The following is a 230,686-nucleotide window of genomic DNA, read 5'->3' on the forward strand; positions in this document are numbered from 1 at the left end:
GTCGATTCTGAAATTCCTCGGCTTCGAGCAAACCTTTAAAAACGCCCTTACCACACTGCCAATGGGCGGCGGTAAAGGCGGGAGCGATTTTGACCCGAAAGGCAAAAGTGAAGGCGAAGTGATGCGTTTCTGCCAGGCGCTGATGACCGAACTGTATCGTCATTTGGGGCCGGATACGGATGTACCCGCCGGTGATATCGGCGTAGGCGGGCGTGAAGTGGGCTTTATGGCTGGCATGATGCGCAAACTCTCCAACAATAGCGCCTGTGTCTTTACGGGCAAAGGTCTCTCCTTCGGCGGAAGTTTGATCCGCCCGGAAGCGACCGGTTATGGTCTGGTCTACTTCACCGAAGCGATGCTCAAACGCCACGGTCTCGGGTTTGAAGGGATGCGCGTGGCGGTTTCCGGCTCTGGCAACGTGGCGCAATTTGCCATTGAAAAAGCGATGGAGTTTGGCGCGCGTGTGGTCACCGCCTCCGATTCCAGCGGTACCGTCGTTGACGAAAGCGGCTTTACCACAGAAAAACTGGCGCGCCTGTGCGCCATCAAAGACAGTCGCGATGGGCGCGTCGCCGACTACGCGCGTGAGTTTGGCCTGACCTATCTGGAAGGCAAACAGCCGTGGTCAGTTCCGGTCGATATCGCCCTGCCATGCGCTACGCAAAATGAGCTGGATGTCGATGCCGCTCGCCAGCTTATCGCCAATGGCGTGAAAGCCGTGGCGGAAGGCGCAAACATGCCGACCACCATCGAAGCCACCGATCTGTTCCTGGAAGCGGGCGTACTGTTCGCGCCGGGTAAAGCGGCTAACGCAGGTGGTGTGGCGACCTCCGGGCTGGAGATGGCGCAAAACGCCGCGCGTTTAAGCTGGAAGGCAGAAAAAGTGGATGCACGTTTGCACCACATTATGTTGGATATTCACCACGCGTGCGTGGAGTACGGCGGTGAAAATAAACATACCAACTATGTTCGTGGCGCAAACATTGCGGGCTTCGTCAAAGTGGCTGACGCGATGCTGGCGCAGGGCGTGATTTAACGTTCTGTCGGTCTGACCATCAGACAATGCCGGATGGCGGCATAACTGCCTTATCCGGCCTACGACGACTTATCAGGCCTACACATTACAGGCCCGCTTCTGCTGATGGCGGGCTTTTTTTCGCCGTACGTTTACGCGGCGCGGACTTTTTCTTCTCGCCGCCGCCGGGTGCAACGATTCCCCGAAAACGCCTTACCGGCGTACGCTTCGCCTGGTCAATCAGTTGGTAGAGCGTTCCGACCAACGGCTGCATAAAATCCTGATAACGACACTGTTTCTCACTGATTTGCGTCAGGATCGACTCCCAGTGCGCGGTCATATCGGGTCGGGTCGCCATTTCCGGCAGCGAGTGAAACAACGCTTTACCGGCATCAGTAGAGTGAATGTAGCGCCCTTTTTTGATCAAAAAACCGCGTTTAAACAGTAACTCAATGATACCGGCACGAGTCGCCTCGGTGCCCAGACCGTCGGTTGCACGCAGGATCTTTTTCAGATCTTTGTCCTGCACAAAGCGAGCGATACCGGTCATTGCCGAGAGCAAAGTCGCATCCGTAAAGTGGCGTGGCGGTTGCGTCTGACGCTCGACCACTTCACCTTTCTCGCATAAAAGCTCATCGTCTTTCGCGACCACCGGCAGCGGCGTGCCGTCGTTCTCTTCATCACGTTCTTTATTACCCAGCAGCGTGCGCCACCCCGCTTCCGCCAGGAACCGGGCTTTGGCAATAAATTTACCCTTCGCAATGTCCAGTTCAATCACGCACTTGCGGAACACCGCATCCGGGCAGAACTGCATCAGATACTGGCGCGCAATCAGGTTGTAGACCTTCGCTTCGTTGTCGTTTAGCGAGATCGATGAGCTACGCGCGGTCGGGATGATGGCGTGGTGCGCATCGACTTTTTTGTCATCCCAGCAGCGGTTACGGGTATCCGGATTGACCGCAGGCTGCGGCAGCAGATCCGACGCATGGACGCTGATGGCGTTCAGTACCGCATGACGTCCGGCAAAATGTTCTTCCGGCAGATAGCGACAGTCGGAACGTGGGTAGGTAATAAGCTTGTGGGTTTCATACAGCTTCTGGCAAATATCGAGCACATTCTGCGCGCTCAGGCCGAAGCGTTTGGCGGCTTCAATCTGCAAGGCGGAGAGTGAAAACGGTAGCGGCGCTGATTCTGATTCCCGTTTATCGTTATAACTGGTGACCACCGCGGGCTGCCCGTTGATACGGTTTACCACGTGTTCCGCCAGCGGGCGATGAAGTAAACGCCCTTCTTCGTCCTGATACGGTTCACAGGCTTCGCTGGGTTGCCAGAGGGCGGTGAACCGTTCATCGGCCGGCGTCACAATATGCGCCTTAACCTCAAAGAAATCTTTGGCGACGAAATTTTCGATCTCTTCATCGCGGCGCACCACCAGCCCAAGAACCGGCGTCTGTACGCGCCCCACCGAGAGAACGCCCTGATAACCGGCGTTGCGCCCCAGAATGGTATACGCGCGGGTCATGTTGATGCCGTACAGCCAGTCGGCCCGCGCACGCGCCAGCGCCGAGACGCACAGCGGCACAAATTCGCTATTGGAACGCAGACGTTCAATCGCCCGTTCGACCGCCTGCGGGTTGAGATCGTTGATCAAACAACGTTGCACCTGATGGCGCTTTTCCGGGGCCAGTTGCAGGTAATCCAGCACTTCATCCACCAGCAACTGCCCTTCGCGATCGGGGTCTCCCGCGTGAATCACTTCGCTGGCTTCATGCAAGAACCGTTTGATGACGTTGAGCTGCTTCGTCACGGAAGGACGCGGTTGCAACTGCCATTTTTCCGGCACTATCGGAAGATCGGCTAAGCTCCAGCGCGCATAACGACTGTCATACGCGTCGGGCTGCGCTTGTTCAAGCAGGTGACCGATACACCAGGTCACCACTTGCCCATTTCCGCATTCAATAAAACCATCGCCTTTGCGATGCGGCTTTGGCAGCACATCCGCAATGGCGCGGGCCAGACTCGGTTTTTCGGCAATATACAACCGCATCGACTTAACGGATCTCGACCATGGCGCGTCCGCCACGTGCTTCAACCAGCTCACCGATGGCGGTCAGATCGATACCAAACTCCGCCGCGGTCGCTTTCACTTCCGCTTCGGATTCCGGCGTCACCGCCAACAACAGTCCACCAGAGGTTTGCGGATCGCACAACAGAGAACGTACCGCGTGCGGCATCTCGCCCATCAAATGCCCGTAGCTGGCATAGTTGCGTTCCGTACCGCCTGGCACTGCGCCCAGTTGAATATACTCTTCAACCCCCGGCAGTTTTGGCACATCCTGATAATCAATTTGCGCCTGTACGCCTGCGCCCTGACACATCTCGCTTAAGTGCCCCAGCAAACCAAAACCGGTCACATCGGTCATCGCCTTCACGCCGTCGATATTGGCAAACGCTGCGCCTGCAATATTCATTCGGCACATCACTTCGGTCGCCAGTCCCTGATGTTCCGGCTTCAGCAGTGATTTTTTCTCTGCGGTGGTCAGTACGCCAATCCCCAGCGGTTTGGTGAGGAACAACTTGCACCCGGGCTGCGCGGTACTGTTCTTTTTCACGCGCTCAGTAGGCACAACGCCGGTGACGGCCAGGCCAAAAATCGGCTCCGGCGCATCAATGGAGTGACCGCCCGCCAGCGCGATACCGGCTTGTGTACAGGCAAAACGCCCGCCTTCAGTGACTTCCCGGGCGATCTCCGGAGACAGCGTATTGATCGGCCATCCCAAAATCGCGATCGCCATAATCGGTTTGCCGCCCATCGCAAAAATATCGCTAATGGCGTTGGTCGCCGCAATGCGACCAAAATCGAACGGGTTATCGACGATAGGCATAAAGAAGTCAGTGGTACTGATAATACTGGTGCCATTACCCAGATCGTATACCGCCGCATCATCGCGGGTTTCGTTACCCACAAGCAGGTTCGGGTCGACAAACTTCGCCTGCTCGCTGTGCAGGATGGTTTCCAACACTTTGGGGGAAATTTTACAACCGCAACCGGCTCCGTGGCTGTATTGCGTTAAACGAATGTTTTGCTCGCTCATGGACATCTCCTGTCATTGCAATCCGACTATGGTAACGCTCATTCTGTGATGTGATAAGAGTGACTGTCTGAATTCCGGCGTCTTTGCTCATAATCCAGACAGTTTCGTCGAATATCTCAAAAATAACGGACGAAGGGGGTCGGATCCGGCAGGTTAATGCTCGTCGAGGCTTTCAGTTGCGGCGTCCCCAGATAGAGAAATCCCACAATTTTATCCTGCGCCCGGCACTGAAAAGCATCGCGCACGACCGGGCTTTCCGTTAATGCGCCACTGCGCCAGATCCCATTGAAGCCTTGCGCGATCGCCGCCATCTGCATCGCCATCACCGCACAGCCCGCTGACATCTGTTGCTCCCAGACCGGCACTTTGTGGTTCTCTTCGCACTTCGCCACCACGGCGATGATCAGCGGCGCGCGAAACGGTGCGGAACGGGCTTTCTCAACGGCTTTTTCATCCCCTTCTTCCACCATGGCTGCTTTCTCCAGCGTGGCGCTAAAACGTTCGCGACCTTCGCCTTCAATCACAAAAAAACGCCAGGGTTGCAGAGATTTGTGGTCCGGCGCGCGCATGCCCGCCCGCAGAATGTTTTGCAGTTGTTCACCGGCGGGAGCGGGTTCGGCCAGGCGAGAGGCGCTACGGCGGTTAACAAGTAATTCGAGAGCATCCATTTAGTTAACTCCAACAATGATGTTAATTCACAAAATTAACACGTGAGCAGATTTTGTTACAGCACAGGCAGTGATTCCTGCTGACAAGAGCCGGTTGGGTCATTACGATAGCCTCATCTTAGCGCTTTCTTCAGGTACGGTGAGAATGGCGTTGTGTTTCTTTGGTTAGGGAGTATACATGCGAACCCTGTGGCGATTTATTGCCGGATTTTTTAAATGGACGTGGCGACTGCTGAATTTCGTTCGTGAACTGGTGCTTAACCTGTTCTTTATTCTGCTGGTGTTGGTGGGTGTGGGCATCTGGATGCAGGTCAGCAGCAGTCATACCAGCGAGCAAACGGCGCGTGGCGCGCTGCTGTTGGATATTTCCGGCGTGATCGTCGATAAACCCTCCAGTACCAACCGCCTGGGCATTCTGGGTCGTCAGTTTTTTGGCGCTAGTTCTGACCGACTGCAGGAAAATTCGCTGTTTGATATCGTAAATACGATTCGCCAGGCGAAAGACGACCGCAATATTACCGGCATCGTGATGGACCTGAAAAATTTCGCTGGGGCGGATCAACCTTCCATGCAGTATATCGGTAAGGCGCTGCGTGAGTTCCGCGACAGCGGTAAGCCCGTTTTTGCCGTGGGCGATAACTACACTCAGGGGCAGTATTACCTGGCGAGCTTCGCGAATAAGGTTTGGCTCTCACCGCAAGGCGCCGTCGATTTGCACGGATTTGCCACCAATGGCCTGTATTACAAATCACTGCTGGATAAGCTGAAAGTCTCCACCCATGTTTTCCGCGTCGGGACCTATAAATCCGCCGTGGAACCATTTATCCGTGACGATATGTCTCCGGCCGCGCGAGAAGCGGACAGTCGCTGGATTGGCGAACTGTGGCAAAACTACCTGAATACCGTTGCCGCAAACCGTCAGATCCCTGCCCAGCAGGTATTCCCAGGCGCACAGGCCATGCTCGACGGGTTGAGCAAAGTGGATGGCGATACGGCGAAATACGCACTGGATAGCAAACTGGTGGATGCGCTGGCCTCCAGCGCCGAAGTGGAAAAAGCGCTGACCAAACAGTTTGGCTGGAGCAAAAAGGAAAATAATTACCGCGCCATCAGCTATTACGATTACTCGCTGAATCCCCCTGCAGAGACCGGCGACAGCATTGGCGTGGTCTTCGCGAATGGCGCCATCATGGATGGCGAAGAGACTCCGGGGAATGTCGGTGGCGACACCACTGCCTCGCAGATCCGCGATGCGCGTCTGGATCCTAAAGTGAAAGCGATCGTCTTGCGCGTCAACAGTCCTGGCGGTAGCGTCAGCGCCTCCGAAGTGATCCGTGCAGAACTGGCGGCAGCGAAAGCGGCAGGTAAGCCTGTGGTAGTTTCAATGGGGGGTATGGCCGCTTCCGGCGGTTATTGGATCTCAACGCCTGCCAGCTATATTGTGGCCAACCCCAGCACCCTGACCGGTTCTATCGGTATCTTCGGGGTGATCAACACCGTTGAAAACAGTCTGGATTCCATTGGCATCCATACTGACGGCGTCGCCACCTCTCCGCTGGCGGATCTGTCGATGACCAAAGCCCTGCCGCCGGAAGTGCAGCAGATGATACAACTGAGTATTGAGAACGGCTACAAACGCTTTATCACCCTGGTGGCAGATGCGCGTAAGAGCACGCCGGAGCAAATTGATAAGATTGCGCAGGGCCATGTCTGGACCGGACAGGATGCGAAAGCCAACGGTCTGGTCGACAGTCTGGGCGACTTTGACGATGCGATTGCCAAAGCCGCTGAACTGGCCAAACTCAAGCAATGGCATATTGATTACTATCAGGATGAGCCAACCGTCTTTGATATGGTCATGGACAGCATGTCAGGCTCGGTTCGCGCAATGTTGCCAGAAGCGATTCAGGCGATGCTGCCAGCCCCGCTGGTCTCTGCGGCAAACGTAGTAAAAGCAGAGAGCGACAAACTGGCGGCGTTTAATGATCCACAAAACCGTTATGCGTTCTGTTTAACCTGCGCGAACGTTCGCTAATCATCAACCCCTCTTCACATGAAGAGGGGTTTTTATGATCCAGAAGAAAATATCATGCAGAAGAAATCGATTTACGTTGCTTATACTGGCGGTACCATTGGTATGCAGCGTTCAGAACAAGGCTACATTCCTGTTTCCGGTCATCTTCAACGTCAACTGGCGCTGATGCCCGAGTTCCATCGGCCTGAAATGCCAGACTTCACCATCCATGAATATGCACCACTGATGGATTCATCCGACATGACGCCGGAAGACTGGCAGCACATTGCCGAAGACATCAAAGCGCATTACGACGAATACGATGGTTTTGTCATTTTGCACGGCACTGACACCATGGCGTTTACCGCCTCGGCGCTCTCCTTCATGCTGGAGAATCTGGGCAAACCGGTCATAGTGACAGGGTCACAAATCCCGCTGGCGGAGTTGCGTTCAGACGGTCAAATCAATCTGCTGAATGCGCTGTATATCGCGGCGAATTACCCGATCAACGAAGTGACGCTCTTTTTCAATAATCGCCTGTTTCGCGGTAATCGCACCACCAAGGCGCACGCAGACGGTTTTGATGCCTTTGCTTCCCCGAATCTACAGCCATTGCTGGAAGCCGGGATCCATATTCGTCGGCTGGGCACGCCGCCCGCACCGCACGGCGAAGGTGCATTGCTGGTTCATCCGATCACGCCGCAGCCGATTGGCGTGGTGACCATTTATCCGGGAATTTCCGCCGATGTGGTGCGTAACTTCCTGCGCCAGCCGGTAAAAGCGCTGATTCTGCGTTCTTACGGCGTGGGAAATGCACCGCAAAACAAAGAGTTCCTAAAAGAGCTGGAAGACGCCAGCTCGCGGGGTATTGTCGTAATCAATCTTACGCAATGTATGTCCGGCAAAGTGAACATGGGCGGTTACGCCACGGGTAACGCGCTGGCGCACGCCGGGGTGATTGGCGGTGCCGACATGACCGTTGAGGCGACGCTGACCAAACTGCATTACTTACTGAGCCAGGGATTAGACACACAAACCATTCGCACCGCGATGACACAAAACCTTCGCGGTGAACTGACGCCGAACGACTGAGTCGCCCTCAGGAGGACGAAATGACGAACCGGGCTTTGTTACTGGTCGATTTGCAGAATGATTTTTGTGCCGGTGGCGCACTGGCGGTTCCTGAAGGGGACAGCACGGTAGAGGTTGCTAACCAACTTATTGCCTGGTGTACATCCCGGGGAGATGCCGTGATCGCCAGTCAGGACTGGCACCCGGCCGATCACGGGAGTTTTGCCAGCCAGCATCAGGCACAGGCGTACAGTCAGGGGCAACTTGACGGGCTGGCGCAAACCTTCTGGCCCGATCACTGTGTGCAAAACAGCGACGGTGCGGCGTTACACCCCCTGCTCAATCAACGCGCCATTACGGCTATTTTCCATAAGGGTGAAAACCCGTTGGTCGACAGCTACAGTGCCTTTTACGATAACGGGCGCCGCCAGAAAACGACGTTAGATGCCTGGCTTCGTGACAATGGCGTAGACGAGCTGGTTATCATGGGGCTGGCAACCGACTACTGCGTGAAGTTTAGCGTGCTGGATGCGTTACAGTTGGGCTATACGGTGAGCGTCATCACCGACGGCTGCCGGGGGGTGAATATTCAGCCGCAGGACAGCGCACAGGCGTTTATGGAGATGTCTAGCGCAGGCGCAACGCTGTATACCCTGGCTGACTGGGAAGAGACGCAGGCGTAAATACCCTGTTTTGCTGACCACTCGGGATGACTTTACCCGAGTGGCCATTTCCCCATAAGAAAATTGAAATAAATCTCACCACCCTTCGCAAAGAGTAGAAATGCGAAAAAGCGCCATAAATGAAACTTACGATATTGAATCGCCGTATTAGCAATAACGACCAGGCTGACAGGGATATAAAGTAAAAATAATAATTCTATAATTCTCAAGAGTAGATTTGCTGTATGAGGAACAATCTGTTTTTCACTATAAAAATCATAAATTAGCAGATGCGCCTGGAGCAATGTCATATAAGGCGCGACACCGGTCACCCAGCATACGAACCACAGAGGACTGCGACCCGTTACCCATATAAAAAATGGATTGCAATTTCTTTTTTTCATACAGCAACGAATGCCTTAATAATCTCTGCACAGAATGAAAAGTAATTAAAAACACCGCTAATGACTGCCAGTATGGCCAGGACACGCCACACCCAAAACCCCTCATAGTTACCAATACTCATAGATATCGCCCATAAAGTTAGTGGGACTAAAACGACCTTCAGGAATATAATAATAAAAAAAATTACCTCTCCTGTATTTAGTTCTATTGTCCCATGACCGATTTGATAATTAATAGCATAAAGGCACAGTGAAATCATTCCGTTGAGAATGACGCCGGTTATCCAGTAAGTAAAACAAAGAGGATACCCCCCAGCCAACCAATTCACAAAATTATTATAAAATTGTTTTATGGTATTCATTTCATTGATTTAACCGTCACTATTATCTAATGTAAGAGCCATCATGATAAAATGAGGCGAATCGATTTCAACTTCTGATTTCGGACTTGCATATTGAAAATATGCATTTTTGATATAAGACGTTATTAGATTTTCAGCCCAAAAAGAATGCCCTTTTTCACTCTCAGTTCCTGTGATATGCCAAACGCTATATTTACCGGTTTGGCGTGTCAGCATCCATTGTCATATGCTGCACGTCAGCTGCAGAGATGGCAACGCTGTATACCCTGGCTGACTGGGAAGAGACGCAGGCTTAAGTTTTATTCGGGCATCGGCGTTGGCTGATGCCTTTTTCCCCTCATATTGCCTCCATGACAGCAAAAACCGCTTTTTATGTTCATAAAGCCAATGAACCCCTGCGATTTCAGTCACAAAAAACCGCCATCTTATCCCCTTACAATTTACGCCACGCTCTGGGAGCAGTATCGCGAGTCATTTAAGGAGTTAGCCGTGGCTTATTTATTACTGACATGGGCTGCCATTTTCTGGGGCGGAAATTATGTCGTCGGGCATATTCTGGTGCAATATGTCGATCCCTACGGATTGAGTCTTATACGCTGGGGGGGCACGACGCTGCTGATGTTTGCTCTTTACTGGAAGACATTTGTTCAGGACTATCCGGCACTGCGCCGTCATCTCAGGATGAATACCCTCTTCTCTTTGCTTGGTCAGGTTAGTTTTCCTCTCAGTTTGTATATTGGGCTGCAATACACCACCTCGCTAAACGCGTCCATCTATATTTCCAGCACACCTTGCCTGGTGTTGCTAATCAATTATTTTATTTTCCGGGAGCGTATTTCCGGAAGAAATATCCTCGGCGTTATTGCCAGTACTGCCGGAGTTATCTTTCTTGCGTTCTCCAACGCTAAAGGCGCCAGCAGTCTGCAGGCCTTCGGCTGGGGAGATGTGCTGACGATTGTGTCTGCATTGAGCTGGGCATTTTACTGCGCGTTGTTGCGGCTCAAAAATAAAGAGGTGAAAAATACCTCATTTGTTGCCTTCAGCTCCCTGATTGGCACGATCATTCTTGTGCCAATGTACTGGCTGCATGCCACATTTTCGCAAGACTTCCACGGTATGATTTACACGGTTTCACCTCCGGTTATAGCCGGGATCCTCTATTTAATTATCTTTCCATCATGGCTTTCTTATGTGTTCTGGAACAAAGGTGTTTCGCTGATAGGAACGACACGTAGCGAAATTTATACGCATCTCATCCCCATTTCTGGCGGGATAATGGGAATCGCTTTCCTCGGCAATACGCTGGAGACTTATCATCTCATTACCCTGCTTTTGATTGTTTTTGGCATCGTCTGCTGCTCAGCAAAAAACTTAGCAACTGAGAAAATCTAAACCGTGACGGAGATTTTTGGCAAGTCGTCACGAAAAACAGCGAACCGTTTCCCGAATGGACGGAAATAAACCGGTGAACGGCGCATGGGATCTGCTGGATAAGCAACCTGCCGAGAGAGAACCCCCCCCTGTTAAAAGAACTTCACGAAACGTTGCCAAAGAGCCAACGCGTGACCATTGCCGTGGGGGCGAATGTCGAAAGCCCGAAAAGCTGAGTGGATGTGAAAGCCTTTGCGCTTTTTCGGGCGTGGCTGGCCCGTACACAGGCCCAGCAAGCGTCGACGCCGCTGGGCAAAACCAACGTTACTGCACTTTCAGTGTCGCGATCGGCGGCGGTACAATGCCGAAATCGGCTTTCAACTGCTGCTTACTTTTCATCACCATCTGACCATTAGTGTCAATCGTCATATGTTGCGCGTCGGTATTGTGGCGCGCCTGCCATAACATCACCAGTTGCAGACTGTTCTCTTTTTGTTCCGGCGTCAGCGCGACGCCATCAGGCCATTTCCCCAGTTCAACCGCGGTGGATAACCGCTGATAAACTTCCGGTGTCATGCTGTCGATCATCTCATCAAGGTTCATGATAAGTCCGCTCCTCTGGAATAATTTGCTGAATCGTTTTTTCAACCTTTAATTTGTTCGCCATTTTCATCATCGGTAAAGCTTAATGAGGCTGAATTGACGCAATAACGCTCGCCAGTTGGCTGCGGGCCGTCCGGGAAGACGTGTCCCAGGTGCGCATCACAGTTTCCGCAACGGATTTCAATACGCTGCATCCCATGGGAATTATCTTTAATGTAACGAATAGACTCTTCGCTGACCGGCTCATAAAAACTGGGCCAACCACAGCCCGAATCAAACTTCGTCTGGGAGTGAAATAGCGCGGCATCGCAGACCAGGCAATGGTAGGTCCCACCCCGCTTGTTATGCAGCAAACGCCCGGTAAACGGCGGTTCTGTGCCGTGATTTTGCGTCACGTAAAATTGCATTTCCGACAAATTTTTTTTCAGTTCTTCCGGAGAGAGTTGCTTAGCCATTTACTCGTGTCTCGCTGTAGATATACTCACATCACGAAACCGATTCTAACAAAACATTAACACCCCAGTGCGAACTTTTGTTCTAAACTTGATCCTGGCGAAATGGCAGCTCGTGATTCGTGATCGCAATCACATTTTTATCTGAGTTGCCCTTTAAAATTCGGGGCGCCGCCCCCACGTGGTTTCAAGCCCAAAGGAAGAGTGAGGTGAATCAGTCGTGCAAAGCTTGTTCAGAGGATTGATTTGTCGCAATGATTGACACGATTCCGCTTGACGCTGCGTAAGGTTTTTGTAATTTTACAGGCAACCTTTTATTCACTAACAAATAGCTGGTGGAATATATGACTATCAAAGTAGGTATCAACGGTTTTGGCCGTATCGGTCGCATTGTTTTCCGTGCTGCTCAAGAACGTTCTGACATCGAGATCGTTGCAATCAACGATCTGTTAGACGCTGAATACATGGCTTACATGCTGAAATATGACTCCACTCACGGCCGTTTCAACGGTACCGTTGAAGTGAAAGACGGTCATCTGATCGTTAACGGTAAAAAAATCCGTGTTACCGCTGAACGTGATCCGGCTAACCTGAAATGGGACGAAGTTGGTGTTGACGTAGTTGCTGAAGCTACTGGTCTGTTCCTGACTGACGAAACCGCTCGTAAGCACATCACTGCTGGCGCGAAAAAAGTGGTTCTGACTGGTCCGTCCAAAGACAAAACTCCAATGTTTGTTAAAGGCGCTAACTTTGACAAATATGCTGGCCAGGACATCGTTTCCAACGCATCCTGCACCACCAACTGCCTGGCTCCGCTGGCTAAAGTTATCAACGACAACTTCGGTATCGTTGAAGGCCTGATGACCACCGTTCACGCAACCACCGCTACTCAGAAAACTGTTGACGGCCCGTCTCACAAAGACTGGCGCGGCGGCCGTGGCGCGGCTCAGAACATCATCCCTTCTTCTACCGGTGCTGCTAAAGCTGTAGGCGTTGTACTGCCAGAGCTGAACGGTAAAATTACGGGTATGGCGTTCCGTGTTCCGACTCCGAACGTATCCGTTGTTGACCTGACCGTTCGTCTGGAAAAAGCAGCTTCTTACGAAGACATTAAGAAAGCAATCAAAGCGGCTTCTGAAGGCCCGATGAAAGGCGTTCTGGGTTACACCGAAGACGACGTTGTATCTACCGATTTCAACGGTGAAGTTTGCACTTCCGTGTTCGATGCTAAAGCAGGTATCGCACTGAACGACAACTTCGTGAAACTGGTATCCTGGTACGACAACGAAACCGGCTACTCCAACAAAGTTCTGGATCTGATTGCTCACATCTCCAAATAAGTTGAGATGAAACAGTAATCTGTAAGAGAGCGACTTCGGTCGCTCTTTTTTTTGCCTGAAGAGAAAGGATTACGTGATGATCAATAAAATTTTTGCACTGCCAATAATCGAACATATTACCCCTGTCCTCTCCCGCCGCCAGCTTGATGAGCTGGAGGTGATCGTTGTCGACCACCCGCAGGTAAAAGCGTCTTTCGCATTACAGGGCGCGCACCTGCTCTCCTGGAAACCGGCAGGGGAAGACGAAGTTCTGTGGTTAAGCAACACGACGCCGTTCAAAACAGGCACCGCGTTGCGCGGCGGCGTACCGATTTGCTGGCCGTGGTTTGGACCGTCAGCACAGCAAGGGCTGCCTGCTCACGGTTTTGCCCGTAACCTGCCGTGGACGCTGAAAGCGCACAACGAAGACGATAACGGCGTGGTCCTGACCTTTGAACTGCAAAGCAGCGACGCCACCCGCAAGTATTGGTCGCATGACTTTACGCTGTTAGCCCGTTTTAAACTGGGGAAAACCTGCGAGATTGAGCTGGAAGCCCACGGTGAGTTTGAAACGACGTCCGCGCTGCACACCTATTTTAACGTCGGTGATATCGCGGCAGTGAAAGTGAGTGGCCTTGGCGATCGCTTTATCGATAAAGTGAACGATGCCAAAGAAGATGTGCTGGCTGACGGCGTGCAAACGTTCCCGGACAGGACTGACCGTGTGTACCTGAATCCACAACCCTGCAGCGTCATTCACGATGACGCACTCAATCGCACTATTGACGTCGTACACCATCACCACCTCAACGTTGTAGGCTGGAACCCGGGCCCGGCGCTGTCCGTGAGCATGGGTGATATGCCGGATGATGGTTACAAGACGTTTGTTTGCGTCGAAACGGTGTACGCTACCGCGCAGCAAAAGACCACCGAAGAGAAACCTTCTCGTCTGGCGCAAACGATCCGCGTCGCCAAACGTTAAGGGATAAGTGATGCCGGTGTTTCTGTCGTTTTCACAGGTCTGATAAGACATTAACCGCCATCAGGCATAGTTTGCCGGATGGCGATGCTTTCGCATCTTATCCGGCCTACAGAAATTCCGGCATCATCACACCATATCCAGCGCAGTTTTCCCCTTCGGGGCCGGATACGCGTTATCCAGTGCAGCCAGATCACTGGCTGAAAGGGTAATATTCAGCGCCGCCGCGTTCTGCTGCACATGCTCAACGCTTGCCGCTTTTGGAATCGCCATCACGCCCTGATGACTAATGACCCACGCCAGCAGGATTTGCGCCGCGCTCGCACTGTGAGCATGGGCAATCTCATTAATGACGGGATTGTTCAATAAGCCGCTACGTAGACGTCCAGCTTGCGCCAGCGGGCTGTAAGCCATCACCGGTATCTGATGCTGCTGACACCAGGGCAGCAGGTCATACTCAATCCCACGAGAAGCCAGATGATAAATCACCTGATTGGTGGCGCACTGCTTCCCGCCAGCAACCTGCCATAACGCATGCATAGCGTCATTATCGAGATTAGAAACGCCCCAGCGACGGATTTTTCCCTGCGCGATCAGTTTTTCCATCGCCGTGACCGTCTCTGCAAATGAGTAGCTGCCCGACCAGTGTAATAAATAGAGATCCAGGTAATCGGTATTCAGGCGACGCAGACTGCCTTCACATGCGGTAATGGCTTTCTGCCCTCCTGCATTCCACGGATACACTTTCGAGACCAGGAAGACCTTATCACGCCCGCCTGCCAGCGCTTCGCCGACCACCTCCTCTGCCGCACCTTCAGCGTACATCTCTGCGGTGTCGATAAGCGTTAAGCCCAAATCAATGCCCGCACGCAGTGCATTCACCTCGGCCCGTCGATGATGGGGTTTTTCACCCATATACCAGGTCCCCTGTCCCACCGCAGGGAGTGTGAGCTGGCCACTAAAAACAACCTGTTTTTCTGTCATCGTATCCTCCAGTGTTATGCACTACCGTAATGCAAAACAGGGCGCGAGCGCCCTGTTTTGATGCACAAAATGCACTGTAATGATGCACAATCAGAACTTGTAGGTAACCCCGGTGGAGATCAGACCACTCCAGGATTTGTCCACCATCGGGCTGTCGCTAATTTCATCCGACAAATGGGTATAGCGCGCAGTACCGTACACGCTCCAGTTACCGAGGAAATTGTAGTTGGCGCTAATTTCCAGGTACGGGTTCCAGCTGTCGTTCGGGTCGTAGCTACGCAGACCGCTATGCGAAGACTCTTTGCCCGAGACGCCATAGTAGTACTCGTTCTGGTTTTCGCTGTTCCATTCCACACCGATTCCCGGCGTTAATGTCAAACCGCCATTGGTGTAGCGGTACAGCCAGGCCAGATCCCACACGATGCCGTTGCTGTTATCCAGCGTGTCGCCCGCAAGCGTGGTGCGCAGGAAGCCATACTGCGTGTTATGAACGTAAGACAGCCCTGCCATCATGGTGCTTTTACGTTTGTCGAGCTGGCGAAGTTGGTGGTTGTCGCTGTCTTCCGGTTTGAAATACATCGGAGACCAGTACGCGGTAATCGATAACTTATCGGTATTGTCATTCCACAGGTAGTATCCACCACCCAGACCACGGAACCAGAAATTTTCACTTTCATAGGTAATGACTGGAACGGGATATACGTCGGTATCGTAATCTTTATAGGGGTGCTCAACCACACCAACACCTGCGCCCAACGTCAGGTTGCTTTCAGCTTGTGCGACATTCGTCGTCGTTGCGATAAGCACGCCAAGTGCCAGAAGTTTGAGTTTGGTCACAATCCATAATTCCTTATTCAAATGTTTAGCAGCAAAAGTGTAACCGCCAATACGTTTCAACCCAACTATTTTACTTATTACTCATAAAATGTAACCGTCTAATTTTTCAGCAGCAGATGACATTTCGTTTTCAGCCAGATGAACTCTGCGTGATTTTCGTTCTTTATCTTTACATTAAATATGCATTTTTTGTGGATGAGTTATTGATATGCCATTGAAATTCATTTACGCGCACAGGCAAGTTTTGCAAATGCCATCTACGCTTAATTTTAAGAAGGTGTATCACCGGGCACGTTGATCTCTTGGTCGCCAATTTGGCATGAGAGTTGCTGTTTTTTACCACACGAGACAGCAGAGGCGTCGTTCAGTTTACCTCTTCCGGGAGCCTCTACTATTCATATGAACGGCTCTTAACATGTGCTAAAAAACGAAAGGACGGCATACCATGAATATATTCGATCACTATCGCCAGCGCTATGAAGCTGCCAAGGACGAAGAGTTCACACTGCAGGAGTTTCTTACCACTTGTCGGCAAGATCGCAGTGCTTATGCCAACGCGGCAGAGCGGCTATTGATGGCCATTGGTGAGCCCATTATGGTCGATACTGCCCAGGAACCCCGACTTTCTCGACTCTTTTCAAACCGGGTGGTTGCTCGTTATCCCGCCTTTGAAGAGTTTTATGGCATGGAAGACGCGATTGAACAGATTGTCTCATATCTGAAACACGCGGCGCAGGGGCTGGAAGAGAAGAAGCAGATCCTGTATCTGCTGGGGCCTGTAGGGGGCGGTAAATCATCACTCGCTGAAAGACTGAAGTCTTTAATGCAGCTTGTACCGATTTATATCCTGAGCGCAAACGGTGAACGCAGCCCGGTAAACGATCACCCTTTATGCCTGTTTAATCCGCAGGAAGACGCGCAAATTCTCGAAAAAGAGTACGGCATTCCTCGTCGTTATCTCGGCACCATCATGTCACCGTGGGCAGCGAAACGCCTGCACGATTTCGGTGGCGATATCACTAAATTCCGCGTGGTGAAAGTGTGGCCGTCGATTCTTGAACAAATCGCCATCGCCAAAACGGAACCGGGTGATGAAAACAACCAGGACATCTCCGCGCTGGTCGGTAAGGTGGACATTCGTAAACTCGAACACCATGCGCAAAACGATCCTGATGCTTACGGTTACTCCGGCGCACTGTGCCGCGCCAACCAGGGGATTATGGAATTCGTCGAGATGTTCAAAGCGCCGATTAAAGTGCTGCATCCTCTGCTGACGGCAACACAGGAAGGAAACTACAACGGGACAGAAGGCATTTCTGCCCTGCCCTTTAACGGTATTATCCTTGCCCACTCGAACGAATCCGAATGGGTGACGTTTCGCAACAATAAAAATAACGAAGCCTTCCTCGACCGTGTGTATATCGTGAAGGTGCCGTATTGCCTGCGCATTTCTGAAGAGATCAAAATCTACGAGAAGTTGCTTAATCACAGTGAGTTAACGCATGCGCCTTGCGCTCCGGGAACCCTCGAAACACTGTCGCGCTTCTCGATCCTTTCCCGACTGAAAGAGCCAGAGAACTCAAGCATCTACTCGAAAATGCGCGTCTACGACGGTGAAAGCCTGAAAGATACCGACCCGAAAGCGAAATCTTACCAGGAATATCGTGATTACGCAGGCGTCGATGAAGGGATGAACGGTCTGTCAACGCGTTTCGCGTTTAAGATCCTCTCCCGCGTCTTTAACTTTGATCACGTTGAAGTGGCCGCCAACCCGGTGCATCTGTTCTACGTCCTCGAGCAGCAGATCGAGCGTGAACAGTTCCCACAGGAGCAGGCAGAGCGCTACCTTGAGTTCCTGAAAGGATATCTGATCCCGAAATATGCTGAATTTATCGGCAAAGAGATCCAGACCGCCTATCTCGAATCCTACTCCGAATACGGACAGAACATTTTTGACCGTTACGTCACTTATGCGGATTTCTGGATTCAGGATCAGGAGTATCGCGACCCGGATACCGGTCAGTTGTTCGATCGCGAGTCGTTGAACTCCGAGCTGGAAAAAATCGAAAAACCGGCGGGCATCAGCAACCCGAAAGATTTCCGTAACGAGATCGTCAACTTTGTTCTGCGTGCCCGCGCGCATAACAGCGGTCGCAACCCGAACTGGACCAGTTACGAAAAACTGCGCACCGTGATTGAGAAGAAAATGTTCTCGAACACCGAAGAGCTGTTGCCGGTGATTTCATTCAACGCCAAAACCTCAACAGATGAGCAGAAGAAACACGACGATTTTGTCGACCGTATGATGGAAAAAGGCTATACCCGCAAACAGGTGCGTCTGTTGTGCGAATGGTATCTGCGCGTACGTAAATCGTCATAAAACCAGCCCGGTGGCGTTGCGCTTACCGGGTCTGGAACGACAGCGAACCGTAGGCCGGGTAAGCGCCGCTTATCCGGCGCTACAGGCGTAGCATGAAGTTGGCAAATGCAGTACGGGGGGCATATGACCTGGTTTATAGACCGGCGCCTGAATGGGAAGAATAAAAGCACTGTGAATCGCCAGCGCTTCTTACGCCGTTACAAAGGGCAAATTAAACAGTCGATCTCCGAGGCCATTAACAAGCGTTCGGTCACCGACGTGGAGAGCGGTGAGTCCGTCTCCATTCCCACAGAAGATATCAGCGAACCGATTTTTCATCAGGGGCGTGGCGGTCTGCGCCATCGCGTACACCCGGGTAACGATCATTTTGTGCAAAATGACCGCATTGAACGTCCTCAGGGCGGTGGCGGCGGCTCAGGAAGCGGACAAGGCCAGGCCAGTCAGGATGGTGAAGGCCAGGATGAATTCGTCTTTCAGATTTCAAAAGACGAGTATCTGGATCTGCTCTTTGAAGATTTAGCCCTGCCTAACCTGAAGAAAAACCAACAACGACAGCTGACCGAGTATAAAACGCACCGGGCGGGTTTTACCTCTAACGGTGTTCCGGCCAACATTAGCGTGGTACGTTCTTTGCAAAACTCTCTGGCGCGCCGCACGGCAATGACGGCCGGTAAACGCAGAGAATTGCGAGAACTGGAAGCCGCGCTGGAAACTACCAGCAAAAGCGAACCGGTACAGTTACTTGAAGAAGAGCGGCTACGCAAAGAAATTGCCGAGTTGCGGGAAAAAATTGAGCGCGTACCGTTTATCGACACCTTTGATCTCCGCTACAAGAACTACGAAAAACGCCCTGACCCTTCCAGCCAGGCCGTCATGTTCTGTCTGATGGACGTCTCCGGTTCCATGGATCAAGCCACCAAAGACATGGCCAAGCGTTTTTATATTCTTCTGTATCTGTTTTTGAGCCGGACATATAAGAACGTTGAGGTGGTGTATATCCGCCACCATACCCAGGCCAAAGAAGTTGATGAGCATGAGTTTTTCTATTCTCAGGAAACCGGCGGAACCATTGTCTCCAGCGCCCTGAAATTAATGGATGACGTCGTGAAGGATCGTTACGATCCCGCGCAATGGAATATTTATGCAGCACAAGCGTCCGATGGCGACAACTGGGCGGATGATTCGCCTTTGTGTCACGAAATTCTGGCGAAAAAACTGCTGCCGGTCGTACGCTATTACAGCTATATCGAGATCACCCGTCGTGCTCATCAGACCCTGTGGCGTGAATATGAGCATCTGCAAACCACTTTCGAAAACTTTGCGATGCAACATATTCGCGATCAGGATGATATTTATCCGGTATTCCGCGAACTTTTTCATAAGCAGGGTGCCACTAGCAGAGATTAATCATCCACTATCAGCCAGCGGTTAACGCCACTGGCTGATTTCTGATAGCGACTATTTTACTTGCTGGTTTAATAAACACCCGGTTGATAATCAAGTCCGTTAATTCCCAAAGCCTCTCCATAATTTATTTCTCACGTTATCATTCGGAAAAACTCACATCAGACATTTATCTTTTCCGTTTTATCAGAGAATAGTCTCTGCCCTGGGCGAAAATAGTTGATCGCAATCAACACTGAACATTTTTATCATCAATAGAATCCCACCCACATCACAATCGATTGCCATCAAGAGTTTTTATGGAAAAGCATAAAATAAATGCACGGAGCATTCTTTTATTCACCCTGCTACTTTTCGTTATCTTATTTTGTATGACCATGCTATATCAGGAAAATTCCAGCGTAAAATCGATACCGCAATTAAATTATCTTATTGTTGTCGTAGCGCTATTTTTCTTGAACGCGATAATTTTCATTTTTATGATTTTAAAGTATTTTGCCAATAATCGTCATTTTTCAACTCTCATTATGAGCTTAGCATTCCTGAGCAGCCTGGTTTACTTTGTAGAAACGATTTTTATCATCAAAGAACCGATTATCGAGAGCGCATTAATTCAGATAAAATCAAATGACATCTCAATTTTTTATCTCTTTCGACAATTAAGTTTTATCTTCTTACTTTCTCTGGCGCTGTTCTGTTCAGACATCAATAACATAGACCAAACCGATAACAAGAAAAAAACCGCCGTTCTGTTAATGTCACTGGTCCCGTTCTTCTTCTTTCCTGCGCTTGCCCATAATCTGAGCAGTTATAATCCAGATTATTGCTGGTTTATTGTCGATTACTCCAGAAAAAATGAAGCCGTCACATGGGGTGCTAACTACCTTAAAATAATTATATGTCTCTGGTCATTCTTACTTTTCTTTATCATCACCCAAACCCGACTGGCATCTGACCTCTGGCCCTACATTGCCCTGCTTTGCCTTTCAGCAATATGTTGTAATTTATTACTGTTGGCTCTGGATGATTATAACTACACTGTCTGGTATATCAGTCGGGGGATCGAAGTCGCCAGTAAGCTTTTCATCATTTCAATTCTCATTCATAACATATTTAAGGAGTTATACTTAGCAAACAAACTGGCCATTCATGATGTACTGACCAATATCTATAATCGCCGCTACTTCTTTAATGAACTCGAGTTACGATTAAACACCAGGAACAAAACATGCTTTTGTCTTTTGTTTCTTGATATTGACCATTTTAAAAGGATCAATGATCGATGGGGACATGTGGTGGGAGATAGAGTGATCATCTCAATTGTTAATATTATACAACAAAGCCTTCGTTCCGAAGACCTACTGGCCCGCCTGGGCGGAGAGGAATTTGGCGTTATGCTTTATAATACTAATATAACCCAGGCCAGATTTATTGCTGAAAAAATTCGTAAAAATGTTGAAATGCTCACCGGAGAAAATAACATTTATAATGTCCCTGAACCGATGACAATAAGTATAGGTGCTTTTTTTGCGACCACGCCAGATTACAGCGCTTCAGATATCATGGTTCAGGCAGACAATGCACTCTATGAAGCTAAAAACAATGGCCGTAATCAAGTGGTGCTCAATCACACCTGAGTGAACTGTTTTAATTATGGTCATACACAATGTGTGTGACCATTGCCTTCCTACTTTTTCGCCTATCTCTTCATTATCGCTGTCCCACATCCTGTTCATGAGTATAATTAGCACCTTCTGCATTATGAGTACAAACGGGCATTGTGCGATAATCTGCAGTTCCCGATCGGTAAGGAGTGTCATTCACCATGAAATTGCATCATAAAGCGCTCAGGCACTTTATCTACGCAAGCGTCATCGTCCTGACCTCTTCTTTCCTGGTTTACGAGCTTATTGCCAGTAACAAGGCGATGAACGCCTATATGCGTTACATTATCGAGAAAGCGGATTCCTCTTTTCTGTACGATAAATATAAAAATCAGAGTATTGCCGCGCATTTAATGCGTACGTTCGACTCACCGAAAACGCCTGTGACGACAGCGGAGAAAAACGCATTATGCGCTGCCTTTGAGACCCTCAACGATACGCACGGACTCAACCTCACCGCGCATAATTACCCTGCGCTACACGGCACGTTGCAGACGTCTGCCGAACGCTGCACGGAACAACTTGATGACGTGTTCTTGCTCCCTGCCTTCGACCAGGCAGTGAACGTCAATCGCGAACAAGTGGATTTCAACCAGGGGCTGGGAACGCTGGAATATAAATTCCGTTATTATTTCGACCTGAAAAATCACTACATCTATTTCTATGATCTGGTCAATTCACGTCAATTTTCGATGCACCACTGGTCTTTCCTGCAAAATGCAACCTTAGGCATTGACCGGGAGGATATCGATGATTTATTTACCGGTCGCACGGTTATTTCCAGCATCTATCACGACGATCTCACACAAAAGAAAGTGATGAGTTTTTTAACGCCGGTCTATTTATCCGGAAAGTTGAAAGGCATGGTGATGGTAGACATTAACCAAGAGAACCTGAAGAATATTTTTTATACCCAGGACCGCCCTCTGGTCTGGCGTTATCTGAATGTGACGTTGGCAGATATCGAATCAGGAAACACGATCGTTATTCACCAAAGTGAAAGCGATCTCTTCCCGTATGTTCACCATGTTCATAACATTCCTGGTGGAATGCGTGTCACGCTATCCCTCGATTTAATGTACTTTGTCGTCTCTTCCTGGAAGCTTTTTGCCTTCTACCTGTTGGCCACTGCGCTGCTACTGAATATGGTCAGAATGCATTTTCGTCTGTATCACAACGTCACGCGTGAAAATATCAGCGATGCCATGACCGGGCTCTATAATCGAAAAATATTAACGCCCACCCTTGAGCTACGTTTACAACGCCTGGTGAAATCAGGAACGCCAGTGACGTTCATCGCCATTGATTGCGACAAATTGAAAATGATCAACGATACGCAAGGGCATCAGGAAGGTGACCGGACGATTACGATCCTCGCCAAGTCCATTGAGGCATCAATTCGTAAAAGCGATTACGCCATTCGTCTTGGCGGTGATGAATTCTGCATTATTCTTATCGATTATGCGGCGCACGCCGCTAACACACTCCCGATGCGGATCGCTCAAAACCTGCAAATCATCGCCCACGAAAGAACGATCAGCTTTTCCTGGGGGATCTATACCATGCAGACGAATGACACCATTGATGATGCATATCAGGCTTCCGATGCGCAACTGTACCTCAACAAGCAGCAAAAGCGGGATCGTTCGTGATAGTCTTTTCGCGTTGATTTTTCTCTGCAAAGTCAGGAGTAAACATGACCGAAGTTGTTAAAGGCACGGCGACGCATCAGCGGTTGATTGCCTTATTATCACAGGAAGGGGCAACCTGGCGCGAGGTCAGCCATGCGCCCGTGGGCAAATGTGAAGCCGTTTCTGAAATCCGCGGTACGGCGTTGGGCCAGGGTGCAAAAGCGTTGGTCTGCAAAGTGAAAGGCAATGGCGTAAACCAGCACGTACTGGCCATTCTTGCCGCCGATCAGCAGGCCGATCTCGCGCAACTGGCAACCCATCTGGGCGGTTTGCGCGCCTCCCTTGCTAGCCCGGTGGAAGTTGATGAACTGACAGGCTGCGTTTTTGGCGCGATTCCCCCCTTCAGCTTCCATCCCAATCTGAAGCTGGTGGCCGACCCGCTGCTGTTCGAACGTTATAGCGAGGTCGCGTTTAACGCAGGCTTACTGGAAAAATCCGTCATCCTGAAGACCGAGGATTACCTTCGCATCGCCCAGCCAGAGCTGGTCACATTCCGTCGCATGTCATCATGAGTTAATAGCTCCTTTCGAGGAGCAGCACTGAAATCACAATAACGACGGCAATGGCAAAAAAGGAAGAGGTAATCAGCAGCGTCTCAATAAACATGTGATCGTTCATGGTTTCACCCCGTGGTGACAGAAATGACAGCTCACTTGTTATTGATAGAGCAAATAGATGACACTGTAATGACAGCTTCTTCTGTTCAAAAATCGGCCTCTGGCATTCGCCTAAAAATAAAACCACCCCATAAAAAAGCCTGTTCAGCTACGCATTTACGCGTACAGTAAGCAGGCTTATCTTTTTTTGGCAAGGAAACCCCGATGTTTGATGTCACTCTGCTGATCCTACTCGGACTGGCGGCTCTCGGCTTTGTTAGCCATAACACCACTGTCGCCGTTTCAATTCTGGTGCTGATTATCGTCCGCGTTACCCCGCTGAATACCTTTTTCCCGTGGATTGAGAAACAGGGTCTCACGGTGGGGATTATTATTCTGACGATTGGCGTTATGGCTCCCATCGCCAGCGGAACACTTCCCCCCTCCACGCTGATTCACTCCTTTGTGAACTGGAAATCACTGGTCGCCATCGCGGTAGGCGTAGTTGTCTCCTGGTTAGGGGGACGCGGCGTAACGCTGATGGGCAGTCAGCCACAACTTGTCGCCGGCTTGCTGGTGGGAACCGTACTTGGCGTCGCCCTGTTTCGCGGCGTGCCAGTGGGTCCGCTTATTGCGGCGGGACTGGTTTCGCTGATCGTTGGGAAGCAGTAGTCAATCCCGTCAGATAACGGCCTGGTGTTTGTCCCAGGCCTTTTTTAAACATGGTGATAAACGCCGTTGTGGAGTCATAACCCAGCGTTTGCGCCACCTGTTGAACGCTCTGCCCGTCAATCAGCGCCTGTAACGCCAGGATCAGCTGCAACTGATGACGCCAGCGACGAAAACTGAGTCCTGTCTCCTTCACCACCAGTCGAGCCAGATTACGTTCGCTCATGGCAAACTCACTGGCCCACTGCCCCAGCGTTTGCCATTGGGCGGGCTCACGCGCCATCGTCGCCACCATTCGGCGAATTTTCGGATGTCCGGAGACCGGCAGTTGCATCTGCTCCTGGGGCTGCTGTGGAAGCTCATCAAACAGCACCTGCGTCAGTCGCTGTGTGGTCGGTTCTGTACGCTGAAGATCCGATCTGTCGGCCAACGCTAAGATAAGCTCCCGACACAGCGGGGCAATTTTCAACGTACAACAGCGTTCCGGCATTTTTACCGCCTCTGGCTCTATAAACAAAAAGCACAGTTCGGCCCCGGCGGTAACATGGTTGCTGTGCGCAATTCCACCGGGGATCCAGACGGCATACTGCGGCGGCACCATCCACATCGCATTTTCAACTTCGCAGGTGATCGCGCCATGCTGGGCGAGGATCAGTTGTCCCTTACGGTGCTGATGCAACGGGCTGAAAAGTTCGTCTTCTCTGGCGCGGATACAAAACGCGACGGCGACATCGTGGTGAAGATCGGGCTCATAGCCATCCAGTCTCAAACCAATCATCAACTTGTCCGATTTTAGCGATAATCTGTCATTTTAGCTTGATTCATCCAGTCTGTAAAAACGGTAAGGTAGCGCCTCGCCTGACACAATGAGAAGACAATGACCCTTTCACCTGCATTACGCGGCAAAAATACCGCCTTACTGATTGCCGGTATCCTGATGATTGCCACCACGCTGCGCGTTACCTTCACCGGTACGGCGCCGCTGCTGGAGGCTATCCGTACTGATTACGGACTGACGACGGCCCAAACCGGTCTCCTGACCACCTTACCCTTACTGGCCTTTGCGCTGGTTTCGCCTTTGGCGGCGCTGATTGCTCGTCGATATGGGATGGAGCGCAGCTTGTTTGCCGCCATGTTACTGATATGCCTCGGAATCGCCGTACGCTCGCTCCCCTCAACCTGTTTTTTATATAGCGGAACTGCCATCATCGGTTGCGGTATTGCCCTTGGTAATGTGCTGTTGCCAGGGCTTATCAAGCGAGATTTCTCGCAGCATGTGGCAAAACTCACCGGCGCGTATTCACTCACGATGGGTGCTGCTGCCGCACTCGGATCCGCACTGGTTGTGCCGTTGGCGCTACACGGCTTTGGCTGGCGCGGCGCGCTATTCATGCTGATGGCCTTCCCGTTGCTGGCCTTTCTCCTCTGGCTGCCCCAGTGGCGCAATACCGCCCTGGCCAGTCTGAGTACTTCCCGGGCTTTGCACACCCGCGGAATCTGGCGTTCTGCCCTTGCCTGGCAGGTCACGCTGTTTCTGGGAATTAACTCGCTGATTTATTATGTGATTATCGGCTGGCTGCCCGCAATTTTGATAAGCCAGGGCTACAGCGAATCGCAGGCTGGCTCCGTTCACGGTCTGTTGCAACTGGCAACCGCCGCACCTGGACTCCTGATCCCCCTGGTCCTGCATCGATTTAACGATCAACGCGGTATTGCCGCCGGGGTGTCGTTAATGTGCGCGATGGGTACCGCCGGAATCTGGCTGATGCCGGGGCAGGCAGTGCTGTGGACGTTGCTGTTCGGATTTGGCTCTGGGGCGACGATGATCCTCGGGCTGACCTTTATCGGCCTGCGTGCCAGCTCTGCGCACCAGGCGGCTGCGCTTTCGGGCATGGCGCAATCAGTCGGTTACTTGCTCGCGGCGTGCGGCCCGCCGTTGATGGGAAAAATTCACGACGCCCGCGGAGACTGGCACATTCCGCTGATGGTGGTGGCGGTGTTATCTCTGGTGATGGCTGTGTTCGGACTCTGCGCCGGGCGAGACCGGGCGATCGCCACACAATAACGTTGCGGGCAGGCGTCATAACCTGCCCTTTTGTTTAACCTCTTGCGACCCGCAGCATCGCCTGCACCAGCGGCACCGGTTTGCCAGTCAGCGCACCGCGTTCATGTTGAAACAGCGTGCCGACAAAAAACGGATGCGTCACCAGTTCAATAGCGCGAACCTCGCCGGCGTCATCCCAGCCGGTCACCCGCAGATCGCCACGTTCAAGTTCAGCGGTAAATTCCTCAGACACACCGTAGTTGCAGTGATAGCCCTCAGAGATCACCGTCTGCCCATACGCTTTGGCGATCAGCGTATTCGCCCGCAGTTCGATAGACTCGGTTTTTTCCACCAGGGAGCAGGCCAATGGCGCAATCACCGCCCGGCCTGAAGTATCCGTCTCAGCGTGTGCGGCATCGCGCCAGCCCACGACATTACGCGCATACTCCAGAATGGCATGCTGAAAGCCGCCACAGGTTCCGAGAAAAGGAATGCTATTTTCCCGCGCATAGCGAATGGCTATCAGCGCGCCTTCCGTATTCTGATACGGACTGCCAGGCACCACCCAAATCGCATCGTAACCCACCAGATCTTCAGCGCTACCGATATCAGACGTCGTCAGCCAGTCGTAGTCGGCCATGAGCTCCAGCACAGCAGCGGCGTCATCAATCGCCAGGGGAATAGCCTGATGCGCCACGATCTCTGGGTTGTAATCACCCACCAGCGCGATGCGTAGCGTATCTTTAACAGGGGAGAATTCCATGAGGAGTTCCTTATGCCAGTACAATGAGGGACAACATAAGGAATCTCAAACTACCGATCTTTTGCGGTTATCACAATCCCTTAATTTAGGGGGCATCATCGTCAGGTGCTATAGTGTTCGCGATGGCGTCAGTCTGGCATACCCTGTTTTATGGCAATCATAGGGATCGGTTAACCCGCCGAATGGATGAGAGGGAAACATGAAAATTCAGTGCAAACGCGTTTATGACCCGGCAGATCAAAGCGACGGATATCGCATCCTTGTCGACAGATTATGGCCTCGCGGGATCAAAAAAACGGATCTTGCATGCGATGAGTGGGATAAAGCCCTTACGCCGTCGACCGAATTGCGTAAAGCCTTTCACTCTGACGCGATAGATTTCACACACTTTTCAGAACAGTACCGCGCAGAACTGGCGCAACATACGCAGGAAGGCCAACGGCTGGCGGACATTGCCCGCCAGCAAACGCTAACGCTGCTGTATTCAGCGAAAAACACCGGGCAAAACCATGCTCTCGTGTTGGCCGAGTGGTTACGCGGTTTTTAATGCACTCACTTGGTAGCGGGATGATCTCTGCGCCAGAGCGCCCACTCATCAATGACTTCCCCACCGGGCAGTTTGCAGTCCGCACGCGCGCCTTGCGGGGTCTGTACCGGCACGAGCGTCCCCCCTTTTTGTTCACAATAGACCGCCGCAGGATTCGCCATACCGACCTGAGGGGGTTTAGGGGCATCAGGCAGTGTTGACGATGAGCATGCAGCCAGTCCCAGAACACAAGGCAGCACGGCAAGAATGAATTTCATAGAATCTCCCATTAACGCAATATCCGGACAGGGTAACCCGTCTGATAAGGCATCTCCATGTTTTATTAGCGCCTTTTCCCTGTGACTCACTTTCTGATGGAACAGATACATTTCATTTGTCAAAGTGATACTCTACTGCCCAGCAAAGCAGAAATTTTCAGCACACTGTGCTACCAATCAGGGAGAACCTTCGCGTCATGTCAGATCTGATCCTCGCCCGCGTCTCGCAATCACTCGCCACCGAACAGTCTCTGGAAAGCCTGGTTCGGCAACTTCTGGAGATGCTGGAGATGGTGACCGAGATGGAATCGACCTATCTGACGAAAGTCGATGTTGACACCCGTTTGCAACACATCCTGTATGCCCGCAACAGCAAGCAGATGCACATTCCTGAAGGATTATCCGTGCCCTGGGATGAAACGTTATGTAAACGCGCAATCGACGATAACTGTTTTTACAGTGATAACGTCCCGGAACGCTGGCCGGATTGCACCGCCGCCCAGGCGCTGGAAATCACCACATTTTTAAGCACGCCGGTTCATCTTCCGGACGGCACGTTTTACGGTACGCTGTGCGCCACCAGTAAGCAGCAACATAAATTGAGTCACCGTGGCGAACAGGTATTGCATCTGTTTGCCGGACTCATCGCCCAGTATATTCAGAAGGAGTCGCTGGTTTCTCAACTGCAGGAGGCCAACGCGGCGCTGATTGCATACTCGTATACTGATGTGCTCACCCGCTTACCAAACCGACGGGCCATTTTTGAGAATATGGACACCCTTTTCTCACTGGCCAGCCATCTGAATCGCAACGTCATTGTGGCGTATATCGATCTGGATCATTTTAAGCAGATCAACGATCGCTTTGGGCACGAAGCCGGCGACCAGTTTTTAATCCAGGTCGGTCAGCGCCTGACGAACTGGCGCAGCGAACACGACATTATTGGCCGCTTAGGCGGCGATGAGTTTCTGGCCGTGTGTCTTGCTGATGAAAATGACCCCAGCCCACAGGCGCGTCTGCACACGTTAAAAGACCGTCTGCAGCAGCAGATTCGTGGGGAATACCAGATAGAGGGCGAGGTTCTGTTCTACCCTGGCGCCAGCCTCGGCGTTATTGAAATCAATCCTCGCGAAACGGACGTTGACAGCGCCCTTCACGCTGCGGATAGCGCCATGTATCAGGATAAAAAGCGCAAAGATAAAACACCTTTTGTCACGCACTGAGCCCTGTTATTCTGGCGCGTCTTCAAATAACACAATCAGGTGGTAGCATGAGATTGGGTATTGTTTTTCCTGTCGTCATTTTTATTACTGCGGTTATTTTCTTAGCGTGGTTTTGTATTGGTGGCTACGCAACCCCCGGAGCATAACGGTGAAAAAAACAACGCTTATCATGATCGGCGTGGCCATTATTGCGCTAGTGGGAACGGAACTGGGCTGGTGGTAGCGGCGGTCATTTCGAAATAATAAAGGCCACCGTCGGTAGCCTTTTTATCTTGCGATATTCTTCGTTTAGCTTTTGATTTTTCTGTAGATAAACAGAACAACAATGGCACCAATAACGGCGACGGCAAAACTGCCAAAGTTGAAACCGTCAACTTTGCCAAATCCGAAAAATGTGCTGATCCATCCCCCTATAACGGCACCGACGATCCCGAGAATGATCGTCATAAAGAAACCACCGCCATCCTTACCAGGCATAATCCACTTCGCCAGAATACCTGCAATAAGCCCAAAGATAATCCATGAAATAATGCCCATTCTTTCCTCACTTATGTTTTTACGTCAGCGATTAATTCGCTGCTAAAAAGAATAGCACATAGACAGAAAATTGAAATTTGTGATCAACATCACCTTTCAGTATTTCACGTTCTTCCGTTATTCGATCAAATAAACACGCATAAAATACAGGGTTGAAATATTAAATGATAAAGATTATCTTTCTCATTACCGAATAGTTGAGCAAATAACTCAGGTATTCGGTACGACATTGCTCACATTGCTTCCAGTATGTTTTGCCCGCCTCAATGAGTGCGGGCTTTTTTTGACATCTGCCCGTCATTTCTGTCGATCCGTCTGTCATTTCTCGCCCTCCTTCTCAGCAAAGCCCCGCCGTCTCTGGCCTTCTGGTGTTGGCACAATTTATGCTTAATTTCCCCCGTCGCTACGACAAATCGAAGTCCATCGTCTGTAATGCGCTGACTTCTTCTAAAATTCGCGCTATTTCAGCTTTTAACAGGTCTGTTATTGATGAAAAAAATCACCAGTGTGTGCCCTTATTGCGGGGCCGGGTGCAAGCTCAAGCTTGTTGTTGAAAATAACAAAATCATCCGCGCCGAAGGTGCTGAAGGTGTAACGAACCAGAATCAGCTATGCCTGAAAGGATTTTACGGTTGGGATTTTCTTAACGACACACGTCTTCTGACGCCGCGTCTGACCCGCCCGATGATTCGCTATGAAAAAGGCGGCAAACTCACCCCCGTGAGTTGGGATGAAGCCATCCGCTATACCGCAAAGCGGTTGTCAGAAATTAAAGCGGCCTTCGGCCCTCGCGCCATCATGACCACCGGTTCTTCCCGCGGGACAGGGAACGAAACGAACTACGTCATGCAGAAATTTGCCCGCGCCGTGCTGAATACCAACAATGTCGATTGCTGCGCTCGCGTGTGCCACGGCCCTTCCGTTGCCGGTTTGCAGGAGACGCTGGGCAACGGCGCAATGAGCAACGCGATTAGCGATATTGAACACTCCAAATGCCTGCTCATTTTTGGCTACAACTGCGCGGATTCTCACCCTATCGTGGCGCGCCGGGTCATTAAGGCACGTCAGAACGGCGCCAAAATCATTGTGTGCGATCCAAGGCGCATTGAAACGGCCCGCATTGCCGACCAGCATTTGCAATTGAACAACGGCTGCAATATGGCGCTGGTCAACGCCTTTGGCTATGTCCTGATCGATGAACATCTTTATGATCGGGAGTATGTGCTAAAACACACCGAAGGGTTCGATGCTTACTGGCAAACCGTGAAGGATTTTTCGCCAGAATCCGTCGAACACTTAACCGGCGTCCCCGCACAGCAGGTACGTCAGGCGATGCGTACTTTCGCCGCCGCCCCTTCTGCGACGGTGATGTGGGGAATGGGCGTGACTCAGTTTGGTCAGGCCGTTGACGTTGTTCGCGGGCTGTCGAGCCTGGCCTTGCTGACCGGAAACCTGGGGCGTCCTCATGTCGGTGTCGGGCCGGTTCGCGGTCAGAATAACGTGCAGGGGGCGTGCGATATGGGCGTGTTGCCCAATCAATTCCCCGGTTATCAGGACGTGACGGATCCCGCAGTCAGAGAGAAATTTGCGCGCGCCTGGGGCATTGATGCCGCGCTGATGGACGATAAAGTCGGCACCCGTATCACTGAGGTGCCTCATCTGGCGCTCGAAGGTAAAGTCAAAGCTTACTACATCATGGGGGAAGATCCGCTGCAGACAGAGGCCGATCTGGGGCTGGTACGTTCAGGCTTCGACGCGCTGGATTTTGTCGTGGTGCAGGATATTTTCATGACCAAAACGGCAGAAGCGGCTGATGTGATTCTGCCCGCCACCTCGTGGGGTGAGCACGGAGGCGTATTTACCTGCGCCGATCGTGGTTTCCAGCGTTTTGAAAAAGCCATTGAGCCGACTGGCGATGTGAAGCGTGACTGGGAGATAATCAGCCTGCTCGCCACCGCAATGGGCTACCCCATGAAGTATGAAAATAATCAGCAAATCTGGGATGAGATGCGCGAGTTATGCCCGCTATTCTACGGTGTGACGTACGAAAAAATGGGCGACATGGGGCATATTCAGTGGCCGTGTCCTGACCTTGATCACCCCGGCACCCCGTATCTTTATCTGCACAGCAAATTTGATACGCCCAGCGGGAAAGGCAAGCTGTTTGCCGCCCCGTGGCGCGCGCCTGCTGAGGTGCCGGATGAGGATTTCCCGATGGTGCTTTGCACCGTGCGTGAAGTCGGACACTATTCCTGCCGTTCCATGACCGGTAACTGCGCGGCGTTACAGGCGCTGGCTGATGAACCGGGGAATGTGCAAATCAACGGACTTGATGCGGAAAAACTGGGGATTCGCCATCGCGATCTGGTCTGGGTCAGTTCTCGTCGCGGCAAGGTGATCAGCCGTGCCGACGTCTCCGACCGTATTAACCGTGGCGCAGTGTACATGACGTATCAATGGTGGATTGGCGCCTGTAATGAGCTGACTCAGGATAACCTGGATCCCATCTCAAAAACGCCTGAAACAAAGTACTGCGCCGTGAAAATTGAGCCGATTGCCGATCAGCGCTGGGCGGAAAACTATGCTGTAGACACTTACACGGCGATGAAATCGCGTCTCTGTGAGGCCATCGCGTAAGCGTCATTATCTCGCCTGGGTCCGTATTTGCGGACTCAGGCTACCTGTATCGGCTAACCCACTATTTCGCGAACTGCACATCACCGACCCGGGACGTGGCATTCTCGCCCGGTTTCTCCCGCTGCATAAACCCCAGCGTAATCAGAAATAATCCCAGCATAAACGGCAATTCATACAGCTCTTCAATCAGATCGGCATAGTGCAGGTGGTGCAGGAAAACGGGCGCCATCAAACGATGATGCTCTACTGCGTCGGAAATCAAAAAGGTCGCGGCGTTACCAGCCGCAAACATCATGTTCATTTTCCGTGTCGTATGAACGCACGGTATTGACCAGGTCTTTGACGACGTCTGCAGCGACATCCGGCACCAGCAAGGTCATCGGCGCTTCGGTCTCATAATCGACCGAGACGCCATTACTGTTATTGGTCACCGTCACGGTATATGTTGCTTTACCCATGGTTTACTCCTTCCCGGTACGCACGATTTTCCGTTGATTTGCGCTCTCCAGTAACACTTCCGGAGCAACAAAAAAATCGATGTTAAAGTAAGTGTCGTCGGTCATCACTTCGATGTTATGCCATTTTTCCGGTGGAAAAACGCCAAACTGACCGGCTTCAATAATCATCACCTGTTCTGGCTCGGGACTGTGTTCATCGGCATATCCGAGATATTTGACCGCCCCCTGCATCACCGACAAACGGGGATACACGCCCGGTCGGGTTCCTTTATCAAGGTGGCGTTCGAAAATTCCGGCGGGTGCCGTCTCTTTGTTCCAGAATGGCGTGGCGCGTGTGTGAATATGATTTTGTGGAATTTGAAGCATTGTCTTCCCTCTTTCCATCAACAACGCAGCGTATTTCATTTATCGCTGCGGTAAGAAGGTTACGCCTAAGAATATGCATTTAAAATACCATTTATTGGTTATTTTTTTGATTATGCACCAGGGCTGTATCTTGATTTGCGGGGAAAAAACAGAGGCCCGTCAGAATAAACGGGCCTGTCGATATTACGACTGCAGCGTCGCCAGACGCGCGGCAAAGCCGACGAAAATCAAACCAATCAGAGAATTGCCGACCTTTGCCAGTTTCTTTTTAGTCCGAATATATTGCGTCACAAACGCCCCCGAAATAATCAGGAAACTCAGGTAGAAGAAGCTCACCACTTCCAGCGAGATGGCCAGAATCAAAAATGACAGCCCCGTATGCGGCGCGTTCACATCAATAAATTGCACGAAGAACGACACGTAAAAAAGGATCGCTTTTGGGTTGGTCAGGCTCAGAACCAAGGCGCGTTTAAAAATCGCACCAAAAGGAACATCCTCGCCAGCCGACGCATTTTCTTTTGATTTCAGCGTCGCGTAGAGCATCTTTGCGCCAAGATAAAGCAGATACAATGCGCCGAGATAGCGAACAATACTAAACAGCACCGGCGTCGTTTTAATCATTGTTGCAACGCCGGCGTAAGCGAGAAACATCAGCACCGCATCGCCAATAAACACGCCGCTTGCCGCGAGATATCCACCTTTCATCCCACGCCCAACGCTATTTTTCAGCACAAAAAATGTATTAGGACCAGGGACCAGAACGATAAAAATTGCCCCGACCAGATACGTCCAGTAATTCAGAACTCCATACTCTGCGAACACGTTAACCTCTTCCTGAAAAAAACAGATACGCCTAGCTGCGAAACAATATGCTAACGAATGCGTCTGATGATGGAAAGGAAAATCAGGACTCACCGCCATACCCAGTACATTACTCCGAAAAACAGGCAATAAAGCAGCCTATTTCACCACCGGTAAATCTGAAAACCGAGTGGTATAGCGTGGGGAGAGCATTTCCCGTTTCATTTGCCATTGCTGCTGTACCCCCTGCCCGGCAAAATAGAGGGTGCCTCCCCCCTTTTTGCTGTTGAGGTGATCCAACACCGCCATTAATTTCTCACTGTTGGGGCGTGGGGCGTTTTCATCAAACAAGTTTAACTGAGCAATCCCCTGGCTGAAAAAATCACTGAGCATGACGCCGGCTTTCATATAGCGAAAACCGTCTTTCCAGATCCTGTCCAGCGCACTGCAGGCAACGCGAATAATGTCGCGGGTATCATTAGACGGAATCGTTAACTGGCCGCTGGCCTGAGGAGCATAAAACACCGCATTTGCGACATGCGGGCTGGTTCGCATAAAGACGCTGATAGTGCAGCAGTACTGTCGTTCTGCCCGGAGTTTTTCTGCCGCGCGTTCAGCATACGTACAAATGGCCTGATGCATCTCGTCGTAGTGGGTGATGCGATGGCCGAATGACCGACTACAAATAATCTGCTGTTTGGTGGGGGCAAACTCATCAAATGCCAGACAGGATTCCCCGCGCAGTTCACGCACGGTACGTTCCGTCACCACGCTGAAGTGTTTACGCATCACCCAGAGAGGGCTGTCAGCCAATTGCAGCGCCGACGTAATGCCCATCGCATTGAGTTTCTTACTGGTACGCCGCCCTATCCCCCAGACTTCTTCAACAGGGACGCGCTCAAGAAGATTTCTCTGACGCAGAGTATCTGACAGATCGACCACGCCGCCGGTCTTTTGCCATGTTTTCGCTGCAAAATTGGCGACTTTTGCCAGCGTTTTGGTCTGCGCAATGCCTACGCCAACGGTCAACCCCGTGTTCTTTCGTATCTGTTGACGAATTTGGCGCCCAAACGCCTCGAGTGAATAGCCACGCCCGACGCCTGACAGATCGATAAAAGCTTCATCAATGGAATAGACCTCTACCGACGGCGCCATTTCTGCCAGGGTCAACATCACACGGTGGCTGAGATCGGCATAAAGCGCATAATTGGAGCTAAAAACCGTGACGTGCTGACGCCGTAATTCATCTTTCACTTTGAAATAAGGCGCCCCCATTTTTACGCCGAGCGCTTTTGCCTGTGCCGATCGCGAAATAATGCATCCGTCATTATTTGAAACCACCACCACCGGTTTTCCCTCGAGATCCGGTCGAAAAACAGTTTCACAGGACGCATAGAAACTGTTTACATCAACCAGCGCGAACATGTCTGTGTGATTTCAACGTAAATGTCACAACGCCAAAGAGTTGCAGCTCTTCCTCGCTCTGCAACACGATGGGGGAATAATGCGGGTTGTGTGGGAATAGCTGAAGACGGGGCCGCGTTCGCAGCTCCTTCACGGTAAACTCCCCCGCCACGGCCGCCACCACAATATCGCCATGCATCGCCGTCAACGAACGGTCAACCACCAATAAATCACCATCGCTGATACCGGCCCCCACCATCGAGTCACCGCTGACCCTGAGGAAGTACGTTGCCCCCGGATGCTTCACCACCAGGGTGTTAAGATCGAGACTGTCCTCAACATAGTCTTGCGCCGGGCTGGGAAACCCGCATGAAACACGCTCCAGAAAAAGAGGTAACGTAATGGTGTTATTACGTTCACAGGAAAAAATATCATTCATCACGGCCATCTCAACAAATACTGTATATACATACAGCATATTATGTTTATCGGCCAAATCAAGCGACTTATGCGATGAAAGAATGAACCCGTTGAAGTCACAACACATTCAGTTATCCGTGCCCCACCACGTTCAACCTCAACGCGAGTCCTGACGACGACGCTTAAACTGGCTGACATCAATGTTGTACTGCTTTAGCTTACGCCACAGCGTTGTGCGCCCAATGTTCAACACGCTGGACATCTCCTGTACACGACCGCCGGTGACCTTTGCTGCATGAATAATGGCGTCTTTCTCAATACCGGCAAAGGTCAGCTGGGTTGAGAGGCGCGTGCCGCCCTCCTCGAAGCGTTCAGTAAAAAGATGCTCGGGTAAATGGTTCAGCCGGATATGACCGTTGTCGCTACTCATGGCGATGTTTTCTATCACGCTGAGCAACTCAAAATCATTCCCCGGCCAGGCACAATCAACCAGTTGCGCCATCGCATCATCCTCTATCTTCAGCCGCGTCGAGAAACGTTTCTCAAGACGCGCAAGCGTATTACGCACCAGCGCTGGAATGCTGTTTCGCCGCATTCGAAGCGGCGGAATGGTGATTTCAAAGGCATGTAACGCGTAGTAAAGCTGGCGACTAAAGCGGTTTTGTTCCACCAGCAACGCGAGATCCAGAGTCGTAGACGCGATGACTTTAACATCAACAGGAATCAGTCTGCGGGCATCAAGGCGCGTTAATACCCCTTGTTTGATCACCTGCAGAAGCGCCGATTGCAACTCCGGCTCCAGGTATTCAATTTTCTCCAGAAACAGCGTGCCACCGTTGGCCAGCTCCAGACGACTTAAACGCCCGCCCTCCGTCGTGCCATCGGTATCGCCCTGTCCCAACACGGTATCGGCATACAGCTGGCAGTTCACTGCAATATAGGGGCCTTCAGCACGCTCACTTTCATTATGAATGGCCTGGCTGAGCTGTTCTTTGCCAACCCCCTCCTCCCCGCAAAGTAACACCGGGAAGCGCCCCCGCGCGGCCTGTCGACCAAAATGCAGTAAGCGCCGGGTGTCAGGATCGTCGCCCGGCATTTGTGCAAAGGTGTGGCTCACTTTTCCTAATTGGCTGGTCACCAACTGGCGCATCTGTTCGACAGGATGGAGCAGCAGAATAAAACTGGCCCCCTGAGCCTCAATAATCGGTTTCAGGGTGATGACCGCATCCACAAATTGATGCTGGCTTTCAAACGTGACTTCGACATGGTTGAGCTGACGCAGTTGCCGGACTGCACCCTGTAAAACGGCAGGAAGCGTGACCAGCTCAGTGATATTTTGCCCCTGACTCGACTGGGCATCCAGATGCAGCAATCGCGCGGCCTGCGCATTCAGAAATTGCAGCGTGCCCTGTTCATTCCAGGCCATCACACCGTCGACCATTCCTTCGAGCAGGCCGTACAGCTGATTCAGATGGCGATTAGACTCGGTAAGCAGGCTGTCGGTCAGCAGTGAATTGCCCACTTCACGCGCTATCGCCAGCGTTAGCGGCAGATCGGACGCCGCCTCCTGCCCAACAGGACAGCACAAGGCGATGGAACCCGACTGGCGACCGTGGTTATCAAAAATAGGCGTAGAGAAGAAACTCCAGCCAGACAGCCTCTGTTTAAAATGTTGCTCGCCAGAGGTTTGAATCGGTTGTCCAACCGCAGGCGCCAGGGATAAGGCACAGGTACCAATAATACTTTCCGCACAGTAGGCACCGTTGATAAACCCCAGTTCGCCAAGCTGTTGCAGCGTAAGCGGATCGCCGCAGCGGCTAAGTATGCAGGCCGACTCATCAAGAATAAATAACCCACATCCCCGGGGAGACATGTATTCCCAGGCATCCTCCAGCGCCGCTTGCCCCAACGCCAGCAATGCGGTTTTTCGCCGACAAATAGAGTCAAACGTCAGCCCCTGTGCCTGATGCGGCATGATCCAGGGCTCCCGCTGCATCATTTTGCTACAGCGTTGCCACGAAGCGCTAAGAACAGTAGAAGAGACGGCGTTGTCGCCGGTTTGATGTAGAGTCGCCATGTTTTCTCCGCGCGCATGCGCGCGCTTTTCCACGTCCCGGTCACCGGGAACCCTGCTTCGCATTTTTCTGCGGCAAAGATGGTTGAATCTCTCATTTTTGCCGAAAAATTCATCTTCACGTTCCATTATGAAACATAAATAAAAACAAATGTTCCGTATTGAAACATAAATTTGTGGAATATTTTTTTCGCGTCGCTGCGGCACAATGATCGTATCGGCAGTATGTGGTCGCCGTGCCGTTGTCCATAACCGATACCCTCACTCAGATGTCTGCGATGTGTTCCCTTTTGCAGTCATCTCATGACGACCTACGGAGCACAAAAAATGAAAAAATTGATTAACCGTGTCGAAGATGTCCTGAATGAACAACTGGCCGGTATGGCGAAAGCCTTTCCTACACTGACGCTGCATCAGGACCCGGTGTATGTCACCCGTTCAGACGCCCCTGTGCAAGGGAAAGTGGCGCTGCTGTCGGGCGGCGGTAGCGGACATGAACCCATGCACTGCGGCTACATTGGCCAGGGGATGCTTTCCGGCGCCTGTCCGGGTGAAATTTTCACCTCTCCGACACCGGACAAAATGTTTGAATGCGCGATGAGTATCGACGGCGGTGAAGGTGTCCTGCTGATTATCAAAAATTACACCGGCGATATTCTTAATTTTGAAACAGCCACCGAACTTCTGCACGACAGCGGCGTGAAGGTAACGACCGTCGTCATTGATGATGATGTGGCGGTCAAAGACAGTCTCTATACCGCCGGTCGCCGGGGCGTGGCAAACACGGTTTTGATTGAAAAATTGGTCGGCGCCGCGGCAGAACGCGGCGATTCGCTGGAAGCCTGCGCGGAACTTGGACGTAAACTTAATAACCTCGGTCACTCAATTGGTATCGCGCTGGGTGCGTGTACGGTGCCTGCCGCCGGTAAACCCTCGTTTACTTTGCAGGATAATGAGATGGAGTTTGGCGTTGGCATTCACGGCGAACCGGGTATTGACCGTCGGGCTTTCACCTCTCTCGACAGGACCGTCGATGAAATGTTCGACACCCTGCTGGAAAACGGTGCTTACCGCCGTACGTTACGTCACTGGGACCCTGTACAGGGCGCATGGCAAGAAGACAAACAGGGCAAACAACCGCTGCAGCGCGGCGATCGCGTGATTGCGCTGGTCAACAATCTTGGCGCGACGCCGTTATCCGAGCTGTTCGGCGTCTATAACCGACTCGAAAGCCGTTGTCAGGACGCGGGCATTCACATCGAACGCAATCTGATCGGATCTTACTGCACCTCCCTGGATATGGCCGGATTTTCCATCACCCTCTTAAAAGTGGACGATGAGACGCTGGCATTATGGGATGCCCCGGTACATACCCCGGCTCTCAACTGGGGAAAATAAGGAGATTTTTTATGTCGCTCAACAGAACGCAAATTGTTAACTGGCTCTACCTGTGCGGTGAAATCTTCACCAAAGAGAGTGATTTCCTCACCGGGCTCGACAGAGAAATTGGTGATGCTGACCACGGTTTAAACATGCATCGCGGATTTAGCAAAGTGGTCGAAAAATTACCCGCGATTGCCGACAAAGATATCGGTTTCATTTTGAAAAATACCGGGATGGTCCTGCTCTCCAGCGTAGGGGGCGCCAGCGGCCCACTGTTTGGCACCTTTTTCATTCGCGCCGCTCAGGTTACCCAGTCCCATCAAAGTCTGACCCTCGACGAGGTCTATACGATGGTGCGCGAAGGCGCCGAGGGTGTGGTCAGCCGGGGTAAAGCCGAACCGGGTGATAAAACGATGTGCGATGTCTGGCTGCCGGTGGTGGAATCCTTGCGCCACTCCTGCGAACACGCGCTGTCCGTACCCGCAGCGCTGGAGGCTGCCCGTCTCCAGGCGGAAGCGGCGGCGCAAAGCACCATCACCATGCAGGCGCGTAAAGGTCGCGCCAGCTACCTCGGCGAGCGCAGCATCGGTCACCAGGATCCGGGAGCGACTTCCGTCATGTTTATGGTGCAGTGTCTGGCGGCAGCCTCCAGAGAGTAAGGGGAATACGATGGTAAACCTGGTCATTGTTTCTCATAGCGCCAGGCTGGGCGAAGGCGTTGGGGAGTTAGCCCAGCAAATGTTGATGGGGGGAAGTTGCAAACTCGCGATTGCTGCGGGCATCGATGACCCGCAAAATCCCATTGGTACCGACCCCATCAAAGTGATGGAAGCCATTGAGTCCGTGGCTGACGCAGACCACGTGCTGGTGATGATGGATATTGGCAGCGCACTGCTGAGCGCAGAAACGGCGCTGGATTTGCTCGATCCGGCTATCGCGGCGAAAGTGCGTCTGTGTGCCGCGCCGCTGGTTGAGGGGACGCTCGCGGCGACCGTGAGCGCAGCGATGGGCGCCGGTATCGATAAAGTCATCAGCGATGCCATGAACGCCCTTGATGCCAAACGTGAGCAACTGGGTTTACCCTCGTCGTTTGCAGCAAACAGCCCCACGACGGCATTCTCAGTCCACGACAGCGAAGCGCGTTCCCTTTCCGTCGTCGTCAAAAATCGTCATGGACTCCACGTGAGACCGGCTTCCCGGCTGGTCGCCACCCTGTCGGGCTTTAACGCCGACATGCTGCTGGAGAAAAACGGTAAATGCGTCACGCCAGACAGTCTGAATCAAATCGCCTTGCTGCAAATACGCTGTAACGACACGCTGCGGCTGATCGCCAAAGGCGAACAGGCAGACGAAGCGCTGGCGGCGTTCAAACGCCTCGCCGCAGAGAATTTTGGCGATTCACCGGAAGAGAGCGAGCCTGGCGGGCTGACGCGACCGTTACCCGACCAATTGACCGGCATCGCGTTTTGTTACGCGCCCGTGTTGCCAGACATCGCCAGTATCACTGCCACGTCTCCTCAGGAAGAACAGCAGCGTCTTCGCGCCGCAATCCGGCTTACGCTCGACGACCTCAGCGCATTGACGGCGCTGGCGGAAGAAAAATACTCCGCTGACCTGGCCGCTATTTTCTCCGGGCACCACACGTTGCTGGACGACCCGGAACTGGATGACATGGCCAGCGCGTTAATTCTCCATCAACACTACAGCGCAGAAGCGGCATGGCAAAATGTACTGAGTGACCTCAGAGAGCAGTATCAACATCTCGACGACGCCTATTTGCAGGCGCGCTACATCGACATTGACGATCTGCTCCACCGTACGCTTCGGCATCTGAGTGGCATAAAGGCACAAATGCCCCTCTTCACTCGCCCTACTGTCGTGATCACGGAAAATATTTTCCCGTCCACCGTGTTGCTGCTCGACCCGCAATTCGTGAAAGGGATCGGCCTGAGTGCTGGCAGCGAGATGTCACACTCCGCGCTCATCGCCCGTGAGATGGGCATCGGCTGGCTTTGTCAGCAGGGCGAGTCTGTCCGCACGCTGAAGACCGGAGAAACGATTACCCTGGATATCGCCACCCGCCGCATTCTCCGCCCAGAGTAAACCCATAAATAGCGCGTCCCTGCCCGAAAAAGGCCGCGCTATTCATTTCATGCACTACGGCGAGAAATGCCCGTGAGTTCCCAAAATGTCGGTTCGATCACGCGCAGAGGGCAATCGTGGACTAAGGTTTTCTCAAGGTAAATGCCGTTAACTCAGGCACACCGCTAAGGAGGAACCTCAATGATAACCCCAGCTATTCGCCAACCAGGCGTATTGTCTTTCATGATTAAACTGGCTCTGACCGGGACGTTTCTGACCCTCGCCTCGATGTCTGTACACGCACAAGAACAGAACGACAGTCTGCCGCAACCCCCGGATATTCTGCTGGGACCGCTATTCAATGATGTGCAGACCGCCAAACTGTTCCCCGACCAGAAGACGTTTGCCGACGCCGTTCCCAACAGCGATCCCCTGACGATCCTTGCCGATTATCGAATGCAAAAAAGTCAGTCTGGCTTCGATCTACGCCATTTTGTCGACGTGAATTTTACGCTGCCCAAAGAGGGGGAAAAATACGTTCCTCCGGATGGACAATCGCTGCGTGAACATATTGACGGGCTGTGGCCAGTGCTAACCCGTTCGACAAAAAGCGCAGGGAAATGGGACTCTTTGCTGCCGCTGCCTGAGCCTTATGTCGTGCCCGGCGGACGTTTTCGGGAGATCTATTACTGGGATAGCTATTTCACGATGCTGGGACTGGCTGAAAGCGACCACTGGGATAACGTCGCGAATATGGTCGCCAATTTCGGCTACGAAATTGACAGTTGGGGCCATATTCCCAACGGCAACCGCAGCTATTATTTAAGCCGTTCACAGCCCCCCTTCTTCGCGTTGATGGTGGAGTTGCTGGCGCAACATGAGGGCGATGACGCCCTGAAAAAATATCTGCCGCAGTTGCAAAAAGAGTATGCCTGGTGGATGGAGGGGGCAGAATCTCTTCAGCCAGGGCAACAACATAAGCGGGTGGTCAAACTCGACGACGGCACGGTGTTGAACCGTTACTGGGATGAGCGTGACACGCCGCGTCCGGAATCCTGGGTAGAAGATATCGCCACCGCGAAGAGCAATCCGAATCGCCCGGCCACGGAAATTTATCGCGACCTGCGATCGGCGGCCGCCTCCGGTTGGGATTTTAGCTCCCGCTGGATGGATGATCCGCAACAACTCAGTACCACCCGAACTACCAGTATCGTCCCTGTCGACCTCAATGCGCTGCTGTATAAAATGGAAAAAATTCTCGCCCGCGCCAGTAAAGCCGCAGGCGACGATGCCAAAGCCAGCCAGTACGAAACCCTCGCCAGTGCGAGACAAAAAGGGATCGAGGACCATCTGTGGAATGCACAAGAGGGGTGGTACGCTGACTACGATCTGAAGAGCAAAAAAGTCCGTAATCAACTGACGGCGGCGACGCTGTTCCCGCTGTATGTGAATGCTGCGGCAAACGATCGGGCCAGCAAAGTGGCGGCGGCAACCCAGGCGCATTTACTGCAACCAGGCGGCCTTGCCACGACGTCGGTGAAAAGCGGGCAACAGTGGGATGCCCCCAATGGCTGGGCGCCGTTACAGTGGGTCGCGACCGAAGGGTTACAAAATTATGGTCAGGATACGGTGGCCATGGATGTCAGCTGGCGTTTTCTGACCAATGTTCAACACACCTGGGAGCGCGAGAAAAAGCTGGTCGAGAAGTATGATGTTAGCAGCACCGGGACGGGTGGCGGTGGTGGCGAGTATCCGCTGCAGGATGGGTTTGGCTGGACTAACGGCGTTACTCTGAAAATGCTCGATCTGATTTGCCCCAAAGAAAAACCGTGCGACAACGTACCCACTACGCGCCCCACGCCGACAGAGACCGCGCAGCCTGCGCCACAAAAGCAGGCGACACCCTCTACCCCGTAAGCAGGATGAAATGACCCGGCAGAGCGCCGGGTCAGCTTTTATCAGAAACTGTAGCTCGCGCCGACCTGAACCGTGCGGTCGCGACCAATCCAGCAGTTGGTGCTGTCATAACAGCTGAAGGTCTCTTTGTTGGTAATATTCTGCGCGCTGGCTTTCAACGTGACGCCAGTCAGCGACGGGAGCGCTTCCCCCAGACGATAAGATACGGCCATGTCGTACTGCGTGGTGCCGCCAAGCTTGCCCCCTTTGTTATCCGGTGAGATCTCCATCGGCCCGGTATAACGCGCTCCGGCGCCCATATTCAGTCCTCGCAGAACCGTCTCATCAAAGGTGTAGTCGCCCCACAGGTTAAACGCGTTTTCGGGTACCTGCGTCGGGCGCTTACCTTCGTAAGTCTCATCTTCGGTATTGATGGCATGGGTATAGGCGTAGTTGGCGATCAGCGTGATGTTATCCGCCGGGCGGCTCACGACAGATACCTCTGCCCCTTTCGACTCTATCTCGCCGGTCTGACGGTAATCCCAGGTTGGCGTAGCGGAGAGGACGTTTTTCTGGCGAATGTTGAACACCGAGGCGGTAAAGGTGGTGGCATATTCTGCCAGCAGGTATTTCACCCCGCCCTCAACCTGCTTGCTGGTGGTCGGCTTCACATCCTTTGCCGTCAATGTACCTTGTGGCGAAATCGGCTTAAAGCCTTCGGAGTAGCTGATGAACGGGGAGATGCCATTTTCGAAGGCGTACAGCGCGCCAAGACGCTTGGTTACGCGATCCTGCGAGATCCATGTTTTATCGCCGTTTTGCATATCATCCGTGGTGGTGGAACGGTAGTCGTCGTAACGTACGCTCGCCAGCAGATTCAGCCCGCCAAATTCCACCTGATCCTGCAAATAGTAGCCATTCTGCTGGTAGGAAAGTCGGTTTTTCTGCGCGGTATAAAGCCCGAGTTCATCGCTGTGAATTTGATGATAGTTCGGATCGCGCATATCGATCCCCGGCGTGTTGCTGGCATAACGATACAAGTAATGGCTGTCGAGTTTTTGGTAGTCAAAACCCGCCAGAAAATGATGTTTCCAGTCACCCAGTTCAAGCGTTTTGGTCACCTGGTTGTCGATATTAACGCTCTTCAGATCTTCATCGGTGGTGTACGCAAAACGATTTAATTCCCACACCGGATTCGTGCCATTCCCGGTTGAGTAGACGCTACGCTGGTGCGTATCGACATCAAAATAGCGGGCTTTCTGCGTAAAACCCCAGCCATTGTCAAACTGGTGTTCAAAACTGTACCCCAGCATCCATTGCCGCTGTTTGAAACCACTCCACTCATCCCCGGCATAGTCACGGGGATCGGCATACCCTGAGCGCAAATAGGCAATGGGCAGCGGGTTGGAAGGCGACAACGACGGCGTATTCTGCGCCAGCGCATCGATGGTCAGGCGCGTTTTATTATCCGGCTGCCAGGTGACAGAGGGTGCCACCAGATAGTTTTCATAACGCGTGGTGTGCGGCTGATCGTCACCTTCCGTCGCTTTGCCCAGCAGACGGTAGTTCCAGTCGCTGTCGCTGATTTGCCCGGTCGAATCCAGATAACCTTCTTTCAGATTGCGGGTCCCGGTCGTAAAGCCCATTTCCGTTTTTTGTTCCGCTTGCGGCTTTTTCCCCTGAATGTTAACCAGCCCGCCAGGCGATCCATTCCCATAAAGCACCGATGCCGGACCTTTCAGGATATCCACGCTTTCAATCATCAGGGGATCGATCCGTGCCTTGGTATTGCCAGTCACGTTATAGGGGAGCTGCAGGCCGTTGTAATACTCCTGCTCTACCGTAAAACCACGAATTTTGTATTCGCTCATGTACGAGGTACTGCCCCGCACTTCCGTAGATACGCCCGGCGCGTAGCGTAAGATCTCATTCACCGAGTTCGCGTGGCGCTGCTCGATCTCTTTACTGTCGATGGTGTTAATGACCTGCGGCGTTTTGCTTTCCGGCACAGCCGACTTGGTGGCGCTGTTGGTCCAGGCGGGCAGCAGACTCTCCTGACCGGCGGCCGTCACGACAATGGTTGATTCTTCGGCATAGGACGGGAGTGTCAGTGCCAGGGTGATACATCCAGAGAGCGCGCGCAACGTAAAACAATGGGTGGTTTTCATGGGTTAATTATTATATGAGAAATGGAACGACAATTATTCGCATTTTCATTAACAAATCAAGCGATCCCTCCCCCTTTACATTCACGTAGTTACGGAACCTGCGGAAAGAAAAACGGCCCCCGCAGGAGCCGTTCTGTTAATTTCGCCGCAGGAGTCGAAAGACGCCCAGCACAAGAATCGCACCAACGACGGCCACCAGGAAACTATTCAAATTGAATCCACTGATACTGCCGCCAATGCCAAACATGGTCGCCAACCATCCACCGACAACTGCACCCACGATACCGAGAATGCAGGTCAGGAAAAAACCTCCACCATCACGGCCCGGCATGATCAGTTTGGCGATAACACCTGCAATCAGACCAAAAACAATCCAGGCAATAATTCCCATTTTCAGGCCCTCTTTCCAGTGAACGCATGCGCAAGACGCTCTTGCACTCGCACCCTAAGTATAGGCAAGCCACGATTCTGTGCTTTTGGGGGCCGCCTTAATTCGTTCAGTTTGAAAAAAAATTTCACCCATTTGTATTAAGTTCTGCCACGAAATGCCGATAATTGACGACAGTCTGTCAGGTATCCAGGAGTCATTAGGCGTGAGTCATTACCATGAGCAGTTCCTGAAGCAAAATCCATTGGCGGTGTTAGGCGTTCTTCGTGACCTCAATAAAAATCAGGTTCCGTTACGCATTTCCTGGTCGGGAGGCCAGCTCATCAGCAAAATTCTCTCGGTCAGCCCGGAGAGTCTGGTGATGGATTTCGGCAGTCAGGAGAATGAAAATCTTGCTGTTCAGCGCGCCAGACAGATAACCATTACCGCCGAAACGCAGGGTGCGAAAGTCGAATTTACGTTACCGCAGCTGCAGAGCGGCGAATACCAGCAGCTTCCGGCGTTTATGACTGCACTACCGCCCACCCTGTGGTTTGTACAACGACGCGAATATTTCCGTATCTGCGCCCCGCTGCATCCTCCCTACGTCTGCTCGGCAAAAATGCCGGACAACAGCACGCTGCGTTTTCGCTTATTCGACCTCTCTCTCGGCGGAATGGGCGCGTTGCTGGAAGGCGCCAAACCCGAAGGGTTGAAGGAGGGAATGCGGTTTTCTCAGATTGAACTCAACATGGGCGAATGGGGAATTTTCCATTTTGACGCGCAGCTCATCTCGATTAGCGAGCGTAAAGTGATCGACGGGAAAAATGAAACGATCACCACTCCCCGCCTGAGTCTGCGTTTTCTTAACGTCAGCCCGGCGGTGGAGCGGCAATTACAGCGGATTATCTTTTCGCTGGAGCGCGAAGCGCGGGAAAAAGCGAATAAGGTGCGCGAGTAACATCAACCCCGGTTACATGGCATTCAGCGCTTGCTGAAGTTTCCAGATGTAGCGCGGTGCCTGTGGCGCAGGATGGTTATCGGCAACATGTTCGATAAACTCATCAGGGTCAAGATCGTTGATCTTGCTGATCGCTTTTTTCCTGTCAGAGGAGAACGTGCGCAGCAGCGCCCCGGCCCCGTTCGCGTAGGAAACCACCAGCGCATATTGCATCACCTGCGGATCTTCGATTCCGGCCAGCGGACCGTTTTCCAGAATGCTCAGATAGGCGGCACCCATGGAGATATTACGTTCCGGATTTTTCAACTCGCTGGTCGACGGTTCGCCACTCCACCCCATTCGGCGATACACATCCCGTCCGGAGGTAGAGGCTTTCAACTGCATCAATCCTACGGCATTCGATTTACTGACCGCATTAGGGTTACCGCCGGATTCAATCGCGATAATCGCGGTGATCAGCTGCGGGTCCACGCCCCAGGCCGCACCGGCTTTTTCGCTGATCGGCATCCATTGCATCGCGCGTTTGACCGGAACTTCCGCATTCCAGGGCGGATTTTTATAATCCTGTTTTGAACTACAACCCGCCAGTAACACGATTAAAAAAGCAAACCATCTCAATTTCACTTCGTCTATCCTTTTCGCCGGAATCCATCGTTGAGGTGACAACAACACAACGTTGCGCTGAAACTTCAGCAGGCCGGATAAGCAAAGCACTACCCGGCAAAACGTTCTAATATATGCGGCATGATATACATTTGCATTCTATTGTCAGCAAGGAATTGCCATGTCTTTGTTTCATTTAATTGCTCCATCGGGCTACTGCATCAACCAACAAGCTGCATTACGCGGGCTTACGCGCCTTAGGGAAACGGGGCATCAGGTGAATAACGCTTCTGTCATCCATCGCCGTGAACAGCGCTTTGCCGGAACGGAAGCAGAACGCCTGGCCGACGTGAATTCCCTCGCCAGCCTGACCACTGCCGATACCATTGTGATGCCGGTGCGTGGCGGTTACGGCGCCAGCCGTTTGCTGGAGAACATTGACTGGCAGGCCCTGACGGCCCGACAACAGCACAATCCGTTACTGATCTGCGGACACAGCGACTTTACCGCCATTCAGTCCGGTTTACTCGCCCACGGCAACGTCATCACCTTTAGCGGCCCAATGCTGGCGGCTAACTTTGGCGCTGAAGAAATGAATGCCTTCACGGAATACCATTTCTGGCTCGCGCTACGCAACGCGCAATATACCGTGGAGTGGCAAGGTCAGGGGCCAGCCTGTCAGACCGAAGGGACACTGTGGGGCGGCAATCTGGCGATGCTGATTTCGCTCATCGGCACACCGTGGATGCCAAAAATTGAAAACGGCATACTGGTGCTGGAAGACATTAATGAGCATCCTTTCCGCGTTGAGCGTATGCTGTTGCAACTGTTTGATGCCGGTATTTTAAACCGGCAAAACGCGATTGTGCTGGGCAGCTTTAGCGGCAGTACGCCAAACGAGTATGATGCGGGTTACGACCTCGACGCGGTATACACCTTTTTGCGCTCACGTCTGTCTGTGCCGCTGATTACTGGCCTGGATTTTGGTCATGAGCAACGCACTGTGACCCTGCCATTAGGCGCACACGCGGTGCTGAAAAATGCGAAAGATGCCACCCAACTCACGATATCGGGTCATCCCGTACTCAAATCGTAAAAAAACCGGTCCGAAAGCGCAGAGTCTGACCCGTCAGGCGTTCAGTAAAACGCTGTTTCTGTCGTTTTTGTGTTAGGGTTTATTATTAAGAAACAGCGTAATTCAGGAGTAACCGAACGTTGGATGCCGCAGCAATCATTAGTCTGTTTATTTTGGGTTCAGTCCTCGTAACCTGCAGTATTTTATTAAGTTCATTCTCATCTCGCCTCGGCATCCCTATTCTGGTTATTTTTCTCGCTATCGGTATGCTCGCGGGCGTGGATGGCTTGGGCGGTATCCCCTTTGATAACTACCCTTTCGCTTACATGGTCAGTAACCTTGCGCTGGCGATCATTTTGCTGGATGGCGGCATGCGCACGCAGGCCAGCTCCTTTCGGGTCGCGCTGGGACCGGCCTTATCGCTGGCCACCGTGGGGGTTCTTATCACCTCCGGGTTAACCGGGATGATGGCAGCATGGCTGTTTCACCTCGATCTCATTGAAGGGTTGCTGATTGGCGCCATTGTCGGCTCAACGGATGCGGCGGCGGTATTTTCACTGCTGGGCGGTAAAGGGCTTAACGAACGTGTGGGTTCTACGCTTGAGATCGAGTCCGGAAGTAATGATCCGATGGCTGTGTTTCTGACCATTACGCTGATTGCGATGATCCAGAATCATGAGACGGCTCTGAGCTGGATGTTTGCAGTCCACATCATCCAACAGTTTGGCCTGGGGATTATGCTCGGCTTAGGCGGCGGCTACCTGCTTTTGCAGATGATTAACCGCATATCGCTGCCCACCGGTCTGTACCCTCTGCTGGCGCTCAGCGGCGGGATACTGATTTTCGCCGTAACCACTGCACTGGAAGGCAGCGGCATACTGGCGGTGTACCTGTGTGGACTCCTGCTGGGCAATCGCCCAATTCGCAACCGATTTGGGATCCTGCAAAACTTTGACGGCCTCGCCTGGCTGGCACAAATCGCCATGTTCCTGGTGCTGGGGCTGCTTGTGAACCCCTCGGATCTGCTGCCGATTGCCGTTCCGGCGTTGATCTTGTCCGCCTGGATGATCTTCTTTGCCCGCCCGTTGTCGGTCTTCGCGGGGCTGCTGCCATTTCGCGGCTTTAATCTGCGCGAGCGGATTTTCATCAGTTGGGTTGGGCTGCGGGGAGCGGTGCCGATTATCCTTGCGGTCTTCCCGATGATGGCTGGACTGGAGAATGCGCGGTTGTTCTTCAACGTCGCGTTCTTCGTGGTGCTGATCTCCCTGCTGTTTCAGGGAACATCGCTCACCTGGGCGGCCAAAAAAGCCAAAGTGGTGGTTCCCCCTGTCGGTTGGCCAGTCTCTCGTATGGGGCTGGACATCCATCCGGAAAACCCCTGGGAGCAGTTTGTTTATCAACTCAGCGCCGACAAATGGTGCGTTGGCGCAGCGCTGCGCGATCTGCACATGCCAGAGGATACACGCATTGCCGCCCTGTTTCGCGATAATGCCCTGTTTCATCCGACCGGCAGTACCCGGCTGCGTGAAGGCGACGTCCTGTGCGTGATTGGCCGCGAGCGCGATCTGCCCGCGCTGGGGAAACTGTTCAGCCAGTCGCCGCCCGTGGCGTTGGATCAGCGCTTCTTCGGCGACTTTATTCTGGAAGCCAGCGCGAAATATGCTGATGTGGCGCTGATTTACGGGCTGGACGATGGCACAGAGTACCGCGACAAACAGCAAACGCTGGGTGAAATTGTTCAGCAACTGCTTGGCGCCGCCCCGGTCGTGGGTGACCAGGTGGAATTTGCCGGGATGATCTGGACAGTGGCGGAAAAAGAAGACAATGCGGTACTGAAGGTCGGTGTTCGTGTCGCAGAGGATGAAGCGGAATAACGACGCAACATGCCGGATAAGCCTGGGGCGTTATCCGGCAGAACATTAAGTTACACTGTCACTACTGGCACGCGTAACGCTAACGCGCACATAAGCTCATAGCCCACCGTGCCTGCTGCAGAGGCGACATCGTCAATTTTCACCTCTTTGCCCCACAGCTCCACCGGCGTGCCAATCCCCGCCTGTGGACACGGCGTCAGATCCACCGCCAGCATATCCATTGATACCGTCCCCACCGTTCCGGTGCGTACACCGTCGACAAGGACGGGGGTTCCGCTCGGCGCATGGCGCGGATAGCCGTCCGCATAACCGGCCGCGACAATGCCAATGCGTTGTTCGCCACGGGCGGTATAGCGCCCGCCGTACCCCACCCGGTCGCCCGCTTTCAGGGTCTGCACGCCAATGATTTCGCTGCGAAGGGTCATCACCGGCTTCAGCCCGGTATTGGCGATATCCTGCCACTCTCCTGACGGCGATGCGCCATACAGAATGATACCCGGCCGCACCCAGTCAAAATGAGCCTCAGGATGCCATAGCGTAGCCGCCGAGTTGGACAACGAGCGACGACACTCCAGTCCTTCCGTAGCCAGAGATACCCGGGCCATGGCTTCACGGATGCCGTCCGGATGCTCGGCATCCGCAAAGTGCGACATCAGCGTCAGTTCGCCGACATTCGGCAGCGCACGCAGTTGCTGCCAGACGGTTTGCACTCTTTCCGGCAGGAACCCCAATCGGTTCATGCCGGTATTGACCTTCAGATAGACATCCAGCGGCGCGTTCAGTCGGGCATTCTGTAGCGCTTTCAACTGCCAGTTGCTGTGCACGCTGGTCGTCAGACGATATTTGTCGTACAGCGCCAGATCCTCTGCGTGGAAAAAGCCTTCCAGCATCAGAATCGGCCCCTTCCAGCCGCGTTCCCGCAGGGTGACCGCCTCCTCCAGATTGAGCAGGGCAAAGCCGTCAGTCGCGCCCAGAGCCGACCAGACGCGATCAATGCCATGCCCGTACGCATTGGCCTTTACCACCGACCAGATACGGGAGTTCGGTGCTGCCTGGCGCGCAATCCCCAGGTTTTGTTTCATCGCCTGCAGGTCAAGGCTGGCCAGTATAGGACGAGTCATCCGGATTCCTTATTAGCTATGTGCGCCATGCAAATGTCGTGGACGTGAGGGAGTAAATCCCGGTTGATAACGCGCAACGCTCAGGTCATCGTAAGGGATAGCCGGCGTCCGTCCGGAAAGAATGTCGCTCAGCAATTGCCCCGAGCCACAGGCCATGGTCCACCCCAGCGTGCCGTGTCCGGTGTTCAGCCAGAGATTTTTGAAGTGGGTACGCCCGACGACTGGCGTACCGTCTGGCGTCATCGGGCGCAGTCCGGTCCAGAACGTGGCCTGTTCAACATGCCCACCGCGCGGGAAGAGATCGCGCACGACCATCTCCAGCGTTTCGCGACGTGGTTGTAACAGTTCGGTATTAAAGCCCACAATTTCCGCCATCCCGCCCACACGGATGCGATTATCAAAACGGGTAATCGCAATTTTGTAGGTTTCATCGAGGATCGTAGACACCGGCGCGCCATCCTCCTGCGCCACCGGAATGGTCAGCGAATAGCCTTTTAGCGGATAGACAGGAATATCGACAATCCCTTTCAGCATAGCCGTCGAGTAGGAGCCAAACGCCATCACATACGCATCGGCCTTAATAATTTCCTCGCCGCACTTCACGCCATAAATCTGCTCGCCCTCATAAAGCAGCTTTTCCACCGGCGTGTTGAAGCGGAATTTAACGCCCGCCTGCTCCGCCATCAGCGCCAGTTGTTGAGTAAACAGCTGGCAATCGCCGGTTTCATCATTCGGCAACCGCAGGCCACCGGTCAGCTTATGCGCCACTTCCGCCAGCGCCGGTTCGACTTCCGCCAGGCGGCTGGACTCCAGCAACTGATACGGAACGCCTGCGTCTTCGAGCACGGCAATATCGCGGGTCGCGTTTTCGTACTGCTGCTCAGTGCGGAACAGTTGCAGGGTTCCACCCTGACGGCCTTCATACTGAATGCCGGTTGATGCGCGCAGCGCTTTCAGACAGTCACGGCTGTATTCCGCCAGACGCACCATGCGTCCTTTGTTTTCCATGTAATGGCTTGTGTCACAGTTACGCAACATTTGCCACATCCATTTAAGTTGAAATTGCGTCCCGTCAAGACGAACGGCCAGCGGCGCGTGCCGCTGGAACATCCATTTAATTGCCTTCAACGGAACACCGGGTGCCGCCCACGGCGCCGCATACCCCGGGGAGATTTGCCCCGCATTCGCAGCACTGGTTTCCAGCGCCGGGCCGGGTTCGCGATCGATGACGGTCACGTCATGTCCAGCCTGACTCAGATACCAGGCGCTGGTCACGCCGACAACGCCACTTCCCAGTATGACAACTCGCATAGCCACTCCGTTAACAGTAGGTAAAAGAACAATCATCTAATTACATCTTGATAACTCAGATGAAAATATTATTCAACATATGGCTTTTTTATGGTGACATACCTCACATATGTCTCTTGTGTCAGGCATATTGCTGGTTTGGGATCTCCTGCTGCGCGTCATTTTTATCCAGCATAAAATGCTGAAACACCTGCCTTATACGGCATCCCGATAACGTGAAATCGCAAAGAAAAATTTTCCCCACCAGCACGCTTTTTAACACGGTGTTCTATGCTTGAGATGAGGTGCTCCAGACAGAGAGCGCCGCTAACAATGAGGGTGCGCGAATGGCTACGATTGATTCCATGAATAAGGACACCACACGTTTGAGCGATGGACCCGACTGGACGTTTGATCTGCTGGATATCTATCTGGCGGAAATAGACCGCGTGGCGAAACTCTACAGACTGGACACCTACCCGCACCAAATCGAGGTGATCACCTCCGAACAGATGATGGATGCCTACTCCAGCGTCGGCATGCCGATCAACTATCCTCACTGGTCGTTTGGCAAAAAATTTATCGAAACCGAGCGACTGTATAAACATGGCCAGCAAGGGTTAGCCTATGAAATCGTGATTAACTCTAACCCGTGTATCGCCTATTTAATGGAAGAGAACACTATAACCATGCAGGCGCTGGTGATGGCGCACGCCTGCTACGGGCACAACTCGTTCTTCAAAAATAACTACCTGTTCCGCAGTTGGACCGATGCCAGTTCGATTGTTGACTATCTGATTTTCGCGCGGAAATACATTACCGAATGCGAAGAGCGCTACGGCGTGGATGAGGTGGAAAAACTGCTCGACTCTTGTCACGCGCTGATGAACTACGGCGTCGACCGTTACAAACGACCGCAAAAAATCTCCTTACAGGAAGAGAAAGCCCGGCAGAAGAGCCGCGAAGAGTATCTGCAAAGTCAGGTCAATATGCTGTGGCGCACCCTGCCGAAACGCGAAGAAGAGAAAACCATCGCCGAGGCGCGTCGTTATCCGTCCGAGCCACAGGAAAACCTGCTCTACTTTATGGAGAAAAACGCCCCGCTGCTGGAACCCTGGCAGCGTGAGATCCTTCGCATCGTGCGTAAGGTGAGCCAGTATTTCTACCCGCAGAAACAGACGCAGGTGATGAACGAAGGCTGGGCGACCTTCTGGCATTACACCATCCTCAATCATCTGTACGATGAAGGTAAAGTGACCGAACGGTTTATGCTGGAATTTTTGCACAGCCATACCAACGTGGTGTTCCAGCCGCCGTACAACAGTCCGTGGTATAGCGGGATTAACCCCTATGCGCTCGGCTTTGCCATGTTCCAGGACATCAAACGCATTTGCCAGTCACCCACCGAAGAGGACAAATACTGGTTCCCGGACATCGCGGGTTCCGACTGGCTGGAAACGCTCCATTTTGCGATGCGCGACTTTAAAGACGAGAGCTTTATCAGTCAGTTCCTGTCGCCCAAAGTGATGCGTGATTTCCGTTTCTTCACCGTTCTGGATGACGACAGACACAATTATCTGGAGATTTCGGCGATTCACAACGAAGAGGGATATCGCGAAATTCGCAACCGTCTCTCATCGCAGTACAACCTGAGCAATCTGGAGCCGAATATTCAGGTCTGGAATGTTGACCTGCGGGGCGATCGTTCTCTGACATTGCGCTACATTCCGCACAACCGCGCGCCGCTGGACAAGGGGCGTAAAGAGGTTCTGAAACATGTGCATCGGTTATGGGGATTTGATGTGATGCTGGAACAGCAAAACGAGGACGGTAGCGTCGAGCTTCTGGAGCGTTGCCCTCCACGCATGAACAGTCTGTAAAAATAAGCCCCTTCAACATGAAGGGGCCTTTTACTCTTTTCGCCGATGGTTCAAAGAGCCGCTTAGCGGCCTTGAATCGCTAAATCACCGGGCAGATTTTTCTGCATACGATGCCAGATTTCACCACTGTCATGACCGTAACGACGCACCGTTTCATAAACCTGATCGTGAGAACCCTGGTCACACAGCGTTGACAGCTTGTGGTAAAACGCCAGCGCCAGGCTGCGCGCTTCAGGATTCGCGAAATAGTGACGACCAATGCGGGTGTACAGCCCTTTCATCCCATTAATAATCAGACCGTAAATGGGGTTACCGGAGGCAAACGCCAGACCACGGAAAATGTTGTAGTCCAGATCGGCGAACGCATCGGCGTGATCGGCCACTTCATTTGCCGTCGCCAGCACTTCTTGTGCTTTCTCTGGATGTTGACGAAGCGCTGTGCGGATAAAGATTGTGGAAATGTTGGTACGCACCGACAGCAAATTATCGATCAACTGCGGGACACTCTCATGATCGAGTCGCGCAAGCGTCTCAAGAATATTGAGCCCGGACGTTTCCCAGAAATTATTCACCTTCGTCGGTTTGCCATGCTGAATGGTCAACCAACCGTCTCGCGCCAGACGCTGCAACACTTCACGTAATGTGGTACGCGTTACCCCGATAAGCTCGGAAAGTTCACGTTCTGCAGGCAAGATAGTGCCAGGTGGGAAGCGGTTATTCCAGATACTTTCAATAATGTACTCTTCCGCGAAACCCGCCGGGCTCTGCGCCTTAATGACCATAGTGAGATTTCCATTACACAGCAAAACATAGTTGCACTCATCATACCAGACGGGTTTCATGGCTGATAGCGGACAAAATAAAGAAAAAAGGGATCAAGGCTTCATTTTCTGCATTTCCCGATTCCACACTCTTTGCACAAGGGCTTGCCTGCGCGCGCCCCTGCCCGTAAGCTTTGCGCCTTACATAAAAACGCCATTTCATATTTCACGGTAAGGGAAACTGCATGGAGATCTCCTGGGGGCGCGCATTGTGGCGCAACTTCTTAGGCCAGTCACCAGACTGGTATAAACTCGCACTCATTATCTTCTTAATCGTCAACCCACTGATATTCATCATCAACCCGTTTGTTGCTGGGTGGTTGTTGGTCGCTGAGTTTATTTTTACGCTGGCAATGGCGCTGAAATGCTACCCGCTGCTGCCCGGTGGATTACTGGCGATCGAAGCCGTAGTCATCGGTATGACCAGCGCCTCACACGTCCGTGAGGAGATTGCCGCCAATCTTGAGGTCCTGTTGCTGCTGATGTTCATGGTGGCGGGTATCTATTTTATGAAGCAGCTTCTGCTGTTCATTTTTACCCGGTTGTTACTCAACATCCGCTCTAAAACCATCCTGTCGCTTGCCTTTTGTCTGGCGGCGGCGTTCCTCTCTGCTTTCCTCGACGCCTTAACCGTGGTCGCCGTGGTGATCAGCGTTGCCGTCGGTTTTTACGGTATTTATCACCGCGTTGCCTCTGCGCGTGGGGAAGATAACGACCTGCTTGACGACAGCCACATCGACCAGCACTACAAAACCGTACTGGAGCAGTTTCGCGGATTCTTGCGCAGTTTGATGATGCACGCTGGCGTGGGCACCGCATTAGGCGGCGTGATGACCATGGTGGGCGAACCGCAAAACCTGATCATCGCCAAAGCCGCAGGCTGGCATTTTGGCGACTTCTTCCTGCGCATGTCGCCCGTCACCGTACCGGTACTGTTTTGCGGTTTATTAACCTGCGCACTGGTAGAGAAAATGCGCTGGTTTGGCTACGGCGAAACCTTGCCAGAAAAAGTGCGCGGCATCCTGCAAGAGTTTGACGATCAAAGTCGCAAGCAGCGCACTCGTCAGGATAAGCTCAACCTGATTGTACAAACCATTATCGGTATCTGGCTGGTTATCGCGCTGGCATTGCATCTGGCGGAAGTGGGATTAATCGGTCTGTCGGTCATTATTCTGGCGACCTCGTTGACCGGCGTCACCGATGAACATGCCATTGGTAAAGCGTTCACCGAGTCGCTGCCGTTCACCGCACTGCTGACCGTGTTCTTTGCGGTTGTCGCCGTGATTATCGATCAGCACCTGTTTGCTCCGATCATTGAGTTTGTTTTACAGGCGCCTGAACATACGCAGTTGCGGTTGTTCTATCTTTTCAACGGTCTGCTCTCTTCCATTTCTGATAACGTCTTTGTGGGAACGATTTATATCAACGAAGCCAAAGCGGCAATGGAAAGTGGTATTGTTAGCTTAAATCAGTATGAGTTGCTGGCCGTCGCCATCAATACCGGCACCAATCTGCCTTCCGTTGCGACACCGAATGGCCAGGCGGCATTTTTGTTCCTGCTGACCTCGGCACTGGCGCCGCTCATTCGTCTTTCCTATGGCCGGATGGTCTGGATGGCGCTGCCGTATACGATAGTACTGACCCTGGTCGGTTTATTCTGCATTGAATATACGTTAACGCCAGTAACAGAATGGATGACGCAATTAGGCTGGCTGGCTACACTTTCATAACAATAAACCGAGCAAATCACTGCTCGGTTTCGCTTTTTGCATGATAATTATCCAATTACACTTTATTTCATTTCCCGCTAGTGGCGTGAAAATTGAATTGGTTTACACTGCCGACTCTACGCATGTTGCAGGGAAATTATTATGTTACGATTTTTGAACCAGTGCTCACGGGGTCGGGGCGCATGGTTACTAATGGCATTAACCGCACTGGCGCTTGAAATGGTGGCGCTGTGGTTCCAGCATGTCATGCTGCTTAAACCTTGCGTCCTGTGCATTTATGAACGTTGCGCGCTGTTCGGCATTATGGGCGCAGGTCTGGTTGGCGCTATTGCGCCAAAATCACCGTTACGCTATGTGGCACTGGTGATCTGGATTTACAGCGCATGGCGCGGCCTGCAGCTGGCGTATGAACATACCATGATCCAACTTCACCCTTCGCCATTCATGACCTGTGATTTTATGGCACGTTTCCCGAGCTGGCTGCCTCTGGACAAATGGCTGCCGCAGGTGTTCGTCGCCTCGGGTGATTGCGCACAGCGTCAGTGGGAGTTTTTAACGCTGGAAATGCCGCAGTGGCTGTTGGGGATTTTTGCCGCGTATCTCGTCGTGGCCGTTCTGGTGGTCATTGCCCAGCCGTTTAAGCCTAAAAAGCGCGATCTGTTCGGTCGATAACCTAAGACGCTCTTTCGGGAGCGCTGACTGCGATAACAACGTACATCATCTCAGAATCAGCGTTTAACGCTTAGACGAACTGGGCAGGATAAGACTCAACCCGACTGCGGTCGGGTTTTCTTACACATCACTGAGTCTTGATATACTTAGTACTTGATATCGCGAGCCTGATCGCGCCCTTCCTGTTTGTTCTGGCGATGATCCTGGCGGCAATCGGCATTACCGACAACGCCATTACGGCATTCCTGCTTAACTTCACGAGATTCCTGACGAGTATCCTGACGAACCTCTCTGGCATCACGGCGCTCTCCGGCCTGCTGGGTTTCAGCCTGCGCGGGAACGGGAACAATGGTCATCAGGGACGTGGCCGCCAGCAGCATCAACGCAAACTTCTTCATTATCAACCCTCAAAATATTCATCACGCCTCTACGACGTTCTAAAATTATAGGTTTAAGACATATTTTTTTGCTTGATGGAAAGTGCTGGCTTTTGCCGTTTTTATCTTACCTCTTCAATCCTCTATGAAAATAAATTGCCACAAAATATAACCATTAAAACCGGCCATTTTGGGGCCGCAGATGGCCCTGTGCGATAAGGTAAACACTGGTGAATAACAGCAATCCGGCAACGGCTATCATCCAGTAAATTTCATTTGGGGCAGGACTGAAGATGAGATTGCCATTTGCATCATCCGGATAGTTGAGCAGCGACCAGATACCGGCAATCCCCTGAATGGCGCTGGCACACAATAACGCCACTCTTGCCCCCGCGAAGCGGGCCAGTATGGTCGCAGCCAAACCGGCGGTGGTCAGCAGCCAGCCGCCTAAACACATCAGAACCAAAAACATGCCGCCAAATAATGTCCCCCCCACCTCTCGCGGCGTTATCAGCAGGATACCGAAAAATGATTGCACACCGAGCAGGAGGAGTGCCGCTATTCCGCAGAATACGTAATAGATCAGGAGCTTCATTGCGCCTCATTAAACAATTAATAACGGCCTTATTGTACGGGCTAACGGGTAAACGATAATACCTTTTATTTCAGGCACTCACTGTGCCCATTCGGGTTTGTTGGGGACAGTCATCTTTATAAACCCATAGAACGTTGAGTGACCGGTCGGGAGGAAGTTGCCGATCGTGCTGTGCTGCCTTGACCCATGTGCATTGCTGGGCAATTATCGGCAAATCTCCACGCGTACCGCTGTTTGAGAACAACAGGGGTACGCGTTTTTATTTATCAATGACGGCTGTCTGAACAGGCTCATGCACTATGCATGAGTCCATTATTTGAGGTTATTAATGAAAAATACTGCATTGCTGCTCTCCCTACTGATGACAGCGCCCGCCCTGGCAGACGTCAGCATCAATTCCAATGGTGTTCGGGTCAGTATGGATCGAGAAGACGAGATCAATGAGTGGAAAAATAAGCACAAGAATGAGTGCTCATCAGTCACCATCGGTGGCGTCAAAGTCACCAGCGACGGTTGTAGCGGCGGCAAGAACAAAGAGAACCACAGCGTCCACGGCGACAACAACCCTGGCAAGGGGCACGACAAAAACAAGAACAAATATGATGACGATGATGACTATAACGTCAAGGTCGAGCACTATGACGCTGACTCCACAAAAGGCAAAGGCAAGAGTAAGCAAAACAAATAAAATGTATTCGCTCAGACCGGATCTGACTGCTACTGGTTATTAACCCATGACCCGTAGCTCCTCGCCCAATGCGGGCGGGGAGCAATCACGGTGAGAAAATCAAATAAATCGAGACACACTGATGTGTGCTGGACATTAAGTGCCGGAGCCAACCCAAATTTTATTGCCGCACAAAACGAGTAAGCAATAACCTCTTTTATTTCAATGCCTCACTGCGCCCATTCGGGTTTGTTGAGAATATGATCCTGCCAGTCCACGACCTCGGACTCTTTCACCGCAATATGGCGCACTGAAATACGCTCACCGTGCATGGCGGCTTTTGAACCGCTCACCAGCGGGTGCCAGTCCGGTAATCCCTTCCCTTCGGCCAATAAACGATAGGCGCAGGTCATCGGCAACCATTCAAAGGTCGGGAGATTGTCGCGGGTGAGCTTGATGCAATCGGGTTCGTACTCGAAACGACGTTCGTAGTTACGACACTGACAGGTTTTGATGTTTAGCTGACGGCAGGCGACGTTGGTGAAATAAATTTCATCGGTGTCTTCATCCATTAATTTATGCAGGCAGCATTGACCGCAGCCATCGCATAACGACTCCCACTCAGCATCGGTCATGTCGTCCAGGGATTTACGTTGCCAGAAGGGTAAGTCGTTCATTCGGGTATCCGCCATTGCAATAAAAGCTGCACCTTATAACCACTCTGGCAGGCTGATGCAAGTTTTGCCGCCCAAAAAGGCGGCAAGCAGAGATTACAACACCCGGGTGGTCAGCGTTTTACCATTAAAACTGACGGTCAGTTCATCACCACTGTGTAACGGACCCACCCCTTCCGGGGTGCCGGTCAGTACTACATCACCGGCTTTCAGCGTGAAAAATTTACTCATATAGGCAATCAGCGGAATAATCGGGTGGATCATATCCGCTGTCGTTCCCTGCTGACGCATTTCGCCGTTAATGCTAAGACCGAGCGTGGTGTTCTGCGGGTCATCCTTAAACTCGGCCACCGGAATAAATCCGGACAGCGGGCATGAGTTATCAAATCCCTTCGCTTTCTCCCAGGGTTGCCCGGCCTTTTTCATTTGCCCCTGAATATCACGCAAAGTGAGATCAAGCGCCACACCGTAACCGGCAATGGCTTTACGCACATGATCTTCCGAAGCCTGGCGTAGCGTCGCGCCAATCAATACCGCCAGTTCGACTTCGTGATGTACGGACCCCATATTCGCCGGGATCACCAGCGGCTGGCGCAAATCACACAATGCGGTTTCTGGTTTAATGAAAAGTACCGGTTCTTCCGGCGTCGCGCTACCCATCTCCTTAATATGCTTTGCATAATTACTGCCTACGCAAACCACTTTACTCACTGGGTAATCAAGCAGAGCACCTTGCCAATTATGGTGTTGATACATTATTTTCCCCTAACGTAATCGTGGACTTCAGGAACTGCATCGACGAGGCATGACGCGGCCGGATACAGTTTAACGTTTAGCGTCTGATTTATTTTCTCTGACTACTGAAAGATGCTGTTTCAGTAAATCTTCCGGCGGCGGCGGCAGTTGTAAATAATACCCCTGTTCAGCAAGCGCCTGTTTTACTTTATCAAGATCGGCGTTAACGAGTTTTTTACGCCCGTCGAGCGGCAGGATCATCGCCAGCTGGGGCTGGCCAAATCCCTTCAGCAGTTCTTCAGGAACCCGTGAGAAATCGTCTTTTTTTTCGACATATAAATAGGTCTGGTCACGCTTAGGACTTCTGTAGATCACACAAAACATACATTTACTCTTTTTAATGCGTAATTTCGACATACGCTAACATCAATCAAACCCGCACCACAAGCCAGCTGCCTCAGTTTTGCAGTGCAGATTTTTGCATCCCGTCACTGTTTTTTGTCAATCCTATGGCACAAACCTGTCACACGCCTTTGAAGAGGAGCGTCATCGTCCGGAGGTGGCACCAAACTGGGTGGTCGCTGTTGCATTGCATCTCCCCTCCCCACGGGCTCATATCAGTAACGTAACCGACTAAACCGGCACTGTAGCCAGGTCGGTTTGACGAGACCCCCTGCCACTATTATCAATCTTGCGCTGCAGAGCAGCTTTCGCATCAGCTAACGCCTTCGTGTTTTTGGCATCAAACGCTGCAACGTCGCGCTGCCGGATGTCCATGTCGGCGATAGTGGCGCGCTCGCCTGGCTGAGTTTTTCCGTTGCCTAATCGCGCTGGTCTTTGTAGGTGATGGCGTTCTCGCGGTAGTGAACCACCGCCCAACCAGCACCAGCGAGAGCGCATATCTCCGTCGCGGAAATAATAGCCGTGAATCTGCTCATAACTTCGGCTCGTAAACTTCACGTTGAATCTGGCGAGGAGGTTATCGGCTTTGTGTTTGAACGGGTCATAACCGACTTCCGGTATCAGATATTGACCGTGATGACTTCAGTCAGGCAACGAAAAAGCAAGGATCTCCGACGTCCGTTTTCATGTCCTGTGACACACCTGGGCAAGTTGGCATGTTCAGAACGCAACCCCGTTAATGATGTTAAAAGAAATGGACGGGTGGGAAACACTGGAAATGGTGAAAAAATACACTTCCCAGTGGTGGGGAACATTTAAACAAATTCGTAGGTTCTGTCACGTTTTTGGCACATGAAAATGAGCTTGATATGAGAAGGGAATTGAAAAATGCAGCATCACATTGACAGATAAAGGTTTTTTTGAAAAACGGTGAGTTAACTCTATTTAAGATAAGTAGACTTTTATTCTGAATTAACGGGATGGTGACTTGCCTCAATATAATACTGACTATAACATGCCTTCTGGACTTCGGAATATCACTCCGCACTGGAGATGATAAATAGCAAATTGAGTAAGGCCAGGATGTCAAACACGCCAATCGAGCTTAAAGGCAGTAGCTTCACCTTATCAGTGGTTCATTTGCATGAAGCAGAACCCGAGGTTATTCGTCAGGCGTTAGAAGACAAAATCGCGCAGGCACCTGCTTTTTTAAAACATGCTCCTGTCGTGGTTAATGTCAGCGGCCTTGAAAGCCCGGTAAACTGGCCGGTTCTACAAAAGGTTGTTGCGTCCACCGGTCTGCGTATTGTCGGGGTTAGCGGATGCAAAGACGCCCGACTGAAAGCGGAAATCGACGGGATGGGCCTCCCTTTACTGACCGAGGGTAAAGAGAAAGTGGTTCGTTCCGCTCCCGTTGAAGTCGCTGCGCCCGTTCCCCCACCGCAAAACGTTACTCCTATCACAAAAACGCGATTAATTGATGTACCGGTTCGTTCCGGCCAGCGTATTTATGCTCCACAATGTGATCTGATTGTTACAAATCACGTCAGCGCTGGCGCGGAGTTGATTGCCGACGGCAATATTCACGTTTACGGTATGATGAGAGGCCGCGCGCTGGCAGGCGCAAACGGCGATCGGGAAGCGCAAATTTTTTGTACGCATCTGACGGCAGAACTGGTGTCTATCGCAGGTGTTTATTGGCTGAGTGATAAAATCCCAGCAGAATTTTATGGCAAAGCGGCACGTCTGCAGCTGGCAGAGAACGCTTTGACAGTTCAACCGTTGAATTGATCCCTTTTAACAAGGAATTTCTATGGCACGCATTATTGTTGTTACTTCGGGTAAAGGGGGCGTTGGCAAGACCACCTCCAGCGCGGCCATCGCTACTGGTTTGGCCCAGAAGGGAAAGAAAACTGTCGTTATTGATTTTGATATCGGCCTGCGTAACCTCGACCTGATCATGGGATGTGAACGTCGCGTCGTTTACGATTTCGTGAACGTGATTCAGGGCGATGCGTCACTCAATCAGGCGTTAATCAAAGATAAGCGTACTGAAAATCTCTTCATTCTTCCGGCATCACAAACCCGCGATAAAGATGCGCTGACCCGTGAAGGCGTCGCGAAAGTGCTTGATGACCTGAAAACGATGGATTTTGATTTCATCGTCTGCGACTCTCCGGCAGGTATCGAAACCGGCGCGCTGATGGCGCTCTATTTTGCCGACGAAGCGATTATCACCACCAACCCGGAAGTCTCCTCGGTACGTGACTCTGACCGTATTCTGGGCATTCTGGCCTCAAAATCACGCCGCGCAGAAAATGGTGATGATCCGATTAAAGAACACCTGCTGTTAACGCGCTACAACCCTGGCCGCGTCAACAAAGGCGATATGCTCAGCATGGAAGACGTGCTTGAGATCCTGCGTATCAAACTGGTGGGCGTCATCCCGGAAGACCAATCCGTATTACGCGCATCTAACCAGGGCGAGCCGGTCATCCTCGATATCAACGCGGATGCAGGCAAAGCGTATGCAGATACTGTGGAACGTCTGTTGGGAGAAGATCGTCCTTTCCGCTTCATTGAAGAAGAGAAGAAAGGTTTCCTCAAACGCCTGTTCGGAGGATAAGTTATGGCATTACTGGATTTTTTTCTCTCGCGGAAAAAGAGTACAGCTAACATCGCAAAAGAGCGACTGCAAATTATTGTCGCGGAGCGCCGTCGCAGTGACGCCGAGCCGCATTATTTACCGCAGCTGAGAAAGGATATTCTCGAGGTTATCTGCAAATATGTGCAAATAGATCCGGAAATGGTCACCGTGCAGCTTGAACAAAAAGACGGCGATATTTCTATCCTCGAACTTAACGTGACGTTACCAGAAGCAGAAGAGTCCCGATAACACTCTGCAAAAATAGCGCATGTATTATGGAAGGCAGATAATTCTGCCTTTTTTTATTTTTAATCGCCCACCAAACACTCAGCGCTTCACGTTTATTCCAGCGTAAACGTTGGATAACGTTCCTGAAAATAACTGCGTAAAAACTCTACCGTAATACGAATTTTTGCCGAGGTCGCAAGGCGCGAAACATAAACAGCCCAGATATTTGCCGGTTGATAATACTCCGGCAGTACGTGTACCAGATGACCACTGGCAATGTTGTCGCACACATCCCACCATGAACGCAGCGCAATCCCCTGCCCATCCAGACACCACTGATGCACAATCTCGCCGTGGTTGGATGACAGCGCGCCGGTCACTTTGATCGAGTGCACGCCCTCTTTATTGCGTAATTGCCATACCCCAAAAGGATGGTCGCGCTCCTTAATGACCAGACACGGAAATGTTGCCAGCTCAGCGAGTTGTTTCGGCGTACCGTGCTGCGTCAGGAACTCTGGCGATGCGCACAAAACCCGATAGTTGGTGGCCAGTTTGCGGGCAATTAAATTCGGCGCAATATCATCCCCAATGCGGATATCGAGATCGACCCCTTCATTGACCAGGTCCACCAGCCGGTCTTCAACATCAAAGCGCAATTCCAGTTGCGGATACTGCTTTGCCAGGGCGGAGAGCGCCGGGGCGACAACCCGACGCCCAAAACCAAAACTGCTGATTACCCGTAGCATGCCCTGCGGCACCTGCCGCACGTCGGACAGTTCATCCATCATCTGATCCACATCCTGCAAAATGCGCTGCGCCCATTCGTAGATGCGCTCCCCCTCTTCGGTGATGGTGACCCGGCGGGTGGTTCGGTGTAATAACACAACGTTCAGCGTCTGTTCCAGCAGCGCGACACGCTTGCTGATAAACGCAGGGGAAACGCCCAGCTCTTCCGCCACGGCGGCAAATCCGGCACGACGGGCGACCAGCATAAAGACGCGTAAATCATTCAGCAGCGGCAGATTATTCATGATCTGTGTTTTATGTTTCACCAGTTAGGGGGATTAACTATCAATCAGTCAATTATAGGATAAAGGGGAAGTCAATTTTGGTTGCTGATAAGTGAGAGCTGGTATGAAGAAAACCTGTCGTATTGCCGCTATTCCCGGAGACGGTATTGGTAAAGAAGTTCTGCCTGAAGGTATTCGCGTCTTACAGGCCGCCGCTGAGCGCTGGGACTTGTCGCTGAGCTTTGAGCCGATCGAATGGGCCAGCTGTGAGTACTATACCCATCACGGAAAGATGATGCCTGATGACTGGCACGAGCAACTCAAGTCCTATGATGCCATCTATTTTGGCGCCGTCGGCTGGCCGGAAACGGTGCCTGACCACGTCTCATTGTGGGGCTCACTGCTGAAATTCCGCCGCGAGTTTGATCAGTACGTCAATCTGCGCCCGGTACGTCTCTTCCCGGGGGTTCCGTGTCCGCTGGCCGGAAAACAGGCAGGTGATATTGATTTTTACGTAGTGCGCGAAAATACCGAAGGTGAATATTCTTCGCTGGGCGGACGCGTCAACGCCGGGACCGAGCATGAACTGGTGATTCAGGAGTCCGTGTTTACCCGTCGCGGCGTGGATCGTATTCTGCGTTACGCCTTTGAGTTGGCGCAGAACCGCCCACGCAAAACGCTCACCTCCGCCACCAAATCGAACGGCCTTGCCATCAGTATGCCTTACTGGGATGAACGGGTTGAGGCGATGGCCACGCAATACCCGCAGATCCGTTGGGATAAGCAGCACATCGATGTACTGTGCGCCCGCTTCGTTTTACAGCCAGAACGCTTTGACGTGGTGGTTGCCTCTAACCTGTTCGGCGATATCCTGTCCGATCTGGGCCCAGCCTGTACGGGAACCATCGGCATTGCGCCGTCTGCCAACCTCAATCCTGAGCGTACTTTCCCGTCACTGTTCGAGCCTGTCCACGGCTCAGCGCCGGACATCTACGGTAAAAACATCGCCAACCCCATTGCGACCATTTGGGCTGGCGCCATGATGCTGGATTTCCTCGGTAATGGCGATGCGCGTTTCCATAATGCACATAATTCCATTCTGGCGGCCATTGAACAGGTGATTGCCAGCGGACCGAAAACGCCCGATATGAAAGGCGTTGCCTCCACACAGCAGGTGGGTGACGCCATTTGTCAGGCTATCCTGCGTTGAGGTCAAACCACAAAATAAGAGCCGCGTCACTGACGCGGTTTTTTTTATTCATTCGCCCTGGTAAATACCTGCGTCATTTCACCTTTTATTATTTCCGTTCCGTGTTTTATTGCTTCACGCATCCGCTAATTGTTTAATTCATGTAACAACTAAATAATTAAATCGTTAAAAACAGCAGTAACAAGTCTTGACCCTACAGCGTGATTACAACAACAGGCCAATGCCAAATACGGGCGACGACGCCCAGGAGATCACCCATGTTGAGCAATGTAAAAAAGAAAAAAGATGTGCCGCTGATCGCCATCAGCTTACTGGCCATTCTTTTCATCGCAGCAGCATTAAGCCTCTTCCCCCAACAATCTGCGCAAGCAGCAAACACCATTTTTAACGGCGTTACCCGGATGCTCGGTTCCGCTGTTCAGGTCCTCGTACTATTGGCAATGGGGCTCGTCATTTATCTGGCCACCAGTAAATACGGCAATATTCGCCTGGGGGAAGGAAAACCGGAGTACAGCACCCTGTCCTGGTTATTTATGTTTATTTGCGCCGGATTAGGTTCTTCCACGCTCTACTGGGGCGTTGCGGAATGGGCGTATTACTACCAGACTCCGGGTCTGAATATCGCGCCGAACTCGCAAAAAGCCCTCGAGTTTAGTATCCCGTACTCCTTCTTCCACTGGGGGATCAGCGCGTGGGCAACCTATACCCTGGCCTCATTAATCATGGCCTACCATTTTCATGTGAGGAAAAATAAAGGGTTAAGCCTCTCGGGGATTATTGCCGCCATCACCGGCGTGCATCCGCAAGGCGTCTGGGGCCGTCTGGTTGACCTGATGTTCCTGATTGCCACCGTCGGCGCATTGACCATCTCTCTGGTCGTCACCGCTGCCACCTTTACTCGCGGGTTGTCCGCACTGACCGGATTACCGGACAACTTCACGGTGCAGGCCTTCGTTATCCTGCTGTCCGGCGGAATTTTCTGCCTCAGCTCCTGGATTGGTATCAACAACGGCCTGCAACGGCTGAGCAAAATGGTCGGCTGGGGTGCGTTTCTGCTGCCGCTGCTGGTGCTTATCGTGGGTCCAACGGAGTTTATTACCAACAGCGTCATCAACGCCATTGGCCTGACCACGCAGAATTTCCTGCAAATGAGTCTGTTCACTGACCCGCTCGGCGACGGTTCATTTACCCGCAACTGGACCGTGTTTTACTGGCTGTGGTGGATCTCTTATACCCCAGGCGTGGCGATGTTCGTTACTCGCGTGTCGCGCGGTCGTAAGATTAAAGAAGTCATCTGGGCGCTGATCCTCGGCAGCACCGTCGGCTGCTGGTTCTTCTTCGGCGTGATGGAAAGTTATGCCATCCATCAGTTTATTAACGGAGTGATCAACGTCCCGCAGGTGATGCAAACGCTGGGTGGCGAAACCGCCGTGCAGCAGGTATTGATGTCGCTCCCGGCCGGAAAACTGTTCATGGCCGCGTATCTGGCGGTGATGATTATTTTCCTCGCATCCCACATGGATGCGGTGGCCTATACCATGGCGGCAACCAGCACGCGAAACCTGCAGGAAGGTGAAGATCCTGAGCGTGGACTGCGTCTGTTCTGGTGTGTGGTTATTACCCTGATTCCGCTGTCAATTTTGTTTACCGGCGCCTCGCTGGAAACAATGAAAACTACCGTGGTACTGACAGCGCTTCCGTTCCTCGCCATCTTACTGGTGAAGGTCGTTGGCTTTATTCGCTGGTTAAAGCAGGACTATGCCCACGTCCCTGCCCATCAAATTGAAAGCACTCTTCCCGAAACGCAGGACAGCGCGCCCGTATCAACGCCCACGCTGCCAGCCGGGACAATACTCAAAGGCGACCACTGAGCGCCACGAGCCAACATCCTCTTACTGACAAAAAATAAAAGGTAACCCTATGAGCAATCTGAGCCCTGAATTTGTTTTGCCTGACAACTTTTGTGCAAACCCGCAGGATGCCTGGACCATTCCGGCACGCTTTTACACCGACCAGCAGGCATTCGAACATGAAAAAGAGAACGTGTTTGCCAAAAGCTGGATTTGCGTCGCTCACAGCAGCGAACTGGCGAAGCCGAATGATTATGTGACCCGCGAGATCATCGGCGAAAATATCGTCCTGGTGCGCGGTCGCGACAATATTTTGCGCGCCTTCTATAACGTCTGCCCGCATCGCGGTCATCAGTTACTGAGCGGCGAAGGGAAAGCGAAAAACGTGATTACCTGCCCGTACCATGCCTGGGCCTTCAAGCTGGATGGCAACCTCGCTCACGCCCGTAACTGTGAAAATGTGGCCAATTTCGACAGCGAAAAGGCCCACCTCACCCCGGTTCGCCTTGAAGAGTACGCCGGTTTTGTCTTTATCAACATGGATCCGAATGCACCCAGCGTTGAAGAGCAGTTACCGGGGCTGGCGGCAAAAGTGGTGGAAGCGTGCCCGGAGGTTCATGACCTGAAACTCGCGGCCCGTTTTACCACCCGCACCCCGGCAAACTGGAAGAATATCGTCGATAACTATCTGGAGTGCTACCACTGTGGCCCGGCACACCCTGGCTTCTCTGATTCCGTACAGGTGGATCGCTACTGGCATACCATGCATGGCAACTGGACACTGCAGTACGGTTTCGCCAAACCTTCCGAGCAGTCATTCAAATTTGAAGAGGGCGTGGATGCGGCCTTCCACGGCTTCTGGCTGTGGCCCTGCACCATGCTCAATGTCACCCCTATCAAGGGGATGATGACGGTTATCTATGAATTCCCGGTCGATGCGGAAACCACCCTGCAAAACTACGATATCTACTTTACCAACGAAGAATTAACGGATGAGCAGAAGTCGCTGATCGAATGGTATCGCGACGTGTTCCGCCCGGAAGATTTGCGCCTGGTGGAAAGCGTACAAAAAGGGCTGAAATCACGCGGCTATCGCGGTCAGGGGCGCATTATGGCGGATACCAGCGGGAGCGGAATTTCCGAGCACGGTATCGCTCATTTCCATAACCTGGTCGCCCAGGTGTTCCAGAATTAATTGCACAGGGAGAGAGCCATGTCCGTATTTCAGTCTTCACTTTTTCGTCAACAAGCGTTTATTGCTGGCGTCTGGCGAGATGCCGATGATGACGCCACGCTGACGGTGACGAACCCGGCAACAGGCGCGACGCTGGGGAAAATCCCCAATATGGGCGCAGAGGAAGCGAGTCAGGCGGTTGACGCCGCCTCGCAGGCATTACCGTCCTGGCGGGCGATGACTGCCGCTCAGCGTGGGATGTTACTCAAAGCCTGGCATCGTCTGATCCTCGACAACACCTCCGCGCTTGCGCAGATCATGACCGCCGAGCAAGGCAAGCCGCTGGCGGAGGCAGAGGGGGAAATTGCCTACGCCGCGTCGTTTATCGAATGGTTTGCCGAGCAGGGGAAACGTACCAACGGCGACGTTATCCCCTCCCCGTCCACCGATAAACGGTTGATGGTGATCCGCCAGGGAATTGGCGTCTGTGCCGCCATCACGCCGTGGAATTTCCCTGCGGCGATGATCACCCGCAAAGCCGGGCCTGCGCTCGCAGCAGGTTGTACGATGGTGCTCAAACCGGCGAATGAAACGCCATTCACCGCACTGGCGCTGGCAGAACTGGCGCGACAGGCGGGGATCCCGGCCGGTGTTATCAATGTCGTGACCGGTAAATCCCGTGATATCGGGGCGGTATTCACCGGTGATGAGCGCGTGCGCAAACTCTCCTTCACGGGGTCAACCGAAGTGGGCCGCGTCCTGATGCGCCAGTGTGCCGACAGCATTAAAAAGGTGTCGCTGGAGTTGGGTGGCAACGCGCCGTTTATCGTCTTTGAAGATGCCTGTCTCGACAAAGCCGTAGAAGGCGCGCTGGTTGCCAAATTCCGTAATGCCGGGCAAACCTGCGTGTGCGTGAACCGCTTTTATATCCATCACGCCATTTACGACGCGTTTTGCGAGAAATTCGTCGCCAGGGTCGCGGCGCTGCGGGTGGGCGACGGCAGTCAGCCCGGCGTGCAAACAGGACCGCTGATCAACAGTGATGCCGTGCAAAAAGTGCAGTCCCTGCTCGACGATGCGCTGACCCGTGGCGCCACGCTGTTAACCGGCGGCCAGCGTCATGCAGCAGGCGGAAATTTCTTTACCCCCACGGTGATAGGCAACGTGCAGCCAGGCTCTCAGCTGTTACAGGAAGAGATCTTTGGCCCGGTAGCCGCGCTGGTGAAATTCGACGATGAACAGGATGTTATCCGTCAGGCTAATGACACCATTTATGGCCTGGCATCGTATTTCTACACCAATGACGCCGCGCGGATCTGGCGCGTTTCAGAACAGCTTGAGTACGGGATGGTGGGGATCAATACCGGACTTATCTCCAATGAAGTCGCGCCGTTTGGCGGCGTCAAACAGTCGGGGCTGGGGCGCGAAGGGTCAGAGTACGGGATCGAAGATTATCTGGAGATGAAATACCTCTGCCAGGGGCTGTAACGATGACAGGTCCCGGCGCTGTAGTTAAGCAGCGTCGGGCTGATTTTTAAGGGAGTGCTGCGATGTCTGAATATCAAATGCATCAGGTGCGGGTGAGTCAGGTTGACACCCTCACCGCGCATGTAAAGCGTTTTACCTTAGTCGCCGCGTCGGGCGGCGGGTTACCCGCCTTTAGCGGCGGTAGTCATATCATTGTCCAAATGCGCGAGGGCAATCATCTCTACAGCAATGCCTATTCGCTGATGAGTTCCCCGTTGGATACCTCTCACTGGCAAATTGCCGTGCGGCGGGAGGAGAACTCCAAAGGGGGATCGCGCTATCTGCATCAGCAGGTAAAACCCGGCGACACACTTACCGTTTCCACCCCGAAGAATCTCTTCGCGCTCGCGCCGCAGGCGCATAAACATCTGCTGATCGCCGGGGGGATTGGGATCACCCCATTCCTCTCTCAGATACCCGAACTGGAACAGCGCCAGGCGCAGTGGCAGCTCCATTATTGTGCCCACAGCCAGGAGAACTGCGCGTTTCACGGTGAGTTATCTCAGCATATCAATGCCAATCGTATTCATCTGCACCTTTCGTCAGAAGGCACACGGCTGGAACTGGCGCGGTTGCTGGCCGATGTTGAACCGGGCACTCATATCTATACCTGTGGTCCTGCGGCGCTTAACGATGCCGTAAGACGCGAGGCTACCGCCCTCGGCATCGACAAAAATGCTCTGCATTTTGAACAATTTGCCGTTGAAGATAAGGCGGGCGATGCCTTTACCCTCGTGCTGGCCCGTTCGGGACGCGAGTTTATCGTCCCCGAAGAGATGACGATTTTGCAGGTGATCGAAAATAACAAAGCGGCGAAGGTGGAGTGTTTGTGCCGTGAAGGTGTGTGCGGCACATGTGAAACGGCGATTCTCGAAGGGGAAGCCGATCACCGGGATCAGTATTTCAGCGACGATGAAAAAGCCAGCCAGCAAAGTCTGCTCATCTGCTGCTCACGCGCCAAAGGTAAGCGACTGGTACTGGACTTATGATCTCACTGCGAATAACGGGAGCGCCTGGCTCCCGTTTTCGTCTGGCTTAGCGGGGATACTCTTGCAGCAGACGGTTGAGCTGTTCAGCCATCAGCTCCGCACGCCATCCGGAAATCAGCTCCGGCAACGTCGCCTGCGGTTTCAGTTTCCAGTGCCAGTTGAGCAACTGGTTTATCTGGCGGCGGGACGCGAGCAGTTCGGCGCTGAGATTATGCGCCGCACTAACATCGGCAACCAGCGCCTTGATGGCTTTGAATGCCTTGCGGTAGCCCGGCATATCCATCAGGTTCAGCAAGGGTTCCGGGAGGCTCTCTTCCGGGAGCGCCTGCGCTTGCGCCACCAGCGAAATCAGCGTCTTGCCGTGAAAACGAATTTCACTGCCGGAAAGCCCAAGACCGTCGAGTTCCCCCAGACTGCCTGGCATATAACGGGCAACAGCCCACAGATGTTCTTCGCGCACCACAAAATTGACCGCCAGATCGCGCTCACGCGCTTTACGCAGTCGCCAGTCGGCCAACAATTGCAGACAGGCCAGTTGACGGGTACGCAACTGCCAGGCGTTGGTGATTTCACGCCAGGCGTCTTCAGGCGCGAGGATCTCCTGACGGCGTTGCTGCATCAAACGACACTCGTCCAGCGCGGCTGGCAACCAACCGCTCTCTTGCGTTTCCGCCATCAGTTTTGCGGTGATCGGTAATAGATACCAGACATCGGCCGCCGCATATTCACACTGGCGTTCCGTTAGCGGTCTGGCCAGCCAGTCGGTGCGGGATTCACTCTTGTCCAGCGCCACGCCGGTGAACTCTTCCACCATCGATGCAAATCCCCATGACAAGGGACGCCCGCAAAACGCCGCAAGGATTTGCGTGTCGATCAGCGGCTGTGGCAGCTCACCAAAGGTATTAAGAAACACTTCCAGATCTTCGCTGCCCGCATGCAGATATTTGGTAATGGCGGTATCACGTAAAATGGTGCGCAGTGGGGACCAGTCGGTGATCCCGTGCGGATCAATCAGCGCAACGTGTTCGCCATCAAACAGCTGGATAAGACCCAACTGCGGATAATAGGTGCGCGTGCGGACAAATTCAGTGTCCAGGGCAATGGCCTTAAACGCACGGGCCGCTTCGCACAGCGTTGCCAGTGCGTCGTCCGTCGTGATCATTTGGTAATTCAAATCGTGTTCTCTTAGGTTTGCGCCAAAAAAAACGCCGGCTTAACCGGCGTCTGGCGACTCATTTAAAGCTCATGCCTTATTGTCTACTTTGCCACGCGCTTCGTCACGTAATTCTCGTCGCAAAATTTTTCCGACGTTAGATTTTGGCAACTCGTCACGGAATTCCACCAGCTTAGGCACTTTGTAGCCCGTCAGATGGCGACGGCAGAAAGTGACCAACGCTTCATCGGTGAGAGAAGCGTCTTTTTTCACCACAAAAATCTTCACCGCCTCGCCGCTGCTGCCGGACGGCACGCCCACCGCTGCCACTTCCTGAACGCCAGGATGCTGCATCACCACATCTTCGATTTCGTTCGGATAGACGTTAAAGCCGGAGACCAGAATCATGTCTTTTTTACGGTCAACGATGCGCAGGAAACCTTCTGCATCCATCACCGCGATATCGCCGGTATGCAGCCAGCCGCCTTTGACGATCTCATCCGTCGCGTCGGGACGCTGCCAGTAACCCAGCATCACCTGTGGGCCTTTGATGCACAGCTCGCCCGGTTCTCCCGGCGGCACTTCGTTGTCATCATCGTCCACCAGTTTGACCTCGGTCGAGGGAACGGGTAAGCCAATACTGCCGCTGTGATAATCAATATCGTGCGGGTTAACGCTCACCAGCGGTGAACATTCGGTCAGCCCGTAGCCTTCCAGCAGGTATTGCCCGGTCAGCTTCACCCAGCGCTCCGCTACGGCTTGCTGGACGGGCATTCCGCCACCTGCTGACAGATGCAGGGTAGAAAAGTCGAGCTGCTGGAACTCTTTGTTGTTCAACAGAGCATTAAACAGCGTGTTCACGCCCGTCATGGCGGTGAACGGGTATTTCGCCAGTTCTTTTACCAGGCCGGGAATATCACGCGGGTTAGTGATCAGCAGGTTTTGCCCGCCCAGCTCAATGAACAGTAAGCAGTTCATGGTCAGGGCGAAGATGTGATACAGCGGCAGCGCGGTGACCACCAGCTCTTTACCCGGATGTAAAAGCGGCCCGTAGGTGGCATGCACCTGCTCGAGGTTTGCCAGCATATTGCGGTGCGTCAGCATCGCCCCTTTCGCCACCCCGGTGGTGCCGCCGGTATACTGCAGGAACGCCAAATCTTCAGGCATCACCTCAGGCTTCACATATTGCATGCGGTAGCCGTTCTGTAACGCGCTACGAAATGAAATCGCATCCGGCAGATGGTACTTCGGCACCAGACGCTTAATGTATTTCACCACGAAATTAACCAGCGTACCTTTCGCCGTGGAGAGCTGATCGCCCATACGGGTCAGGATCACGTGTTTTACGGCCGTTTTCTCAACCACTTTTTCCAGCGTATGGGCAAAGTTGGAGACAATCACGATGGCCGTCGCGCCACTGTCGTTGAGCTGATGTTCCAGTTCACGCGGCGTATACAAGGGATTGACGTTGACCACGATCATCCCGGCGCGAAGGATGCCAAACAGTGCGACAGGGTACTGCAACAGGTTCGGCATCATCAACGCGACACGATCGCCCTTTTTAAGCCCGAGCCCCTGCTGCAAATACGCCGAAAATGCCCGGCTACGCTCTTCGAGTTTGCGGAAGGTCATCACCTCCCCCATATTGACGAACGCAGGCTGATCGGCGTAGCGCGCCGAAGCCTGTTCAAACAGTTCCACCAGGGATTGATAACGGTCAGGATTGATCTCCGCCGGGACATCTGCGGGATAACGGTTAAGCCAAACCTTCTTCAAAACATCACCTCTAAAATGCGTGTTCGTCGTCATCACAACCCCAGTAAATAAACAAGCCGTTAACATAATATTAACTCAGCGTACCAGTTTATTAATTACTCAACTGAAAGGTTGCGAAGCGCGTCACTATTTATTTTTCTTCTATCCGTATTAATGCAGAAACAGCGGACGAGCCGCTGTTTCTTTTATCGACAAAACAATGAGTTACTCTGTTACTATCGTCTGAACCTGAGCGGGACCGGGGTTATACCATCCGCCATAACCATAGCCGTAACCATAGCCATAGTGTCTGGCGCGTGCACCGTAAAACCACGGATCTATCGGCTGAGGCGGCATCACAACCTGTTGCGTAACCCGCCAGCGCTTATAGCCCGTAACCTGCATCAGCATAAATTTATACGGGGTATTGCCGATTTTACCGTCGACAGTTCCGCTGATTGGGCCGACGACAGTAACCAGTTGACCACGAAAATCAACCGGGTCAAGGAACCCGTTCACGTCTGCCATAATGCGTCCGCGTGACACTTCGCCCAGCACCGGTCGCGCGCCGCTATCCAGAGACACCGTGGCGATCTCCAGACGGGTTTTCCCCTGCTGGTTTTGCACGTCCACCACTTTGCCGCCAAAACGCGCTTCCTGGCCGACATACAGTTGCGGCGCGTTCATCACCCGCGCCAGATCCTGTTGCGGCGTGGGACTCGACCCTTTGATGGCATCCGGAACGGTGACACAGCCACTCAGCATAAGCGCAACGGCTGCCGCCAGCATTCCTTTAACAATCTGTTTGTGAACCGCCATAATGCGACTCCTTCTTCTCAGCACATATCACTGCATCAGGCTAATACTACTGAGATTCATTCTTTACCGGGAAGTTTCTTCCACGCCACGTTGTTACGCAAATAAACCGGCTCGGCATGTTCAACCGCGACGGTTTTTCCTGCCGCCAGCATTTGACTGGCCAAAGGCAGCATATCTTCTGCCGCAGGCAGCAAGACGTTGCCATCTCGCAGCGCCAGACCGCTCTCGTTTGCCAGCTCCGGCCATGCTGGCCAGCCCGTGCCCACCGTGGCCCACTCGCCGGAAAGTTGCTTCAACCGCGCAATCACCGCGTCCGGTTTTAACACCGCTTCAGTGTCTTCACCGTGCCATACGCCATTTTCATCGCGCTGGTATTCGGCCCAGTACACTTCGCCCATTCGGGCGTCAATCGCCGCCAGAACGCGGGTGGCGCCGGTTTTACGCCAGGCGCCCTGCGCCATCGTTGCCAGCGTCGAGACACCGATCATTGGAAGAGAGGCACCCAATGCCAGACCTTGCGCAATACCGATACCAATGCGCACGCCGGTAAAACTGCCCGGTCCGCGGCCAAAGGCCAGCGCGTTGATTTCGGCAAGCGTTGTGCCGCTGGTTGCCAGGATATCCTGAACCATCGGCAAGATTCGTTGGGTGTGTTCTCGTGGGCAAAGCTCAAATTGAGCGTTGATATTACCGTCATTCCACAGGGCAACAGAACAGGCTTCTGTGGCGGTATCGATAGCCAGAATTCGCATGGGTCTTCGTGCTTAGATCAATAAAATGGCGCGTATCTTACCATACTCCGTAACAAATTACTTAACCGATGGGAGGGCAAGAAACCGGACGGCGCGAGCAATATCCCGGGTACGCGGCGCGGGCGGGAGGCTGGCCAGGAACGTCGCGCCATAGGGGCGCATAACGAGCCTGTTATCACAAATCACCAGCACGCCACGGTCATCGGCATCACGGATCAGGCGCCCCACCCCCTGCTTCAGGGTGATGACCGCATCCGGTAACTGAACCTCATCGAAAGGATCGCCGCCGCGCAGTCGGCAGTCTTCCATTCGCGCTTTGAGCAGCGGGTCATCCGGCGAGGTAAACGGCAACTTGTCGATAATCACCAGCGACAAGGTATCGCCGCGCACATCGACGCCTTCCCAGAAACTGCTGGTCGCCACCAGCAGCGCGTTACCCGCACTGACGAACTGTTGCAACAGTTGACCTTTGCTGGTTTCGCCTTGCAGCAGCACCGGCAACGTCATGGTGGCGCGGAACTGTTCGGCAAGGTCGCGCATCATGGCGTGCGAAGTACACAACATAAAGCAGCGCCCATTGTTTGCTTCAATGATGGGTCGTAGCATTGCGGCCAACTGGCGCGCCGCGCCGGGTTGGTTGGTCTGCGGCAGGTTTCGCGGCACTAACAGCAGCGCCTGCTGCGTGTAATCGAACGGACTGGGAAGCAGCATGGATTCTGCCTCTTCAATCCCCAGTCGCGCGGTAAAGTGGCGGAGATCGTCATTCACCGACAGGGTCGCTGAGGTAAAAATCCAGCTGCCGGGTTTCTGCGCCATCACCTCTTTGAATTTATCCGCGACACTCAGCGGCGTCAGCGCCAGGGTAAAATGGCGCGACGTGCATTCATACCAGTAGCTGTAGCCTGGCTGATTGATCTCTTTTAGCCGCTTGAGGCGGGTGCGATACAGCGTGGCCCGCTCAAAGGCGGCGTCTAACAGCGCCGAGCGCCCCAGAGAAAGTTTCGCGACGTCGTAACACAGTTCGAGCGTGTCATCGAGCAACAGAAAGGCCCGCTGGACGCGCGGATCGGCGAGAAGCTCGCGCAGGTTCCCCCGGTAGCCAGGCTCACCTAATTGCAAACGGAAATCTTGCGCACTCTGGGCAAGACGGTCGGCACATTTTTGCAGTTGTTGGGTGTCTTTGAGTTCGGTGCGATACGCAATCGTAAAATCTTTTGCCAGATCAAGTAGCTGTCGGCTGGAGAGTGACTGCCCAAAGTACTGGCTGGCGATGTCGGGAAGTTGATGGGCTTCGTCGAAGATCATCACCTCGGCCTCGGGGATCAGTTCACCGAAACCGCTCTCTTTCACCACCATGTCAGCCAAAAAAAGATGATGGTTGACCACCACGACATCTGCATCCATCGCTTTTTTACGCGCTTTGACCACAAAGCACTCTTTGTAGAGCGGGCAATCGCTGCCCAGACAGTTGTCATTGGTGCTGGTGACCAGCGGCCAGGCCTGGGAGTCTTCCGCCACGCTAACGCAGGTACTGATGTCGCCATCAAGGGTTTGATTAGACCAGGAGCGCAGTAAGATGACGTCGCTCAAAATTTGCACCGGCAAGTCACCGCCGGCCAGCGCCTGCTGTTCAAGACGCTCCAGACACAAATAGTTTGAGCGCCCTTTCAGCAGCGCCAGTTTGCCGGTGAACTTCAGGGCGTTTGCCACGGTAGGGAGATCGCGACTGTAGAGCTGATCCTGCAACGCTTTCGAGCCCGTTGAAATAATCACTTTCTTTTTGGCGCGCAACGCAGGCGCGAGATAGGCGTAGGTTTTCCCTGTGCCTGTCCCGGCTTCGACGACCAGAGGGGCCGAGGTTTCAATCGCATGGGCCACGGCAACGGCCATTTGTCGCTGTGGTTCGCGCGGCTTAAAACCCGCTATCGCTTTCGCTAACTGACCGTCTACGGCAAAATCGTCCGACACACTACCCCCTGTTCATTTGAACAGGGATTATGTCAGGCCAGAGGATCTTTCGCCAGTTGAAGAGGTGACGACGGCATAACAATGTGGCAGTCTTGCCGCGTAAAAATGGAACCTTAACGCTAACGAGGAGTAATTGATGACTATTGTACGTATTGATGCCGAAGACCGTTGGTCTGATGTGGTCATCCACAATAATACCCTGTACTACACTGGCGTACCTGAGAACCTGGAGGCTGACGCCTTCGAGCAGACGGCCAACACCCTGGCGCAAATCGATGCCGTATTGGAAAAGCAAGGCAGCAATAAAGCACGTATTCTGGATGCGACCATTTTTCTTACCGATAAAAGTGATTTCGCGGCGATGAACAACGCCTGGGACGCCTGGGTTGTTGCCGGACATGCGCCTGTACGTTGCACGGTACAGGCTGGGTTAATGAACCCGAAATACAAGGTTGAGATTAAAATTATCGCTGCCGTCTAAGGTCGCGTTATTCGTCCTCATCCTCAAAACGCGCCACGATCCGCTCGCCGGTATGGGTGGCGCGTAACTCCGCAGCCACCAGCGTAATCGCCTCCCCGCTACTCATTCCTTGTGACATCAGTTCCTGAATGCGTTCTACCGCTTTTTGCTGCTGATCGTGCGTGAGTGAAGGTAAACCTGCAAACATGATGAACTCCTGCTAAATTGTTAACGCTAATTATTTCATGCTACCCGGCACATAGCCAGTAGAGTAGTCACGAGTCAGGACAGATGAAGACGTTATCTCCCGCTGTAATCCAGTTACCCTGGCGTCAGGACGCCGCTGAACACTATTTTACGCCGCTGAGTCATACCCCCTGGGCCATGCTTCTGCATTCTGGTCACGCGGATCATCCGCATAACCGCTTTGACATTCTGGTGGCCGATCCCATCACAACACTGGTCACACGTGGAGAAAAAACGCGGGTCTGTGATGCGCATAACTGCACCACAACGACGGATGATCCGCTGAACGTCGCGCAGACAGCGCTGGCGTCTCTGGAGATGACCCCATCGCACAGCGACGATTTACCGTTTCAGGGGGGGGCTGTGGGGCTTTTTGGTTACGATCTGGGGCGCCGTTTTGAATCTCTGCCCAATATCGCCCAACACGATATCACGTTGCCGGATATGGCGGTGGGAATTTACGACTGGGCGCTGATTGTCGATAACCAAAAGCAAACCGTGTCGCTGCTCAGCCATTCGGACGCAGCCGCACGACTCGACTGGCTGGAAAGCCAACAGGCGCCGGTGCATGAGCCGTTCAGATTAACTTCTGCCTGGCAGTCGAACATGACGCGCGAGCAGTATGGTGAAAAATTTCGCCAGGTACAGGCTTATCTACACAGCGGCGACTGCTATCAGGTGAATCTTGCCCAGCGTTTTCAGGCTGACTATCAGGGTGACGAATGGCAAGCCTTTGTGCGTCTCAATCAGGCCAACCGGGCTCCTTTCAGCGCCTTTTTACGTCTGGAAGATGGCGCTATTTTGAGCCTTTCGCCAGAACGATTTATTCAACTCGCGGACGGCCACATTCAGACCCGGCCCATCAAAGGGACACTTCCGCGTCTGGAGGATCCACACGATGACCGTCAGCAGGCGCAAAAACTCGCCAGCTCACCGAAAGACAGGGCGGAAAACCTGATGATTGTCGATCTGATGCGCAATGATATTGGCCGCGTCGCCGTTCCGGGGTCAGTCAAAGTGCCCGAACTGTTTGTCGTTGAGCCGTTTCCGGCGGTACACCATCTGGTCAGTACCATCACCGCGCAGTTGCCCGACCACCTGCATGCCACCGATTTGCTGCGTGCCGCCTTCCCTGGCGGTTCGATCACCGGCGCGCCGAAAGTCCGTGCAATGGAAATTATTGATGAACTGGAGCCACAGCGACGCAATGCCTGGTGCGGCAGCATTGGGTATCTCAGCGTTTGCGGCAATATGGATACCAGTATCACCATTCGCACCCTGAGCGCTACGGAGGGAAAACTGTCGTGTTCCGCAGGCGGCGGGATTGTGGCGGACAGCCAGGAAGCGGCGGAATATCAGGAAACGTTTGATAAAGTGAATCGTATTTTGCATCAACTGGAGAACTAATACGTGGATAACAGCAGCCTGACGCTCGATGATTTTTTATCACGGTTTCAACTTTTACGCCCTGAGATGAATCGTGAAACGCTAAACAACCGTCAGGCCGCCGTACTGATCCCCGTCGTTCGTCGCCCTCAGCCTGGACTGCTGCTCACCCAGCGTTCCGTCCATCTGCGTAAACACGCCGGTCAGGTGGCCTTTCCCGGCGGCGCGGTAGACAGTAGCGATGCGTCGATTATCGCCGCTGCACTGCGCGAAGCCCACGAAGAGGTCGCGATCCCGCCAGAGGCCGTTGAGGTGATTGGGGTACTCCCTCCGGTAGATAGCGTTACCGGGTTTCGGGTGACGCCCGTCGTTGGCATCATCCCACCCGACCTTCATTATCACGCCAGTGAAGATGAAGTGTCTGCCGTGTTTGAAATGCCGCTGGCGCAAGCGTTGCAACTGAGGCGATATCATCCACTGGATGTGTATCGTCGCGGGGACTCTCATCGCGTCTGGCTTTCCTGGTATGAGCATTATTTCGTCTGGGGCATGACGGCCGGAATTATTCGTGAGCTGGCGCTGCAGATTGGCATGAGACCCTGACTATACTTAACTTTACACGTACCGAACACGACTTGAAACTCCACGCCCAATATTAGTAAAAGCAAGGTTACCTATTAGTTTAATTCATGTGAATAGTTAAGCTGATAGCCCTATTCCCTCTTACACTATGCAAAGTTATTACATCGTTACTGGAACCCCAGTTACCCTGTCAGGAGTATTATCGTGATTAGTCTATTCGACATGTTTAAGGTGGGGATTGGTCCCTCATCCTCCCATACTGTAGGGCCTATGAAGGCGGGTAAACAGTTCGTCGATGACCTGGTCGAAAAAGGATTATTGGATAGCGTTACCCGTGTCGCCGTGGATGTATACGGCTCACTGTCATTAACGGGTAAAGGTCACCACACCGATATCGCCATTATTATGGGTCTGGCGGGGAACGAACCTGCCACCGTTGATATTGATAGCATCCCGGGTTTTATCCGCGACGTTGAAACGCGCGGACGCCTGTTGCTGGCTCAGGGTCGGCATGAAGTGGATTTCCCGCACAATAACGGGATGCGTTTTCATAATGACAATCTGTCATTGCACGAGAACGGAATGCAGATCCATGCGTGGAACGGCGAAACCGTCATCTACAGCAAAACCTATTATTCCATCGGCGGCGGTTTTATCGTTGATGAAGAACATTTTGGTCAGGACGCAACGGGTGATGTGAGTGTGCCTTATCCGTTCAAATCAGCCACCGAAATGCTGGAATATTGCAACAGCACCGGCCTGTCGCTTTCTGGCATGGTGATGCAAAACGAACTGGCACTGCACAGCAAGAAAGAGATTGAAGAGTATTTCGCCAATGTCTGGCAGACCATGCAAGCCTGTATCGATCGCGGCATGAACACCGAAGGCATTCTGCCTGGCCCGCTGCGCGTTCCGCGCCGTGCGTCTGCGCTGCGCCGGATGCTGGTTTCCAGCGACAAGCTCTCCAGCGATCCGATGAACGTTATCGACTGGGTGAACATGTTCGCCCTTGCTGTTAACGAAGAGAACGCGGCGGGTGGCCGGGTGGTGACGGCACCAACCAACGGCGCCTGCGGTATCGTCCCTGCGGTGCTGGCCTATTATGATCATTTTATTGAGTCAGTCAGCCCGGATATCTATATCCGTTACTTCCTGGCCGCTGGCGCTATCGGCGCACTGTACAAAATGAACGCCTCTATTTCTGGTGCTGAAGTCGGTTGCCAGGGGGAAGTTGGCGTGGCCTGTTCAATGGCCGCTGCGGGTCTGGCGGAACTGCTGGGCGCCAGCCCGGAGCAAGTCTGTGTTGCAGCCGAAATCGGTATGGAACACAACCTGGGCTTAACCTGCGATCCGGTTGCGGGTCAGGTGCAAGTGCCGTGTATTGAACGTAACGCGATTGCCTCTGTGAAAGCGATCAACGCCGCGCGTATGGCAATGCGTCGTACCAGCGCACCGCGTGTCTCGCTGGATAAAGTCATTGAGACTATGTACGAAACGGGCAAGGATATGAACGCCAAGTACCGTGAAACGTCGCGTGGCGGGCTGGCCATTAAAGTGCAGTGTGACTAATACTTGAACCTCGCCCATCTGCAACGGATGGGCGAATTTTACGCGTCTCCCTCGTCTACGGTAATTTTCCCCACTACACTTGCTCTGTCGCGGTTGGCTTTTGTTGCCAACGGCTTATCGGGCAGCTCGCATGCAAACAGCTCAACGGATCATCAAAAACTACCGTCGTAACCGTTTCATTGTTTGCACGATTTGTGCGCTGACCACACTCATCCTGACGTTATGTGTCCGCTTTATGTCGGAACGAAATTTTAATCATCATCGAACCGTGTCGTTCGCCAATCATGCCGTTAACGCACTGGATGATGTCCTGCGTCCCCTCCAGTCAGGGCGGGATGTGATGCTGCCGTTGATTGGCCTGCCCTGCTCCGTCACCCATTTAGCGCTGCGTAAACAGGCCGCCAAACTGCAAACGGTTCGTTCCATTGGCCTGGTCGAAGGGGGCGTGTTGTACTGCTCCAGCATCTTTGGCTATCGCAATGTGCCGGTCAGCCAACTGCATGCAAACCTTCCGGCGCCAGAGCCTTTGTTGCTTCTCTCCATCGATCGCTCGCTGATCAAGGGCAGCCCTATTCTTATCCAGTGGTATCCGTCATCATCCAATGGCAAAAACGGGGTGCTGGTGATCGTGAACATCGATTTGCTGGTGGATATGCTTCTTGAACCTGAACAGCCGCAAATCACCAGCGCGAGTTTGTCCGTCGGCAATCACCATCTCCTTTATGGCAGAGGGGTCGTCGACACGTTACCTCCTCTCAATGGTGAACAACGTTACCAGCTTTCCTCACAATATTTTCCGTTCACCATTAGCGCGACCGGTCCTGGGGCGGGAGAACTGGCGCTAAAGCATCTGCCCTCTCAGCTCCCGCTCGCCATGATGCTCAGTCTGTTGGTGGGGTATCTCACGTGGCTGGCGACCGCCAACAGAATGAGTTTCTCCTGGGAGATCAATCTGGCCCTTGCCGCGCGCGAGTTTGAGCTTTTTTGTCAGCCATTAGTGAACGCCCGTACACAGCAATGTATTGGCGTAGAAATTCTGCTGCGCTGGAATAATCCCCGCCAGGGTTGGATCTCTCCGGATGTGTTTATTCCGATCGCCGAAGAGCACCATCTCATTGCCCCACTGACCCGCTATGTGATTGAGGAAACGGTTCGTCAGCGGCATTTTTTTCCGATGAGCAGTCAGTTCCATATCGGTATCAATGTGGCGGCCAGCCACTTTCGTCATGGCGCACTGTTAAAAGATCTCAACCGATACTGGTTTAAAGCGCATCCCATCCAGAAGCTCGTTCTTGAACTCACGGAACGGGATGCGTTGCTTGACGTGGATTATCGCATGGTACGCGAACTTCACCGTAAAGGTGTCAAACTCGCGATTGATGATTTTGGGACGGGAAACAGTTCACTGTCGTGGCTGGAAAAACTGCGGCCAGATGTGCTGAAGATCGATAAGTCGTTTACCGCCGCTATCGGCACCGACGCGGTGAATTCGACAGTGACCGATATCATCATTGCCCTCGGACAGCGGTTGAATATCGAACTGGTGGCGGAAGGCGTGGAAACACAAGCGCAGGCACAGCATCTTCGCCAACACGGCGTACACATACTGCAAGGATTTCTGTATGCGAAACCGATGCCATTACGTGATTTTCCACAGTGGCTGGCGGGCAGCTCACCGCCGCCCGCCCAGCATAACGGGCACATGATGCCCGCCATACCGTTTCGTTAAACCCGCTTATTCATCTTCGTCATGCGCGGGTTGCTCTTTAACAATACGTACCAGATCAACCCGATAGTCATTGGCTTCGACAATCGTAATGCTCAATGGTGCGACTTCAATAACGTCTCCCACACGCGGAATATGGCCATTTACTGCGATGACCAGTCCCGCGACCGTGGCGATTTCATCGTCGTCGTCCACCAGATTATCGACCGCAAGCGCCTGTTGCAGGGCGTGGAGATCGGTCCCACCTTTCACCAGCCAACCGTCAGCGTCGGTAATGATTTCCGGTGTTTCATCGGCATCCGGGAACTCACCGGCAATCGCTTCCAGAACATCCAGCGGCGTGACCAGCCCCTGCACCACGCCAAATTCGTTGGTGACGATGACAAAGCTACCGCGAGCACGACGCAATACGCCTAACAGATTGATCGGGTCCAGCGTTTCCGGAACCACAATCGCCGGCGATGCGGAGGCGATGGCCGCGACATCGACGCCCTCTTCCAGAGCAACCAGCAGTTCTTTCGCACGGACGATACCGATAATTTCATCAAGCTCGCCACGGCAAACCGGGAACAAACTGTGCGGAGAGGAGAGCAATTGCTCGCGGATTTCATCCACGCTCAGACTCGCATCAACCCAGCTAATCTCACCGCGTGGCGTCATAATGCCGCGTAACGAGCGCGACGCCAGCGTCAGCACACCGTTAATCATGTAACGCTCTTCATCGGCAAAGGCACCTTCCAGGACGGGAACCACCGCCGGGATATCCGATTCACTCTGCACATTCGCCTGACGTTTTCCGCCCATTAAGCGCAGAATCGCGTCAGCGGTACGCGCACGCAGCGGTAACGTCGACTGATGGCGGATAAAATTACGCCGGGCAATTTGGTTAAACAGCTCAATAATAATGGAGAAGCCAATCGCCGCGTACAGATAACCTTTCGGAATGTGGAAGCCGAAACCTTCAGCCACCAGACTCAAACCAATCATCAGCAGGAAGCTCAGACAGAGCACGACCACTGTCGGATGTTGGTTCACGAAACGTGTCAGCGGTTTAGAGGCCAGCAGCATCACCGCCATTGCAATGACCACTGCCGCCATCATCACTGGCAGGTGGTTAACCATACCTACAGCGGTAATAACCGCATCCAGCGAGAAGACCGCATCCAGAATGACAATTTGCGTAACCACCACCCAAAAACTCGCATAGCCTTTACCGTGCCCGGAATCATGCTCGCGATTTTCCAGCCTTTCATGGAGTTCCGTGGTGGCTTTAAACAGCAAGAATATCCCCCCGAGCAGCATGATCAGGTCACGCCCCGAGAAGGTTAAATCCCAGACGGTAAAGAGCGGTTTGGTTAAGGTCACCATCCACGAAATGATGGACAGCAACGCAAGACGCATGAACAGCGCCAGTGACAAACCGATGAGACGTGCTTTATCGCGCTGCTTTGGCGGCAGTTTGTCAGCCAGAATCGCGATAAAGACCAGGTTATCAATACCCAGAACAATTTCGAGAACAACAAGCGTGAGCAGCCCCACCCAAATTGAGGGGTCCATTAAGAATTCCATGACAAGCTCCTGCTTAAGGAATAGCCAGACGGCGCACTGAACATCTCAGCCGATAAAGCAATGTGCAAATTCAGGTTGTGGCAAACGTTGCCAGAATGGCAGGCGCAAAGCGGCCTAAAGGTGAAATGACGTCGGTGACGATCCATACATCGGGCTACTGCCCTATACTCCTTAGAAATTAAAACAGATCATAAACATAACAGAGGCACTATCTTTTTGGCAAAGATTTACGGTCCTTTGCAAAGAGATGTGACAGAGATATTTTACACCACGAAATTTCTCGTAACCGAAACCTAAATTACGGATCTTCATCACATAAAATATTTTTTTCGATATCTAAAATAATTCACGAAAATCACAGGTTTTCTATTGTAACCCTTTTCTGAATCGATTCGATTGCGGACGGCGATTCAAAATACATTTTTGCGTCGATGTGTTAACGATAATAAAGGAGGTAGCAAGTGACCATTGCTATTGTGATAGGCACACATGGTTGGGCTGCAGAGCAGTTACTTAAAACAGCCGAAATGCTGTTAGGCGAGCAGGAAAATGTCGGCTGGATCGATTTCGTTCCAGGCGAAAATGCCGAAACGCTGATCGAAAAGTACAACGCTCAGTTGGCAAAACTCGATACCAGTAAAGGCGTGCTATTTCTCGTCGATACATGGGGAGGCAGTCCGTTTAACGCTGCCAGCCGCATTGTCGTTGACAAAGAGCATTATGAGGTTGTCGCAGGCGTTAACATTCCCATGCTGGTGGAAACGTTTATGGCCCGTGATGACAACCCGAGCTTTGACGAATTAGTTGCTCTGGCGGTAGAAACCGGACGTGAAGGCGTGAAAGCGCTGAAAGCAAAACCGGTTGAAAAAGCGGTGCCCGCACCGGTTGCCGCGCCAAAAGCGGCCGCACCGGCGAAACCAATGGGTCCTAATGATTATATGGTCATTGGTCTGGCCCGTATTGATGACCGTCTTATCCACGGCCAGGTGGCAACACGCTGGACCAAAGAAACGAACGTTACCCGCATTATCGTGGTAAGCGATGAAGTGGCTGCGGATAACGTCCGTAAAACGCTATTAACACAAGTCGCACCTCCGGGCGTAACGGCACACGTCGTAGATGTCGAGAAGATGATTCGCGTCTACAACAACCCGAAATACGCCGGCAATCGCGTCATGCTGTTGTTCACCAATCCTACTGATGTGGAGCGTATCGTCGAAGGTGGCGTCAAAATCACCTCCGTGAACATTGGCGGTATGGCCTTCCGCCAGGGCAAAACGCAGGTTAACAATGCGGTTTCCGTCGATGAGAACGATATCGTCGCCTTCAAAAAGCTCAACGAACGCGGCATCGAACTTGAAGTTCGTAAAGTTTCCACCGATCAGAAACTGAAAATGATGGACCTGATCGCCAAAGTGGCGAAATAACCCGTCCGCATTTAATTAGCTTTCACACTTAAGTCTGTATAGCAATAGGAGAAGTACAATGGAGATTACCACTCTTCAGATTGTGCTGGTGTTCATCGTCGCATGTATCGCGGGTATGGAGTCGGTACTTGATGAATTTCAGTTCCACCGTCCGCTGATAGCCTGTACGCTGATCGGCGCCGTTCTCGGGGATATGAAAACCGGTATTATCATCGGTGGTACCCTGGAAATGATCGCTCTGGGCTGGATGAACATCGGTGCCGCCGTGGCACCGGATGCCGCACTGGCGTCCATTATCTCAACCGTTCTGGTTATCGCCGGTCACCAAAGCATCGGGGCAGGTATCGCGCTGGCTATCCCGCTGGCGGCGGCAGGTCAGGTTCTGACCATTATCGTACGTACCATCACCGTGGCATTCCAGCACGCAGCAGATAAGGCGGCCGAAAACGGCAACCTCACGGCGCTTTCCTGGATCCACGTCTCCTCCCTGTTCCTGCAGGCAATGCGTGTCGCAATTCCGGCCGTTATCGTGGCTATCTCTGTCGGTACCAGCGAAGTGCAGAGCATGCTCAATGCGATTCCAGAAGTCGTGACCGGTGGTCTGAATATTGCGGGCGGTATGATCGTCGTCGTCGGTTATGCAATGGTCATCAACATGATGCGTGCGGGCTACCTGATGCCGTTCTTCTACCTCGGCTTTGTGACAGCGGCATTTACTAACTTCAACCTGGTCGCTCTGGGTGTGATTGGCGCAGTCATGGCCATCCTCTACATTCAGTTGAGCCCGAAATATAACCGCGTAGCGGGTGCGCCGGCTCAGGCTGCTGGTGATAACTCCCTCGATAATGAACTGGACTAGCAGGTGAGCGAAATGGTTGATATGACTAAAACAACTACCGAGAAAAAACTCACTCAGAGTGACATTCGTGGCGTGTTCATTCGTTCTAACCTGTTTCAGGGTTCATGGAACTTCGAACGTATGCAGGCGCTGGGTTTCTGCTTCTCTATGATACCGGCAATCCGTCGTTTGTATCCTGAGAACAACGACGCACGCAAACAAGCGATTAAACGTCACCTGGAGTTCTTTAACACCCATCCTTACGTGGCTGCCCCGGTACTGGGCGTTACGCTGGCAATGGAAGAACAACGAGCTAACGGCGCGGAGATCGACGATGGTGCCATCAACGGTATCAAAGTCGGTCTGATGGGACCGTTGGCGGGCGTCGGTGACCCGATATTCTGGGGTACTGTTCGTCCGGTGTTTGCCGCACTGGGCGCCGGTATCGCGATGAGCGGCAGCCTGCTGGGTCCACTGTTGTTCTTCATTCTGTTCAACCTGGTTCGTCTGGCAACCCGTTATTACGGCGTGGCCTACGGTTACCGTAAAGGTGTCGATATCGTTAAAGATATGGGCGGCGGCTTCCTGCAAAAACTGACTGAGGGGGCGTCAATTCTCGGCCTGTTTGTCATGGGGGCGTTGGTTAACAAGTGGACGCACGTTAACATCCCGCTGGTGGTTTCCACCATCACCGGTCAGGATGGTCAGACGCGTGTCACGACGGTACAAACTATCCTTGATCAGCTGATGCCGGGTCTGGTTCCGTTGTTGCTGACCTTTGCCTGTATGTGGTTGCTGCGTAAGAAAGTCAACCCACTGTGGATCATCGTTGGCTTCTTTGTCATCGGTATTGCGGGTTACTCTGTAGGTCTGTTGGGTCTGTAATAACGTTGTACTTTACCGGGGGCCTGCCCCCGGTTTTTATTTGGAGGATTCATGACAATCACGGACCTGGTGCTGGTTCTCTTTATTGCCGTGTTGCTGGCATTTGCCATTTACGATCAGTTCATCATGCCCCGCCGTCACGGCTCCACCCTGCTTTCTGTTCCCCTGTTGCGTCGCAGCCGTGTGGACAGTGTTATCTTTATTGGCCTGGTGCTCATTCTTATCTATAACAACGTCACCAGCCACGGGCCGCAAACCACCACATGGTTATTATGTGGTCTGGTATTAATGGGATTGTATCTGTTCTGGATCCGGGCGCCCAAAATCATCTTCAAGCAAAAAGGCTTCTTCTTCGCCAATATGTGGATAGAATATAACCGGATTAAAGAAATGAATTTATCCGAGGATGGCGTGCTGGTGATGCAATTAGAACAACGCCGATTGCTGGTCCGCGTACGAAATATAGACGATCTGGAAGGAATATATAAACTTTTCGTTTCTTCTCAATGAGTTAATAATATAGCCTGAACTATATCCCGGTATATCAGCCAACGACAAACATAGCTCAGGCTATATTTTAATAGCTAAAATTATTATTCCTTTTAACCTTTCATTGATATTTAAATCTAAATGAAAATCGTTTTCAGTTAGAGGTCAAATATTATTTCCTCATTGTTGTTTTATATTCTCAAAATATGTTAAGGTTGCGCCGTCATTTGGGGAGTAGCCGATTTCCAGACTCCGGAAATGTACGCGTCAACATACTCGTTGAAAAACGTGGCGCGTACGGACTGAAACTCTCAGTCAGGCGAGACCATATGCACATCAACTGCTATGCCAACCAGACGGCTGATACTGTGATCACAGATAAGCGTCAGGGGGCATGTTTGCTGGGGGCAGTGATGTGTTTTATGGAAACCCCGGTCAGGACGCTGTCATGCATTTTACCGCTACAATTCTTCTCGCTTTTGGCATGTCGATGGACGCCTTCGCTGCGTCGATTGGTAAAGGTGCCACACTGCATAAACCCAAATTCTCCGAAGCTCTGCGCACCGGCCTTATTTTTGGCGCTGTCGAAACGCTGACCCCGCTGATTGGTTGGGGCATGGGAATGCTGGCAAGCAAATTCGTTCTCGAATGGAACCACTGGATCGCCTTCCTGCTGCTGATTTTCTTAGGCGGGCGTATGATCATTGAAGGCTTTCGGGATAACGATGAAGAAGACGCAGAGCCCCTGCGCCGTCACAGTTTTTGGCTGTTAGTGACAACAGCTATTGCCACCAGTCTTGATGCCATGGCCGTTGGGGTCGGTTTAGCCTTCCTGCAGGTGAATATCATCGCGACTGCGCTGGCCATTGGTTGCGCGACGCTTTGCATGTCGACGCTGGGAATGATGATTGGCCGATTCATTGGCCCGATGCTGGGCAAACGCGCTGAAATTTTAGGCGGGATCGTGCTGATTGGCATCGGCGCCCAGATCCTCTGGGCCCATTTTTACGGCTAACTGTCGCGCTGCCAGAGGTGAAGACTGAAATCGGTCTGGCAGTCAAACACGTCCCTGGCTGACAGCGCTTCCCACACGTCGGGTTTCGCCCGCCATGCAAAAGGCGTCATCTGTAACAATGCAACAGCCTCACTGCCGCTTAGGCTCATCGGATAGTTCAACGCCACGCTCTGCTGTAACGTAAAACCGTCGATCTGCTCCGTGTGCGGGGCATGCAGGCGGATCTCATCATAAATCAGCCCCTTGAGCTCCATTAAATGGCGTGGCCCCGGCGTTGCGGTGATCACCCATCCCCCCGGTTTGACGACTCTGGCTAACTCTTCGGCTTTGCACGGCGCATAGATCCTGATAATGGCATCCATTGACGCATCAGCAAATGGCAGGCGATGACTCGAGGCAACGCAGAACGTCACCTGCGGATAACGCTTCGCCGCAGACTTAATCGCCACTTTTGCCACATCCAGGCCAAACACGGTGATTCCTGGCTGCGCATCGGCAAAAGCATGTGTGTAATACCCTTCGCCGCAGCCAATATCGAGAACCGATGTCGCATGGGAACTTAAACGTTCATTGAGGATATTGACGATAGCGTCACGCAGCGGCTGATAATGCCCGGCATCAAGAAATGCCCGACGCGCCTGCATCATTTCCGCACTATCCCCCGGATCGCGCGAGCGTTTATGCTGCACCGGCAGTAAGTTGACATAGCCTTCTTTCGCCACATCAAATTGATGTCGTTGCGGACAGATAAAACTGTTTTTTACTTGCGCAAGAGGGTGGTGGCAAAGAGGACAAGAAAACAACATGACAACTCCGGCTGATGGCTTCGGGGCGCAAGTGTAACGCGAATTGCCCCCCGGGAAAATATACTCTCACTAATTCACGTTGCAGGACAACGCGCAGGAGCCCCCTGAAGGCTGGCCCGCAGGCCTGGTGGCTTGACTCTCTTACAGTGCAGGGGTCGAAACGCGGCTGCCGTGCATGACAAGCAAATGGTCAGAATCGGCGGGCATGCCATCAGGCTTGACGTTTTCGAGGCGCAATACGTCTCCCATAATCTGGCTAAATACCGGAGCCGAAACCGCCCCACCATAATAAGAACCATTCTGCGGATCGTTGATCACAACCACCAGCGCAAATTTCGGATCACTCGCCGGGGCGACACCCGCCGTGTAGGCCACATATTTGTCGACGTACTTTCCATCGTCACCTATTTTTTTCGCCGTGCCGGTTTTCACCGCGACACGGTAATCTCTCACCGCAGCTTTGGTTCCCCCGCCTCCGGGCAACGCAACGCTCTCCATCATATGTTCAACTTCGTGGACCAGACCTTCAGACATCACCCGGGTGCCAATCACCGGAGGATCGATACGGGTGATGGAGAGAGGCCGATAAATACCAAAGCTGCCGATCGTCGCGTACACATGCGCCAACTGCAGGGGCGTAACCATCAGACCATAACCGAAAGCGAATGTTGCCCGATCGAGATCGCTCCAGTAACGTCGTTGGGGTAGCAAACCGCTGCTCTCCCCGGTTAATCCCAGCCCTGTCGGCGCACCAAAGCCGAAACTTTTATAAGTATCAAGTAATTGCTGAACCGGCATCGCGAGTGAGAGATGTGAAACCCCCGTGTCACTCGATTTTTGCAAAATGCCGGTTAAAGAGAGTTCAGGGTAGAAGCCCACGTCGCGGATACGATGGCCATCAAGATTAAACGGATGCGTGTCGATCACGCTGTCTGGCTGCACAATGCCCTGCTTTAGCGCAGTCATGACCACCAGCGGTTTGACGGTTGAGCCCGGTTCGAAGGTGTCGCTAATGGCACGATTTCGAAAATCGTCCAGCACGGCCCCTTCACGATTGTTCGGGTTAAAATCCGGGAAGCTTGCCATCGCAAGAATTTCGCCGGTGGCAACACTGACCAGCACTGCTGCGCCCGACTCCGCTTTGTTCCAGGTGACGGCATTGTCTAAGGCATCTTCCGTCACGGTCTGCAAACGCTCATCGATACTGAGTTGCAACTCATGTGCCGGAACAGGCGCGACTTCCGTGATGTTCTCAATCACGTGCCCGAATTTGTCTTTACGCACAAGGCGCGAGCCCGGTTTTCCCGTCAATTGCGAATTAAAACTTTTCTCAACCCCTTCAATGCCCTGCCCATCAATATTGGTAAAACCAATCAGGTTAGCCGCAACATGTCCGGCAGGATAAAATCGGCGAGATTCTTCACGCAGATTGATCCCCGCAAGGTTAAGTTTGTCGATCCATTGTGCTTGTTGTGGAGACACCTGGCGCGCCAGATAGATAAATCGCCCCGCCGGATTACTGTTAACCCGCTTTGCCAGCGTACTTAACGACAGATGCAGCGTACTTGCCAGTGCTTGCCAACGTTCGTTATATCCCACGCCGCCCTTGCTGATGATGGTTTTCGGATCGGCCCAGACCGCATTCACCGGCACACTGACGGCCAGCGGACGCCCTTCCCTGTCGGTAATCATCCCGCGCGGAGATACCGTCGTGACTTCACGTAACGAGCGCATATCTTCTTGCCTGACCAGGTTTGTCGGCGTGACAATTTGTAACCACGCAACGCGCCCGAGTAATAACCCCAAACTTACCAGTATTGCCGCACAAAGCAGTGCATAACGCACGGGGGTAAAATTAGCCACAGCGCCGTCGCTTTTCTTTTTCACCTGATCTCCAGCAAACTCACTTTTCAGGTGATTGATTTAACGAAAAATAGTGAGGGAAATCGGGAAAAACAATGCTACGAACTTCGCGGTTTTGCAACAAAGCGCGAACAGAAGGATATTCAGAAATGTTTTGACGCAAGTTGAATTAAAAAGCCCCGCATTTGCGAGGCTTTATATCTGAGGTTGATGCGCCTGAACGCTTCAAATCAGTGGTATCGATCAGATAGCTGTTACGTTAACAGCAGCCGGACCTTTCTGGCCGTCCTGAATTTCGAACTCAACGTTCTGGCCTTCAGCCAGAGTTTTGAAGCCATTACCCTGGATAGCAGAGAAGTGTACAAACACGTCTTTGCTGCCATCAGCCGGAGTAATGAAACCAAAACCTTTAGACTCGTTGAACCACTTAACTTGACCTTTAATCTTTGCCATTTGCAAAATTCCTTAGATTGTTTTCTTCGCCCGCAGGCATAACATAGATAAAACTGAGACATTACTGCTTGAGGCACTAATATAAGGTTCGGCAGAGAAGCGGTATTCAACGACAACGTTTTTACTCAGGACTTCTTTACTGAAAATGCCACACATAAACAGAACTGTACCTCGTTTAACCCAAGCCGTGTTATCACATACAACGTTAAATATGGCAAGCCATTTTTAAACGTGTCTCGATCAGTCGCACAAATCCCGAAAGTCGCCAAAGCGCGACTGCACAGTTATGCGCTAAATCCGCTGAAGATATATTTTCGCCTCTCTACGTCCGCTCTGACAGACCGCGTTCAGAACAGACGCTTTTCTACCATAGCTCAATAACTTCGGTTGTTCCAGGCAAGTCGCTCAACTTATCGCCACAAGTGACAGATATCACTTTTTATGCTTTGTAATGCATAATTTGTCACATAACAAAATCACACCAATTGCAAAAAAACAGATACGAATGGCTGATTTTTTAATGGATTAATGTACCAAAATTCTCCCACGACGTTGTGCACCAAAATAATGAAGATACGATGACAATGCACAAAAAAAGTGAGAGAAACGTTTCGTTATTAATAAAAACGATCACCATCACAAAAAAAGAATAATCATATTTTAGTTGTAGGGAATAACATTAATTAATGCTGGGAGGGATAAGATATTAATTGTTCAATGAAATATTACGTTGCCAGGACCCACTGCAGACGATAATCAAAATGCACACTTGCACCAGAATAGTGCATCACCGCGAAGGATGACAGGATGACGTGTCCGCAGACGGTGCTGGCAAACTCGCATCCTGTCAACCCGGCTACCTTTCCGCTACCAGACGAATGATATCATCGTCCTCTTCCCGTACATTTGCTGCGGGGGTCGCTTCAGCCGCTTTCTCAGGTTCATTTGCTTCACACAGACGACGCAGCAACGCGTTTTGACGTTTTTGCTGGTCTAACAAGGATTCGAGCAATTCGATCTGCTCATTGGTACGCGAACTTGCGCGGTTGACGAAGAACCACAAGACAAGACCAACAACCAGAACCACCACCGATACCATTAAAGACGCGAAAGTCAGCGCGCCTGAGTTCAGAACTTCGTTCATTTTACCACCTCAATGTAGACGGGGCATTTTAGCACTGCTACACGAGAAGGTAATCACCTGTCGTAAAAATGCGGTTACCAGGGAATAAATTTATTGATGGCGCAAATACCGCTGAAAAATTGTACATCCTGATCGCACATGATGTTGAACACCTGCGCCCAAAGCAACAGGCAAACCAGCACGCCAATTATCAGGAATACCCACCGAAACTTTTTCACTCAGTTCTCCGAATCCACATCTTATGACTCTAAATTACCATGCGTTACCTAAACCGAGGCTAACTGCGGCGACATTATGTATTTTTAGGAATGATTCACTTGTATCAGCAGATGTACAGGCTACTCTTATTATAACGAAAGAAGAAAAGAGGTTGTAATGCGTTTGATCATTCGCGCGATTGTCTTGCTTGCTCTGGTATGGATAGGTTTACTACTCAGCGGTTATGGAGTTTTGATTGGAAGTCAGGAGAATGCGGCAGGTCTGGGCTTGCAATGCCAGTATCTGACCGCCCGAGGCACCAGCACGGCACAGTATATTCACACTAATAGCGGTATTATTGGCCTGACCGATTGTCCTGTATTGCGAAAAAGCACGGTTGTTGTCGATAATAACTAAATCTGTTTAGTCGAATATTTCCCCAGGGCATAACCCTGTTATGCCTTATTTATTCTTCCGTTCATCATATTAAGTCCCGCTAATATTTACTTATCTAATATTGAAATGATCCAAGTGATGAATGATTAAGTCATATTTAAAAAGCCAGCCAGCAGTATGTGACCGTCTGGCTTTTTAATATCAGGATGCGAACGCTGCTTAGAACGGGTAGTCGTTATAGCCCATTTGCTCGGAAATCTTGCGTGCCGCCGTGTGCAGCATTTCGACATACTCGTGCAAACGCTCTTCTGAGAAGCGCAGCGTCGGGAAGGAGATGCTCAGACCCGCAATGACGACCCCGAAGCGGTCGAATACCGGTACGCCAATACAGCGTAAACCTTCTTCCTGCTCTTCGTTATCTTCGCCATAACCCTGCTCACGGACTTTATCCAGCAATGTCAGTAATTCATCAGTAGAAGTTATAGTACGGTCAGTGCTGCGCTTATACTCAACCCCTTCCATGATCTGTTTGACTTCGTCACGATCGCGCCAGGCCAAAAGCACTTTACCAATCGCGGTACTGTACAGCGGGTTACGACGTCCAACCCGCGAGTACATACGCAGGTTGTACATTGAATCTATTTTGTGAATGTAGACGATACTGTCTTCATCCAGCGCACCGAGGTGTACCGTTTCTTTGGTCAGACGCGAAAGCTCACGCATTTGAATATCGGCGCTACGGATCAGATCAACATTCTGTAAAGCACGTGCGCCCAATTCAAACAGCTTCAGGGTCAGAGAATACTTTTCCGACTCGCCTTCCTGAGCCACATATCCCAGCGTTTTCATGGTCTGCAAAAAGCGATAAACAGTGCTTTTCGACATCATGACGCGTTGCGACAACTCGGTAATACCAATTTCGCGCTCTTCCCCCAGCGCCTGTAAAATGCCAAACACCTTCAGCACAGAAGAAACAGAATCAGGTTGTTTATCCAGATCTGCGATAGCCATTTATCACCTCATTACGAGTGTTTTATAAAAATCAGAACAATTTTTTATTATAATTTCACGTTACACTGCTCGCAATCCATCTTTGCTTACTTAGTGACAATTCTGCGACATAAGCCCTGAATATCAATGCTAAAATAATTACTCTGATCATAATCCCAGAAAGACTCTGAATTCCTATGGAAAAACGCCAGACAGATGGATTGCCTGTTCCTCAACGGTACGGTGCCATTCTCACCATCGTTATTGGTATTTCGATGGCCGTCCTCGACGGTGCAATTGCTAACGTTGCGCTCCCCACGATAGCCGCCGATCTTCAGGCTTCACCCGCCAGTTCAATCTGGGTGGTGAACGCCTACCAAATTGCCATTGTGGTGTCCCTGCTCTCTCTCTCATTCCTGGGGGATATGTTTGGTTATCGACGTATATATAAATGCGGGTTAGTTATTTTCCTGCTGGCGTCCCTGTTTTGTGCCTTGTCTGACTCATTGCAAATGCTGACGATGGCGCGCGTCGTACAGGGATTTGGCGGGGCGGCGCTGATGAGCGTCAACACCGCGCTAATTCGCCTTATTTATCCCCAGCGTCATCTTGGACGAGGAATGGGCATTAACTCATTCATTGTCGCCGTATCATCAGCGGCAGGTCCCACACTAGCTGCCGCCATCCTCTCAGTCGCGTCGTGGCAGTGGTTATTTCTGATTAACGTGCCGCTAGGCATCCTGGCATTGCTACTGGCCATGCGCTTTTTGCCGCCCAACGGATCGCGCAGTACGAAACCGCGCTTTGACCTGCCGAGCGCAGTGATGAACGCCTTAACTTTCGGACTGCTGATCACCGCCCTTAGCGGATTCGCACAGGGACAGTCATTGCTGCTGATCGCCGCCGAGTTAGGCATCATGCTTGTTGTCGGTTTTTTCTTTATTCGCCGCCAGCTTTCGCTTCCGGTTCCCTTACTGCCGGTGGACTTGCTGCGAATCCCGCTTTTTTCCCTCTCTATTGGCACCTCGATCTGCTCCTTTTGCGCGCAAATGCTCGCCATGGTGTCCCTGCCCTTTTTCCTGCAAACCGTTTTAGGCCGCAGCGAAGTGGAAACCGGCCTGTTGTTAACGCCCTGGCCGCTGGCCACGATGGTGATGGCGCCGCTTGCCGGTTACTTAATCGAAAAGGTACATGCGGGTCTGCTGGGCGCATTGGGGTTGGCGGTGATGGCGGCAGGCTTGTTTTCCCTGATGTTGTTGCCTGCTTCTCCCTCTGACATCAGTATTATCTGGCCAATGATCCTGTGCGGCGCCGGTTTCGGTTTATTCCAGTCGCCAAACAACCATACGATCATCACCTCAGCCCCCCGCGAGCGTAGCGGAGGTGCGAGTGGCATGCTGGGAACGGCACGTTTACTGGGGCAAAGTTCGGGGGCCGCATTGGTAGCGCTAATGCTGAACCTGTTCGGCGATGGTGGAACCCACATCGCGCTGATGGTTGCAGGTATTATGGCCACGCTGGCGGCCATTGTGAGTGGTTTGCGCATCACGCAACCCCGGGCAGGAGCATAAAAAAAGCGCGTCATCAGACGCGCTTTTTTACAGTCAGACGTGACGTTTTGCCGGAGCGCCGATTCAGCTCACCGACATATCATGCCTGTTACTTCAGATATTCTCCACTGCGCAGCGCTTCAATACGCTTATCCAGCGGTGGGTGCGTCATGAACAATTCGCTCAGCGATTTCGACTTGCCGTTGATACAGAATGCCATCATGCTGCTGGCTTCCTGCGGCTCATAGCTGGTTTTCAGACGCTGCAGCGCGGCAATCATTTTTTCGCGACCGACAAGTTTCGCCGAACCGGCATCGGCATGGAATTCGCGGTGACGAGAGAACCACATGGTGATAATGCTCGCCAGAATACCAAAGACCAGCTCCAGCACTGTCGCAACAGCGAAGTAGATCAACGGATTACCATTGCCACCCTCACCTTCTTCTTCACGGTTACCGCCCATAAAACCAGCGGCGATCTGCGCAAGAATACGCGAGATAAAGATAACAAACGTGTTCACCACCCCCTGAATCAGGGTCATCGTCACCATATCGCCATTAGCGATATGGCTGATCTCATGCGCAATAACGGCTTCAGCTTCGTCCGGGCTCATGTTTTGCAGCAAACCCGAGCTCACGGCGACCAACGACGCATCACGACGAGCACCAGTTGCAAATGCATTGATATCTGGCGCATGGTAAATAGCCACCTGCGGCATAGCAATCCCCGCCTGGCGGGCCTGCGTCGCGACCGTATTCATCAGCCAGCGTTCTCTTTCATTGCGTGGTTGCTCGATGACCTCTCCACCAACGGATTTCAGCGCCATCCATTTGGACATCAGCAGCGAAATGAAGGAACCACCAAAACCAAACAGCAGCGCCATGATCAGCAGGCCTTGCACACTGCTCGACTGTATCCCCGTCAGGCTCAGCACCAGCCCGAAAACGACCATCACGGCCAGGTTCGTCAGCAGGAAGAGCGCGATTCGCATCATAATCTTCTTTTAACCTCAACTTAACAAAACGCACTATGCGATTACCCACATCGTATGGGTCTTATCGCTATTTTCAAGCATCAATGGGCTGTAAGTCACCAGAAAGACACAACTTTACATTTGAGAGCCATTGTCTGACAGCCCCCTGCACTTGTTAAAAAAAACAGGCACAATTTCTTGTGCCTGTTCAGGGTTATTGCGTGACTGCGGGTTGCTCCGCAGGCTTCTCTTTCTCAAGATGGGCCAGGTCCAGCGCTATTTTCACCGTCTCATCAAGATACGGATCGGGCTCCTGGTAATCCTTCGGCAGATCGTCCAGGTTCTTCAGCGGTGGTTTACCTTCGCGTTTAAAGCGGTCATTGATACGCGCCAGTCGCATTGCATCATCTTCGTTATTCTCTTTTTCACGTTGCGCAAAATTGAGAGACGCGATGTTGCGTTTATCTTTCATGGCGTTGTAACGGGCAATATCCTTCATGATGTACTGGAATTCAGGATCACTGGCGATACGTGCAGTGTGTTCCTTGAGCAATTCCGGACCGAATGGCGTCAAATCCTCTGACTTCACATAGGTTGCCGCATCAACACTGTCCCACGGCAACGCGTTATCTTCGAACTTCTCACCGGTTTCAGTCTCTTCATTACCTGTCGGCATGAGGATATCTGGTGTAACGCCTTTACGCTGAGTACTACCGCCATTGACACGATAGAACTTCTGGATTGTGTATTGCACGGAACCCAACGCCGGCCATTCAGGACGCAGCATCTGGTCGTAAATACGATTCAGTGAACGGTACTGCTGCACGGTACCCTTCCCGAAGGTTGGCTCACCCACGATCAGCGCACGCCCATAATCCTGCATTGCGGCGGCAAAAATTTCAGATGCGGATGCGCTAAAGCGGTCGACTAACACCACCAGCGGACCTTTGTAGTAGACAACGCCGTCGGTGTCGCTGTCTTCGCGAACCTTACCGTTGTTGTCACGCACCTGCACAACCGGGCCAGAAGGGATAAACAAGCCAGAGAGCGAAACGGCCTCTGTCAGCGCGCCGCCACCGTTGGTGCGCAGATCGATAACGATGCTGCTCACGTTCTGTTTTTCCAGTTTCTGCAGTTGAACTTTGACATCATCCGTCAGGCCAACATAGAAACCAGGAATATCCAGCACGCCCACTTTTTCTTTGCCGACGGTTTTCACCGACATTTTGACAGCACGGTCTTCAAGGCGGATACGTTCACGCGTCAGCGTGACAATTCGGGTCTTCGTGCCTTTACCGGCAGGCAGGACTTCAAGGCGAACTTTACTGCCCTTCGGTCCTTTGATCAGCGCAACAACATCATCAAGACGCCAGCCAATCACATCCACCATGCCTTTACCGTTCTGGCCGACGCCCACAATGCGATCGCCAACGCTTATCGCTTTGCTCTTCGCCGCCGGACCGCCAGCCACCATGGAGTTGATGACCGTGTAATCATCATCCATCTGCAGCACAGCGCCAATACCTTCCAGAGACAGGCTCATTTCGGTATTGAATTGTTCCGTGTTACGCGGGGAAAGGTAATTGGTATGCGGATCGATTTCGCGAGCGAAAGCGGTCATTGCCAGCGAGAAAACGTCTTCGCTGTTGGTCTGCGCCAGACGGCGAATGGCAAATTTGTAACGACGCGTCAGCGTCTCACGAATTTCTTTGTCGGTCTTGCCCGTTAACTTCAGGCTCAGCTCGTCAAATTTTACTTTGCCATCCCACAGCGCATTCAGCTCGGCCTCATTCTTCGGCCAGGGGGCTTTGCTGCGATCGAGGTTAAACGTATCGGTACCGGTGAAATCCATCGGACGCTCCAGTACGCTTAACGCATACTGATAACGTTCAAATCGACGTTTTTGCGCCAGATTATAGAGATCGTAAAAGACATCCAGCTTGCCCGAACGTAGCTCATCGCCCAGCACGGTTTTCTTTTTAGCAAACTGTTCGACATCGCTCGCCAACAGCACGTTGTGGCTGAAGTCGAGTAAATTCAGATAACGATCGAATATTTTCGCCGAAAACGACTGATCCAGATCGAACTGACGATAGTGGGAACGTGTGAAACGGGACGTCACACGTTCACTCACTGTCGCATGCTGTGTTTCTTCCTTCAGTACAGGAATTTGATCGGCACGCGTAATGTCGTCCACAGCAAATGACTGGCCTGCTATTGCAAGCAGGCCAGCTAACGCGGTAAGCCTAAAAAAAGTGTTCATGCCCGGCCTGGCCTCCGTTTCAGAACACCAGGTGTTCTGCGCGTACAATCAAAGACATACCCGAATTCAGCTGTACACGGACGCCATCTTTGGTGATTTCTAATACGGTGGCATCCATCGCATTATTACCTGCTTTCACCTTCAGAGACTGCCCTACCGTGAGGACTGAAATGTCAGAAACCGGGGTGTGCTGCTCTTCGCGAGGTGCACGAGGTGCTTTCGCTGCCGGTTTCTCAGCGCGAACTTTACGTTCAGCGCCTTCTTTGCGGCGTGGTGCAGGACGCGGCTTACGTTCGCGACGCGGGGCGTCTTCTTTTTCGCCTGCGGCAGCGGCAGCTTCGCGTTTTTTCGCTTGCTGTTCTGCGCGCTGCGCCTGAACGCGAGCTTTTGCCTCTTCAAGCTGCTTACGTGCGTGCTCAACGTGCTGCTCGTCCAGCTCACCACAAGGGTTGCCGTCGAGATCGACACGCGTTGCACCCGGTTTAACACCGTACAGGTAACGCCAGCTTGAAGTGTAAAGACGTAAAGCGGAGCGAAGTTGTGTCTTGCTAAGGTTCATTTCACCCTCAACACGCTCTACCAGATCCTGAAAAATGCCAATTTTCAGTGGGCGCGCTTCGCCTTCCGCACTAAAACAGTGGGGAAAACGTTCGGCCAAAAATGCGATAACTTCTTTACTGCTATTCAACTTAGGTTGATTTTCCATGAAATTTCCTGATTACAACGGACGTAGCCAACTAGCCGCAGGCATGAACAGGCGTCATTATAATGACGCCATCAGTAATTGCTACGTTATCCGTTGATTATCCTGCATCGGCCGCAAAGAATTTTTTGTAATCCGTCATTGCAAGCACCGTCTCAAGCTGTGCGACAAGCTGACGCAGCCCCTGTTCATCTTCTTCAGTGAAGCGACCAAACGCCGTGCTATCAATGTCCAACACCCCCAGAATCCGATTCCCGACCGTCAGCGGCAGTACGATTTCGGAATTGCTGGCCGCATCGCACGCGATATGCCCGTCAAAGGCATGAACATCTTCGATACGCTGAACGCTGTTCTGCGCCACTGCCGTGCCACAGACACCGCGCCCAACCGGAATACGCACGCAGGCGATTTTCCCCTGGAACGGACCTAACACCAGCGTGTCGTTTTCAAGCAGGTAAAAACCCGCCCAATTTACTTCTGAAAGACGTTCATACAGCAATGCGCTGGTGTTCGAGAGCGTCGCCAGAAAGCTTGTTTCACCTGCCATTAATGCCTGAAAGTCGCGATTAAGATCCGTGTATAACTCTATTTTGTTCATTTTATAATCACTTGGTTGTCTTACTTTAAACTGCAGCCTATTAAAATAAGCATTAAATGCGTTAATGCTCAAGATCATTCCCGTCATGAGTTAAGATTACAGACATCTCACATTTTGATTCGCGATACATGGCTCTTAATACTCCACATATCACGCCAACGAAAAAAATAGCGGTCAGATCCATCGGCGAGGCATTGCCCCGTGCACATTATCAACGTTGCCCTCAGTGCGACCTGCTGTTCAGCCTGCCTAAAATGCGTTCTTACCAGAGCGCGTACTGCCCGCGCTGTCAGGCCAAAATTCGCGACGGCCGCGACTGGTCGCTGACGCGTCTGGCGGCGATGGCCATCACGATGCTGTTGCTGATGCCTTTTGCCTGGGGTGAACCGCTGCTGCACATCTATTTACTCGGGGTACGCATTGACGCCAACGTCATGCAGGGTATCTGGCAGATGACAAAACAGGGCGACCCGATTACCGCCGCGATGGTGCTTTTTTGTGTCGCCGGTGCGCCGCTGGTGCTGGTGACCGCCATCGCCTACCTGTGGTTTGGCAACATTCTGGGTATGAACCTGCGCCCGGTGCTGTTGATGCTGGAAAGGTTAAAAGAGTGGGTCATGCTGGATATCTACCTGGTCGGCATCGCGGTGGCATCAATTAAAGTGCAGGATTACGCCTTTTTGCTACCAGGTGTCGGGCTCACTGCCTTCATCGCGCTGGTGATCCTCAGTATTCTGACCTTATCCCACCTCAATGTGGAGCAGTTATGGGAGCGCTTTTACCCTCAGAAACCGGCCCGGCGTCCCGACGAAAAACTTCGCGTTTGTCTTGGATGTCACTTTACCGGTTACCCTGATCCCCGTGGGCGTTGCCCTCGCTGTCATATCCCACTGCGGTTGCGCAGAAAGCAGAGCATACAAAAATGTTGGGCCGCCTTATTAGCCTCCATCGTCTTTTTGCTACCGGCCAACCTGATGCCCATTTCGATTATTTATGTCAATGGCGGGCGTCAGGAAGACACTATTTTTTCAGGTATTATGTCACTGGCGAGCAGCAATGTTGCGGTGGCCGCCGTGGTCTTTATCGCCAGTATCCTGGTGCCATTTACCAAAATAATTGTGATGTTTACACTGTTGATCAGTATCCACTTCAACTCTGTGCTGGGGCTGCAAATGCGTATCCGGCTTCTGCGGCTGGTTACCTGGATTGGTCGTTGGTCAATGCTGGATCTCTTTGTTATTTCATTAACGATGTCTCTGATTAATCGCGATCAGATACTGGCTTTTACTATGGGACCGGCTGCGCTGTATTTCGGCTCAGCGGTAATATTGACTATTCTTTCAGTCGAATGGCTGGATAGCCGCTTACTTTGGGATGCACATGAGTCAGGAAACGCCCGCTTCGCCGACGGAAGCGCAGATTAAAACAAAACGCCGTATTTCTCCCTTCTGGCTGCTGCCGCTCATTGCCCTGATGATCGCAGGATGGCTGGTTTGGGGAAGTTATGAAGATCGCGGTAATACCGTCACCATCGATTTTATGTCGGCGGATGGCATTGTTCCTGGCCGAACCCCCGTGCGTTATCAAGGGGTTGAAGTTGGCACGGTGCAGGATATCAATCTGAGTAAAGACCTGCGCAAAATCAAAGTTCGCGTCAGTATCAAGGCCGACATGAAAGATGCACTGCGTGAAGATACGCAGTTCTGGCTGGTCACGCCGAAAGCGTCTCTGGCGGGGGTTTCCGGCCTGGACGCGCTGGTCGGCGGCAACTATATCGGCATGATGCCCGGAAAAGGCGAGCCCAGCGATCACTTTGTGGCGCTGGATACACAACCAAAATATCGCCTGAACAACGGCGAATTAATGATCCATCTTCAGGCGCCGGATCTCGGCTCTCTCAACAGTGGCGCGCTGGTCTATTTCCGTAAAATTCCGGTTGGCCGCGTCTATGACTACGCCATCAACCCCAATAAACAAGGGGTCACGATTGATGTGCTGATTGAACGACGCTTCACTAACCTGGTGAAAAAAGGCAGCCGTTTCTGGAATGTCTCGGGGGTGAATGCCGACATCAGTCTCAGCGGCGCAAAAGTGAAACTGGAAAGTCTGGCGGCGCTGGTGAACGGCGCTATCGCGTTTGATTCCCCCGACAATTCTCAGCCCGCTGCCCAGGATGATACTTTCGGGTTGTACCAGGATCTCGCGCACAGTCAACGTGGCGTACTGGTAAAACTTGAGCTGCCCAGTGGCGACGGCCTGAAGGCCGGTTCAACGCCATTGATGTATCAGGGGCTGGAAGTGGGTCAGTTAACCCAACTGCATCTTACCTCCGGCGGAAAAGTGACCGGTGAAATGACGGTGGATCCTGGCGTTGTGACACTGCTGCGCGATTCAACACGCATTGAGCTACGCAATCCGAAACTGTCGCTCAGCGATGCCAACCTCAGCGCATTACTCACCGGCAAAACCTTCGAACTGGTGCCCGGTGAAGGTGTGCCGCGTAGCGAGTTTGTGGTGGTGCCGGGCGAACAAGCCCTGCTTCATGAGCAAAATGTCCTGACCTTTACCCTCACCGCGCCGGAAAGCTACGGCATTGATGCCGGACAGCCGCTTATTCTGCACGGGGTGCAGGTGGGCCAGGTCATTGAGCGTAAACTCACCAGCAAAGGCGTCACATTTATGGTCGCTATCGATCCACAACATCGCGATCTGGTTCAGGGCGACAGCAAATTCGTGGTCAATAGCCGTGTCGATGTCAAAGTCGGTCTGGACGGCATTGAGTTTCTCGGCGCCAGCGCCAGTGAATGGATAAGCGGCGGCATTCGCATTTTGCCTGGCACAAAGGGCGAGATGAAGTCCAGTTATCCGCTGTACGCCAATCTGGAAAAAGCCGTAGAAAACAGCCTGAGCGACTTGCCGACAACCACCGTGAGCCTCAGCGCCGAAACATTACCGGATGTACAGGCCGGTTCCGTCGTGCTGTACCGTAAATTTGAAGTGGGTGAAGTGATCACCGTGCGTCCGCGCGCCAATGCCTTTGATATTGATCTGCATATCAAGCCTGAATACCGCAATCTGCTAACCAGCAACAGCGTGTTCTGGGCTGAGGGCGGCGCGAAAGTACAGCTCAATGGCAGCGGCCTTACCGTGCAAGCCTCCCCGCTCTCCCGGGCGCTAAAAGGGGCTATCAGCTTCGATAATTTGAGCGGCGCCAGCGCCAGCCAACGTAAAGGCGACAAACGGATCCTTTATGCGTCGGAAACCGCAGCCCGCGCGGTCGGCAGCCAGATCACCTTACACGCCTTCGACGCGGGAAAACTCGCCGCAGGCATGCCGATTCGTTACCTCGGCATCGACATTGGACAGATCCAGACGCTTGAGTTGATTACTGCACGCAATGAAGTTCAGGCCAAAGCGGTACTCTACCCGGAATATGTGCAAACCTTTGCCCGGGGCGGTACCCGTTTCTCGGTGATCACCCCGCAAATCTCTGCCGCGGGCGTCGAGCATCTGGATACTATTTTGCAGCCTTACATCAACGTTGAACCGGGGCGCGGCAATCCACGTCGCGAATTCGAGCTACAGGAAACCACCATTACTGACTCGCGCTATCTTGATGGCCTGAGCATTGTGGTTGAAGCCCCTGAAGCCGGTTCGCTGAACATCGGTACGCCGGTTCTGTTCCGGGGAATTGAAGTGGGCACGGTAACCGGAATGACGTTGGGAACACTGTCTGACCGTGTGATGATCGCCATGCGTATCAGCCAGCGTTATCAGCACCTCGTACGCAACAACTCCGTCTTCTGGCTGGCTTCCGGCTATAGCCTCGATTTCGGTCTGACCGGCGGGGTCGTGAAGACAGGTACCTTTAATCAGTTCGTTCGTGGCGGTATCGCGTTTGCCACCCCGCCAGGCACGCCGCTGGCACCGAAAGCGCAGGCAGGTAAACACTTCCTGCTGCTGGAAGTTGAACCCAAAGAGTGGCGCGAGTGGGGTACGGCTCTCCCTCGTTAACCGCTCCGCTCCGGCGTGCCCGCGCCGGAGCGTTTGTGCTACACTGCGCGCCTGTTTTACTGCCGGTGGTATATTCTTGTGGCTCAACACGCCGTTTATTTTCCTGATGCTTTTCTGACGCAAATGCGTGAGATAATGCCTTCAACGCTCTGTTTTGATGATTTTCTTGCCGCCTGCCAGCGTCCGCTACGCCGCAGCATTCGCGTCAACACACTGAAAATCTCCGTCTCCGCGTTTCTCGAGTTGACGGCCCCTTACGGCTGGTCACTGACGCCCGTACCCTGGTGTGAGGAAGGTTTTTGGATCGAGCGTGATAATGAAGAGTCACTGCCGCTGGGCAGTACGGCCGAGCATTTAAGCGGTCTGTTTTATATTCAGGAAGCAAGCTCAATGCTGCCGGTCGCCGCACTGTTTGCCGACGGAAATAGCCCTGAGCGGGTCATGGACGTCGCTGCCGCCCCAGGTTCTAAAACCACGCAAATCGCCGCCAGAATGCATAACCAGGGCGCGATTCTGGCTAATGAGTTTTCTGCCAGCCGCGTCAAAGTGCTGCATGCGAACATCAGTCGTTGCGGGATCAGTAATGTCGCGCTGACCCATTTTGACGGTCGCGTGTTCGGTGCCGCACTGCCAGAAATGTTTGATGCCATTCTGCTGGACGCCCCCTGTTCAGGCGAGGGCGTGGTGCGCAAAGATCCTGACGCGCTCAAAAATTGGTCGATTGAGAGCAACCTTGACATCGCCGCCACCCAGCGCGAGTTGCTTGAGAGTGCATTCCACGCATTACGCCCCGGCGGAACGCTGGTTTATTCCACCTGTACGCTCAATCGCGATGAAAACGAAGCCGTCTGTCTGTGGCTAAAAGAAACCTGGCCGGACGCCGTTGAATTCCTCCCGCTGGATGACTTATTTCCCGAGGCAAAGCGGGCATTGACGCCGGAAGGTTTTCTGCATGTCTTCCCGCAGATTTATGACTGTGAAGGCTTTTTCGTTGCGCGTTTACGCAAAACACAGGCTATCCCTGCGCTACCGACGCCAAAATATAAAGTCGGTAATTTTCCGTTTACACCGGTGAAAAGTCGCGAAGCGGCACAGATTACGCAGGCGGCCAACGCCAGCGGCTTGCAATGGGATGAGAATCTGCGCCTCTGGCAACGTGATAAAGAGATCTGGCTTTTCCCGGCGGCGATTGAAGGGTTGATTGGCAAAGTGCGCTTCTCCCGACTCGGTCTCAAATTAGCGGAAACCCATAACAAAGGATTCCGCTGGCAGCACGAGGCCGTCATTGCGCTGGCCAATCCTGAGCACAAAAATGCCTTTGAACTTTCGCAGCAAGATGCGGAAGAGTGGTATCGCGGTCGCGATGTTTATCCGCAAACGTCTCCAGCCACTGACGATGTTCTGGTGACCTTCCAGCATCAGCCGATAGGTCTGGCAAAACGCATTGGTTCGCGCCTGAAAAATAGCTATCCCCGCGAACTGGTGCGTGACGGCAAGCTGTTTAGCGGTAATGCCTAAAAGCGCGCAAAAATAGCGCACTTTTTTACTGGCGCTTTTGCCGCCGTTGACTACGCTGAAAATTGGGCGATCGAACTGGTCGTACCACAACCAGCGAATTTCAACGGAGAGCAAATGATGAAAACCAGTGTGCGTATTGGCGCTTTTGAAATTGATGACGGTGAGTTACACGGTGAATCGCCGGGGGATCGAACGTTAACCATTCCGTGTAAATCCGATCCTGATTTATGTATGCAACTGGATGCCTGGGACGACGAAACCAGCATCCCCGCCCTCCTCAATGGAGAACATTCCGTTCTATTCCGCACCCGCTACGATCGCCATTCCGATGCCTGGGTCATGCGTCTTGCCTGACTCAAAAAGAACCCGTCGCCAGACGGGTTATTTATCTCTTCCTTTCCCTCATCCGATAACCTCTCCTACACTAACGGTACGGCAGTACAATTTGAGGATCGAATGTTCGCACTGGTACTTTTTGTTTGCTACCTGGATGGCGGTTGCGAGGATATCGTGGTGGATGTCTACAATACTGAGCAACAGTGCCTGTTCTCAATGGACGATCAGCGAATTCGCCATGGAGGCTGCTTCCCGATAGAAGACTTCATCGATGGATTCTGGCTGCCAGCCCAGAAATACAGCGATTTCTGATTACTGCAACTGGACCAGCGTCAGTTCGCCACCAAATACGGCACCGGTATCAATATAGTGCAGGTTATCCATATCCACGCGATGACGTAACGGGGTATGGCCAAACCAGAAGTGATCCGCCCCACCAATACCGCCACCGCGTCCCGCCAGCCGTTCACTCAGACGCGTGCGACTCCACAACACCTCATGCAAGTCGACAGGCTTTTGCCACTGATACTCATCGTCCGGATAATCAGCATGCGCCACAACGTGCGTGCCATTGTGGCAATGCAGCTCCAGAATCCACGGAAGTTCGCGGCAATCGTCCAGCGCGCGCCTTGCCTGCGCCTGCTGTATTGCAGGCAACGCCATAAACCAGCCCCCGCCATTCATCGACCATAACGAAGGTTCTTCTGATTTCAGCGCATCCATCGCCATTTGCTCATGGTTCCCTCTGATCGCCACCATCCAGTTTTTACGCAGCAACCGGAGGCAGCCCAGACTGTCTGGCCCACGATCGATAACATCGCCTACCGAGACCAGCAGATCCTGCCAGGGATCAAAATGGCATTCGCGTAATTTCGCCATCAGCAAGGAAAAACACCCGTGGAGATCGCCCACAATCCAGACGTGTCGCCACTGGTTTCCGTCAATGCGCAGGTAGACATTTTCAGGCTGTTTCATCTCTCCTCCTCTCCCATACGACACACCACAAAAATGTAATCACAGAGGCAAAAAAGCCAGGCCGATTGAGGGGCGGAGTATGGAATGGTTTAAAAAGAGTACAGCGTGTAGCGCAGGTTTGTGCCAGGAAATGACAGCCTATTTTGCACTTAAAAAGAGACGGAATACGGTTCCCGCATTGTCCTGAATTTTATTTTTTCTTTATAATTCGTATAAATAAAAGATTCTTAAAAACAACCGATCTACGTTGTGTTTTTAAAGCCTGCGGTTACAGCTGAAACATCAACGGATTGCGAGGCCTTTTCAGTCAGGTTTTAGGCTGAAGAATAATATTTCCAAGTACCCATTCAAGTTTTGTCTCCTGAATGGGTAAAGCGACTTACTGCGACTACCAGCTTAACGGCGTTGAGGTGTAGTCCACGAAATGATGTCCCCCCTTCCCTTGATAACTTTCCAGAACGTTAGCCAGCCCCTTAACGCTTTCTTCAACCGTAAGCGGTGCCTGCGCGCCACCCATATCAGTCTGCACCCAGCCCGGATGCAGTGACAGAAGCGTCAGACCACGAGAATCTGTCTCCGGTAACAAGGCGCGTGTCAGCATGTTCAGGGCGGATTTACTTGCCGAGTAGAGAGGCATATCAGCCTGCGTGTTTTCGTTCAGGCTGGCAAGCTTTGAACTGGTGAAGGCCAGGATCCCTGTTCCCGGCTTAACGGCATCAAGCACTAAATTTGCTAACCTGATAGGCGAGAACGTATTGGTCATAAACAAGGACAAGAGCTCTTCTGGCGTCGCGGAACTGGCTGACTGACGCTCCGGACCCTGCACGCCAGCATTAATCAGAATGACATCGTATTGCCCTGGCTGCAGCAACTGACCGAAAGCAGTGCTTTGCTGCACATCATTAATATCGAGAGTCAGCCACGTAATTGCTGGATACATCTCTGCTCCAACAGACTGCCTGCGCGTTGCAGAGACTGCCCATCCCCGATGATGCAACTCCTGACTCAGACCAAGCCCGATCCCCCGAGATGCGCCAATGATGAGTGCCTGATGTTGCTTACTCATATTTCCTCCGTTTGAGTATGGTCGGATTGTGCCTGGTAGCAGAACCCAGCAGCAGCGACCGGATCTTCCTACATCCTGATATCAGTATTCCCATGAGCCCCAGACTGAAGACTGAAGACTGAAGACTGAATACGAAACGTTAAGATATTACTGATGTATTAAACATAAGGAACGTTCAATTTGTGCTGAAATTATTTTTTCTGTGAAGGGCGAATTTATTTACGGCTGAGGGGACGAGCACAGCGGCCAAACTCTCCGGCCCGGATAAAAACAGGCGTACAATAGCCGTTGGCAAGTATTATTGTTGCCTTTGCGAAAAGTGAAACAATACACACGCCGTCAATTCATTTTTAACCAAAATGATTCCTGGCAAACGTTATGAAATTGCTTTTTCATTGGTCTGATATCCTGTCCAGCCGCATCTGTGACTTCCCAACAGATCCAACATTCAGGACAAACATGAGCGGAGCTTTGCATTGCTTCAAGTTCATTGGTGTAGCTGATTATCACACCACTCTCATGAAGCCATACCTTAGAGATAGTCTCAACTTCTGCTAAATCATCTTTTTCCCTGCTCTCTTGAATGCAATTTACTTTCTTTCCATTTTTAATAGCATTCACATAATACCTTAAGTCGATCATCACCGGGTTCGTCGCAAAAAATAACTGTGGTAAGAATATATTATCCTATTGCTTCTCCCACAGCATCACAGATGTAACAAAATACGGTCTACCACACACCGTCAACCTTTGGTATAGATCCGGTATACACACCAGACAACTTTCCCTCATTGAACTCACAACCAGAAGCTGACATTAGATATATCGAAGTTTGATAAAGAATAAAACGCCTGGCAGTATACACCGCATATTAAGCGGTGCGGGCGACGTGCAAGTCTTCGGTGACAGCAAGAAAGCAACGGAGGTATTGAAGCTCAATGATACAGACGACCTTGCTCTACTCATATCTGACGTGGATGAAACCGACGCCTCTTGTGCATATACGGCGCAAGACTGAGCAATCCCAGTACTGCAAGCAGCACACCTACCCACAGCGGTGATCTCAATCCATAGCCAGCGTCGATTCCCAGCCCTCCAAGCCATGCGCCCATGCCCAAACCGATATTGATGACCGAGTTATGCACGGTATTGACCATCGGCCCAGGTTGGGCTGCCCTCATCACGCGTGCCACCATTGCAGGGTTCATCGTAACACCGACCAAACCAACCGCCAGCGCCATGGCAACACTGACAATGGGGATATGCGCCAGCAGCGCAAAGACAACCAGCGCAGCCGTTAAAAGTGACAAACCCCAGGCCATGACAGGAAATGTGTGCTTGTCCGCATAGCGTCCGACTACAGCATTGCCCACGATGTTGGCAACGCCGTAGCTGCCGAGCAGCCAGGGGATCATCGCGGCAGAGAAGCCGGACACTTCAGTCAGGATGGGGGTGAAATAGCTGAAGGCTGCAAAGGTGGCGCCGACAATCAGCGCACTGGTGGCATAGGCTGCCCACAGGTTCCTGCTCCTGAACTCGCGCAACTCGGCCCCCAGGCTGATGGCGGTGGATGATGGGGAGCGAGGAACCAGCCCCCCGATGACCAGCGCGCACATCACGGTCAGGATTGCCACTAGCCAGAAGCTGGCGCGCCAGCCCATGTGCTGGTCAATCAATGTGGCCACAGGCACACCCAGCGCTGCCGCCAGCATCAAACCGCCCAGCACGATGGACGCTGCCCGTCCGCGCATATCCTCAGCCACAGTATCGGCGCAGATCGACAGCGCTGCGCCAAAGCACGCCGATGCAGTCACACCTGTGAAGAAGCGTGCCACGGTCATGACGGCATAGCTGTCGGTCACGGCAGCGACCGATTGCGCCACCGCATACAGACCCAGCAGCAGCAATAAGGCCGTCTTGTTCGGCATGCGTAGTCGCAGCAGGCCAGCCGTCAGCAGTGGGCCACCCACCACCATGCCAAGCGCATACACGGAAATCAGGTAACCAACCTGCGTAACCGACACATCAAAGGCAATGGTCAGCGACGGCATCATGCCAGCGACCATGAACTCGGAGGTGGTCAACGAAAAAATCGTCAATCCAAGGATGTAGATGACTAGTGGCATGCAGAACTCCATTTTTTAACGTTCATTCCAATATTGGTTAAAATAAAAGGCCAAAAGGCCTCTGTGAGTATTCGCCGCCTGCTTAGAGCCTGGCCAGCGTACCCTTTATCACATCTTCAAGAAACTCGCGATCCGGCATGGACTGGCCCAGCACACGCAGGCCGTAATAGCTGCTTAGAAAGGCTCGCGCCAACTCCAATGCTGAGGACTCTGAGGACACTTCGCCATTGCGCTGTCCAACGGTAAACAGATGGCACAACACCTGCTCCAGTTTGATCACATACACACGACTGATCTCGGCAATGACCGGATCTTTGCCAGCACGGTCGAGCACGGCAAACAGAGCCATACAGCCCCGACCTCTGTTTGGTCCCAAATCGTCCTCGATGCCCCAGCGCATCAGAGCAAGCAAACGCTCTTTGACGGAACCGGGAGCATTGAGGATGTCCGCTTGCGCCTGAAGGCCTTGATCCTGGTAACGGCGCAAGGCTATCTCATAGAGCTTCTGCTTGTTGCCAAAAGCATTGTAGAGGCTGCCGCGCCCCAGGCCCGTTCGTTCACACAGCACCTCAGCGGAAGCACCGTCGTAACCGTTCGACCAAAACACGTCCATCGCCGCCTTGATAACTGCGCTGTCGTCGAATTTTCTAGGTCTTCCGCTCATAAGAATGTCGAAATAATTGAATGCCAGTGAGTTGTGTATTTGGCATAAACATATCCATATTTTAACGACTGGTCAAATATTGGTTTACCTAATGAATGCTTTGCCCACGCTACTGCCCGATTTCCCAAGACACACTGCCACGGCACAAAGCTGGCCCTTGTTGAATTCTTTAGCACTGCCAGGTTTCCCATTCACGATACACCTCAATGGCTGACTATAGGCCAGACGTGCGTGCCGGGTTGAAAGGTGCTGCACATCCTTAGTTTTTTTGTCTGCTTCTCGCTCGTAGCAGTCCGATGATGGCTCTATGGTTGGTTTCGTGCCAAAAACGAAGACGACCAACATCATGGTGTGTTAATCAATGAGGAATTGGTCAAAGATCGTCTGTTTGTTGTCCTTTTCGTTCGACTTTGCAAAGATGTATCGCACACGATTTACTCGCGCGAACAAACAGCAGAGGAACGATGCCATGAAGACCCTCTACCAAACTCAAGACACCACCACCGTTGGCATCACCCTCGCCGTAAAGCTTGAAGTCACGATTCCGGACCTGCCAGGCGCAGGATTTACTCGCCATGACCCACGCCGTGTGCCCCAGCAGCAACGCACTTCGTGGCAATGTCGTCGTCGAACTGGTTCTGCTCTGAGGATTCCGATATGACCACCTTTCATCAACTGACTGCCACCAGCCTGCGTGGCCAGCTCATCTCTATGGCCGACTACGCGGGTAAACTGGTTCTGGTGGTTAATACCGCCAGCCATTGTGGCTTCACGCCACAATACGCAGGCCTTGAAGCGCTCTACAAGAAGTACGCCGCCCAGGGGCTGGTGGTACTTTGTTTCCCCTGCAACCAGTTCGGTAAGCAGGAACCCGGCGGCGCCGACGAAATCGCGCAGACCTGTCACATCAACTACGGTGTGAGCTTCCCGATGTTCGAGAAAGTGGAGGTCAACGGCGCCGCTGCGCACCCGGTGTTTCGTTATCTGAAAGAAGAATTGCCCGGCGTGCTGGGTGGGCGGATCAACTGGAACTTCACTAAGTTCCTGATCGGACGCGACGGCAAACCGATCAGGCGTTTTGCACCGTTCACCACCCCAGAGAAAATGGAAGCCGCAATCCTTGCTGCACTTAAAATCTAAGTGATCCTGTAATCCGAGCCATTCCCTTTTAGAGAGCACTGATGATATCCGTGCGAGGTCAATTTCCGCTCTTCGCTGTGAGTTCAATCGATGGATGCAACACGCTGGTTAAACCGCTTCGTGCCACATGCGGTCCTTAATCAGATGCTTCACAATGAATGGGTAACCGATTGATTGTTTTAACAGAGCGCACGGACTGATGTTATATTGTAACGCTCTGCCCCTGAAAATATATAAGGAGTGAACGTGCAGCCAGGAATGAAGGAAAAAATCATCAGAACGTGTGAAGCAAAAATTGCTTCTAAGGGCAGCAATGTAGGGCTTTCATTCTATGCCTTTTTTGCCAATAAAAATGATGATCCTGAACTGCTGATGGAGGTTGCGCATTGGTGGATTATGGAGATGAAACTAGATCACTTTGAAAAGGCAGAAAGGATAAAATCCCTCGTTTTAGCCATGTAGCGTGTCTGTGGCTATAGGTTCTTCTGAAGCAATGGGTTTAGCAGAGGACTGACTTAACCCGGTTACTGACCTGACGGATGTAATGAGTGTCCGCTCCTCGCTCTAAACAGACATAGCTAATCTCAAGATTGGCTATGAATTCGTATCATCAGTTACTGGAAAGCGTTGAGATGACTAAATCGCTTATCTTCAAATCGCTACACTTTTGCCTACCTGTGTTTTCCGCCAGCCAATGGATTTAACGTATTCATTCAGTGGCGTACTTTGTTCTGAACCCATGTCAGCAGACCTCCATTTACGTGTTGTATCCCATAGCCGAACACACCTCTGATTTCTTCATGCAGAGCAGCCTCAGACAGATGAGTGATCCGGTGCTGATTCTGTTTACGACCACAGTCAACAAACGCCTCATTAAATACCCTTCAAACCATCAGGGTTTGTGAAATCCGCCATAATTAGTAGGGATATTCAAAGGTAGGAGACAATCATGAAGGAGTTACTAAAGCTAAATATCGACGAGTTCAAAACTCACTTCCTGGGGGAGGTGATTCTTCCTGACGATGCAGGCTACGACGAGGTGCGCCAGATCTGGAACGCCATGATCGACCGCAAACCCGCGCTGATCGCCCGCTGCACGTCGCCTGAGGATGTCGTCCAGGCCATAGAATTTGGACGAACGCAAAATCTCCTCATTTCGATCCGAGGAGGTGGACACAATATCGCGGGCAATGCCGTGTGCGACGACGGCCTAATGATCGACCTCTCGCTGATGAAGAAAGTGCAAGTGGACCTTGCAACCAACAGGGCTAGCGTTGAACCTGGCTGCACCCTTGGCGATTTTGATAAGGTGGTGCAGGCACATGGCCTTGCCACGCCACTGGGCATCAACTCGACCACAGGTGTGGCCGGCCTGACGCTCGGCGGCGGGTTCGGCTGGCTGAGTCGCAAGTACGGTATGACAATAGACAATCTGCTCTCCGCGGAGGTCGTTACGGCAGATGGCAGCCAACTGCACGCCAGCGAATCAGAAAACTCGGATCTCTTTTGGGGGTTGCGGGGTGGAGGTGGCAACTTCGGTGTTGTTACTTGCTTCGAATTCCAACTCCATCCCGTCGGGCCGAATGTATTGAGTGGACTCATCGTGTTTCCGTTTGATCAGGCAAAGCCCGTTATCTCGCAGTTCGCCCAATTCACCGAGACGATGCCGGAAGAGCTCAATGTTTGGATGGTAACGCGCAAGGCGCCTCCGCTACCTTTCCTGCCCGAGGACGTTCACGGGAAAGAGATGGTCGCGCTCGCGCTGTGCTATGTGGGCGACCCTAAAGAGGGCGAGAAGCTTATTGAGCCATTACGCGGGTTTGGTACGGTGCTCGGCGAGCACATCGGAGTGCAGCCCTATATCGCCTGGCAGCAGGCATTCGACCCGCTATTGTCAAAAGGGGCGCGCAACTACTGGAAGTCGCACAACTTTTCGCAACTCAGTGAGGGGGTTATCGATGCCATCATCGAATACGCCGCCAGGTTGCCGTCACCCCAGTGTGAGATATTCATCGGGACAATTGGAGGCCAGACGGCCAACGTCTCGCCCGAAGCAATGGCCTACTCAAGTCGGGATGCCAACTACGTGATGAATGTGCACGGTCGCTGGGAGTCAGCCACAGAGGATGAGCACTGCATTACCTGGGCGCGCGAATTCTTCGCTAAATCACAACCGTTTGCCAGCAGCGGTGCATACATCAACTTCCTCACCCAGGAGGAGACTGACCGCATCGCCTTCGCTTACGGTGCGACCTGGAATCGACTAGTGGAGCTCAAGAAAAAGTACGACCCGACGAACCTCTTCCGGATGAATCAGAACATCAAGCCGGAATGAGACCAGGTATTGCGCCTGACAGCAGTATGTCGCCAGCACGCTACGCGTACTGCGGATGCTAAACGTTAGGCGCAGTAACGACGCGCATTTATTGGCCACGCAGTTGCCAGTCGACACCTATTTTGGGGTTGAGATGGATATCGACGTGATCCTCATTTCGAACAGCAATTTTGTCTGCACTGTTCGCTCTTAGCCGACTGCCAGTGTCATGCGTTTGCCCGCTCCGTGCCAGAAGCGGACGTCGTAGAGGCCTCTAATGATAACTATTACTTTCTCTTTTGCCGTTTTTATCTTTTAACGTGTGCTGAAAATCCCTTTCACTGTTTAAGAGCATAACTGTGTACTTTAAGCAGAATTCATCCGCGCGATTTTGGGCGGGGTAAGTCGGGGACTTCATCGTCTTCGGGGTAAAGCGGTGCTGAGGGGCGCAGAAGCGGTGCGGTGAACTGGTGTTATGTTAAATATGTGTGATTGTCATACTACAACGGGACGTAATGGTAAATGACTGGCTTAATATCCGTTTAAAGTTTTACTCGTCTGAGTCGATAAAAAAAGGATTAACAGAAACTGTAAGGTGATGCGCATGTATGGAAAGCTGGTCGTTACGGGAATAATGGTAACCTTGTTGAGTGGATGTACGGCGGGGTTTAGGCCTTCGCTGGAAGACTATAAAGGTTCAGATGCTGCTCGGGTTCGTGCTCCATCTAATGGCAATACCGCTCTGCAATTTTACGAAAAACAGATAAGTGGTTGTTATAAAAAAGTTTTAGAGCGTCGGATTACGACTGGTCTGGCTATTATCGGTATTCCTGTCACAGGAAATAAAAAAATTGGAATGCCAGAGTCACCTAACAACATGGGCGTTTTCATCAATGAATTTACTCTCAAGCCGGGGCAACTGGTGACGGTAATTCATTATTGGACCCAGGCTGGGTACTCTCAAAATACAGACCAGTCTGTCTCCGCAAGATTCATTCCTCAGCCAAATCATGATTACGATATCGTCGTTACTGGCTCAGAATTTTCCGGAGATAAGGTATCGGTAAAAGATCTGGATCCAGGCGCTAAGATAGTGGAATGGGAAGGCAAGTACTGCCCGTCCAGTGTTTTCGATTAATGGCATGGCGCTGGTCATCTTCTGTACGGCATTAATCTGGTTTTAAGCCCGCCTGTGGAGTGGGCTTTTTCATGCGGTGCGGTGAACGGATGCTATGGTTAATCGATTTGAAATCTGAACGGTTTAACTCAACTCAGGATGCCTCGCAGTTCTTCATGTCTTCATTATGATCTGGCAACCTTCATTCAGGCCGGTAGTGGACTGACCCCGCCCCGGTAGACAATCCTGCCCCATAGCTGAAACTGTTTCCTGGTGACCACGATCCACGTACGCCGATGAGGGAAAATACCATCAATAAGGCGCTGCACACGATGGCCTTAGCGCTCTGTAAGCAGTGCAGCGGCAACGTTAATAGTCGGTGTTTTTGCCTGGATTATCACTTTTGTTTCTCTTGTCTTATGTATTATTGCTGCGGTTCAATATTGAGAATAAAAAACAAAAGAACCAGAAGAAATTTTGGAAATAATTTATCCACAATGTTAACCATTGATGAAATTAAAGTAACATCTCGTAAAATTGGAGTTTTTCATTTCTCATAGACGAGAATTTACATATCATGATATAATGTGACAGAAAAACACGCAGGTTATTAACCTGCTAGTAATGTAAATAAATTTTTGAGGAGACTATTCCAGTGGGACGTAAATGGGCCAATATTGTTGCTAAAAAAACGGCTAAAGACGGTGCAACGTCTAACGTATATGCAAAATTCGGTGTAGAAATCTATGCCGCTGCTAAACAAGGTGAACCAGATCCAGAATCAAACTCATCTTTAAAATTCGTTATTGAACGAGCGAAACAAGCACAAGTTCCAAAGCACGTTATTGATAAAGCAATTGATAAAGCCAAAGGTGGCGGAGATGAAACGTTCGTGCCAGGCCGTTATGAAGGCTTTGGACCAAATGGTTCAATGATTATCGCTGAAACATTGACTTCAAATGTTAACCGTACGATTGCTAATGTCCGCTCAATTTTCAATAAAAAAGGCGGGAATATCGGTGCGGCAGGTTCTGTCAGCTATATGTTTGACAATACTGGAGTGATTGTATTTAAAGGAACAGACCCTGATCATATTTTTGAAATTTTGCTTGATGCTGAAATTGAGGTTCGTGATGTAACCGAAGATGAAGGAAACATCGTTATTTATACTGAACCTACAGACCTTCACAAAGGAATTGCAGCTCTAAAAGCAGCTGGAATTACTGAATTCTCAACAACAGAATTAGAAATGATTGCACAATCAGAAATTGAACTTTCACCAGAAGATTTAGAAATCTTTGAAGGACTTGTTGATGCCCTTGAAGATGACGATGATGTTCAAAAAGTATATCATAACGTTGCAAATCTCTAATTATAAATTAAAGAAATCTGTCATTATGGCAGATTTTTTAACTTATAAATTTGTATAAAAAAAGCATATCTAGCCAAATATATTGATTATAAAAAATAGATAAAAACTACTATCACCCAAAAGAAATCACATTAATTGAAATTCCTGGTCTTAACTATCTGGTGATAGACGGCAAAGGAGCACCTGCAAGTTCAGTTTTTCAAAAGGCGATTCAATGTTTATATGCGACGGCTTATATGATTTCATATGCCTTACCGAAGTCCATATTTTTCAATTGAAAATTTAATGATATTCTGCGTCAGGCTTCAGCGTACTTTGCGCTGACGGAGGTCGACCGCCATGGTAAGTATCAAATCACGTTGTTTCAGTAGTGCTTTATCCTCTCCACGATGGCGTTGCCCCAGTGTCACATAGCATATCGCACTGCGCCGATGCTCTTCGTTATACTGTAAGTATCCCAGCAAAGCGAACCATTATCTTTCAGAGATCTTCAGGCCTGCGGATTAGTTTACCTTTAAAGCGAACTTCTGCTTCTCGCTCATAACCGACGTCATGCCCCGAGCCTGCCAGATATAGTCATTTGTTTACACCAAAAGTGTGTAATTCATTAATAAGCATACGCCTCTGTTGAGGTGATCATATTTACTATGCCACTACAACCAGTTATACCGAGTGCAATGATCGCGCAAGAGATCGAGAAAACGGCGAGCAGTGTTGGTGAGGGGCGATTTTTGTGAATAGAGAACGCAATATTGTGCCTGCGGCAGGTTGTCGATCGGCAATATTGCCAGTTGTTGTTGAAACCAGATGGAACGCACCATCGCTCTGGCAACCACCACCAGATACCCCGTCTCCAGTACCATATTCATGCCGCTAATAAATGAGTCAGTATGTACTGCAGGAGTGATCAGATGCTGATAAAGTTCACTCCATTCCAACTGTACCTGTTGGTAATACCCCATATCCGTTTTTGGCAATATCCATTTCGCCTCTGTCAACTCAGCGAATGTAGAAGACCGGGACAGCGGATTATCTTTGTGAGAAATAATGCAAAATTCGGCGCTAAACAGTGGCTCACAGATTAAATCATCTAACGGCAATTCCGGACAGACGGTACCGACAGCAAAGTCCAGTCGCCCTTCCCGCAACGCAGGCAGCAGCGTAGAGAGTTGTGCTTCATGAATGAATACATTGGATTGCGAAAAGGATTGGCGAAACGCATCTACAAGCGCCGGTAAGACAGTGAGGGAAAGTAATGAGGAGCAACCAATAGCTACACTGCCTTGCTTAAGTTGATCGAGTTGCTGAATTTCATGAGCGGCGCGCTGGAGCTCTTCAAGAATCAACTGCATACGATGCGAAAAGGCCCGCCCCGTTTCGGTCAGCGTCATTCCATTGCTGCTGCGAATGATTAACTGGGTTTGCAGTACCTGTTCCAGTTCCCGAATGGTGCGACTCACCGCCGGTTGCGATTGCCCAAGCGCCCGCGCAGCCCCTCGAATGCTGCCACTACGAATCACCTGCTGAAAGACCTTCAACTGCTGAATCTTGGGTAAGTAGCGCATCCTGTGCCCTATCAGAAAAAAACATCACCGATTAAAAATTAGTATCTTATGCCCCTTCAATAAAGTCGATAATTTCAATGGCGCAAGCACTTATATACAACATCATAAAGTGACTCAAGTCACACAAAATACACGCCACCCTATTCATTGGTTTTCCGGGTGATAATTAAAAGGAATACATCCGATGAAAAATCGTTCGTTGATGGTTTTTTTGCTGTTTATGGGTTACGCCGTGGTTTATCTCGATAAGACGCTTATCGGCTTTGCACTGCTACCTATAGAAAAAGAGTTTCACTTACTGCCTGAACAACTCGGTTATATCACCGGGATGTTTTTCCTCGCCTATTCGTTGTTTCAGGTTCCCGCTGGTTGGTTAAACGATCGTATCGGTTTTAAGAAAGTCCTCTGCTGTTCTTTGTTATTGCTGGGCGGATTTGCTCTGTGCTTTGGCTTACTGGGCTTCAGTCTGGGCCTGTTGGTCACTTTTCGTTTTCTTTCCGGTATGGGGCACTCAGGGTATCCAACGGCTTGCGCCAAAGCGGTGGTCGCCAATTTTCCTCTCGAACAGCGTACGTTTACCCAATCTATTCTGCTCTCCTCTGCCGGACTGGCGATGACCGTCGGGCCGCTGATCGCCGTCTATTTACTGGCGCATCTTGGCTGGCGGGGCTCATTTTCTGGGCTCGGTTTGATCGCCTTCGCCATCATGATAGCCGTCTTGTTGCTGGTGCCAAATCCGCCTAAAACAGCAGACGAAAAATCCGTGGCAGCAGCGGTGAGTTATAAGGCCTTGTTGAAAAACCCTATCGTGATCCTGCTGTTTATCTCGATTTTTTGTATCAACATCCCTGCTTATGGTCTGTTGGCCTGGTTACCAAAATTCCTCGTGCAGCAACGAGGGATGCCAATGGGTACCTCCAGCCTGGTCGTTGCAGCGGGTGGCCTTGGAATCTGGATTTCCTCACTCGGTAGCGGCTGGCTGGTCGGGCGCTATCTGCAAGGACGTGAGCCCCTGTTTGTCTGTTGCAGTTCGCTGCTCAGCGCATTGTGCATCTGGTTGGTATTTATCAGTCAATCCGCGCTGGTTTCCAGTGTGTTCCTGTTTATTGGTTATATCTTCCTGATGGGTTCATTTGTCACCGTCTTCACGCTGCCAATGAAACGCCTGCAGACCGAAGTCATAGGCGCGGGTATGGGCATGATAAACACCGGGGGAACACTCGGGGGCTTTATCGCGCCTATTGCTATCGGCTATTTAGTTACCCTCAGCGGTAATTACACGACGACCTTTATCTTTTTAGCCATGGCTATGGTGGTTTCCGGGTTAATTGTTTTACCGCTGGCGGGCAAATCACGTCACCAACTCTCACCTGAAGGAATCAGAAAATGAATGCTGAACAACTCATCGCTGACGTGGAACAGGAAGTCCTGACATGGCGTCGTCATCTCCACGCCAACCCGGAATTGTCGTTTCAGGAGCATAAAACGGCCGACTATATCGTGGAGCAGCTTACAAGCTTTGGCGGGCTTAAAATCAGCCGTCCGACAGCAACGAGCGTGATCGCGTATCTGCAGGGCGTTACTGCAGGTCCATGCTATGCATTACGTGCGGATATCGATGCCCTGCCATTGCAGGAAAAAAATGACGAGCCGTTCTGCTCGACGAATCCTGGGGTGATGCACGCCTGTGGTCATGATGCCCACACGGCGATGCTGCTGGGTGCCGCGCGTGTGTTGTGTCAGATGCAGGAGCAATTAAAGGGGTCTGTCTGTTTTATCTTCCAGCATGCGGAAGAATTGCCGCCGGGCGGCGCACAAGAGCTGGTTGATCTCGGGTATCTTGACGATGTGAGTATGATCTTCGGACTGCATGTTTTCCCGACGGTCCCAACCGGGATCGTCAACATGAAGCAGGGGATTTTCAGCGCCGCTTGTGACAACTTCGACATCGTGATTCAGGGCAAAGGCGGCCACGGCTCGACACCGCAGTACTGCATCGATCCTATTATGATTGGCGCTGAAGTTGCCACGTCATTACAGAATATCGTATCGCGTAAAATCGATCCGCTCACGGTGCCGGTGTTGAGCATCACCACTTTCCAGGCCGGGGCCAGCTATAACGTGATCCCCGATAGCGCTCGTCTGGCGGGGACACTGCGTACGCATAACCGTGAGGTTCGTGAGAAAGTACCACAACTGGTGGAACAGACCGTCGCAGGTATCTGCCAGGCCCATGGAGCCAGCCACAAAATTAGCTGGACACGGGGTTTTTCCAGCGGCGATAACCATCCGGATGCGTGTGCTATCGCCCGCCAGGTGGTGGCTGACGCGTTGGGACCAGAGGCTCTGGAGGAGGTTGATACCCCACTGTTTGGCGGGGAAGATTTTTCGTCATATCAGGAGAAACGGCCTGGTTGCTTTCTGTTTATCGGCTGCGGTAATGACGCTATTGGCGCTACCCATGGCCTGCACAACCCCTACTTTAAACTGGATGAGGATGCCTTGCAGGTGGGTGTGAAACTGCATGTAGGCTTTATTCGTCAGCTATTAATGCGTTAATCCATAAGATCTGGCCCATCAGGCATTTTTGTTGCGGCCAGTTTCAACACGTCTCATACCATGACTGGCCGGGAGCATGTAGAAGAAAGAATTCGGGAAGGATTTTGCACAAAAACGGCTGGGGCATAAGGCGGAAAAAATGACAGAGAAGTACCCGGGCAGCAAAAAAAAGAGTAGGTGATGATCTGATTTTTTTCGGCGTAAATGAATTGTTAATGTTAATGTCGGGTGGTATAACGGGGAAAGACCGGATATTGAAATTCGGGAAAATTTCGGGGCTTTTCGGACATGATGTCTTAACTGCCTGAAATTAAAGACAGATAAAAAGAGACCGAATACGATTCCTGTATTCGGTCCAGGGAAATGGCTCTTGGGAGAGAGCCGTGCGCTAAAAGTTGGCATTAATGCAGGCTAAGTCGCCCTGCCCTTTAAGAATAGATGACGACGCCAGGTTTTCCAGTCTGTGGCTAAAGTGGCCGGAAAAAAAGGATGCTTGTCACCCGCTACAACGTAAAAACCGCAAGTTCTTCTTCGAGAAACTTGCGGTTTTTTATTGGAAATCAGAAAGATATTTCTGACAATTAACAGAGTTTTCCTGCTCTTTCAATAAACGGCGCCAGGCTCATTTTTTCCCCTGGCTTCGCAGGATCGTCAATCTGAATAATGGTAAGAGGCTGAGCATTGGTTTTCCCGCTGCTTACCTGCTGTTGCGCGATATCATTGAGCGGGTATTGCACCAACGTACTGGGGTTGATCACATACAAGGCATTCCCCGCCCGACACGTCAACATCACTTCTTCACGGTTAAAAGCCCACTTGTCTTTACCGATTTCAAAGCGGCTTACGGTGATCACCTGGGGTGCCGCCAATGCTGCTCCTGAACTTGCCAGTAGTAGCAGAGAAAGAATCATTTTTTTCATGCGTTTTGCCTGTCCATCAGAACGGTTCCAGGGTCGCAAACAGGCTGACAATGGCCAACACGACGCCCCCGATTCCCCATTCAATTTGAGTCATCCAGATAAACCAGAGATTCGCGCGGTGATTTTCGTCGCGCATCCGTGGTACGAGAACATACCGATTCGTCAGTGCAATTGCCACCATTAGCAGTACCAGCACAATTTTTAGCACCAGTAACTGCCCGTACGCGGTGTGCCATGGCGCAGCAAACCCGTTAATAAACAAGATATTAAAGATGCCGGTCAGTAACACGCCAGCCACGAAAGCGTGACCATAACGGGAAAAGCGCATCATGGTATCAATGGCCTGCTCGCGCCAACGGCTTCTTGCGATGCGCATACAGTAGATAACGGGCAGCAACCCGCCAAACCAGGCCGCCGCGCAGATCAGGTGTAGGGCGTAGTTTGTTTTCACCAGCCCACCCAGCACACCGTTATTTACGGCGGCGTGCCCCACACCCGCGAGGAAAAGGAGTTGGCCCAGCGTGAGGATAAGCAGCAAACGCGGCAAATTACGCGGCACAATCAGCACCACACCCAGCGTGACGAAGGCCAGGATAATCTGCCATAGCCAGACACCACCGAATTGCGTTTGCAGGACTGCGCCCCACACGGGGACGGAAAAGACATCCTGCCAGCCGGAACCCATTAATCCGCCCTGAACCGTAAACATCAGTGCAGCGCTGATAAAACTCCACGTTGCGGCATGTTGTTGCAGTCGCAAGAAACGGCGCGCCATCAATCGGCGAATCGAGAACGGCGCCAGCCATGCGCTATACAAAGCGCAGCCGAACACCAGCATCAGAGCGGTAAAATGGATAAATCTGAGCGCGACCCAGGCGAACGTCAGCATAGTTACTTCACGCTAAAGGTGTATTGCCCTTTGGTTTTATGCCCGTCTACCGAGACGACATGCCACTCCACCGTGTAAGTTCCCGGATTAAGAGGCTGGTCAAGCGGGACTACCAGTTGTTTTTCATCCTGATCGTTGCGCTTCGCTTTTTGCGTTTTAATGATTTCCTGTTTTGCTCCCGTGAGCGTCACCCCGCTGAATCCCGGTTCAATACCCTCAGAAAAATTCAGCGTGATGGCCTGCAAAGCGGCTTCAACTGCGGCATTCGCAGCAGGATATTGGTGTGTCAAATGAGCATGGGCCCAAACGGCAGGAGCGACCAGCGTAGAGACAAGAAAGATGAATGCATAACGCAGCGATGGTGTAGCAAAAACCATATCAAATATTCCTTTTTGTTATGTCATAACCCTATGAGAATAACCTTCTATAATGATTGAGTCGAGAATCATCATTTGTGGCTTGCCATTGCGCCTGGGAGTTAGTAACTTTTGCGCGCACTTGATGAGGAGAAGCGCATGAAAACAAATCTGGCTCTACTTGAACAGGCTGAAATGGATAAGGTCAACGTCGACCTGGCCGCTGCAGGCGTGGCATTTAAAGAGCGCTACAACATGCCGGTCGTTGCTGAAGTTGTCGAACGCGAGCAACCAGAGCATTTACGCGGATGGTTTCGCGAGCGGCTGATCGCACACCGTCTGGCCTCCGTTTCACTTTCACGTTTACCTTACGAGCCTAAAGTTAAATAAAGCTTATATAACGTTACACTTCCTTACATGACAATTGCTACAGTATAAGTGCATCCTTAATGCCTGATTTAAGGATGATTGTAGACACTATGAAAAGGAAGTCATTATGTCACACTGGAAAATCGCCGCAGCACAGTACGAACCCCTACAGACCACTCTGGCGGAGCACGTCACGCACCACCTGAAATTTATTGAGAAAGCCGCCAGCCATCGATGTGAATTGCTGGTATTTCCTTCCCTGTCGCTGCTGGGATGCACCGATCAGGATGATTCACTGCCCGCCCCGCCCGACAGCGCGTTATTACAGCCTTTGGCTTACGCCGCCGCTACGTACCGCATGACGATCATCGCAGGTTTGCCGGTGGAACATCACTCCCGTTTCGTTAAAGGTATTGCGGTATTTAGTCCGTGGATCTCTTCACCGCTAACCTTTCATCAAAGTCATGGCGCCTGTATTGCCCGGCATCTAAAGACCATCAGCGTTGTCGACGAACAACCTGAAGGCATGGATATGGATCCGGCGTTTTCGCTGTTCACCACCGGTCAAAGCGTGAGTGAGCCAAACCTGCTGGCCTCCACTTCCCGACTGCAGCGCTTCTCGCATCAATTCGCCATTGCCGTTTTGATGGCAAATGCGCGCGGAAGCAGTGCATTATGGGACGAAAGCGGTCAGCTCATCGTCCGTGCTGACCGCGGTTCGTTATTGTTGACAGGTCAGCGTACCGCACAGGGCTGGCAAGGTGATATCATTCCACTCCGCTAAGCGTTTTGGTCAGGAGCCTCCCATGTTGCGCATTATAGATACAGAAACCTGTGGCCTGCAGGGTGGAATTGTTGAGATCGCGTCAGTTGACGTCGTTGACGGCAAAATAGTGAATCCCATGAGCCACCTGGTGCGTCCTGACCGCCCCATTAGCCCGCAAGCCATGGCGATCCACCGCATTACCGAAGCCATGGTGGCCGACAAACCGTGGATTGAAGACATTATTCCGCTCTATCACGGAAGTGAATGGTATGTCGCGCACAACGCCAGTTTTGACCGTCGCGTTCTGCCGGAGATGCCCGGCGAGTGGATCTGCACCATGAAACTCTCCCGCCGGTTATGGCCGGGAATTAAATACAGCAACATGGCGCTGTATAAATCACGCAAACTGAGTGTGCAGACGCCTCCGGGGCTTCACCACCACCGCGCGCTGTATGACTGTTACATCACAGCGGCTCTGCTCATCGATATCATCAACACCTCGGGCTGGTCGGCAGAACAGATGGCCGACATCACCGGTCGCCCTGGGCTTCTGACGACCTTTACGTTTGGCAAGTATCGCGGTAAGGCCGTCTCTGAAGTCGCGGAACGCGATCCGGGCTATCTGCGTTGGTTGTTCAACAATCTTGACAGCATGAGCCCGGAACTGCGCTTAACGCTAAAACATTATCTGGATAACGCTTAAACGTCTGCCTGTCCGGGTAAGGTCCCCTGCGCCAGCGCAATCAGGAACGCGAATTCCAGCGCCACGCCTTCATACGACTTAAAACGCCCGGATTTGCCGCCATGTCCGGAATCCATGTCCGTACACAGTAGCAGCAGGCGTTCATCGGTTTTGAGTTCCCGCAGTTTTGCGACCCACTTGGCAGGCTCCCAGTACTGCACCTGGGAATCATGCAGTCCGGTGGTGACCAGAAGATGAGGATAGTCCTGCGCGCTGACGTTATCGTAAGGACTGTAACGCTTCATGTAGGCGTAATATTCAGGATCCTGCGGGTTGCCCCACTCTTCAAACTCTCCGGTGGTCAACGGGATCGATTCGTCGAGCATGGTGGTCACCACATCCACAAACGGAACCTGCGCAACAACGCCGTGGAAAAGTTCAGGTCGCGCATTAATCGCAACGCCCATCAGCATTCCCCCCGCACTCCCCCCCATGCCATAGCACAGTGAAGGCGAACCGTACCCCAGATTGACTAAGGCGTCACAGGCATCCAGATAGTCGTTGAAGGTATTGTTCTTTTTCAGAAACTTGCCGTCTTCGTACCACTGTTGCCCCAGTTCGCCGCCACCGCGCACATGGACGATGGCATAGACAAAGCCACGATCCAGCAGGCTGAGTCGACTGCTGCTAAAATCGGCATCCATACTGGCACCGTAGGAACCATAGCCATACACCAACAGTGGATTATGATGCCTGCGAAAATGCTTTTGATGGTACACCAGTGAAACCGGCACCTCGGCGCCGTCACGCGCAGTTACCCACATATGCTCACTGCGATAATTCGCGGCGTCAAATCCTGGGACATTGGTCTGTTTAAGGACCCGTCGCTCACCGGTGTCCATATCCAGTTCAAATAACGTATCCGGCGTCGTCATTGACGAGTAGCCATAGCGCAGGCGGGAGGTTTCCGGTTCCGGGTTATAGGCAAGCCAGGTCACGTAAGCCGGATCGTCAAAGGCGATCCCTACCACCTCACCTGTTTTACGGTTTATCTGCCGCAGACTGGTCAACCCGCGCTGACGTTCTTCCACCACCAGCCAGTCGGTGAAAAGCGTGAACCCTTCCAGCATGATGGCATCTCGCGGCGGGATCAGCGCCTCCCAGGCGTTTTCATCACGGACACGCGTGCGGTACAGACCGAAATTTTTACCCTGCCGGTTTGAACGCAGATAAAACGCATGCTGGTAGTGATCGAGGCTGTATTCATGTTCCTTACGGCGCGGTAAAAACACGAACGGTTCAGCATCGGCAAGCTCCGCATCGAGCAGGCGTACTTCACTGGTCGTCGCGCTGGCGAGTTGGATCACCACGTAATGCTGCGATGTCGTTTTATGCAGACTGACATAAAACATATCGTCTTTTTCTTCGTAGACCAGTTCATCGCAGGATGTTGGCGTTCCAACCGTATGCCGCCACACCTGGTACGGCAACAGCGTGACGGCGTGTTTACGCACGTAATAGAAGGTCTGTGAATCATTCGCCCATACCAGTTCCGGCTCGACATTATCCAGCAGCTCCGGATACCAGTTGCCAGTTTCCAGGTTACGAAAGCGGATCCCATACTGGCGACGGGACAGATAATCTTCCGCCAGCGCCATAATGGTGTTGTCAGGGGAAATCGCGAGTCCACCCAGCGTATAAAACTCGCTGTGTGCCGCTCGCTGGTTGCCATCCAGCAACGTCTCCCATTCATCCCACTCTTCAGTGAACGCGGATTGCCGCTGGTAGATGGCGTATTCGCATCCCGGCTCATAAAGATGTCGGTAGCGATAGCCATTCTTTATGTAAGGCGCAGAGACGTCCTGAGGGGGGATCCTGTCGATAATTTCTTTCAGCACACGCTCCTGCAGCGCCTGCTGAGAAGCCATGACCTTGTGCCCGTAGGCATTTTCCTGATGCAGATAGTCCAGAACATCTGGCTGCGAACGGGAATCGTCGCGCAGCCAGTAGTAGTTGTCGATTCGGGTGTCGCCATGCACGGTCATGGCGTGAGGAATTTTGTGAGCTTTTGGTAGCATGTCATTGTTCTTTTGCAATATACACTCTATAAGGTGTGGCAAAAGTTACGCGCAATGCAAGCGAAACATGCGACTTCACAAAGTGTATTAACCCGGCAACGCCTGTTTTTGTTGCTGCAGATCCCGTTCAATATCTTCCCGGACGTCCTGCGGGATCTTCAGGGCATCGCCTAACGCGTTCAGGTAGCTACGCTCCATAAAGTGGTCAATATCGATAGCCGCACAGCTCAGGAAGTAAATTTCCAGCGCCTCTTCTTCATTACGGATCCCCTGAGCCAGTCGCTGCGGGTCGAGCGGTTGTTCAATGGCGTGTTCAATGAGTCTCCGCCCCTGCTCTTCCACACCGGCTTCGCGTAACTGCTGTTCAATGGCCGCGCGCTCTTTCGCATCAATATGCCCATCGCTTTTCGCCGCAAAGACCAGCGCCAGAATCAGTCGCTCGGTACGCACATCAAGCGGTGTGCTATGTGTGCCAAACTGCGGTTCATCCTGATGCGCCGTACGGACTTTATCCTTGTATTTGTTCCATAGCACCGTACCGGCGACGGCGCCGCCGCCCACCAGCAACGCGCTGGTGCCGTATTTGGTCAGTAATTTACGAGACGATTTATTGGCGACCAGTAAACCCGCCAGGCCGCCTAACGCGCCGGGAACCAGCAGTTTACTGAGACCTTGATCACCAGAAGACGATGAAGAAGACCCTTTTTGCCCGAGAAGAGATTGTAATTGGTTCAGCCAGTTGGCCATGTAGCCCCCTCAAGTACAGACGATTTGTCGTCAAAGCGTACCCGAGAGGATGTCAGGAAGTGTCTGGTTCCGCAAAAGATGCGCAAATTCGGTGATTAGCGCAATTGGTACTCCGCCTTTCCAGCGCTGCAATCAACGCTGACCTGATAGTGAAGATCGGCGTTTTTACCGCGCGCGGTCAGCGGCACGGACCATTTACCCTCTTTGCCCACAATGTCCTGCGCATTTACCCATACCACCGGATCGATTTGCCCCAGCGTTTTTTGATCATCTGCCCAGCGCACAATGCGGTTTTGCTGATAATCACGCTTTACGCTCGCGGCAATACCTTCAGCGTCCAGACCTTCACACTTTGGAAACGTCACCGATTTGCTGTCGGGATTATTGGCGGCGAAGGCCGATACGCTGGCGGATAACAACAGCAGGCTCAACAGCGCTCCTCTCTTATTCATACTTTTCTCCTTAGCACAATGATTCAGGAAAAGCATGGTACAAAACGCCAGGAGCGCAAGTCAGATTCAGGCGGCCTGGGTATCTTCCTCTGCGGACGCCGCGTTATCGACGGCCTGCGGAGAAGGCAGTTTGCCGGTTTTCAGGATCGTACTCAGCACATCTTTCTGTTCAGCCAGCCAGAGAGACAGCGCTTCACGCTGTTCGTCTTCCAGTGAGACCGGGGATTGCTCAAGCCACGTGTCGAGCAAATCTGCTGTATCGAGCATTTTGTCGTATGCATCGGCTTCCTTTTTGCTGGTAAAAGACATCTTCTCCTCACCTTCCCGAATGACTACGTATTTAACTTCAACCGCCATTTTGCAGCCTCTCAATATACCTGTATTTTTGTACAGTATATTACTTTTCGGCATTGAAATCAACCTGGCAATAAAGACAGACGCAAACGTTTTCGTATATACTGCGCCCGGATAAATCAGGGGATATTTTTATGACGTTATTAGGCACAGCGCTGCGTTCGGCAGCGACGCGGGTGATGTTGTTGGGTTCAGGCGAACTGGGTAAGGAAGTGGCGATTGAGTGCCAGCGTTTGGGCGTCGAAGTGATCGCCGTCGATCGCTACCCCGACGCGCCAGCGATGCACGTTGCTCACCGTTCGCATGTCATCAATATGCTGGATGGTGACGCGTTACGTCGCGTGGTCGAGCTTGAGAAACCGCATTATATCGTGCCGGAAATTGAAGCGATCGCCACCGATACGCTGGTGAAACTGGAGCAGGAAGGGCTGAACGTCGTGCCCTGCGCCCGGGCAACCCAGCTGACCATGAATCGTGAGGGGATCCGCCGTCTGGCCGCAGAAGACCTGGCGTTGCCGACCTCCTCTTTCCGTTTTGCGGACAGTGAAGCGAGCTTCCGTGAAGCCGTGGCAGACATCGGTATTCCCTGTATCGTTAAGCCGGTAATGAGCTCTTCGGGCAAAGGGCAAAGTTTTATTCGCTCTGCCGGGCAACTGGCGCAGGCGTGGGACTACGCGCAACAAGGCGGTCGCGCCGGTGCGGGCCGGGTGATCGTCGAAGGGGTGGTGAATTTCGATTTTGAAATTACGCTGCTGACCGTCAGCGCCGTTGATGGCGTCCATTTTTGCGCCCCCGTCGGACATCGTCAGGAAGATGGCGATTACCGCGAATCCTGGCAGCCGCAGCAAATGACGCCGCTGGCCCTTGAGCGGGCGCAGGAAATTGCCCGTAAAGTGGTACTGGCGTTAGGCGGCCACGGCTTATTTGGTGTCGAACTGTTTGTTTGTGGCGACGAGGTTATCTTCAGCGAAGTGTCTCCCCGGCCACACGACACCGGGATGGTCACGATGATCTCTCAGGATCTGTCGGAATTTGCTCTGCACGTTCGCGCCTTCCTCGGTCTGCCCGTTGGCGCGATTCGCCAGTATGGCCCTGCCGCCTCGGCCGTGATCCTGCCGCAACTCACCAGCCAGAATGTGTCGTTTGATAATGTGCAGGCGGCTGTTGGCGCCGGTCTGCAGGTACGATTCTTTGGGAAACCGGAGATCGAGGGAACCCGTCGCCTGGGTGTTGCGCTGGCAACTGGCGTGTGCGTTGAAGAGGCCATCGCACGCGCGAAAGACGCTGCCGCTCAGATAAAAGTCAACGCATAAAAAAACGGGCCAAATGGCCCGTTCTGGCAAAGCCCGGTGGTGTACCGGGCTTGTATTCACTTACTGTTTCGCGCCTTCTACCGCTTCGCGAGCCAGTTGAGTAATGCGGTCGTAATCACCCGCTTCCAGCGCATCGGCCGGAACCAGCCAGGAACCACCGATACACAGCACGCTTTTCAGCGCCAGGTAATCACGGTAGTTAGCCGGAGAGATACCGCCGGTCGGGCAGAAACGTACCTGAGAGAACGGACCCGCAATCGCCTGCAGCGCTTTGGTGCCGCCGTTGGCTTCCGCCGGGAAGAATTTGAACTCTTTCAGACCGTAGTCCATACCCAGCATCAGTTCAGAAACGGTGCTGATACCCGGAATCAACGGGATCGTTCCTTCCGTTGCCGCTTTCAGCAGAGGCTCAGTCAGACCCGGGCTAATGGCGAACTGCGCGCCCGCTTCAGTCACTTCTGCCAGCTGCTGCGGGTTCAGTACGGTACCCGCACCGATAATCGCGTCAGGCACTTCTTTGGCAATCGCGCGGATAGCATCCATCGCACATGCGGTACGTAAGGTCACTTCCAGAACGCGCACACCACCTGCAACCAGCGCTTTTGCCATCGGCACCGCGTGTTCCAGTTTATTCACCACAATCACCGGAACTACCGGGCCAGTGGTCAGGATTGCTTCCGCACTTGTTTTCCAGTTTTTCATCAGAGTTTTTCTCTCGCCTGATTACAAAATTTTTCGTTTTAAAAAGTGATACAGGTTGCGCCCTGCTCCGCACCGGAGAGTTTTTCGCGCAACGCGCTGAACATCTCACGTCCTGTCCCTACCCTTGATGAGCTCAGATCCGGGATGTGAGGCTGGCGAGCGGCAAGTTCCGCTTCATCGACCAGCAGAGTCAGTTCACCTGTCTGTCCGTTCACACGAATGATGTCGCCATCGCGCACTTTCGCCAGTAACCCGCCATCGTAAGCTTCCGGCGTGACATGGATTGCTGAAGGCACTTTACCTGAAGCACCGGAAAGCCGTCCATCAGTAACTAACGCAATTTTGAAACAACGGTCCAATAATACACCAAGTGGCGGCATGAGTTTGTGCAATTCTGGCATTCCGTTCGCTTTTGGTCCCTGATGGCGTACGACTACCACGCAATCACGGTCCAACAACCCGGCCTCAAATGCCGGTAATACGTCGTGCTGGCTCTCAAATACAATGGCTGGTGCTTCAATGATCTGATTTTCAACCGGTACCGCAGAGGTTTTCATCACTGCACGCCCCAGGTTGCCACTCAGCACTTTCGTCCCGCCGTGGTGCGAGAACGGCTTATCAAAGGTCGCGATAACATTGCTATCAAGAGACTTCGCCGCCCCTTCACGCCAGTCCAGCTCGCCATCGTTCAGCCACGGTTCCAGGGTATAACGAGACAAACCAAAGCCCGCCACGGTGTTGACGTCTTCATGCAGCAGGCCCGCGTTGAGCAGTTCACGCATCAGGACAGGCACCCCGCCCGCCGCCTGGAAGTGGTTAATGTCCGCCGGGCCATTCGGGTAGAGGCGAGCCATCAGCGGGACGACATCTGAAAGGTCGGAGAAGTCATCCCAGTTGATCACAATACCGGCGGCACGCGCCATCGCCACCAGATGCATGGTGTGGTTGGTTGACCCTCCCGTTGCGAGCAGCGCGACAATGCCGTTCACCACCACTTTTTCGTCAATCATTTTGCCGACAGGCATCCATTCGTTACCGTTGCCGGTCAAACGCGTCACCTGACGGGCCGCCGCCGCGGTCAGCGCGTCACGCAGTGGCGCATCGGGATGCACAAAGGAGGAGCCCGGTAATTGCATCCCCATAAACTCCACCACCATTTGGTTGGTGTTGGCGGTGCCGTAGAACGTACAGGTGCCTGGCGCATGGTAAGAGGCGGCTTCGGATTCCAGCAACGCCATACGGTCAACCTTACCTTCAGCATAAAGCTGGCGAATTCGGACTTTTTCTTTATTTGGCAGGCCGCTGGCCATCGGACCAGACGGCACGAAAATGGACGGCAGATGACCAAATGAGAGCGCCGCCATCGCCAGTCCTGGGACAATTTTGTCGCACACGCCGAGGAATAACGCCCCATCGAACATATTGTGTGACAACCCGACCGCCGCCGACATGGCAATCACTTCGCGGCTCAGGAGTGACAGTTCCATTCCGTCCTGGCCCTGGGTCACGCCATCGCACATCGCAGGCACACCACCCGCCACCTGACCGATCGCATTCGCCGCGTGCAGCGCTTTGCGGATAATCTCAGGATAATGCTCATAAGGCTGGTGCGCAGAAAGCATGTCGTTATAGGAGGTAATGATCGCGATATTGTTACGCAACATGCTTTTCAGCGACGCTTTATCGTCGGGTTGGCACGCAGCAAATCCGTGCGCCAGGTTTCCGCACGCTAACTGGGAGCGGTGAACCGTCGACGTTTTCGCTTGCTCAATACGAGCAAGGTAGGCAGAACGTGTTTTGTGTGAACGTTCGATAATACGTTGTGTTACGCGTAACAAATTCGGATTCATAGAGGCTCCTAAAATTTATCTGTCCGGGCCGCAGGATTACCAATGTGTTTCATCAGGGTTAAACAATGCTGAAACGCTTGTAAGCCGGAGCTCAGGGGCAAAATCGTTTCAGTCAGTGTAATAAAAAAAGCCCCGCGGGTGAATCCACGCGGGGCTTAAAAGTGCAAAAATTATTCTACAATCTGTGTTAGATCATGTTACCGGTAAAATAACACCGTCGCGGAAGATGAAATTTTATTCAAATTCATTCCAGGAACGGCCATCACGGGTGATCATCGCCACGGAGGCAACCGGTCCCCACGTCCCCGCCTGATACGGCTTAGGCGCGTCGTTATCCATCGCCCAGGCTTCGGTGATGGAGTCTACCCATTTCCATGCTTCTTCCACCTCATCACGGCGCACAAACAGCGCCTGAATGCCCCGCATGGTTTCCAACAGTAAGCGTTCATAGGCATCCGCCAGATGCGTTTGGTTGAACGTTTCGGAGTAGCTCAGATCCAGCTTGGTAATCTGCAGATTATGTTTATGATCCAGGCCCGGGACTTTATTGAGTACCTGAATATCCACGCCTTCATCCGGCTGCAGGCGGATCGTCAATTTGTTCTGCGGCAGATCCTGCCAGGACTCTTTGAACAGGTTGAGCTCCGGCGTTTTGAAGTAGACAACCACTTCAGAACATTTGGTCGGCAGTCGTTTGCCGGTACGCAGGTAAAACGGCACGCCCGCCCAGCGCCAGTTATCGATGTCGACACGAATGGCGACGAACGTTTCGGTATTGCTGCTCTTATTCGCCCCCTCTTCTTCCAGATAACCCGGCACTTTTTTACCTTGCGCGAAACCGGTGGTGTACTGACCACGAACCGTTTTTTCACGGACGTTCGAACGGTCGATACGACGCAGCGATTTCAGCACTTTCACTTTTTCATCGCGAATACTGTCAGCGCTCAGATCGGACGGCGGCGACATGGCGATCATGCACAGAATTTGCAGCAGGTGGTTCTGGATCATGTCGCGCATTTGACCAGCCTGGTCAAAGTAGCCCCAGCGACCTTCAATGCCCACCTCTTCCGCCACGGTGATTTCCACGTGATCGATGGTGCGATTGTCCCAGTTATTGACAAACAGGGAGTTGGCGAAACGCAGCGCCAGTAAGTTCAGAACCGTCTCTTTTCCGAGATAGTGGTCAATACGATAAACCTGGCTCTCGTCAAAATATTCACCCACCTGGTCGTTGATTTCACGAGAGGTGGCCAGTGATGTGCCGAGCGGTTTTTCCATGACCACGCGCGCAGGCTTAGCATTCAGCTTCGCCTCGCCTAACCCTTTGCAGATGGCGCCAAAGGTGCTGGGCGGCATCGCAAAATAGTTAATGGTGGTGCGCGCTTTTTGATCCAGCATCTCCCCCAGGCGGGAAAAGGCTGCGGTATCGTTGACATCCAGATTGCAGAAATCCAGGCGACCACTCAGGGTATCCCACAAACCTTCATCAATTTTTTCCTTCATGAAGGTTTCGAGCGCTTCGCGAACCACCTTGGTGTAGGCTTCTTTATCCCAGTCAGCACGACCAACCCCAATAATGCGGGTATCCGGGTTAATCTGACCGGCTTTCTCCAGTTGATACAGGGAAGGCAGCAATTTACGACGCGCCAGGTCGCCTTTCGCGCCGAAAATGACCAGGTCACATGCCTGGGCTGTTTGCGTTACCGCCATGTCATTCTCCTCAGTTAACTATCCTGGTACTTCTGCCAGGTTATAGTTGTAATTTTATTACAGTGCACTGTACTGCTTTTACGTGATTCCGGAAACCGTAAACACTTATCCACCGGTGCGATCCCGGCTTGTCAGGCGTTTTGCCGCACGTTCAGCCGCAAAACGGATAAAAAAGTCGTCGTTTTCACACACGTAGCCGACAGTTAAAATCAGACACCGATCATGTAATGAAAAAAAACAACAACTATTCTATCCATTTTGCCCCCTTAATGGGCGGCCGGGGGTAATATCTAACAAAATTGCCTCTCGATTTCCTGTATCTCAGAAATCGTCGTCACCATGAGTTTTCTACATCATGAATATGCTGGAAAAAATCCAGGTACAACTGGAACATCTGAGCAAATCAGAACGCAAAGTCGCCGATGTTATTCTTGCTTCCCCTGAGCAGGCCATCCATTCGAGTATTGCAACGCTGGCCCTGGAAGCGAACGTCAGTGAGCCTACCGTAAACCGCTTCTGTCGCAGCATGGACACGCGCGGGTTTCCTGATTTTAAACTGCATCTGGCGCAAAGTCTGGCAAATGGCACGCCCTATGTTAATCGTAATGTGGATGAAGATGACAGCGTTGAGTCCTACACGGGAAAAATCTTCGAATCTGCGATGGCCAGTCTCGACCATGTCCGCCAGTCGCTTGATAAATCGGCTGTGAATCGCGCGGTCGACCTGCTGACGCAAGCGAAGAAAATTTCCTTCTTCGGCCTTGGTTCTTCCGCCGCCGTGGCACATGACGCCATGAACAAATTTTTCCGCTTCAACGTTCCGGTCATATACTCCGATGATATCGTCCTGCAACGCATGAGCTGTATGAATTGTAGCGATGACGACGTCGTTGTGCTCATTTCGCACACGGGCAGAACCAAAAGTCTGGTGGAGCTGGCGCAGCTGGCGCGCGAAAACGATGCGATGGTGATTGCACTGACCTCCGCAGGTACGCCGTTGGCGCGCGAGGCCACATTAGCGATTACACTTGATGTACCGGAAGATACTGACATTTATATGCCGATGGTCTCTCGACTTGCTCAACTGACCGTGATAGATGTGCTGGCAACCGGATTTACTTTGCGTCGCGGGGCAAAATTCAGAGATAACTTGAAGCGCGTCAAGGAAGCGCTTAAGGAATCGCGTTTTGATAAAGAACTGCTCATAAGGAGCGATGACCGCTAAAAGCAATAACAAGCACACCCTTTTCGTCATCCGGCTTTATATCCGGATCAATGTTCACGCAACACCAAGTTGTTTCAGTCAACGGAGTATTACATGTCCAGAAGGCTTCGCAGAACCAAAATCGTTACCACGTTAGGCCCGGCAACTGATCGCGATAACAACCTTGAGAAAATTATCGCTGCGGGTGCGAACGTCGTACGAATGAACTTCTCTCACGGATCGCCAGAAGATCACAAAATACGCGCTGATAAAGTTCGTGAGATTGCCGCAAAACTGGGGCGTCATGTGGCAATTCTGGGCGATCTCCAGGGGCCAAAAATTCGCGTATCGACCTTCAAAGAAGGCAAAGTATTCCTGAACATCGGCGATAAATTCCTGTTAGACGCAAACCTGGGGAAAGGTGAAGGCGATAAAGAAAAAGTCGGTATCGATTACAAAGGCCTGCCCGCGGACGTGGTTCCTGGCGATATCCTGTTGCTGGACGATGGTCGCGTACAGCTAAAAGTCCTGGAAGTTCAGGACATGAAAGTTTTCACTGAAGTGACCGTCGGCGGCCCACTCTCCAACAACAAAGGCATCAACAAACTCGGCGGTGGCCTCTCTGCAGAAGCGCTGACCGAAAAAGACAAAGCGGATATCGTCACTGCAGCGCAAATCGGCGTTGATTATCTGGCCGTCTCCTTCCCTCGCTGCGGTGAAGACCTGAACTATGCGCGTCGCCTCGCACGCGATGCTGGCTGCGATGCAAAAATTGTCGCCAAAGTCGAACGTGCCGAAGCCGTTTGCGACCAGAATGCGATGGATGACATCATTCTGGCTTCCGACGTTGTGATGGTCGCTCGCGGCGATCTGGGCGTTGAAATCGGCGATCCGGAGCTGGTCGGTATTCAGAAGGCCCTGATTCGTCGCGCCCGTCAGCTGAACCGTGCGGTTATTACCGCCACGCAGATGATGGAGTCGATGATCACTAACCCAATGCCGACCCGTGCAGAAGTCATGGACGTGGCCAACGCCGTGCTGGATGGCACCGACGCCGTTATGCTGTCGGCGGAAACCGCAGCGGGCCAGTATCCGGCTGAAACGGTGGCCGCGATGGCGCGCGTTTGTCTGGGCGCAGAAAAAATCCCGAGCATTAACGTCTCTAAACACCGCCTCGATGTGCAGTTCGATAATGTCGAAGAAGCCATCGCCATGTCGGCAATGTATGCTGCAAACCACCTGAAAGGGGTGACGGCCATTATCGCCATGACCGAATCAGGGCGTACTGCGCTGATGACCTCGCGTATCAGTTCTGGCTTACCGATTTTCGCGATGTCTCGTCATGAGCGCACGTTGAACCTGACCTCATTGTATCGTGGCGTCACGCCGGTGCACTTCGACAGCGCGGCTGACGGCGTTGTGGCGGCAAGTGAAGCGGTTAATTTGCTGCGTGACAAAGGCTATCTGGTGTCCGGCGATCTGGTGATCGTCACCCAGGGCGACGTGATGAGCACCATCGGTTCGACCAACACCACCCGTATTCTGACCGTCGAGTAATTTCCCGGTGCCAGAAAGTAAAAAGCCTCTCTGACGAGAGGCTTTTTTTATTTGATGGGATAAAGATCTTTGCGTTTATACGGCTGAATTTCGCCCGGTTTACGGGTCTTCAGCAGTTTTAATATCCAGGTGTATTGTTCAGGATGCGGACCTACGAAGATTTCCACCTCTTCGTTCATTCTTCTGGCGATAGTGTGGTCATCCGCAGTCAGAAGATCGTCCATCGGCGGGCGCACCAGAATCGTTAACCGGTGTGTTTTGCCATCATAGACAGGAAAAAGCGGAACCACGCGTGCACGGCACACTTTCATCAAGCGACCAATCGCAGGCAAGGTTGCTTTATATGTCGCGAAGAAATCAACAAACTCACTGTGTTCCGCACCGTGATCCTGATCCGGTAGATAGTATCCCCAGTATCCCTGGCGGACAGACTGGATAAACGGCTTAATGCCGTCATTACGGGCATGCAAACGCCCGCCGAAGCGACGACGTACGGTGTTCCACACGTAATCAAATACCGGGTTGCCCTGATTATGGAACATGGCCGCCATTTTCTGCCCCTGTGATGCTATCAGCATCCCCGGGATATCGACGCCCCACCCGTGCGGTACCAGAAAAATCACTTTCTCATTGTTGCGGCGCAGTTCCTCGATAATCTCCAGTCCCTGCCAGTCGACACGTTTCTGTACTTTTTCAGGGCCTCGCATCGCCAGTTCGGCCATCATTGCCATTGCCTGAGGCGCTGTCTCAAACATTTTATCAACGATCGCCTCACGCTCGGCTTCGCTGCGCTGCGGGAAGCAAAGCGACAAATTGATCAGCGCACGACGACGAGAGCTTTTCCCCGTACGTCCGGCAATACGGCCCAGTTTGGCCAGGATGGGATCGCGAAATGACGCTGGCGTTAGCGCAATGCCCGCCATCGCGGCGACGCCCAGCCAGGCTCCCCAATAGCGAGGGTGGCGAAATGATTTTTCAAACTCAGGGATGTATTCAATGTTATTTTTTTTCGTTTCCATGCTTTTCCAGTGTCTGATGACGCGAATGCGAAAAGTAAATCTGCTGATAGTGTAGCGGCGCGCCGTGCCCCATACAAAGTAAAAATCCGCCTTCGCTGGCAGAAGTCTCTCTTTTTTCGTCAAGCGTAAAAAAGGCAGCCATAAGGCTGCCTTAGTTCTCCCCAACGTCTTACGGCTTAGTGGCTGCGGATGTATTCATCCATTTCAGTTTTCAGGTTATCGGATTTAGTACCGAAAATAGCCTGAACACCAGAGCCCGCCACAACAACGCCCGCTGCACCCAGTTTCTTCAGGCCAGCTTGATCCACTTTCGTCACATCAGCAACGCTGACACGCAGACGAGTGATACAGGCGTCGAGGTTGGTGATGTTATCTTTACCGCCAAATGCCGCAATCAGAGCCGGAGCCATTTCACTGGTCGCGCCAGTTTTGCTGTCTTCGGTGGCATCTTCACGACCAGGCGTTTTCAGATCCAGCGCTTTGATCAGCACACGGAAAATGGTGTAGTAAATAATCGCATAACCTGCACCCACAATCGGGAACAGCCACAGCTTGCTGCTGTTACCGCTCAGCACGATGAAGTCGATCAGACCGTGAGAGAAGGAAGTACCGTCACGCATACCCAGCAGGATACAGATCGGGAACGCCAGACCAGCCAGAATCGCATGAATCACATACAGGATCGGCGCAACGAACATGAAGGAGAACTCGATCGGCTCGGTAATACCGGTCAGGAACGAGGTCAACGCTGCGGAGATCATGATACCGCCCACTTTCGCGCGGTTTTCTGGTTTAGCAGAGTGCCAGATGGCAATCGCAGCCGCCGGCAGACCGTACATTTTGAACAGGAAGCCGCCAGACAGTTTACCTGCAGTCGGGTCACCCGCCATATAGCGCGGAATATCGCCGTGGAACACCTGACCTGCTGCGTTGGTGTATTCACCAATTTGCATCTGGAAAGGAACGTTCCAGATGTGGTGCAGACCGAATGGTACCAGGCAACGTTCAACGAAGCCGTAGATACCGAACGCAACAACCGGGTTCTGGTATGCGGCCCACTGAGAGAACGTCTGAATAGCAGTACCGATCGGCGGCCAAATGAAGGACAGGACGACACCAGTGAAGATGGCAGCCAGACCCGAAATAATAGGAACAAAGCGCTTACCGGCAAAGAAGCCCAGATACTCAGGCAGTTTGATACGGTAGAAGCGGTTGAACATATACGCTGCAATCGCACCGGAGATAATCCCCCCGAGCACACCGGTATCCGCCAGGTGTTTTGCTGCGATTTCTTCAGCAGGTAAATGCAGAACCAGCGGCGCTACCACAGCCATGGTTTTAACCATGATGCCGTATGCAACCACCGAGGCCAGTGCCGAAACGCCGTCGTTGTTAGTAAAACCGAGTGCAACACCGATAGCAAAGATCAATGGCATATTGGCAAAAACAGAACCGCCTGCTTCCGCCATTACGTGTGAAACTACGGCTGGCAGCCAGCTGAAGTTTGCGGAACCGACGCCTAGCAGGATACCTGCGATAGGCAGTACGGATACCGGTAGCATCAGCGATTTACCGACCTTTTGCAGGTTAGCAAATGCATTCTTAAACATAATTGAGAGTGCTCCTGAGTATTTTGTGCTTTCTACGTTCTCACGCATTGGCGAGGGGGGAGAACCCCGCCGTGGACAGGACATCTAAGTGCCCTTTTATTTATTACACAGAGTAAAATAATTCAGATCAATTTTGTTTGACGGCTATCACGTTTCAGCTGTAGCCCGTGTCAATATCGTCAAATACTGTCGATACACGTATCTGAATGTTTCAAACTGACCATTCACCGCCCATTTTATGGCGGTGAACTCTACGCGTTTTGCGTATTAATTACGAGCTTAAAAAAAACTCTGCTAGCGAATGGATTGCAGGCGAGAAGCGTCGATATGGAACAGGCGGGAGAAGTTATCGGTGGTTACCTGCGCCAGTTCTTCAACGGCAACACCTTTCAAAACAGCCATATACTCTGCAACATCACGAACCATAGCGGGCTGGTTCTCTTTCCCACGATGCGGCACCGGAGCAAGATATGGCGAATCCGTTTCCACTAACAGACGATCCAGCGGTACATAGCGGGCAGCGTCACGCAACTGCTCAGCATTACGAAAAGTCACGATACCGGAAAAAGAGATATAAAATCCAAGATCCAGTAACTTACCCGCCGTTTCTCTGTCCTCTGTAAAACAGTGTAGTACGCCACCGCAATCCGTCACGTTTTCCTGGCGTAAAATTGCCAGCGTGTCAGCGCGTGCATCGCGGGTATGGACAATGACCGGCTTATTAAGCTCACGGCCAATCTGGATATGATGGATGAAAGATTCCTGCTGACGCACCTTCGTTTCAGGCGTGTAGAAATAATCCAGTCCGGTCTCTCCCATCGCGACAACGCCCTCTTCAGCGGCGAAGCGACGTAGCTCTTCGACATCATACGGTTCATCCTGATTTAACGGATGCACGCCGCAGGAGAAAACCACATTTTCTCTTTGCCCAACCAACTCGCGCATTCCGCGATAACCGGGCAGCGTTGTCGCCACCGCCAGGCAAAATTTCACATCACGTGCGGCAGCTTTCGCCAGCACGTCATCCACGTCCTTATGCAGAGATTGATAATCCAGGCCATCCAAATGGCAGTGTGAGTCGACTAAAAACATAATGTCTCTCTCAAAGATGGGAAACGGGCAACACGGTGCCCGGTTGCAGATAATGTTCAATACGGAGGATGAGATCGGTGAGCACCAGTTCGCGGTTTACCCCGACCACATTGATAAGTTGCTCGCGGCAATGACAAACATCGCTGAGTATTGCCTGAATATGTGCCGCAGATATCCGTTGTGCTATCAGCGGGATCAACGTGTGTACATCCACATTGGTAAGGTACGAAGCACCGTGGCGGAACTTCAGGGCATCCATCAGCAAGGTCGCCAGCCAGTGTAGACGAGTCGTCGCCTGCTCATGATTCAGAGCGGAAAGCAATATGTACCAGTCATTAGCCTGCAGAGTACTCGCCAGCGCCTCACAGAGTGCACCGCGATGCGCCCAGCTCTCTTCCTGCAGCAGCGTCAGTGCGGCGCCAGGAGACCCTGCACTCAGACGCAGCGCCGTGAGCAACGCGTCTTGTGACGCTGTCACTTCTCGTGCGAGCCAGGAAATTGCATAGTTTTCTGCCGGGGGCGCCAGGTGGTGAAGTCGGCAGCGGCTGCGTAATGTGGCCAGCAGTCGCGCGGGTTCCCGACAGGCGAGGAAGAACCAGGTTTGAGACTGCGGCTCTTCCAGTGTCTTTAACAACGCATTGGCAGCAGCCTCTGTCAGTAACGACGCGTCGGGGATCCACACCACCTTCGCGCCGCCAAGACGTGAGCGCTCATACAGTTTCTCGCTGACTTCGCGTACGGCGTCAACCCCGAGGGTACTTTTCCCTTTTTCGGGCAACAGTGAGTAGTAATCCGGATGCGTCCCAGCCTGCATCAACTGGCAGCCCCGACAGTGTCCACAGCTTTTATGTCCTTCCGGACGCTGACACAACAGATAGCGGCTAAGGGCATAAATCAGCGCATCGTCGCCCATACCCGGCAACGCCTGAATCAGTAGCGCATGGTGACCACGACCCGACTGATAGTTTGCTACCAGTTTTTCAAAGTCCGGTCGTAACCATGGGTACCATTTCATGCGCCCTGCTCCTTCACCCAATCGGTGACGGTGGCGCGAATATCACTCATGACCTTTTCCAGCGTCTGGGTCGCATCAATCGTGCGAATGCTGGCATCCTGCGACGCCAGCTCCAGATAACGGGCGCGGGTTCGATTGAAGAAATCAAAAGACTCCTGCTCAATGCGATCCAGCTCGCCGCGCGCACGGGCGCGTTTTAATCCGACTTCTGGGGTGACATCCAGATAGAGCGTGAGATTCGGGCGAAAGTCCCCCAGCACAGCGTCACGCAGTGTCGCCAGCATGCGCTGATCGATACCACGACCGCCGCCCTGGTACGCCTGCGTGGAGAGATCGTGGCGATCGCCAATCACCCAGGTTCCCTTAGCCAGCGCAGGTTTGATCACCGTTTCCACCAGTTGCACGCGCGCGGCATAAAACATCAGCACTTCAGCGTTGTCTGTAATCACCTCATCGCCGACAGATTTGATGTCCAGCACCAGGCTTCTTAATTTTTCCGCAAGCTGCGTACCGCCCGGCTCACGGGTAAAAATCATGTCGCGGATACCCAGTTGCTCGAGCGTCTCCACCACGACATTTCGCGCCGTGGTTTTGCCCGCGCCTTCCAGGCCTTCGATGACGATGTAATTACTGCCCATTTTTTTCCTTAAGCACTTTCAGGTAGTCCTGCACTGACCGGTTATGGCCGACAAGATTGGTATTAAACGTGTGGCCGCCTTTGCCATCAGCCACAAAATAGAGATACGGCGTTTTGGCCGGGTGTGCGGCGGCCTTCAAAGACGCCTCACCGGGCATGGCAATCGGTCCGGGGGGCAACCCCGGGATAGTATAGGTGTTGTACGCGGTCGGGGTTTCCAGGTCCGCACGGGAAAGTTTGCCATTATAGCGCTCTCCCATCCCATAGATCACCGTCGGATCGGTCTGCAGACGCATGCCCGTACGAAGACGGTTGATAAACACCGATGCCACCTGGTCACGCTCGCTGGCAACCGCCGTCTCTTTTTCGATGATAGAGGCCATGGTCACCAGTTGATTCTGATCTTTATAGGGTAACCCTTCCGACCGACCTTCCCAGACGCCCTCAACGGCGTTGACCATCTTTTGGTGGGCACGCTTCAGTAACGAAATGTCGGTCGTGTTGGCGGTGTACATCCAGGTATCTGGCCAGAACCAGCCTTCCACCCACTCAGGATTCTCCAGCTTCAGCGCCTGCGCTACCGTCTCGTATTTGTCGTCGCTCAGGGTGTGCTTGATGTAAGGGGCCTCCCGCAGCTGTTTGAGATAATCACTCAGCCGCATCCCTTCAACCAGCCGCAGCGGAAACTGCGCCTCTTTTCCGCTTTCCAGCAGGATAAGCATCTCCCTTACGGTCATATCAGGCGTGAGTCGATACGTCCCCGCTTTAAAGTGCGAGAGCTCTGGCTCAATGCGTAATAACCACTGGAACACGCGGGGGCGGTTGATGACGTTATCAGCATAAAGCTGCTCCCCCAGCGCCAGGCGGCCTGTCCCGGCCTTCAGGGTAAAGACCGTCTCTTCTTTGATCAACAGCTTGCTGTCCGCCAGCTGGCGAACTTTCCACATTCCCACTCCAGCAGCAATGCCCAGCACAACCAGCAACAGAAGGAAAACGTATAACAATTTTTTCATGACTAATTCGGGTGCTCACACAGTGGGGCTAAAAAATCAAACAATGTGCGTGAAGACAACAATGTGTCGCCACAGGCGCGTACAGGAACAACAGGCATCAGGGCGTTGCAAACCACCATTTCTTCAGCCTGCATCAGTTCCTCTTCTCTGGCATTCACTTCGACAACCTCGAAAGGCGATTGTGCCAGCATACGGATACAGAATTGTCGCATAATGCCATTCACTCCGGCCTGGTCCAGACGTGGGGTATACACCCTGGTACCTATACGCCAGAACAGATTCGCGGCACAGCATTCCGTAACCCATCCCTCACTGTCAAGAACCAGCGCCTCATCCGCGTTCGTCTGCTCAAGATGAGAGCGGATCAGCACCTGCTCCAGCCTGTTCAGGTGTTTTAAGCCAGCAAGATAAGGATTTCGCCCGAGGCGAACCGGGCTTAGCGCGAGGGTGATTCCCTCACTACGCCAACGATCATAATGGGCAGGCCAGGCAGAAACAGAAACAAGCCGGGTGGCTGCCGTGCAGTTCGCCGCGCTATAACCTCTGCCGCCACTGCCACGACTGATGATCACTTTTAATACGCCACGTTCATGACCGGTTGCCAGCTGCGCCATTTCTCGCTGCAACTGATCCCATTCACTGAAAGGGATCAGGAGTCTCTCGCAGGCATTCTGTAAACGCTGTAGATGCGCGCTCAACAGGGAGACACTTCCCCCGGCGATTCGCGCCGTCGTAAAGCAGCCATCACCGAATTGTATCGCCCGGTCACTGGCGGCAAGGGTTTCCTGCTCACGGCCATTAATCAAGAACATGGTGGCTCCTTATGCATGGTCGGATAGTTTGGCAGGATGGATAACGCAGGACAAGGGAAGAAAACTGAATAAAAAAGGCCCGACAAGCGGACCTTTTTTATTTTAATCACCGAACGGCGCTTCGCTATGATCAGGCCTGCGTATTGGCTGGCCTGAATGGCATCAGATCTTTTTAAAGATCAGCGAGCCGTTGGTGCCGCCAAAGCCGAAGGAGTTACACAACGCGTACTCCATTCCGCTGACCTGACGTGCTTCGTGAGGAACGAAGTCCAGATCGCAACCTTCATCTGGATTATCCAGGTTGATGGTCGGCGGAACAGCCTGATCGCGCAGCGCCAGGATAGAGAAAATAGACTCTACCGCGCCTGCCGCGCCCAGCAAGTGGCCGGTCATGGACTTGGTGGAACTGACCATCACACGGGTCGCCGCATCGCCAAAGACTGACTTCACAGCCTGGGTTTCGGCTTTGTCGCCTGCCGGCGTCGACGTACCATGCGCATTGACATAGCCAATCTGACCCGGTTCGAGCGCGGCATCACGCAGCGCGTTGACCATCGCCAGCGCCGCGCCTGCGCCATCTTCCGGCGGTGACGTCATGTGATAAGCATCGCTGCTCATACCAAAGCCGACAACTTCAGCATAAATTTTTGCGCCACGCGCTTTCGCATGTTCGTACTCTTCCAGTACCACCATGCCTGCGCCGTCGCCCAGCACAAAGCCATCACGTTCTTTATCCCACGGGCGGCTTGCCGCTTGCGGGTTTTCATTACGTGTAGACAGCGCTCGAGCCGCGCCAAAACCACCCACGCCGAGCGGGGTACTGGCTTTTTCAGCACCACCCGCAACCATCGCGTCTGCGTCGCCGTATGCAATGATACGCGCGGCATGACCGATGTTGTGTACGCCAGACGTACAGGCTGTAGCGATAGAGATGCTTGGCCCACGCAGGCCATACATGATGGTCAGGTGACCTGCCACCATGTTAACAATCGTCGACGGGACGAAGAACGGGCTGATCTTACGCGGTCCACCGTTTACCAGTGAGGTATGGTTTTCTTCGATAAGTCCGAGACCGCCAATACCGGAGCCGATCGCGGCGCCAATACGGGTTGCGTTCTCTTCCGTCACTTCAAGGCCAGAATCCTGCATGGCCTGAGCGCCAGCGACAATTCCATATTGAATGAAGGCATCCATCTTGCGCTGTTCTTTGCGCGAGATGATGTCATCACAGTTAAAATCCTTTACTAAGCCAGCAAATTTAGTTGCATAGGCGCTAGTATCGAAATGGTCGATCAGGCTGATGCCACTCTGACCGGCAAGGAGAGCTTTCCAGGTAGACTCTACGGTATTGCCGACAGGAGACAACATGCCCAGTCCGGTCACAACTACACGACGCTTAGACACGGTTGTCCTCCAGGGAGGGAAAAAATGATTCTAGTGGGACAAAATAAAGATAAAACTCAGGCGGTCGAGTGACCGCCTGGAGATGTTCACTTACGCCTGGTGACCGTTGATGTAATCAATGGCAGCCTGAACGGTGGTGATTTTCTCAGCTTCTTCGTCCGGAATCTCAGTATCAAACTCTTCTTCCAGAGCCATTACCAGCTCAACGGTGTCAAGAGAATCTGCGCCCAGGTCTTCAACGAAGGAAGCATTGTTGGTTACTTCTTCCTGCTTAACGCCCAGCTGTTCGCCGATAATTTTCTTAACGCGTTCTTCGATAGTGCTCATACTCTTAAATTTCCTATCAAAACTCGCTTTCGCGATGGTTTTCGTAGTGTATAAAATGTTGAAAAATTTGCAACTAAATCCCGGCAGGTCTTACCACGATTTTACGTTATTTTGAGGCCATTCGCTCTAATAACGCAAATCTTTTTCATCGTGATTAAACCATGTACATTCCGCCGTTGACGTGCAAAGTCTCACCAGTGATGTAACTTGCTTCGTCAGAGGCTAAAAATGCAACCGCACTGGCGATTTCCTGAGCGCCGCCGAGGCGACCCGCAGGGACCTGCGCCAGAATACCCGCACGCTGATCATCAGACAGCGCACGCGTCATGTCCGTTTCAATAAAGCCCGGAGCAACAACGTTTACAGTAATACCACGGGACGCAATTTCACGCGCCAGTGATTTACTGAAGCCGATCAAACCCGCTTTCGCCGCAGCGTAGTTGGCCTGACCTGCATTTCCCATGGTACCAACCACAGAACCGATAGTGATAATACGACCATGACGCTTTTTCATCATAGCGCGCATTACCGCTTTTGACAGACGGAAAACAGATGACAGGTTGGTTTCGATAATATCGTTCCACTCATCATCTTTCATTCGCATCAACAGATTATCACGAGTGATACCGGCATTATTAACCAGGATATCGACTTCACCAAATTCTGCGCGAATATTTTCCAGAACAGATTCAATAGATGCAGGGTCGGTCACATTCAACATCAGACCTTTACCGTTTGCACCTAAGTAATCGCTAATGGCCTGAGCGCCACTTTCGCTGGTTGCAGTACCGATAACCTTCGCGCCACGGGCAACGAGTGTTTCAGCAATTGCGCGGCCAATGCCACGGCTTGCACCGGTAACCAGCGCGACTTTTCCTTCAAAACTCATGGTTTTCCTCTTTTATTGCTCAAGCGCCGCAGACAGCGCCGCTGGCTCATTCAGTGCCGAGGCTGTCAGGGTGTCAACAATACGTTTCGTCAGACCAGTGAGAACTTTACCTGGGCCCACTTCATAAAGGTGTGCTACACCCTGCGCGGCGATAAATTCTACGCTCTTCGTCCACTGCACCGGATTATACAGTTGGCGTACCAGTGCATCACGAATTGCATCAGCGTCAGTTTCACATTTCACATCAACGTTATTCACGACAGGTACCGTCGGCGCGTTGAAGGTGATTTTCGCTAACTCAACGGCCAGCTTATCGGCTGCGGGCTTCATCAGCGCACAGTGTGACGGTACGCTGACCGGCAACGGAAGCGCACGTTTTGCACCAGCAGCTTTACAGGCTGCACCAGCACGTTCTACAGCGTCTTTATGCCCAGCAATAACCACCTGACCCGGCGAGTTAAAGTTAACCGGTGAAACGACCTGACCTTCAGCAGACTCTTCGCACGCTTTCGCGATGGAAGCATCGTCCAGACCGATAATAGCAGACATGCCGCCAGTCCCTTCCGGTACCGCTTCCTGCATGAATTTGCCACGCAGCTCAACCAGACGCACGGCATCGGTAAAATCGATAACGCCAGCGCAGACCAACGCAGAGTATTCACCGAGGCTGTGTCCCGCCATCAGCGCTGGGGCTTTACCGCCCTGCTGCTGCCATACGCGATACAGTGCAACGGACGCCGTCAACAGTGCTGGCTGAGTTTGCCACGTTTTATTCAGTTCTTCCGCTGGACCTTGCTGCGTCAACGCCCACAGGTCATAGCCCAGCGCCGTAGAAGCTTCAGCAAACGTTTCTTCTACGATGGGGTATGCTGCAGCCATATCAGACAGCATCCCAACGGTTTGAGAACCCTGACCAGGGAACACAAAAGCAAATTGCGTCATGTTTAATTCCTTATACTAGAAACGAACCAGCGCGGAGCCCCAGGTGAATCCACCGCCGAAGGCCTCAAGCAATACCAACTGACCGGCTTTGATCCGTCCGTCACGCACGGCTTCGTCCAGCGCGCACGGTACAGATGCAGCAGAAGTATTGCCATGACGGTCAAGGGTAATGACGACTTTCTCTTCGAGATTGTCGGGATCAATCCCCAGCTTCTTCGCCGTTGCGGAAATGATGCGAAGGTTCGCCTGGTGTGGCACCAGCCAATCCAGGTCGGAGCGAGAAAGACCATTGGCTTCCAGCGTCTCATCAACGATGCGCGCCAGTTCAGTTACCGCGACTTTAAAGACTTCGTTACCCGCCATCGTCAGATGAATCGAGTTTTCCGGATTCACGCGATCGGCATTTGGCAGCGTCAACAATTCACCGTAGCGTCCGTCCGCATGCAAATGCGTCGAAATGATGCCCGGTTCCTCGGATGCGCTCAGAACAACAGCGCCAGCGCCATCACCGAAGATAATGATCGTCCCACGATCGGTCGGATCGCAGGTGCGTGCCAGGACATCAGACCCCACTACCAGCGCATGCTTTACTGAACCCGATTTTACATACTGGTCGGCAACGCTTAAGGCATAGGTAAAACCAGCACACGCCGCCGCAACGTCAAACGCCGGACAACCTTTAATGCCCAGCATGTTCTGAATCTGGCAAGCGGCACTTGGGAATGCGTGTGTTGAAGATGTGGTCGCAACCACGATCAAACCAATTTGTTCTTTATCGATGCCAGCCATTTCAAGCGCGCGGTTTGCGGCAGTGAAGCCCATCGTCGCGACTGTTTCATTTGGCCCAGCAATATGGCGTTCACGGATACCTGTACGAGCGACGATCCACTCATCAGATGTCTCTACCATTTTTTCCAAATCGGCGTTAGTACGCACTTGTTCAGGCAGATAGCTGCCAGTACCAATAATCTTCGTATACATGTACGCTCAGTCACTTTTCGGTTATATACCACCACGAACAAACTGCTGGTGCGTTAACAGCGAGCCGGCCACATCATCAGTTGTGTGTCCGCGAATTCCCGCTTTTGCCACCATCCAGCAATTCGAATCCGGCTGGGTATACAGATTCCAGGCGAGCGGCAATTCGCTGAGGAACTTGTCGCTGCACCGCCTGCACTGCCTGTTCAATCGCGACCGCAAATGCTCGCTGATTGGCCGCACCATGACTTTTGATCACCGTGCCACGCAATCCTAACAGACAGGCGCCATTATACTGGTCGGGGTTGAGGTGACTGAATCGCCTCGTCAGGCTTTTTTGTAACCAACGTTTTAATAACAGCAGCCACCACGACCGTTTTTTACCCTCACCCTGAGATTTCAGCAGTGAAAGGAACATTCTGACAACACCTTCCATTGTCTTTAATGTGACATTACCTGTAAATCCATCACATACCAGGACATCGGTTTTCCCCGTCAATAACTCATTGGCTTCAAGATAGCCGATGTAATTGATGGAAGGGATTGTTTTTAGCACCACTGAGGCATCCCGAATACTGTCGAGACCCTTGGTTTCTTCTTCGCCGATGTTAAGTAATGCCACACGAGGGTTGGTGATGCCAACCACCTCCTCCGCCAAAACGGAGCCCATAATGGCAAACTGTACTAACATCGTGCTGTCGCAATCCACGTTGGCGCCAAGATCCAGCACCACCGTTTTGCCCTTTTGCTGATGCGGTAAAACCGTCACCAACGCCGGACGCTCAATCCCCTCAAGAGGCTTGAGCAATAATTTCGCCAGTCCCATCAGCGCGCCCGTATTACCGGCGCTCACACAGGCCTCAGCTCGACCTTCTTTCACCAGCTCCAGGGCCACACGCATAGAGCTCCCGCGACTGGCGCGGATCGCTTGCGAAGGCCGGGCATCACTGGCAATAACTGACTGTGCAGGGATAATCTGCAGACGCGAACGTTGTTCAAAGTCAGCTTTGGCAAGTAATGGCGTGATTGTATCGGGATTCCCGACTAAAAGAAGTGTGAGTTGCGAATTAGAATTCAGTGCCTGCAGTGCTGCAGGCACTGTCACGGAAGGGCCAAAATCGCCCCCCATGACATCTAACGCCAGGGTTAGACGTGTCAAGGTATCGTCGCCGCCCGGTTTGGTGTTTCCCCGCTCGCACGGGGAAATCCTCACTAAGCTTCATCACGCTTGTACTCTTCGGCGTTCACACCGCAGGCACACTGACCGCGCTTATTCACCCCAGGGCATAGTGACCTGTGCTTTGGGGATTCTCTCGCTTGCCGGTTTCCTGAAACGCGAAATCCTTCGAGTAACGCGTGATTACTTAGCGATTACCTTGCGACCGCGGTAGAAACCGTCGGCAGTGATGTGGTGACGCAGGTGTTTCTCACCAGAAGTTTTGTCTACAGACAGGCTGGTGACTGCGGTCAGAGCGTCATGAGAACGACGCATGCCACGTTTGGAACGGGTTGGTTTATTCTGTTGTACGGCCATGGACCTTACTCCTCAATTACTTACGCTTTAAGCTGGCTAATACGGCAAATGGGTTTGGTTTTTGCACTTCAACAGGCAATTCACCAAAGACCATGTCCGCCTCGGACACTTCACAGTGTTCAGAATCATGCACCGGAACTACCGGCAAGGAGAGGATAATTTCATCTTCTACCATTGCAAGCAGATCGATTTCACCGAATTCGTTAACCTCAATCGGCTCATACGCTTCCGGGAGTGCTTCAGCTTGTTCGTCAGAACGGACAGGACTGAAACAATACGTTGTGTGTACATGGTGTGGAAACGGCTTCCCGCAACGCTGGCATTCGAGCGTTACCGAGACCTTCGCATCACCCGTAATGACGGCGAGACGTTGGTTATCGATAGCGAACGACATGGAGCATTCCACATCACTGTCCACACTGACTACAGAATCGGCGACGCGCTCTGCCAGATCGGAAGGAAAGATACCTTCGTAATCGAGGCGTTTTTGAGCCGTACGAACCGGATCAAGAGTCAGGGGTAATTTTACCTTTTGCATAGGGCGCGCATATTAACTTTGTAACGTCATATAGTCAAAGAAAAAGGCAACGTGCGGTTGCCTTTTGCCAATAATTCGCACACATTGCGAGTCACAGACTTAAAATCAATCAGGACAAGCCGCTGTGGCACGCTTGAACGTCCCGGCGCCTAGTTTAAAATGGCTCACATCATTACGCTATATCTGGGGAAAAAAATATGCCGCAACTGATTCTCGCCTCAACGTCACCCTGGCGTCGCGCGTTGCTCGAAAAGCTGTGTATCCCCTTCGAATGCGCAGCGCCAGAGGTCGACGAAACACCGATGCCAGGCGAAGCGCCGCGACATTTAGTATTGCGTCTGGCGCAGGAAAAAGCACAATCCCTCGCCCATCGCTTCCCAAATCATCTGATCATTGGTTCCGACCAAATTTGCGTTCTGGACGGCGAAATTACCGGTAAGCCGCTAACCGAAGAAAAAGCGCGGCAACAATTAGCGAAAGCCAGCGGGAATATTGTGACGTTTTATACCGGACTTGCGCTTTATCATTCCGCGACCGGGCACTTGCAAACAGAAGTCGAGCCATTTGATGTCCATTTCCGTCATCTGAGTGAAACGGAAATTGAGGACTATGTCCGCAAAGAACGCCCATTACACTGCGCGGGGAGCTTTAAAAGCGAAGGACTCGGCATCGCGCTTTTCGAACGCTTAGAGGGACGAGACCCGAATACACTCATTGGGCTACCGTTGATTGCGCTGTGTCAGATGCTACGCCGGGAAGAGATGAACCCGCTGAAAGCCTAGTGGGACTGCCTGATGGCGACGCTAAGCGTCTTATCAGGCCTACAACGGATTACCCCGTAGGCCTGATAAGCAAAGCACCGTCAGCCTTTGTTACGCAATACCTGAAGACAATGCTTCAGTTGGTTATCCATCGGCGCTTCGATACGTAACACTTCTCCGGTGCCGGGGTGGGTAAACTTCAGTGCTGCAGCATGGAGAAAGAGTCGTGATAACCCTGTTCCCGCCAGCTGTTTATCAAACTCACGATCGCCATAACGATCGTCAAATGCGATAGGATGCCCGGCATATTGGGTGTGAACACGAATCTGATGGGTTCTTCCAGTCACCGGGCTACAACGTACCAGCGTGGCGAACGCGTAGCGTTCTTCCACTTTGAAACGTGTCTCCGACGGCTTACCTTCCTGGTTTACCCGAACAATGCGCTCACCGCTTTGCAGAATATTCTTTAATAAAGGTGCCTGGACCGTTTTGACGTGCGACTGCCACTGACCGCGCACCAGCGCCAGGTAATCTTTTTGCATCCCCTTTTCGCGCAACTGTTCATGCAGCGAACGCAAAGCAGACCGTTTTTTCGCCACCAGCAATACGCCGGAGGTGTCACGGTCAAGGCGGTGCACCAGTTCCAGGAAACGCGCTTCTGGTCTCAGCGCGCGTAAACCTTCAATCACACCAAAACTCAGACCACTTCCGCCATGCACAGCCGTACCGGAAGGTTTGTTCAGCACCAGAATATGCTCATCCTCATAGAGAATGACATCTGCCAATGCCGCCACTTTTTGCAGATGTGGCGAAACCGCCTCTTCTTCGCGTTCGGCAACACGCACTGGCGGAATGCGCACCTCATCCCCGGCTTCCAGCTTATACTCGGGTTTGATGCGCTTTTTGTTCACCCGCACTTCGCCTTTACGCAAAATGCGATAAATCATACTTTTTGGCACGCCTTTAAGTTGCGTGCGTAAAAAGTTGTCGATTCGTTGCCCAGCGTCGTCTGCTGCAATGGCAATAATTTTTACGGATGGAGTCTCTGTTTTCATGGTGGGCGATTCTAAATAGCCATTGAGATTAGCGCCACTCATTTTTCTATGCTTATATTTACTTTTACGCCCGGTCACTCACCGTCCGCTTCTTCATTTTGGTGGTTATTAAACCAATCACTCTGCAGAAGTGAAAAAACTGTGAGTAACCGGGTGATAAATGGTAAAAGTCATCTTGCTATAACAAGGTTAGCAGTGGAATAATGAGGCTGTTTCCGTGTTGATACTTGCTAAAACAAGAACTTTTGCGGAATACCCCATTTTGTCTGACCGATCATCAACGCAGCAATGGCGTAAGACGTATTGATCTTTCAGGCAGTTAGCGGGCTGCGGGTTGCAGTCCTTACCGGTAGATAGGATCTTCTCTGGAGAGTAATACCCAGACTGTTCCCCTGATAATTGCGCTGTGTTTCCGTTTGAAATGCAGGCAACCGACACTCTGCGCCTCTTTAGCGAGCGACAACCGTGAGGTTGGCGACGCGAATAGTCACGAGGCCATCGGTTCACACCCGGAAAGGCGTCACCATGCCCGCAGCTTAGTCGTCAATGTAAGAATAATGAGTAAGTTACGATGAAAAGAATGTTAATCAACGCAACTCAGCAGGAAGAGTTGCGTGTCGCCCTTGTAGATGGGCAACGTCTGTACGACCTGGATATCGAAAGTCCTGGACATGAACAGAAAAAAGCAAACATCTATAAAGGCAAAATTACCCGTATTGAACCGAGTCTGGAAGCCGCTTTTGTTGATTACGGCGCTGAACGTCACGGTTTCCTCCCGTTAAAAGAAATTGCCCGCGAATATTTCCCCGCTAATTACAACGCCCATGGTCGTCCAAACATTAAAGATGTGTTGCGCGAAGGCCAGGAAGTTATTGTTCAGATCGATAAAGAAGAGCGTGGCAACAAAGGTGCCGCGCTGACCACATTTATCAGTCTGGCGGGGAGCTATCTGGTTCTGATGCCGAACAACCCGCGTGCGGGTGGCATTTCTCGTCGTATTGAAGGCGATGATCGTACCGAGCTAAAAGAAGCGCTGGCGAGCCTGGAATTGCCTGATGGCATGGGGCTCATCGTGCGTACCGCTGGCGTCGGCAAATCTGCCGAAGCGCTGCAGTGGGATCTGAGCTTCCGTCTTAAACACTGGGAAGCGATTCAGAAAGCCGCTGAAAGCCGCCCTGCGCCATTCCTGATCCACCAGGAAAGCAACGTTATCGTTCGCGCTTTCCGTGACTATTTACGTCAGGATATTGGTGAAATCCTCATCGATAATCCGAAAGTGCTCGAACTGGCGCGCCAGCACATCGCGGCCTTGGGTCGCCCGGATTTCAGCAGCAAAATTAAGCTCTACACCGGTGAAATTCCGCTGTTTAGCCACTATCAGATCGAATCGCAGATCGAATCTGCATTCCAGCGTGAAGTCCGCTTGCCTTCCGGTGGCTCCATCGTTATCGACAGCACCGAAGCGTTAACCGCTATCGATATCAACTCTGCTCGCGCCACGCGCGGCGGTGATATCGAAGAGACGGCGTTCAACACCAACCTGGAAGCGGCAGATGAAATCGCCCGTCAGTTGCGTCTGCGTGACCTCGGCGGCCTGATTGTTATCGACTTCATCGATATGACCCCGGTTCGCCACCAGCGCGCAGTTGAAAACCGTCTGCGTGAAGCGGTGCGCCAGGATCGCGCGCGTATTCAGATTAGCCATATTTCCCGCTTTGGCCTGTTGGAGATGTCCCGCCAGCGCCTGAGTCCATCTTTGGGTGAATCAAGCCATCACGTTTGCCCACGCTGTAGCGGCACCGGCACCGTTCGTGATAACGAATCGCTGTCCCTGTCTATTCTGCGTCTGATCGAAGAAGAAGCGCTGAAAGAAAACACCCAGGAAGTGCACGCAATTGTTCCTGTGCCGATCGCTTCATACCTGCTCAACGAAAAACGTAACGCGGTTAACGCGATTGAAACACGTGAGGATGGCGTTCGCTGTGTGATCGTACCAAACGATCAGATGGAAACCCCGCACTACTCCGTGCTGCGTGTACGTAAAGGCGAAGAAACGCCAACCCTGAGCTATATGCTGCCGAAACTGCATGAAGAGGCAATGGCATTACCTTCTGAAGAAGAGTACGCCGAGCGTAAACGCCCTGAGCAACCGGCGCTGGCAACTTTTGCAATGCCAGAAGTTCCGCCTGCACCAGAACCTACAGAGTCCGTTGTTAAAGCAACTGCGCCGAAAGTGGCCGCAGTTACCGCAGCCACCGCCGCTGCACAGCCGGGTCTGTTAAGCCGTTTCTTTGGCGCGTTGAAATCCATGTTCGCCGGCAGTGAAGAAGCGAAACCCGTTGAGCAAGCAGAACCCAAAGCGGAAGAGAAACCGGAACGTCAGCAGGATCGCCGCAAGCCGCGCCAGAACAATCGCCGCGATCGTAATGATCGCCGCGATAACCGCAATGAGCGTAGTGACCGTGGCGACCGTGGCGACCGTTCAGAAGGCGGTGAAAACCGCGAAGAGAACCGTCGTAACCGCCGTCAGCCTTCGCCGCAAAATGCAGAGCCTCGTGACAACCGTCAGCCGACGGGCAATGACGTTAGCGAAAAAACCAAATCCGGTGATGAGCAGCAAGCGCCGCGTCGCGATCGTAATCGTCGCCGTAGCGAAGACAAACGTCAGGCGCAGCAAGAAGTTAAAGCGCTCAACCTTGATGAACAACCGGTACAGGAAGTTGAACAGGAAGAGCGCGTTCGTCAGCCTCAACCGCGTCGTAAACAACGCCAGTTGAACCAGAAAGTGCGTTACGGTGAGAGTGCAGCGGTTGACGTCGAACTCGCTGCCACTGCAGTCGTTGAGAATGTCGCCTCCCACGCGGTAGAGCAGACCGCACCGGTTCAACGTACTGAGCTTGCGAAACTGGATCTGCCGGTTGTCGCAGATAACACTGCAGAACAGGAAGAGAACACCGATGCTCGCGACAACAACGGTATGCCGCGTCGCTCACGTCGTTCACCTCGTCACCTGCGCGTCAGCGGCCAACGTCGTCGTCGCTACCGTGACGAGCGCTACCCGGTTCAGTCACCGATGCCGTTGACTATCGCCTGTGCGTCCCCGGAAATGGCGTCTGGCAAAGTGTGGATCCGTTACCCGGTTGTTCGTCCTCAGGATGTGCAGGTTGAAGAGTTGCGTGAACAAGAGATCGTACCGGTAGTAGCCCAACCCGCCGCGATTGAGCCGCAAGCGGCTGCCGTCGAGCAGGTTGTCGAGACACCAGTTCAGACTGAAACGGTCGCTGTCGAGCCACAGCCTGTTGTTGTGGAATCCATTGTTGTGGAAACCACGCACCCGGAAGCGATCGCGACAGCCGTTGATGAACAGCCACAGGTTATCGCGCAAGCAGATGTCCCTGTTGCAGAGGAAATCATTGCTGAAGCGAACGCTGTGGAAGAGATTCAGGAAACCGTAACGACCGAATCTGTGGAAGTTGTCGCTGCACCAGACGTGGTTGCAGAGGTGGCTGAACCTGTCGTTGTGGCGGAAGAAGAACCAAAAGTCGAGGTTATTGCGCCTGTTGCCGCGGCTGAAGTCATTGAAGAGACCGCGCCTGTCGCCGTTGAATCTCTGCCAGAAAGCCATCACGCCACTGCGCCGATGACCCGTGCTCCGGCACCGGAATATGTTCCAGAAGCACCGCGTCACAGCGACTGGCAGCGTCCTGAGTTTGCCTTTGAAGGCAAAGGGGCTGCCGGTGGTCACAGTGCAACGCATCAAGCGTCAGCGCAACCAACGCGTCCTCAGCCGGTAGAATAAGCAGACAAACCGCTAAAGCCGACCTTCTGGTCGGCTTTTTTTTATCCTCAATTCGGTCACTGCCGCTATTGATGTACGTGAAACGGCAACATGCACTTTTCAGCTACGCATGACAGCCATGCACAGTTTTGTCACTACGATATTTGGGCGCAAAAAAAAGCCCGCTCCGGGGTGATGGAGCGGGCAGACAAAACATACCCGGTTTCACGGTATGTTTTAAAAAGATTAGCGGTTTAGCTGAAACAGCGACATACCCTGCATATCGGTAAATGCTTTATAAGACGCCTGTAACGCCGCCTGTTGCATCACATACGAAGAGATAGCGGCATTCCAGTCCACGTCGACCAGGTTGCTCATTTGCTGCGTCTGACCCAACGCGCGATCGCTTCCCAACGCATCCAGTGAATCAAGCTCCTTCAGTTGCGTCCCCAGCTCTGCCCGCACCGTCAGAATATTATTCAGCGAGTTTTTTAAGCCCCGGTTGGTTTTATCAATCGCCGCCGACGCTTTATCTCTTGCTATATCATCCCCCGCCACCGGCGTGTTCAGCGCGTCGATAGCGCTATCCAGCATTTTGAACAAACTGGTTTCAGAAGCGCTGCCGTCTGGCTCCGGCACAGCATTACTGGTGATTTTGTTAAAAATTTGGTCACCAGTGTGGCCAATCACCATCGTACGGGAAGCATCAACCTGTTGGGTGACACTCTCACGTCCGCCGCTGTATGCGCCGTCCGTCTGGGAAAACGGCGCGGTTTCAGTCTTATAACCGGCAAAAATATAGCGCCCATTACCATCGGTGCTGTTCGCCAGGTTCATCAGCTGATCGCGGATCCCCTGTAGATCTGTCGCCAGCGAAGCACGGTCATCGTCACTTAAGGTACCGTTGCCCGCATTGACGATTTTCTCTTGCGCACTCTGAATCGCCCGTGTCGCCTGGCTTAACACATTCTCTTCCAGCGACACTTTTTGCGTGGCAAACGAACGCGCCAGCGCGAACTGACTGTTCTGCGCCTGCGCCTGCGACAAGACAACGGCCTGCGAAGCGGCAATCGGATCATCCGACGGGTTGATGACACGCTTGCCGGTGGACATCTGCTCGCCGTACTTCATCCATTCGGCCTGGGAATTGGTGATGCCACGCATATTCTGCTGGTACATCATCTGGGTACTGATACGCATTTAAGCCCCTCTCCTTTAGCGAATGTTCATCAGCGCATCAAACATCGAACTGGCCGTTTGCAGGACTTGCGCATTCGCCAGATAGTACTGTTGATAACGTTGCAGGTTGCCATACTCTTCATCAAGATTGACGCCAGAGATCGACTGCTGCTGGTTCGTCAGTTGGGTCACCACATTGCCCTGGGTGGTGCTACTGGTTTTCAGCGTGGCGGTTTTATTCCCCACATCACTGACCAGCGTGGCGTAAGCATCGTTAAAGGTTTTATTGCCGACGGTGGCTTTGGTTTGCAGATCCAGCAGTGCCTGACCGTTGCGGTTATCACTCTGGCCGGAATCCTTAAGGCCGGACATGGCAAGTTTCGACTCATCCGTGACCATGACCTTCATGTTCACAATGGCGTCACTGACCGGCTTTAACGTAAAACTGTCATTGGCTTTCGCCCCCGGCGTTCCGCTGACCGTCACTTTCAGACCGTCAATATCCAGCTTACCGTTGGCATCGGGTTTCGCTTCGAAAGTGGTGTTATCCGCAAGACGCGTGACCTGCCACTTACTGCCGTCGTACACCACTTTATAATCCGTGGCCTGCACTTTTGTGCTGTCATCCACTTCAGCCGTTAATACCGCGTTACCGCTATTTTTGGCGTTGCCGATAACCGAGGGTTTTCCGATAGCGAAAAAGTCTTTACCGGCATCGCCGTTGGCATCAAAACCCGCTTTGTGCTGGGTATTAAATTCAGTGGCCAACGCCAACGCCAACTGGCCCAGGGTATTGCGGGTCTGGTCCAGATCCTGAGAGCGGAACGTCATCAGGCCGCCGAGCGAGCCGGTATTGAGCAGTTTCTCAGGGATTTCAATGTTTCCGGCCGCCGCATCAACATAAGCAACCGTAGTCCGCGAAGGATCGGCGCTGGATGGCACCGCTGCGAGTTGGCGTGCATTACTGCCCTGTACCAGGGTATACCCGTTTGCCATCGTCAGGTTATAGGTGCCGCCATCCTGAACGCTGACCTCAACGCCGACAATTTTGTTTAACTCGCTCACCAGCTGATCGCGCTGGTCAAGAAGGTCATTTGGCGATGCCCCCGCGCCCACGCCGGTCAGACGGGAGATCTGGTCATTCAGGCTGGCAATCTGTTTCGAATAGTTGTTGATCTGCTCAACGCTGGAAGAGATAGCCGTGTTGACCTGCTTATCCTGATCGCGCAGGTATTGATCGGTGGTCTTAAACTGGTTTACCAGCCCATTCGCTTTTCCAATCAACGCCTGACGTGCTGCGGGATCTTCCGCGTTACTGACTAACGTTTGCAGGCTGGTGAAAAAGTCCTGCATCGAGGTCGAAATTGAGCTGGTTTTACTGGAAAGCAGGTTGTCGATTTTCGACATTTGCTCAAAACGGGTGGTCAACCCGCTGCTCTGGTTTTCGGCTGCACGCAGTTGATTGGTAATAAACGCGTCATACTCGCGCTGCACGCCTGAGACATACACGCCATTGCCGACCCAACCACCCGCGCCTAACGTACTGTTCGCTTGCGACATAATGGTGGTTTGTCGGGTGTAGCCCGCAACGTTGTAACTGGCGATGTTGTTACTGGCGGTATTTAACGCAGCCTGGGCCGCGTTAAGTCCACTCATGGCGTTGTTAATCAAGCTGGACATGGAGATTCCTTTTAATCCTTCAATACAGGTTATTATCGGCAGCGGCTTGCTGGACTTGAGCTATTTAGAAGAGATTGTCGAGATTAGCGCTGTACGTTTTGTTCACTTTTTCGCTCATCGACTTCAGCTGTTGGATCATGCTGGTTAATTTGCGCGCATAGTGCGGATCGGTGGCGTAACCCGCGTTTTGCAAGGCTTGTGCGCCCTGCTCTGCACTGGATGCTGACGTCACGCCAGCGTAGCGCGGGTTACGGGTCAACAGCCCAACATAATCCGACAGCGCCTCCAGATACGAGCTGTAGACGCGGAATCTGGCTTTCACCTTTTTCGCCTCACCGTTTTCAAATTCCGTGGTGGTGATTTCCGTGGTGGGGCCCTTCCAGCTTCCCGAAGCCTTAACACCAAAAATGTTAAAGCTGGGTTCGCCGTTTTCACGGCGAATTTGCCGTTGCCCCCACCCGGATTCCAGCGCCGCCTGCGCCAGAATCAGGTGATGCGGGACGCCGCTCTGCTCGCTTGCCAGGCGTGCGGGGAGGGAAAGCTGAGCAAGAAACGTTTTGCTGTCGCCCGAGAGCGGTTCATCGTGGCTCTCGGGAATTTGCGGCATCGCTTTGCGCACCCGTTGCGTCAACGCCTGATTTTGATAGCTGGTCACCGTTTCCAGCGAGAACTTCATCGGTATCTGTGGCGCGTCATCGGCAGGCTGGGCCTGCCCTTCGGTCATTTGTTTGACCATCATCTCCGCCAACCCCAGACCTTTACCTGCCGTCATCTGTTGCGCAATTTGCTGGTCGTACATGCTGGTATACAGGCGTGTCGAATCGCTGCTAAACACGCCATCTTTCGGCAGCGCTTCACGCATGCTTTTCAACATCATCTGCACGAACATCCCCTCCACCTGGCGGGCAACCGGGCGGAGGTTCGCCGCCGGATCCTGCCCTGCTTTGGCCTTCAGATCGTTGAGCGACTGGGCATCCCAGGCCGCGCTAGCCAGCAGCTTGCTTTCTCCCATCATCAGATAATTTCCAGCTTCGCCCGTAAGCACCCTGCGCTTTGCATCGACTGCAGAATGGACATCAAATCCATCGGCGTCGCGCCTAAGGCGTTAAGCGCCCGTACCACGTTGTTCAGGTTAGCGCTGGAGCGCACGCTTTGCAGTGAACCACCGCTCTGGCGCAGGTCGATCTGCGTTTGCGGTGTGACGACCGTTTGCCCACCGCCAAACGGCGTATCCGGCTGACTGACGTTAGCCTGGCGATTGACCGTCACCGACAGGTTGCCCTGCGCGACAGCACAGCTGTCCAGCGTCACTTCGCGGTTCATCACCACGGAGCCGGTCCGCGAGTTAATCACCACTTTCGCATCCTGCGGCGTGACGTTCACTTCCATATTCTGAATATCGGCGAGGAAACGAACCTGAGAACTGTTACCGCTCGGCACCCGCACCTGGATCGTGCGCGCATCCAGTGCGGTGGCGCTGCCAAAACCCCGGGAGCGGTTGATGGTGTCGGTGATCTGCTGCGCCAGCGTGAAATCTTCATTGTTGAGCTGCAGATTAAGCGTATTACCACCGCCGAACTGACTGGGCAGTTCGCGCTCAATCACCGCGCCATTGGTAATACGCCCGCCATTCAGTTGGTTCACCTGGACGCTGCTGCCTCCGGCGGAAGCCCCGGCCCCGCCGACCAGAATATTCCCCTGCGCCAGCGCGTAGACCTGACTATCGACCCCTTTCAGCGGGGTCATTAACAGTGTTCCGCCGCGCAGACTTTTGGCGTTGCCCATTGAGGAAACCACCACATCGATGGTCTGCCCCTGGCGACCAAACGCCGGAAAACTGGCGGTAACCATTACCGCCGCCACATTTTTCAGCTGCATGTTCGTCCCGGTCGGGACGGTAATCCCCATCTGAGAGAGCATGTTATTGAGCGTTTGTGTCGTGAACGGGGTTTGCGTGGTCTGATCGCCTGTGCCGTCCAGCCCGACCACCAGTCCGTAGCCAATCAGCGAGTTTTCACGCACGCCCTGAACACTGGTCAGATCGCGGATACGATCGGCATGCGCGAAGGTCGTCGCCAGCAGCAGTACGACGCCAATAAAAGATTTAAACACTGGGAACCTCGCTTACATCGGCGACAAGTTAAGGAAGAAACGCTGCAGCCAACCCATATTCTGCGCTTCGTTTATGTAGCCGTTACCGACATACTCTATGCGTGCATCCGCAACCTGCGTTGACGGAACGCTGTTGCTGCCGCTGATCGTGCGTGGATTCACGACCCCGGAGAAGCGGATGAATTCAGTGCCCTGGTTGATGGCGATCTGTTTTTCACCCACCACATGTAAATTGCCATTCACCAGCACCTGATCGACGGTGACCGTCAGCGTGCCGCTAAAGGTGTTGCTGGCGTTCGCGCCGCCTTTGCCATTGAAAGAGTTTCCGCCGGAAGCGTCTACGTCCGCACGCGCGTTACCGAATAATCCTTCCAGATAGCGCGGAACGGTGTCGAAGCCAAAATTCGTTTTGCCATCCCGGCTGGCATTGGCTGAGGAGCTTTTGCTGGCGCTGACGTTTTCCTGCAAGACAATCGTCAACGTATCGCCAATGTTACGCGGACGTCGGTCTTCGAATAGCGGCTGATAGCCATAATTAACCGGTTGTGCAGACTGAAAGATGGAGCCATTCGCCACCTGCGTCGGGCCAGGTATTGGTTGTGCCGTCGTCGCGCCCTGCACGAGCGGCGTGGCGGGGATCCAGGCACATCCTGTCAGTGAAACCACCAGCAGGGCCATCATCGGGTATGGGTGAAGCGCGTATTTTCGCATTGCCTTCATCTTCAAAATCAGTGTGCCGGTGAGGTTTTCACCCCACCGGCCAACACGTTAGAGTTGCGTCAGTTTCTGCAGCATCTGATCGGTCGTCGACACCGCTTTACTGTTGATTTCGTAAGCGCGCTGAACCTGGATCATATTCACCAGCTCTTCCGCGACGTTCACGTTGGAGGTTTCGACATAGCCCTGATACAACAGACCCGCACCGTTCAAACCCGGCGTGCTTTCGTTTGGCGCGCCCGACGATTGCGTTTCGGTGTACAGGTTCTCGCCGATGCTCTCCAGACCGGTGTCATTCATAAAGGTGGTCAGGTTCAGCTGGCCAACCTGCACAGGTGCCGCCTGCCCCTGCTGCGTCACACTGACTACGCCATCACGTCCGATAGTGATGCTGAGTGAGTTCGCCGGGATCGTGATCGCCGGTTGTACCTGAAAACCGCCCGCCGTCACCAGTTGACCGTTTTGATCGACCTGGAATGAACCGTCACGGGTGTAGGCCGACGTGCCATCCGGCAGCATGACCTGGAAAAAGCCCTGCCCTTTGATGGCGACGTCTTTGCTGTTGTTGGTCTGAGACAAATTGCCCTGACTGTGCAGACGTTCCGTGGCGACAGGACGAACACCGGTACCAATTTGCAGGCCGGAGGGTAATGTCGTCTGCTCCGAAGACTGGGCGCCAGGCTGGCGAATCGTCTGGTAAAGCAGATCTTCAAACACCGCGCGCTGACGCTTAAACCCATTGGTGCTGACGTTTGCCAGGTTGTTGGCAATCACATCCATATTGGTTTGCTGGGCGTCGAGACCGGTTTTGGCGATCCATAATGAACTGATCATAAAATGTCCTGTATTAACTCATCGACAGCAGTTGGTTAGCGCGGCCTGCGTTGTCATCAACGCTGCTGATCACTTTCATCTGCATTTCAAAACGACGGGCGCTGGCGATCATGTCGCTCATGGCTGAGACAGCACTGACGTTACTGCCCTCCAGTACGCCAGACATGATGCGAATGGACGGATCGGCCTGCAGGGCCGGGCCACGAGTCGCCTGTGTCGCTGCGGTCAGACGGAACATGCCGTCGTCACCGCGCTGCACTTCATTGCCCATCGCTTTGACCAGTTTCAGACGTCCCACCGGCGCCACCGTGTTCGCCGGATCGCCGGGATTCAGTGCCGAGATGGTGCCATCCGCCGCGATGGTAATTTCGGAGCCTTCCGGCACGGCGATGGGACCCGCTTCGCCAATCACCGGGTGTCCCTGAATCGTCAGTTCACCGGTCGGACTCACCTGGATACTGCCGTTACGCGTATACCCTTCGCTGCCGTCGGCGGTTTGTACGGCCAGCCAGCCGTCTTGTTGCAGCGCGACATCCAGCGGTCGTGAGGTGTAATCCATCTGCCCCGGGGTCATATCGGCCCCTGGGGTAGAGGCCGTGACCAGGGTACGCGTCGGTAAAGAAAGCCCTTCAACCGGCACTGCGCGCAACGCAGTGAGCTGCGCACGAAAGCCCGGCGTTGAGGCATTGGCCAGGTTGCTGGCCGTCACCGCCTGTTGATTCAGGGTCTGACTGGCCGCCCCCATGGCGGTATAAATTGCGTGATCCATTAAGCCATCCTGTCAGGCGCTTAGCGCAGGTTGACCAGCGTGTTGAGGATCTGATCCTGGGTCTTGATGGTCTGCGCGTTAGACTGATAGTTACGCTGGGCGACAATCATGTTCACCAGTTCTTTACTCAGGTCCACGTTAGAGGCTTCCAGCGCACCGTTGGTCAACTTACCGAAGTTACCGGTACCCGCCGTCCCCAGCAGCGCAACGCCGGAAGACTGCGTAGCGGCCCAGACGTTATCCCCCTGAGAGGCCAGCCCTTCGTTATTGGCAAAGTTCGCCAGCACGATTTGCCCCAGAACCTGTTTCTGCTCGTTGGAGTAGTTTCCCACCACGGTGCCATCATCATTAATCTGATAGCTCACCAGATCGCCCGGCTTGTAGCCGTTCTGGTTAGTGGCCACGATGTTGCTCTCGCCGGTGTTTTGCTGCATGGAGTTCAGGAAACTGAGGGAGAAATTGGCTGGCTGAGCGCCATTCACCACGCCGGTGGCGACGTTGATTTGCGTTGGCCACGGGGTTGCAGGAGGAACAGGAACGGCTTCTGTTGCCGTTGCACTCACCCCCTGGAACACGCCATTTTCATCAAAACGCATAAAACCCGCCGATTTTGCGGCTTCGCCGGTCGTCGAATCCTGAGTATGAACTTCCCAGGTATTGTCCGAGTTTTTGACATAGAAGACGTTCATGTCATGGGCATTACCCTGGCTATCGAATACCGTGACGGTGCCTTTCTTGTTGTAAGAATCCGCATCGCTTGGGCTGAATGGCGTTTTAGTCGGTACTTTGTCGGTAGAGTTCAGGTTGATCTGCATGGACGCGGTGGTGGTGGTTTTTGCCGCCATCAGCGTATTAGGGATCGTAATCGGTGCCGGGTTCGCGCCCTGTTGGATCGTCGGCGGCGTACCGGTGGCCGGATAACCGGTCAGTTGCAGGCCCTGCATGTTGACCAGGTTGCGATTTTCGTCGAGCTTAAACTGACCGTTACGGCTATAAAAAACAGAACCGTTGCTATCCACCATACGGAAGAAACCGTTCTGGCTGATGGCGACGTCCAGGCCACGACCGGTGTTGGTGGTGGTGCCATCGGTAAAGTCCTGGGTGATCCCCGCCACTTTAACGCCCAGCCCCACTTTGGAACCGGCAAACATATCGGCAAATGAGGCCGACCCGGATTTAAACCCATAGGTGGCGGAGTTGGCGATGTTATTACCAATGACATCGAGGTTGGTGGCTGCAGCGTTCAGGCCGCTGACCGCTTGAGAAAAGGCCATGTCTTACTCCTGATAAGTGTGAAGGCTTAGATGATCTGCCGTACTTCGTCGAGTGTGGTGGTTCCGTAGGTCCCTAAATCCAGCGTGTTACCGCCATTGTTGCGGATAACGCCCTGTACCATCGCAAACTGCAACGGCTGTGCGACCAGTTGCGTACTACCGTTGCTGGCGGTGATCGCCACGTTGTAGGAGCCGTTCGGCGCGGTGGTCCCGTCGGTGAGAGTCCCGTCCCAGGTAAAGGTGTGCACGCCCGCCTTCAGTCCGCCGATATCAATGGTGCGAACCACTTTGTTGTCTTTATCGGTAATCGTGGCGGTGACTTTGTCGGCAGGTTGCTGTAGCTCAACGCCAAACGGCGTGGTGGTGGTGATCGCCTCTTCTTCGGTTCCTTTGCCCGCCAAAATGGTGGTGCCCGGAATCATGACCCCGTGACCAATCAGGGTGCTGGCCTGCATCGACTGACTGTTGTCGATCTGCCCTGAAATCGCCCCCAGCGTGGTGTTCAATTTTTCGATTCCGCTGACGGTGCTGATCTGCGCCAACTGCGAGGTCAGCTCGTTGTTTTCCATCGGGTTCGTCGGATCCTGGTTTTTCAGCTGCGCCACCAGCAAGGTCAGGAAACTGTTTTGCAGATCGGCGGAATTGCTCCCGGTTAACGAACTGCCGCTACTGGCAGATTTGACGCCCGTGTTAGTCGGGTCATTCATATTGACGGCAATAGACATACGCGCCTCCTTTACTGGCCAAGTGTCAGCGTTTTAAGCATCATGCTCTTCACGGTGTTGAGTACTTCGACGTTTGCCTGGTAGCTGCGCGATGCCGACATGGTGTTCACCATCTCGCCAACCGTATCCACATTCGGCATCTTGACGTAGCCATTGGCGTCGGCCAGCGGGTTGCCGGGTTCAAACACCAGTTTGTCGGGTGCCTGGCTTTCAATGACATCCGCCACCTTCACGCCGCCCGTCGCGGCGCCAGGTGCTGCATCAACCTGAAAAACGACCTGTTTTGCGCGGTATGGCTGACCATCTGGCCCCGTCACGCTGTCGGCGTTCGCCAGGTTACTGGCGGCGACGTTGAGCCGTTTGGACTGCGCCGTCAGCGCCGAACCCGCAATATCAAAAATGTTTAACAACGCCACGGATTAGTTCCCTCCCTGCAGCACGTTCATCATGCCTTTGATTTGGCTGCTCATTACGGTGAGCCCCATCTGGTATTTCAGACTGTTATCCGCAAACTGAGTACGCTCCCTGTCCATATCGACGGTGTTACCATCGAGAGAAGGCTGGTCTGGAATACGGTAGAGAAGATCCACAGAGGGGGACGCCAGCGTCTGGGCCGGAATGTGTTGCGCAGAGGTCAGCGCCAGCGAAACACCGCTGGTTTCATCCCGTCCACGCACCATCACTTTTTTGAGTTCACTGGCGAAATCCATGTCACGCGCCTGATACCCCGGCGTATCAGCGTTGGCGATATTCGCCGCCAGCACCTCCTGACGTTGGGCACGCAAATTGAGCGCTTCTTGTTGAAAACGTAAGGCGGCATCGAGCTTGTCGAGCATATCTCCCCCGCAAAAGACAAAATTCAGCCGACAGCTTAAATCTCATTACGCGCGCGTTATCGCCGGAATAAACGCAAAATGCGTCGCTATTTGTTGCGTTGATGACGGCGGCACACGGGTAGAATCCAGCCATTGCTTACAACAGGCGGGAGATGACGATGCAAACGTTAAAACGGGGAATCGCTGTGATGGCGCTGCTCTTCAGCCCGTTGTCGATGGCACAGGAGCTGAATGCGCAGCTAACTGACTGGTTTTCGGCGCGTCTGGTGGGGTTTAGCGATGAGGTGGTCGTCACCCTTCGCACATCACCCAATTTGCCTGCGGATTGTGAGCAACCAGCGCTGAGTGTGCCGGGCAGTGCGAAATTATGGGGTAATGTGAACGTGCTGGCGCGCTGCGGCAATGAAAAACGTTACCTGCAGGTCAACGTCCAGGCGACCGGAAACTACGTCGTAGCCGCCGTTCCCGTCGCACGGGGCGGAAAACTGGGCCCTGCCAGCGTGACGCTAAAACGCGGACGTCTGGATCAGCTGCCACCGCGCACGGTACTGGATATCAATCAGATTCAGGATGCCGTCAGTTTGCGCGATCTGGCGCCCGGTCAGCCGGTACAGCTCACCCAGTTGCGCCAGGCCTGGCGAATAAAAGCCGGTCAGCGCGTGGTGGTGATCGCCAGCGGCGATGGATTTAGCGTCAATGCGGAAGGTCAGGCATTGAACAATGCGGCCGTTGCGCAAAATGCGCGTGTCCGCATGCTGTCAGGCCAGGTGGTCAATGGCACCGTCGACCCTGATGGGAATATTCTTATTAATCTATAATACGTTAAAGATTTTGTTGTGGCTGCCGATATGAATAATCAACGAAATGATGATAGCTGGTCGCTACAACGCAACCCCTCGATGAGGAAAATAACATGAGCATTGACCGTACCTCACCTTTGAAACCCGTTAGCACTGTCCAACCGCGCGACACCGGCGACACGCAGGTACAAAAAACGCGTCAGGAAAAAACATCGACAACGAAGAGTGCCAGTGTGACGTTAAGCGATGCTCAGGCGAAGCTGATGCAGCCCGGTTCCAGCGATATCAATATGGAACGCGTCGAAGCACTGAAAACGGCGATTCGTAACGGTGAACTCAAAATGGACACCGGCAAAATTGCCGACGCATTGATCCGTGAAACACAGAGCTACCTGCAGAGTAAATAAAAGTATGACTCGTCTGTCAGAAATACTGGATCATATGACGGCCATCCTCAATGACCTGAAAACGGTGATGGATGCCGAGCAGCAGCACTTATCTGCGGGTCAGATTAACGGTAGCCACTTACAACGCATTACAGAAGAAAAAAGCTCGTTGCTGGCCACCCTGGATTATCTGGAACAACAGCGTCGTCATGAACAAGCGGCGCAGAAAAGCGCAAATGATGATTTTGCCGAGCGCTGGCAGGTTATTACTGAGAAAACGCAGCACCTTCGCGACCAAAACCGACACAACGGCTGGTTGCTGGAAGGGCAAATCGCGCGCAATCAGCAGGCGCTTGACGTGCTCAAACCCCATCAGGAACCGGCGCTGTACAGCGCCAACGGTCAGGCATCCTCTTCCCACCGTGGCGGTAAAAAAATCTCTATCTGATTGCCGGATGGCCGTCATCCCCTGTCAGACCTGCGTTTTGCAGGTCTGACAGGCAGTATCACTTCGCTTATCACGCCGTCCGGCGGACAAACTCTTTCACTTTAAATCCGAGAATGGCAAGCGCTGCAAAATAGGCCGCGATACCCGCCACCACCACCGCCATTAAGCGTAACAGACGCCACAGCATGGTCCCCTGCGACCACTCCGGCATAATAGACAGCATGCCGATCAGCGCCGCTGACATCACCAGCACGGAAATCACCAGACGGGTCAGGAACCACATCCAGCCCGGCTGTGGGGTGAAGATCTTTTGCTTACGCAACTGCCAGTACAGCAGAGACGCATTCAGACACGCCGCCAGACCAATCGACAGCGACAATCCCGCATGTTTCAACGGGCCAATAAACGCCAGGTTCATCAGCTGCGTCATAATCAGCGTCACAATGGCAATTTTGACCGGCGTTTTGATGTCCTGGCGCGAATAGAATCCGGGCGCCAGCACTTTCACCACAATTAAGCCGATCAAACCGACCGAATAGGCCACCAGCGCCCGTTGCGTCATCGCCGCATCCATCGCAGTGAATTTTCCGTACTGGAACAGCGAAACGATCAGCGGCTTCGACAGAATGCCCAGCGCCACCGCGCTCGGCAACGCCAGCAGGAAGCAGAGACGCAGCCCCCAATCCATCAGGCGGTTGTATTCATCGTGATTGCCGCTGGCGAAGCTTTTCGACAGCGATGGCAGCAGAATCGTCCCGAGCGCCACGCCCAGTACGCCGGACGGGAATTCCATCAGTCGGTCAGCGTAATACATCCAGGAGACCGACCCGGACGCCAGAAACGAGGCGAAAATGGTGTTAATGATAAGCGAGATCTGGCTCACGGAGACACCGAGAATCGCCGGTCCCATCTGTTTCACCACCCGCATCGAACCCGCATCGCGGAAATTAATACGCGGCAATACCAGCATGCCGATTTTCTTCAAATGCGGCAGTTGATAAACCAGTTGTAAAACACCGCCAACCGTCACCGCCCAGGCCAGCGCTAAGACCGGCGGGTCAAAATACGGCGCCGCAAATAACGCGAAGCCGATCATGCTGACGTTCAGAAAGGTGGGCGCAAACGCTGGAATCGAAAAACGGTTCCATGTATTGAGGATTGCCCCAGCTAATGACGCGAGCGAGATCAGCAGTATATAAGGAAAGGTAATTTGCAGCAGTTGGGTGGTGAGGGCGAATTTATCTGCCGTATTCGCAAACCCTGGGGCCGTGACCATAATCACCCACGGCGCGGCCAGCATACCCGCCACGGTCACTACCGCCAGCGCAAGGGTCAGCAAGCCTGAGACATAGGCAACAAAAACCCGGGTCGCATCTTCACCCTGTTTGCTTTTATATTCCGCCAGAATAGGCACAAACGCCTGCGAAAATGCCCCTTCGGCAAAGATACGGCGCAGCAAGTTGGGTAATTTGAATGCCACAAAGAAGGCATCGGTGGCCATCCCGGCACCAAAAATTCTGGCGACAATAGCGTCACGCGCAAAACCGAGCACACGTGAAAACATGGTCATTGAGCTAACGGCAGCCAGTGATTTTAATAAATTCATGTATGTTTTATTCCAGACTCTACGGCAAAACGCCTGCAAAGCAGGCGTTGGAAGAGGCGTAATATCAAGTGGGGTATAGTCTACCTGGATTAAGATGAATTACTACCGCCAGATGTTACAGGGTCTGCAGACCCTGCATTTTCTGAACGCCTGAAAAAACCGTCACCTTATTCGCTGATCGCATCGCGCCACAGTTTCTCCACCACCCGCTGCGCCAGAATCGCCTGCTCACCGGCCGTTTCCGGAACCGTCTGATTTTCCACGCATTCAATAAAATGACGCGCGCATCCCGAAAATCCGCGCTGCTCTAAGGTGGTTTGCCAGCCGGGAATCGGTTTGTGCACCACGCCCTGCCCACGCTCTTCACGCCATTCGCGCATGTCTGTGACGTCATAAACGCCCCCGTCGGTCACCGCCTGTACAGATTCGCGCTGACTCCCGGCACGCCGATGCATACTGGTGGTGATTTGCAGCTGTTCTGCCGCAAAGTGGTGCTCGGCGTACAGCATCTCCCCCGCATCGGTGGTCAGCAACGTGCCGCTTTTCAGTTGTGATGCGCCTCCCGCCAGCCACAGGGCCGTGTCGACCACGTGCAGATAATCATCGAGCAACGTAAAACGCAGATCGTGCGGCCCAACGCTGTCAGCGCGGTGCTTGTCCATGCGTAAGGAGGTCGCCGTTGCGAGTTGTGCCTTTAAATCGCGGTACAACGGCGCAAACCGACGGTTAAACCCGACCATCAGCGTCAGCTTTTTGCGGGCCGCCAGTTCGACCAAGCGCTCGGCATCGCGCAGATTCTCCGCCAGCGGTTTGTCGACACACACGTGCACTCCGGCATTGAGTAATTCGCTGACCACCTGGTAGTGGGTTGCCGTGCTGGAGTGAACAAAAACAGCGTCACAGCTTGACGCCAGATTCACCAGTGAGTTGGCGTAAGGTATCCGCCAGCTTTCACAAATACGTAATGCTTTGTCCCGTGATGGCGACCAGGCGCCCTGTAGCGTCCAGTCGCCGGAGGTTCCCAGCACTGGCAGCCAGGCTTTTTGCGCGATCCCGCCCAGCCCCACCACACCAATCCGCAATTTTTTCACTTTAGTCTCCCAGATGCGCCAGCAACGAATCGAGCCGTTGTTTCAGCTCCGCCACTTCACTCTCCAGCGCCTCTACGCGGGCGTGCAGATCGGCAGACCCCGCCTGTGCCTGCGGTTCATCCGCCGGGGCAGCCTGTTCATCCACTTCACCACAAAACAGATGCATATAACGACTTTCACGCTTACCCGGTTCACGTGCCAGACGCACCACATATGGGCCGTCCTCCCGGGAGGCAAGTTTCTCCAGCGTGGCTTCTACTTCCGCCATATCGCTGAATTCATACATACGGGAGGCACGACTGCGCAGTTCACCCGGCGTTTGCGCGCCGCGCAGGAGCAGCGTGGTCACGACGGCGACTTCGCCCGCACTCAACTTTAAATTGCCAAATTCGGAGTTGCAAAAGCGCTGCTCATACTTGGTGACGCGATTGCCAAATCCGCTCACCGTGCGCAGAAAATGGCGTTTGACCAGAGCATCAAGCTGCTGCTGGACCTCATGCTCCGATAAGTTCATCACCGGTTCACGGTTGGTTTTTTGATTGCAGGCCACCACCACGCCGTTCACCGACAGAGGATATTGTTCAGGCGTCGTCACCTGTTTTTCAAGCAGACAGCCAATCACTCGCGCTTCAGTGGCGGTTAATTCATATTTCATTCTCTTTCTCCATCGCGTCCAGAGGATTAACGTCCGGGGGTCCATTCAGTTGTTGTCAACGCCGTCAGCACGTGATCGCGCCATTGCCCATCAATCAACAGGTAATCTTTCGCGTACCCTTCTTTTTCAAAACCGAGTCGCGCCAGTAAATCGCCGCTACGGTTATTGTGCGGCATATAATTTGCCATAATCCGGTGCATGTGTTGTGTGCGTTGCATATAACGAATTGCCGAGCTTAAGGCTTCGAACATCAGCCCCTTTCCCTGCCACTTCTGCGCAATGGAATATCCCAGATAGCACGCATGAAACGAACCGCGTACCACGTTGGAAAAATTCGCTACGCCAATAATTTCTTTTTCGTCCGGATCGAGCAGCGCAAAATAGAATGCCGTACCCTGCTTATGAAACTCAGCGATCATGCTCAGCCGCGCCTGCCAGCCTGACGGATAGCAGTGACTATCATCGCGAATGGGTTCCCAGGGTTTTAAAAAATGACGATTTTCTGCGTAATAATCTGCCAGACGCCAGGCATCACGCTCATGCACTAAACGCACGACCAGGCGGTCGGTTGTTAAGCGCACTTTTGGCACGTTACTGCGATAGCCAAACATTCTATACCCACTCCTTCCCGTAACGTCTTCACACCCCTGATAACGTTACTATACCTGCGGCCACGCACTCTGTGAAAAGTGCAAATAGCCATTTTTTGGATTATTCACACATTTTGATGAAATCTCTCTATCAAGACGGACTCTTGATAAAAAAATATTGTCCCCGCGAGGGTGGGAAAAGCCCCGGCGACACCGCAGAATAGTAGGCGCACATCTTTTTTTCCCGGGAGGGGAAATGTCGCGCGTCTCGCAGGCGAGGAACCTGGGTAAATATTTCCTGCTCATCGATAATATGTTGGTGGTGTTGGGCTTTTTTGTGGTGTTCCCTCTTATTTCCATTCGATTCGTCGATCAAATGGGATGGGCTGCCGTCATGGTGGGGATTGCACTCGGCCTGCGCCAGTTTATTCAACAAGGGTTGGGGATATTTGGCGGGGCCATCGCTGACCGCTTTGGCGCCAAACCGATGATCGTCACCGGCATGCTCCTACGCGCAGCCGGATTCGCCACTATGGGCATTGCCCAGGACCCCTGGCTGTTATGGTTTTCCTGCTTCCTTTCAGGTCTGGGCGGCACACTGTTTGATCCGCCGCGCTCCGCGCTGGTGGTCAAACTGATCCGCCCGGAACAGCGTGGCCGGTTCTTCTCTTTATTGATGATGCAGGACAGTGCGGGCGCGGTGATTGGCGCATTACTCGGCAGTTGGCTGTTACAGTATGATTTTCGGCTGGTCTGCGCGACTGGCGCGGTGTTGTTTATTCTCTGCGCCGCGTTCAACGCCTGGCTGCTCCCAGCCTGGAAGCTTTCCACCGTGCGTATCCCCGTCCGTGAAGGGATGGGGCGCGTCATGCGGGACAAACGGTTTGTCACCTATGTTCTGACGCTGGCAGGGTATTACATGCTGGCGGTTCAGGTGATGTTAATGCTGCCCATCATGGTCAATGATATTGCAGGTTCCCCGGCCGCCGTGAAATGGATGTACGCCATTGAAGCGTGCCTGTCACTGACCCTGCTCTACCCCATTGCGCGGTGGAGTGAAAAACGTTTTCGTCTCGAACACCGGTTGATGGCTGGCCTGTTATTAATGTCGCTCAGTATGCTGCCTATTGGACTGGTGAGTGATTTGCAGCAACTCTTCACACTGATTTGCATATTCTATATCGGTTCAATTATTGCGGAACCCGCCCGTGAAACGCTCAGCGCGTCATTGTCCGATGCGCGTGCGCGCGGCAGTTATATGGGCTTTAGCCGTCTGGGACTCGCCATTGGCGGGGCGATTGGCTATATCGGCGGCGGCTGGTTGTTCGATATGGGAAAAGTAATGGCCCGACCCGAACTGCCCTGGATAATGCTAGGGATTATCGGCGTTATCACCTTTCTGGCATTGGGATGGCAATTTAGCCATAAACGTACCCCGAACGGAATGCTGGAGCCAGAAGCCTGATCGCTTCGCGGCTCGCTGCTGAAAAAACGGCCGTTGCATCGGGTGGCCGTTATTTCAGTTTTTTCTGCTGGCGCGTTGCGTGCTGGTGCCACATGCTGCTTTGTGTCAGGATTACAACACGGGCATCATGTTGAGGAACCCCATGAAAAAGATTTTTTTTGCCGCTGCGTTATTAGTTAGCGGCCTGTTGGTTGGCTGTAATCAGCTCACACAGTACACGATCAGTGAACAAGAAATTAACCAGGCACTGGAGAAACGGAATAACTTTTCCAAAGATATTGGCTTACCCGGCGTTGCCGACGCGCATATTGTGCTGTCCAATCTGAGCAGCCAGATCGGTCGGGAAGAGCCCAATAAAGTGACGCTTACCGGCGATGCCAATCTGGACATGAGTTCCTTGTTTGGCAATCAAAAAGCCACCATGAAACTGAAGCTGAAAGCGTTGCCGGTCTTTAACAAAGAGAAAGGCGCCATTTTCCTGCAAGAGATGGAAGTGGTGGACGTCACGGTCACGCCAGAGAAAATGCAGCCGGTATTACAAACGCTGATGCCGTATCTCAACCAGTCGCTGCGCAATTATTTTAATCAGCAACCTGCCTACGTTCTGCAAGAAGACAGCAGCAAAGGCGAAGCGCTGGCGAAAAAATATGCCAAAGGGATTGAGGTGAAACCGGGTGAAATCGTCATCCCGTTCACCAATTAACATTCCGGGGGCGCATTAGCGCCCTTTTTTTTCGTGCAAACGAAAACGTTTCCGCATATCCTTTGTTTCCGGCAAAAAGACCATCCCTCAGCCGGAGCATATTGATGACAGCACCATCCCAGGTTTTAAAGATCCGCCGCCCAGACGACTGGCACGTTCACCTTCGCGATGGCGACATGTTAAAAACAGTCGTGCCCTACACCAGTGAAACCTATGGTCGCGCGATCGTGATGCCGAACCTGGCGCCGCCCGTCACCACCGTTGACGCGGCCATCGCTTACCGCCAGCGTATTCTTGATGCGGTACCGCAAGGACACGCATTCACACCGTTGATGACCTGCTATCTCACGGACACCCTGGATCCCAATGAGCTTGAGCGCGGATTCCATGAAGGCGTTTTCACCGCCGCAAAACTCTACCCGGCCAATGCCACCACCAACTCAAGCCACGGGGTTACGTCCACCGACGCTATCATGCCCGTTCTTGAGCGCATGGAAAAACTGGGGATGCCGCTGCTGGTACACGGCGAAGTCACCCATGCGGAGATCGACATTTTCGATCGCGAGGCTCGCTTTATCGACAGCGTTATGGAGCCTTTGCGCCAGCGCCTGACGGCGCTCAAAGTGGTCTTCGAGCACATTACGACCAAAGATGCGGCAGAGTATGTTCGCGACGGCAACGAACTGCTGGCGGCCACGATTACGCCTCAGCATTTGATGTTTAACCGCAACCACATGCTGGTCGGCGGCATTCGCCCGCACCTGTACTGTTTGCCGATCCTCAAACGCAATGTCCACCAGCAGGCATTGCGTGAACTGGTTGCCAGCGGTTTTAGCCGCGCTTTCCTGGGAACAGACTCGGCACCGCACGCGCGTCATCGTAAAGAGACCAGCTGTGGCTGCGCGGGCTGCTTTAACGCCCCAACGGCGCTCGGCAGCTATGCGACCGTCTTCGAGGAGATGAATGCGTTACAGCACTTTGAAGCTTTTTGCTCACTCAACGGTCCGCAGTTCTATGGTTTGCCCGTCAACGACACCTACGTTGAACTGGTACGGGAAGAACAGCACATTCCAGAAAGCATCGCCCTGACAGACGATACGCTGGTGCCTTTCCTCGGCGGTGAAACGGTACGCTGGTCGGTGAAAAAATAAAAAAAACGTGGCCAACTGTTGTCAGCGGAATATTTTAACTGTATAAACATCCAGTATATTCAACAGGGGGCCATTATGCGTATTGAAGTCACCATTGCAAAAACTTCTCCTTTACCTGCTGGCGCGATAGACGCGCTGGCCGGTGAACTCTCCCGTCGTATTCACCACCATTTTCCGGATAACGAAGGCAACGTCACCGTTCGCTATGCCGCCGCAAACAATTTGTCGGTCATTGGCGCGACAAAAGAGGATAAAGAGCGCATCAGCGAAATTCTGCAAGAAACGTGGGAAAGCGCAGATGACTGGTTTATCAACGAATAATAAATGATATGCAGTAATGTTCATTTTGCCGGGTCGCCCCGGCTTTTTTTATTTGCGCAACTGTTCGGATTTTAAGCTATTCCTCATCTTAAATGCACTATATGCCAATAAAGCATGAACAATATGCTGTTTTATTGTTCATCCAATTCTTAAAAAGCAGAAATTTGTGCTGCTCCCTCTTTAAATTTTCAGTGAATACCCTTATTTATTGATATACTGAAATTGCTTCAGATAAAACACGCATTGAACCTCGAAAACCGTTGTCTAGTAACACGTATTAGGGGGCATGATGGAAAAGAATAATGAAGTCATTCAGACTCATCCGCTCGTAGGGTGGGACATCAGCACCGTTGATAGCTATGATGCGCTGATGCTGCGTTTGCACTACCAGACCCCGAATCGCCCTGACCCGAATGGAACTGAAGTTGGTCAGACGCTCTGGTTAACCACTGATGTTGCCAGACAATTTATTTCGATTTTAGAAGCAGGAATCGCCAAAATTGAATCTGGCGATTACCAGGTAAATGAATATCGTCGTCATTAACGTGACGAGAACCTCCTCTCAAAGGCACCTTCACGGTGCCTTTTTTATTTCCAGGTTGAATAACGCCGGTCAGTTATTTACCCTGCAATAATCGTGATAGCAGAGAGAAGCTGATGAACTACGATTTAATCATTATTGGCAGCGGTTCCGTGGGTGCGGCCGCCGGATATTATGCCACTCGCGCCGGCTTAAAGGTGCTGATGACCGATGCGCACATGCCGCCACATCAGCAGGGTAGCCACCACGGCGATACCCGATTAATGCGCCATGCCTACGGCGAAGGCGAAAAATACGTTCCGCTGGTGCTGCGGGCACAAGCGCTGTGGGACGAACTTTCAACGCTCAATGAAGAGCCCGTTTTTGTACGCTCAGGGGTTATCAATCTCGGCCCTTCCGACTCCACCTTTCTGGCCAATGTGGCGCACAGCGCGCAACAGTGGCAGTTGAACGTCGAGCAACTGGACGCCGCCGCGATGATGGCCCGCTGGCCTGAGATCCGCGTACCGGAAAACTACATCGGCCTGTTTGAGGCAGATTCCGGGTTTCTGCGCAGCGAGTTAGCCATTAAAGCCTGGGTTCGCCTGGCGGAAGAAGCCGGCTGCGCGCAACTCTTTAACTGCCCTGTCTCTGCCATTCATCATCATGATGACGGCGTGACGGTAGTGACCGCCGATGGGGAGTATCACGCGAAGAAAGCGCTGGTCAACGCCGGTACCTGGGTTCAGTCGCTGATCCCCGAACTGCCTATCCAACCCGTGCGGAAAGTGTTCGCATGGTATCAAGCGGATGGTCGCTATAGTGTCAAAAATAACTTCCCGGCGTTTACCGGCGAATTGCCTAATGGCGATCAATATTACGGTTTTCCTGCCGAAAATGACGAGCTGAAAATCGGTAAGCATAATGGTGGCCAGCTGATTCACTCTCCGGATGAGCGTAAACCGTTTGCTGCCGTCGCCAGCGATGGTTCAGAAGCCTTCCCATTCCTGCGCGCTATTCTGCCGGGCGTGGGCTGTTGTCTGCACGGTGCTTCCTGCACGTACGACAACTCCCCTGACGAAGATTTTATTATCGACACTCTGCCAGGGCACGAAAACACGCTGATTATCACCGGACTCAGCGGTCATGGTTTCAAGTTTGCCTCTGTGCTGGGAGAGATTGCAGCTGATTTTGCTCAGGATAAACCCTCTGCCTTTGACCTGACGCCATTTCGACTGTCACGCTTTGCTGAATAATCATTCAATGGCCTCGGTATGGAGGCCATTTCTTTTTAAGAGGTATCCGCCAGTGCTGCGTTTATTTCATTATCTGGTCAACAATATTCGCGAACACTTTATGCTTTACGTTATTTTGTGGTCGCTGTTGGCGATTATGGACGTTATTTATATCCTGTTTTTCTAAGCCAGATTCATTGACATAAATTGACAAATATTGATATTTCTCTAATTTTCGTTTAGATAATTTGAATAACCGTAAAACCGTCTAACCCGTATAAACAATGAAAATTTTTGTGCAGTTTCTCGAAACTTCTGATGCTGAACTCCAGGTTAAATCAAATTTATTGAAATAAAAATAAATATCATTCATATTGTTATTTATTGGTTGCAATAATCCCCCCAACACGCCATTTTCATTCACACTTGAAATATTCATTGGTGTGTCTATGCAATTCACAAATACCCCACAACGCTATGGTGTGATTTCTGCTGCGCTGCACTGGCTGATAGCCGTCGTGGTCTATGGCATGTTCGCATTGGGTCTGTGGATGGTGACGCTCAGCTATTACGATGGCTGGTACCATCAGGCACCGGAGCTGCATAAAAGCATCGGGATCCTGCTGATGATGGGACTGGTCATCCGGGTTATCTGGCGATTTATCTCGCCGCCTCCCGCCGCCCTCAAAAGCTACTCACGCCTGACGCGCCTCGGCGCAACGCTTGGCCATATCACCTTGTATGCCCTGCTGTTTAGTATCGTTGTCAGCGGCTATCTGATTTCAACCGCAGACGGTGAACCGATTAGCGTGTTTGGCTGGTTTGAAATCCCGGCCACCCTTGCCGATGCTGGCGTACAGGCCGATCTTGCCGGAAGCCTGCACCTGTGGCTTGCCTGGGGCGTTGTGATTTTGTCTCTGCTACACGGGCTGATGGCCCTGAAACATCATTTCATCGATAAAGACGACACCCTGAATCGCATGCTGGGAAAATCGTCATCTGACTATGGAGTTCAAAAATGAAAAAAAGCCTGCTGGGAGTCACTCTCGCCTCTTTGTTGTTCACCACCGGTTCTGCACTTGCTGCAGACTATAAGATTGATAAAGCGGGACAACATGCCTTCGTTAACTTCCGCATCCAGCATCTGGGTTACAGCTGGTTATACGGCTCGTTTAAAGACTTCGACGGGACATTCACCTTCGATGAAAAAAATCCGGCCGCGGATAAAGTCAATGTGACGATTAACACCAATAGCGTTGATACTCACCACGCCGAACGTGACAAGCATCTGCGTAGCGCCGACTTCCTGAACGTCGCAAAATTCCCGCAGGCAACCTTCACCTCTACCAGTGTGAAGAAAGACGGCGATGAGCTGGATATCACCGGCAACCTGACGCTCAACGGCGTAACCAAACCGGTAACGCTGGAAGCGAAGTTGATCGGCCAGGGCGATGATCCCTGGGGTGGAAAACGCGCAGGCTTTGAAGCGGAAGGAAAAATTAAGCTGAAGGACTTCAACATCACCACCGATCTCGGTCCGGCGTCGCAGGAAGTCGATTTGATTATCTCGGTCGAAGGCGTTCAGCAGAAGTAATCGGTTGAGAAATGCCGGATAACGTGTTTGCTCCGTTATCCGGCTAAACGTTATTCCGCTGGATCCGGGATACCCAGTTTTGTATTCAGGCGACCGCGTGATTTATTGAAGATTTTATTGCCGTTTTCACGCCCCGCACGCCGACGGCGCTGCTCTTCTTCCGGTAACGCACTCTCTTCACAACAGAGATCGCTGCAACAGCCCTGGTATTTCTCGGCACAGGCTGGACACTGAATAAACAGCAGATGGCAGCCATCGTTTCGGCAATTGGTATGACTGTCGCACAGCACGCCACACTGGTGGCAATGGGCAATCACCTTTTCAGAGATCCGCTCTCCCATACGCTCATCAAAAACAAAATTCTTACCGATAAAGCGAACCGGAAGCCCCTGTTCACGCGCCCGACGCGCATATTCAATAATACCGCCTTCAATATGCCAAACCTTGCTAAAACCGTTATGTTTCATCCAGGCGCTGGCTTTCTCACAGCGAATGCCACCGGTGCAATACATCACGATCTTTTTGTCTTTATGCGCCTGCATCATCTCGACCGCTTTGGGTAACTGCTCGCGGAAAGTATCTGCGGGGATTTCCAGCGCGTTTTCAAAATGGCCCACTTCGTATTCGTAGTGATTACGCATGTCGATGAACACCGCATCGGGATCGTCCAGCATGGCGTTCACTTCAGCCGCCTTCAGATAGTCTCCCACGTCGCTGGCATCAAAGTTTTCATCCTCAATACCGTCGGCCACAATCCGGTCGCGTACCTTCATACGCAGAACCCAGAATGATTTACCGTCATCATCCAGAGCAATGTTAAGGCGCAGCCCGGCAAAGGCGGGATCAAACGCGTAAAGTTGTTCACGGAAGGCATCCACAAGACTTTGCGGAACGCTGATTTGCGCATTAATACCTTCATGAGCCAAATAAACACGCCCGAAGACATTCAACGCCGTGAACATCTGGTACATCGCATCACGCGTGCTTTGCGGGTCCGCGATAGTGAAATATTTGTAAAAGGAGATCGTTATACGCGGTTCTGTCTCAGCCAGCATCCTGGCTCTGAGCGCATCATTCGATATGCGGTTGTGTAACACTGGCATGGTGTACGTATCCTGCGATTGATAAAAATGAAAATCGGGCGGCATCATAAAGCAAACCTCGCCAATTTACATCCACACATTTTGCGCTACATTTCAGGCTTCGCATTTAAAAAATTACCAACAATTGCCGTTTTTATCTCCATCCCATAGCTGCAAATTTTTGCTACGCGCGAAAAAATGCAACAATACAGGGAATTGTTCGTTTATAGACAGGATAGACATGACGAATTTACCCAAATTCTCCGCCGCATTACTCCATCCACGTTATTGGTTAACCTGGCTGGGCGTAGGCGTTCTTTGGTTGGTTGTACAACTGCCCTACCCGATTATCCACAAACTGGGCTGTGGATTAGGCCATCTGGCGCTACGATTCATGAAGCAACGCACCAGGGTGGCCTACCGTAATCTGGAACTCTGCTTTCCACAAATGAGTGAGCAAGAGCGCCACCAAATGGTGGTCAAAAATTTTGAGTCCGTGGGTATGGGATTGATGGAAACCGGCATGGCCTGGTTTTGGTCAGATCGTCGGATGTCCCGCTGGACTGAAGTGATCGGCATGGAGCATATTCGCGACGTTCAGGCGCAAAAACGCGGGATTCTGCTGGTCGGCATGCATTTCCTGACGCTGGAGATCGGTGCCCGCATGTTTGGCCTGCAGGAGCCCGGTATCGGGGTCTATCGCCCAAACGACAACCCGCTGCTGGACTGGCTGCAAACCTGGGGACGTCTGCGTTCCAATAAATCCATGCTCGATCGTAAAGACCTGAAAGGCATGGTCAAAGCGCTGAAAAAAGGGGAAGTCGTCTGGTATGCACCGGATCATGACTACGGCCCGCGATCCAGCGTATTTGTTCCCTTTTTTGCAGTAGAACAAGCCGCAACCACATCCGGAACCTGGATGCTCTCCCGTATGTCGAATGCCTGCCTGGTGCCTTTTGTTCCGCGCCGTAAACCTGACGGCAAAGGTTATCAACTGATTATGTTGCCGCCAGAATGTTCTCCGCCTCTGGATGATGCCGAAACCACCGCCGCGTGGATGAATAAAGTGGTTGAGAAGTGCATCATGATGGCTCCCGAGCAGTATATGTGGCTACATCGTCGCTTCAAGACGCGCCCTGAAGGCGTACCCTCCCGCTATTAAACTGCGTATGCAGCTCTTAATGGGCTGCACAACTCGCCTTTTAGCTTTAAAAGCTCCTGTCCATTGCAGCTCCCCTGAGGCAGGCGCATAATTAGCGTGCTTATTTTTATTCATCAACGCGCCGGCGCGCCTCGCACAGCGGAAAGCTATGTCACCCTCTGATGATGTTCCCATCAACTGGAAACGCAATCTCACCGTTGCCTGGCTGGGCTGTTTTTTAACCGGGGCGGCATTTAGCCTGGTCATGCCATTCTTACCGCTTTACGTCGAACAACTCGGCGTGACGGGTCATAGCGCCCTTAACATGTGGTCAGGCCTGGTGTTCAGCATCACCTTTTTGTTTTCAGCCATTGCTTCCCCCTTCTGGGGCGGGCTGGCGGATCGTAAAGGTCGTAAAATCATGCTGCTGCGTTCCGCGTTGGGTATGGCTATCGTGATGGTGTTCATGGGGCTGGCGCAGAATATCTGGCAGTTTCTCGTCTTACGGGCCTTATTGGGTCTGCTGGGTGGATTTATCCCCAACGCTAACGCGCTGATCGCCACGCAGGTTCCCCGTCATAAAAGCGGTTGGGCACTTGGCACGCTCTCTACCGGGGGCGTCAGCGGTGCGTTGCTCGGCCCGCTGGCGGGCGGATTGCTGGCGGACCATTACGGTCTGCGTCCTGTTTTTTTCATTACCGCCAGTGTGTTGCTTGCCTGTTTTTTACTGACGCTCTTTTTTATTCGCGAACATTTTCAGCCGGTCAGCAAAAAAGAGATGCTTCGCCTTCGCGAGGTCATCACCTCTCTCAAAAACCCGCGATTGGTGCTGAGTCTGTTCGTCACCACCCTGATTATTCAGGTTGCCACCGGATCTATTGCGCCGATCCTCACGCTGTATGTGCGTGAGTTAGCGGGTAACGTCAGCAACATTGCGTTTATTAGCGGCATGATTGCTTCAGTCCCTGGCGTCGCGGCCTTACTCAGCGCACCCCGGCTCGGTAAACTCGGGGACCGAATTGGGCCGGAGAAAATCCTGATCGTTGCGCTGGTGATTTCGGTGTTGCTGCTGATCCCAATGTCCTTTGTACAAACCCCCTGGCAACTCGGGATCCTGCGCTTTTTACTGGGCGCTGCGGATGGCGCCCTGCTTCCTGCCGTTCAGACGCTGCTGGTGTATAACTCGACGAATCAGGTGGCCGGTCGGATCTTCAGTTACAACCAGTCATTTCGCGACATCGGCAATGTAACAGGACCGCTGATGGGTGCCGCCATCTCGGCAAATTACGGTTTCCGCGCCGTGTTTTGCGTCACCGCTGGCGTAGTGCTGTTCAACGCCCTCTACTCCTGGAACAGCCTGCAGCGACGCCGGTAAGTTTCGCGAGCACGCCGCCACTCAGGCATCTGAATGATTTTTGCGCATTCATACTTGCAAAAGCAAAGAATCAGCTATTATTTCCCTGAATACCTCGTCAAATCAAAGGGAGACACTGATGACCATGTATGCCACGCTGGAAGAAGCCATCGACGCAGCCCGAGAAGAATTTCTGGCTGACTCAGGCCTCGAGCAAGATGAAGCGAATGTTCAACAGCTCAACGTGCAAAAATACGTACTGCAGGATGGCGACATCATGTGGCAGGCCGAATTTTTTGCCGACGACGGTGAAGAAGGTGAGTGTCTGCCCATGCTGAGCGGCGAAGCGGCGCAAAGTGTCTTTGACGGCGATTATGATGAGATCGAGATTCGACAAGAGTGGCAAGAGGAGAACACCCTTCATGAATGGGATGAAGGCGAGTTCCAGCTTGAACCTCCTCTCGATACCGAAGAGGGACAAACCGCTGCCGATGAATGGGATGAGCGCTAGTTACTCATAGGGGCCGTGGTGGATATCCAGCGGTAGCAACAGCGTATCAAAAACCAGTGAAAAGGGCAGATCGAGAACGGTGACGTAGCGCCATGCCGAATCCCGGACATCCCACTGCACGCCGGGATAGTATTGGTTGCCATGCCCCTGACCAGGAACGGTTCTGCTGATAATGCTGCCGCAACCGCTGAGTAACAGCACCATGATGCTGACTGCCAGTGTTCGCACCGGATACCTCATCAATCGTGTAGTGAGTACAAAAAAATACCGGCGCCTGGCCGGTATTTTCATCTATCTATGTTTACTTCTTGCTGAGCGCCTGCGGGTTCAGGGTAATTCCCTGATAGTAATTCACCCATGACGAATATCGCTCAGGTGAATTCCAGACACGATAGTGTAAACGCGCCATCGTCACCGGATCGCTCAACAGGACCAGACGGCGGTCGCGATTCAGTTTCTCTGGCGTTTCGTTCAGCGCCTGTTCCACATGACGGTCACGCGCAATCTCCAGCACCTGGCTCGCACGGTGACGCGCCGTTGCCATCGCCATCGCCAGCGCATTGAATGACGGGTTAAACACAGCATGCATGAAACCATCGTCCAGTGAACGGTTGCGGTTCATCGACAGATACTTGTCGGTATCCACCAGAACCTGCGGCGGCGAGTACTCTTCCGGGATCAGGAACAGCTTCCAGCGCTTGGTGCGCAGACCCACCGTTGAACGGCTGGAGATCACCGAAACAAACGGTGACAGGATCAGCGAAAAGACAATCGGCGCCAGCCAGAACAGAAAACGTAAATCCAGCCAGGCCATACCGACAGCCCACACCAGGCCCAGCAGCAGCTGAGAGCCATGACGCATAAAGGCTTCGCCCCACGGGGTGGAATCGTCATCACGCTGCGGCGAGTTCCAGACCACTTCCCAACCGAGGAATGCACTCACCACGAACACCGTATGGAACAGCATACGTACAGGCGCCAGCAGCACGGAGAATAACACCTCCAGCAACAGCGACAACGTCACGCGAACAAAGCCACCGTACTCTTTTGTCCCTTTACACCAGATGAGCAAAATACTCAGCAGTTTAGGCAGGAACAACAGCACCATGGTGGAGGCAAACAGGGCGATGGCCAGCTCAGGACGCCACTGCGGCCAGACCGGGAACAGCTGACGCGGTTGCAGGAAGTATTGCGGCTCCGTCAATGCATGTACTACCTGCAACGCGGTTGAGAGCGCAAGGAACATAAACCACAGCGGCGCAGACAGATACGACATCACCCCGGTCAGGAACACCGCACGGTGAACCGGATGCATCCCTTTCACCAAAAACAGGCGGAAGTTCATCAGGTTGCCATGACACCAGCGACGGTCACGCTTGAGTTCATCCAGCAGGTTTGGCGGGAGTTCTTCATAGGATCCCGGCAGGTCGTAGGCAATCCAGACGCCCCACCCTGCACGACGCATCAGCGCCGCTTCCACGAAGTCGTGAGAGAGGATAGAACCCGCAAACGAACCTTCACCCGGCAACGGCGCCAGCGCGCAATGTTCGATAAACGGTTTCACGCGGATAATGGCGTTATGGCCCCAGTAATGCGACTCGCCCAACTGCCAGAAGTGCAGTCCGGCGGTAAACAGCGGTCCATAAACACGGGTCGCAAACTGCTGGCAGCGCGCATACAGGGTATCCATCCCGGAGGCTTTCGGCGAAGACTGGATGATCCCGGCGTTCGGGTTCGCTTCCATCAAACGCACCAGACCGGTCAGACACTCACCGGTCATCACCGAGTCGGCATCCAGCACCACCATATAGCTGTACTGATTACCCCAGCGACGGCAGAAATCATCAATGTTTCCGCTTTTACGCTTAACACGACGACGACGGCGGCGGTAGAAGATCTGCCCCTCGCCCTGCACTTCTGCAATCAGCTCCATCCACGCTTTTTGCTCTGCCACGCAGATGTCCGGGTTGTAGCTATCGCTCAGAATGTAGACATCGAAATGCGCCGCATTGCCGGTTGCCTTAACCGACTCCCACGTGGCGCGCAGACCTGCGAATACACGGTCAACGTCTTCGTTGCAGATAGGCATGATCAACGCAGTACGGTGTTCAGGGTTAAGGGGTTCGTCCCCTACCGTTGACGCCGAAATACTGTATTTGTCACGACCGATGAGCAGTTGCAGGAAGCCCATCAACGCGGTCCAGAATCCCGCAGAGACCCAGCAGAACAACACGGCAAACAGGATCAGGATCCCGGTTTGCAGGATGTACGGCAGCAACTGCATAAAGGAGACCAGCAGATCTTGCCCGATCATGTCGGAAGGGTTGATAAACGCCCATCCCTGATAAGGAAGAATGGTCTTCATATACCAGGTGGCAACAACCGTTTGCGCCAGCGTCAGCAGTAAGAGCGTGTAGCGGCGGATGGTGCCGACGGTACGCCATTTTTGTTCGTTTTCCTGCTCTTCTTTCGTCAGGCGGGAAAGATACCGCGGCGTGACGTCCCGTCCACGTAAACGGTCCCAGAAACGTCCCACGGGGTTGGTGCGCCAGGGATCGGGAAACATTGAGGAACGCGTCGCTTTCGGCATTGCCTCTAGCTGGTCGCGTCCTTCATCATCCTTTATCAGTTGCCCTTCAGCCAGCGACTCCGGCCAGGCCTGCTCCAGGCGCGCTTTAACCGATCCCTGCGGCGAATCGTCTTCTCGGGGGTAAGTACGATGCTCAGCATCCAGCGCCTCGTGTACGGCGCGGATGTCAGTTTTCGGCAACGCCGCTTTCTCAATATCTGAAAGCGGCAGCGCGTCAATATACTCAGTAGTGTTATTCATTGGCAGGTAACTGGTAGCTCCAGGTTTCGCTCAGCGGCTGATCGACATTGACCAATGCAGCGCGCATTTCAGTAGGTTGCTTCGCATCTTTCACTTTCACGCGCAGCATTAAACGCCATCCTTTGGTAACTGGATTGTAGCGCACGCTGCTGTCAACAATTTCACCGTTATCGCCAATACTGGTTTGTGCAGTTACCGGAGTATCCTGCGGCAGTTTTTTCATGTCCGTACCGGCGAAGTCCACGACAAACGCGATGGTGCCGTCAGGCTGTCGAATAAGGTTAGATTGCTTCACATCCCCGGTTGAACGACGAGTCTGCTGCACCCAGGCGTTATCCGGCGCGTGAAGTTTGTCTTCGTCACGGCTGAACGTCAGGGTGTACTTGAAGTTCATCTCTTTGCCTGCTTCAGGCAATTGATCCGGTGTCCAGTAAGCCACGATGTTGTCGTTAGTTTCGTCATTGGTTGGAATTTCAACCAGTTCGATTTTCCCTTTGCCCCAATCACCTTGCGGGGTGATCCAGGCGCTTGGACGCAGGTCGTAGCGGTCGTTTAAATCTTCAAAACGAGAGAACTGGCGGCCACGCTGCAACAGGCCAAACCCTTGCGGGTTTTCCATGGCAAAGCTGCTCACCGCGAGATGTTTCGGGTTGTTCAGCGGACGCCAAATCCACTCGCCATTAGCGGCGTGGATGGACAAACCATTAGAGTCGTGAAGTTCCGGACGATAGTTCGTTGCCGGAGACGGCTGGTTTGGTCCAAACAAGAACATACTGGTTAATGGCGCAACGCCCAGTTTGCCGACTTTGTCGCGCAGATAGACTTTAGACTGCACATCCACCACGGTGTCACGCCCAGGCATGATTACAAAACGATAAGCCCCTGTCGCACGCGGAGAATCCAGCAATGCATAAATAGTCAGACGTTTGTCAGTCTGTTTTGGACGTTCGATCCAGAACTCACGGAAGCGGGGAAACTCTTCACCAGAAGGCAGAGCGGTGTCGATCGCCAGACCACGGGCAGACAGACCATAAACCTGACCTGCGCCAATCACGCGAAAATAGCTGGCGCCGAGCATGCTGACGATTTCATCGTTTTTATCTTTGCTGTTGATCGGGTACAGCACTTTGAACCCGGCAAATCCGAGATCTTTTACGGTGTCTTTGTCATGCTGCACATCGCCAAAATTAAAATAATCTGGGCTATATTTAATTCTTTTTACCGCGGTAGCGGTCACTTCGTTGATCTTGACCGGTGTGTCGAAGTACATACCCTGGTGGTAGAACTCGAGCTTGAATGGGGTTTTGAGATTGCTCCAGTAGGCTTTGTCGTGATTAAACTGGATCTGTTGATAATCCGCATATTTCATGTCGCGGAAAACGGAGGGCAAGTTACTTTTCGGCGCCTCATAGCCTTTACCGGCTAAGGATTGAGCCTGCTTCGCCACATCATCAATACTGAACGCCCAGCTCGAAGACGTGTACAGCGTTAACATGACAGCCGCACTCAACCAACGCATTTTCATCATTTGTAGTTTATGTTTCATAATAAGTAAGCACTTCCCCCTTTGTGTGCTTATATCGATCCGATCCATTTTAATGGATAATCAGGCATTCCGACAACTGAATCGAGCCATCGTTTAGCGCGCTGGCTCATGGATTAAGCAGGTTCATACGCCCATTTTCACTTTGAGTGCTTATCCTGGAGACAGGTTGTTGGACTTGGTGTAGGGTTGCCTTCGAATGTAACCATAATTCGTCTTTGGGATAAGGCGAAAAGTCTGAGAATGCGTGTCCATTTATGAATCCAGTACCCCCGCAACGTGAATACTTTCTTGACTCCATCCGTGCCTGGCTGATGTTGTTGGGGATCCCCTTTCATATCTCATTGATATACTCAGGTCATACATGGCATGTGAACAGTGCGGAGCCGTCGTGGTGGCTTACGCTGTTTAATGACTTTGTCCATGCGTTTCGCATGCAGGTCTTTTTTGTTATTTCGGGTTATTTTTCGTACATGCTATTCCTGCGTTATCCCTTAAAACGTTGGTGGAAGGTCCGCGTAGAACGCGTGGGAATTCCCATGTTGACCGCCATTCCGCTACTCACATTGCCTCAATTTATTATGTTGCAATATGTCAAAGGAAAGGCGGATAGCTGGCATACCCTCTCGGCTTACGATAAATATAATGCACTGGCCTGGGAATTAATTTCTCATCTCTGGTTTTTGCTGGTGCTGGTGGTATTAACAACGCTGAGTATGTGGGTGTTTACCAAAATTAAAAAACGTCTGGACGCCGCTGAAAACGCGTGGATTACGCATATTTCCATGCCGAAACTGACCCTCATCTTTTTCTTACTCGGTGTGGGTTATGCGGTTGTCAGACGCACTATTCTTATCCTTTATCCGCCAATACTCAGTGACGGTTTGTTCAATTTCATTGTCATGCAAACCCTATTTTACGTGCCCTTTTTCATGCTGGGCGCGCTGGCGTTTATCTCGCCAAATTTGAAAGCCCTGTTCACCACGCCTTCACGTGGATGCACCATTGCCGCAGGCCTTGCCTTTGCGGTCTATCTGGTGAACCAGCATTACGGCAACGGCGATGCCTGGATGTATGAAACGGAGTATGTGATTACCATGGTTATGGGGCTGTGGATGGTGAATGTGGTCTTTTCTCTGGGGCATCGTTTACTGAATTTTCAATCTGCTCGCGTCACGTATTTTGTGAATGCCTCTCTCTTTATCTACCTGGTGCACCATCCCTTAACCCTGTTTTACGGGGCCTATATTACTCCGCACATTTCATCTAATTTGCTCGGATTTTTATGCGGTCTGGTCTTTGTTATTGGTATTGCGATAATTCTGTATGAAATCCATTTACGCGTACCGTTGTTGAAATTTTTGTTTTCGGGCAAACCGCCCGTTAAACGCGATAAAAACGATGCGGTGGCCAATTAATTCCCGTTATATGGGGTTTGGCGTTTAGAGCAACCATTCAATCGGCAATAACGACGCCAGCCGCACCTGAACCCGCTTCCAGAATCCTGTGGCGGGTTCTTTTTTTAGAACCACCTCTTCGCTCTGTTGGCGATCGACCCAATTGATGCGCCCCCATCGATCCAGCCGCAGTTGCCAGGCTGAATCGCGCTGCCGTTGTATAAAGCGCTCATGAATAAGCGACGCCAGCGTTTCACTTTCTATCACAAAGCCCATTTCGGTATTCAGCAACGTCGAGCGGGGATCAAAATTAAGCGAGCCGATGAACACTTTATTACCATCAATACTGAAGGTTTTTGCATGCAGGCTGGAGCCAGAGTTTCCCGTTAATCCGCGATCGTGAAGCACAGCGTCACGTGTGTTGGTCGGTTTCAGTTCATACAGTTCAATCCCGTAGCGAAGCAATTTTTTGCGCCAGCGCGCATAACCCGCATGGACGACCGCCACATCATTCGCCGCCAGGGAATTGGTCAGAATCGCTATCCTGACGCCTTTTCTGACCAGTTGCAGCAGTTGAATAACGCCTGCGCGGGTCGGTACAAAATAGGCTGAAATAATATCGATTCGCTTTGACGGAGAGCCCATCACATCAAACAAGCGTTGCGGCAGCAGCGAATGACGCTGCGCTTTCCCTTCGCCTTTGGAAGGATCGTCGCTAAGAAGCCGGGTTTTCGCCCAAATCAAAGGCAGCGAACCACCATCAAGGTGCGACATAAACTGGCTGGTCTCCAGTTTATTCAAGTAACGACGAGTCATCTCGTCGTTATACCAGGATTCAGGGAAGTCGAGATGGTGAAGATGCTCGCGTTCGGGCAGTTCCAGCACATCCTGCAGGGTAGAAACGGATCCACAATGCCAGTAACGCTCAAAATCATCGGCCACCTCTTTCACCACCGGACCGACGGCCATCACGTCAAGATCGGAAAACAGTGGCTCCTCCCCTGCACCGAAATAGGCGTCACCAATGTTTCGCCCGCCAACCAGCGTTATGACCCCATCCGCCGTATAGCTTTTGTTGTGCATACGGCGGTTCAGCCGCGCAAAATCGGTTAAATATCCCAGTACACGCAGCGTGCGAAACGAGAACGGATTAAACAGGCGGACTTCAATATTAGGATGGTTGTCCAGCAACTGGAGCGTATCGTCAAGGCCTGGGGTGTTGTTATCATCTAAAAGCAGGCGAACGTGGACACCCCGATTCGCCGCTGCCATTAACACCGAAAACAGCAAACGCCCGGACATGTCGTTTTCCCAAATGTAATACTGCACATCCAGGGTACGTTCTGCCATTTCAGTTAACCGGTAACGGGCGGCGAATGCATCCATGCCATCACCCAGCGCAAGGATCCCACACTCACCAGGATGGCTTGAACAAAGAGGTGCGACCGCTCGTTCAAGTCGCGTCATCTCAGAAGGTATCCTCATCGCCCTGTTGCGTCAGCAAGCGTGAGTACAAGTGAGCATTTTCTTCATCATAACAAACAAAGTACACCTGATCAGGCAAGGCGCGACGGATGAGAAATTCCGACACTGTTTTCACGGCGATCTCGGCCGCCGCGGCGCGCGGATACCCATAAGCGCCGGTGCTGATGGCAGGAAACGCGATGGAGCTGTAGCCGTTGGCCAGCGCCAGTTGCAGACTATTCAGATATGCATCCCCCAGCAGTTCAGCTTCACGGTGCTCCCCCCCCTGCCAGACCGGGCCCACGGCGTGGATCACGGCTTTCGCGGGGAGATCGCCCGCGAGGGTGATAACGGCATGCCCCGCAGGACACTCGCCCATCTGCTGCCTCACTTTTTTGCACGCTTCAAGCAGTGCCGGGCCTGCGGCACGGTGAATTGCGCCATCAACGCCCCCGCCCCCCAGTAATGAAGAGTTTGCGGCATTAACGATCACATCTACAGCGACCTGAGTAATGTCACCGTGTAGAACATGAACACGCGATTTCATAAATCCCCCTAACCTGAGTCTATCCTCTAAGTGTACAGCAGGGGTTTCAATGAAATCGCGCTTTTTAATGACAGTTTGCGTTGTTACCGTTTCAGCGGTCTATTTGTACTCAATACTCAAAATCGCCATGTTTTTTTGCGCATTAAGATATTGCATTTTCACGTTGGCAACCTGCTGAATCTGTTGAGGCGCTGTCGAAACCTGCTGGAGGGTAAACTGGTTGGTTTTCATCGCGCCATTATGCGCACAAGACATAGAAACCTGCTGCTGGCTGGAGGAAACGTCACAAGGAGATTCAACGATTTCGCCACGAAAATGAATAATGCCACCTTGTACTTTCTGCTCAGCCATTGTCGGGGCAGAGAAAAGAATAAGAGCAGTCATGCTCGTCGTCAGAAAATGCCTGGGCCAGCGTGTAAACATGATAGCGCTCCTCAATGATAAATCATCCTTGAGGGTTCGGTGTTTTCCTTTACAGCTGAGATGAAGGTTCACACAAATGGCGTGGACGCCTCTTTATAGTCATAGAACAACAACCTCTCCCCTGCCATATCATTTATATTAATAAATCAAATGATTATGACGATGTCGCAGAGGACGGCCATTCTTGTGATAAATGCAGTGTCTGTCCGTCAGAAACAGTGACCACTATTTTAACGGAGTCCCCGGCTGAAATATTTAAACTCAGTGTTGTTAAATCAATCGGTTGATTAGCGGGTAAAGAAAGCGTCTTTCTCTGCTGTGTGCGGCTTTGCCCCGAAACCCCCTCTCGCAAAGAGACAATTTGTACCTGGCACATACAGGGCTGCGTCAGCGTAACCTGAGGGATGATGGTGTACATTTCGCCCTGCTGGGTGGTGTTGAAGGTAATTTGATTGGTAAGCGCTGCAAGGAGTAATAACGTGTGCATAATGTCCTCCCGAAAAAAAACAGGGCATTCGCCCTGTTTTTCTATAATACAGATTCTGTATTAGTACTGTTGGGCTGACGCATTGTTGCCAAAGCCAACCTGTTTGATGGTCACATCCGAGCCAGAAGCAGTCTGATCCACCAGCGCGCCGTTACCACCACCGAACTGTTTAACAGACATAGTGGAGTCTTTGCCGTTCCACTGGTCGAGAGTCGCGCTGTTGCCGAAGCCTTTTTGCAGCAGATCGATAGAGCTGTCATCGGAACCCTGACCAACATCTGCACCGTTTCCGCCGCCGTGTTGAGTAATCGTCAGATCAGAGTTTTTAGCATTAGATTGCAAGGCGACAGCTGAGTTACCACCACCGTACTGGTAAATGCTCAAATGTGAATTCGGGCCGTTGTCGCCATGTCCAGGCCAACCACCATTACCGCCGCTACCATATTGCGGAACAACACCAGCCAGAGCACTGCCAGAAACTACGATTGCTGCAATAGCTGCCACTTTGAAAAGTTTCATGGTAAACCCCCATCGGATTGATTTAAACGTCGCAAAAAGTATTAACGTTGAGTAACGCGAATAGCCATTTGCGACTGTCTCTGCACCACAACTGCTGTTTTTTGCGTACCATACTGAGTAATATTTGCTTTATTTCCAGAGCCTTTCTGGATAATCATCGCAGTATTACCATATGAACCTTGCGAAATACTTGCATCATTAGAGTTACCCTTCTGATCAATGTACGCAAGGTTATAAGCTCCTGATTGGTCAACCTTCGCCCGGTTATTTCCACCATCTTGTGAAACGACGGACAACAGTTTTGAGCCATCCTGGCGAACATTTGCACTATTATTCGTGCCGACTTGACCAATAATGGCTGCCTGATTAAATGAAGACTTGCTTAATTCATTTACCGCAAAGTTATATTCTGACGTTGCCATATCATAACTTGTCGCGGATGCAATCCCAGGCGCACCCAGTATTGTTAACATCATAAATAACAATTTGTTTTTCATGTTGTCACCCTGGACCTGGTCGTACATGAAGATAAATTAAAAAACTTGTCAAATTTATTGTTAACGCGATGCGCTTTTTGTTAACGCCGCGTTACGATGAAGAGTATGTCTGCGGAAACATTTTAAATAACTCACCCACGAGTGGTATTTTGATATTTCAGTTCACACCAAAGTGCTAATTAGCAACTAATCCCGCTGTTATTAACGTCATTTTTATTTTTTCTTAGCACGGTACATTGCATTTTTATGCAAAGGGACAAAATGCCGTTCCCGGTACATTTTAATGGGGTTCAGTAGCGCTGAAGAAAGCCTGGCGGCATGAGTCGTTACAAGCAGCGTTTTTTTGTACTTAAAAACGATCGCTGAAAACCGGGACAGAAATTTTAAAATAAAAAAGGAAAAAAGTCGCAGTCAAAAATTACACAAACACATTAAAATCAATTAGTTAATATAATTTGTATGATTTTTTAAATCTATGCAATAACGGCAAAATGTACAACTTTCTTATCAAATCTAATCTTAAAAAAACCTTATAATTAACATATTAATATATATTTTTACATTCAGTTACAAGTTTAACACTTGCTTTAAGGTTTGTAATGACTAGATTGAAATCAGATGTAGTCCATTAGTTTTATATTTTGCCCATTAGGGCTGATTTATTTCTACAAACAGCAGTGCAACATCTGTCAGTACTTCTGGTGTCTCTATTTTAGTAGGGGCAGCTGTCAGGTGTGCGACTAAAAAAAAGTGGGGTTTCATCATGTTTAATGAAGTCCATAGTATTCATGGTCATACATTATTGTTGATCACTAAACCGTCCCTGCAAGCTACAGCCTTATTGCAACACTTAAAGCAATCTCTGGCGTTAACCGGAAAACTGCATAACATTCAGCGTTCTCTGGACGATATCTCTGCCAGCTGCATTGTTTTACTGGATATGATGGAAGCCGATAAAAAGCTTATCCATTACTGGCAAGACAACTTAAGCCGGAAAAACAACAATTTAAAAACATTATTGTTGAATACTCCCGACGATTATCCGTACAGGGATATTGAAAACTGGCCTCATATCAATGGCGTGTTTTACGCAGCAGAAGATGAAGAGCGTGTCGTAAACGGATTGCAAGGGGTCTTACGCGGTGAATGCTACTTTTCGCAGAAATTAGCCAGTTACCTGATAACGCATTCAGGAAACTATCGCTATAACAGCACAGAGTCGGCACTTCTCACTCATCGCGAAAAAGAGATCCTTAATAAGCTGCGTATCGGCGCGTCAAATATTGAAATCGCTCGTTCGCTGTTTATCAGCGAAAACACGGTCAAGACGCACCTTTATAATCTTTTCAAGAAGATAGCAGTCAAAAACCGAACACAAGCGGTTTCGTGGGCAAACGATAACCTCAGGCGGTAAAGCCATGAAACGCTATCTGACCTGGATTGTAGCGGCTGAATTACTCTTTGCCTCCGGGAATCTACACGCCGTTGAAGTCGAGGTTCCCGGATTGTTAACTGACCACACGGTTTCGTCTATTGGGCATGATTTTTATCGTGCCTTTAGCGACAAGTGGGAAAGTGAATACACAGGTAACTTAACCATAAATGAAAGACCCAGTGCGCGTTGGGGAAGTTGGATCACCATAACGGTAAACCAGGACGTTATCTTCCAGACATTTTTATTCCCGACGAAACGAGACTTTGAGCGAACGGTTGTCTTCGCACTATCTGCAACTGAGGATGCATTAAATCGCCGGCAAATAGACCAAACGCTATTAGGCACCGGTGATTTAGCGCATGATGAATTCTAATATATATTCTTTGTCCGGAGGCTGTCATGCGTGTTAAACATGCAGTAGTTATACTCATGATTATTTCGCCACTCAGTTGGGCTGGCAATATGACATTCCAGTTCCGAAATCCTAACTTTGGCGGAAACCCCAATAATGGGGCATTTCTATTAAACAGCGCCCAGGCGCAGAACTCCTATAAAGATCCTGATTTCGATGACGACTTTGGGATTGAAACACCATCTGCGTTAGATAACTTCACCCAGGCAATTCAGTCGCAAATACTGGGGGGATTACTCACCAATATTAATACCGGGAAACCCGGCAGGATGGTGACCAGTGATTTCATTATTGATATATCCAATACGGATGGTCAACTGAAGTTGAATGTCACAGACAGAAAAACAGGTAAAGTCTCCACCATTGAGGTGTCAGGTTTACAAACAAATTCAACCGATTTTTAAGCATCAGCCACAAAAGGACAATAATCATGCAGCGCTTACTGATTTTGGTTGCCGTATGCTTACTGAGCGGATGCTTAACCGCCCCGCCTAAAGAAGCCGCTAAGCCGACATTAATGCCCCGTGCGCAAAGTTATAAAGACTTAACGCATTTGCCTATGCCGACAGGTAAGATTTTTGTCTCGGTTTACAATATCCAGGATGAAACCGGACAATTTAAACCTTATCCGGCAAGTAACTTCTCAACCGCTGTGCCCCAGAGTGCGACCGCCATGCTGGTGACGGCGCTGAAAGATTCTCGTTGGTTCGTCCCGCTGGAACGTCAGGGACTGCAAAACCTGCTGAACGAACGTAAAATCATTCGCGCAGCGCAAGAAAATGGCACCGTTGCCATCAATAACCGTATACCGCTGCAATCTCTGACTGCTGCGAATATCATGGTGGAAGGGTCGATCATTGGCTATGAAAGCAATGTGAAATCAGGTGGTGTGGGCGCCCGGTACTTTGGTATCGGTGCGGACACGCAATACCAGTTGGATCAAATTGCCGTCAACCTGCGCGTGGTTAACGTCAGTACCGGTGAGATCCTCTCCTCCGTAAACACCAGCAAGACCATACTTTCTTATGAAGTTCAGGCGGGGGTTTTCCGCTTCATCGATTATCAACGTCTGCTGGAAGGTGAAATTGGCTACACCTCTAACGAACCCGTCATGTTGTGTCTGATGTCTGCCATCGAAACAGGCGTTATCTTCCTGATCAATGACGGTATCGATCGCGGTTTGTGGGACCTGCAGAACAAAACTGAACGTCAGAACGACATTCTGGTGAAATATCGCCATCTGTCAGTCCCTCCGGAATCCTGATATTCAAAGCAAAAAAAAGCGTGAGATCTTCTCACGCTTTTTTTTTATTTGCTGGGCACCGCTTGCGATGCGCCTCGCTCCCGGCGGGAAGCCAGCCAGAGTCCGCTGTTTTTCATCGCGTAGCCAAAAACCAGCCCCAGGGCGAGCGAAGGCAAGACCAACCGCCAGTCCCCCTGCCCTGCGAACGTCGCACATGCCCCGATAAAGGTCCCCGGAACAAAGGAGAGCAACAGTTGCTTAGCCTGAATACACATCAGAAACGCGACGATTCCGGTCATGATATAGCCGACAATCTCAAGGTGTGGCGCAAGCGCGCTACCATGAATGATCACCAGAGCCCATACCATGCCGCTTAATAGCGTACATGCTGATATTGCCAGCCCTTTCAAACCGCCCTGAGGGCAAGCAAAGTAGGCTGTGCACCCCAGAAAACCGGCCCAACTGAGCAAGCCAAGAGACACGGCCACCCATCCCCAAATACCGGAGAGAATGCCCGTTGTAATTGCAATGGAGAGAAGTATGTTCATGGGCCGCATCATAGCAGAAAAAGCGCATACGAATGCGATCGCGCACACAAATCATGCAACCACCCTAATAGCCTTGCAGTAAATAGTGATTTAAATCACACTTACTCTTCAGCGTCTTCCTGCAACTCGTCCCACATTGCGCTAATCGCGTCACGCGTCAAGGGCGCCATCGTACGCCAGAACGGCGTCGTCGCATGAGATTCTACTTTGCCCAGAAATGTTCCGCACCAGGGGAGCAGATATTCAACAAACAAGGTTTCCAGCGCTTCACTTTCATCTTCAGCTGACTGATCTTCCAGCCATGATGCGGCTAACAGCAAAGTACCAAGATGATCGGCCGGCGTATCCGCCAGAGGCATACCGCGAGCAGAAAGGAATGCCCGGACCTCAGACTCGGCAGCGCCTTCAACCCATGCGCTACGATAAGGCGGCACCGCACACTCATTACCGACGAACAAGGCATTATAATCTGCCGCCAACTGCGCCATATCACAGCTTTTCTGCAACCGGGCCAACAAATCATCTTGTTCCAGCGGCCAACTGGCTGACAATTTACCCTCACGAATCAGCGTAAACAGCGGAACCAGTAAAGGGTCCTGTGGTTGGCGGTAATAAAGCGATCCCAGCACGCGACACAGGATAGAAAACTCGTTCATTTAGGTATTCCAGTTATTAACAATTAAAGTTCAGCAAATTCCGGGATAGGCTCCATGCCGCGCGATTCCAGGAATGTCAGCAACCGTTTTGGCGAAACGTTGAGGATCCGCTCTTCCGGGAAGTTCACTTCGTCGAGAATTTTCCGGCACTCAGCAAAATCCCCTAACGTGAACGCTGTATGGGAGTCTGATCCTAATGCCACCCAGCCCCCGGCATCACGCACTGCCGCAGCCACGGCGCGGCAATTCTCTTCACTGCCTTTGCGCGAATGCAAGAAGGAGGAGTTGTTGATTTCCAACGCGACCTGATATTTAGCGGCAGCCTGAGCGATCGCCGTAATATCAACAGGATATTTGGGGTTCCCCGGGTGGCTAATAATGTGCACATGACCACTGGCCATGGTGGCAATCATCGCCTGGGTGTTGGTGTCTTTATCGTGCGGTGCAAAAACCGGCTCATGGAACCCGGCGATGATCAAATCCAGAGACGTGAGCATGGGGCCAGTGCAGTCAATTTCACCCTCAATATTTTTAATGTTGGCTTCAATGCCCCGCAGAATACCTACCCCATCAACCAAACGCGGCCAGATACGCATATTAATAAAATGCCAGTGATGTGGCGCATCAGCCATATCCGGCCCATGATCCGTAATAGCAAACAGCTTGATACCTTTGCGTTTGGCTTCCGCGATATAGTCGCTCAGTGTGCTGTAGGCGTGGGTGCTGGCGACGGTGTGCATATGCAGGTCAACGGGATACATCACTTTCTCCTGTATTCATTTTACGTCAAGGATAGCAGGAATCGTCGCCATTTTTTAGTCGAAACCCGGCGCTAACCGGGTTTGTATCAGTAGCCTCGCTGGCGATCCACTTGCCCTGTAGCGGGTTTACCGTTTTCCAGTTGCAAAATGGTGTGGGAAATATATTCCACCGCTTCGGCGGGTCGCGTCACCGCCGCGATATGTGGTGTCATCGCCACGCGAGGATGTTTCCAGAGCGGGCTCTCTTTTGGCAATGGTTCACGGCTGAAGACATCAAGCATTACGCCCTTAAGTTTTCCACTCTCCAGCGCCGCCAGCAGATCGTCTTCATTGACATGAACGCCGCGTGCCAGGTTAAGCACGTACGCCCCATCCTGCAACTGCGCCAGCAGTCCGGCATGAATGATCCCCACCGTCTCCGCGGTATTTGGCAGCAGATTAATCAGAACCCGAGTTTGGCTCAAAAATGCAGCGAGTTCCTCTTCACCGGCAAAACTTTCGACACCAGGCCAGGACTTGCGGCTACGACTCCAGCAACGAAGCGGGAATCCCCACGCCTGTAAGCTTTCGGCGACTTTCGCGCCCAACACCCCCGCCCCCATGATGCCGATAGAAAATTCCTCACGAGAATATTCCGGCAGCGGTCTCCACACAGGTTCATTCTTCTGTGCCTGATAGTCATCAAAACGACGGAACCAATGCAATACCTGGCTCACGGCGTATTCCTGCATCTGCAACCCCATTCCCGTATCTTCCAGGCGGAACAACGGAATCGACGGCTCCAGCATTTCTGGATGCGCTTTCAGCTTACTGAGAATGGAATCGACCCCAGCCCCCAGCGCGAAGACGGCTTTTAACTTCCGGCCTGCCAGCATTTCCACCGGAGGATGCCATACAAGCGCATAATCCGCATGGGCGTTATCACCCACTTTCCATTCGCGAACGTTAGCCCCGGGAATCGCTTTTGCAAGCGCGTTCAGCCACCATGGCGTGTCGAACGTCGGGTGATAGAAAATTATCTCCATACTGTCTCCTGCGTGTTGTTATGCGGAATCTACTCGCACTTATCATCATCATTTTCATAAGGATCATCAGCATAACAAATTTAAGCCTGCTGGCAAAAAAAGCAGTTTCTGCTTAATTAAGCCTCATGTTGCTTGAAGTTTGTGTAAACGCACGATTTTTTAGAAAAGGTGATTGACGTAAAAGGCGGATTTCCTTACATTAGCGCCCGTTCCGGCAACACTGGAACGACAATATGGTGAGGTGTCCGAGTGGCTGAAGGAGCACGCCTGGAAAGTGTGTATACGGCAACGTATCGGGGGTTCGAATCCCCCCCTCACCGCCATATTCGAGAAAGAGCTCGTACGAAAGTACGGGCTTTTTTTTCGCATGTTGCACACGCTGGGGGGATGAGAATCCCCGACCGGGGTTCGACAACTGGCGCAGCCAGTTGGACAGACCGCGAACGCAGTAAGTGGGCTGCCCGTCAGGGCGAGCGAAGCGAGTCAATCCCCCCCTCACCGCCATATTCGAGAAAGAGCTCGTACGAAAGTACGGGCTTTTTTTTCGCATGTTGCACGCTGCGGGGGATGAGAATCCCCGACCGGGGTTCGACAACTGGCGCAGCCAGTTGGACAGACCGCGAACACAGTGAGTGGGCTGCCCGTCAGGGCGAGCGAAGCGAGTCAATCCCCCCTCACCGCCATATTCGAGAAAGAGCTCGTACGAAAGTACGGGCTTTTTTTCGCATATTGCACACGCTGGGTTACAGGAGACCAGACCGAACGGTTGCGTCGTTTCTAAGCACCCTTTATCCTGCAAAAAACAAAGCCCGGTTTTGGACTGTACCCCAAAAGTTGGACACCCAACTGAGTAAGGTGCAGTTTTTTATGGCAAAGCCAAAATATTCCCTCGAAACCAGAATAGCTGTAGTCAATCACTACCTTGCCGGAAACGATGGACTGTACCCCAAAAGTTGGACACCCAACTGAGTAAGGTGCAGTTTTTTATGGCAAAGCCAAAATATTCCCTCGAAACCAGAATAGCTGTAGTCAATCACTACCTTGCCGGAAACGATGGAACACATCGTACCGCTGAACGTTTTGGTGTTGAAAGAACATCAGTGCGACGCTGGGTAAGAGCCTGGCAACTCCATGGTATTGATGGCATAACCTGGAAAAATAACCGCCATTCTCCAGCGTTCCGGATGGCTGTTGTCCAGACTGTTCTCAATGAAGAACTTTCAATGCGTGAAGCTGCCGCACGGTTTAATATCTCAAATGAAACCGTTGTCCGGCACTGGGTGAATGTCTACAAAGACGCAGGTGAGAAAGGACTTCTGAGCATAAAACCTGGCCGGAGCAAGGACATGACAAAACCCCAAAAAACACTTCCACTTACCGATGCTGCACTGGAAAAGTTATCTCCCGAAGAACTGCGGGCTGAACTCCGTTACCTGCGAGCAGAGAATGCCTATCTAAAAAAGCTGAAGGCCTTAGTTCAAAGCGAGAAAAACGGCAGAAAGCCGCAATAATCAGTGAGCTAAGGCTGGAGTATGCGCTCAGTGACCTTCTGCGTGCAGCGGATATGTCCCGCAGTACGTGGTATCACAATATGAATGCGCTGAAGCGAGTGGACAGGCATGCAGGGCTGAAAGACAAAATCAGAGAGATTTACCACTATCACAAAGGGCGCTATGGCTACCGCAGGATCACGCTCTCACTGAGAAAACAGGGGGTGCTGGTAAACCATAAAACAGTGCAGCGGCTGATGACAGCGTTGTCGCTCCGGTCTCTGATAAGGGTGAAGAAATATCGAGCCTGGAAAGGGGAAGCGGGCAAGGCAGCGCCCAATATCCTGAGTCGGAACTTCGGTGCCTCAAAAGCCAACGAAAAATGGGTTACGGATGTTACAGAGTTCTCGGTGCAGGGTAAAAAACTGTACCTGTCGCCGGTTCTCGATCTGTTTAACCGGGAGATTATCTCCTACAGCCTGTCGGAAAGGCCGGTGATGGAGATAGTTAATACGATCTGCACGATGCGTTCTCGAAGCTCAGCCCAGAAGACACCCCGTTGTTGCACTCGGATCAGGGCTGGCATTATCGAATGGCTGGTTATCAGGTCAGGTTAAAGGCACAGGGCATGACGCAAAGTATGTCGCGCAAAGGAAAACTGCCTGGATAATGCGGTGATGGAGAACTTCTTCGGTACGTTGAAATCGGAGTGTTTTTATCTGGGTCAGTTCAGCAGTGTCAAAGAACTAAGGAAAGCGATAGAGGACTATATCCATTACTACAACAACGAACGGATAAGCCTGAAATTAAAAGGCCTGAGTCCGGTAGAATACCGAACCCAGGCCCTGAAAGCCGCTTAACATGAACTGTCCAACTTTATGGGGTCAGTCCATTTCCCGGGCTCTGAGATCACACTACCGCTAGCTGTAAGCATTAAGCGTGCGTTGGCAAAGCGCTGAACGTACGCAATCGTCCTTGTTGAATCGGACAATCCCGACCATCTCATCGTCTTCAAAACGCGCTAACGCGTCACTGAGCCCTGACTGAACGTGAGCGGGTAAATCGCATTGGGTAATATCACCATTTACGATCACCGTGACGTTCTCCCCGAGGCGAGTTAAAAACATTTTCATCTGCGCCGCAGTCACATTCTGAGCCTCGTCGAGAATGACAACTGCATTTTCAAATGTACGTCCGCGCATATAAGCGAACGGCGCGATTTCCACCTTGCCAATCTCAGGTCGCAGGCAGTACTGCATAAAAGACGCCCCCAGACGTTTCACCAGCACATCATAGACCGGGCGAAAATAAGGCGCGAATTTCTCAGAAACATCTCCAGGCAAGAAGCCGAGATCTTCGTCGGCCTGCAGGACTGGACGGGTGACAATGATCCTTTCTACATCTTTATGTATCAGGGCCTCAGCTGCTTTTGCCGCGCTGATCCAGGTTTTACCACATCCGGCTTCACCCGTAGCGAAGATCAGCTGTTTACTCTCAATGGCATTCAGGTACTGCGCCTGAGCCTCATTTCGCGCAGCAATTGGTGTTGCGTCGCGGCTGTCGCGCGCCATGCCAATTGCTTCTACGCCGCTCATCTGCACAAGCGAGGTGACCGACTCTTCTTCACGTTGTTTGTGGCTACGCGAATCCCGTCTCAGCACACGCTTTGCTTCGCGACGAGCTTTGATCACTGCTTTTTGTCTTCCCATGGATAGCACCTTGAGTTGTAGGTATACATCACACGTGCCGCTGGCAGCACGATTATGCGCACACACATCTGAGGGTTGGCTTCCTTGTAAGCCATAGCTTGCCTTCTAAAAAGACACCACACACGGCTACGCGCACCGTATACGGCGTCAGTAACAATGCTAAGAGGAAGTGAGAGAAATTTAGGGGTGACAAGAGGGCTACCGGAGGAGAAACTTCCGCGTAAGGTAATGCGGTTACTGTGAAAAGCATGTCCAGTTGAGGACCTTACCATTCGCGATCTCCATAGTGAATGACCATCACTGCCGGGAACTACCGCTCATACGTATAATTACATCAGAATCGATCATTAACGCAACAACATTTTTACTTCACATTAACGAAAAATTCTCTTTGTGCTGACAATAGTCTCTTACAGGGATGTGACAAAATTATTTCAGAAGAAAGGTCAGATCAAAAAATAATATTTTCATTCATGGGGATGAGAGTGAAGCCCCGCAGGAAAAGCGGGGCTGACCATCAGGCTTCCAGCAGGGATTGCCCCAGATAGTGGTCGGCGTTTTTTACGCCGGGGAGTGCGAAGAAGTAGCCGCCGCCGATTGGCTTAACGTACTCCTCAAGCGCTTCACCATTCAGCCGTTTTTGCACGGCTAAAAAGCCTTTTTCCAGATCGTGCTGATAACAGACGAACAGCAGTCCCATATCCAGTTGCCCGGAATTGGTCACGCCGAGGGAGTAACTGTAGCCACGGCGCATCATCAGGCTGGATTGGGTCTGTGCCGTGCGCGGATTCGCCAGTCGAATATGGCTGTCCAGCGCAATCACATTCCCCTCCGGGTCGCTGGCGTAATCCGGCACATCATGCTCGTGCTGCATGCCCAGCGGCGCCCCGGTCTGTTTATCACGGCCAAAAATGGTTTGCTGCTCTTTTAGCGGCGTCCTGTCCCAGAACTCGACGCGGAACTGAATCAGCCGGACGGCCTGATAACTGCCCCCTGTCGCCCACGCAGGTTCTCCTTGTTCTGCTGTCACCCACACGACATCTTGCATTAACCTGGCGTCTGAGCTGTCGGGATTGGCGGTGCCATCTTTAAAGCCCAGCAGATTGACCGGCGTCTCTTTTCCCTTACTGCGTGCTGCGTGATCGGAGATAAACCCTTCCCGCTTCCAGCGTACGCTCAGGAGATCCGGCGTGTGCTTAATAATATCGCGCAACGCATGAATCACCGTATCCTGGGTATTGGCGCAAATCTGTAATAACAGATCCCCGTGGCATAACCCCGCATCCAGTGAATCATTCGGAAAGCGCGTCATTTTCTGCAGTTTTTTCGGCATCTGAGCCTGTAATCCATAACGCTCATCGAACAACGAGTGCCCCGCCGAGAGCGTCATGGTCAGATTATCGGGTGCTATCCAGGCACCGAGGATCCCTGAATCCATAGGCGGCAAGCGAGGATTTGGCGTTTCAGGCGCGGGCCCTCCTGTCGTCAGGAAGGCGATACGGCGCGTCAACAGGCGAAACAGACGTTCGAGCTCAGCTTTATCGCTAGCCAGAATGTCAAAGGCCACCAGCACCATAGACGCCTGCTGCGGGGTGAGAATACCCGCCTGATGTGCACCGTAGAAAGGTTGCGTTTCGCTACGGGCATCCGGCGACAAGGTCCCCGGCGCACTTTGCGGTTTTTGAGCATGGGCCACCGGGCAGCCCCCCGCCAGCGCCAGCGCGCCGCCCAATGCCCCCATCCCTTTCAGTAAACGTCGGCGCGACGGTTCGCTCACGCCGTTTTCATTATCTTGCTGCATGGTGCTTAATCCAGACCCAGTACGCCGCGCAATTGAGACAAATCTTCCGCCAGCGTCGTGATTGGCCCTTTCAGGGCGTTACGATCGGCATCGGTCAGCTTGTCATAGGTCTCAAATCCCTCTTTGGTGCGATATTTTGCCAGGATAGCATCCACTTTCTTAAAGTTGGCATCCACTTTCGCCAGTAATTCCGCATTGGATTTTTGTAGCTGCGGACGCAAAAGGTTGACAATTTTTTGCGCGCCATCGACGTTTGCCTGGAAGTCCCACAGGTCAGTGTGGCTGTAGCGATCTTCCTCGCCGCTAATTTTACTGGCCGCAACTTCTTCAATCAGACCGGCAGCCCCGCCCACCACTTTTGACGGCGGGAAAGCCAACTCGCTGATACGCGTTTGCAGATCCACCACATCGGTATAAAGCTGGTCGGCATATTTTTCCATGCCTTTCGTACTGTTGTCGCCGAACAGGGCTTTTTCCAGACGGTGGAAGCCAGTAAATTTCGGATCCGCCGCTTTCTGTTCGTAATCATCTTCACGCGCATCGATACTGCCATCAAGATCAGAGAAGAGTTCTGCGATTGGTTCAATACGCTCGTAATGCTGACGCGTTGGCGCATACAGTGATTTTGCTTTCTCGATATCACCCGCTTTAATGGCATCGGTAAACGCTTTTGTGCCGGTCACCAGCTGTGCGGTTTCTGCCGTTACATAAGCTTTATACTCTGTAATCGAGCCACTCAGACTCAATAGCGCGTTGCTTTGCGCCGCCTCTGCCGTTGCGCTGCCTTTGACGATCAGCTTCCCTTTCGGGTTGGTCAGCAGACCGCAGGTCATGTCATATTCACCCGGTTGCAGATTCACGGTCATTTTCTGACTGAAGCCGGGGGCGATGTTTTCGCGTTCTTCCACCACCATCACGCCTTTGAGAATTTCCCACTCCAGCGCTTTCTGGCTGTGGTTCAGAATAATGAACTGCGTTTTCCCGGCATTCACTGTCAGGGTCATCGGTTCACACTGTTTATCATTAACGGTGACTTTAACCTGTGGAATATCAGCTGCATGAGCAGTAAAAGCGGAGGCGAACAGCGCAGCAATGCCCAACTGCAGCGCGTTACGGCGGAAGTTAATCGTCATGACCCATCCCTTTAAATAAGTATGTTGTAACTAAATAGTTTTTTGCGCCACATTTTTCAGGGTGCTGTACGAGACGCCGTCGTACCTGCACGAGGCGGCAGCGCAAACAGCACCAACGCCGGAATCAGATAGATAAACCAGACAGCGACTTCACTCACGCTGGGCGCTTCCTGATAGCCGAAAATACCCTCCATCAGCGTTCCAAACAGCGAATGGGTTGAGAGGATACTGCTCATATCAAATGCCACATCCTGGAAGTGGTTCCACAGTCCCGCTTCGTGAAACGCGCGGATCGCACCGGCAGCAAGCCCGGCAGCAACCAGCAAAATGAACAGGCTGGTCCATTTGAAAAAAGCGCCAAGATTAAGGCGGATCCCGCCCCAATACAGTAAGAAACCGAGCACCACTGCGGTGGCCAGTCCCAGCATCGCGCCCAGCGGCGGCCAGAATCCAACGTCCTGTTGAAACGCAGCCAACAGGAAGAACACCGATTCCAGCCCTTCACGGGCAACGGCGAAGAAGACCATCATGACCAACGCCCAGCCGTGATGATTTCCCCGCTGCAATGCGCTGTCGACAGCTTGCTCCAGTTGTACTTTGACGTTGCGCGACACTTTACGCATCCAGAACACCATCCAGGTCAGGATCACCACGGCAATGACTGCCACAATGCCTTCAAACAGCTCTTGTTCCTTCTGCGGAAATTCACCCGTGGTTTCATTGATGAAGATCCCCAGCGCCAGGCACAATCCCGCCGCCAGAATCACCCCAATCCACATCACACCAATCCAGCGACCGCGCTGGGTACGCTTCAGATAGCTGGCGATCAAACTCACAATCAGCGCAGCCTCAAGCCCTTCGCGTAACATAATTAGAAACGGAACAAACATGCCGGGAGCCCTTAAACGTTATTCTCAGTCAACTGATGCAAAGAAAAGTAAATTACAGTGATAGTGATTATCATTACAGAGAAAGAAAACTCAAGCAGAATGTTTTGATTATGATGATTGAATGTAAATATTTGGCTGATTAATGGTTATTAATATTTTGTAGGGCGCTGAGACGAAAAAGCCCGCACATGGCGGGCTGGAGAGTGTTTTTGCCGGATAGCCACGCGTAAGCGTCTTATCCGGCCAGCAGTTCGATACCTTCAGGCTCTGTTACTGCTCCTGCAGACGCGACGGCGGCGCCGAATGGTAATGCGCATCCGCTTTCGCAAAGCGTGCCTGCATAGCGGCAGACGGCGCTTTGTCCAGCAAACTGAAGACCACAATCCCCAGACTACCGAAAATAAAGCCTGGAATGATTTCATACAGGCCCAGCCAGGCGAACTGTTTCCAGACAATGACGGTGACAGCACCGATGATCATCCCGGCCAGCGCGCCGTTGCGGGTCATTCGCGACCACATCACAGAGAACAGGACCACCGGACCAAATGCAGCGCCAAAGCCGGCCCAGGCGTAGCTCACCAGGCCAAGAACCCGGTTCTCAGGGTTAGCAGCCAGCGCGATAGACACCAGCGCCACCACCAGCACCATCAGACGCCCTACCCACACCAACTCTTGCTGGCTGGCCCCTTTGCGCAGGAAGGCTTTGTACAGATCTTCGGTAATCGCACTGGAGCATACCAGCAGCTGGCAGCTGAGGGTCGACATCACCGCAGCCAGAATGGCAGACAGCAGAATACCGGCAATCCACGGGTTGAACAGAATTTGCGCCAGTTCGATGAAGACGCGCTCAGAGTTCTGGTTAACCGCTCCAGCCAGTGCCGGATTATCGTTGAAGTATGCGATACCGAAGAAGCCGACGGCCACTGCCCCCGCCAGACACAGGATCATCCAGGTCATACTGATACGACGCGCATGCACGATGCTGTGGTGAGAGTCCGCCGCCATAAAGCGCGCCAGGATGTGTGGCTGACCGAAGTAACCCAGCCCCCAGCCCATCAGGGAGATAATGGCGACAAAATTCAGCCCTTTGAGCATGTCCACATTCTCAATGCTCTTTTGTTTGATAACCTCCAGCGAGTCGCCAAACCCGCCCACGGCGATAATGACCATTACCGGCGTCAGGATCAGCGCAAAAATCATCAGGCTGGCCTGAACGGTGTCGGTCCAGCTTACCGCGAGGAAACCGCCAATAAAGGTGTAAAGGATGGTCGCTGCCGCCCCTGCCCACAGCGCCGTTTCATAGCTCATGCCGAAGGTGCTTTCGAACAGGCGCGCCCCCGCCACGATGCCTGAAGCACAATAGATGGTGAAAAACAGCAGAATAACCGCCGCGGAGATAATACGCAGAATGCGGCTGTTGTCTTCAAAACGTCCGGTGAAGTAGTCCGGCAGGGTTAACGCGTTATTGTTGTATTCGGTATGTACGCGCAGACGGCCCGCCACCAGCTTCCAGTTGATCCACGCGCCTAATGTCAGGCCAATCGCGATCCAGCTTTCTGAAATGCCTGAAATGAAAATCGCGCCTGGCAGTCCCATCAGCAGCCAGCCGCTCATATCCGATGCACCCGCCGACAATGCGGTCACAAATGGCCCGAGGCTACGGCCACCCAGAATATAATCATCAAAGTTCTTCGTTGAACGCCATGCAATAAACCCAATCAATATCATGCCCAAAATATAGACACAAAATGTCACCAGCATCGGTGTGCTAATAGCCATCAAAAATCTCCAGAATCATTTATCGACAATATCGATACTTGCCGTTTATCCCCTGCCGGAACGTAGCAGTGGTGTGTATGTTTACCAGGGCGCCCGTATCCTGCCGGAAGCTGTGGTCTTTCACAATCGATTTAACACACCATTTACATCAATTTTTTAATCAGCGGCATACCATTTTTCTATAGGTTGCACTCTCTCACATTTTTCACGGTTGCACCTTTAAAAAGTGTTAACTACCGCAGAGAAATAATTCACTTTTTATTTCCTGATTAAAGAACACCCGCTCAATATTTAACAATTAATTCATTTTTGAGCTTGCAAGCCACATCACACTTAACAAGGTTGCACAAAGTTGCAACATAGTAGATATTTCTCGATAACCATTAGTACTACTTACCAGAACAACAGGAGCACACGGCATGGGAACCACCACGATGGGGGTTAAGCTGGATGACGCGACGCGCGAACGTATTAAATCAGCAGCAATACGTATCGATCGCACCCCACACTGGCTCATCAAGCAGGCAATTTTTAATTATCTGGAAAAACTGGAAAACAATGACGCGTTGCCAGAGCTTCCCGCGCTGCTGGCCGGTGCGGCAAATGAAAGCGAAGAATCCGTCGCGCAGCAGGATGAAATCCACCAGCCTTTCCTCGAGTTTGCCGAGCACATCTTGCCCCAGTCGGTTTCACGTGCCGCCATTACCAGCGCATACCGTCGCGCCGAAACCGATTCCGTCGCGATGCTGATGGAGCAGGCCCGCCTGCCGCAACCTATTGCAGAACAGGCACATAAACTTGCCTGGCAGCTGGCGGAAAAACTCCGCAACCAGAAAACGGCCAGCGGTCGTGCCGGCATGGTTCAGAGCCTGTTGCAGGAATTCTCTCTCTCTTCTCAGGAAGGGGTGGCGTTGATGTGTCTGGCGGAAGCGCTGCTGCGTATTCCCGATAAAGCCACTCGCGATGCGCTGATCCGCGACAAAATCAGTAATGGCAACTGGCAGTCACACATTGGCCGCAGTCCGTCTCTGTTTGTCAACGCGGCGACCTGGGGTCTGCTGTTCACTGGTAAGCTGGTATCAACACATAACGAAGCCAATCTCTCCCGCTCGCTGAACCGTATTATCGGCAAGAGCGGCGAACCGCTGATCCGCAAAGGCGTGGATATGGCGATGCGCCTGATGGGCGAACAGTTCGTCACCGGAGAAACCATTGCGGAAGCGCTGGCTAATGCCCGCAAGCTGGAAGATAAAGGTTTCCGCTACTCCTACGACATGCTGGGTGAAGCCGCGCTGACCGCAGTGGACGCCCAGGCCTATATGGTTTCCTATCAGCAGGCGATCCACGCGATTGGTAAAGCCTCGAACGGTCGCGGTATTTACGAAGGTCCGGGCATCTCCATCAAGCTCTCGGCTCTGCACCCGCGCTATAGCCGCGCGCAGTATGACCGCGTCATGGAAGAGCTGTACCCGCGCCTGAAATCGCTGACCCTGTTGGCGCGCCAGTACGATATCGGTATCAACATCGATGCCGAAGAAGCCGATCGTCTGGAGATCTCGCTCGACCTGCTGGAAAAACTCTGTTTTGAACCGGAACTGGCCGGCTGGAACGGTATTGGCTTTGTTATCCAGGCTTACCAGAAACGCTGCCCGTTCGTGATTGATTATCTGATAGACCTGGCGACCCGTTCTCGCCGCCGTCTGATGATCCGTCTGGTGAAAGGCGCCTACTGGGATAGCGAAATCAAACGCGCGCAGATGGACGGTCTGGAAGGGTATCCGGTGTATACCCGCAAGGTGTACACCGATGTTTCCTACCTTGCCTGTGCCAAGAAACTGCTTGGCGTGCCGAACCTGATTTATCCGCAGTTCGCCACCCACAACGCCCACACGCTGGCGGCGATTTATCAACTGGCCGGGCAAAACTACTATCCAGGTCAGTATGAGTTCCAGTGTCTGCATGGCATGGGCGAACCGCTGTACGAGCAGGTCACCGGTAAAGTTGCCGACGGTAAACTCAACCGTCCTTGCCGCATTTATGCGCCGGTCGGCACTCATGAAACGCTGCTGGCCTACCTGGTACGCCGCCTGCTGGAAAACGGGGCAAACACCTCTTTTGTTAACCGCATCGCCGACGCTACGTTACCGCTGGATGAACTGGTGGCCGATCCCGTAGAAGCCGTTGAGAAACTGGCGCAACAGGAAGGACAGGCTGGCCTGCCGCACCCGAAAATTGCACTGCCTCGTGACCTCTATGGTCATGGTCGTGAGAACTCCGGCGGTCTGGATCTGGCCAACGAACACCGTCTGGCCTCTCTCTCCTCCGCCCTGCTCAACAGCGCCCTGCAAAAATGGCAGGCGAAACCGATGCTGGAACAGCCGGTTGCCGACGGGGAAATGGCACCCGTGATTAACCCTGCAGAGCCAAAAGATACCGTCGGTTTCGTGCGAGAAGCAAGCCCAGGTGAAGTCGAACAAGCGCTGCAGAGCGCGGTGGATAGCGCCCCGATCTGGTTTGCCACCCCGCCGCAGGAGCGCGCAGCGATTTTGCAACGCGCCGCCGTGTTGATGGAAAGTCAGATGCAGCAGCTGATTGGCATCCTGGTGCGCGAAGCCGGTAAGACCTTCAGCAACGCCATTGCCGAAGTGCGTGAAGCCGTGGACTTCCTGCACTATTACGCAGGCCAGGTACGCGATGATTTCGACAATGAAACACACCGTCCATTAGGTCCGGTGGTCTGCATCAGCCCGTGGAACTTCCCGCTGGCGATTTTCACCGGTCAGGTCGCCGCCGCGCTGGCGGCAGGCAACAGTGTGCTGGCAAAACCGGCAGAACAGACGCCGCTGATCGCCGCTCAGGGGATTGCTCTCCTGCGAGAAGCGGGCGTACCCGCCGGGGTGGTGCAGTTGCTGCCAGGTCGGGGGGAAACGGTAGGGGCGCAACTGACCGCCGATAACCGTGTGCGCGGCGTGATGTTTACCGGTTCGACGGAAGTCGCCACGCTGTTGCAACGCACGCTCGCCACACGCCTGGATACTCAGGGTCGTCCGATCCCGCTTATCGCGGAAACCGGCGGAATGAACGCCATGATCGTCGATTCCTCCGCCCTCACCGAACAGGTGGTGGTGGATGTGCTGGCCTCCGCGTTTGACAGTGCCGGGCAGCGCTGCTCTGCACTGCGCGTACTGTGTCTGCAGGACGACATCGCTGAACATACCCTGAAGATGCTGCGTGGGGCGATGGCCGAATGCCGAATGGGCAATCCGGGTCGCCTGACCACAGACATCGGTCCGGTTATCGACCATGAAGCGAAAAGCAACATTGAAGGCCATATTCAGGCTATGCGCGCCAAAGGTCGTCCGGTATTCCAGGCCGTCCGTGAAAACAGCGACGATGCCCGCGAATGGCAGACCGGAACCTTTATCGCCCCGACGTTGATTGAGCTGGAAAGCTTTGACGAGTTGCAAAAAGAGGTGTTCGGACCGGTACTCCACGTGGTGCGCTACAACCGTAACAATCTGGATGCGTTGATCGAACAAATTAACGCGTCCGGATACGGGCTGACGCTCGGCGTACATACCCGTATCGATGAAACCATCGCTCAGGTCACCGGCTCGGCACACGTGGGTAACCTGTACGTTAACCGCAACATGGTCGGCGCGGTGGTCGGCGTTCAGCCGTTTGGCGGTGAAGGGTTATCCGGTACCGGACCAAAAGCCGGCGGCCCGCTGTACCTGTATCGCCTGCTGGCACACCGTCCGGAGAAAGCGTTGGGGACGACGCTGGCACGTCAGGATGCCAACTACGCTGTCGATACCCAGGTAAAAACCGCGCTGATTCAGCCGCTGGTGAAATTAACCCAATGGGCGGAAGATCGCCCGGCGCTGCACGCACTCTGCCAGCAGTTCAGCGAGCTCAGTCAGTCCGGAACTCAACGCGTGCTGCCAGGTCCCACCGGGGAACGTAACACCTGGACGCTGCTGCCGCGGGAACGTGTGTTATGCCTGGCGGAAGACGAGCAGGATGCGCTGGTTCAGGTTGCCGCCGTCATGTCGGTCGGAAGTCTGATTTTGTGGCCGGATGATAGCGCCCATCGTGAGCTGGCAAAACGCCTGCCCGCCGCCGTTTCCCAACGTATTCAGTTTGCGAAACGCGATGGACTGACGTCGCAACCGTTCGATGCGGTTATCTTCCACGGCGACTCCGATCAGCTGCGCGCCTTGTGTGAAGCCGTTGCCGCACGCGAGGGTGCCATCGTTTCTGTACAGGGATTTGCCCGTGGCGAAACTAACATTCTGCTGGAGCGGCTGTACATTGAACGTTCCCTCAGCGTCAACACCGCGGCTGCCGGAGGTAACGCCAGCCTGATGACAATTGGCTAAGGCTGTGGTTAATTAAGGCTCCGGTAACGGAGCCTTTTTTTATGGAGCCAGAGGGAAGCATGAACCGAATTTTACTGACGTGCGCTGCGCTGCTGTTGAGCAGTCAGGCGCTGGCCGATGACTGCGCGAACGCCAGCACGCAAACCGAAATGAACACCTGCGCCGCCGCACAATTTCAGGCAGCCGATAAAAAACTCAATGAGACCTGGCAGAATGCGCTGACCCGCGCCGCGCCGCCGCAGCGTGAATTGCTGAAAAAAGCACAGAGCGCGTGGATTGCGCTCAGAGATGCCGATTGCGCATTACTCAGCTCCGGAACGGAAGGCGGTAGCGCACAGGCGATGATCGCCAGTCAGTGTCTGGCAGACAAAACCGCAGAGCGCGACGCTTTTTTAGCCTCGCTGCTGCAGTGTGAAGAAGGCGATTTAAGCTGCCCGTTGCCGCCGGCCGGTTAACGCACGCGAATGCCTTCGATGATCATCCGCTGAACGTTCTCGACCGTTTGGTTAAAAAAGACTTCATCGCGCAGCGTTGCGCCCGTCACAGCTTCCACCTGAGGGGCAAAATCCGCGTAATGCTGCGTTGAAGCCCAAATCATAAAGATAAGATGGTGCGGATCGACGGGCGCAAGTTTGCCGCTTTCGACCCAACCGGCGATCAACGCGGATTTCTCGTCAATCAGCGCCTTCAGATCGCCCGTTAACTCTTCCATCAGTAACGGCGCCCCCGCCAGCATTTCCATGCAAAACAACCTTGAAGCCTGCGGGTAATCACGGGAAACCTCCAGCTTCAGGCGGATATACTCTTTGATCGCCACCAGCGGCGCGAAATCCTCACGAAACGCCTTTAGCGGCGCCAGCCAGATGTCGAGGATCTGGCGCAGTACCGCCACATACAGCGCCTCTTTTGACGGGTAATAATAGAGAAGATTAGTTTTGGATACACCCGCCAGTTCAGCAACCTGCTCAAGCCGGGTACCATGAATGCCAAACTGGGAAAAGGTGTTTAATGCGGCGTTAAGAATGGCCTGGCGTTTTGCGCTAACGGCCTGCGAACGTTTACCTGGTTTTTTGACTGCGCTTTGTGCCATGCGCCCTCTCCTTTTTTATTTGCGATGAGCATAACAAATCTTGCGGGGGTTAACCCAGGATTGGTTTGCTTACTGAGGGTCCGATGGCACTTGCGACGCATCGTCAGCGGTGCTCTCCGCTGAGGTTGCTTTCCGCTTCAACTTCAATTCACTGACCAACACGCCAGCAATAATAAATACCGCGCCCAACAGCGCCAGTAACGGTAAACGCTCTCCGGCAATGCGGCCAAAAATCCCTGCCCATACCGGTTCACCGGTATAAATCACCGTTGCCCGCGTTGGCGAAACGCTGCGCTGCGCCCAGTTCATCGTCACCTGGATAATCGCACTGAAGATGCCCAGTCCGAGGGTAACCACCAGCAATCCCGTAGACATCGGCGGGACCGACTCCCCGGCCGGCGCCATGGCGATGAACGCCACCAGCGATGCTGTTACCAGTTGCACCACCGTCACCCGACGGACATCCACTTTCCCCGCCCATGCGCTGATAAGAATAATTTCAGCCGCAATCGCCACCGCGCTGGCAAGCGTAATCAACTCGCCTTCGCCCAGCGCCAGTAGGTTATCACCCGGACCCGCAAGAAAAATCAGTCCGATGAACGCCAGCACAATGCCCACACAGGGCATCAACCCCGGCATCCGCCCCAGACAAAGCCATTGCAGCAAGGGCACCAGCGGCACATACATCGCGGTGATAAAGGCAGATTTGCTGCTGGGGATGTACTGCAATCCCCAGGTTTGCAGGCTATAGCCGAGCGCTATCGAGACACCGATCGCCACACCTGCTTTACATTCCAGCCAGGTTAACCCGCGCAATGTGCGCAGTGACAGCAACGCCACGGCCAGCGCCGCCGTCGCAAAACGAATACCGACAAAGAAAAACGGCCCGCTCTGGGTGACCGCATATTGCACAGCCAGAAAGGTACCGCCCCAAAACATCGTGATGATGATGAGGATGGCTTCCTGGGGCTTTATGGAGAAGGAGTAACCTGAACGTTGTGACATGGGACACCCAATGAGCAGAATCCCTTTAGTCTGCGTTGCGTTTTGTTACAGTTCAACCTTGCGGACCAAAAAAAACCGCCGGAATATCCGGCGGCGGTGGCCTCATGGCGTGTGAGTATCACCTGCACCCAACGCCATGGAAGATTCAGACAGGCTAGCTGTTACGGTTGCCGTGACTACTTTTGCCCCCTTTTTTGCCTGCTTCTGATGCACGTTGCGGATCGTTCTTGAAGTTACCCCCGCTGTGCTGGCCACCTTTACGGCCTGCTTCTGATGCTCTTTCACGGTCTTCCGCAAAGTTGCCGGAACCGCCCCGATGGTTTGCCATTACTGACCTCCGTCATTGATTAGACATCATACTGCGTAGGTGCCGAGGAGTGACTCCTCACGCAACAGATGGACATCGCCATCATTTTCGCTGCGTGGAAATAAGCTTAGTGAAGTTCCCCTTATCAGCCAGCAAATCGTAATATCCTGCAACAGGATCACCGGAATAAAAGAAATAATCCCCTCCAGAAATCAATAAGCCTTTCTTATGACTAAAAAAAGTCACATGGTTAAAAATGTATCATTTTGCGTCAAAGAGAAGATGTATGAATATTGTTATAAATCAAAAGAATGGTTGTGAAATTTGCACTCTCCCCAGTACGTCATATCTTTAAATGGAGGTAGCGAATCGCTACGGAGACGATAAAACCGAGGAGTAGTGCAAAATGGCAAAAGTTCTGGTGCTTTATTATTCCATGTACGGACACATTGAAACCATGGCGCATGCGGTGGCTGAGGGGGCAAGTAAGGTACAAGGCGCTGAGGTTATCATTAAGCGCGTACCAGAAACCATGCAGCCTGACATCTTCGCAAAAGCCGGGGGTAAAACGCAGAACGCCCCCGTTGCAACCCCACAGGAACTGCCAGAATACGACGCGATTATTTTTGGCACCCCCACCCGTTTTGGCAATATGTCCGGTCAAATGCGCACCTTCCTGGATCAAACGGGCGGGCTGTGGGCTTCCGGCGCGCTGCACGGCAAACTCGCCAGTGTCTTTAGTTCAACCGGAACCGGCGGCGGTCAGGAACAAACCATTACATCGACCTGGACCACCCTGGCGCATCACGGAATGGTGATTATTCCTATCGGTTATGCCGCACCGGAATTGTTTGACGTTTCACAGGTTCGTGGGGGGACGCCATACGGCGCGACCACGATTGCAGGCGGTGACGGCTCACGACAGCCAAGCCTGCAGGAACTCTCGATTGCGCGCTACCAGGGCGAATATGTCGCGGGCCTGGCAGTAAAACTTAACGGCTAATCTTCAACAGGAGGATTCGAATGCCAACTCAAGAAGCGAAAGCTCATCGCGTCGGCGAATGGGCAAGTCTGCGTAATACGTCACGAGAAATAGCCGAGGCCATTTTTGAAGTCGCCCAGTACGACGAAAAACTGGCGGAAAAGATTTGGGAAGAAGGCAACGATGAAGTGTTGATCAAGGCCTTCAATAAAACAGATAAAGATTCGCTCTATTGGGGCGAGCAAACCATCGACCGTAAAAACGTGTAGCGATAACTCCCCCGTTCACACGGGGGAGCCTTTCCTTTAGTTTGCCGCGTCGTTCAACACACGATCAAACTGGTCGATCGGACAGAATCCATTCGAGTCTATCGGGCACCCTTTAAGCTCCAGCGTCACACGCTGCGCCGGTGATTTAAGCGTCAGAACCTCCGCATTACGCAACTGCTGCGTACTCTGGTACACATACTCGATTTTCATCAGATCGCGATTGGCTTTACTGTCATGCCAGCGCTGGAACACAATCTTACCGCCAATCGGCGTACGCTCATTCTGGTTATGTAACTGATACGGTTTGAAATCCAGCGCGGTTAACAGTGACGCGATGTTTGAGTCATGACCGACCAGTACGGTGATTTTCGGCGCACTGCTGCGCTCGCTCACCAGCGCTTTATCAATATATTTCACCAGCGGCGCGGCCACATTACGCGCCACCTCGCCGGAGGTAAACAGGCTGTCCTGATAACCGTTTTTCAGTTTCGACAGCACTTTCCATTGTTGGTCGGTTTTAATCTCGCCCCAGGCCACCTTTTCCATCGGGAACCCTTCGTAATACTGCAGCGTAAAGGCATCGACCAGTGAATTCCCCACCTTCAATGGACCTGAAACGCCAGGCTCTTGTTGGTATTTCGCGCTAAAGCTGTCTTTGGCATCGAGAAGCGAACACTGCTGTTTTTCTTTGCAGGACGGCGAGTCTTTGTAGTTCGTCATCTGCTCCAGCAACTGATAGCTCTCATTAAGCTGCATCTGGCTGCGCTCTTTCTCCATCGCGAGAACCGCCTTCTCGCTAAACGCCGCGGAATCATCGGTGATCACCGGGTTAAAGGTCGGGTCCATGGTGCCCATTTTTTCCTGATGGTGTACAGGAATGTCGCATCCAGGGAATGCCCCGGTGATAAAGAACTGCGCCGTGGCTACCGTGCGTTGCAGGCTGTTGGCATAGGTGTAGACCGTATCCGGCGCCGGGCATTCGCCTGACTTCACCATCCCCTGCTCTGCCAGCCACTCGCGCATATAATGGCCCATATACACTTCCAGCACCCCTCCTTTGGTGGTGAGCTGACCGCCTGGCACATCCCATTCAGGCCACTTATTTGGCGTAGATTGTTCAAGGACGCTGCCATTATTGGCCAACGGCGCGCGCAGGTTATGTCGGCTCATCATTAACACTTGTTGCAGTTGATAACCTTCCGGCGTGGTCTGCGCCTGTGCGTGACCCGACAACAATAAAACCCCTGCCACACTTGCGGCGAGTAACGATTTTTTCATCCCTACAACCTCTTGTTGTTATCAAATTTCTCTAAGTGTGACAGAAATATGACATTTTTCCGGGAACGCTTTCGCAAAACGGAAGATTTACCGCAACGCGGTAATGCCAAAATGAAGCTGGAGTTTGCGGATACCCAGCGGCGTAAAGGTGACCTGGCGACTGCCCGCCGTGGTTGTGATCCATCGTTGTTGTTCGAAATAGGTCAACAGAGCGGCACCGAGTACGCCCCCGGTATGGTAGCGCCGCTCACTCCAGTCCAGGCAACCGCAGCTCAGCTTTCTGCGCGACACGCCAGCGCCGGTCTCGATACCTATTTCGGCGAGTTTGTCCTGCCCCAGCGGCGTTAACGCGTCGCCCTCCGCGGTTATCCATTGCCGGGAAATCAGGGTGTCAAAAAGCATGACGGCGATTTCTCCTGCAAGATGGTCATAACAGGTGCGCGCATGGCGTAAACTGAGCGGCGTGGCAATTTTACGTGTTGTGGAAGACGCCCACGCCACTCCCATTAGCCGTTCCAGCAATTGCGCTATCTCTGTGCTTGCCAGCCGAAAATAGCGATGCCGCCCCTGAGCCAGCGAGATAACAAATCGTTGCTCACACAAGCGCGCCAAATGCGCGCTGGCGGTAGATGCCGAAACATCCGCCACCGCACTGAGTTCCGTCGCCGTCCACGCGCGCCCATCCATTAAGGCGCTCAGCATGCGTGATCGCGATTTATCCGCCATCACCGCAGCGGTCAGCGCCATCCTTGACTCGAGTTCGTACTCCTCTTCATTTTCTGAAATGAACGACGTCATAAGCCCCTCTTTAACCCGCATAATCTGCATTGACCCTGGCACGGAATCCCCGCAAAGTCACGATGCAGCGCGGAGTATCATTTCGAGACCCAGCCCCATCAGGCAGAGCAAAAAGCAGCGTTTAAACACTAACGGTGATATCACCCGACGCACACGGGTGCCGATCCACTGACCGACGAGCGCGGGAATAATGGCGAATGCCGATAAAGTGACCGACTGAACCGGCAGCGCGCCGTGCCACCATAATCCGAGCGCTAGTGCCAGCGTCGAGAAAGTGAAAGAGATGCCCAACGCCTGTACCAGTTCCTCTTTCTCAAAGCCGAGGGACTGGATCCACGGCACCGCGGGCATCACGAAAACACCGGTGCCGCCGGTCAGCAGCCCTGTCACTACCCCCACCATCATCGAGACCGGTTTTTCACGTTGTGGATCGACCCGGATTCGTTTCCCGGCCAACGTCCAGAGCGCGTAAAGAATCAGCGCGACGCCAAGCGCGAACTGCGTGCGCCGGGTGTCTCCGCCCGCAATCCAGACGCTGGCAAGCAATGTGGCGACAACCACCATCGAAAGCATCGGCCAGAGACGTTTCAGCAGTGTCCGGGTATTGCCGCCACCGCCGAACTGAAACAGATTGCTGATCAGTGAAGGTAACAGCAGCATCGCGGCGGCGGCGACCGGGGAGACCAGCGCCCCCAGAATCCCCATCGCCACAGTGGGCAGCCCCATACCGGTGACGCCTTTCACCATCCCCGCCAGCACAAAGGTAGCGGTAATCATCAATATCAGGTAAAGCCCAGACTCCCAGAATACGACCATACGTTGTCCTCCCGAAAAAAGCCGATACGCGATAATGTCCGTTATTCTCCGGGCTTGCTTCGTTGGGGAGCGAAATATGGCTTCCGGGGATGAGGTGATGAGGAGTCTGGCTGAAAGGCGGAAGCATGGAAAAATGCCGGGTTTCCCCGGCACGGTTTCAGAACGTTTTAGCCCACCACAGTCGAAGTTTCATCCCCCAGTAGCTGGTCCAGCCGCTGGTGGTCGAAACGACCTCTCCCTTTGAGACGATCACCAGCGTCGGCGTTACGCTGATTTCCCAGCGTCGGGATATCTCGCCGCTCGCATCATTGATAACCGGGAAAGTGACATTTTTGCGCGTCAGCCAGCGGGCGACGTCGGCCTCGCTGCCAGAGCGTAGCGCAATGGTCATCACGTTTACCCCTTCCTGGTGAAGCCGCGCGACATCCGGGGTCGTGAAACGACACACGCTACACCAGCTTGCCCAAAAATAGAGCAAGACCGGTTTCTCTTCGCTGAGTTTCCCCAGGGTGACGGTTTCCCCGTCCACCGTTTGCAGCGGCGTGCTGTCAAAAGAGGGCGGAACCTGTGGCGCGCGCCAGGCATCGACCAGCATCGTGACGACGACCAGCAGCGCCAGCAAGATAAGCCCTTCACGCAGCCAGCGCCGTAACTTACTGACCATTGGCCGCCGCCAGCTTCTCTTTGACGACCTCTTCCAGCGTCTCCCAGGACACGGCGCCTAGGATCATTTCATCCCCGATGATGGTCGCGGGCGTCCCCTGAACCCCCACCAGCCGGGCAAGCTGCAGGTTGGTACTCAAGGTCTCATTGCTTTTTTCATCCAGCGTCACCGCTGTCGCACCGGATTTTTCCTGCGCCTGGGCAATGCTGGCGGCGGTGTGATATCCCCGTTTCTGCATCAGTTTTTCATGCAGCGCCTGGAACTGTGCAGGATGTTCGCGCCAGGTCGTCAGCGCTGTACGCGCCGACAGGACCGAGCTTTCCCCCTTAAAGGGCAAAGGCTTAATCACCACTGCAACCTGAGGGTATTTCTGCACAATCTTTTCCAGCATCGGATCAAGCTGTTTGCAGTAGGGGCAGTTGTAGTCCGTAAAGTTGATGAGCGTCAGCGTCGCTTTTTTCGCGCCAATACGCGGACTGGCAGGATCGTTAAATAACGCTTCCTGAATCAGCGCTTCGATCTGCTTTTCTTGCTCTGGGGTAAACGGGGCTGCCTCTTGCGCCAGACTCAGACCAGTAAACAGGGTGAAGAACAGAACAATCAGGTATTTCATGGCATAACTCCTTTTGCGTTTACCAGCGTTTGCAGGACCATGTCCTGAGTCAGTAAGGTGGGTAACGCCTGACCGTCCGGTATTCCGGGGCCATAAATTTGGTTAAAGGGCACGGCGACGCGGCCACGTTTTTTCAGAAAATCAGACAGCTCAGCGGAAGGCAGCGTCCAGTCGCCTCGCAGGGCGACAACATCCGGCTGTTGCAGCGCCTTCTGTACCGCCTCTTTCTGTAATGCGTTGTATTTATTGACCTTACAGGTGATGCACCAGTCTGCGGTGACGTCGATAAACACCCGTTTGTTTTGCGCCAGCGCCTGCTGAATGGCCTGCTCGCTCAGGGGCTGCCAGACCACGCTCTCTTTTGCCGGGGCGGGAGTGGAGAATCCAAAGTGTGGCAGCAGAAGCGTTGCCAGCCAGATTGCAGATCCCAGCATCATCAAACCCAGCAGGCGTCGTAGTCCGTTCATCCAGCGACCGGGACGTGGCAGACTCAACGCCAGGCCGGGGCGCAACGCGACCAGCAACCACGGCAGACTCATCCCCAATCCAAGTGCGAGAAACAGCCCCCACAACGTCGGAAGCGGCGCGGTGAGTGCCGCCGCCACGGCGGTACCGAGGAACGGCGCGCTGCACGGTGTCGCCAACAGAGTGGCAAATGCCCCCTGCCAGAAGTGGCCGGACATCCCGTTCCCCCCCTGGGTCGCCAGTCGCGTTGTCATTGCCGAAGGAAGACGGAATTCAAACAGCCCAAACAGGCTGGCGCTGAAGGTCAGCATCACCACCACCATGACGCCAATAAACCACGGATTCTGGAACTGAATGCCCCACCCGAGCGCCTGATTCGTCAACCGCAGCACGGTCATCAGCAGCGCCAGCGCCATGAAGGAGGCGATAATTCCCGCCACCGACGCGAGGAATTGTCGCCGCACCTGTTGTCGTTTTTTCTCCTCCACCAGCAATACTGAGCCGAGCTTCATCCCCAGTACGGGCAACACACAGGGCATCAAATTGAGAATAAATCCACCCAGTAATGCCATCAGAACCACTTGCCAGAGCGGCAAGGCAGCGCTTTCTGTCACTGGCGCAGGGGCGACACCTACCGAGAGCGTGCTCTCCTGCGCGATCCCTTCATTGGCCAATACCAGCGTGAGTCTCTTACCGCGGAGATCCGGCGCCCCCTCTCCCCAGCTATCGCGAACGGGGATCGTCGCCTGTAATGTCGTCCCCGCAATATGGAATTGAGGTTTACCGGTTTCCACGTCATCGACAGTATCGAGATACAAGCCAGGGGTTGACCAGCCTCCCGCCCGCTCGGCTTCAACCACCAGTTCCCCGGCGCGCGCGCCCACGGTAATGGAATCGGTCAGTCCCTGAGACAGAGGGACTCGCCCCATCGCCTGGGCAAAGTCATGCGCAAAGGTCGCATCCTGGCGGGACGGCGTAACGGAAAACGCATAATCGGTCAGCAGACAGACGTTGCTGCACGTTGAAAGCGCCAGGATACCGGCGATTTTCTCCGGCGCGTTTCCCCGAATCACCAGCGGGAAACTGACCTGGTCGTGATACCCCTGCGTGGTCAGATTCGCCACCTCAAAACGCGAAGGCGTTGGCCAGAACCAGTCGACGGCAGGCATTTCGCCCTTCCAGGTAATCGCAGGGGCAACCCCTCCCTCCCCGGGTGAACGCCAGTAGGTCTTCCAGCCGTTTTCCAGCTTTACCTCCAGCAACAGCCGGGTTTCGCCCTGCGCGGTGGTATCGGCACGCAGTTGCACACGGGCATGGTCATTCTCTGGCGAACGCAGCCAGCCGTCGTCTGCCGCCCAGGATACGGGCAGCCATAGCAATAACAGACAGAACAGCATCTGCCTGAAAACAAGAATCATATTTTTTCTCCATGAATAATTAACTTACCGTTAGCACTAACCGGTCTGTCATTCACGGAACACGCAAAAGCGTAGATGAACTCTGAGTGTGGGGGGCGAGATGGCTCGCGGAGGGAAAAACGGCAGGCGAACAACCCGCAGGGGTGCCAGCAGGGCAAGGAGCAGGCAAAGGACCAGAATCGCCCCTTCGAACATCACGGGCGGCGACGCCAGCAGTGATTTTGCGCTAAGTTCGCAGGGTGTAACTGCCGACGTGGCTTCTTCGGACGGCGCATTCGGCTGGACGGCCACGATGGTCGCGGCTGTTTCCATCTGCAACGTGTGCAGGCCCGCCATGCGCTGCGCGGTGCAAATCATCACCACGACACATGCCAGACACAGAAACCACCATCCCATCCGTTGTCGTTTCGCCATTACACCCTCACTGATTGACGCGGGTTATCTTAGCCCCTGGGGAGGTTTTGGCAACCTTTGGGCTGTAAAGTTATGTCCGCAGCCTGATTTCGCGCCCGCAATGCCCTTCAGGAGAACCGGTATCCGGGACTCATTTCATTCAACAAAATGATGTTTTGCTGTTTGCAGACGCGTTTCTTAGGATTACCCTACACTTAACGGTGATGTCTTTTCAGGGGATTTCCTTTGCATGCCGTGATTTACGAGAGAGAACGCTATGGAATTAAAGGATTATTACGCCATCATGGGCGTAAAACCGACGGACGATCTCAAGACTATCAAGACCGCCTATCGCCGACTTGCCCGCAAGTACCATCCTGATGTCAGCAAAGAACCCGATGCCGAAACCCGCTTTAAAGAGGTTGCTCAGGCGTGGGAAGTGCTCAGTGATGAACAGCGCCGGGCAGAATATGACCAGTTGTGGCAGCATCGCCACGATCCGCAATTTAACCGCTCATTCCAGCAAGGCGAAAGCCAAAGCTACAACACTGAAGATTTCGACGATATTTTTTCGTCGATTTTTGGCCAGCACGCCCGACAGTCTCGCCAGCGCCCGGCAACCCGTGGGCACGATATAGAGATTGATGTGGCGATATTTCTCGAAGAAACCCTGACTGAACACTCGCGAACCATCAGTTATACATTGCCGGTGTATAACGCATTGGGTCTTGTGGAGCGAGAAATCCCCAAAACGCTGAACGTAAAAATCCCGGCGGGTGTGGGAAATGGACAACGTATTCGTCTCAAAGGCCAGGGAACGCCAGGCGAAAACGGAGGACCCAACGGCGATCTGTGGCTGGTTTTCCATATTGCGCCGCATCCTCTGTTTGACATCGTCAATCAGGATCTGGAGATCGTCCTGCCGCTGGCGCCGTGGGAGGCCGCACTGGGTGCCAAAGTCACCGTGCCGACGCTGAAAGAGAGTATTTTACTGACGATCCCACCAGGCAGCCAGGCGGGACAGCGATTGCGCATCAAAGGCAAAGGGCTGGTGAGCAAAAAACATACCGGCGACCTGTATGCGGTGATTAAGATTGTGATGCCGTCAAAACCGGATGCCGCCGCCGCAGCACTCTGGCAACAGCTGGCGGAGACACAAACGTCCTTTGAACCGCGCAAAGAGTGGGGGAAAGCATAATGGCGAACGTGACCGTCACCTTTACCATCACCGAATTTTGTCTGCATACCGGTGTGTCAGAAGAAGAACTCAACGAAATTGTCGGTCTGGGCGTGATTGAACCCTACGAGCGCAAAGCGGCCACCTGGCAATTCGACGACCATGCCGCCTCTGTCGTGCAACGTGCCTTGCGGTTGCGGCACGAACTGGCGCTGGACTGGCCGGGCATTGCCGTTGCGCTCACCTTGCTGGAAGAGAATGCGCAATTAAGGGAGGAAAACCGATTGCTGCGCCAGAGACTTTCGCGCTTTATTACGCATCCCTAATTTCAGGGCAGCGTAAGCTGCCCCTATGGTGCCCTGCCTGGCCTGTTTTCCCTGCTTTCCCCGTTCAAAATTCGCCGCAACGCGCAACCCTGTATTGATTGCGGAAAATGTGCGAAAAATTGCCCGTCGCGGATCCCGGTGGACAAACTGATTCAGGTGCGAACGGTTGAATACACCGGTTGTATGACCTGCGCGGAGTCCTGCCCGGTCGCGTCAACGCTGACCTTTTCCCTGCGCACGCCAACGGGAAAAACGCAAATGAGTCGTGGAACGCTGTCGGGCAGGATGATGACGTTGCTGATACTCGGTATTCTGTTTGCCAGCATTACCTTTGCGATGTTGATGAGGGGCCGGGACAGCCCGGTGCCGCAGCCGTATTTATAGCACCACTCTCAGTCTGCAATGCGCTTTTTTCGCATCAATGGGGGAGAGTGAGACTCAACCAGTTAACAAAGATATGATTGCACATGAATATATCACTGGCATGAAATCCATTTTTTCAGATCCTATATCTAAGCCCGCATTATTCTAAATATCCGAGAGAATGATATACCTGAAAAAAGCGCAGGAAAACGGCCCCGAAATATTCATAAACCAAATATCAAAAACACTATTATCACTTTATTTTTTACGTTGACTGGAAATCATGCAAGCGCTGTTCTGATTTCATAAAATATGCCTCACACGGACTTCATAACTTAAATTGAAAAGCCCCGAAAGGGGGATAAAAACAGGACAAAAACAAACAACTATCCATTTGAATAGAAACAACAATTATTTGTGCGCGTAAAACAATCCTGGCGCCACAGCCAAAAAAATAATATTTCACTTTGCCCGAATCGCTAAAGTCACTGATAATGCGTCCGTCTGTATCCTCAAAATGGCGTAATATTCTCTATGCTACATTTATTTGCTGGCCTGGATTTTTATACCGGGTCGATGCTTTTACTTGCTCTGGCCTTTGTCCTGTTTTACGAGGCAATTAACGGATTTCACGATACCGCCAATGCGGTAGCGACCGTCATCTATACGCGTGCAATGCAACCTCAGCTGGCGGTGATTATGGCTGCGGTTTTCAATTTTTGTGGCGTCCTGCTGGGTGGGCTCAGCGTAGCCTATGCCATTGTGCATATGCTACCGACGGATTTGCTGCTCAACATGGGCTCGTCGCATGGCCTCGCGATGGTTTTTTCCATGTTGCTGGCAGCGATTATCTGGAACCTGGGTACCTGGTATTTCGGCCTGCCCGCCTCCAGTTCCCACACACTGATCGGCGCGATTATCGGGATCGGGTTAACCAACGCATTGATGACAGGCAGATCAGTGGTCGATGCGTTAAACATCCCGGCGGTGATGAATATCTTTGCTTCGCTCATCGCTTCTCCTGTCGTCGGAATGGTGATCGCAGGCGGTCTGATTTTCTTGCTGCGTCGTTACTGGAGCGGCACCAAAAAACGCGCGCGCATCCACCGACTCCCAGAGGAACGAAAAAAGAAAGGCGGTAAAAAGAAGCCCCCCTTCTGGACGCGTATCTCGTTAATTTCCTCCGCTGCTGGCGTGGCATTTTCTCATGGCGCAAATGATGGTCAGAAAGGAATCGGCCTGGTGATGCTGGTACTGGTGGGGATCGCGCCTGCCGGTTTCGTGGTAAACATGAACGCGACCGGATACGAAATAACCCGCACCCGTGACGCTATTAGCAATCTGGAGGCCTACTTGCAGCAGCATCCCGATCTGCTGAAGCAGGTCATCGACAAAGCTCAGTTACCCGCAACATCGACGGCTGATACCACACAGCCGATGGCGTTTCATTGTCACCCGGCGAATACGATGGATTCCCTTAACCGCGTCAAAACGCTCCTGCCTGCGAATATAGAGAATTACGACGCATTAAGCATTCCGCAGCGCAGTCAGTTACGGCGCATCATGCTGTGCATCTCCGATACGGCGAATAACGTGGCAAAACTGCCGGCTCTCAACAGTAACGACGTCCATCTGTTGAAGAGGCTGAAAACCGATATGCTGAGCACAATTGAATATGCCCCAGTCTGGATCATCATGGCGGTCGCGCTGGCGCTGGGTGTTGGCACTATGATTGGCTGGCGTCGCGTGGCAACCACTATCGGCGAAAAGATCGGTAAAAAAGGCATGACCTATGCCCAGGGAATGTCCGCACAGATAACAGCCGCGGTCTCCATCGGTCTTGCCAGTTACATCGGTATGCCCGTTTCCACAACGCATGTGCTCTCTTCTGCCGTCGCGGGAACGATGATTGTCGATGGCGGAGGATTGCAGCGAAAAACAGTGACCAGTATTGCAATGGCCTGGGTGTTTACGTTGCCTGCGGCGATTCTGCTCTCCGGGATCCTTTACTGGGCTTCCCTGCAACTGCTCTGAATTCACTGGCAGTTTAACGACACGGGATAGGCGTGAAAATGCCCAGTTCACAAACTGGGCATACAAAGCGATACACGTTTAAGGAAGGTGGAGGTTAATCGCCCGATTATCGGGGCTGCGATGATAGCCGCAGGCGGTCATAAACTCCGCTATCGCTTTTTCCGCATCTATCAGCACCTCATCCAGCGACTTATTGGCATCAATATCGACCAGTTTCGCGCCGCCAAACGTCAGTTGTGGCGTTATCGCTATCTTTTTAGCCAGCGCTTCTCTGCGATGATCGGGCTTGCGTGCACAGGCAACGTTGAGATCAACATTCAGCTTTATCACCAGGTCAGGCTGGTGACTGGCCATCCAGTGAAACGCAGTACGCTCAAGCTCTGCCAACCAGGAAACAAAACGGCTCCCTTTCGCATCGGCAGGAAAAACGGTGCCATCGTAAGCGCCAGGAATTTGCACCTGAGGAAAACGGTCGGTTAATACAATTAACCCACGACGGCGACATCCCAGCATATGACGAAAACGCAGTAACCGGCGAAGCACGAAGGACATAATAACTAAAGCCGGTACTGGGCCGGGCAATTTCTTTGCCGTTTTAACCTTATTACGCTCAATAGCTTTACCCAATGACTTCCCCATTAATGGTAATTTAACCACTGCACGTCCGACATTCCCCGCCTGCTTACCTAAATGCACTCTTTCCGCAGGGCCATATTTCAGCAAGCAAGTAATAAGATATTCACAAACCGTTGACTTCCCTGAACCATCGCTGCCAATGACAGCTATTAGCGGAGGTTTTATTGATTGCATAAATACACCTTCACTTAAAATATTCACCATGAATATTTTCTTGTTAATATATCCTCGAGGATATGATTGTTAATACTAAAACTACAATTAGTCATTGTCACAACTTTACTGAACAGATATTCTGGGCACAGGACAGGTAATATACAATCATTTCTTTAATACTGGATTTTTCGTGAGTCAATATACTATTCCCACTATTAATCCCCCCTTCGTGCGGGTGATTGCAATAGTCGGCTGCGATGGTTCAGGTAAATCAACCCTGGCAACCAGCCTGGTTAATCATCTGGCATCACACATGCCGACAAAACTGCTTTATCTCGGGCAGTCTTCTGGTCGTATTGGTGAATGGATCGAACATTTGCCATTAATCGGAGCCTCTTTTGGTCGTTACCTGCGGGCAAAAGCGACGCGCGTACACGAATCCCCATCCGCACCTCCTGGGAATATGACGGCATTGGTGATCTTTTTGCTCTCCTGCTGGAGAGCGTACAAATTTCGCAAAATGTTGACACAAAGTCGGCAGGGAACCTTATTCATCGTCGATCGTTATCCCCAGGTGGAAGTCCCTGGGTTCCGTTTTGACGGGCCGCAGTTGGCAAAAAACCCCGGCGGTAATCGCTGGGTACGGTTCCTGAGAGCAAACGAAATCAAATTGTATCAGTGGATGGCCTCCTGGCTGCCTCTGCTGCTGATCAGGCTGGATATCGATGAACAAACCGCCTTCTCGCGTAAGCCGGACCACCAACTTTCCGTGCTTCACGAGAAGGTCGCCGTCACGCCGCAACTCGCGTTCAACGGGGCGCCGATCCTCGAACTGGACGGTCGCGGGGCGGCGGACAACATTCTTGCTGAGTCATTACGCGCAATTCAGACCGTCCTTGGCGATCCCCGGATCGGGTTCGCGATTCCCTTTTGAGACTGAACGACATGGATACGAATACGTTAAGCTCGCTCAATTCACCGCAGCCTGAATACATACCTGGGCTTATCGCAGTGGTCGGCTGCGACGGCACCGGTAAATCCACGCTGACAACCGATCTGGTAAAAAACCTGCAAACAAAGTGGGTGACCGAACGCCGATATTTAGGGCTCGTCTCCGGAGAGGATGGCGACAAAATCAAACGTCTGCCGCTGATTGGCACATGGCTTGAGCGACGCCTGGCGGCGAAATCGTCAAAAACGCAGAGCATGAGTACCCGCGCGCCCGCGCTCTGGGCGGCGCTAATAATGTACGGCTTCTCATTACGCAGGATGGCCAATCTACGCAAGGTACGGCGACTGGCGCAAAGCGGCGTACTGGTGATCAGCGATCGCTACCCCCAGGCCGAAATTTCAGGCTTTCACTATGACGGGCCGGGCATTGGCATAGAGCGCGCGAAGGGATGGGTGAAAACGCGCATGGCGAAACGCGAGTCGCGGCTGTATCAGGAGATGGCGCTGTACCGCCCCGAACTCATCATTCGCCTTGATATTGATATTGATACTGCATTTTCCCGTAAGCCCGACCATGACTACGACGAGCTGCGCGACAAAATCGACATCATGGTGAAGATTACCTACAACGGCTCCAGAATTCTCGATCTCGACGCCAGAGCGCCCTATCGCGAGGTACTGGAGAAAGCGCTGCAAGCCGCATCCATCGCTGCAACGGACT

Annotated in this window: 226 protein-coding genes, 1 tRNA gene, 8 pseudogenes and 1 riboswitch (2 of these 236 running past the window's edge); of the genes and pseudogenes, 103 read left to right on the plus strand and 132 right to left on the minus strand. The window is 52.6% G+C overall.

What is annotated here, in order from left to right:
• Positions 1-1,036, plus strand: the 3' portion of a protein-coding gene (gdhA, locus tag P2W74_RS13375) for an NADP-specific glutamate dehydrogenase (protein ID WP_276291975.1). It extends 308 nt beyond the left edge of the window; the window shows 1,036 of its 1,344 coding nt (coding positions 309-1,344); its start codon lies off the left edge, out of view; its stop codon occupies positions 1,034-1,036.
• 85 nt (positions 1,037-1,121) lie between these two features.
• On the opposite strand, the gene topB is transcribed toward gdhA, so the two are convergent.
• The 3 genes from topB to P2W74_RS13390 all read right to left on the minus strand — a co-directional run bounded on the left by topB (position 1,122) and on the right by P2W74_RS13390 (position 4,778).
• Complete coding sequence (gene topB / locus P2W74_RS13380; protein ID WP_276295193.1) at positions 1,122-3,062, minus strand: DNA topoisomerase III; 1,941 nt, start codon at positions 3,060-3,062, stop codon at positions 1,122-1,124.
• Positions 3,063-3,066: 4 nt separating this feature from the next.
• On the minus strand, positions 3,067-4,110 hold the full coding sequence (selD, locus tag P2W74_RS13385; RefSeq protein ID WP_276291976.1) for a selenide, water dikinase SelD: 1,044 nt from the start codon (positions 4,108-4,110) through the stop codon (positions 3,067-3,069).
• A gap of 116 nt (positions 4,111-4,226) precedes the next feature.
• Positions 4,227-4,778: an NAD(P)H nitroreductase gene (locus P2W74_RS13390; RefSeq protein ID WP_276291977.1), complete on the minus strand. Its 552-nt coding sequence runs from the start codon at positions 4,776-4,778 to the stop codon at positions 4,227-4,229.
• Between the two features lie 178 nt (positions 4,779-4,956).
• Here P2W74_RS13390 and sppA point away from each other — a divergent pair, with 178 nt between their 5' ends.
• From sppA to pncA, 3 genes are read left to right on the plus strand one after another with little or no spacing between them, the layout of a single operon-like run.
• Positions 4,957-6,813 (plus strand): signal peptide peptidase SppA, encoded by a 1,857-nt coding sequence (sppA, locus tag P2W74_RS13395; protein ID WP_276291978.1) that lies wholly within the window; start codon positions 4,957-4,959, stop codon positions 6,811-6,813.
• 54 nt (positions 6,814-6,867) lie between these two features.
• A complete protein-coding gene (ansA, locus tag P2W74_RS13400) occupies positions 6,868-7,884 on the plus strand; it encodes an asparaginase (protein ID WP_276291979.1) in 1,017 nt (338 codons plus the stop codon).
• A 20-nt stretch (positions 7,885-7,904) separates the two neighbouring features.
• A complete protein-coding gene (gene pncA / locus P2W74_RS13405; RefSeq protein ID WP_276291980.1) occupies positions 7,905-8,546 on the plus strand; it encodes a bifunctional nicotinamidase/pyrazinamidase in 642 nt (213 codons plus the stop codon).
• Between the two features lie 32 nt (positions 8,547-8,578).
• Here pncA and P2W74_RS13410 read toward each other — a convergent pair whose 3' ends face one another.
• Genes P2W74_RS13410 through P2W74_RS13420 form a run of 3 tightly spaced genes read right to left on the minus strand, consistent with a single transcriptional unit; the run spans position 8,579 to position 9,507 of the window.
• The gene (locus tag P2W74_RS13410) at positions 8,579-8,929 is read right to left on the minus strand and encodes a hypothetical protein (protein WP_276291981.1); all 351 of its coding nucleotides are present in this window, start codon (positions 8,927-8,929) and stop codon (positions 8,579-8,581) included.
• The gene (locus P2W74_RS13415) at positions 8,926-9,291 is read right to left on the minus strand and encodes a hypothetical protein (RefSeq protein WP_276291982.1); all 366 of its coding nucleotides are present in this window, start codon (positions 9,289-9,291) and stop codon (positions 8,926-8,928) included. The genes P2W74_RS13410 and P2W74_RS13415 overlap by 4 nt, the downstream gene beginning before the upstream one ends.
• Positions 9,292-9,300: 9 nt before the next feature.
• Positions 9,301-9,507: a hypothetical protein gene (locus tag P2W74_RS13420; RefSeq protein ID WP_276291983.1), complete on the minus strand. Its 207-nt coding sequence runs from the start codon at positions 9,505-9,507 to the stop codon at positions 9,301-9,303.
• A gap of 273 nt (positions 9,508-9,780) precedes the next feature.
• Here P2W74_RS13420 and P2W74_RS13425 point away from each other — a divergent pair, with 273 nt between their 5' ends.
• Positions 9,781-10,683: a DMT family transporter gene (locus P2W74_RS13425; protein ID WP_276291984.1), complete on the plus strand. Its 903-nt coding sequence runs from the start codon at positions 9,781-9,783 to the stop codon at positions 10,681-10,683.
• Positions 10,684-10,738: 55 nt separating this feature from the next.
• Positions 10,739-10,895, plus strand: a pseudogene (locus tag P2W74_RS13430) (chitinase); the annotation flags it as partial.
• A 91-nt stretch (positions 10,896-10,986) separates the two neighbouring features.
• Here P2W74_RS13430 and P2W74_RS13435 read toward each other — a convergent pair.
• Together P2W74_RS13435 and msrB are read right to left on the minus strand one after the other, a co-directional pair.
• Positions 10,987-11,265 carry a YeaC family protein gene (locus P2W74_RS13435; RefSeq protein ID WP_162379809.1) on the minus strand — a complete coding sequence of 93 codons (279 nt, stop codon included), beginning with the start codon at positions 11,263-11,265 and terminating at the stop codon, positions 10,987-10,989.
• Between the two features lie 41 nt (positions 11,266-11,306).
• Positions 11,307-11,720: a peptide-methionine (R)-S-oxide reductase MsrB gene (gene msrB, locus P2W74_RS13440; RefSeq protein ID WP_276291985.1), complete on the minus strand. Its 414-nt coding sequence runs from the start codon at positions 11,718-11,720 to the stop codon at positions 11,307-11,309.
• 341 nt (positions 11,721-12,061) lie between these two features.
• Between msrB and gapA the strand changes: the two genes are divergently transcribed.
• Positions 12,062-13,057, plus strand: a complete 996-nt coding sequence (gene gapA, locus P2W74_RS13445; RefSeq protein ID WP_203358049.1) for a glyceraldehyde-3-phosphate dehydrogenase — start codon at positions 12,062-12,064, stop codon at positions 13,055-13,057.
• A 76-nt stretch (positions 13,058-13,133) separates the two neighbouring features.
• Positions 13,134-14,018 (plus strand): D-hexose-6-phosphate mutarotase, encoded by an 885-nt coding sequence (locus P2W74_RS13450; protein WP_276291986.1) that lies wholly within the window; start codon positions 13,134-13,136, stop codon positions 14,016-14,018.
• A gap of 126 nt (positions 14,019-14,144) precedes the next feature.
• Here P2W74_RS13450 and P2W74_RS13455 read toward each other — a convergent pair whose 3' ends face one another.
• Both P2W74_RS13455 and P2W74_RS13460 read right to left on the minus strand, forming a co-directional pair.
• On the minus strand, positions 14,145-14,999 hold the full coding sequence (locus tag P2W74_RS13455; RefSeq protein WP_276291987.1) for an aldo/keto reductase: 855 nt from the start codon (positions 14,997-14,999) through the stop codon (positions 14,145-14,147).
• 90 nt (positions 15,000-15,089) lie between these two features.
• Positions 15,090-15,836, minus strand: a complete 747-nt coding sequence (locus tag P2W74_RS13460) for a MipA/OmpV family protein (protein WP_203358052.1) — start codon at positions 15,834-15,836, stop codon at positions 15,090-15,092.
• Between the two features lie 445 nt (positions 15,837-16,281).
• Between P2W74_RS13460 and yeaG the strand changes: the two genes are divergently transcribed.
• The 5 genes from yeaG to P2W74_RS13485 all read left to right on the plus strand — a co-directional run bounded on the left by yeaG (position 16,282) and on the right by P2W74_RS13485 (position 23,487).
• Positions 16,282-18,216: a protein kinase YeaG gene (gene yeaG, locus P2W74_RS13465; RefSeq protein ID WP_276291988.1), complete on the plus strand. Its 1,935-nt coding sequence runs from the start codon at positions 16,282-16,284 to the stop codon at positions 18,214-18,216.
• Positions 18,217-18,339: 123 nt separating this feature from the next.
• Positions 18,340-19,623, plus strand: a complete 1,284-nt coding sequence (locus tag P2W74_RS13470; protein ID WP_276291989.1) for a YeaH/YhbH family protein — start codon at positions 18,340-18,342, stop codon at positions 19,621-19,623.
• Between the two features lie 296 nt (positions 19,624-19,919).
• On the plus strand, positions 19,920-21,257 hold the full coding sequence (locus P2W74_RS13475; RefSeq protein ID WP_276291990.1) for a sensor domain-containing diguanylate cyclase: 1,338 nt from the start codon (positions 19,920-19,922) through the stop codon (positions 21,255-21,257).
• A 188-nt stretch (positions 21,258-21,445) separates the two neighbouring features.
• Positions 21,446-22,936 (plus strand): diguanylate cyclase DgcJ, encoded by a 1,491-nt coding sequence (dgcJ, locus tag P2W74_RS13480; protein ID WP_276291991.1) that lies wholly within the window; start codon positions 21,446-21,448, stop codon positions 22,934-22,936.
• 44 nt (positions 22,937-22,980) lie between these two features.
• The gene (locus P2W74_RS13485) at positions 22,981-23,487 is read left to right on the plus strand and encodes a YbaK/prolyl-tRNA synthetase associated domain-containing protein (protein ID WP_276291992.1); all 507 of its coding nucleotides are present in this window, start codon (positions 22,981-22,983) and stop codon (positions 23,485-23,487) included.
• 1 nt (position 23,488) lies between these two features.
• Here the strand turns inward: P2W74_RS13485 and yoaI are convergent, their stop codons facing one another.
• A complete protein-coding gene (gene yoaI / locus P2W74_RS13490) occupies positions 23,489-23,593 on the minus strand; it encodes a small membrane protein YoaI (protein ID WP_276291993.1) in 105 nt (34 codons plus the stop codon).
• Positions 23,594-23,796: 203 nt separating this feature from the next.
• Here yoaI and P2W74_RS13495 point away from each other — a divergent pair, with 203 nt between their 5' ends.
• Entirely contained in the window at positions 23,797-24,243 is a 447-nt protein-coding gene (locus P2W74_RS13495) for a DUF441 domain-containing protein (RefSeq protein WP_042308914.1), read from the plus strand.
• Here P2W74_RS13495 and P2W74_RS13500 read toward each other — a convergent pair.
• A complete protein-coding gene (locus P2W74_RS13500) occupies positions 24,200-25,018 on the minus strand; it encodes an AraC family transcriptional regulator (protein ID WP_276291994.1) in 819 nt (272 codons plus the stop codon). The two genes, P2W74_RS13495 and P2W74_RS13500, sit on opposite strands and share 44 nt — an antisense overlap.
• Positions 25,019-25,117: 99 nt before the next feature.
• Between P2W74_RS13500 and P2W74_RS13505 the strand changes: the two genes are divergently transcribed.
• The gene (locus P2W74_RS13505) at positions 25,118-26,305 is read left to right on the plus strand and encodes a CynX/NimT family MFS transporter (protein ID WP_276291995.1); all 1,188 of its coding nucleotides are present in this window, start codon (positions 25,118-25,120) and stop codon (positions 26,303-26,305) included.
• Between the two features lie 34 nt (positions 26,306-26,339).
• On the opposite strand, the gene P2W74_RS13510 is transcribed toward P2W74_RS13505, so the two are convergent.
• Positions 26,340-27,047 carry a CTP synthase C-terminal region-related (seleno)protein gene (locus P2W74_RS13510; protein WP_276291996.1) on the minus strand — a complete coding sequence of 236 codons (708 nt, stop codon included), beginning with the start codon at positions 27,045-27,047 and terminating at the stop codon, positions 26,340-26,342.
• 199 nt (positions 27,048-27,246) lie between these two features.
• Here P2W74_RS13510 and P2W74_RS13515 point away from each other — a divergent pair, with 199 nt between their 5' ends.
• Positions 27,247-27,594 (plus strand): DUF488 domain-containing protein, encoded by a 348-nt coding sequence (locus P2W74_RS13515; RefSeq protein ID WP_276291997.1) that lies wholly within the window; start codon positions 27,247-27,249, stop codon positions 27,592-27,594.
• 5 nt (positions 27,595-27,599) lie between these two features.
• On the opposite strand, the gene P2W74_RS13520 is transcribed toward P2W74_RS13515, so the two are convergent.
• A complete protein-coding gene (locus P2W74_RS13520; RefSeq protein WP_276291998.1) occupies positions 27,600-27,851 on the minus strand; it encodes a putative hemolysin in 252 nt (83 codons plus the stop codon).
• A gap of 197 nt (positions 27,852-28,048) precedes the next feature.
• On the opposite strand from P2W74_RS13520, the gene P2W74_RS13525 reads away from it, so the two are divergent.
• Together P2W74_RS13525 and P2W74_RS13530 are read left to right on the plus strand one after the other, a co-directional pair.
• Complete coding sequence (locus P2W74_RS13525) at positions 28,049-29,074, plus strand: sensor domain-containing diguanylate cyclase (RefSeq protein ID WP_276291999.1); 1,026 nt, start codon at positions 28,049-28,051, stop codon at positions 29,072-29,074.
• Positions 29,075-29,121: 47 nt separating this feature from the next.
• The gene (locus tag P2W74_RS13530) at positions 29,122-29,220 is read left to right on the plus strand and encodes a YoaK family small membrane protein (RefSeq protein WP_203358063.1); all 99 of its coding nucleotides are present in this window, start codon (positions 29,122-29,124) and stop codon (positions 29,218-29,220) included.
• A gap of 142 nt (positions 29,221-29,362) precedes the next feature.
• Here P2W74_RS13530 and P2W74_RS13535 read toward each other — a convergent pair whose 3' ends face one another.
• Complete coding sequence (locus P2W74_RS13535; RefSeq protein WP_276292000.1) at positions 29,363-29,611, minus strand: GlsB/YeaQ/YmgE family stress response membrane protein; 249 nt, start codon at positions 29,609-29,611, stop codon at positions 29,363-29,365.
• 489 nt (positions 29,612-30,100) lie between these two features.
• On the opposite strand from P2W74_RS13535, the gene fdhF reads away from it, so the two are divergent.
• Positions 30,101-32,248: a formate dehydrogenase subunit alpha gene (fdhF, locus tag P2W74_RS13540; RefSeq protein WP_276292001.1), complete on the plus strand. Its 2,148-nt coding sequence runs from the start codon at positions 30,101-30,103 to the stop codon at positions 32,246-32,248.
• A gap of 61 nt (positions 32,249-32,309) precedes the next feature.
• Here the strand turns inward: fdhF and P2W74_RS13545 are convergent.
• The 7 genes and pseudogenes from P2W74_RS13545 to dhaR form a co-directional block, all read right to left on the minus strand.
• A pseudogene (locus P2W74_RS13545) lies at positions 32,310-32,516 on the minus strand (hypothetical protein); the annotation flags it as partial.
• 7 nt (positions 32,517-32,523) lie between these two features.
• On the minus strand, positions 32,524-32,706 hold the full coding sequence (locus tag P2W74_RS13550; RefSeq protein WP_276292002.1) for a DUF1869 domain-containing protein: 183 nt from the start codon (positions 32,704-32,706) through the stop codon (positions 32,524-32,526).
• 3 nt (positions 32,707-32,709) lie between these two features.
• The gene (gene yeaR, locus P2W74_RS13555; RefSeq protein WP_276292003.1) at positions 32,710-33,072 is read right to left on the minus strand and encodes a DUF1971 domain-containing protein YeaR; all 363 of its coding nucleotides are present in this window, start codon (positions 33,070-33,072) and stop codon (positions 32,710-32,712) included.
• Between the two features lie 183 nt (positions 33,073-33,255).
• Positions 33,256-33,894 (minus strand): leucine efflux protein LeuE, encoded by a 639-nt coding sequence (gene leuE / locus P2W74_RS13560; protein ID WP_203358067.1) that lies wholly within the window; start codon positions 33,892-33,894, stop codon positions 33,256-33,258.
• A 138-nt stretch (positions 33,895-34,032) separates the two neighbouring features.
• Positions 34,033-35,298: a translesion error-prone DNA polymerase V subunit UmuC gene (umuC, locus tag P2W74_RS13565; RefSeq protein WP_276292004.1), complete on the minus strand. Its 1,266-nt coding sequence runs from the start codon at positions 35,296-35,298 to the stop codon at positions 34,033-34,035.
• Positions 35,282-35,716, minus strand: coding sequence for a translesion error-prone DNA polymerase V autoproteolytic subunit (umuD, locus tag P2W74_RS13570; protein WP_276292005.1), 435 nt, complete (start codon positions 35,714-35,716; stop codon positions 35,282-35,284). Before umuD ends, umuC begins: the two co-directional genes overlap by 17 nt.
• A gap of 138 nt (positions 35,717-35,854) precedes the next feature.
• On the minus strand, positions 35,855-37,774 hold the full coding sequence (gene dhaR / locus P2W74_RS13575) for a dihydroxyacetone kinase operon transcriptional regulator DhaR (RefSeq protein WP_276292006.1): 1,920 nt from the start codon (positions 37,772-37,774) through the stop codon (positions 35,855-35,857).
• A 324-nt stretch (positions 37,775-38,098) separates the two neighbouring features.
• Between dhaR and dhaK the strand changes: the two genes are divergently transcribed.
• The 4 genes from dhaK (at position 38,099) to P2W74_RS13595 (ending at position 43,153) form a co-directional block, all read left to right on the plus strand.
• Positions 38,099-39,169 (plus strand): dihydroxyacetone kinase subunit DhaK, encoded by a 1,071-nt coding sequence (gene dhaK / locus P2W74_RS13580; protein WP_276292007.1) that lies wholly within the window; start codon positions 38,099-38,101, stop codon positions 39,167-39,169.
• Between the two features lie 11 nt (positions 39,170-39,180).
• Positions 39,181-39,813, plus strand: a complete 633-nt coding sequence (gene dhaL, locus P2W74_RS13585; protein ID WP_276292008.1) for a dihydroxyacetone kinase subunit DhaL — start codon at positions 39,181-39,183, stop codon at positions 39,811-39,813.
• 10 nt (positions 39,814-39,823) lie between these two features.
• Complete coding sequence (gene dhaM / locus P2W74_RS13590) at positions 39,824-41,257, plus strand: dihydroxyacetone kinase phosphoryl donor subunit DhaM (RefSeq protein ID WP_276292009.1); 1,434 nt, start codon at positions 39,824-39,826, stop codon at positions 41,255-41,257.
• Between the two features lie 180 nt (positions 41,258-41,437).
• Positions 41,438-43,153, plus strand: a complete 1,716-nt coding sequence (locus tag P2W74_RS13595) for an alpha,alpha-trehalase (RefSeq protein WP_276292010.1) — start codon at positions 41,438-41,440, stop codon at positions 43,151-43,153.
• Positions 43,154-43,194: 41 nt separating this feature from the next.
• Here P2W74_RS13595 and P2W74_RS13600 read toward each other — a convergent pair whose 3' ends face one another.
• Both P2W74_RS13600 and P2W74_RS13605 read right to left on the minus strand, forming a co-directional pair.
• Positions 43,195-45,300, minus strand: a complete 2,106-nt coding sequence (locus P2W74_RS13600; RefSeq protein ID WP_276292011.1) for a TonB-dependent siderophore receptor — start codon at positions 45,298-45,300, stop codon at positions 43,195-43,197.
• Positions 45,301-45,436: 136 nt separating this feature from the next.
• Positions 45,437-45,691: a GlsB/YeaQ/YmgE family stress response membrane protein gene (locus P2W74_RS13605; protein ID WP_203358076.1), complete on the minus strand. Its 255-nt coding sequence runs from the start codon at positions 45,689-45,691 to the stop codon at positions 45,437-45,439.
• Between the two features lie 202 nt (positions 45,692-45,893).
• On the opposite strand from P2W74_RS13605, the gene ycgR reads away from it, so the two are divergent.
• Positions 45,894-46,628 carry a flagellar brake protein YcgR gene (gene ycgR / locus P2W74_RS13610; RefSeq protein ID WP_276292012.1) on the plus strand — a complete coding sequence of 245 codons (735 nt, stop codon included), beginning with the start codon at positions 45,894-45,896 and terminating at the stop codon, positions 46,626-46,628.
• A gap of 12 nt (positions 46,629-46,640) precedes the next feature.
• Here ycgR and emtA read toward each other — a convergent pair whose 3' ends face one another.
• Complete coding sequence (gene emtA / locus P2W74_RS13615; RefSeq protein ID WP_276292013.1) at positions 46,641-47,252, minus strand: membrane-bound lytic murein transglycosylase EmtA; 612 nt, start codon at positions 47,250-47,252, stop codon at positions 46,641-46,643.
• A 160-nt stretch (positions 47,253-47,412) separates the two neighbouring features.
• Between emtA and ldcA the strand changes: the two genes are divergently transcribed.
• Both ldcA and P2W74_RS13625 read left to right on the plus strand, forming a co-directional pair.
• Positions 47,413-48,327: a muramoyltetrapeptide carboxypeptidase gene (gene ldcA, locus P2W74_RS13620; protein WP_276292014.1), complete on the plus strand. Its 915-nt coding sequence runs from the start codon at positions 47,413-47,415 to the stop codon at positions 48,325-48,327.
• 152 nt (positions 48,328-48,479) lie between these two features.
• A pseudogene (locus tag P2W74_RS13625) lies at positions 48,480-50,114 on the plus strand (potassium/proton antiporter); the annotation flags it as partial.
• A 3-nt stretch (positions 50,115-50,117) separates the two neighbouring features.
• On the opposite strand, the pseudogene P2W74_RS23820 reads toward P2W74_RS13625, so the two are convergent.
• The 3 genes and pseudogenes from P2W74_RS23820 to dadA form a co-directional block, all read right to left on the minus strand.
• Positions 50,118-50,198: pseudogene (locus P2W74_RS23820) on the minus strand (hypothetical protein); the annotation flags it as partial.
• A gap of 32 nt (positions 50,199-50,230) precedes the next feature.
• Positions 50,231-51,301, minus strand: a complete 1,071-nt coding sequence (gene dadX / locus P2W74_RS13630; RefSeq protein WP_276292016.1) for a catabolic alanine racemase DadX — start codon at positions 51,299-51,301, stop codon at positions 50,231-50,233.
• A gap of 12 nt (positions 51,302-51,313) precedes the next feature.
• A complete protein-coding gene (gene dadA, locus P2W74_RS13635) occupies positions 51,314-52,612 on the minus strand; it encodes a D-amino acid dehydrogenase (RefSeq protein WP_276292017.1) in 1,299 nt (432 codons plus the stop codon).
• A gap of 326 nt (positions 52,613-52,938) precedes the next feature.
• On the opposite strand from dadA, the gene P2W74_RS13640 reads away from it, so the two are divergent.
• Positions 52,939-54,471, plus strand: coding sequence for a SpoVR family protein (locus tag P2W74_RS13640; RefSeq protein ID WP_192611964.1), 1,533 nt, complete (start codon positions 52,939-52,941; stop codon positions 54,469-54,471).
• A 62-nt stretch (positions 54,472-54,533) separates the two neighbouring features.
• Here the strand turns inward: P2W74_RS13640 and fadR are convergent, their stop codons facing one another.
• Positions 54,534-55,253 carry a fatty acid metabolism transcriptional regulator FadR gene (gene fadR / locus P2W74_RS13645; protein ID WP_276292018.1) on the minus strand — a complete coding sequence of 240 codons (720 nt, stop codon included), beginning with the start codon at positions 55,251-55,253 and terminating at the stop codon, positions 54,534-54,536.
• Between the two features lie 224 nt (positions 55,254-55,477).
• Here fadR and nhaB point away from each other — a divergent pair, with 224 nt between their 5' ends.
• Together nhaB and dsbB are read left to right on the plus strand one after the other, a co-directional pair.
• Complete coding sequence (gene nhaB / locus P2W74_RS13650) at positions 55,478-57,022, plus strand: Na(+)/H(+) antiporter NhaB (protein WP_276292019.1); 1,545 nt, start codon at positions 55,478-55,480, stop codon at positions 57,020-57,022.
• 141 nt (positions 57,023-57,163) lie between these two features.
• Positions 57,164-57,694, plus strand: a complete 531-nt coding sequence (gene dsbB / locus P2W74_RS13655) for a disulfide bond formation protein DsbB (RefSeq protein ID WP_276292020.1) — start codon at positions 57,164-57,166, stop codon at positions 57,692-57,694.
• 146 nt (positions 57,695-57,840) lie between these two features.
• On the opposite strand, the gene P2W74_RS13660 is transcribed toward dsbB, so the two are convergent.
• Positions 57,841-58,092 carry a hypothetical protein gene (locus P2W74_RS13660; RefSeq protein ID WP_276292021.1) on the minus strand — a complete coding sequence of 84 codons (252 nt, stop codon included), beginning with the start codon at positions 58,090-58,092 and terminating at the stop codon, positions 57,841-57,843.
• A gap of 154 nt (positions 58,093-58,246) precedes the next feature.
• The gene (locus P2W74_RS13665) at positions 58,247-58,666 is read right to left on the minus strand and encodes a hypothetical protein (RefSeq protein ID WP_276292022.1); all 420 of its coding nucleotides are present in this window, start codon (positions 58,664-58,666) and stop codon (positions 58,247-58,249) included.
• Positions 58,667-58,994: 328 nt separating this feature from the next.
• On the opposite strand from P2W74_RS13665, the gene P2W74_RS13670 reads away from it, so the two are divergent.
• A complete protein-coding gene (locus tag P2W74_RS13670) occupies positions 58,995-59,354 on the plus strand; it encodes a hypothetical protein (RefSeq protein WP_276292023.1) in 360 nt (119 codons plus the stop codon).
• A 209-nt stretch (positions 59,355-59,563) separates the two neighbouring features.
• Here the strand turns inward: P2W74_RS13670 and P2W74_RS13675 are convergent, their stop codons facing one another.
• The 4 genes from P2W74_RS13675 to P2W74_RS13690 form a co-directional block, all read right to left on the minus strand.
• On the minus strand, positions 59,564-60,010 hold the full coding sequence (locus tag P2W74_RS13675) for a YcgN family cysteine cluster protein (protein WP_276292024.1): 447 nt from the start codon (positions 60,008-60,010) through the stop codon (positions 59,564-59,566).
• Positions 60,011-60,103: 93 nt separating this feature from the next.
• Positions 60,104-60,763, minus strand: a complete 660-nt coding sequence (locus P2W74_RS13680; RefSeq protein ID WP_276292025.1) for a fumarylacetoacetate hydrolase family protein — start codon at positions 60,761-60,763, stop codon at positions 60,104-60,106.
• 69 nt (positions 60,764-60,832) lie between these two features.
• Positions 60,833-61,126: a YcgL domain-containing protein gene (locus tag P2W74_RS13685; RefSeq protein ID WP_276292026.1), complete on the minus strand. Its 294-nt coding sequence runs from the start codon at positions 61,124-61,126 to the stop codon at positions 60,833-60,835.
• A 249-nt stretch (positions 61,127-61,375) separates the two neighbouring features.
• Complete coding sequence (locus P2W74_RS13690) at positions 61,376-61,642, minus strand: lysis system i-spanin subunit Rz (RefSeq protein WP_412767192.1); 267 nt, start codon at positions 61,640-61,642, stop codon at positions 61,376-61,378.
• A 169-nt stretch (positions 61,643-61,811) separates the two neighbouring features.
• Between P2W74_RS13690 and P2W74_RS23625 the strand changes: the two are divergent.
• From P2W74_RS23625 to minE, 4 genes and pseudogenes are all read left to right on the plus strand, one after another.
• Positions 61,812-61,937, plus strand: a pseudogene (locus tag P2W74_RS23625) (site-specific integrase); the annotation flags it as partial.
• A gap of 290 nt (positions 61,938-62,227) precedes the next feature.
• Positions 62,228-62,935: a septum site-determining protein MinC gene (gene minC / locus P2W74_RS13695; protein WP_276292027.1), complete on the plus strand. Its 708-nt coding sequence runs from the start codon at positions 62,228-62,230 to the stop codon at positions 62,933-62,935.
• A gap of 22 nt (positions 62,936-62,957) precedes the next feature.
• The gene (gene minD / locus P2W74_RS13700; protein WP_276292028.1) at positions 62,958-63,770 is read left to right on the plus strand and encodes a septum site-determining protein MinD; all 813 of its coding nucleotides are present in this window, start codon (positions 62,958-62,960) and stop codon (positions 63,768-63,770) included.
• 3 nt (positions 63,771-63,773) lie between these two features.
• Positions 63,774-64,040, plus strand: a complete 267-nt coding sequence (minE, locus tag P2W74_RS13705) for a cell division topological specificity factor MinE (protein ID WP_003859937.1) — start codon at positions 63,774-63,776, stop codon at positions 64,038-64,040.
• Positions 64,041-64,132: 92 nt separating this feature from the next.
• Here the strand turns inward: minE and P2W74_RS13710 are convergent, their stop codons facing one another.
• Positions 64,133-65,050 (minus strand): LysR substrate-binding domain-containing protein, encoded by a 918-nt coding sequence (locus tag P2W74_RS13710; protein WP_276292029.1) that lies wholly within the window; start codon positions 65,048-65,050, stop codon positions 64,133-64,135.
• A gap of 103 nt (positions 65,051-65,153) precedes the next feature.
• Between P2W74_RS13710 and P2W74_RS13715 the strand changes: the two genes are divergently transcribed.
• The 5 genes from P2W74_RS13715 to P2W74_RS13735 all read left to right on the plus strand — a co-directional run bounded on the left by P2W74_RS13715 (position 65,154) and on the right by P2W74_RS13735 (position 71,779).
• A complete protein-coding gene (locus P2W74_RS13715) occupies positions 65,154-66,239 on the plus strand; it encodes a tartrate dehydrogenase (RefSeq protein ID WP_276292030.1) in 1,086 nt (361 codons plus the stop codon).
• 257 nt (positions 66,240-66,496) lie between these two features.
• The gene (locus tag P2W74_RS13720) at positions 66,497-68,110 is read left to right on the plus strand and encodes a BCCT family transporter (RefSeq protein ID WP_276292031.1); all 1,614 of its coding nucleotides are present in this window, start codon (positions 66,497-66,499) and stop codon (positions 68,108-68,110) included.
• 49 nt (positions 68,111-68,159) lie between these two features.
• The gene (gene yeaW, locus P2W74_RS13725; RefSeq protein WP_276292032.1) at positions 68,160-69,284 is read left to right on the plus strand and encodes a carnitine monooxygenase, oxygenase subunit YeaW; all 1,125 of its coding nucleotides are present in this window, start codon (positions 68,160-68,162) and stop codon (positions 69,282-69,284) included.
• 18 nt (positions 69,285-69,302) lie between these two features.
• On the plus strand, positions 69,303-70,751 hold the full coding sequence (locus P2W74_RS13730; RefSeq protein ID WP_276292033.1) for an NAD-dependent succinate-semialdehyde dehydrogenase: 1,449 nt from the start codon (positions 69,303-69,305) through the stop codon (positions 70,749-70,751).
• 62 nt (positions 70,752-70,813) lie between these two features.
• Complete coding sequence (locus tag P2W74_RS13735) at positions 70,814-71,779, plus strand: PDR/VanB family oxidoreductase (RefSeq protein WP_276292034.1); 966 nt, start codon at positions 70,814-70,816, stop codon at positions 71,777-71,779.
• 46 nt (positions 71,780-71,825) lie between these two features.
• Here the strand turns inward: P2W74_RS13735 and rnd are convergent, their stop codons facing one another.
• From rnd to P2W74_RS13760, 5 genes are all read right to left on the minus strand, one after another.
• A complete protein-coding gene (gene rnd / locus P2W74_RS13740) occupies positions 71,826-72,941 on the minus strand; it encodes a ribonuclease D (RefSeq protein ID WP_276295194.1) in 1,116 nt (371 codons plus the stop codon).
• An 81-nt stretch (positions 72,942-73,022) separates the two neighbouring features.
• The gene (gene fadD / locus P2W74_RS13745) at positions 73,023-74,708 is read right to left on the minus strand and encodes a long-chain-fatty-acid--CoA ligase FadD (RefSeq protein ID WP_276292035.1); all 1,686 of its coding nucleotides are present in this window, start codon (positions 74,706-74,708) and stop codon (positions 73,023-73,025) included.
• A gap of 204 nt (positions 74,709-74,912) precedes the next feature.
• Positions 74,913-75,506 (minus strand): Slp family lipoprotein, encoded by a 594-nt coding sequence (locus P2W74_RS13750; RefSeq protein WP_276292036.1) that lies wholly within the window; start codon positions 75,504-75,506, stop codon positions 74,913-74,915.
• Between the two features lie 56 nt (positions 75,507-75,562).
• Positions 75,563-76,258 carry a tRNA (adenosine(37)-N6)-threonylcarbamoyltransferase complex dimerization subunit type 1 TsaB gene (gene tsaB / locus P2W74_RS13755; protein WP_276292037.1) on the minus strand — a complete coding sequence of 232 codons (696 nt, stop codon included), beginning with the start codon at positions 76,256-76,258 and terminating at the stop codon, positions 75,563-75,565.
• A gap of 57 nt (positions 76,259-76,315) precedes the next feature.
• A complete protein-coding gene (locus P2W74_RS13760; RefSeq protein WP_276292038.1) occupies positions 76,316-78,226 on the minus strand; it encodes an ATP-dependent DNA helicase in 1,911 nt (636 codons plus the stop codon).
• Positions 78,227-78,362: 136 nt separating this feature from the next.
• Here P2W74_RS13760 and P2W74_RS13765 point away from each other — a divergent pair, with 136 nt between their 5' ends.
• Complete coding sequence (locus tag P2W74_RS13765; RefSeq protein ID WP_276292039.1) at positions 78,363-78,707, plus strand: RidA family protein; 345 nt, start codon at positions 78,363-78,365, stop codon at positions 78,705-78,707.
• Positions 78,708-78,714: 7 nt separating this feature from the next.
• Here the strand turns inward: P2W74_RS13765 and P2W74_RS13770 are convergent, their stop codons facing one another.
• Positions 78,715-78,894, minus strand: coding sequence for a YoaH family protein (locus P2W74_RS13770; RefSeq protein ID WP_276292040.1), 180 nt, complete (start codon positions 78,892-78,894; stop codon positions 78,715-78,717).
• 83 nt (positions 78,895-78,977) lie between these two features.
• Between P2W74_RS13770 and pabB the strand changes: the two genes are divergently transcribed.
• The 4 genes from pabB to P2W74_RS13790 all read left to right on the plus strand — a co-directional run bounded on the left by pabB (position 78,978) and on the right by P2W74_RS13790 (position 84,198).
• Complete coding sequence (gene pabB / locus P2W74_RS13775; RefSeq protein ID WP_276292041.1) at positions 78,978-80,339, plus strand: aminodeoxychorismate synthase component 1; 1,362 nt, start codon at positions 78,978-78,980, stop codon at positions 80,337-80,339.
• A 3-nt stretch (positions 80,340-80,342) separates the two neighbouring features.
• Complete coding sequence (locus P2W74_RS13780) at positions 80,343-80,921, plus strand: CoA pyrophosphatase (protein ID WP_276292042.1); 579 nt, start codon at positions 80,343-80,345, stop codon at positions 80,919-80,921.
• Between the two features lie 183 nt (positions 80,922-81,104).
• Positions 81,105-82,469, plus strand: coding sequence for an L-serine ammonia-lyase (gene sdaA / locus P2W74_RS13785; protein ID WP_276292043.1), 1,365 nt, complete (start codon positions 81,105-81,107; stop codon positions 82,467-82,469).
• Positions 82,470-82,599: 130 nt separating this feature from the next.
• Positions 82,600-84,198, plus strand: a complete 1,599-nt coding sequence (locus P2W74_RS13790) for an EAL domain-containing protein (RefSeq protein ID WP_276292044.1) — start codon at positions 82,600-82,602, stop codon at positions 84,196-84,198.
• Between the two features lie 6 nt (positions 84,199-84,204).
• Here P2W74_RS13790 and yoaE read toward each other — a convergent pair whose 3' ends face one another.
• Positions 84,205-85,764, minus strand: coding sequence for a CNNM family cation transport protein YoaE (yoaE, locus tag P2W74_RS13795; RefSeq protein ID WP_203358107.1), 1,560 nt, complete (start codon positions 85,762-85,764; stop codon positions 84,205-84,207).
• Positions 85,752-85,910 carry a protein YoaL gene (locus tag P2W74_RS23630; RefSeq protein ID WP_412767193.1) on the minus strand — a complete coding sequence of 53 codons (159 nt, stop codon included), beginning with the start codon at positions 85,908-85,910 and terminating at the stop codon, positions 85,752-85,754. Before P2W74_RS23630 ends, yoaE begins: the two co-directional genes overlap by 13 nt.
• Positions 85,911-86,225: 315 nt before the next feature.
• On the opposite strand from P2W74_RS23630, the gene manX reads away from it, so the two are divergent.
• From manX to mntP, 5 genes are all read left to right on the plus strand, one after another.
• Positions 86,226-87,191 (plus strand): PTS mannose transporter subunit IIAB, encoded by a 966-nt coding sequence (manX, locus tag P2W74_RS13800; protein ID WP_276292045.1) that lies wholly within the window; start codon positions 86,226-86,228, stop codon positions 87,189-87,191.
• A 58-nt stretch (positions 87,192-87,249) separates the two neighbouring features.
• Positions 87,250-88,050, plus strand: a complete 801-nt coding sequence (gene manY / locus P2W74_RS13805) for a PTS mannose transporter subunit IIC (protein ID WP_276292046.1) — start codon at positions 87,250-87,252, stop codon at positions 88,048-88,050.
• 12 nt (positions 88,051-88,062) lie between these two features.
• The gene (locus P2W74_RS13810; protein WP_276292047.1) at positions 88,063-88,914 is read left to right on the plus strand and encodes a PTS mannose transporter subunit IID; all 852 of its coding nucleotides are present in this window, start codon (positions 88,063-88,065) and stop codon (positions 88,912-88,914) included.
• A gap of 51 nt (positions 88,915-88,965) precedes the next feature.
• Positions 88,966-89,424 (plus strand): DUF986 family protein, encoded by a 459-nt coding sequence (locus P2W74_RS13815; protein WP_276292048.1) that lies wholly within the window; start codon positions 88,966-88,968, stop codon positions 89,422-89,424.
• A gap of 195 nt (positions 89,425-89,619) precedes the next feature.
• Positions 89,620-89,720, plus strand: a riboswitch (yybP-ykoY riboswitch).
• Positions 89,721-89,851: 131 nt separating this feature from the next.
• Entirely contained in the window at positions 89,852-90,418 is a 567-nt protein-coding gene (gene mntP, locus P2W74_RS13820; RefSeq protein WP_276292049.1) for a manganese efflux pump MntP, read from the plus strand.
• Here mntP and rlmA read toward each other — a convergent pair.
• The 6 genes from rlmA to mgrB all read right to left on the minus strand — a co-directional run bounded on the left by rlmA (position 90,415) and on the right by mgrB (position 94,902).
• Positions 90,415-91,224 carry a 23S rRNA (guanine(745)-N(1))-methyltransferase gene (gene rlmA, locus P2W74_RS13825; protein ID WP_276292050.1) on the minus strand — a complete coding sequence of 270 codons (810 nt, stop codon included), beginning with the start codon at positions 91,222-91,224 and terminating at the stop codon, positions 90,415-90,417. The genes mntP and rlmA overlap by 4 nt on opposite strands.
• A 141-nt stretch (positions 91,225-91,365) precedes the next feature.
• On the minus strand, positions 91,366-93,111 hold the full coding sequence (gene ftsI, locus P2W74_RS13830; protein WP_276292051.1) for a peptidoglycan glycosyltransferase FtsI: 1,746 nt from the start codon (positions 93,109-93,111) through the stop codon (positions 91,366-91,368).
• Between the two features lie 219 nt (positions 93,112-93,330).
• Positions 93,331-93,540, minus strand: a complete 210-nt coding sequence (cspE, locus tag P2W74_RS13835; protein ID WP_001062678.1) for a transcription antiterminator/RNA stability regulator CspE — start codon at positions 93,538-93,540, stop codon at positions 93,331-93,333.
• Positions 93,541-93,552: 12 nt separating this feature from the next.
• On the minus strand, positions 93,553-93,696 hold the full coding sequence (locus P2W74_RS13840; RefSeq protein ID WP_192611929.1) for a DUF2627 domain-containing protein: 144 nt from the start codon (positions 93,694-93,696) through the stop codon (positions 93,553-93,555).
• A gap of 700 nt (positions 93,697-94,396) precedes the next feature.
• Positions 94,397-94,684 carry a YebO family protein gene (locus tag P2W74_RS13845; protein WP_276292052.1) on the minus strand — a complete coding sequence of 96 codons (288 nt, stop codon included), beginning with the start codon at positions 94,682-94,684 and terminating at the stop codon, positions 94,397-94,399.
• 74 nt (positions 94,685-94,758) lie between these two features.
• Complete coding sequence (gene mgrB / locus P2W74_RS13850; protein WP_162379727.1) at positions 94,759-94,902, minus strand: PhoP/PhoQ regulatory lipoprotein MgrB; 144 nt, start codon at positions 94,900-94,902, stop codon at positions 94,759-94,761.
• 157 nt (positions 94,903-95,059) lie between these two features.
• On the opposite strand from mgrB, the gene P2W74_RS13855 reads away from it, so the two are divergent.
• Complete coding sequence (locus P2W74_RS13855) at positions 95,060-95,299, plus strand: YobH family protein (RefSeq protein ID WP_276292053.1); 240 nt, start codon at positions 95,060-95,062, stop codon at positions 95,297-95,299.
• A gap of 198 nt (positions 95,300-95,497) precedes the next feature.
• On the opposite strand, the gene kdgR is transcribed toward P2W74_RS13855, so the two are convergent.
• Complete coding sequence (kdgR, locus tag P2W74_RS13860) at positions 95,498-96,289, minus strand: DNA-binding transcriptional regulator KdgR (protein WP_276292054.1); 792 nt, start codon at positions 96,287-96,289, stop codon at positions 95,498-95,500.
• Positions 96,290-96,465: 176 nt separating this feature from the next.
• On the opposite strand from kdgR, the gene P2W74_RS13865 reads away from it, so the two are divergent.
• Positions 96,466-97,839, plus strand: a complete 1,374-nt coding sequence (locus P2W74_RS13865; RefSeq protein WP_276292055.1) for an MFS transporter — start codon at positions 96,466-96,468, stop codon at positions 97,837-97,839.
• 88 nt (positions 97,840-97,927) lie between these two features.
• On the opposite strand, the gene htpX is transcribed toward P2W74_RS13865, so the two are convergent.
• The 4 genes from htpX to P2W74_RS13885 all read right to left on the minus strand — a co-directional run bounded on the left by htpX (position 97,928) and on the right by P2W74_RS13885 (position 102,355).
• The gene (htpX, locus tag P2W74_RS13870; protein WP_271445046.1) at positions 97,928-98,812 is read right to left on the minus strand and encodes a protease HtpX; all 885 of its coding nucleotides are present in this window, start codon (positions 98,810-98,812) and stop codon (positions 97,928-97,930) included.
• Positions 98,813-99,005: 193 nt separating this feature from the next.
• Positions 99,006-101,054 carry a carboxy terminal-processing peptidase gene (prc, locus tag P2W74_RS13875; RefSeq protein ID WP_276292056.1) on the minus strand — a complete coding sequence of 683 codons (2,049 nt, stop codon included), beginning with the start codon at positions 101,052-101,054 and terminating at the stop codon, positions 99,006-99,008.
• A gap of 19 nt (positions 101,055-101,073) precedes the next feature.
• Positions 101,074-101,760 carry an RNA chaperone ProQ gene (gene proQ, locus P2W74_RS13880; RefSeq protein WP_203358122.1) on the minus strand — a complete coding sequence of 229 codons (687 nt, stop codon included), beginning with the start codon at positions 101,758-101,760 and terminating at the stop codon, positions 101,074-101,076.
• Positions 101,761-101,857: 97 nt separating this feature from the next.
• Positions 101,858-102,355 carry a GAF domain-containing protein gene (locus P2W74_RS13885; RefSeq protein WP_276292057.1) on the minus strand — a complete coding sequence of 166 codons (498 nt, stop codon included), beginning with the start codon at positions 102,353-102,355 and terminating at the stop codon, positions 101,858-101,860.
• Positions 102,356-102,483: 128 nt separating this feature from the next.
• Between P2W74_RS13885 and yebS the strand changes: the two genes are divergently transcribed.
• The 5 genes from yebS to P2W74_RS13910 all read left to right on the plus strand — a co-directional run bounded on the left by yebS (position 102,484) and on the right by P2W74_RS13910 (position 108,535).
• Positions 102,484-103,779: a membrane integrity lipid transport subunit YebS gene (yebS, locus tag P2W74_RS13890; RefSeq protein ID WP_276292058.1), complete on the plus strand. Its 1,296-nt coding sequence runs from the start codon at positions 102,484-102,486 to the stop codon at positions 103,777-103,779.
• On the plus strand, positions 103,736-106,369 hold the full coding sequence (locus P2W74_RS13895) for a PqiB family protein (protein ID WP_276292059.1): 2,634 nt from the start codon (positions 103,736-103,738) through the stop codon (positions 106,367-106,369). The genes yebS and P2W74_RS13895 overlap by 44 nt, the downstream gene beginning before the upstream one ends.
• Before the next feature lie 78 nt (positions 106,370-106,447).
• Positions 106,448-107,887: a 16S rRNA (cytosine(1407)-C(5))-methyltransferase RsmF gene (gene rsmF, locus P2W74_RS13900; RefSeq protein ID WP_276292060.1), complete on the plus strand. Its 1,440-nt coding sequence runs from the start codon at positions 106,448-106,450 to the stop codon at positions 107,885-107,887.
• A gap of 117 nt (positions 107,888-108,004) precedes the next feature.
• Positions 108,005-108,241, plus strand: coding sequence for a YebV family protein (locus P2W74_RS13905; RefSeq protein ID WP_192614329.1), 237 nt, complete (start codon positions 108,005-108,007; stop codon positions 108,239-108,241).
• Between the two features lie 102 nt (positions 108,242-108,343).
• Positions 108,344-108,535: a YdfD/YebW family protein gene (locus P2W74_RS13910; RefSeq protein ID WP_203358126.1), complete on the plus strand. Its 192-nt coding sequence runs from the start codon at positions 108,344-108,346 to the stop codon at positions 108,533-108,535.
• On the opposite strand, the gene pphA is transcribed toward P2W74_RS13910, so the two are convergent.
• The 5 genes from pphA to P2W74_RS13935 all read right to left on the minus strand — a co-directional run bounded on the left by pphA (position 108,536) and on the right by P2W74_RS13935 (position 113,054).
• On the minus strand, positions 108,536-109,198 hold the full coding sequence (pphA, locus tag P2W74_RS13915) for a protein-serine/threonine phosphatase (RefSeq protein ID WP_276292061.1): 663 nt from the start codon (positions 109,196-109,198) through the stop codon (positions 108,536-108,538).
• Positions 109,199-109,586: 388 nt separating this feature from the next.
• Entirely contained in the window at positions 109,587-110,264 is a 678-nt protein-coding gene (locus tag P2W74_RS13920) for an SDR family oxidoreductase (protein WP_276292062.1), read from the minus strand.
• A 339-nt stretch (positions 110,265-110,603) separates the two neighbouring features.
• The gene (locus tag P2W74_RS13925; RefSeq protein WP_276292063.1) at positions 110,604-110,885 is read right to left on the minus strand and encodes a hypothetical protein; all 282 of its coding nucleotides are present in this window, start codon (positions 110,883-110,885) and stop codon (positions 110,604-110,606) included.
• A gap of 341 nt (positions 110,886-111,226) precedes the next feature.
• A complete protein-coding gene (locus P2W74_RS13930) occupies positions 111,227-112,390 on the minus strand; it encodes an MFS transporter (RefSeq protein ID WP_276292064.1) in 1,164 nt (387 codons plus the stop codon).
• An 82-nt stretch (positions 112,391-112,472) separates the two neighbouring features.
• Complete coding sequence (locus tag P2W74_RS13935) at positions 112,473-113,054, minus strand: TetR/AcrR family transcriptional regulator (protein ID WP_276292065.1); 582 nt, start codon at positions 113,052-113,054, stop codon at positions 112,473-112,475.
• A gap of 657 nt (positions 113,055-113,711) precedes the next feature.
• Here P2W74_RS13935 and P2W74_RS13940 point away from each other — a divergent pair.
• The 5 genes from P2W74_RS13940 (at position 113,712) to P2W74_RS13960 (ending at position 118,997) form a co-directional block, all read left to right on the plus strand.
• On the plus strand, positions 113,712-114,194 hold the full coding sequence (locus P2W74_RS13940) for a glutathione peroxidase (RefSeq protein WP_276292066.1): 483 nt from the start codon (positions 113,712-113,714) through the stop codon (positions 114,192-114,194).
• A gap of 246 nt (positions 114,195-114,440) precedes the next feature.
• A complete protein-coding gene (locus P2W74_RS13945; RefSeq protein ID WP_276292067.1) occupies positions 114,441-114,656 on the plus strand; it encodes a DUF6500 family protein in 216 nt (71 codons plus the stop codon).
• A gap of 487 nt (positions 114,657-115,143) precedes the next feature.
• Positions 115,144-116,529, plus strand: a complete 1,386-nt coding sequence (locus tag P2W74_RS13950) for an FAD-binding oxidoreductase (protein WP_276292068.1) — start codon at positions 115,144-115,146, stop codon at positions 116,527-116,529.
• A gap of 583 nt (positions 116,530-117,112) precedes the next feature.
• Positions 117,113-117,646, plus strand: coding sequence for a hypothetical protein (locus P2W74_RS13955; RefSeq protein ID WP_276292069.1), 534 nt, complete (start codon positions 117,113-117,115; stop codon positions 117,644-117,646).
• Between the two features lie 634 nt (positions 117,647-118,280).
• A complete protein-coding gene (locus tag P2W74_RS13960) occupies positions 118,281-118,997 on the plus strand; it encodes a YebC/PmpR family DNA-binding transcriptional regulator (RefSeq protein ID WP_276292070.1) in 717 nt (238 codons plus the stop codon).
• A 653-nt stretch (positions 118,998-119,650) separates the two neighbouring features.
• Here the strand turns inward: P2W74_RS13960 and P2W74_RS13965 are convergent.
• Positions 119,651-120,562: a LysR substrate-binding domain-containing protein gene (locus tag P2W74_RS13965; protein WP_276292071.1), complete on the minus strand. Its 912-nt coding sequence runs from the start codon at positions 120,560-120,562 to the stop codon at positions 119,651-119,653.
• A gap of 184 nt (positions 120,563-120,746) precedes the next feature.
• Between P2W74_RS13965 and P2W74_RS13970 the strand changes: the two genes are divergently transcribed.
• A complete protein-coding gene (locus P2W74_RS13970; protein WP_276292072.1) occupies positions 120,747-121,952 on the plus strand; it encodes an MFS transporter in 1,206 nt (401 codons plus the stop codon).
• Complete coding sequence (locus P2W74_RS13975) at positions 121,949-123,121, plus strand: amidohydrolase (RefSeq protein ID WP_276292073.1); 1,173 nt, start codon at positions 121,949-121,951, stop codon at positions 123,119-123,121. Before P2W74_RS13970 ends, P2W74_RS13975 begins: the two co-directional genes overlap by 4 nt.
• Positions 123,122-123,702: 581 nt before the next feature.
• On the opposite strand, the gene P2W74_RS13980 is transcribed toward P2W74_RS13975, so the two are convergent.
• From P2W74_RS13980 to yobA, 3 genes are read right to left on the minus strand one after another with little or no spacing between them, the layout of a single operon-like run.
• Positions 123,703-124,041, minus strand: a complete 339-nt coding sequence (locus tag P2W74_RS13980) for a YebY family protein (RefSeq protein ID WP_276292074.1) — start codon at positions 124,039-124,041, stop codon at positions 123,703-123,705.
• A gap of 16 nt (positions 124,042-124,057) precedes the next feature.
• Complete coding sequence (gene copD, locus P2W74_RS13985) at positions 124,058-124,930, minus strand: copper homeostasis membrane protein CopD (RefSeq protein WP_276292075.1); 873 nt, start codon at positions 124,928-124,930, stop codon at positions 124,058-124,060.
• 2 nt (positions 124,931-124,932) lie between these two features.
• Positions 124,933-125,307 (minus strand): CopC domain-containing protein YobA, encoded by a 375-nt coding sequence (gene yobA, locus P2W74_RS13990; RefSeq protein WP_276292076.1) that lies wholly within the window; start codon positions 125,305-125,307, stop codon positions 124,933-124,935.
• Positions 125,308-125,445: 138 nt separating this feature from the next.
• Here yobA and P2W74_RS13995 point away from each other — a divergent pair, with 138 nt between their 5' ends.
• The 3 genes from P2W74_RS13995 to exoX all read left to right on the plus strand — a co-directional run bounded on the left by P2W74_RS13995 (position 125,446) and on the right by exoX (position 127,124).
• A complete protein-coding gene (locus tag P2W74_RS13995; RefSeq protein WP_162383786.1) occupies positions 125,446-125,676 on the plus strand; it encodes a DNA polymerase III subunit theta in 231 nt (76 codons plus the stop codon).
• A gap of 106 nt (positions 125,677-125,782) precedes the next feature.
• Positions 125,783-126,439: a carbon-nitrogen hydrolase family protein gene (locus P2W74_RS14000; protein ID WP_276292077.1), complete on the plus strand. Its 657-nt coding sequence runs from the start codon at positions 125,783-125,785 to the stop codon at positions 126,437-126,439.
• A 22-nt stretch (positions 126,440-126,461) separates the two neighbouring features.
• Positions 126,462-127,124 (plus strand): exodeoxyribonuclease X, encoded by a 663-nt coding sequence (exoX, locus tag P2W74_RS14005; protein ID WP_276292078.1) that lies wholly within the window; start codon positions 126,462-126,464, stop codon positions 127,122-127,124.
• On the opposite strand, the gene ptrB is transcribed toward exoX, so the two are convergent.
• The 4 genes from ptrB to yebG all read right to left on the minus strand — a co-directional run bounded on the left by ptrB (position 127,121) and on the right by yebG (position 130,737).
• On the minus strand, positions 127,121-129,181 hold the full coding sequence (gene ptrB, locus P2W74_RS14010) for an oligopeptidase B (RefSeq protein WP_276292079.1): 2,061 nt from the start codon (positions 129,179-129,181) through the stop codon (positions 127,121-127,123). The two genes, exoX and ptrB, sit on opposite strands and share 4 nt — an antisense overlap.
• Before the next feature lie 87 nt (positions 129,182-129,268).
• The gene (locus tag P2W74_RS14015) at positions 129,269-129,928 is read right to left on the minus strand and encodes a tellurite resistance TerB family protein (RefSeq protein ID WP_276292080.1); all 660 of its coding nucleotides are present in this window, start codon (positions 129,926-129,928) and stop codon (positions 129,269-129,271) included.
• A 95-nt stretch (positions 129,929-130,023) separates the two neighbouring features.
• A complete protein-coding gene (gene yebF, locus P2W74_RS14020) occupies positions 130,024-130,380 on the minus strand; it encodes a protein YebF (protein WP_276292081.1) in 357 nt (118 codons plus the stop codon).
• A gap of 66 nt (positions 130,381-130,446) precedes the next feature.
• The gene (yebG, locus tag P2W74_RS14025) at positions 130,447-130,737 is read right to left on the minus strand and encodes a DNA damage-inducible protein YebG (protein WP_276292082.1); all 291 of its coding nucleotides are present in this window, start codon (positions 130,735-130,737) and stop codon (positions 130,447-130,449) included.
• Between the two features lie 131 nt (positions 130,738-130,868).
• On the opposite strand from yebG, the gene purT reads away from it, so the two are divergent.
• On the plus strand, positions 130,869-132,047 hold the full coding sequence (purT, locus tag P2W74_RS14030; protein WP_276292083.1) for a formate-dependent phosphoribosylglycinamide formyltransferase: 1,179 nt from the start codon (positions 130,869-130,871) through the stop codon (positions 132,045-132,047).
• 60 nt (positions 132,048-132,107) lie between these two features.
• Here purT and kdgA read toward each other — a convergent pair whose 3' ends face one another.
• The 3 genes from kdgA to zwf all read right to left on the minus strand — a co-directional run bounded on the left by kdgA (position 132,108) and on the right by zwf (position 136,309).
• Complete coding sequence (gene kdgA / locus P2W74_RS14035; RefSeq protein WP_162383794.1) at positions 132,108-132,749, minus strand: bifunctional 4-hydroxy-2-oxoglutarate aldolase/2-dehydro-3-deoxy-phosphogluconate aldolase; 642 nt, start codon at positions 132,747-132,749, stop codon at positions 132,108-132,110.
• Between the two features lie 38 nt (positions 132,750-132,787).
• On the minus strand, positions 132,788-134,599 hold the full coding sequence (gene edd, locus P2W74_RS14040) for a phosphogluconate dehydratase (protein WP_276292084.1): 1,812 nt from the start codon (positions 134,597-134,599) through the stop codon (positions 132,788-132,790).
• Positions 134,600-134,833: 234 nt separating this feature from the next.
• Positions 134,834-136,309: a glucose-6-phosphate dehydrogenase gene (gene zwf / locus P2W74_RS14045; protein WP_276292085.1), complete on the minus strand. Its 1,476-nt coding sequence runs from the start codon at positions 136,307-136,309 to the stop codon at positions 134,834-134,836.
• A 355-nt stretch (positions 136,310-136,664) separates the two neighbouring features.
• Here zwf and hexR point away from each other — a divergent pair, with 355 nt between their 5' ends.
• On the plus strand, positions 136,665-137,534 hold the full coding sequence (gene hexR, locus P2W74_RS14050; RefSeq protein WP_276292086.1) for a DNA-binding transcriptional regulator HexR: 870 nt from the start codon (positions 136,665-136,667) through the stop codon (positions 137,532-137,534).
• 93 nt (positions 137,535-137,627) lie between these two features.
• Positions 137,628-139,070 (plus strand): pyruvate kinase, encoded by a 1,443-nt coding sequence (gene pyk, locus P2W74_RS14055; RefSeq protein WP_276292087.1) that lies wholly within the window; start codon positions 137,628-137,630, stop codon positions 139,068-139,070.
• Positions 139,071-139,117: 47 nt separating this feature from the next.
• Here pyk and lpxM read toward each other — a convergent pair whose 3' ends face one another.
• The 15 genes from lpxM to yceD form a co-directional block, all read right to left on the minus strand.
• On the minus strand, positions 139,118-140,089 hold the full coding sequence (gene lpxM, locus P2W74_RS14060; protein ID WP_276292088.1) for a lauroyl-Kdo(2)-lipid IV(A) myristoyltransferase: 972 nt from the start codon (positions 140,087-140,089) through the stop codon (positions 139,118-139,120).
• Positions 140,090-140,265: 176 nt separating this feature from the next.
• Positions 140,266-141,699, minus strand: a complete 1,434-nt coding sequence (gene ptsG / locus P2W74_RS14065; protein WP_276292089.1) for a PTS glucose transporter subunit IIBC — start codon at positions 141,697-141,699, stop codon at positions 140,266-140,268.
• Between the two features lie 294 nt (positions 141,700-141,993).
• Complete coding sequence (locus P2W74_RS14070; RefSeq protein WP_276292090.1) at positions 141,994-142,791, minus strand: metal-dependent hydrolase; 798 nt, start codon at positions 142,789-142,791, stop codon at positions 141,994-141,996.
• Between the two features lie 10 nt (positions 142,792-142,801).
• Positions 142,802-143,806 (minus strand): DNA polymerase III subunit delta', encoded by a 1,005-nt coding sequence (gene holB / locus P2W74_RS14075; protein ID WP_276292091.1) that lies wholly within the window; start codon positions 143,804-143,806, stop codon positions 142,802-142,804.
• A complete protein-coding gene (gene tmk / locus P2W74_RS14080; protein ID WP_276292092.1) occupies positions 143,803-144,444 on the minus strand; it encodes a dTMP kinase in 642 nt (213 codons plus the stop codon). The genes holB and tmk overlap by 4 nt, the downstream gene beginning before the upstream one ends.
• Positions 144,434-145,456 (minus strand): cell division protein YceG, encoded by a 1,023-nt coding sequence (yceG, locus tag P2W74_RS14085; protein WP_276292093.1) that lies wholly within the window; start codon positions 145,454-145,456, stop codon positions 144,434-144,436. The genes tmk and yceG overlap by 11 nt, the downstream gene beginning before the upstream one ends.
• A gap of 2 nt (positions 145,457-145,458) precedes the next feature.
• Positions 145,459-146,268 (minus strand): aminodeoxychorismate lyase, encoded by an 810-nt coding sequence (gene pabC, locus P2W74_RS14090; protein WP_276292094.1) that lies wholly within the window; start codon positions 146,266-146,268, stop codon positions 145,459-145,461.
• Between the two features lie 162 nt (positions 146,269-146,430).
• Entirely contained in the window at positions 146,431-147,672 is a 1,242-nt protein-coding gene (gene fabF / locus P2W74_RS14095) for a beta-ketoacyl-ACP synthase II (protein WP_276292095.1), read from the minus strand.
• Between the two features lie 90 nt (positions 147,673-147,762).
• A complete protein-coding gene (gene acpP, locus P2W74_RS14100) occupies positions 147,763-147,999 on the minus strand; it encodes an acyl carrier protein (protein ID WP_000103754.1) in 237 nt (78 codons plus the stop codon).
• 154 nt (positions 148,000-148,153) lie between these two features.
• Positions 148,154-148,888: a 3-oxoacyl-ACP reductase FabG gene (gene fabG, locus P2W74_RS14105; protein ID WP_276292096.1), complete on the minus strand. Its 735-nt coding sequence runs from the start codon at positions 148,886-148,888 to the stop codon at positions 148,154-148,156.
• A gap of 12 nt (positions 148,889-148,900) precedes the next feature.
• Entirely contained in the window at positions 148,901-149,830 is a 930-nt protein-coding gene (fabD, locus tag P2W74_RS14110) for an ACP S-malonyltransferase (RefSeq protein ID WP_276292097.1), read from the minus strand.
• A 15-nt stretch (positions 149,831-149,845) separates the two neighbouring features.
• Positions 149,846-150,811 (minus strand): beta-ketoacyl-ACP synthase III, encoded by a 966-nt coding sequence (locus P2W74_RS14115; protein ID WP_192611886.1) that lies wholly within the window; start codon positions 150,809-150,811, stop codon positions 149,846-149,848.
• Between the two features lie 76 nt (positions 150,812-150,887).
• Positions 150,888-151,967, minus strand: a complete 1,080-nt coding sequence (plsX, locus tag P2W74_RS14120) for a phosphate acyltransferase PlsX (RefSeq protein WP_276292098.1) — start codon at positions 151,965-151,967, stop codon at positions 150,888-150,890.
• Positions 151,968-152,168: 201 nt separating this feature from the next.
• Positions 152,169-152,342 carry a 50S ribosomal protein L32 gene (gene rpmF / locus P2W74_RS14125; RefSeq protein WP_000290724.1) on the minus strand — a complete coding sequence of 58 codons (174 nt, stop codon included), beginning with the start codon at positions 152,340-152,342 and terminating at the stop codon, positions 152,169-152,171.
• Positions 152,343-152,358: 16 nt separating this feature from the next.
• On the minus strand, positions 152,359-152,880 hold the full coding sequence (gene yceD, locus P2W74_RS14130) for a 23S rRNA accumulation protein YceD (protein WP_192611884.1): 522 nt from the start codon (positions 152,878-152,880) through the stop codon (positions 152,359-152,361).
• A 197-nt stretch (positions 152,881-153,077) separates the two neighbouring features.
• On the opposite strand from yceD, the gene P2W74_RS14135 reads away from it, so the two are divergent.
• A complete protein-coding gene (locus P2W74_RS14135; RefSeq protein ID WP_192611883.1) occupies positions 153,078-153,662 on the plus strand; it encodes a Maf family protein in 585 nt (194 codons plus the stop codon).
• Between the two features lie 80 nt (positions 153,663-153,742).
• Here the strand turns inward: P2W74_RS14135 and rluC are convergent, their stop codons facing one another.
• A complete protein-coding gene (rluC, locus tag P2W74_RS14140) occupies positions 153,743-154,696 on the minus strand; it encodes a 23S rRNA pseudouridine(955/2504/2580) synthase RluC (RefSeq protein ID WP_276295195.1) in 954 nt (317 codons plus the stop codon).
• A 571-nt stretch (positions 154,697-155,267) separates the two neighbouring features.
• Between rluC and rne the strand changes: the two genes are divergently transcribed.
• Positions 155,268-158,495 (plus strand): ribonuclease E, encoded by a 3,228-nt coding sequence (gene rne, locus P2W74_RS14145; RefSeq protein WP_276292099.1) that lies wholly within the window; start codon positions 155,268-155,270, stop codon positions 158,493-158,495.
• Between the two features lie 225 nt (positions 158,496-158,720).
• Here the strand turns inward: rne and flgL are convergent, their stop codons facing one another.
• The 11 genes from flgL to flgB all read right to left on the minus strand — a co-directional run bounded on the left by flgL (position 158,721) and on the right by flgB (position 168,600).
• Complete coding sequence (gene flgL / locus P2W74_RS14150) at positions 158,721-159,674, minus strand: flagellar hook-associated protein FlgL (RefSeq protein ID WP_276292100.1); 954 nt, start codon at positions 159,672-159,674, stop codon at positions 158,721-158,723.
• Between the two features lie 15 nt (positions 159,675-159,689).
• Entirely contained in the window at positions 159,690-161,333 is a 1,644-nt protein-coding gene (flgK, locus tag P2W74_RS14155) for a flagellar hook-associated protein FlgK (RefSeq protein WP_276292101.1), read from the minus strand.
• 64 nt (positions 161,334-161,397) lie between these two features.
• Positions 161,398-162,348, minus strand: coding sequence for a flagellar assembly peptidoglycan hydrolase FlgJ (gene flgJ, locus P2W74_RS14160; protein ID WP_276292102.1), 951 nt, complete (start codon positions 162,346-162,348; stop codon positions 161,398-161,400).
• Positions 162,348-163,445, minus strand: a complete 1,098-nt coding sequence (locus P2W74_RS14165; RefSeq protein ID WP_203358170.1) for a flagellar basal body P-ring protein FlgI — start codon at positions 163,443-163,445, stop codon at positions 162,348-162,350. Before P2W74_RS14165 ends, flgJ begins: the two co-directional genes overlap by 1 nt.
• 12 nt (positions 163,446-163,457) lie before the next feature.
• Entirely contained in the window at positions 163,458-164,156 is a 699-nt protein-coding gene (gene flgH, locus P2W74_RS14170; protein ID WP_162378992.1) for a flagellar basal body L-ring protein FlgH, read from the minus strand.
• A gap of 57 nt (positions 164,157-164,213) precedes the next feature.
• Positions 164,214-164,996, minus strand: a complete 783-nt coding sequence (gene flgG, locus P2W74_RS14175) for a flagellar basal-body rod protein FlgG (protein ID WP_162378993.1) — start codon at positions 164,994-164,996, stop codon at positions 164,214-164,216.
• Between the two features lie 13 nt (positions 164,997-165,009).
• The gene (locus tag P2W74_RS14180) at positions 165,010-165,765 is read right to left on the minus strand and encodes a flagellar basal body rod protein FlgF (RefSeq protein WP_203358171.1); all 756 of its coding nucleotides are present in this window, start codon (positions 165,763-165,765) and stop codon (positions 165,010-165,012) included.
• Positions 165,766-165,785: 20 nt separating this feature from the next.
• Positions 165,786-167,039 (minus strand): flagellar hook protein FlgE, encoded by a 1,254-nt coding sequence (gene flgE / locus P2W74_RS14185; RefSeq protein ID WP_276292103.1) that lies wholly within the window; start codon positions 167,037-167,039, stop codon positions 165,786-165,788.
• A 26-nt stretch (positions 167,040-167,065) separates the two neighbouring features.
• Positions 167,066-167,764: a flagellar hook assembly protein FlgD gene (gene flgD / locus P2W74_RS14190; protein ID WP_276292104.1), complete on the minus strand. Its 699-nt coding sequence runs from the start codon at positions 167,762-167,764 to the stop codon at positions 167,066-167,068.
• 11 nt (positions 167,765-167,775) lie between these two features.
• A complete protein-coding gene (flgC, locus tag P2W74_RS14195) occupies positions 167,776-168,180 on the minus strand; it encodes a flagellar basal body rod protein FlgC (RefSeq protein ID WP_192611873.1) in 405 nt (134 codons plus the stop codon).
• 3 nt (positions 168,181-168,183) lie between these two features.
• Entirely contained in the window at positions 168,184-168,600 is a 417-nt protein-coding gene (flgB, locus tag P2W74_RS14200; protein ID WP_276292105.1) for a flagellar basal body rod protein FlgB, read from the minus strand.
• Between the two features lie 158 nt (positions 168,601-168,758).
• Between flgB and flgA the strand changes: the two genes are divergently transcribed.
• From flgA to flgN, 3 genes are all read left to right on the plus strand, one after another.
• Positions 168,759-169,418 carry a flagellar basal body P-ring formation chaperone FlgA gene (gene flgA, locus P2W74_RS14205; protein WP_276292106.1) on the plus strand — a complete coding sequence of 220 codons (660 nt, stop codon included), beginning with the start codon at positions 168,759-168,761 and terminating at the stop codon, positions 169,416-169,418.
• Positions 169,419-169,513: 95 nt separating this feature from the next.
• A complete protein-coding gene (gene flgM / locus P2W74_RS14210; RefSeq protein ID WP_203358174.1) occupies positions 169,514-169,807 on the plus strand; it encodes a flagellar biosynthesis anti-sigma factor FlgM in 294 nt (97 codons plus the stop codon).
• Positions 169,808-169,811: 4 nt separating this feature from the next.
• The gene (gene flgN, locus P2W74_RS14215) at positions 169,812-170,234 is read left to right on the plus strand and encodes a flagella biosynthesis chaperone FlgN (RefSeq protein ID WP_276292107.1); all 423 of its coding nucleotides are present in this window, start codon (positions 169,812-169,814) and stop codon (positions 170,232-170,234) included.
• A 70-nt stretch (positions 170,235-170,304) separates the two neighbouring features.
• Here flgN and murJ read toward each other — a convergent pair whose 3' ends face one another.
• The 4 genes from murJ to rimJ form a co-directional block, all read right to left on the minus strand.
• The gene (gene murJ / locus P2W74_RS14220; protein ID WP_276292108.1) at positions 170,305-171,840 is read right to left on the minus strand and encodes a murein biosynthesis integral membrane protein MurJ; all 1,536 of its coding nucleotides are present in this window, start codon (positions 171,838-171,840) and stop codon (positions 170,305-170,307) included.
• A 167-nt stretch (positions 171,841-172,007) separates the two neighbouring features.
• A complete protein-coding gene (locus P2W74_RS14225; protein WP_276292109.1) occupies positions 172,008-172,931 on the minus strand; it encodes a Gfo/Idh/MocA family protein in 924 nt (307 codons plus the stop codon).
• Between the two features lies 1 nt (position 172,932).
• Complete coding sequence (locus P2W74_RS14230) at positions 172,933-173,586, minus strand: YceH family protein (RefSeq protein WP_276292110.1); 654 nt, start codon at positions 173,584-173,586, stop codon at positions 172,933-172,935.
• Between the two features lie 26 nt (positions 173,587-173,612).
• Complete coding sequence (gene rimJ, locus P2W74_RS14235; protein WP_192611866.1) at positions 173,613-174,197, minus strand: ribosomal protein S5-alanine N-acetyltransferase; 585 nt, start codon at positions 174,195-174,197, stop codon at positions 173,613-173,615.
• A gap of 235 nt (positions 174,198-174,432) precedes the next feature.
• Between rimJ and mdtH the strand changes: the two genes are divergently transcribed.
• The 9 genes from mdtH to P2W74_RS14280 all read left to right on the plus strand — a co-directional run bounded on the left by mdtH (position 174,433) and on the right by P2W74_RS14280 (position 181,165).
• Positions 174,433-175,641 (plus strand): multidrug efflux MFS transporter MdtH, encoded by a 1,209-nt coding sequence (gene mdtH, locus P2W74_RS14240; RefSeq protein WP_276292111.1) that lies wholly within the window; start codon positions 174,433-174,435, stop codon positions 175,639-175,641.
• Between the two features lie 142 nt (positions 175,642-175,783).
• A complete protein-coding gene (locus P2W74_RS14245) occupies positions 175,784-176,344 on the plus strand; it encodes a lipoprotein (RefSeq protein ID WP_276292112.1) in 561 nt (186 codons plus the stop codon).
• A gap of 104 nt (positions 176,345-176,448) precedes the next feature.
• A complete protein-coding gene (gene pyrC, locus P2W74_RS14250; RefSeq protein ID WP_276292113.1) occupies positions 176,449-177,495 on the plus strand; it encodes a dihydroorotase in 1,047 nt (348 codons plus the stop codon).
• A 75-nt stretch (positions 177,496-177,570) separates the two neighbouring features.
• Positions 177,571-177,816: a DNA damage-inducible protein I gene (gene dinI, locus P2W74_RS14255; RefSeq protein ID WP_162379009.1), complete on the plus strand. Its 246-nt coding sequence runs from the start codon at positions 177,571-177,573 to the stop codon at positions 177,814-177,816.
• Positions 177,817-178,105: 289 nt separating this feature from the next.
• Positions 178,106-178,360 (plus strand): biofilm formation regulator BssS, encoded by a 255-nt coding sequence (bssS, locus tag P2W74_RS14260; protein WP_276295196.1) that lies wholly within the window; start codon positions 178,106-178,108, stop codon positions 178,358-178,360.
• Between the two features lie 113 nt (positions 178,361-178,473).
• A complete protein-coding gene (solA, locus tag P2W74_RS14265; protein ID WP_276292114.1) occupies positions 178,474-179,592 on the plus strand; it encodes an N-methyl-L-tryptophan oxidase in 1,119 nt (372 codons plus the stop codon).
• Positions 179,593-179,644: 52 nt separating this feature from the next.
• Entirely contained in the window at positions 179,645-179,758 is a 114-nt protein-coding gene (locus P2W74_RS14270) for a YceO family protein (RefSeq protein WP_162380555.1), read from the plus strand.
• A 262-nt stretch (positions 179,759-180,020) separates the two neighbouring features.
• A complete protein-coding gene (locus P2W74_RS14275; RefSeq protein WP_276292115.1) occupies positions 180,021-180,593 on the plus strand; it encodes a cytochrome b in 573 nt (190 codons plus the stop codon).
• On the plus strand, positions 180,590-181,165 hold the full coding sequence (locus P2W74_RS14280; RefSeq protein ID WP_276292116.1) for a YceI family protein: 576 nt from the start codon (positions 180,590-180,592) through the stop codon (positions 181,163-181,165). Before P2W74_RS14275 ends, P2W74_RS14280 begins: the two co-directional genes overlap by 4 nt.
• Positions 181,166-181,215: 50 nt before the next feature.
• Here P2W74_RS14280 and trhO read toward each other — a convergent pair whose 3' ends face one another.
• Positions 181,216-182,268, minus strand: coding sequence for an oxygen-dependent tRNA uridine(34) hydroxylase TrhO (gene trhO, locus P2W74_RS14285; RefSeq protein ID WP_276292117.1), 1,053 nt, complete (start codon positions 182,266-182,268; stop codon positions 181,216-181,218).
• 220 nt (positions 182,269-182,488) lie between these two features.
• Between trhO and P2W74_RS14290 the strand changes: the two genes are divergently transcribed.
• From P2W74_RS14290 to P2W74_RS14300, 3 genes are all read left to right on the plus strand, one after another.
• Positions 182,489-183,409: a Kdo(2)-lipid IV(A) acyltransferase gene (locus P2W74_RS14290; protein ID WP_203358187.1), complete on the plus strand. Its 921-nt coding sequence runs from the start codon at positions 182,489-182,491 to the stop codon at positions 183,407-183,409.
• 148 nt (positions 183,410-183,557) lie between these two features.
• Positions 183,558-184,763, plus strand: a complete 1,206-nt coding sequence (mdtG, locus tag P2W74_RS14295; protein WP_276292118.1) for a multidrug efflux MFS transporter MdtG — start codon at positions 183,558-183,560, stop codon at positions 184,761-184,763.
• Between the two features lie 118 nt (positions 184,764-184,881).
• Positions 184,882-185,253, plus strand: a complete 372-nt coding sequence (locus P2W74_RS14300) for a MysB family protein (RefSeq protein WP_276292119.1) — start codon at positions 184,882-184,884, stop codon at positions 185,251-185,253.
• Here the strand turns inward: P2W74_RS14300 and P2W74_RS14305 are convergent, their stop codons facing one another.
• From P2W74_RS14305 to mdoG, 3 genes are all read right to left on the minus strand, one after another.
• Positions 185,254-185,481 (minus strand): YceK/YidQ family lipoprotein, encoded by a 228-nt coding sequence (locus P2W74_RS14305; protein ID WP_276292120.1) that lies wholly within the window; start codon positions 185,479-185,481, stop codon positions 185,254-185,256.
• A 73-nt stretch (positions 185,482-185,554) separates the two neighbouring features.
• Complete coding sequence (gene mdoH / locus P2W74_RS14310; protein WP_276292121.1) at positions 185,555-188,083, minus strand: glucans biosynthesis glucosyltransferase MdoH; 2,529 nt, start codon at positions 188,081-188,083, stop codon at positions 185,555-185,557.
• Positions 188,076-189,611: a glucans biosynthesis protein MdoG gene (gene mdoG / locus P2W74_RS14315; RefSeq protein ID WP_276292122.1), complete on the minus strand. Its 1,536-nt coding sequence runs from the start codon at positions 189,609-189,611 to the stop codon at positions 188,076-188,078. The genes mdoH and mdoG overlap by 8 nt, the downstream gene beginning before the upstream one ends.
• Positions 189,612-189,883: 272 nt before the next feature.
• Here mdoG and mdoC point away from each other — a divergent pair, with 272 nt between their 5' ends.
• Positions 189,884-191,044, plus strand: a complete 1,161-nt coding sequence (mdoC, locus tag P2W74_RS14320; protein ID WP_276292123.1) for a glucans biosynthesis protein MdoC — start codon at positions 189,884-189,886, stop codon at positions 191,042-191,044.
• A gap of 24 nt (positions 191,045-191,068) precedes the next feature.
• On the opposite strand, the gene P2W74_RS14325 is transcribed toward mdoC, so the two are convergent.
• The 6 genes from P2W74_RS14325 to csgB form a co-directional block, all read right to left on the minus strand.
• Positions 191,069-192,490 carry a phospholipase D family protein gene (locus P2W74_RS14325; protein ID WP_276292124.1) on the minus strand — a complete coding sequence of 474 codons (1,422 nt, stop codon included), beginning with the start codon at positions 192,488-192,490 and terminating at the stop codon, positions 191,069-191,071.
• A 1-nt stretch (position 192,491) separates the two neighbouring features.
• Positions 192,492-193,034 carry an O-acetyl-ADP-ribose deacetylase gene (ymdB, locus tag P2W74_RS14330; RefSeq protein WP_276292125.1) on the minus strand — a complete coding sequence of 181 codons (543 nt, stop codon included), beginning with the start codon at positions 193,032-193,034 and terminating at the stop codon, positions 192,492-192,494.
• A 99-nt stretch (positions 193,035-193,133) separates the two neighbouring features.
• Positions 193,134-193,457, minus strand: coding sequence for a type 1 fimbrial protein (locus P2W74_RS14335; protein ID WP_276292126.1), 324 nt, complete (start codon positions 193,455-193,457; stop codon positions 193,134-193,136).
• A 154-nt stretch (positions 193,458-193,611) separates the two neighbouring features.
• Positions 193,612-193,944 carry a curli assembly chaperone CsgC gene (csgC, locus tag P2W74_RS14340; protein ID WP_276292127.1) on the minus strand — a complete coding sequence of 111 codons (333 nt, stop codon included), beginning with the start codon at positions 193,942-193,944 and terminating at the stop codon, positions 193,612-193,614.
• Between the two features lie 60 nt (positions 193,945-194,004).
• On the minus strand, positions 194,005-194,463 hold the full coding sequence (gene csgA, locus P2W74_RS14345) for a curli major subunit CsgA (RefSeq protein ID WP_276292128.1): 459 nt from the start codon (positions 194,461-194,463) through the stop codon (positions 194,005-194,007).
• A gap of 41 nt (positions 194,464-194,504) precedes the next feature.
• Positions 194,505-194,960 (minus strand): curli minor subunit CsgB, encoded by a 456-nt coding sequence (gene csgB / locus P2W74_RS14350; protein ID WP_276292129.1) that lies wholly within the window; start codon positions 194,958-194,960, stop codon positions 194,505-194,507.
• A gap of 763 nt (positions 194,961-195,723) precedes the next feature.
• On the opposite strand from csgB, the gene csgD reads away from it, so the two are divergent.
• The 4 genes from csgD to csgG are packed head-to-tail and all read left to right on the plus strand — an operon-like array spanning position 195,724 to position 198,071.
• Entirely contained in the window at positions 195,724-196,374 is a 651-nt protein-coding gene (gene csgD, locus P2W74_RS14355) for a biofilm master transcriptional regulator CsgD (protein ID WP_192611845.1), read from the plus strand.
• Between the two features lie 4 nt (positions 196,375-196,378).
• Positions 196,379-196,768 (plus strand): curli production assembly/transport protein CsgE, encoded by a 390-nt coding sequence (csgE, locus tag P2W74_RS14360; protein ID WP_276292130.1) that lies wholly within the window; start codon positions 196,379-196,381, stop codon positions 196,766-196,768.
• A gap of 26 nt (positions 196,769-196,794) precedes the next feature.
• On the plus strand, positions 196,795-197,211 hold the full coding sequence (csgF, locus tag P2W74_RS14365; protein WP_203358201.1) for a curli production assembly/transport protein CsgF: 417 nt from the start codon (positions 196,795-196,797) through the stop codon (positions 197,209-197,211).
• Between the two features lie 26 nt (positions 197,212-197,237).
• Positions 197,238-198,071, plus strand: coding sequence for a curli production assembly/transport protein CsgG (csgG, locus tag P2W74_RS14370; protein ID WP_276292131.1), 834 nt, complete (start codon positions 197,238-197,240; stop codon positions 198,069-198,071).
• Between the two features lie 31 nt (positions 198,072-198,102).
• Here csgG and P2W74_RS14375 read toward each other — a convergent pair.
• The 4 genes and pseudogenes from P2W74_RS14375 to ghrA all read right to left on the minus strand — a co-directional run bounded on the left by P2W74_RS14375 (position 198,103) and on the right by ghrA (position 201,040).
• Positions 198,103-198,598: pseudogene (locus P2W74_RS14375) on the minus strand (DUF1097 domain-containing protein).
• Between the two features lie 101 nt (positions 198,599-198,699).
• Positions 198,700-199,254 carry a TorD/DmsD family molecular chaperone gene (locus P2W74_RS14380; RefSeq protein ID WP_276292133.1) on the minus strand — a complete coding sequence of 185 codons (555 nt, stop codon included), beginning with the start codon at positions 199,252-199,254 and terminating at the stop codon, positions 198,700-198,702.
• A 23-nt stretch (positions 199,255-199,277) separates the two neighbouring features.
• On the minus strand, positions 199,278-200,015 hold the full coding sequence (locus tag P2W74_RS14385) for a phosphatase (protein WP_276292134.1): 738 nt from the start codon (positions 200,013-200,015) through the stop codon (positions 199,278-199,280).
• 86 nt (positions 200,016-200,101) lie between these two features.
• On the minus strand, positions 200,102-201,040 hold the full coding sequence (ghrA, locus tag P2W74_RS14390; RefSeq protein WP_276292135.1) for a glyoxylate/hydroxypyruvate reductase GhrA: 939 nt from the start codon (positions 201,038-201,040) through the stop codon (positions 200,102-200,104).
• A gap of 235 nt (positions 201,041-201,275) precedes the next feature.
• Between ghrA and P2W74_RS14395 the strand changes: the two genes are divergently transcribed.
• Both P2W74_RS14395 and P2W74_RS14400 read left to right on the plus strand, forming a co-directional pair.
• Positions 201,276-201,363: transfer RNA gene (locus tag P2W74_RS14395), tRNA-Ser, on the plus strand.
• Between the two features lie 663 nt (positions 201,364-202,026).
• A pseudogene (locus tag P2W74_RS14400) lies at positions 202,027-203,390 on the plus strand (IS3 family transposase).
• A 60-nt stretch (positions 203,391-203,450) separates the two neighbouring features.
• Here the strand turns inward: P2W74_RS14400 and phoH are convergent.
• From phoH to putP, 5 genes are all read right to left on the minus strand, one after another.
• A complete protein-coding gene (gene phoH, locus P2W74_RS14405) occupies positions 203,451-204,239 on the minus strand; it encodes a phosphate starvation-inducible protein PhoH (RefSeq protein ID WP_276292136.1) in 789 nt (262 codons plus the stop codon).
• Positions 204,240-204,756: 517 nt separating this feature from the next.
• Positions 204,757-206,040, minus strand: coding sequence for an iron uptake transporter deferrochelatase/peroxidase subunit (gene efeB, locus P2W74_RS14410; RefSeq protein WP_276292137.1), 1,284 nt, complete (start codon positions 206,038-206,040; stop codon positions 204,757-204,759).
• Between the two features lie 5 nt (positions 206,041-206,045).
• Positions 206,046-207,173, minus strand: coding sequence for an iron uptake system protein EfeO (efeO, locus tag P2W74_RS14415; RefSeq protein WP_276292138.1), 1,128 nt, complete (start codon positions 207,171-207,173; stop codon positions 206,046-206,048).
• Between the two features lie 56 nt (positions 207,174-207,229).
• Entirely contained in the window at positions 207,230-208,063 is an 834-nt protein-coding gene (efeU, locus tag P2W74_RS14420) for an iron uptake transporter permease EfeU (RefSeq protein ID WP_276292139.1), read from the minus strand.
• A 270-nt stretch (positions 208,064-208,333) separates the two neighbouring features.
• Positions 208,334-209,842, minus strand: coding sequence for a sodium/proline symporter PutP (gene putP, locus P2W74_RS14425; protein WP_276292140.1), 1,509 nt, complete (start codon positions 209,840-209,842; stop codon positions 208,334-208,336).
• A 419-nt stretch (positions 209,843-210,261) separates the two neighbouring features.
• Here putP and putA point away from each other — a divergent pair, with 419 nt between their 5' ends.
• Entirely contained in the window at positions 210,262-214,224 is a 3,963-nt protein-coding gene (putA, locus tag P2W74_RS14430; RefSeq protein WP_276292141.1) for a trifunctional transcriptional regulator/proline dehydrogenase/L-glutamate gamma-semialdehyde dehydrogenase, read from the plus strand.
• 59 nt (positions 214,225-214,283) lie between these two features.
• Entirely contained in the window at positions 214,284-214,679 is a 396-nt protein-coding gene (locus P2W74_RS14435) for a lysozyme inhibitor LprI family protein (protein ID WP_276292142.1), read from the plus strand.
• Here the strand turns inward: P2W74_RS14435 and rutR are convergent.
• The 3 genes from rutR to P2W74_RS14450 all read right to left on the minus strand — a co-directional run bounded on the left by rutR (position 214,676) and on the right by P2W74_RS14450 (position 216,647).
• A complete protein-coding gene (gene rutR, locus P2W74_RS14440) occupies positions 214,676-215,314 on the minus strand; it encodes an HTH-type transcriptional regulator RutR (RefSeq protein WP_276292143.1) in 639 nt (212 codons plus the stop codon). The two genes, P2W74_RS14435 and rutR, sit on opposite strands and share 4 nt — an antisense overlap.
• A gap of 69 nt (positions 215,315-215,383) precedes the next feature.
• On the minus strand, positions 215,384-216,319 hold the full coding sequence (locus tag P2W74_RS14445) for a DMT family transporter (protein WP_276292144.1): 936 nt from the start codon (positions 216,317-216,319) through the stop codon (positions 215,384-215,386).
• 154 nt (positions 216,320-216,473) lie between these two features.
• Positions 216,474-216,647 (minus strand): con-10 family general stress protein, encoded by a 174-nt coding sequence (locus tag P2W74_RS14450; RefSeq protein ID WP_012132907.1) that lies wholly within the window; start codon positions 216,645-216,647, stop codon positions 216,474-216,476.
• A gap of 385 nt (positions 216,648-217,032) precedes the next feature.
• Between P2W74_RS14450 and wrbA the strand changes: the two genes are divergently transcribed.
• Positions 217,033-217,629, plus strand: a complete 597-nt coding sequence (gene wrbA / locus P2W74_RS14455; RefSeq protein ID WP_276292145.1) for an NAD(P)H:quinone oxidoreductase — start codon at positions 217,033-217,035, stop codon at positions 217,627-217,629.
• 20 nt (positions 217,630-217,649) lie between these two features.
• Positions 217,650-217,877 (plus strand): YccJ family protein, encoded by a 228-nt coding sequence (locus tag P2W74_RS14460; protein WP_276292146.1) that lies wholly within the window; start codon positions 217,650-217,652, stop codon positions 217,875-217,877.
• 36 nt (positions 217,878-217,913) lie between these two features.
• Here the strand turns inward: P2W74_RS14460 and agp are convergent, their stop codons facing one another.
• The 7 genes from agp to P2W74_RS14495 form a co-directional block, all read right to left on the minus strand.
• Positions 217,914-219,155 carry a bifunctional glucose-1-phosphatase/inositol phosphatase gene (gene agp, locus P2W74_RS14465; RefSeq protein WP_276292147.1) on the minus strand — a complete coding sequence of 414 codons (1,242 nt, stop codon included), beginning with the start codon at positions 219,153-219,155 and terminating at the stop codon, positions 217,914-217,916.
• Positions 219,156-219,242: 87 nt separating this feature from the next.
• Positions 219,243-219,953: an ArsR/SmtB family transcription factor gene (locus P2W74_RS14470; RefSeq protein WP_276292148.1), complete on the minus strand. Its 711-nt coding sequence runs from the start codon at positions 219,951-219,953 to the stop codon at positions 219,243-219,245.
• A 57-nt stretch (positions 219,954-220,010) separates the two neighbouring features.
• Positions 220,011-220,769 carry a sulfite exporter TauE/SafE family protein gene (locus P2W74_RS14475; protein ID WP_276292149.1) on the minus strand — a complete coding sequence of 253 codons (759 nt, stop codon included), beginning with the start codon at positions 220,767-220,769 and terminating at the stop codon, positions 220,011-220,013.
• A gap of 157 nt (positions 220,770-220,926) precedes the next feature.
• Positions 220,927-221,433, minus strand: a complete 507-nt coding sequence (locus P2W74_RS14480) for a protein disulfide oxidoreductase (protein WP_276292150.1) — start codon at positions 221,431-221,433, stop codon at positions 220,927-220,929.
• Positions 221,423-222,046 (minus strand): DsbA family protein, encoded by a 624-nt coding sequence (locus P2W74_RS14485; protein ID WP_276292151.1) that lies wholly within the window; start codon positions 222,044-222,046, stop codon positions 221,423-221,425. The genes P2W74_RS14480 and P2W74_RS14485 overlap by 11 nt, the downstream gene beginning before the upstream one ends.
• Positions 222,043-223,929, minus strand: a complete 1,887-nt coding sequence (locus P2W74_RS14490) for a protein-disulfide reductase DsbD family protein (RefSeq protein WP_276292152.1) — start codon at positions 223,927-223,929, stop codon at positions 222,043-222,045. Before P2W74_RS14490 ends, P2W74_RS14485 begins: the two co-directional genes overlap by 4 nt.
• A 48-nt stretch (positions 223,930-223,977) precedes the next feature.
• Positions 223,978-224,343 carry a copper resistance protein gene (locus P2W74_RS14495; protein ID WP_276292153.1) on the minus strand — a complete coding sequence of 122 codons (366 nt, stop codon included), beginning with the start codon at positions 224,341-224,343 and terminating at the stop codon, positions 223,978-223,980.
• A 256-nt stretch (positions 224,344-224,599) separates the two neighbouring features.
• On the opposite strand from P2W74_RS14495, the gene cbpA reads away from it, so the two are divergent.
• The 4 genes and pseudogenes from cbpA to pitA all read left to right on the plus strand — a co-directional run bounded on the left by cbpA (position 224,600) and on the right by pitA (position 228,222).
• On the plus strand, positions 224,600-225,520 hold the full coding sequence (gene cbpA / locus P2W74_RS14500; RefSeq protein WP_276292154.1) for a curved DNA-binding protein: 921 nt from the start codon (positions 224,600-224,602) through the stop codon (positions 225,518-225,520).
• Positions 225,520-225,825 (plus strand): chaperone modulator CbpM, encoded by a 306-nt coding sequence (cbpM, locus tag P2W74_RS14505; protein ID WP_276292155.1) that lies wholly within the window; start codon positions 225,520-225,522, stop codon positions 225,823-225,825. The genes cbpA and cbpM overlap by 1 nt, the downstream gene beginning before the upstream one ends.
• Before the next feature lie 18 nt (positions 225,826-225,843).
• Positions 225,844-226,209: pseudogene (locus P2W74_RS14510) on the plus strand (4Fe-4S binding protein); the annotation flags it as partial.
• Positions 226,210-226,722: 513 nt separating this feature from the next.
• Entirely contained in the window at positions 226,723-228,222 is a 1,500-nt protein-coding gene (gene pitA / locus P2W74_RS14515; RefSeq protein ID WP_276292156.1) for an inorganic phosphate transporter PitA, read from the plus strand.
• A gap of 78 nt (positions 228,223-228,300) precedes the next feature.
• On the opposite strand, the gene P2W74_RS14520 is transcribed toward pitA, so the two are convergent.
• Complete coding sequence (locus P2W74_RS14520) at positions 228,301-229,032, minus strand: dTMP kinase (protein ID WP_276292157.1); 732 nt, start codon at positions 229,030-229,032, stop codon at positions 228,301-228,303.
• A gap of 172 nt (positions 229,033-229,204) precedes the next feature.
• Between P2W74_RS14520 and P2W74_RS14525 the strand changes: the two genes are divergently transcribed.
• Positions 229,205-229,948, plus strand: coding sequence for a nucleoside/nucleotide kinase family protein (locus P2W74_RS14525; protein ID WP_276292158.1), 744 nt, complete (start codon positions 229,205-229,207; stop codon positions 229,946-229,948).
• Between the two features lie 2 nt (positions 229,949-229,950).
• Positions 229,951-230,686, plus strand: the 5' portion of a protein-coding gene (locus P2W74_RS14530) for a nucleoside/nucleotide kinase family protein (protein ID WP_276295197.1). The gene runs 26 nt beyond the window's last position; 736 of the gene's 762 nt are visible here — the first part of the coding sequence; the start codon lies at positions 229,951-229,953; the stop codon falls past the right edge of the window.

Source organism: Citrobacter enshiensis, assembly GCF_029338175.1.
GTDB lineage: Bacteria > Pseudomonadota > Gammaproteobacteria > Enterobacterales > Enterobacteriaceae > Citrobacter_D > Citrobacter_D enshiensis.

Coding starts and splice junctions, on each gene's coding strand:
- ghrA (WP_276292135.1), bottom strand. CDS start 201,040: ATGGAGATAATTTTCTATCACCCGACGTTCGACACGCCATGGTGGCTG.
- trhO (WP_276292117.1), bottom strand. CDS start 182,268: ATGCCAGTGTTACACAACCGCATATCGAATGATGCGCTCAGAGCCAGG.
- kdgR (WP_276292054.1), bottom strand. CDS start 96,289: ATGGCTATCGCAGATCTGGATAAACAACCTGATTCTGTTTCTTCTGTG.
- fadR (WP_276292018.1), bottom strand. CDS start 55,253: ATGGTCATTAAGGCGCAGAGCCCGGCGGGTTTCGCGGAAGAGTACATT.
- P2W74_RS14180 (WP_203358171.1), bottom strand. CDS start 165,765: ATGGATCACGCAATTTATACCGCCATGGGGGCGGCCAGTCAGACCCTG.
- P2W74_RS14485 (WP_276292151.1), bottom strand. CDS start 222,046: ATGAAATACCTGATTGTTCTGTTCTTCACCCTGTTTACTGGTCTGAGT.
- csgG (WP_276292131.1), top strand. CDS start 197,238: ATGCAGCGCTTACTGATTTTGGTTGCCGTATGCTTACTGAGCGGATGC.
- holB (WP_276292091.1), bottom strand. CDS start 143,806: ATGAAATGGTACCCATGGTTACGACCGGACTTTGAAAAACTGGTAGCA.
- P2W74_RS13965 (WP_276292071.1), bottom strand. CDS start 120,562: ATGCGCTACTTACCCAAGATTCAGCAGTTGAAGGTCTTTCAGCAGGTG.
- P2W74_RS13715 (WP_276292030.1), top strand. CDS start 65,154: ATGAAGAAAACCTGTCGTATTGCCGCTATTCCCGGAGACGGTATTGGT.
- P2W74_RS13975 (WP_276292073.1), top strand. CDS start 121,949: ATGAATGCTGAACAACTCATCGCTGACGTGGAACAGGAAGTCCTGACA.
- P2W74_RS13550 (WP_276292002.1), bottom strand. CDS start 32,706: ATGGGTAAAGCAACATATACCGTGACGGTGACCAATAACAGTAATGGC.
- P2W74_RS14470 (WP_276292148.1), bottom strand. CDS start 219,953: ATGACGTCGTTCATTTCAGAAAATGAAGAGGAGTACGAACTCGAGTCA.
- yebS (WP_276292058.1), top strand. CDS start 102,484: ATGGCTCTTAATACTCCACATATCACGCCAACGAAAAAAATAGCGGTC.
- P2W74_RS14495 (WP_276292153.1), bottom strand. CDS start 224,343: ATGGCGAAACGACAACGGATGGGATGGTGGTTTCTGTGTCTGGCATGT.
- P2W74_RS14520 (WP_276292157.1), bottom strand. CDS start 229,032: ATGCAATCAATAAAACCTCCGCTAATAGCTGTCATTGGCAGCGATGGT.
- flgG (WP_162378993.1), bottom strand. CDS start 164,996: ATGATCAGTTCATTATGGATCGCCAAAACCGGTCTCGACGCCCAGCAA.
- P2W74_RS13640 (WP_192611964.1), top strand. CDS start 52,939: ATGGCTACGATTGATTCCATGAATAAGGACACCACACGTTTGAGCGAT.
- P2W74_RS13720 (WP_276292031.1), top strand. CDS start 66,497: ATGTTGAGCAATGTAAAAAAGAAAAAAGATGTGCCGCTGATCGCCATC.
- P2W74_RS13905 (WP_192614329.1), top strand. CDS start 108,005: ATGAAAACCAGTGTGCGTATTGGCGCTTTTGAAATTGATGACGGTGAG.
- P2W74_RS14325 (WP_276292124.1), bottom strand. CDS start 192,490: ATGACGCGACTTGAACGAGCGGTCGCACCTCTTTGTTCAAGCCATCCT.
- P2W74_RS14135 (WP_192611883.1), top strand. CDS start 153,078: ATGCCGCAACTGATTCTCGCCTCAACGTCACCCTGGCGTCGCGCGTTG.
- P2W74_RS14300 (WP_276292119.1), top strand. CDS start 184,882: ATGACCATGTATGCCACGCTGGAAGAAGCCATCGACGCAGCCCGAGAA.
- P2W74_RS13980 (WP_276292074.1), bottom strand. CDS start 124,041: ATGAAAAAAATGATTCTTTCTCTGCTACTACTGGCAAGTTCAGGAGCA.
- P2W74_RS13995 (WP_162383786.1), top strand. CDS start 125,446: ATGAAAACAAATCTGGCTCTACTTGAACAGGCTGAAATGGATAAGGTC.
- edd (WP_276292084.1), bottom strand. CDS start 134,599: ATGAATCCGAATTTGTTACGCGTAACACAACGTATTATCGAACGTTCA.
- P2W74_RS13595 (WP_276292010.1), top strand. CDS start 41,438: ATGATAACCCCAGCTATTCGCCAACCAGGCGTATTGTCTTTCATGATT.
- P2W74_RS14450 (WP_012132907.1), bottom strand. CDS start 216,647: ATGGCAAACCATCGGGGCGGTTCCGGCAACTTTGCGGAAGACCGTGAA.
- P2W74_RS13485 (WP_276291992.1), top strand. CDS start 22,981: ATGACCGAAGTTGTTAAAGGCACGGCGACGCATCAGCGGTTGATTGCC.
- pyrC (WP_276292113.1), top strand. CDS start 176,449: ATGACAGCACCATCCCAGGTTTTAAAGATCCGCCGCCCAGACGACTGG.
- putA (WP_276292141.1), top strand. CDS start 210,262: ATGGGAACCACCACGATGGGGGTTAAGCTGGATGACGCGACGCGCGAA.
- purT (WP_276292083.1), top strand. CDS start 130,869: ATGACGTTATTAGGCACAGCGCTGCGTTCGGCAGCGACGCGGGTGATG.
- flgK (WP_276292101.1), bottom strand. CDS start 161,333: ATGTCCAGCTTGATTAACAACGCCATGAGTGGACTTAACGCGGCCCAG.
- yceD (WP_192611884.1), bottom strand. CDS start 152,880: ATGCAAAAGGTAAAATTACCCCTGACTCTTGATCCGGTTCGTACGGCT.
- csgA (WP_276292128.1), bottom strand. CDS start 194,463: ATGAAACTTTTCAAAGTGGCAGCTATTGCAGCAATCGTAGTTTCTGGC.
- P2W74_RS13525 (WP_276291999.1), top strand. CDS start 28,049: ATGTCAGATCTGATCCTCGCCCGCGTCTCGCAATCACTCGCCACCGAA.
- P2W74_RS13970 (WP_276292072.1), top strand. CDS start 120,747: ATGAAAAATCGTTCGTTGATGGTTTTTTTGCTGTTTATGGGTTACGCC.
- ptrB (WP_276292079.1), bottom strand. CDS start 129,181: ATGCTACCAAAAGCTCACAAAATTCCTCACGCCATGACCGTGCATGGC.
- selD (WP_276291976.1), bottom strand. CDS start 4,110: ATGAGCGAGCAAAACATTCGTTTAACGCAATACAGCCACGGAGCCGGT.
- murJ (WP_276292108.1), bottom strand. CDS start 171,840: ATGAATTTATTAAAATCACTGGCTGCCGTTAGCTCAATGACCATGTTT.
- P2W74_RS14445 (WP_276292144.1), bottom strand. CDS start 216,319: ATGTCACAACGTTCAGGTTACTCCTTCTCCATAAAGCCCCAGGAAGCC.
- efeB (WP_276292137.1), bottom strand. CDS start 206,040: ATGCAGCAAGATAATGAAAACGGCGTGAGCGAACCGTCGCGCCGACGT.
- P2W74_RS13685 (WP_276292026.1), bottom strand. CDS start 61,126: ATGTTTTGTGTGATCTACAGAAGTCCTAAGCGTGACCAGACCTATTTA.
- P2W74_RS14275 (WP_276292115.1), top strand. CDS start 180,021: ATGCAATTCACAAATACCCCACAACGCTATGGTGTGATTTCTGCTGCG.
- csgE (WP_276292130.1), top strand. CDS start 196,379: ATGAAACGCTATCTGACCTGGATTGTAGCGGCTGAATTACTCTTTGCC.
- msrB (WP_276291985.1), bottom strand. CDS start 11,720: ATGGCTAAGCAACTCTCTCCGGAAGAACTGAAAAAAAATTTGTCGGAA.
- P2W74_RS13935 (WP_276292065.1), bottom strand. CDS start 113,054: ATGAGCGGAAGACCTAGAAAATTCGACGACAGCGCAGTTATCAAGGCG.
- P2W74_RS13940 (WP_276292066.1), top strand. CDS start 113,712: ATGACCACCTTTCATCAACTGACTGCCACCAGCCTGCGTGGCCAGCTC.
- rimJ (WP_192611866.1), bottom strand. CDS start 174,197: ATGTTTGGCTATCGCAGTAACGTGCCAAAAGTGCGCTTAACAACCGAC.
- dhaK (WP_276292007.1), top strand. CDS start 38,099: ATGAAAAAATTGATTAACCGTGTCGAAGATGTCCTGAATGAACAACTG.
- efeU (WP_276292139.1), bottom strand. CDS start 208,063: ATGTTTGTTCCGTTTCTAATTATGTTACGCGAAGGGCTTGAGGCTGCG.
- efeO (WP_276292138.1), bottom strand. CDS start 207,173: ATGACGATTAACTTCCGCCGTAACGCGCTGCAGTTGGGCATTGCTGCG.
- P2W74_RS14460 (WP_276292146.1), top strand. CDS start 217,650: ATGCCAACTCAAGAAGCGAAAGCTCATCGCGTCGGCGAATGGGCAAGT.
- yoaE (WP_203358107.1), bottom strand. CDS start 85,764: ATGGAATTCTTAATGGACCCCTCAATTTGGGTGGGGCTGCTCACGCTT.
- P2W74_RS13605 (WP_203358076.1), bottom strand. CDS start 45,691: ATGGGAATTATTGCCTGGATTGTTTTTGGTCTGATTGCAGGTGTTATC.
- P2W74_RS13840 (WP_192611929.1), bottom strand. CDS start 93,696: ATGTGTGGCATTTTCAGTAAAGAAGTCCTGAGTAAAAACGTTGTCGTT.
- lpxM (WP_276292088.1), bottom strand. CDS start 140,089: ATGGAAACGAAAAAAAATAACATTGAATACATCCCTGAGTTTGAAAAA.
- P2W74_RS14280 (WP_276292116.1), top strand. CDS start 180,590: ATGAAAAAAAGCCTGCTGGGAGTCACTCTCGCCTCTTTGTTGTTCACC.
- umuD (WP_276292005.1), bottom strand. CDS start 35,716: ATGAATGATATTTTTTCCTGTGAACGTAATAACACCATTACGTTACCT.
- P2W74_RS14115 (WP_192611886.1), bottom strand. CDS start 150,811: ATGTATACGAAGATTATTGGTACTGGCAGCTATCTGCCTGAACAAGTG.
- P2W74_RS13735 (WP_276292034.1), top strand. CDS start 70,814: ATGTCTGAATATCAAATGCATCAGGTGCGGGTGAGTCAGGTTGACACC.
- P2W74_RS13530 (WP_203358063.1), top strand. CDS start 29,122: ATGAGATTGGGTATTGTTTTTCCTGTCGTCATTTTTATTACTGCGGTT.
- zwf (WP_276292085.1), bottom strand. CDS start 136,309: ATGGCGGTAACGCAAACAGCCCAGGCATGTGACCTGGTCATTTTCGGC.
- P2W74_RS13470 (WP_276291989.1), top strand. CDS start 18,340: ATGACCTGGTTTATAGACCGGCGCCTGAATGGGAAGAATAAAAGCACT.
- proQ (WP_203358122.1), bottom strand. CDS start 101,760: ATGGAAAATCAACCTAAGTTGAATAGCAGTAAAGAAGTTATCGCATTT.
- P2W74_RS14380 (WP_276292133.1), bottom strand. CDS start 199,254: ATGAACGAGTTTTCTATCCTGTGTCGCGTGCTGGGATCGCTTTATTAC.
- P2W74_RS13515 (WP_276291997.1), top strand. CDS start 27,247: ATGAAAATTCAGTGCAAACGCGTTTATGACCCGGCAGATCAAAGCGAC.
- rpmF (WP_000290724.1), bottom strand. CDS start 152,342: ATGGCCGTACAACAGAATAAACCAACCCGTTCCAAACGTGGCATGCGT.
- P2W74_RS13670 (WP_276292023.1), top strand. CDS start 58,995: ATGAAAAATACTGCATTGCTGCTCTCCCTACTGATGACAGCGCCCGCC.
- P2W74_RS13885 (WP_276292057.1), bottom strand. CDS start 102,355: ATGAACAAAATAGAGTTATACACGGATCTTAATCGCGACTTTCAGGCA.
- exoX (WP_276292078.1), top strand. CDS start 126,462: ATGTTGCGCATTATAGATACAGAAACCTGTGGCCTGCAGGGTGGAATT.
- P2W74_RS13920 (WP_276292062.1), bottom strand. CDS start 110,264: ATGAGTAAGCAACATCAGGCACTCATCATTGGCGCATCTCGGGGGATC.
- copD (WP_276292075.1), bottom strand. CDS start 124,930: ATGCTGACGTTCGCCTGGGTCGCGCTCAGATTTATCCATTTTACCGCT.
- manY (WP_276292046.1), top strand. CDS start 87,250: ATGGAGATTACCACTCTTCAGATTGTGCTGGTGTTCATCGTCGCATGT.
- yebF (WP_276292081.1), bottom strand. CDS start 130,380: ATGAATAAGAGAGGAGCGCTGTTGAGCCTGCTGTTGTTATCCGCCAGC.
- yoaI (WP_276291993.1), bottom strand. CDS start 23,593: ATGAACGATCACATGTTTATTGAGACGCTGCTGATTACCTCTTCCTTT.
- P2W74_RS14230 (WP_276292110.1), bottom strand. CDS start 173,586: ATGAAATATGAATTAACCGCCACTGAAGCGCGAGTGATTGGCTGTCTG.
- P2W74_RS13930 (WP_276292064.1), bottom strand. CDS start 112,390: ATGCCACTAGTCATCTACATCCTTGGATTGACGATTTTTTCGTTGACC.
- csgD (WP_192611845.1), top strand. CDS start 195,724: ATGTTTAATGAAGTCCATAGTATTCATGGTCATACATTATTGTTGATC.
- tmk (WP_276292092.1), bottom strand. CDS start 144,444: ATGGGCAGTAATTACATCGTCATCGAAGGCCTGGAAGGCGCGGGCAAA.
- mdoC (WP_276292123.1), top strand. CDS start 189,884: ATGAATCCAGTACCCCCGCAACGTGAATACTTTCTTGACTCCATCCGT.
- flgL (WP_276292100.1), bottom strand. CDS start 159,674: ATGCGTATCAGTACCCAGATGATGTACCAGCAGAATATGCGTGGCATC.
- flgN (WP_276292107.1), top strand. CDS start 169,812: ATGACTCGTCTGTCAGAAATACTGGATCATATGACGGCCATCCTCAAT.
- P2W74_RS13665 (WP_276292022.1), bottom strand. CDS start 58,666: ATGAAGCTCCTGATCTATTACGTATTCTGCGGAATAGCGGCACTCCTC.
- P2W74_RS13855 (WP_276292053.1), top strand. CDS start 95,060: ATGCGTTTGATCATTCGCGCGATTGTCTTGCTTGCTCTGGTATGGATA.
- minC (WP_276292027.1), top strand. CDS start 62,228: ATGTCAAACACGCCAATCGAGCTTAAAGGCAGTAGCTTCACCTTATCA.
- yobA (WP_276292076.1), bottom strand. CDS start 125,307: ATGGTTTTTGCTACACCATCGCTGCGTTATGCATTCATCTTTCTTGTC.
- solA (WP_276292114.1), top strand. CDS start 178,474: ATGAACTACGATTTAATCATTATTGGCAGCGGTTCCGTGGGTGCGGCC.
- phoH (WP_276292136.1), bottom strand. CDS start 204,239: ATGGGAAGACAAAAAGCAGTGATCAAAGCTCGTCGCGAAGCAAAGCGT.
- dadA (WP_276292017.1), bottom strand. CDS start 52,612: ATGCGAGTTGTCATACTGGGAAGTGGCGTTGTCGGCGTGACCAGCGCC.
- flgB (WP_276292105.1), bottom strand. CDS start 168,600: ATGCTCGACAAGCTCGATGCCGCCTTACGTTTTCAACAAGAAGCGCTC.
- rlmA (WP_276292050.1), bottom strand. CDS start 91,224: ATGTTGTTTTCTTGTCCTCTTTGCCACCACCCTCTTGCGCAAGTAAAA.
- csgF (WP_203358201.1), top strand. CDS start 196,795: ATGCGTGTTAAACATGCAGTAGTTATACTCATGATTATTTCGCCACTC.
- flgA (WP_276292106.1), top strand. CDS start 168,759: ATGCAAACGTTAAAACGGGGAATCGCTGTGATGGCGCTGCTCTTCAGC.
- agp (WP_276292147.1), bottom strand. CDS start 219,155: ATGAAAAAATCGTTACTCGCCGCAAGTGTGGCAGGGGTTTTATTGTTG.
- P2W74_RS13845 (WP_276292052.1), bottom strand. CDS start 94,684: ATGAACGAAGTTCTGAACTCAGGCGCGCTGACTTTCGCGTCTTTAATG.
- topB (WP_276295193.1), bottom strand. CDS start 3,062: ATGCGGTTGTATATTGCCGAAAAACCGAGTCTGGCCCGCGCCATTGCG.
- P2W74_RS13955 (WP_276292069.1), top strand. CDS start 117,113: ATGTATGGAAAGCTGGTCGTTACGGGAATAATGGTAACCTTGTTGAGT.
- bssS (WP_276295196.1), top strand. CDS start 178,106: ATGGAAAAGAATAATGAAGTCATTCAGACTCATCCGCTCGTAGGGTGG.
- P2W74_RS14490 (WP_276292152.1), bottom strand. CDS start 223,929: ATGATTCTTGTTTTCAGGCAGATGCTGTTCTGTCTGTTATTGCTATGG.
- P2W74_RS14335 (WP_276292126.1), bottom strand. CDS start 193,457: ATGTTTACACGCTGGCCCAGGCATTTTCTGACGACGAGCATGACTGCT.
- tsaB (WP_276292037.1), bottom strand. CDS start 76,258: ATGCGAATTCTGGCTATCGATACCGCCACAGAAGCCTGTTCTGTTGCC.
- flgH (WP_162378992.1), bottom strand. CDS start 164,156: ATGCGAAAATACGCGCTTCACCCATACCCGATGATGGCCCTGCTGGTG.
- P2W74_RS13865 (WP_276292055.1), top strand. CDS start 96,466: ATGGAAAAACGCCAGACAGATGGATTGCCTGTTCCTCAACGGTACGGT.
- flgM (WP_203358174.1), top strand. CDS start 169,514: ATGAGCATTGACCGTACCTCACCTTTGAAACCCGTTAGCACTGTCCAA.
- P2W74_RS13535 (WP_276292000.1), bottom strand. CDS start 29,611: ATGGGCATTATTTCATGGATTATCTTTGGGCTTATTGCAGGTATTCTG.
- csgB (WP_276292129.1), bottom strand. CDS start 194,960: ATGAAAAACAAATTGTTATTTATGATGTTAACAATACTGGGTGCGCCT.
- minE (WP_003859937.1), top strand. CDS start 63,774: ATGGCATTACTGGATTTTTTTCTCTCGCGGAAAAAGAGTACAGCTAAC.
- rluC (WP_276295195.1), bottom strand. CDS start 154,696: ATGAAAACAGAGACTCCATCCGTAAAAATTATTGCCATTGCAGCAGAC.
- P2W74_RS13770 (WP_276292040.1), bottom strand. CDS start 78,894: ATGTTTGCAGGTTTACCTTCACTCACGCACGATCAGCAGCAAAAAGCG.
- P2W74_RS13495 (WP_042308914.1), top strand. CDS start 23,797: ATGTTTGATGTCACTCTGCTGATCCTACTCGGACTGGCGGCTCTCGGC.
- cbpM (WP_276292155.1), top strand. CDS start 225,520: ATGGCGAACGTGACCGTCACCTTTACCATCACCGAATTTTGTCTGCAT.
- P2W74_RS13435 (WP_162379809.1), bottom strand. CDS start 11,265: ATGAACCTTGATGAGATGATCGACAGCATGACACCGGAAGTTTATCAG.
- P2W74_RS13765 (WP_276292039.1), top strand. CDS start 78,363: ATGACTATTGTACGTATTGATGCCGAAGACCGTTGGTCTGATGTGGTC.
- P2W74_RS13410 (WP_276291981.1), bottom strand. CDS start 8,929: ATGAAAAAAAGAAATTGCAATCCATTTTTTATATGGGTAACGGGTCGC.
- flgE (WP_276292103.1), bottom strand. CDS start 167,039: ATGGCCTTTTCTCAAGCGGTCAGCGGCCTGAACGCTGCAGCCACCAAC.
- wrbA (WP_276292145.1), top strand. CDS start 217,033: ATGGCAAAAGTTCTGGTGCTTTATTATTCCATGTACGGACACATTGAA.
- P2W74_RS13450 (WP_276291986.1), top strand. CDS start 13,134: ATGATCAATAAAATTTTTGCACTGCCAATAATCGAACATATTACCCCT.
- cspE (WP_001062678.1), bottom strand. CDS start 93,540: ATGGCAAAGATTAAAGGTCAAGTTAAGTGGTTCAACGAGTCTAAAGGT.
- mdoG (WP_276292122.1), bottom strand. CDS start 189,611: ATGATGAAAATGCGTTGGTTGAGTGCGGCTGTCATGTTAACGCTGTAC.
- acpP (WP_000103754.1), bottom strand. CDS start 147,999: ATGAGCACTATCGAAGAACGCGTTAAGAAAATTATCGGCGAACAGCTG.
- dhaL (WP_276292008.1), top strand. CDS start 39,181: ATGTCGCTCAACAGAACGCAAATTGTTAACTGGCTCTACCTGTGCGGT.
- dadX (WP_276292016.1), bottom strand. CDS start 51,301: ATGACTCGTCCTATACTGGCCAGCCTTGACCTGCAGGCGATGAAACAA.
- yceG (WP_276292093.1), bottom strand. CDS start 145,456: ATGAAAAAATTGTTATACGTTTTCCTTCTGTTGCTGGTTGTGCTGGGC.
- P2W74_RS13810 (WP_276292047.1), top strand. CDS start 88,063: ATGGTTGATATGACTAAAACAACTACCGAGAAAAAACTCACTCAGAGT.
- ptsG (WP_276292089.1), bottom strand. CDS start 141,699: ATGTTTAAGAATGCATTTGCTAACCTGCAAAAGGTCGGTAAATCGCTG.
- prc (WP_276292056.1), bottom strand. CDS start 101,054: ATGAACACTTTTTTTAGGCTTACCGCGTTAGCTGGCCTGCTTGCAATA.
- P2W74_RS13500 (WP_276291994.1), bottom strand. CDS start 25,018: ATGATTGGTTTGAGACTGGATGGCTATGAGCCCGATCTTCACCACGAT.
- yebG (WP_276292082.1), bottom strand. CDS start 130,737: ATGGCGGTTGAAGTTAAATACGTAGTCATTCGGGAAGGTGAGGAGAAG.
- P2W74_RS13505 (WP_276291995.1), top strand. CDS start 25,118: ATGACCCTTTCACCTGCATTACGCGGCAAAAATACCGCCTTACTGATT.
- dsbB (WP_276292020.1), top strand. CDS start 57,164: ATGTTACGATTTTTGAACCAGTGCTCACGGGGTCGGGGCGCATGGTTA.
- P2W74_RS13520 (WP_276291998.1), bottom strand. CDS start 27,851: ATGAAATTCATTCTTGCCGTGCTGCCTTGTGTTCTGGGACTGGCTGCA.
- ymdB (WP_276292125.1), bottom strand. CDS start 193,034: ATGAAATCGCGTGTTCATGTTCTACACGGTGACATTACTCAGGTCGCT.
- P2W74_RS14435 (WP_276292142.1), top strand. CDS start 214,284: ATGAACCGAATTTTACTGACGTGCGCTGCGCTGCTGTTGAGCAGTCAG.
- dgcJ (WP_276291991.1), top strand. CDS start 21,446: ATGAAATTGCATCATAAAGCGCTCAGGCACTTTATCTACGCAAGCGTC.
- dhaR (WP_276292006.1), bottom strand. CDS start 37,774: ATGGCGACTCTACATCAAACCGGCGACAACGCCGTCTCTTCTACTGTT.
- P2W74_RS14480 (WP_276292150.1), bottom strand. CDS start 221,433: ATGGTCAGTAAGTTACGGCGCTGGCTGCGTGAAGGGCTTATCTTGCTG.
- putP (WP_276292140.1), bottom strand. CDS start 209,842: ATGGCTATTAGCACACCGATGCTGGTGACATTTTGTGTCTATATTTTG.
- pyk (WP_276292087.1), top strand. CDS start 137,628: ATGTCCAGAAGGCTTCGCAGAACCAAAATCGTTACCACGTTAGGCCCG.
- P2W74_RS13510 (WP_276291996.1), bottom strand. CDS start 27,047: ATGGAATTCTCCCCTGTTAAAGATACGCTACGCATCGCGCTGGTGGGT.
- fabD (WP_276292097.1), bottom strand. CDS start 149,830: ATGACGCAATTTGCTTTTGTGTTCCCTGGTCAGGGTTCTCAAACCGTT.
- ldcA (WP_276292014.1), top strand. CDS start 47,413: ATGTCTTTGTTTCATTTAATTGCTCCATCGGGCTACTGCATCAACCAA.
- P2W74_RS14245 (WP_276292112.1), top strand. CDS start 175,784: ATGAAAAAGATTTTTTTTGCCGCTGCGTTATTAGTTAGCGGCCTGTTG.
- umuC (WP_276292004.1), bottom strand. CDS start 35,298: ATGTTCGCGCTGGTTGATGTAAACAGTTTCTATGCGTCCTGTGAAACT.
- rne (WP_276292099.1), top strand. CDS start 155,268: ATGAAAAGAATGTTAATCAACGCAACTCAGCAGGAAGAGTTGCGTGTC.
- nhaB (WP_276292019.1), top strand. CDS start 55,478: ATGGAGATCTCCTGGGGGCGCGCATTGTGGCGCAACTTCTTAGGCCAG.
- fabG (WP_276292096.1), bottom strand. CDS start 148,888: ATGAGTTTTGAAGGAAAAGTCGCGCTGGTTACCGGTGCAAGCCGTGGC.
- P2W74_RS23630 (WP_412767193.1), bottom strand. CDS start 85,910: ATGGATCGTCACCGACGTCATTTCACCTTTAGGCCGCTTTGCGCCTGC.
- pncA (WP_276291980.1), top strand. CDS start 7,905: ATGACGAACCGGGCTTTGTTACTGGTCGATTTGCAGAATGATTTTTGT.
- P2W74_RS13600 (WP_276292011.1), bottom strand. CDS start 45,300: ATGAAAACCACCCATTGTTTTACGTTGCGCGCGCTCTCTGGATGTATC.
- flgD (WP_276292104.1), bottom strand. CDS start 167,764: ATGTCTATTGCCGTCAATATGAATGACCCGACTAACACGGGCGTCAAA.
- P2W74_RS13710 (WP_276292029.1), bottom strand. CDS start 65,050: ATGAATAATCTGCCGCTGCTGAATGATTTACGCGTCTTTATGCTGGTC.
- P2W74_RS14290 (WP_203358187.1), top strand. CDS start 182,489: ATGACGAATTTACCCAAATTCTCCGCCGCATTACTCCATCCACGTTAT.
- fdhF (WP_276292001.1), top strand. CDS start 30,101: ATGAAAAAAATCACCAGTGTGTGCCCTTATTGCGGGGCCGGGTGCAAG.
- P2W74_RS13475 (WP_276291990.1), top strand. CDS start 19,920: ATGGAAAAGCATAAAATAAATGCACGGAGCATTCTTTTATTCACCCTG.
- mdtG (WP_276292118.1), top strand. CDS start 183,558: ATGTCACCCTCTGATGATGTTCCCATCAACTGGAAACGCAATCTCACC.
- csgC (WP_276292127.1), bottom strand. CDS start 193,944: ATGCACACGTTATTACTCCTTGCAGCGCTTACCAATCAAATTACCTTC.
- P2W74_RS13415 (WP_276291982.1), bottom strand. CDS start 9,291: ATGAATACCATAAAACAATTTTATAATAATTTTGTGAATTGGTTGGCT.
- pabC (WP_276292094.1), bottom strand. CDS start 146,268: ATGTTCTTGATTAATGGCCGTGAGCAGGAAACCCTTGCCGCCAGTGAC.
- htpX (WP_271445046.1), bottom strand. CDS start 98,812: ATGATGCGAATCGCGCTCTTCCTGCTGACGAACCTGGCCGTGATGGTC.
- P2W74_RS13790 (WP_276292044.1), top strand. CDS start 82,600: ATGCAAACAGCTCAACGGATCATCAAAAACTACCGTCGTAACCGTTTC.
- pphA (WP_276292061.1), bottom strand. CDS start 109,198: ATGAAACAGCCTGAAAATGTCTACCTGCGCATTGACGGAAACCAGTGG.
- P2W74_RS13950 (WP_276292068.1), top strand. CDS start 115,144: ATGAAGGAGTTACTAAAGCTAAATATCGACGAGTTCAAAACTCACTTC.
- P2W74_RS13910 (WP_203358126.1), top strand. CDS start 108,344: ATGTTCGCACTGGTACTTTTTGTTTGCTACCTGGATGGCGGTTGCGAG.
- mdoH (WP_276292121.1), bottom strand. CDS start 188,083: ATGAATAACACTACTGAGTATATTGACGCGCTGCCGCTTTCAGATATT.
- cbpA (WP_276292154.1), top strand. CDS start 224,600: ATGGAATTAAAGGATTATTACGCCATCATGGGCGTAAAACCGACGGAC.
- P2W74_RS13420 (WP_276291983.1), bottom strand. CDS start 9,507: ATGCTGACACGCCAAACCGGTAAATATAGCGTTTGGCATATCACAGGA.
- P2W74_RS13815 (WP_276292048.1), top strand. CDS start 88,966: ATGACAATCACGGACCTGGTGCTGGTTCTCTTTATTGCCGTGTTGCTG.
- P2W74_RS13730 (WP_276292033.1), top strand. CDS start 69,303: ATGTCCGTATTTCAGTCTTCACTTTTTCGTCAACAAGCGTTTATTGCT.
- yeaR (WP_276292003.1), bottom strand. CDS start 33,072: ATGCTTCAAATTCCACAAAATCATATTCACACACGCGCCACGCCATTC.
- pitA (WP_276292156.1), top strand. CDS start 226,723: ATGCTACATTTATTTGCTGGCCTGGATTTTTATACCGGGTCGATGCTT.
- rnd (WP_276295194.1), bottom strand. CDS start 72,941: ATGATCACGACGGACGACGCACTGGCAACGCTGTGCGAAGCGGCCCGT.
- P2W74_RS14070 (WP_276292090.1), bottom strand. CDS start 142,791: ATGTTTTTAGTCGACTCACACTGCCATTTGGATGGCCTGGATTATCAA.
- mdtH (WP_276292111.1), top strand. CDS start 174,433: ATGTCGCGCGTCTCGCAGGCGAGGAACCTGGGTAAATATTTCCTGCTC.
- sppA (WP_276291978.1), top strand. CDS start 4,957: ATGCGAACCCTGTGGCGATTTATTGCCGGATTTTTTAAATGGACGTGG.
- P2W74_RS14000 (WP_276292077.1), top strand. CDS start 125,783: ATGTCACACTGGAAAATCGCCGCAGCACAGTACGAACCCCTACAGACC.
- P2W74_RS13455 (WP_276291987.1), bottom strand. CDS start 14,999: ATGACAGAAAAACAGGTTGTTTTTAGTGGCCAGCTCACACTCCCTGCG.
- gapA (WP_203358049.1), top strand. CDS start 12,062: ATGACTATCAAAGTAGGTATCAACGGTTTTGGCCGTATCGGTCGCATT.
- P2W74_RS14015 (WP_276292080.1), bottom strand. CDS start 129,928: ATGGCCAACTGGCTGAACCAATTACAATCTCTTCTCGGGCAAAAAGGG.
- pabB (WP_276292041.1), top strand. CDS start 78,978: ATGAAGACGTTATCTCCCGCTGTAATCCAGTTACCCTGGCGTCAGGAC.
- P2W74_RS14475 (WP_276292149.1), bottom strand. CDS start 220,769: ATGGTCGTATTCTGGGAGTCTGGGCTTTACCTGATATTGATGATTACC.
- P2W74_RS13690 (WP_412767192.1), bottom strand. CDS start 61,642: ATGCGCTCTCGCTGGTGCTGGTTGGGCGGTGGTTCACTACCGCGAGAA.
- P2W74_RS13390 (WP_276291977.1), bottom strand. CDS start 4,778: ATGGATGCTCTCGAATTACTTGTTAACCGCCGTAGCGCCTCTCGCCTG.
- P2W74_RS14385 (WP_276292134.1), bottom strand. CDS start 200,015: ATGTATCCCGTTGACCTGCATATGCACACCGTCGCCAGCACCCACGCC.
- flgJ (WP_276292102.1), bottom strand. CDS start 162,348: ATGATGGGAGAAAGCAAGCTGCTGGCTAGCGCGGCCTGGGATGCCCAG.
- rutR (WP_276292143.1), bottom strand. CDS start 215,314: ATGGCACAAAGCGCAGTCAAAAAACCAGGTAAACGTTCGCAGGCCGTT.
- yeaG (WP_276291988.1), top strand. CDS start 16,282: ATGAATATATTCGATCACTATCGCCAGCGCTATGAAGCTGCCAAGGAC.
- yeaW (WP_276292032.1), top strand. CDS start 68,160: ATGAGCAATCTGAGCCCTGAATTTGTTTTGCCTGACAACTTTTGTGCA.
- minD (WP_276292028.1), top strand. CDS start 62,958: ATGGCACGCATTATTGTTGTTACTTCGGGTAAAGGGGGCGTTGGCAAG.
- dinI (WP_162379009.1), top strand. CDS start 177,571: ATGCGTATTGAAGTCACCATTGCAAAAACTTCTCCTTTACCTGCTGGC.
- P2W74_RS13680 (WP_276292025.1), bottom strand. CDS start 60,763: ATGTATCAACACCATAATTGGCAAGGTGCTCTGCTTGATTACCCAGTG.
- P2W74_RS13895 (WP_276292059.1), top strand. CDS start 103,736: ATGAGTCAGGAAACGCCCGCTTCGCCGACGGAAGCGCAGATTAAAACA.
- ansA (WP_276291979.1), top strand. CDS start 6,868: ATGCAGAAGAAATCGATTTACGTTGCTTATACTGGCGGTACCATTGGT.
- P2W74_RS13675 (WP_276292024.1), bottom strand. CDS start 60,010: ATGAACGACTTACCCTTCTGGCAACGTAAATCCCTGGACGACATGACC.
- hexR (WP_276292086.1), top strand. CDS start 136,665: ATGAATATGCTGGAAAAAATCCAGGTACAACTGGAACATCTGAGCAAA.
- dhaM (WP_276292009.1), top strand. CDS start 39,824: ATGGTAAACCTGGTCATTGTTTCTCATAGCGCCAGGCTGGGCGAAGGC.
- mntP (WP_276292049.1), top strand. CDS start 89,852: ATGCATTTTACCGCTACAATTCTTCTCGCTTTTGGCATGTCGATGGAC.
- kdgA (WP_162383794.1), bottom strand. CDS start 132,749: ATGAAAAACTGGAAAACAAGTGCGGAAGCAATCCTGACCACTGGCCCG.
- P2W74_RS13660 (WP_276292021.1), bottom strand. CDS start 58,092: ATGAAGAAGTTTGCGTTGATGCTGCTGGCGGCCACGTCCCTGATGACC.
- P2W74_RS13750 (WP_276292036.1), bottom strand. CDS start 75,506: ATGGCGGTTCACAAACAGATTGTTAAAGGAATGCTGGCGGCAGCCGTT.